Here is a 230686-nt window from a genome sequence, read left to right on the forward strand (position 1 = left end):
TCAGCACATAGCCGACCGTCGCGAACGCCACGTCGATCATGAACATGAAGGTGATGAGCCACATGGCGAGTGCCGTCGGGCTCGACAGCACTTGCCCCATGTCGCCGCGGATGAAGGCGCCGAAGCCGCCGGGCACGATCGCCAGCATGAACGCCATGAAGAAGCCCTTCACCGCCCACGCGCGCGCATGGTGCGCGATCGCGGTGCGGTCGATCGGCTCGTCCAGCCCCATCACCCAGGCACCGAAATGCCAGGTGCCGTCCCTGGGCTCGACCGTCACCCGGTCGATCAGGAAGATGTACGGGATAGACAGCGCGAACAGCCATGGTGCCGCCGCCTGGAAGCACGCCATCGCAAAGCCGAACATCCCCTCATGATAGACGCGCACGCTGAAGTAGATGAGGCCGATCGCACCCCAGGTCAGCCACAGGCCGGCGAGCCGCGTCAGGCTGATCTCGAACGTCTCGCGCCACGGCTTGGGGTTCGACCAATCGAGGCCGGTCGACGCGTGGCGATGAACCTTGTCGACGAAGATCGCCCAGAGCACCATCGGCACCGCACAGGCGACGAGATTGGTCAGGGCCGAAAACGGCCCGTCCATGCCATAGAGCTTGGCGATCGTCGTCCAGGTCAAGAGGCCGGCGAGCCCCACCAGACCGCAGCCGGTCGACACCGCCGAACGGGGCCGCGGATCGGCCGCGCGGGCGGCAAGGCGCGTGTCGTGATACATGGCCGTGCGCTCTAGCCCGGAAATGGTAAGCGCCGCGTGAAGACGATCGGTCGCCGATGTGACGATATCAAGCGAAACGGCCTTGATGCTGCGGCGAGACGGGTCTTTATTGCGCCCATTCTCCCGTCATCCCGAAAGGCATCCATGACTCGTCGCCTTGCGTTTGCCGCGCTCCTGCTCGCTTCGTCCGCCGCCGCGCTCGCGCAGCAGGGCAATTCCATGCCCCAGCCGCTGCCGTTCGAGGAGACGATCCCCGCCCCGCGCGACGTCGACTATCCGGGCGTCATCCGCCTGGACGTCGACGCGACCGACGTCGATCGCGCGATCTGGCGCGTGAAGGAGACGATCCCCGTCGCACAGGCAGGCCGCATGACGCTGTTGATGCCCGCCTGGCTGCCCGGCAACCACGCGCCGCGCGGCCAGATCGAGAAGCTGGCCGGCCTCACGATCCGCGCGGGCAATCGCGTGCTGCCGTGGAAGCGCGATCCCGTCGACGTCTATGCCTTCCACATCGACGTGCCGGAGGGGGTCCGTTCGGTCGAGGCGAGCTTCCAGTTCCTGTCGGCGACCAAGCCCGACCAGGGCCGCATCATGGTCGCGCCCAACATGCTCAACCTGCAATGGGAAGCGGTCAGCCTCTATCCCGCTGGCTATTACACGCGCCGCATCCCGATCCAGGCGAACGTGAAGTATCCGGCGGGCTGGACCGCGGCGTCGGGGCTGCCCTCGACGCGCACCGGCGCGACCTATGCCTATCAGCAGACGAGCTACGAGACGCTGCAGGACTCGCCCGTGTTCGCCGGCCGTTATTACCGCGAGTTCAAGCTCAGCGACCGCGTCGACCTCAACGTCTTCGCCGACAAGCCCGAAGAGCTTGAGGCGACGCCCGAGCAGGTCGCCGCGCACCAGCGCCTCGTCGAACAGGCGGTGAAGCTGTTCGGCGCGCAGCATTACGACCGCTACGAGTTCCTGTTCGCGATCACCGACCAGATGGGCGGCATCGGCCTGGAGCATCATCGCAGCTCGGAAAACGGCGTTCCCTCGGGCTATTTCACCAAGTGGAACGACGGCCCGGGCCGCCGCAATCTGCTGCCGCACGAATTCACGCACAGCTGGGATGGCAAGTTCCGCCGCGGCGCCGACCTGTGGACGCCCGATTTCCGCACGCCGATGCGCAATTCGATGCTGTGGGTGTATGAGGGGCAGACGCAGTTCTGGGGCTATGTGCTCCAGGCGCGCTCGGGCCTCGTCTCCAAGCAGGACACGCTCGACATGATGGCGGCGATCTGGGCCAGCCTCGACAACCGGCCCGGCCGCGACTGGCGTCCGATGATCGACACGACCAACGACCCGATCATCTCGGCCCGCCGACCGAAGGGCTGGGTCAGCTATCAGCGCAGCGAGGATTATTACAACGAAGGGCTGCTGATCTGGCTGGAGGCCGATTCAAAGCTGCGCGAGCTGTCGGGCGGCGCCAAGTCGATGGACGATTTCGCCCGCGCCTTCTTCGGCATGCGCGATGGCGATTGGGGCGTGCTGACCTACAACCTGGACGACGTGGTAAAGACGATGGAGGGCATCCAGCCCTACGACTGGCGCACCTTCCTCAACGAGCGCGTCTATCAGGTGAACAAGCGCGCACCGGTCGCCGGGTTCGAGAAGAACGGCTACCGCATCGTCTATACCGAGGAGCAGTCGCCCTATCTCAAGAGCACCGAGAAGGAGGGCAATGCCGACTTCTTCTATTCGCTGGGGCTTAGCATCGGCAAGGAAGGCGCGGTCAGCGCCGTCCGCTGGGACGGGCCGGCGTTCGAGAAGAACATCGACATCAACACGACGATCGTCTCGGTCAATGGACAGGCGTACAAGCCCGACGTCCTGCGTACCGCGATCACCGCCAACAAGGGCGGCCAGGCGCCGATCAAGCTCCTCCTCAAGCATGACGACACGTACCGCGAGGCGGTGATCGATTATCGCGGCGGCAACCGCTATCCGCGCGCCGAGAAGATTGGGACGGGCGACGGCGGGCTCGATCGGTTGCTCAGCGCCAAGTAAAAGAAGGACACTGGTGCGGCGCAACATTGACGCGCCGCACCAAAGGCCTATGCGCATCGCCCAGCATTCTTCAGGGAGTTTTGGACCATGCGCATCGACAAGGTGCCCGTCGGCAAGTCGCCGCCCGACGATCTCAACGTCATCATCGAAGTCCCGACCGGCGGTGAGCCCGTCAAGTACGAGTTCGACAAGGCGTCGGGCGCGCTGTTCGTCGATCGCATCCTGCACACGCCGATGCGCTATCCGGCGAACTACGGCTTCGTGCCGCATACGCTGAGCCCCGATGGCGACCCGCTCGACGCGCTGGTCGTGGCGCGCAGCCCGTTCATCCCCGGTTGCGTCGTGCGCGCGCGCCCGATCGCGGTCCTCAACCTGGAGGACGAGGCCGGCGGCGACGAGAAGCTGGTCTGCGTCCCCGTCGACTCGACCTTCCCCTACTACACCAAGGTCGACGGCAAGGAGGATCTGCCCGAGATCGTCTTCGAGCAGATCGAGCACTTCTTCACCCACTACAAGGACCTGGAGAAGAAGAAGTGGGTGCGCATCGGCACCTGGGGCGATCGCGACGAGGCGCGCCGCGTGACGATGGAGGCGATCGAGCGCTACAACGCCGAGAAGGCGAAGGGCGAAGAGCCGATGAACCACGACGTTCCCGGCCGCGAGGACTGATCGCGTGAGCGGCGCCGGCGAGCTCAAGGCCCGCGCGGCGCTGCTCGGCCTGTTCGACACGCCGGCACTGCATGCGCAGGTGACGGAGCCTGCGGAAACCTGCGCCGCGCTCGCCGCCGCGGTGCGCGAGCGGCGCGCGGCGCATGCCGGCCTCGATCGATCCAATGTCGGCGGCTGGCACTCGGCGACCGACATGCTCGACTGGGGCGGCGAGGCGGCGGCACGCGTCGCCGACCTCGCGATCCGGCTCGCCAGGCGCCTCTCCCACTTCGACGGCCGCGATCCGGCCGAGATCGAGTGGAGCCTGCGCATGTGGGCGAACGTCTCGCCGCCCGGCGCGCTCAACATGAGCCACGCCCATCCCGGCGTGCTGTGGGCCGCGGTCTTCTATGTCGACATGGGCGATGCCGGAGAGGCTGGCGGCGGCGAACTCTATCTGGAGGACCCGCGCTTCCCGCTACCGCAGGCGCGGATGGCAGGCTTCCGCATGATCGGCAGCGACGGCCAGCCGCAATCGCCCGACAAGCGCATCGTCACCAAGGCCGGCGACCTCATCGTCTTCCCCGCCTGGCTCCGCCACGGCGTCCGCCCGCACGGCGGCACGCGCGAGCGCATCTCGATCGCGATGAACCTGGACGCCAAGTAGTGGCACCGTTCCCACCCCGTTCGTGCTGAGTAGCGGCCGAGCGAAGTCGAGGTCGCGTATCGAAGCACCTGTCCTTCGATACGCCATTTCGACGAGCTCAATGGCTACTCAGGACGAACGGGGTTGGGGTAATTCCGTCCGTGCCGAGCTATTCCAAGCTCAGCACGTACGGTCGGAAAGGGCCGAGTTACTCCGGCTTGCGCCCGAACGCCGCGAACAGCGCGGCGCCAGCGGCCGCCGCAATCCCCAGCGCCGCAAGCGGCTGGCGGCGCGCGAAGTCGATCGCGGGCTCCAGCGTTTCCTCGATCGCCGCCTGGAAGTGGCCGATCGACTTCTGCGTCCGACCCTCGGCGGCATCCGCGGCGCCTTCGGCCTCGATCGACCGGTCCTCGACTGCCGATCCCAGCGTCTGCTTGGCCTTGCCGCCGATCTCGCGGATGGTCCCTTCGACGATATTCTCGTTCATGTCCGTCCTCCGATATTCGAAGGCCATGACGCGTTGCGGCCAGGAAAGTTGCCTTCAGCCCCGGACCAGCCGCGGATAGGCCGCCTTCAATGCCGCAACCTTGGGCGCGTCCCAACGGACGATGTACGGATGGCGCGGGTTGCGGCGTGCGAAATCCTGATGCTGCGCCTCCGCCGGGTAGAACTTGCCGCTCTCGATCCGCGTCACGATCGGCTTGCCATAGAGATTGGCCTTGCCGAGCTGCGCCAGATAGCGCTGAGCGACCGCCGCCTGCTGCTTGGACTGCGGGAAGATCGCCGATCGATAGCTGGGGCCGCTGTCCGGACCCTGCCGGTTGAGCTGCGTCGGATCGTGCGCAACCGAGAAATAGAGCTGGAGCAGCCGGCCATAGCTGACGACGCTCGGGTCATAGACGATGCGGATCGCCTCGGCATGGCGCGTCCGCTCGGTCGACACGGCGCCGTAATTGGCGGTGCCCGCGTCGCCGCCGGCATAGCCGCTGGTCACGTCGACGACGCCCTTCACCTGCTCGAACACCGCTTCCATGCCCCAGAAGCAGCCACCCGCCAGCACCGCGACGGCGCGGCCCTTGGCCGCCGGTACATCGACAGCGGGCGCCGGGACCGGCACCGCTTTCTCCGCATGACCCGGTGCCGCCATCAGCGCCGCACCCGCAACCGCGGCCGCACCCAGGCCGATCGCCAACATCCGCTTCATCTCGACTCTCCTGTCCGTCACGCCAAGATGGTGCGTCGGACCGGAAACGAAAAGCGTCCATTCGCGACCGTGGATGCAACGCGGCTGTCGCCAAGTGCGTTTAGGTGGCGGGGCCAGTGATTGCGTTTCGGGGACCGTTGACCGTGACCATCTTCCATCCACTGCTCGTCGAGGCGGTGCGCGACGCACGGCCGCTCGACGACAATGAACTCAACCTCTTTGCAGAGGCGATCCGGGACCAGGTGCGGCCAAAGGACGCCCCGGCCGAACCGCCGCTGTTCAAATGGGCGCGGCGGGCGGTCGAGGGGTCGCGGGTCAGCTGAGCGACGCGGTCTGCGTCACCGGCGGATACATCGGCTTGTCGTCGGGCTGGCTCGCCTGAAAGCCGACCAGCGCCACCGCGCCGAGCGCGAAGCCGGAAAGGAAGTGCCGGAGGAAGCCGGCGCGGATCTTGTTCGTCATCTCAGTCCCTTTGGCCGGGGGCGGCGTCCGCCCGTGAACCCACTGAGTCGCGGTTCCCCGCACTCACCGGCCCGTTTGTAATGAGTCGGGTTGAACGGACGGTGGACCGCCCGTTCATCTTTCAGTCTGGTTTGCGGCAGCCGTTCAGCGGCAGGCGGCCAGCGCCTCGCCCATCCGCTCGCACGCCTTGCGCAGCAGCTCGTCGCTGGTGGCATAGCTGATGCGCAGCGCCGGCGAGAGGCCGAAGGCGGCGCCATGCACCGCCGCCACCCGCGCCTCGTCGAGCAGATAGCCGACGATCTTCTCGTCGCTGTCCAGCAGCTCGCCCTTCGGCGTCGTCCGCCCGATCACGCCCGACAGGTCGGGATAGACGTAGAAGGCGCCCTCCGGCGTCGGACAGGTGACGCCCGGCATCGCATTGAGCATCCCGACGACCAGGTCGCGGCGCTTCTGGAACGCCGCCGCGCGCTCGGCCAGGAAGTCCTGCGGACCATTGAGCGCCGCCACCGCCGCCGCCTGCGCGATCGAGCACGGGTTCGACGTCGACTGCGACTGGAGCTTGGCCATCGCCTTGATGAGCCAGGGAGCCCCGGCGGCGAAGCCGATGCGCCAGCCAGTCATCGAATAGGCCTTGGAACAGCCGTTCACCGTCAGCGTGCGCTCGAACAGCGTCGGACACACCTCAGCGATGGTCGCGAACTCGAACCCGTCATAGGTGATATGCTCGTACATATCGTCCGCCATGATCCAGACGTGCGGATGCCGGTCGAGCACCTGACCGATCGCGCGAAGCTCGTCCGCGGTATAGGCGGCGCCCGTGGGGTTCGACGGCGAGTTGAGGATCAGCCACTTGGTCTTCTGCGTGATCGCCGCCTCGATCTGGTCGGGCGTCACCTTGTAGTTCTGGTCCGACCCCGCCGCGACGAACACCGGCGTGCCGCCCGCGAACTGGACGATGTCGGGATAGCTCACCCAATAGGGCGCCGGCACGATCACCTCGTCGCCCGGGTCGATCGTCGCGACCAGCGCGTTGAACAGCGTGTGCTTGCCGCCGACGTTCACGGTGATCTGGTTGGCCTCGTACGTCAGGCCGTTGTCGCGCGCGAACTTGGCGGCGATCGCCTGCTTGAGCTCGGCCGTGCCGTCGACATTGGTGTATTTGGTCTTGCCGTCGCGGATCGCCTGGATCGCGGCTTCCTTGACGAAGTCGGGCGTGTCGAAATCGGGCTCGCCCGCGCCCAGGCCGATCACGTCGACGCCCTTGGCCTTCAGCTCCAGCGTGCGCGTCGTCATCGCGAGCGTGGCGGAGGGCTGGATGCGGCCGAGCGCAGTCGAGGGCGTCATGGATCAGGGCTTTCGACAAGTCGCGCGCCCGTTGCGCGCGGCGCGCCTATAGTCCCGCGCGGTGCGGCGCCGCAACAATAACCGCCGAAACCAGTCCGCGAAGCGCGTTACCGATCAACAGGCGGTCACTGAGATCGTCGGCGCGCAGATCGGCCTCGATCGCGCGTCCGCTCGCCAGCAGCTCGGCGCGCAGCACCCCCGGCAGCAGTCCGCGCGCGGCGGGCGGCGTCAGCAGCGCGCCGTCACGCTCGACGAACAGGTTGGTGAAGCTGCCCTCGGTCAGGAACCCATCAGGATCGACGAACACGACTTCGTCCGTCCCGCCCGCCCGCCGCGCCGCGTCGTAAAAGCGCCGGTCGCTGGTCTTGTGGCGAAGGCGGAAGTTGCTCGTCGCCACCGGAAGCGGCACGACCGCCACCCGCAGCGGCTCGGCGAACGGCGGCGGCAGCGGCGCGGTCTCGATCGCCAACGCGCCGGTCGGCGACAAGAGCAGCCGCACCCGCGCGCCCTCGCGCAGGCGAAAGGTCGCGGCCTGAAGCTCGTTGCGCGCGGCATGGCGATCGAAGGGGAAGCCGAACGTCGCCGCGCTCGCGCGCATCCGCTCGAGATGCCGCTCGAGCAGCAGCACGCCCTCGTGCGGGTCGAAGCGCATCGTCTCAATGAGGTCGAACGCGCGCGCGCCGCGAGTCAGGAACGCGCCCTTGGCCAGGCACTCGGCCCATTCGTCGGGGGCGTTCGAATCGGCTACGATCCCCGAGCCCAGCCCCAATTCCGCGCGATCCGCGCCCGTCGGCAGCGTCAGCGTGCGGATCGCGACGTTGAAGGCGGCATCGCCGCCGGGCGACAGAGTTCCGATCGCGCCGGTGTAGAGCCCGCGCCCGCGCCCCTCGATCTCGGCGATCGCCTGCATCGCGCGCAGCTTCGGCGCGCCGGTGATCGACCCGCAGGGGAACAGTGCCGCCAGGACGTCGACGGCATCGCGGCCGGGCGAGAGCGCGGCTTCCACCGTCGATGTCATTTGGTGGACCGTGGGATAGCGCTCGACCTCGAACAAAGCCGGCACGCGCACGCTGCCCGCTACCGCGACGCGCGACAGGTCGTTGCGCATCAGATCGACGATCATGAGATTCTCGGCGCGCTGCTTGGGGTCGGCGGCGAGCGCGGTTGCCGCGGCATCGTCGGCCTGCGCGTCTGCCTCGCGCGGCGCGGTGCCCTTCATCGGCCGCGCGGTCAAACGGCCGCCGGTCAGCGTGAAGAACAGCTCCGGCGACAGCGACAGGTGCGTCGCCTCGCCCGTCGCGACCACCCCGCCCCAGCCCGCCCCCGACGCCGCGCGCAGCCGCGCATAGGCGGCGAGCGGATCGCCGACGATCCGCACCGTCGCCGGAAAGGTCAGGTTCGCCTGATAGATGTCACCCGCCCGGATCAGCGCGAGGACCGCGTCCAGCCGCGCGGCATAGGTCGCGAAGTCGATGGCCGGCTCCGCCTCGCCGATCCACGCCGCCCGCGGATCGGGCAGATCCGCCGGATCGAACGCCTCGACCCGCTCGAACAGTCCGAACCACGCCAGCGGATCGGACGGCGAAACGGGGGCCCGCGCCTCGAACGCCGCGCCCGCGCCATAGGCGAGGAACCCCGCCGCATGCAGTCCCTCGGCCAGCCCCGCGCGCACGCCGTCCAGCACGCCCGCCACCTCGCCGACCGTGCGCGCGATCAGGACGCTGCGCGGGTCGCGGAACAGCCGCGCCCCCGCGCCGCCTTCGCGCGCGTCGTCGAGCAGGACGAAAGGTGCGGTGAGCGCCATCGCGTCAGCACTGCCGCGCGAGTCGCGGCGCGGCAAGCCTCGTTGTCCGGACGCTTCCGAGCGCCTATGCCGCCAGGATGACCCAGCCCCCGCTTCGCGCCACGATCATTCCCGTCACGCCGCTCCAGCAGAACTGCACCCTGTTCTGGTGCACCGCGACGATGAAGGCGGCAGTGGTCGATCCCGGCGGCGACCTGGCGCGGATCGAGAGCGCGATCGAGCAGGCCGGGGTGACGGTCGAGAAGATCCTGCTCACCCACGGCCATATCGATCATTGCGGCGAGGCCAAGCCGCTGGCCGACAAGCTCGGCGTTCCGATCGAGGGGCCGCACGAGGCCGACCGCTTCTGGATCGCGCGGCTGGACGAGGATGGTCGCAATTACGGCATCCGCGGCGTGGTGTTCGAACCCGATCGCTGGCTGGTCGAGGGCGAGAGCGTCACCGTCGGCGACCTGACGCTATCGGTCTGGCATTGCCCGGGCCACACGCCCGGCCATGTCGTCTTCCACCACGCAGCCTCCAAGCTCGCGATCGTCGGCGACGTGCTGTTCAAGGGATCGATCGGCCGCACCGACTTCCCGCTCGGCGATCACGATGCGCTTATCGACGCGATCGTCACCAAGCTGTGGCCGATGGGCGACGACACGCTGTTCCTGCCCGGTCACGGCGAGCCCAGCCGCTTCGGCGAGGAGCGGCGCAGCAACCCGTTCGTGGCTGACCGGGTGCTCGCGCGGGGCTGAACGCCCGTCCTCAACCGTTCGTCCTGAGCTTGTCGAAGGACGTGTCACGAGCGCATCGCTTGCCGCACGTCCTTCGACAGGCTCAGGACGAACGGATAGGTGCCGCTATCGCCCCTGCGGAAGCCATCCCAGGTCGAGCCGCCGATAACGGTCGACATAGTTGGTCGCCGCCGTCAGCGCGCGTTCGTCGCGGATCGTCACGCGCTGGCCCTCGCGCGCGATCAGGCCCTCTTCCTCCAGCTGGCGAAGCATCCGGTTGACGTGGACCGCCGTCAGCCCGGTGGCATCGCCGACCTCCTCCTGCGTCAGGCTGAGCGCGAAGCTGTCCTCGATCGACTTGTCGGCGGCGCGCAACCGGCTGCGCCAGTCGAGCAGCAGCGCCCCCACCCGCGCCTTGGCCGATGTGCGGCCCAATGCCGCCAGCCGATCGGTCAGCGACACGCGCTCGATCTGCGCATAGGCCAGGATCATCGACGCGAGCCGCGGATGCGTCTCGATCAGTAATGCCAGTGCGCTGCGATCGAACGGACAGACGACGCTTTCGGCCACCGCACAGATCGTCTCCGGCGCCTCGGGATAGACGAGCCCCGACATCCCCAGCATGTCGCCCGGAAAGTGGAAGCGCAGGATCTGCCGGCTGCCATCGTCCAGCAGCACATAGGTCATCATCAGCCCGGTGCGCAGGATGAACAGCTCGCCCGTCTGGTCGTTGCTGCGGCGAAGGATGCCTCCGCGCTTGATCGTACGCGTGCGATCCTCCAGCCGGTCGAGCGTTTCGCGCTCCCCCGGGGTCAAGTGAATATGCTCGCTAAGGATATCGGCGAAACAACTGCCGGGCACGCTTTAGTCCCCCCCGTTTGTTCCGCTTGAAAGCAGTGGGTGGGGAGCGGCGCATTAAAGTCGATCAAATCGGCCCAAAAGCCTGTATTTTGGCGGATGCCTGCGCTGGCGAGCGACCCCGTTGCGGGCGGGCGCCCGCGATCCTAGAAGCGCGCGATGGACCATATCCTCATTCGCGGCGGCAATCGCCTCGTCGGCCGCATCCCCGTCTCGGGCGCGAAGAACGCCGCGCTGACGCTGATGCCCTGCGCGCTGCTCACCGACGAGCCGCTGACGCTCCGCAACCTGCCGCGCCTGGCCGATGTCGACGGCTTCGGCCACCTGCTCAACGAGCTCGGCGTGTCGACGATGGTCGAGGGCGCGCATCCCGGCGACTTCGGACGCGTCATGACGATGCGCGCGCAGCGGCTGACGAGCACCACCGCGCCCTATGACATCGTGCGCAAGATGCGCGCGTCGATCCTGGTGCTCGGCCCACTGGTCGCGCGCGCGGGCGAGGCGACGGTGTCGCTTCCCGGCGGCTGCGCGATCGGTAACCGGCCGATCGACCTCCACCTCAAGGCGCTGGAAGCGCTCGGCGCGGAGATCGAACTCGCGGCCGGATACGTGAAGGCGGTCGCGCCCGGCGGACGGCTGCCCGGCGGCCGCTATTCCTTCCCCATCGTGTCGGTGGGCGCGACCGAGAATGCGGTGATGGCGGCGGTACTGGCGAAGGGCACCTCGGTGCTCGACAATGCCGCGCGCGAGCCCGAGATCGTCGACCTGTGCAACTGCCTGCTGGCGATGGGTGCGCACATCACCGGTATCGGCACCGAGACGCTGACGATCGAGGGGGTCGATCGCCTGCACGGCGCGACCTATCGCGTGATGCCCGACCGGATCGAGGCAGGCAGCTATGCCTGTGCGGCGGCGATCACCGGCGGCGACCTGGAATTGGTCGGCGCGGAGGCGGGCGACATGCGCGCGACGCTCGGCGCGCTGATCGAGGCGGGCGTGACCGTCGAGGAAAAGCGCGACGCCATCCGGATCGCCGCGCCGAACGGCTTGGGGCCGCTGACGCTGTCGACCGCGCCCTATCCGGGCTTCGCTACCGACATGCAGGCGCAGTTCATGGCGATGCTGACCCAGGCGAACGGGTCGAGCGTGCTGACCGAGACGATCTTCGAGAACCGCTACATGCACGTGCCGGAGCTCGCCCGCATGGGTGCCGACATCCAGGTGCACGGACGCTCGGCGGTGGTGCGCGGCGTCACCGCGCTGGCGGGCGCACAGGTGATGGCGACCGACCTTCGTGCGTCGATGAGCCTCATCATCGCCGGCCTCGCCGCCAGCGGCGAGACCACCGTCAACCGCATCTATCACCTCGACCGCGGCTACGAGCGGCTGGAGGAGAAGCTTCAGGCGGTCGGCGCGGATATCGAGCGCGTCGGCGGCTGAGCGGGCTCGACCGCGCGCAAGCCGATCAGCGGGCGTAGCCAGCGGATGCGCGATCCCACCAGATAAAAGATCGCGCACGTTGCCGCGGTGGCGCCCAGCAGGATCGCGAACTCGATCCAGGGATCGAGGCCGAGCGGCAGCGTCTCCCACGCGAAGAACACGATCGCCGCGTGGTGGATCAGGTAGAAGGGGAACACCGCCTCCCCCAGCGTCCGCCGCCAGCGATGGTCGCGGTTCCAGAAGCGCTCCGCCAGGCGGAACAGGACGAGCGTCATCGTCCAGCCCATCGCGACGTCCGCGCCGCGCAGCGCCGCCATCGCCCAGTGTGGCGGAACCGCGTCGCCCTGCCACGTCATCTCGGCCGCCACGATGATCGCGCCGCTCAGCGCCGACGCGAGCGCGGCGAGCTTCCAGTGCCGCTCGATCGCATCCCACAGCCGCGGCTGCGCGGCGAGCGTGAAGCCGAACAGGAACATCGGATAATAGACGACATGGCCCGGCCAGTCGGTGAACAGGCCCTGCTTCTCCGGGATCACGAACAGCATGCCGAGCCGGAAGAAGCCCATCAGCAGGATCGGCGCCCACAACAGGCGCAGCTCCTCGCCCAGCCATGTCGCCACACGAACGCCCGGCAAGCGACCCAGCCGCGACAGCGCGATCGTCACCATCGTGTACGCCCACAGATAGACGACGAACCACAGATGCTCCCAGCTCGGGAACTCGCGGCCATAGAATTGGCCGATCCGCCAGTAATCGCGCGTCCAGAACGTCCAATAGCCGTGCGGATAGCCGCGCGTGGCGACCTGGATGTACATCTCGATCGGCACCAGCACGACCATGCCGAAGGCGAGCGGGACGAGCAGGCGCAGGTTGCGCGATCGCGCAAACGCGGTGTCGCTAACCGATCGGACGAACAGCATCCGGCTGGCATAGCCCGACACCGCGAACAGCAGCGACAGGCGCCACGGCGTCAAGAGCGCCATCGGCGGGATCAGTTCGGGATAGCTGCGCTGGGTGTCGATCACCCAGTGCCACGGCGCGAACACCATACCGATATGGTAGAGGATCAGGAGCGCGAACGCCGCGATGCGCAGCCAGTCGAGGCCGTAATGCCGGCCCGCACGGACGTTCGAACCTGTCGCCATTTGCACGCGTGCGATCCCGACCTCGCCCGGCGCCTTTCGCGCGGGCATGGCACCGGCTATATCGGCCCCGCGTAACCGAAAGCTTAGCGAGACAATCAATGTCGATCCGACCGTGGCGCGATATCCATCGCCGCCAGAGCCGCCAGATCATGGTGGGCTCCGTCCCCGTCGGCGGCGATGCGCCCGTGACGGTGCAGACGATGACCAACACGCCGACCAGCGACGCGGGCGCGACGATCTCGCAAATTCGCCGCTGCGAGGAAGCGGGCGCCGACATCATCAGGGTCAGCTGCCCCGACGTCGAATCGACCGCGGCGCTCGGCAAGATTGTCCGCGCGTCGCGCGTGCCGCTCGTCGCCGACATCCACTTCCACTACAAGCGCGCGCTGGAGGCGGCGGATGCGGGCGCGGCGTGCCTGCGCATCAATCCCGGCAATATCGGCTCGTCCGAACGCGTCGCCGAGGTGGTCCGTGCCGCCAAGGCCAATGGCTGCGCGATCCGCATCGGCGTCAACGCCGGTAGCCTGGAGCGCGACCTGCTCGAGAAGTACGGCGAACCCTGTCCCGAGGCGCTGGTCGAAAGCGCGCTCGACCATATCAAGCTGCTCCAGGACCATGATTTCCACGAGTACAAGGTCGCGGTGAAGGCGTCGGACGTGTTCCTCGCCGTCGCCGCTTATCAGGGGCTGGCGGAGGCCACCGACTGCCCGCTCCATCTCGGCATCACCGAGGCGGGCGGACTGATCGGCGGCACGGTCAAGTCGTCGATCGGTATCGGCAGCCTGCTCTGGTTCGGCATCGGCGACACGATCCGCGTCAGCCTCTCGGCCGAGCCCGAGGAGGAAGTGCGCGTCGGCTTCGAGATCCTGAAGGCGCTCGGCATCCGCAACCGCGGTGTCCGCGTCGTCTCCTGCCCGTCCTGCGCGCGCCAGGGCTTCGACGTGATCCGCACTGTCCAGACGCTGGAGGAACGCCTCCAGCACATCCGCACGCCGATGAGCCTTTCGGTGCTCGGCTGCGTCGTCAACGGCCCGGGCGAGGCGCGGGAGACCGACATCGGACTGACCGGCGGCGGCGCGGGCAAGCACATGGTCTATCTTTCGGGCGTCACCGACCACACGGTCGAGGATGCCGACATGATCGACCACATCGTCCGCCTGGTCGAAGCCAAGGCGGCGGAGCTTGAAGCGAACGAAGCAGCGACGAAGGTGGCTGCCGAGTAAGGTCCTGTGGTACGGCTCGGGTCCTGGAGACGCGACCATGACCTATCATGCCAAGGTGATTGCAGGCGGTAAGATCGTCATCCCGGCCGAGCTTCGCCGTGAGCTTGGCATCAAGGATGGCGATCGACTAGTCATCGAACGCGATGAGACAGGCGCGATCACGGTCAAGACGTACGAGCAGGTTGTCCGCGAAGTTCAAACGCTGTTTCGGCCGCTCGTCGACGCCGGCGACAGTGTCGACAAGTTCCTGACGGAGCGCCGCGCGAACTGGGGCGAGGAATGAGTGTCGTCCTGGACGCTTCGGCGATCCTTGCCGTGCTCCTCGACGAGCCTGGAAGGGAGCGTGTGCTGCCTGTGATGACCGGCGCCTTCGTTTCGTCGGTCAATCTCGGCGAGGTTCTGTCGCGAGCTGTCGATCAGGGATTTGATGTCGATCAGACCGCCAGCGGATTAGCGCGCCTGGAAATGCAGATCATGCCCTTCGCACATGCCGACGCGATCGAGGCCGCGCGTCTCCGGCTGACGACCAAGCGAGTCGGTGCGTCGCTGGGTGACCGGGCCTGTCTTGCACTCGCTCAGCGCCTCCGCCTCCCCGTTCTTACCGCGGATCGCGCATGGTCATCGCTCGGCCTGGCCGTCGAGATCGTGCAGATCCGTTGAACCGCGCGGTCTCGCCAGCGCTCGCCTTTGCCGCCGCGGTCGCCGGGATCGCGGTGTTCTCGGGCATGGATGCGATCATGAAGGGGCTGGTGCTGGGCATCGGCGCCTATACCGCGCTGTTCTGGCGCAACGTCGTCGGCGTGGTGCTGAGCGGCGTACCCTATTTCGCACGCCCTCGCCCGCCGCTCAGCCGAGCGGGGATCAGGCTCCATCTCGCCCGCGGCGTCATCACCACGGTCATGTCGTGGCTGTTCTTCTGGGGCCTAGCGCGCGTGCCGATGGCGCAGGCGATCGCGCTCAGCCACATCGCCCCGCTCCTCTCGCTGTTCCTCGCCGCATGGCTGCTGGGGGAGACGATCGGGCGGCGGACGATCCTTGCCTCGCTCATCGCCTTTGCCGGCGTGCTCGTGATCCTGGCGGGTCAGGCGAATGCGGAGATGGGGCCGGACGCGTTTCGCGGCGCGGTCGCGGTGCTCGCCTCGGCGCTCTGCTATGCGGTCAACATCATCCTGATGCGCCGCCAGTCGCAGCTCACCGGCCCGGGCGAGATCGCCTTCTTCCAGTCGCTGATCGTCGCGGCGGTCTATGCGATCGGTGCGCCGTGGCTGGCCGACTGGCCGGAGGGACGCTGGGTCGAGATCGTCGGCGCGGCGTGCCTGGCGGTCGTGTCGCTGGCGCTGCTCGGCTGGGCCTATGCCCATGCGCCCGCAAGCGTGCTGGCACCGAGCGAATATACCGCCTTCATCTGGGCCTCGATCCTCGGTTTCATCGTGTTCGGCGAGTCGCTGTCGGTGTGGACGCTGGCGGGCGCGGTGCTCATCATCGGCGGCTGTCTGTGGGCGGTGACTGGCCGCCGCGCCGTGCCGATGGCAGAGGCGGCGCTGCCATGACGCTGATCCGCCCTGCCCGCCCCAAAGACGCCGCCCTCATCCACCGCTTCGTCAGCGAACTCGCCGCGTTCGAGCGCGAGCCCGATGCGGTCGAGGCGACACCCGAAAGCTTCGCCGCCGCCCTGTTCGCCGATCCGCCCGCGGCGGAGGCGGTGATCGCCGAACGGGGCGGCGAGCCGGTCGGCTTCGCGCTCTGGTTCCACAATTTCTCGACATGGAAGGGCCAGCGCGGTCTCTATTTGGAGGACCTCTACGTCACCCCCGCCGCTCGCGGGCATGGGGTCGGCCGCGCGCTGCTGATCCATCTCGCGCAGATCGCCGTCCAGCGGGGCTGCGCGCGGTTCGAATGGTCGGTGCTCGACTGGAACCAGCCGGCGATCGATTTCTACCGCTCGATGGGCGCGGTCGGCATGGACGAGTGGACGATCCAGCGCGTCGAGGGCGAAGCGCTCACCGCGCTCGCATCAAAGTAGCGCAAGCGCGCTCAGTTCACCGATCATCCGCGGCGGCATCGATGCGATCGCCGCGCCGGCTTCGCCCAGATCGAGCGGCGCGTCGGCCACCTCCAGATACCGCCAGCCCTGATGCGCGCGTCGGGGCCGCGCCTGGACGAGGATCAGCGCAGGATCGATGTGGATCGCGATGCGGCCATTGTCGGCCTCGCCGAAGCCCAGGATCGGCGACCGCGCGACCAGCGCGTGCTTGTGGATCCAGAACAGCGATCCCTGCCCCGCAATCTCCTCGTGCCGCTTGGGGAGGTAGCGGGTCGTGACGATCGGCGCGGCGCGCCCGGCGAACCACTGGCGGATATCGTCGAGGCTGTCGGCGCCGTAGGCGACCTTGGTGATGTGGACGGGCATTGCCTCGCCGATGTGGTCGGCAAGGGTGCTGCGATCAACCCACTAGGCCGCTGACCGTCGCCAGGCCGAGAAAGGCGAGGAACCCCATCGAATCGGTCACCATCGTCACGAACACCGACGATGCGACCGCCGGGTCCTGGCCGAAGCGTTCGAGCGTCACCGGCACCAGCACGCCGGCCAGGCCCGCGATCAGGATATTGGTCAGCATCGCCGCGGCGATCACCACGGGCAACGTCGATCCGCCAAGATCGGGGAGCGCCGATCCGGCGACGGCGATGGCGATCCCCACCGCCGCGGCGACGCTCAGGCCGTTGAGCAAGGCGATCAGGATCTCGCGACGGATCGCGCGGATCGTGTTCGACTGGGTAAGCTGATTGGTGGCGAGCGCGCGGACGGTGACCGCCAGCGTCTGCGTCCCCGCATTGCCGCCGACGCCCGCGACGATCGGCATCAGCGCGGCGAGCACGGCCATCTGGGCGATCGTCCCCTCGAACAGATAGACGATCGTCGCCGGGATCGATGCGGTGGCAAGGTTGGCGATCAGCCAGCGCACGCGCGCCTTGTAGCTGTCGCGCACCGGCTCGTTGATGTCGCCTTCGCCCGCGCCCGACAGCAGCAGCGCGTCCTCGCCGGCTTCCTGGCTGATGATGTGGACGATGTCGTCGACCGTCACCATGCCGACCAGCCGCCCGCTGCCGTCGACCACCGCGGCCGAGATCAGCGCGTATTTCTGGAAGCGGAGTGCGACTTCTTCCTGGTCCATGTCGACGGGGATCAGCGTCTGCTCGCGCTTCATCACGTCGGTGATCGCGACGACGCGCGGCGTGCGCAGGATCCACGACAGCTCGCACGTGCCGACCGGCCGGTGCGAGGGGTCGACGACGAAGATTTCCCAGAAATCGGTCGTCAGCTGGTCGTCGGCGCGCAGATAGTCGAGCACGTCGCCGACCGTCCAATGCTCGGGCACCGCGATCAGCTCGCGCTGCATCAGGCGGCCGGCGGACTCCTCGGGATAGGAGAGCGCTTCCTCGATCGCGGCGCGGTCGTCGGGGTCGAGCGCGCGAAGCACCTCGCGCTGGTCCTCGACATCGAGGTCCTCGATGATCGCGACGGCGTCGTCGGTATCGAGTTCGGCGGCGATGTCGGCGATCTGGCGCGGCTCGAGCGCGTCGACCAGCTCGTCGCGCACCCAGTCGTTCATCTCGGCGAGCACGTCGCCGTCGATGCGGTCGGCGATCGCCGAGGCGAGCGCAGCGCGCTGCTCGGCCGGCGTCAGCTCGATCAGGTCGGCGATGTCGGCGGGATGAAGCGGGTCGACGCGCGCGCGCGCTTCCTCGAAGTCGCCGGCCTCGACCGCGTCGAGCACCGCGCGGACGAAGTCCGGCCGCAGCCGGTCATCCTCGTCAAAGTCGGTTTCGGTCTCGATCTCGGTCCGGGCGGGTTCGGGCTCGCGCAGCTCGGTCTCGCTGGTCATGCACGCCTCCCGACCCTTGAGGGATGAAGCGGCGGGCTTATGCCGCAGCGCACAGAACCGCAATGGCCGCCCGTTCGTTGCCTCCCCGCCCTGCCGCCGCTAGTGGCGCGCCGACAACAAGGAGATTCTTCGATGGCCGACACGCCCCAAACCCTCGTCATGACGCTGGAAGGCGGCGACGTGACCATCCGCCTGCGTCCCGACCTTGCGCCAGCGCATGTCGAGCGCATCGCCACGCTGGCGAACGACGGCTTCTATGACGGCGTCGTGTTCCATCGCGTGATCGACGGCTTCATGGCGCAGGGCGGCGATCCGACCGGCACCGGCACCAGCGGTTCGGACCTGCCCGACCTTCCCGCCGAGTTCAGCCGCGAGCCGCATGTGCGCGGCGTCTGCTCGATGGCGCGGACGATGAACCCCAACTCGGCCAACAGCCAGTTCTTCATCTGCTTCGACGACGCCACCTTCCTCGACGGCCAGTACACCGTCTGGGGCGAGGTCATCGAGGGCATGGAGCATGTCGACGCGCTGCCCAAGGGCGAGCCGCCGCGCAATCCGGGCAAGATCCTGAAGGCCCGCACCGCCTGATCGACCGCGAAGGTGGGCGTCCCTGGGCGCCCGCCTTCGTCCTACCGTCCGGCAGGCTCCGGGTTGAGTACCGTGAGCACCCAATCGTGGAAGATCCGCACCGGGCGCGTCTGAAGCGCGCGCGGGCGGCACACGAACCAATAGCTATAGTCGCTGTCGACGGGATCGAAGAGGCGGACGAGACGATCGTCGCGCGCGCCCTCGAAATGCATTTCCAGCATGAACGCGACGCCCAGGCCCTGCGCCGCCGCCTCGAGCATCAGCGGGCCCGAGTCGAAATAGTCGGTCGTCCGCGGCTCGAGCTCGGGCATGCCGACCGCGCGCCGCCACTCGATGAAGGTCTCGGGCATGTCGCGGTGGACGAGCGCGGTCAGCCCCCGCATCTGCTCGGGCCGCAGGATCGGCGCGTCGCCCTCCAGCAACTCGTGCGAGCCGATCACGAACACGCGGTTGCGATCCAGCCGCCGCGCATAGAGCGCCGGATCGACCTCACGCGCCAGCACGATCGCCGCATCCAGCGAGTCGCCGAGACGCGCCTGCCGATTGGGCTGGGTATCGACGTCGAGGTGGAGTTCGGGATGCGCGGTCTTCAGCTCGCCCAGCCGCGGCATCAGCCGCTTCGAGGCGTAGAGCGGCAGCAGCCCGAGTCGCAGCCGCAGCAACTCGCCCCCGCTCGTCATCTCGTCCACCGCGTCGCTCATCGCGTCGAGCGCGGGCGCGATCTGCGTCAGCAGCCGCTCGCCATCGGCATTGAGGACGATCGCCTGGTGTCGGCGATCGAACAGGGGCTTGCCCATAAAACGCTCCAGCGCCTGTACGCGCCGGCTGAGCGCGGGCGACGACAAAGCGAGCTCTTCCGCCGCGGCCTTGATCGAGCCGAGGCGGGCAACTTGGACAAAGGCCTCGATGGCCGAAAGGGGCGGCAGCCGACGCATGTGCGAATTGCATTTTGCACTGCATCATCGCGCTTGGAAACCGTTTCCGTCACACGCTGGCACCAAAGCGGAGCTGATTGTGTAAATTGCAACTGCTTTCGGGCTTTTCGCACTTGCACAATAGTACGCACCACAGCACATAGAGCGTGCCTTTCAGGCATCCTCTCCTAAACCTTTCACGGCCGGCCCATTTGGGTCGGCCTTTTTTTTGGTAGCGCAATCAGCCTCTCGCGCTCTCTGCAACCCGATCCTATCTCGCGCGCTTCGGTCCCGACAGGGCGACGACAGCGAGGGTTTGCATGGCCGACGAGGAAATCCGCTCCAGGAGGTTGCAGGTCGCCAATGCGCGACCCGAGGACAGCGGCCGCGGCGTAGCGCATGTTCCCCGCGCGATGCTGGGCGCGCTCGGTATTACCGAAGGCGACGTGATCGAGATCGTCGGCAAGCGATCGACCCCGGCCCGCACCGTCCTCCCATATCCGGAGGACGAGGGACTGGAGATCATCCGCATCGACGGCCTTCAGCGCGCCAATGCCGGCGTCGGCTCGGGCGACTTCGTCGAGATCCGCGCCGCCGAGTCGAAGCCCGCGACCCGCGTCGTGTTCGCGCCCGCGTCGCAGAATCTGCGGCTTCAAGGCTCCGCGCTGGCGTTGAAGCGCACCTTTCTCGGTCGGCCGCTGACGCAGGGCGATACGGTTTCGACCGTTGGCCAGCAGCGTGTCGCCAACATCCCCGCCAGCGTCGCGCAGCATCTTCGCGCGCCCGCCTATGCGCTCCAGGAGATCCGTCTCGCCGTGATCGCGACGAGCCCGCGCGGCATCGTCCATATCGACGAGAATACCGAGATCGAGCTGCGGCCCGATTACGAGGAGCCCAAGGACGCGCGCCGCGCCGATGTCACCTATGACGATATCGGAGGCATGCATCAGACGATCGACCAGCTTCGCGAAATGGTCGAGCTGCCGCTCCGCTATCCCGAGCTGTTCCAGCGGCTGGGCGTCGATCCGCCCAAGGGGGTGCTGCTCCACGGCCCGCCGGGCACGGGCAAGACCCGCCTCGCCCGCGCTGTCGCCAACGAATCGGACGCCGAGTTCTTCCTCATCAACGGTCCCGAGATCATGGGATCGGCATACGGCGAGTCGGAAAAGCGGCTGCGCGAGGTGTTCGAGGAAGCGACGCGTGCGGCCCCGTCGATCGTCTTCATCGACGAGATCGACTCGATCGCCCCCAAGCGCGACCGCGTCCAGGGCGAGGCAGAGAAGCGGCTGGTCGCTCAGCTCCTGACGCTGATGGACGGGCTGGAGGCGCGCGCCAACCTGGTCGTCATCGCCGCCACCAACCGGCCGGAGGCGATCGACGAGGCGCTGCGCCGGCCGGGCCGCTTCGACCGCGAGATCATCGTCGGCGTCCCCGACGAGCGCGGGCGGCGCGAGATCCTGGGCATCCACACGCGCGGCATGCCGATCGCCGAGGATGTCGACCTGGATGAGCTGGCGCGCACGACCTATGGCTTCGTCGGCGCCGACCTTGCGGCGCTGGCGCGAGAGGCTGCGATCGACGCGGTCCGGCGGATCATGCCGCGCCTCAACCTGTCCGAGCAGACGATCCCGGCCGAAGTGCTCGACACGCTGTCGGTCATGCGGTCCGACTTCATCGAGGCGCTGAAGCGCGTCCAGCCGAGCGCGATGCGCGAGGTGATGGTCCAGGTGCCGCAGGTGCGCTGGAGCGACGTCGGCGGCCTGGACGAGGCGCAGCAGCGGCTGAAGGAAGGCGTCGAGCTGCCGATGAAGGCGCCGATGGCGTTCAAGCGCATGGGCATCCGCCCCGCGCGCGGCTTCCTGCTCTATGGCCCGCCGGGCACGGGCAAGACGCTGATCGCCAAGGCGGTGGCGCGCGAGGCGCAGGCGAACTTCATCGCCGCCAAGTCGTCCGACCTGCTCAGCAAATGGTATGGCGAGAGCGAGCAACAGATCGCCCGGCTGTTCGCGCGCGCACGTCAGGTGGCACCCTGCGTCATCTTCATCGACGAGCTCGACAGCCTGGTTCCCGCCCGCGGCGGCGGCCTGGGCGAGCCGCAGGTGACCGAACGCGTGGTCAACACCATCCTGGCCGAGATGGACGGGCTGGAGGAGCTCCAGTCGGTGGTGGTGATCGGCGCAACCAACCGGCCCAACCTGATCGACCCGGCGCTGCTGCGGCCGGGACGGTTCGACGAGCTCGTCTATGTCTCGGTCCCCAATGCCGAGGGGCGGCTGCGCATCCTGGAGATCCAGACGCAGAAGATGCCGCTGGCCGGCGACGTCGACCTCGCCTCGATCGCCGATCGGGCCGAGCGCTTCACCGGTGCCGACTTGGAGGACGTGGTGCGCCGCGCGGGCCTGTTCGCGCTGCGAAGCTCGCTCGAGGCCGGCGAGGTGACGATGAGTGACTTCGAGGCGGCACTCGCCGACTCGCGCGCCACCGTCACGGTCGAGATGGAGCAGGAATATGCCCAGATGGCCTCGCGCCTGAAGCAGGATGCGGTCGCGTTGCAGCCGATCGGCTTCATCGCGCCGGGCATGCTCCAGGGGCGTGGCCCCAAGGGCAGCGACTGACGACGCTCAGGCCGGGCGGGTCCCCCTGCCCGGCCCCAGCGCGCGCCAGGCATAGCCGAACAGCAGCAGCAGCGCGGCGGCTGCGAGCCAATAGGGCAGCGGCCGCCACGCCTCGTACAGGGCGACGCCGATCGACGGGCCGAGGATGAAGGCGGCGCCGTTGACCGACGTCACCTTGCCCGCGACCGACCCTTGCGCCGCCGGACCCACCGAGAGCGATGCGCCGGCGGTGAAGCCCGGTCGCAGAAACCCGGACCCCATCGCCGCCAGGCCGTAACCCATGGTGATGCCATAGAGGCTCGACGCGTTCGCCGTCGCCGCGCAGCCGACCGCGCCGAGGCCGCAACCGACGAGCACCAGCCGCGCCGGGCTGAGATCGAGGATCGGGATCAGGCCCCATTGCACCAGCAGCGCGGCCCCTGCCCCCACCATCAGCACGATCCCCGTCGGCCCCAGCGCCTCCACCGGGGGCAGCCCCAGCCGGTCGATGACGAGAAAGCCCATCGTCTGGCCGATCATCGCTTGGGCATGGCCCATCACCAGCCCCACGATCATCCACACGCGAACGCGGGCGTCGAGATAGCCCACCCGCTCCGTCACCGGCTCGGTCGCGGCGGTGACCGCCGCGCCGGACGCCTGGCCGCCGACCGACGGATAGCTCTGGACCGCGCCATGCCCGGGATAGGCGCCCGGCCCGTCCGCCGGCAGCATCCGCCCCGCCGCGATCGCCGTCGCCAGCCCGATCGCGCCGAACACGAACGCGGGCCCGGCAAGCCCGATCTCGACCCCGCCGATGCTGCCGAGCAGCAGATAGGGCGCAAGCGCGGGACCGATGATCGTCCCCAGCCCGAACGCCGAGCCCAGCAGCGCCAGCATCCGCGTCCGGTCCTCCCGCGCGGTCAATCCGGCGACGATCGCCTGGACCGCGGGCGGCGCCGCCGCGCCCAGCCCGCCATAGATCATCCGCGCGCCGACAAAGGTCGCGAACGCCGCTCCCGCCGATAGCCAGCCGTTGATGCCCGCCATCAGGAACACGCCGCAAAGCGTCACCGACGCGGTGAAGCCGGCGATCCCCAGCATCACCATCGCCTTGCGCCCGCGCCGGTCCGAACGGTTGGCCCAGAACGGCGCGGCCACGACCCACAGCAGCGCCGATACCGAGAATGCCGCCGCGACCGCCGTGTCGGCGACACCCAGCGACCGTCCGAGCGCCGGCAGCACCGATTGCAGCGCCGTGTTTCCCGCCGCGATCACCAGCATCACCGCGAACAGCAGCATGAAATTGCGGTCGAGCCGGTCGATGACCTTTCTCCTTTCGAGCGCCATGCATGACACACCCCCGCGCGCTCGCGAAAGCGGGAACCCGGAACCACAGGTGACCTGGCACACCGTCTTCGCAGGCGCACGGCGAAGGTCCGGAACAGCACCCTTCGCTACCCGCTGATCCGGCGGCGGAAATGCGATGCGCCGAACGCAACCGGAATCGCGACGCGATCGTTACAACTTTACGACAGGGGCTTGCCCCGCCATGGTCGCGCCGTTTTCACGATCGAGTAGCCGATGCCTCCCATTTCGACGACGTCCGACGCTCCGGCTGCCACTCTCCCGGTCCGCGGCACGCCTTCGCCCTGGAGCCTGTTTCTCAAGGGCTTTCTGAAGCACCCGGCGATGGTCGGGTCGATCATCCCGTCCTCTGCCAAGCTCGTCCGCCGGATGCTGGCGCCCGTCGACTGGTCCGCGACCAAGCTGTTCGTCGAATATGGCCCGGGCGTGGGCACGTTCAGCCGCGCGATCCTCGACCAGATGGCGCCCGACGCCGTCTATATCGCAATCGACACCAACGCCGATTTCGTCCGCTATCTTCGCCAGACGATCCGCGACGACCGCATGCGCGCGGTCCATGGCTCGGCCGCCGATGTCGAGCGGATCGTCGCCGATCACGGCTTCACCGCCGCCGACTATGTGCTGTCGGGCCTCCCCTTCTCGACGCTGCCGGCGGGGGTGGGCGACGCGATCGCCGATGCGACCGCGCGCGTGATCCGGCCGGGCGGCGCGTTCCTCGTCTACCAGTTCGCGCCCAAGATCGCCGAGCTGCTGGCGCCGCGCTTCGACGCGATCGACCATTCCGTCGAGTGGTGGAACATCCCGCCCGCCAATCTCTATTGGGCGCATCGCGCCGGCGATTGAAGTCGGGGTACGCACGCCACACATTCGGCGCATGGAAAAGCTCACCCTGACCGACGCCGAGTGGCGCGACCGCCTGACCCCCGTCCAGTATCATGTGCTTCGCGAGGCGGGTACCGAGCGGGCCTTCTCCGGCGCGCTCAACGACAACAAGGCGGACGGCCTCTATTACTGCGCCGCCTGCGACAACCTGTTGTTCGACAGCGACGACAAATATGATTCCGGCTCCGGCTGGCCGAGCTTCACGCGCCCCGTCACCGAGGATGCGGTCACCGATCACGAGGACAGCACCCACGGCATGCGCCGCGTCGAAACGCGCTGCGCCCGGTGCGACGGGCATCTCGGCCATGTCTTCCCCGACGGGCCGCCGCCCACGGGCCTTCGCTATTGCATGAACTCGGTCTCGCTCGACTTCCGGCCGCGTTCAGGCGACTGACAGCGGGGCCAGTCCAAGGCGGCGCTTGTGAACCCGAACCAGCCCGCCTAATCGCGTCAGGCGATGCCCCCGTCCAAGCCACGCAAGCCCGCCGTCCCGCGCTGGCGCCGTATCCTCAAATGGACGGCGATTTCCGGCGCGGTCGCGGCCATGGTCGGCCTGCTCGCGCTCGTCATCGCGGTCTATACCGCGCGCGCCTCGCTTCCCAGTTTCGACCAGCTCAAGTCCTCGCCCAACGGCCAGATGATCCGTGTCCATGCCGCCGACGGCACGGTGATCGTGTCGCTCGGGCCGAGCTATGGCGAGTGGATTCCCTATCGGAACATTCCGCTGGTGATGCGCCAGGCGATGGTGTCGGTCGAGGATCGCCGCTTCCGCTCGCACTGGGGCGTCGATCCGATCGGCATCGGCCGCTCGATCAAATACGCGTTCGAGCGGCGCGGCACCGGGCGCCGGCTCCAGGGCGCGTCGACCATTACGCAGCAGGTCGCGCGCACCGTCTTCCTGTCGAACAAATATGATTTCGGGCGCAAGCTGCGCGAGATCATCCTGGCGCTCGCGATGGAGCGCAAATTCTCGAAGGACCAGATCCTCGAGCTCTACCTCAACAAGGTCTATTTCGGCGGCGGCGCCTACGGCATCGACGCCGCCTCTCGCCGCTTCTTCCAGCATCCCGCCTCCAACCTGACGCTGTCCGAGGCGGCGGTCGTCGCCGGGCTGGTCAAGGCGCCGAGCCGCTATTCGCCCACCGCCGACGCCGAGGCCGCGGTCGACCGCGCCGGCGTCGTTCTCGACCTGATGGTCGAGACGGGTGCGATCAGTGCGTCGGAAGCCGCCAGCGCCGAGCGGACGCAGGTCAAGCTCGCGCCCGAGCCCAAGCAGAACAGCGTCCGCTACTTCACCGACTGGGCGCTCCCCCAGCTCGAGATGCTGATCGACGAGACGCAGGCGCCGCTCGACGTGTGGACGACGCTCGACCTGTCGATGCAGGCGGCGGGCGACCGCGCGATCCGCGCGCATGCGCCCGGCGGCGCGCAGGGCGCACTGGTGGCGCTCGACCGCGACGGCGCGGTGCGCTCGATGGTCGGCGGCAAGGATTATGTCAGCTCGAACTACAATCGCGCAACGCAGGCGGCGCGTCAGCCGGGGTCCGCGTTCAAGCTGTTCGTCTATCTCGCCGCGCTGGAGGCGGGCGCCAAGCCCGACGACCAGGTGGTCGACGAGCCGGTGACGATCAACGGCTGGAGCCCGCGCAACAATTCCGGCCGCTTCTCGGGCGCGATGGATCTGCGCTCGGCGTTTTCTTATTCGATCAACACCGTCGCGGCGAAGCTCGGTCAGCAGGTCGGCTTCGGCGCGGTCGCCGACATGGCGCGCCGCTTCGGCATCACGACGCCGGTCAACACCCGGCCGGCGATGGTGCTGGGCAGCAGCGAAGTGCGCGTGATCGACATGGCGCGCGCGATGGCCAGCGTCGCCAACAAGGGCGTGGCCGTCACCCCCTATGGCATCACCCGCGTCACGACAAACGGCCAGGTGATCTACAATCACGAGGTCGATACCTCGCGTGTCCTGGTCGCACCGTTCGTGGCCGCACAGATGACCGACCTGCTCCAGTCCGCCGTCGCCATCGGCAGCGGCCGCGCGGCGCAGATCGGTCGGCCCGTCGCGGGCAAGACGGGCACGACCACGTCGAACAAGGACGGCTATTTCTTCGGCTTCTCCAGCGGCATCACCACCGCGGTGTGGATGGGCCGCGACGATGCCAAGCCCGTCGCCGGCCTCCAGGGCGGCCGTGCGCCGGCACAGGCGTTCGCCGAGTTCATGAAGACCGCCGTCGCCAAGCGGCCCGTCGAGCAGTTCGAGACGCAGGTGACGCTTCCCGAATGGCAGGTCGAACCTGACGAGGAGAGCTATTACGGCCAACCCGACAATGGCGTCTTCGTCGATCCCGACGGCAATCCACTGAGTCAGCCGGCACCGCCGGGGCAGGGCGACTATGTAATCCCGGGCGAGGAAGGCGACGAGCCCGCGCCGCCCGAGGCGCAGAATGGCGAGCGGCTGGACCGCGAATGGATCGAGCGGGCGCTGGGACGAGAGCCGGGCGACCGCCGTGCGCCGCCGCCGCGTGAGTATCGCCGCCCGCCGCCCGTCGTGCAGGGCGATCCGCGCCGCTATCCGCCGCCGGCCGATCCGGACGACGACTTCCCCAACCAGTGAAGGCCCGCGCCGTGACGGCGCAGCCATGCCATCGCCGGTCGGGGGTCGGTGCCGAGCAGCTCGGCCTCCAGCGCATGGAACGCCGCGCCGTGATTCATGTGGCGGCGATGCGCGACCTCGTGCGCGACGACGAAGCGGCGGACATGGGCGGGCGCGAGGATCAACCGCCAGCTATACCGGATCGTCCCGTCCGACGAGCAGCTCCCCCAGCGCGCCCGCGGATCGCCGATCCCGACGCGTTCGACCGCCACCCCTGCGCGAGCGGCGATCGCCATCGTCTCCGCGGTGAGCAGTGCGAGCGCCTCGCGCTTCAGCCAACGCTCGGTGCGCCCTGGGAAACCCTCAAGCGGACCGCCCACGACAAGTCGGTCACCGTCGCGTGACGGCGTCCGTGCCGCCCCTTGCCGCCAGTCGAGCGTCAGCGCCTCATCACCGAACGGGATCACCGCTCCCGGCACGAACGGCACCGCGCGCGGCAATCGCGCTCGCTGCGCCTCGATCCACGCGACCTTCTCCGCCGCCCAGGCCAAGCCGTCGCGCTTGGATGCGCGCGGGGGCAAGGTCAGGCGCACGGCGCCGCTTGCAGGATCGACCGACAGCCGCATGCGGCGTGCGCGCGGGTGTCTGACGACCTCGATATCGGGGATCACAACTCGCGATCGATCAGGTGATGCTCGAAATCGCCGGCATCGTCCTCACTGACCGTCCAGCCGCGCACCGACTCGCCGGCACGGTGCACCGCCTCGGGGTCGCCGCAGACGAGGTGATGCCATTCGGGCAATGGCAGCCCCTCGCCGCGCAGTCGATACGCACAGGTCGACGGCAACCACGCGATGCCGTTCAGCACCGCCCGCGCCGTCAGCCGCACGCAATCGGGCACATAGGCGCGGCGGTTGCGATAGTCGCTGCACTGTGCGGTCTCGCGGTCGAGCAGCCGGCACGACACGTTGGTCGCAGCCAGTTCGCCCGTATCCTCGTCCTCCAGCTTGTGCAGGCAGCACTTGCCGCAGCCGTCGCACAGCGCCTCCCACTGAGAGCGGTCGAGCTTGTCGAGCGGCGTATCCTCCCAGAAGCGGCCGGTCACGACACCCATTTGGTCAGCGTCTCCGCCACCTTCTCTCCGCTCTCGTCGGCGGGGACGAGCGCGATCGGCTTGCCCGCGCCGTCGATCAGATAGGTCTGGCGGCTATGGTCCATCAGGTACGCGCCCGGCGTCACCCCCTCCTTGCGCGCGGCAAAGATGGCGAATGCCTTGCCCACCGCGGCGATCGCCTCGGGCGAGCCGGTCAGCGCGACGGTGCGCGGGTGGAAGTTGGAGACGAACTGCTTGAGCGCGGCAGGCGTGTCCCGCTCCGGATCGACGGTGACGAACACCGGCACGACCTTGGCCGCCCGCGCCGGGTCGCTCGCTTCGAATGCCTTCAGCCCCGCGGTGATGTTGGCCATATCGACGGGGCAGACGTCGGGACAGAAGGTGTAGCCGAAATACATGATCCGCCACTTGCCGGCGAGTTGGCTGTCGCCGAACGGGCGGCCGTTCTGGTCGGTGAGCGTGAACGGCCCGCCAATCCGCGCGCCCTCCAGCGGCGGCGCTTCGGCAGGGGCGGCATTGCAGGCGGCGAGGGCGGCCAGGAGGCTCAGCGGCGCCAGCCAGCGGCGAAAACGACGATCGTTCATGGCATCGCCAGCCATGATCTGTTAGCCGGTAATCCGCAAGCCACCGCCCCCGACAGGAACGTTTGCCCGTGAAGAAGTTCGTCCTCGCCGCCCTGATGCTGACCGCCATCGCCGCGCCCGTCTCAGCCCAGCAATTCTCCGACAGCTACAAATTCCTGGAAGCGGTGCGAAAGGCCGACGGGACCAAGGTCAACGAGATCCTGGGCGCGCCCGGCCAGACGATCATCAACACGCGCGACCGCGTGTCGGGCGAAGGCGCGCTCCACATCGTCACCCGGCGCGGCGATGCCACCTATCTGCGCTTCCTCCTTCAGAAGGGCGCCAATCCCGATATCGGCGACAGCCGCGGTGAAACTCCGCTGCTGATCGCGGTCGGCAACGGCTTCGACGAGGGTGTCGAGATCCTGACGCGCTACAAGGCGAACGTCGATGCCGCGAACTCCAGCGGCGAAACCCCGCTGATCCGCGCGGTGCAGATGCGCAAGTTCGAGCTGGCCCGCCAGCTCCTCGCCGCGGGCGCCGACCCCGACAAGACCGACATCGCCGCCGGCATGTCCGCACGCGACTATGCCAAGCGCGACACCCGTTCGCCGGCGATCACCAAGCTGCTGGCGGACGCGCCGAAAAAGGCGGCGCGCCGCTCGACGGGGCCGGTGCTGAAGTAAGAGCGGGGCGGGACTGCCCGCCACACGTGCTTCGACAAGCTCAGCACGAACGGGGAAGGGTTACTTACCTCGATAGCTGCGGTGTCGATCGAGCCCCCACACACCGTTCGTCCTGAGCCTGTCGAAGGACGTGTCGGGAGCACCGCGCTGCCCGCAAAACCGGAACCTTAGAACCCCGTTTCGGCCGCAACCCCGTCCGGATCGATCGCCGCCATCGTTCGCCGTGCGGCGCGCCGCGCCAGCGCCAGCGTACACCGCTTGCGGGTGGGCGCGGGAAGGGGATGGGTGGCGGGCTCGCGCAGCACCGCGGCGTCATAGCGGTCGGCGACGATCACCCCCGTCCGCTCGGGCAGGAACGCCGGTCCGTCGAGCGGCCGCGTATCGAACCCCTCTGGCACCGCCCAATAGAAGCGGTCGCAATGGCCGAGATAATCGGTCCATTTGTTGTCGCCGAGCAGGTCGGCGCGCGATACCTTGATCTCGACGATGACCAGCCGACCCGCGGCATCCAATCCCATCAGGTCGGCGCGGCGTCCGCCCTCGAGCGGCATCTCCGCGATCGCCATCACGTCGTGCCGCACGAGCAGGCGGCAAACGCCGCGCGCGACATCGGCGGCGATCATCGGCGAAAGCGGCAGGTCGGGTAACGTCGCCATTACCCGACTTTAGAACAAGTCAGGAACGCTGAAAAGGCTCAACGATAGAAGATGTGATTGCCGAGCATCGCCACCTTGGCGCGGTTCCAGCTGGGCGACACATGGCGCGCGTGGAAGAACAGCGCGTTGCCCGCCTTGCTTTCCCACAGCTCGCGCTTGGCGACCTGCGCGACGGCAACGGCGGTGCGCCATGCGGTGCGCGAGGGCTCGACGCCCGGCAGGCGCCCGCCGCGCACGAAGCTGAACTGGCCGCGCTGGGTCAGCACCTTGCAGACGTCGGTGGGGAAGCGACCAGACCGGGTACGGTTGAGGATGACTTCGGCAACCGCGAGCTGGCCGTGGAGCGGCTCGCCCTTCGCCTCGTAATAGATGCCGGTGGCGAGACAGCGAAGCTCGCGGTCCATCGCCTCGGGCATCGCCTGGGCGGCGACGGCATCGCGAAGCGTGTCGAAATCGGTCTGGGCGGCGGCCGTCGTCGTGGCGGCGCTGGCTTCGGCGGGTTCCTCGCGCGTCCATTCCGCGGGCACGATCGGCGACGGGGGCGTCGGAACCTGAGTGGGATAGGGGGCGTTCATTACCTGCCCCGCAACGCCGAGCGCAAAGCCCGGCGTGGATGCGCAGACGGAGACGCCCGCGCAGAATGTCACCGCCGCAATCATGGCGGCGCGTGCCCAAGAGATCATTTCGGATCGGTCATATGCGGTTGGTGCGCGGCACGGGCGGTTCGGCACCAATCGGTGCCGTCGTCTCGTACCGGGCTTCCCCCCGACTGCGTCACCACCGGGATCGCACCCCGCCGGCACAACGCGCTCAAAACAGGTTCGCGCCTATCCTTGTGCAGTGCGGCAATGTCAACCCGAGCCGATCGTTTCGTCGGCGAAGCGCTCGCCCTCTGCGACGTCGACCTCCACGACCCACAGATCCGGGTCGCGCGCGCGGCGGCGTTGCCAATAGTCGGCCGCCTCGATCGCGTCGGCGTGGCTCGGACCCGACTCGATCAGCTTGCCCGAGTCGATCAGGCCGCGTTCGCAAAACCGCGGGTGTTCACCGCGGTCGAGCAGCAGGATCAGGATCGCGCCGGCGGTCGGATCGCCCTTTGCCAGCACCATCGCGCTACCCCCCGCCAGGTGCACGCGCCGGACCAGGGCCGACACGCGCACCGCGCTGGTCAGCCGGGTCACGGCCTGGCGTAACCGGGAAGCGAGGCGAGCGCGATGCGGCTGCGCATGAAGGTGCCGGTGCCGCGCGCCGCCTCCTCACCCTCGGCATCGATCAGGCGCGCATCGGCGACGAACACGCGCCGACGACCGCTGATCCAGCGTCCCTCCGCCACCACGTCTCCCTCGCCGAGCGGGCGGGTGAACAGGAGGTTGAACTGCGTGGTCAGCACGAAGCGGTCGGTGACGAGGCTGTTGACCGCATAGAAGGCGGCATCGTCGAGCAGCTTGAAATAGCTCGTCCCGTGCGCCGCGCCGCCCGCATGGAAATAACGATGGTCGATGGTGAAGCGGATGCGGGCGACGCCGGGGTCGGTGATCTCCAGCTTCGATTCGAACAGCTGGTTGATCGGCGCGGCGGCATAGAGCGATTCGAGCGCACGGAAATGCGACGCCTCACCGCCGCCCGCGCCTTCAGGCGGCATCGCGCGCCTCGACACCGGTCAGCAAGGCATAGATGGCATCGCGCGATCCGGCGCCGCGCAGCTTCTCGGCAAACGCCGCATCGCGCAGCCGCCGCGACACCCGCGCCAGCGCCTTCAGATGCTCGCCGCCCGCGTCCGCAGGGGAGAGCAGCAGCATGACGAGATCGACGGGCAGGCCATCGACCGCCTGGAAATCGACGGGCGTGGCCAGCCGCGCGAACAGGCCGCGCACCTCGCCCAACCCCTCGATCCGCGCATGCGGGATCGCGATGCCGCCGCCGAACCCCGTGGTGCCCAGCTTCTCGCGCGCGGTCAGCCGCTCACCCACGACCCGCGGGTCGAGGTCGATGACCTCGCCCGCGGCGTTTGCGAGTTGCTGGAACAGCGTCTTCTTGTTGCCGGCGGCCAGGTCGACCAGCACGGCATCGGGCGCGATCAGGTCGCTAAGGTCGGTCACTTCAGCCTGCGCGGTTCGGCTCGACCCAGCCGATCGTCCCGTCATGGCGGCGATAGACCATGTTGTAGGCGTCGGTGCCCGTGTTCTTGAACAGCAACGCGTTGGTGTTGCGCAGGTCGAGCATCATCACCGCATCGCTGACGCTCGCCGAGGGCACGTCGACCCGCGTCTCGGCGATGACGAGGGGGGCGTCGGCCACTTCCTCTTCCTGATCGCCGCCATCGCCGAACACGGTATAGCCCGCGTCATAGCCGGTATTGTCGTAGCCGAGCGATTCCGCCGCGGCGATCACCTGGCCCGCATTGCGGTCCTTCAGGCGGCGCATGTAGCGGCGCAGCTGCTTCTCGATCTTGTCGGCGGCGCCATCATACGCGCCATGCGCGTCCTGGCCGGTGTTCGAGCTCTTCAGGATCAGGCCCTGCATCACGTGCGCGACGATGTCGCAGGTGAAGCCATGGTCGTGCGGCCCCTTGCCGAACACCACCTGGGCCGAGATCGCGCGCGAGAAATATTTCTCGGCGATCGCCTGAAGACGGTCGGTCACGTGGCTCTTGAGCGCATCACCGGTTTCCACCTGATGTCCCGAAACACGGACTTCCATCTTCTTTCTCCTTCTTGTTGGGCGCCGTCGAGCCGATCAGCTCGCGGCGACGGGATCGGCCGGTCCCCAGAGCGGGTCCTTGAGGCCAGCAACAAAGGTTGCGTGGCGTTCGAGTTCCGCGGGGCTTGCCGAGAAAACGCGGGGCGGCCGTGCCGGTGGCCGCGAAACGACGGTGATCGGTATGGCGGCCGCATCGACGATGGTCTCGGCGACCAGGCCCAGCCCGATCTGCCGCCCGCCGGTCAGCTCGACATAGACCTGCGCCAAAAGCTGCGCGTCGAGCAGCGCGCCGTGCAGCACGCGCCGGCTGCGATCGACGCCGAAGCGCGAGCAGAGCGCATCGAGGGTATGCTTGGCGCCGGGCAGCCGCTGGCGCGCGATCGCCAGCGTGTCGACCATCCGCGTCGTGCAGACGAGCGGCTTGCCGCAACGCCCAAGCTCGCCATTGATGAAGGCGAAGTCGAAGCCCGCATTGTGCGCGACCATCGGCGCGTCACCGATGAAATCGAGCAGCTCCTCGCAATGGTCGTGGAAGCGCTTCTTGTCGGCAAGGAAGGCGTCCGACAGCCCGTGGACCGCCTGCGCCTCGGCCGGCATCGCGCGGTCGGGATTGAGATAGACGTGGAACACGCGCCCGGTCTCGACACGGTTGACCATCTCGACGCAGCCGATCTCGACGAGGCGGTCGCCGCCGGGGAAGCTCAGGCCCGTCGTTTCGGTGTCAAAGACGATTTCACGCATGCTCCCTTATCGACCCTGCGACGAAGCGAGGCAAGCGATGAGGGCCTGAACCGCGGCGCGGGTCGCCTCGATCGAGCCACCGGTCGGGACGACATGGTCGGCGCGCGCGCGCTTTTCGGCGTCCGGCGTCTGGCGCGCGAGGATCGCCTCGAACCTCGCCTCGGTCATGCCGGGGCGGGCGAGGACGCGGGCGCGCTGGACCTCGGGTGGGGCGGAGACGACGACGATCCGGTCGACGTCGCGCCAGCCCGCCTTTTCGAACAGGAGGGGAATGTCGAGCACGATCAGCGGCGCGTCTTCATGCTCGGCCAGAAACGCCTCACGAGCCGCAGCGACGGCCGGGTGGACGATCGCCTCCAGCCGGGCGAGCGCGGCATCGTCGCCGAAAACCGCGGCGCCGAGCGCAGTCCGGTCGATGCCGGCGGGCCCGGTGGTGCCGGGGAACGCCGCCTCGATCGCGGGGAGCAGCGCGCCGCCCGGACCTTGCAGCTTGTGCACCTCGGCATCGGCATCGAAGACGGGAACGCAGGCGTCACGAAACATCGCCGCGACGGTCGACTTGCCCATGCCGATCGAGCCGGTCAGGCCCAGTTTCATCATGCGGTCAGGCGCTGCCGCAGCTCGGCATCGCGATCACGCGGCGGCGCGGCGCCGAAGCACAGCTCGAACGCCGCCGCCGCCTGGCCGATCAGCATCTCCAGCCCGTCGATCGTCGCCAGGTCGCGCGCGCGGGCGGCGGCGAGCAGCTCGGTCTCGAGCGGTGCATAAACGATGTCGTACACGACCGCGTGGAGGGGCAGGGGGTCGAGGTCGAGACGAAGCGGCGGCTGTCCGATCATGCCGAGCGGGCTGGCATTGACGACGAGATCGGCGGGCGGCAGCGGCGCGGCGAAGTCGACGACGTCGCCCTTCAGCCCGAACTGCGCGAGCAGTCCTGCGCCTTTCAGCGGATTGCGCGCCATCAGCGTCACCGATCCGATGCCGATGCGGGAAAGCGCGAACAGGATTGCGCGAGCGGCGCCCCCCGCGCCGATCACCACCGCATGGCCGCCGGCCAGGTCGGTGTCGGCCAGCGGTGCATAGAAGCCCGCCGCATCGGTGTTGGTGCCGACCAGCTTGCCGTCGTCATCCCGAAACACGGTGTTGATCGCGCCGATCGACGCGCGAACATCGCCCGGATCGGGTACATGGTCGAGCGCGGCTTCCTTGTGCGGGATCGTCACGTTGCACCCGCGCCAGTCTGGATCTTGCGCCCGCTCCGCGAAGAAGGCGCCGAGACCATCGGCCGGCACCTGGGTACGGCCATATTCGCCCTCGATGCCGAGCGCGTCCAGCCAGAAGCCGTGGATCATCGGCGACTTGGAGTGCTCGATCGGATCGCCGATCACTTCCGCGCGCATCATGACGCCATCACCCCGCGGGTCCGCAGATAGCCCAGCAGCGGCAACAGCGGCAGGCCGAGCACGGTGAAATGGCTCCCCTCCACGCGGCTGAACAGCTGCACGCCCGGTCCCTCGATCCGGTAGCAGCCGACGCAACCCGAAATCGCCGGCCACTCGGCGTCGAGATAGGCGTCGATGAACGCGGGCGAGAGCGGGCGGACATGCATCCGCGCGCGCTCGACATGGCGCCACACTGGCTGCCGCCCCTCGACGATCACCGCCGCGCTCCAGAGTTCGTGGACGCTGCCCGACATCGCCGACAGATGCTCGGCGGCATCGTCGCGGCTGACCGGCTTGTCGAGCAATCGCCCGTCGGCCAGCGCGACGATGGAATCGCAGCCCAGCACCAGCCCCGGCACACCGAGCGTCCCCACCTTGGTCGCCTTGAGCTCGGCCAGCGCATCCGCGGTATCTCGCGGGCTCATCGCCTGCGCCGCGAAGCTCGCCTTGGCGGCGTCCTCGTCGACCAGGGCCGCGACCGCTTCGAACGGGACGCCCGCATCGGTCAGCATCGCGCGCCGGCTGGCACTCTGGGAAGCGAGCGTCAGCCTCATTTGCCACGATGCTGCTGATAGAGGGTGATGACCGCCGCCGCCGTCTCCTCGATCGAGCGGCGGGTGACGTCGATCACCGGCCAGCCATTGTCGGCGAACATCCGCCGCGCGAACGCGACCTCGCGCGACACGGCTTCCTGGTCGACATACGGCGTTTCGGGCGCCTGGTTGAGGCTGAGCAGGCGATTGCGCCGCACCTGGATCAGCCGGTCGGCACTGGTGGTCAGGCCGACGACCATCGGGTTCTTGAGGTGGAACAGCTTGTCGGGTGGCGGGCTCTCGACGACGATCGGGATGTTGGCGACCTTGTAGCCCCGATTGGCGAGATAGATGGAGGTCGGCGTCTTCGACGACCGGCTGACGCCCGCCAGCACGATCTCGGCCTCCTCCCACTCCTCCCAATTGACGCCGTCGTCGTGCGCGATGGTGAACTGGATCGCATCGACCCGCGCGAAATAGGCCGCGTCGAGCATGTGCTGGCGCCCCGGCCGCGCCTTGGCCTGTTGCCCCAGCAGGCTCGACAAGGCCGCATTCACCCCGTCGAGCGGCGCAACTGCGGGCAGTCCCATCGCCCGGCACCGCGCCTCCAGCGTCCGGCGCGTGTCGGCATTGACCAGGGTGAACAGGACGAGACCGGGGTTCTGCGCAATCTCCTGAAGGATGCGTTCCAGATGCGCCTCGGATCGCACCATCGGCCAGAAATGCCGCAGCGTCTCGACATCATCATACTGGGCGAGCGCCGCCTTGGCGATGTTCTCCAGCGTCTCTCCGGTCGAGTCCGACAGGAGGTGGAGGTGCAGGCGGTTCACCGGCTGGACCGATCTGTGGACAACATGGGGGCAGGCGCTAGCGCAACTTCGCGCCCCCGCCAAGGCGTGGACAACCACCCCATTCGTCCCCAATCCACCAACATTCCCTGCCCGGCATATGGTTCCCATCCCCACCCTGTGGAAAACGTGGACGGGGTTTCCGAATCCAAGTGGTTCTGCGGGGCCGCCGGGGTCAAGCTGTTGGCATATCCGGCAGCGCGGCCTAAGCCACGAAACCCACGCGCCATCCTCTTTCAACATCCATCTAGATTCTTCTTTATAGTTTGAAGGAAGCCCGTTTGCGCCGTCCCGACACTCACCGGTCCCTGCTCGCGACGCTCAAGGGCGAGCGACAGGCGCGTCCCCCGATCTGGCTCATGCGACAGGCGGGCCGCTACCTCCCGGAGTATCGCGCGCTCCGGGCAGAGAAGGGCGGCTTCCTGGCGATGGCGATGGATCCGGCCGCGGCGTGCGAGATCACGATGCAGCCGATCCGCCGCTTCGGTTTCGACGGCGCGATCCTGTTCTCCGACATCCTGACCGTGCCGATGGCGCTGGGCCAGAAGCTGTGGTTCGAGACCGGCGAGGGGCCTCGGCTCGCGCCGCCGCTGACCGATGGCGCCGCGATCGATGCGCTGGCGCCGGGCGCGGCCGACACGCTCGACCCCGTCTATGCCGCGGTCCGCACGATCGACGCGGTACTGCCGGCCGAGACGACGTTCCTGGGCTTTGCAGGCTCTCCCTGGACGATCGCGACCTACATGATCGCGGGGCAGGGGAGCCGCACGCAGGAAGCCGCCCGGCGCCTCGCCTATGCCGATCCGGCGGCCATGGCGCGGCTGGTCGACCGCATCGTCACGGTGACGATCGACTATCTCGCCCAGCAGCACGAGGCCGGGGCGGAGGCGGTGCAGCTGTTCGACAGCTGGGCCGGCAGCCTCAGCCCCGAGCAGTTCGAACGCTGGGTGATCGCCCCCAACCGCGCGATCGTCGCCGGGCTTCGCGCGCGCTGCCCCGACCTTCTCATCATCGGCTTCCCGAAAGGGGCAGGGGCCAAGCTTGCCGACTATGCCGAACAGGTCGGCGTCGACGCGGTGGGGGTGGACGAGACGATCGCACCGGAGTGGGCCGCGCGGTTCCTGCCCACAGGAATGCCGGTTCAGGGCAATCTCGATCCGCTCGCGCTGATCGCCGGCGGCGACACGCTGGCGCGGGCGATCGACCGTATCCTGGCGGCGTTCGAGGGGCGGCCGCACGTCTTCAACCTGGGACACGGCATCCTGCCCGACACGCCGATCGCGCATGTCGAGGCGCTGCTCGAGCGCGTGCGCGGCGTCCGCTGATGGGCTTTCTCGGCGCCGCCTATCTGTGGGTGAAGGCGGCGCACGTCGTCTTCGTGATCTTCTGGATGGCGGGGCTGTTCATGCTCCCCCGCTATCTCGTCCATCATCAGGAGGGTCTGGCGATCCCCGGTGAGCCCGAGCGCTGGGTTCGCCGTGAGGCGCTGCTCCGCCGCATGATCCTGACGCCGTCGATGGTGATCGTGTGGGTGCTCGGCCTGACGCTGGCGGTCAATGCGGGCTTGCTGGAGGGGCAGCCGGGGCTCGGCTGGCTCCATGCCAAGCTGCTGCTGGTCATCGCCCTCAGCGGCTATCACGGCTGGGCGGTCGGCTATGCGCGCAAGCTTGCCGCGGGTCGCCCCACGCTGGCGCCGCGTACGCTTCGCCTCGTCAACGAAGTCCCGGCGCTTGCCGCGGTGCTGATCGTCGTGCTCGCCGAAGTGAAGCCGTTCTGATCGCCGCCCGCGATTGACTTGACGCGGGGGCGCGCTTATCTCCTTTGAACGTGTAGCGTTGCCGTTCCGGCGACCCCTCGCACGTCCTTCCTCCAGCATCGACGCCGGCGCACTCGCCGAGCCGCACGACGCCACCCTCCCAACGCCCGCACCGGACGACCCCAATGCACCTCAAGGATTTGAAGAAGAAGACTCCCGCCGAACTGGTCGAGATGGCCGAGGCATTGGGGGTCGAAGGCGCGTCGACGATGCGCAAGCAGGACCTGATGTTCGCCATCCTCAAGGTCCAGGCCGAGAATGGCGAGCAGATCATGGGCCTCGGCACGATCGAGGTGCTGCCCGACGGCTTCGGCTTTCTGCGCAGCCCGGAGGCGAATTACCTCGCCGGTCCCGACGACATCTACATCTCGCCCAACCAGGTCCGTAAGTTTGGCCTGCGCACCGGCGACACCGTCGAGGGCGAGGTTCGCGGGCCCAAGGACGGCGAGCGCTATTTCGCACTTACCCGCCTCATCAGCGTCAATTTCGACGATCCGGATGCGGTCCGCCACCGCGTCAACTTCGACAATCTGACGCCGCTCTATCCCGAGCAGAAGCTCAAGCTCGACCCGTTCGACCCGACGCAGAAGGACAAGTCCGCGCGCGTCATCGATATCGTCAGTCCGCAGGGCAAGGGCCAGCGCACGCTGATCGTCGCGCCGCCCCGCGTCGGCAAGACGGTGATGCTCCAGAACATCGCCAAGGCGATCACCGACAACCACCCTGAGGTGTTCCTCATCGTCCTGCTCATCGACGAGCGGCCCGAGGAAGTCACCGACATGCAGCGTTCGGTGAAGGGCGAGGTCGTCAGCTCGACCTTCGACGAGCCGGCGCAGCGCCACGTTCAGGTCGCCGAGATGGTGATCGAGAAGGCCAAGCGCTTGGTCGAGCACAAGAAGGATGTCGTTATCCTGCTCGATTCGATCACCCGTCTCGGCCGCGCCTACAACACCGTGGTGCCGAGCTCGGGCAAGGTGCTGACGGGCGGCGTCGACGCCAACGCGCTCCAGCGGCCGAAGCGCTTCTTCGGCGCGGCGCGTAACATCGAGGAGGGCGGCTCGCTCTCGATCATCGCCACCGCGCTGATCGATACCGGCAGCCGCATGGACGAGGTGATCTTCGAAGAGTTCAAGGGCACCGGCAACTCCGAGATCGTCCTCGACCGCAAGGTCGCCGACAAGCGCATCTTCCCGGCGATGGACGTCGGCAAGTCGGGCACCCGCAAGGAAGAGCTGCTCGTCGAAAAGCCGATCCTGTCGAAGATGTGGGTGCTTCGCCGCATCCTCATGCAGATGGGCACCATCGATTCGATGGAGTTCCTGCTCGACAAGATGAAGGATTCGAAGACCAACGAGGACTTCTTCGACTCGATGAATTCCTGAGATCGAGCGCGCCCCGGTGCAATGCTTGCACCGGGAGACGCACCGATCCGGCCGGCGGAGCAAAGCTCCGACCGACGACGCGGCCTCGCCGCGGCGGTACCGAAATCATCCGAGTTCTGAACCGTTCACACAATCCACGGCGCGGGCCTCTTGCTCGCGCCGTTTCCTCGTCTAGGACCGTGGCATGCTCGACCTGATCTACAGCGCCGCCGCCGCGACCGGTGGCATCGGTTCGCCCGCCGAAATCTGGCAGCACATCCTGGCCGATTTCTCGAACATCACCGAACCCGCGGCGCTCGCGGCGTTCGGATCGGTGCTGATGATCGACCTGGTGCTGGCCGGCGACAATGCGATCGTCGTGGGTGCGCTGGCTGCCGGCCTGCCTGCCGATCAGCGCAAGAAGGTCATCCTGATCGGCATCGGCGCGGCGCTGATCCTGCGCATTGCCTTTGCGCTGGTGGTCAGTTGGCTGATGGGGATCGTCGGCCTGATCTTCGCCGGCGGTCTGCTGCTCCTGTGGGTCAGCTGGAAATTCTGGCGCGAGATCCGGGAGGGCCAGCACAGCGAGGGTTCGCCCGAGATCAGCGGCGACGAGGCGTCAGGCCTCAAGCCCGCCAAGAGCTTCGCCAGCGCCGCCTGGGCGGTTGCGGTCGCCGACGTGTCGATGAGCCTCGACAACGTCCTGGCGGTCGCCGGTGCCGCGCGCGAGCATCCTGGCATCCTCGTCATCGGATTGCTGCTGTCGGTGGCGCTGATGGGCCTTGCCGCCAATTTCATCGCGCGGCTAATCGATCGCTATCGCTGGATCGCCTATTTCGGCCTGGCGGTGATCGTCTTCGTCGCGCTCAAGATGATCTATGAAGGGTGGGTCGGCACCGGCGACACGCTGGGGATCATCAGCTTCTTCAATTGATTGGAAGGGGGAGCGGGACGACCGCTCCCCCTTTTCGCATCAGCCGAGATGCTCGGCGAAGAAGGCCTTGGTCCGCGCATCTGCCCGGTCCGCGGCCTCTGGTGAGCGGCGGTTTCCGACCTCGGTCGCAAAGCCGTGATCCTCACCCGGATAGTCGTGCAGCGTGACGCGCGGATGGTCGTCCAGCCCCTCGTGCATCTTTGCCTGCGTTTCCCGGTCGACGAACCCGTCATCGCCGGCGATGTGGAGCATCAGCGGCCGCGCAATGCCGTGCTTCTCGCCCAGCAGTCCGTCGATCCCGACCGCATAATAGCCGACCGACGCATCGCTGTCGGTCCGCGCCGCGGTCATATAGGCGAGCCGTCCGCCCAGACAGTAGCCGACCACCCCGACCTTGCCGCCGTCCCCCAATCGCGCCCGTGCTGCGCGGATCGTCGCCTCGATATCGCGGATCGCGCGGTCTTGGTCGAACTGGCCCATCAGCTCGAGGCCGCGCTGCATCTCCTCCGGCACGTCGGGGTCGAGCTCGATCCCCGGCTCGATCCGCCAGAACAGGTCGGGCGCGATCGCCAGATAGCCGTCGGCGGCGAGCCGATCGCACTTCTGGCGGATGCCGCGATTGACGCCGAAGATCTCCTGAATGACGACGATCGCGGCCCGCGCGCGACCGTTCGGCTCGGCGATATAGGCATCGAAGCGGCCTTCGCCGTCCAGCGTGTCGATCTCGATCATCATCGTCCCCTTGGTTGCGTGCGCGGCCACAACGCGCCTATCGTCGCCGGGTTCGTCGATGGCCGGAGTGCAGCATGAAAATCAATGTCGAGGTCGACTGCACCCCCGAAGAGGCGCGCCGCGCCATGGGCCTGCCCGACTTCACGCCCGTGCACGAGCGCTATGTCGCGATGATCCAGGAAACGATGGAGAAGGGCGCCAGCCCCGAACTGATCGAGTCGATGATGAAGAGCTGGGCACCGATGGGGGAGGCGGGGATGACCTTCTGGCGCCAGATGTTCGACATGTCGGCAAAGCTGCCTCGCGACTGACCGTGCCCGACACGATCGTCGCGCTGTCGAGCGGGGCACCGCCGGCAGCGATCGGCGTCATCCGGCTGAGCGGCCCGCAAGCGCTTGCCGCCGCGCGATCGATCGCCGGAACATTGCCCGCGCCGCGAGAGGCCAGGGTTAGGCGACTGCGGCAAGGGGCGGAGACGCTCGACCAGGCCATCGTCCTCGTCTTTCCCGGGCCCGACAGCGCGACCGGCGAAGACCTTGTCGAGTTCCATGTCCATGGTGGGCAGGCCGTGATCGCGGCGGTCGAGGGTGCGTTGCTGACGTGCGCCGACGTCCGCCGCGCGGAGCCGGGCGAGTTCACCCGGCGCGCACTGACCAACGGACGTATCGACCTCAATCAGGCGGAAGCGTTCGCCGACCTGCTCGCCGCCCAGACGCAGTCGCAGCATCGTGCAGCAATGCTCGCCAGCGAAGGTCTGCTGCGGCGCAGCATTGACGAGCTGACGGATCGTTTGGTTGGGATCGCGGCGAGCATCGAACTCGCGCTGGACTTCGCCGATGAAGACGACGCCGGCGAGTGGGATGCGTCGAGTGTCGATGCAGAGCTTGCGGTGCTTGAGAGCGACACGTGCGCGTGGCTCGCCCGACCAAAGGTTGAAGCGCTCCATCGCGGATTTCGGGTGGTCATCGCGGGGCGGCCGAACCGCGGCAAGTCGACCTTGTTCAACGCGTTAGCTGGCCGGGATGCCGCGATTGTCTCGCCGATCGCCGGCACGACGCGCGATCGCATCGAGGTGCCGGTGGCGCATGAGGGCGTCGCCTTCGTGCTGGTGGATACCGCCGGATTGGCGACGGATACGGATGACGAGATCGAAGCGATCGGCATCGTCCGTGCCGAAGCCGCAATCGAGACTGCTGACGTCTTGCTTTGGCTTGAGGCCGATGCCGCAGCGCCGCGGGACGATGCGATTCGAGTTGTCTCCCAGATCGATCTGCCGGGTTGCAGCATCCCTGATGACGCTGTCGGCGTGTCCGGCGTCACCGGTGAGGGACTAGCAACTTTGTGGGCAGCCATCCACGCGCGCGTAGAAAGCCTGATGCCACCGATGGATGGTACAGCACTCAATCAGCGTCAGCATGATCTGCTCACGCGGGCGGTAGTTGCAATTTCGGCTGCGCAGGGCGTTGCTGATCCTCTCGTCAAGGCCGAGGAGGTCCGGCGGGCGCGGCACACACTCGACGCAATTACCGGCACTGCCGGAACCGAAGCAATGCTCGACGCGCTGTTCGGACGGTTCTGCATCGGCAAATAGCGTTGTTCCACGTGGAACGTTTTGACGCTTTAGCGTCCGACGCGTAAGGCGGGCGCATGCAATTCGACGTGATCGTGATCGGCGGCGGCCATGCCGGTACCGAAGCAGCAGCCGCTGCCGCACGCGTCGGCGCCCGCGTTGCGCTCGTCAGCTTCGATCCAGCTACGATCGGCGCGATGTCGTGCAATCCGGCGATTGGCGGCCTCGGCAAGGGTCATCTCGTTCGAGAGGTCGACGCCTGTGACGGTCTGATCGCCCGCACGGCCGACGCTGCCGCCATTCACTACCGGATGCTGAACCGCAGCAAGGGCAGCGCCGTCCAGGGCCCGCGCGTCCAGGCGGATCGGCGTCGCTATGCGGCAGCGATCCAGTCGACGTTGGCATCGCAGGCCGGACTGACGATCGTTCCGGGTGAGGTCGAGGCGCTGGCGCTCGACAGGCAAGGCAACGTCGCTGGAGTGACCCTTGCTGACGGCACCACCCTCGCGGGTCGCACGGTCGTGATCGCAAGCGGCACCTTCCTGGGTGGGCGCATCTTCCGCGGCGATGAGCGCGAAACGGGTGGTCGCATCGGCGAACGCGCAGCTACCCGGATGGCGGAACAGCTTCGCGCGCTCGGTCTGCCGATGGCGCGGCTCAAGACGGGAACGCCGCCGCGGCTCGATGGGCGAACGATCGATTGGGCTCGCTTGTCGGTTCAGCCGAGCGACGAAGATCCGTGGACGATGTCACCGCTGACCAAGGGGCGCGCCTTGCCGCAGCTCGCCTGTGCCGTGACGCGGACCAACACGCGTACCCACGCGATCATCGCCGCCGGCCTCGACCGCTCACCCCTCTTTTCCGGTGCGATCGGCGGGCAGGGGCCGCGCTATTGCCCGTCGATCGAAGACAAGATCCACCGCTTCGCCGATCGCGACGGCCATCAGATCTTTCTCGAGCCAGAGGGGCTCGACGATCCGCTCGTCTATCCGAACGGCATCTCGACTTCGCTCCCGACCGACGTTCAAGCTGCGATGATCGCGAGCATCGAGGGGCTCGAACGCGCGCGCATCGTCACGCCGGGTTACGCGGTCGAATATGACCATATCGATCCTCGCGCGCTCGACGCGACGCTTCATCTCGAAACGGTGCCGGGCCTGTTCCTGTCGGGACAGGTCAACGGCACGACCGGCTATGAAGAGGCTGCGGCGCAGGGGCTCGTTGCCGGCCTGAATGCGGCGGCGCGTGCGCTCGAGCACGAGCCGGTCCGGTTCGAACGAAGCAACAGCTATATCGGGGTGATGATCGACGATCTGGTGCTGCAGGGTGTAACCGAGCCCTATCGCATGCTGACCGCCCGCGCCGAGTATCGGCTGCATTTGCGCGCCAACAATGCCGAGGCGCGGCTCGGTCCGATTGCGGAAGCCGCGGGGTGCCTGTCGCCGGCCAGGCTGGAGCGGATGAACCATCGTCGCCTCGAGCGCGAGAAGGTGGATAGCTGGCTCGGGCAGAAGCGAACGCCGCACGAACTCCGTGCCAGCGGCGCGGATGTCGCGATGGACGGCGTCCGACGGTCGCTTGCCGAGTGGCTGCGCTTTGCTCAGGTCGATGCGGATGCGGTGATGGACGGCCTCGACGCCGATCAATCGATCGTCGCCGAAGCGGTCGAGGACGCGCGCTACGCCCCCTATCTTGAGCGTCAGGCGAACGAGGTCGCGGCGATGAGCGACGCCTCGATCCGGCTTTCACCGACCATCGACTATGCCCGGATTCCGGGGCTCTCGACCGAAATGATCGAGCGCTTGGGCGCCGCCCGTCCCGCTAATCTGGCCGAGGCCGGTCGGGTGCGCGGGGTGACGCCGGCGGCGTTGACGGCGATCCTGCTCGACATCCGGAAGCGAGCGGCATGACCGGCGAAGACGCTCGCCGCTGGATTGAGGTGCGTTTCGGCGGCCGAGCCATCGAGCAACTCGAAGCCTATTCAGCGTTGTTGCTGGGTGAGAGTGAGCGGCAGAACCTCATCGCTCGTTCGACGATCGACCAAGTTTGGGTTCGTCATCTGCTCGACTCGGCCCAGCTCGTCCCGCTCGCCCCCGTCGAGAGTGCCGGGGAGTGGATCGATATCGGCAGCGGGGCAGGGCTGCCGGGCATCGTAGCGGCGATCGTCCAGCCACGGCACGTTGTGATGATCGAGCCTCGGCGTCGCCGCGCCGACTTTCTGGAGCGGGTCGTGGACGAGCTGAAGCTCGATGCAGAGGTGCTTTGCATGTCGGCTGCACGCTGCCAGCGACTGCCCGCGTCCGTTGTCTCTGCCCGAGCAGTGGCATCGCTGGAGTTGCTGTTCCTCGATGGTAGCGGGTTCGCCGATCTTTCGACGACTTGGCTGCTGCCGAAGGGACGGAGCGCCGAAAGCGAACTGGTCGCTGCCAAGCAGACATGGCATGGAGTGTTCCACGTGGAACCAAGTTTGACCGCCGACGACTCGCAGATCGTCGTTGCGCGCAATGTGAGGCGTCGATGATCATCATTACCGTCGCCAATCAGAAGGGCGGCGTTGGCAAGACCACCAGCGCGATCAACGTCGGCACCGCACTGGCCGCGACGGGCCAACGCGTATTGCTGATCGATCTCGATCCGCAGGGGAATTGCTCGACCGGGCTCGGCGTCGGTCGCAACGAACGTGAGCGGTCCAGCTACGATCTGCTGCTTGGCGACCTCAATGTCGATGAAGCCGCGATGGCGACGCGCGTGCCGAACCTCGACATCGTGCCTGCGACCGTCGATCTGTCCGGTGCCGAGATCGAGCTGATCGAGTTCGAGGCGCGCACCCACCGCCTGGACCGGGCGATCGAGCGCGGGAGCAGTCGATGGGATGTCGTGCTGATCGACTGCCCGCCGTCGCTCGGCCTGTTGACGATCAACGCGATGGTCGCGAGCCATGCGCTGCTCGTCCCGCTGCAATGCGAATTCTTCGCGCTCGAAGGGCTTAGCCAGCTGCTGACCACCGTCGAGCGCATTCGCGAGCGGTTCAATCCCGGCCTCTCGATCCTGGGGGTGGTGCTGACGATGTACGACCGACGTAATCGACTGACCGATCAGGTCTCGGACGACGTTCGGGCGGTGCTCGGCCGCGTGGTGTTCGACACCGTCATCCCGCGCAACGTCCGCTTGTCGGAGGCACCGAGCCATGGGGTACCCGCATTGATCTACGACCATCGCTGTGCGGGATCGCAGGCCTATATCGCGCTCGCCCGCGAGGTGATCGGCCGGTTGCCGAAGCTGGCGAAGGCGGCATGAGCAAGGCACGGCCGAGCGGCCTGGGCCGGGGTCTCAGCGCGCTGCTGGGTGATGCGGCGCCGCGACCCGAGCCGAGCGAGGAGGGGCGTCCCGCGACCGGATCGAGCGTGCGGATGCTGCCGGTGAGTTCGCTTGCCCCGCATCCTGCGCAGCCGCGTCGCCACTTCGACGAGGGTGCGCTCGACGAGCTTGCCCAGTCGATCGCACAGCGCGGGATCATTCAGCCGATCGTCGCCCGGCCGCACGGCAAGGACTATCAGATCGTCGCGGGTGAGCGTCGCTGGCGCGCGGCGCAGCGCGCGAGACTGCATGAGGTGCCCGTTATCGTCCGCGACCTGGACGATGCCGAGACGCTCGAGATCGCGCTGGTCGAGAACATCCAGCGCCAGGATCTCAACGCGATCGAAGAGGCCGACACCTATTCCAAGCTGATCCAGCAGTTCGGCCATACGCAGGAAGCGCTGGGCAAGCTGGTCGGCAAGTCACGTAGCCATGTCGCCAATCTATTGAGATTGCTGGACCTTCCGGTCACGGTGCAGAAGCTGGTGATCGACGGCACGCTCAGCATGGGCCATGCGCGTGCGATCATCAACGCGCCCAATCCCGAGACACTGGCGGAGCGGGTGGTCGAGCGTGGCCTGTCGGTCCGCGATACGGAAAAGCTGGCGCGTGGCGCCACGCCGGCGCGGGCCGAGCGTAAGCCGCGCGATCCTGCCGCGCCGACGGGCGATGCCGACATCGCGGCGCTGGAGCGGCAATTGGGCGACGTGCTCGGCCTCAATGTGCGGATCGCGCATTCGGAGAAGGGCGGCACACTGACGCTCAGCTACTCGACGCTCGATCAGCTCGACATGGTGTGCCAGCGGCTGTCGGGCGAGGTCATCTGACCCCGCCCGCATTCATCACGCCGCGCTAACCGGCGGCAGCTTGCCGATGATCTTGTCCAGCGTCAGCGGATAGTCGCGGACCCGCACCCCGCACGCATTGTAGATCGCGTTGGCGACTGCAGCCCCGACGCCGCAGATGCCGAGTTCGCCGACACCCTTGGCCTTCATCGGCGAAGACTTGTCGTCGGTCTCGTCGAGGAAGAACACGTCCTGCACCGGAATGTCGGCGTGGACGGGGACGTGATATTCGGCGAGGTCGTGATTGACGAAATAGCCGAACCGCGGATCGACGACGAGCTCTTCCATCAACGCGGCGCCAGCCCCCATGACCATCGCGCCGATCACTTGGCTGCGCGCCGATTTGGGATTGAGGATCCGGCCCGCCGCGAACGCGCCGCTCATGCGACGGATGCGGACCTCGCCGGTGACCGCGTCGACGCCGACCTCGGCGAAATGGCCGCCGAACGTCGCCTGCGCATAGCGTTTTGTGAGGTCGCCGAACTTGATCGTGTCTTCGGCGGAGATGCCGGCGCTCCCGGCAACTTCGGCCAGGCGGATGCGCTTGTTGCCCTGGCCGACGAAGCCGTCGGCGAAGTCTGCCGTGGCGGGGTCGAACCCTGCCTTCTGCGCCACCGCCTCGCGCAGCTTGACGCAAGCGGCATAGACGCCGGCGGTCGAGCTGTTGGCACCCCACTGGCCGCCCGATCCGGCCGAGATGGGAAAGCTCGAATCGCCGAGCAGCACGACGACGTCGTCGACATCGACCCCCATCATCTCCGCCGCGGTCTGGGCGATGATCGTGTAGCTGCCGGTGCCGATATCGGTCATGTCGGTCGCGACGGTGACCTTGCCCTTCGCGTCGATGCCGACGCGCGCGCCCGAATCCATCGTCATGTTGTCGCGGAACGCGGACGCCATGCCATAGCCGATCAGCCAGCGCCCATCGCGCACCTGTCCCGGCTTCGGCTTGCGCGCCGACCAGCCGAAGCGCTCTGCACCGACGCGCAGGCAATCGACGAACTGGCGGCTGGAAAACGGCCGGTCGGGCTTTTCCGGATCGACCTGCGTGTCGTTGAGGATACGCAGCTCGATCGGATCCATCGCCAGCTTCTCGGCCAGCTCGTCCATCGCCACCTCGAGCGCGAGGAGCCCGACCGCCTCGCCCGGCGCGCGCATCGCGTTGCCTTCGGGAAGGTGCAGCGTCGCCAGCCGGTGCGCGGTCATGCGGTTGGCGCCGGCGTACAGGAGCCGCGTCTGGTTCGCCGCCGTCTCCGGCCCGCCGCCCGGCAGGTCGCCCGACCACACCTCATGCGCGATTGCGCCGATCTTGCCGTTCTTGTCCGCGCCGATGCGGACGCGCTGGATCGTCGCGGGGCGGTGCGTGGTGTTGTTGACCATCACCGGCCGCGGCAGCGCGACCTTGACCGGCCGCCCCGCTGCCTTCGCGCCCAGCGCGGCGAGCACCGCGTCCGACCGCACCCACAGCTTCGACCCGAACCCGCCGCCGATGAAGGGCGAATGGACGCGGACCTTCTCCTTCGGGATCAGCAGCGTTTCCGACAGGTCGCGGCAGGCCCAGTCGATCATCTGGTTCGACGTCCAGACATTGAGCTGGTCGCCGTCCCACGCGGCGATCGTCGCCATCGGCTCCATCGCCGAATGCGCCTGATCGGGGGTGGTATAGGTGGCGTCGATCTTGACCGGCGCCTTGGCGAACGCACCCTCGAAATCGCCGACCGCGGTGTCGGCCGACTTGCCGGGCTTCACCGCCTTGCCGCGCTCCTTTTCGAGGTCATAGGCGCCGTTCCCGCGCGCATAGTCGACGCGCACGAGGTTGGCGGCGGCACGCGCCTGTTCGAATGTCTCGGCGACGACGACGGCGACGGCCTGATGGTAATGTTCGACCTCCGGCCCGGCGAGCAGCTTGGCGGTGATCGCCTTTGCCTTGCCGAGCTTGCCGGCATTGCCGTGATGGACGATCGCGATCACGCCGGGCGCAGCCTCGGCTTCGGCCGTGTCGATGCGGGTGATGCGACCGGTCGCGATCGTCGCGGGCACGATCGCGCCGTAAGCCTGGTTGGGGACGACATCGTGCCGCTCATAGGCATAGGGCGCGCGGCCGGTGGTCTTGAGCGGACCGTCGATCCGGTCGACGGGCTTGCCGATGACGCGCTGGCGGTCGATCGGGTTGGCGGTGGCGGGTTCGTTGAACTGCATCGGATCAGCTCCTGGCCTCGGCCAGCACGGCCGTGACGGTCCGCTCGGCGAGCGGCAGCTTGAAGGCATTCTGCTGGGTCGGCTTGGCACCCGCTAGCAGGCGCTTGCCATAGCCGGCATCGTCGCCGCTCTCGGCGCCTTCGACGCGCCAGGGCTTGGGCGCGACGCCGCCCATGGCGATGCGCGCAGGCCCGTCGCGCGGCACCACCGCCGCGACCGACACGAGCGCGAACGCATAGGAGGCGCGGTCCCGCACCTTGCGATAGATGTGCGTGCCGGCGACCGGCGCGGGCAGCGTCACCGCGGTGATGAGCTCACCGGGCTCCAGCGCGTTCTCGATATGCGGCGTGGTGCCCGGCAGCTTGTGGAAGTCCGCGATCGCGATGGTTCGCGCCGCGCCATCGGGCTTCACCGTCTCGACAGCCGCATCGAGCACGCGCATCGCCACCGCCATGTCGCTTGGATGCTGGGCGATGCACGCCTCGCTCGTCCCGATCACCGCCAGACCGCGGTTGAAGCCACCGATCGCGGCACAGCCCGACCCTGGCTTGCGCTTGTTGCACGGCTTGGCGGTGTCATAGAAATAGGGGCAGCGCGTGCGCTGGAGCAAATTGCCGCCCGTCGTCGCCTTGTTGCGAAGCTGCCCCGACGCGCCGGACACCAGCGCCCGCGTCAGCACGCCATAATCGCGTCGCACGCGTGGATGTGCGGCGAGGTCGGTGTTGCGCACCAGCGCACCGACACGAAGGCCGCCTTCGGCGGTATCCTCGATCTTGTCGAGCCCGACGCGATTGACGTCGATCAGGTGGCGCGGCGTCTCGATCTCGAGCTTCATCAGGTCGAGGAGGTTGGTCCCGCCGGCGATGAACTTGGCGCCCGGCGTGCGCAGTGCCGCCGCGGCCGCCTCCGCCGGGGTAGCGGCGCGCTCATAGGTAAAGGCCTTCATGCGCGCGACCCCTTGGCTTCGCCCGCCACCTCGGCGATCGCGTCGAAGATGTTGGCATAGGCGCCGCAGCGACACAGGTTGCCGCTCATCCGCTCCTTGACCTCCTCGATCGAGAAGCCGGGCGCGGCCGCGACGTCGGCGGTGACATGGCTGGGGATGCCGTCCTTGATCTCGTCCAGCACCGCCACAGCCGAGCATATCTGGCCGGGCGTGCAGTATCCGCACTGATAGCCGTCATGGCGAACGAACGCGGCCTGCATCGGGTGAAGATCGCCGGGCTTGCCCAGCCCCTCGATCGTCGTCACCTCGTCGCCGTCGTGCATCACCGCCAGCGTCAGGCAGCTGTTGATGCGCCGCCCCTCGACGATGACGGTGCAGGCGCCGCACTGGCCATGGTCGCAGCCCTTCTTGGTGCCGGTCAGCTTCCAGTGCTCGCGCAGCGCATCGAGCAACGTCGTGCGCGGGTCGAGCTCGACGCGGTTGCTCTTGCCGTTGACCTTGAGCGTCACGGGCAGGCGCGGCTCGGCGCTGGCGGGGGCCGATTGCGGCTTGGCATCGGCGGCGATCGGGACCGTGGCGGTGGCGGCGGTCGCCACCCCTCCGGCGATCATGCCTCGCCTGGACACGTCGAAAGCGGTTGAAGTCGGCATCATCGGCCCCTTGGCTGAAAGACCGGACCGCGAACGCGGATCCGGCTCAAGCCTTAGTAACAGACGATAGCGCGAACGGCTCCGCCGCTCAGCGGAAATTGTCGGCGTATGCCTGCAGCTTGAGCTTGCGCGTCGGCGCCGGGATCACCTGCGCCTCGATCCCCTCTCGCTCGGCATAGGCCTTCGCGGCCTCGGCCGTGGGGAAGCGCAGGCGAAGCTGCTGGCGCGTATCGCCGGCGCCGGCCCAGCCGGTCAGCGGATCGGCGATCTGCGCGGCGGTCGGCTCGAATTCGAGGACCCAGCGATGCGTCAGAGCCTTGCCCGACGACATGGCGCTCTTGGGCTGCTGATAGATGCGTGCGGTGGCCATAGTGTGAGGCTCCTTAATGCGATTCACGGCGGCGTGCATCCGCCTTTTTGGTGCGCAGCGTCGGGTCGGCGGCGGCGGGGTCGTCGGGCCAGGGATGGCGGGGATAGCGCCCGCGCATCTCGCGCGCGACATCGCGCCAACTGCCCGCCCAGAAGCCCGGCAGATCGCGCGTCGTCTGGATCGGGCGCCCGGCGGGGGAGGTGAGACTGAGCACCAGCGGCACGCGGTCGCGGCCGATCACCGGATGCTCGGCCAGGCCGAACAGCGCCTGCACGCGAAGCTCGACGCGCGGCCCTCCTTCGGCGGCATAGTCGATCGCGTGGCTCGATCCGACCGGGCTTTCGAAGCGGGCAGGGGCGACGCGGTCGACCTCCCGCATCGCGTCCCATCCGAGCAGATCGCGCAAGGCGTCGGTCAGCGCACCGGATTCGATCGCCTGGAGCCTGCGCTTGCCGGCGACGAGCGGCGGCAGCCAATCGTCCATCCGATCGAGCAGCACCGCATCGTCCAGTGGATGCCCGGCATAGCCGGCGCGCGACCGCAGCGCCTTGGCGCTCTCGCCCCACGGCAGGATCGCGACGCCATGCCGCCGCACACCCTCCACCAGCGCCGCCTCGATCGCTTCCGGCGCGGCGGCCGAATCGGAGCCGCGTGAGAGCGTCACCGCACCCAGCTTGCGCGTGCGTTCGGCGACGATGCCGCCGGTGTCGGGATCGAAGCGCACCTCTCTTGAGCTGGCGATCCGGTCGGCGAACAGCGCCGCCACGCTCGCGCCGTCGATCGCCGCCGCCGACAGGATGCGCGCGCTCGCCGCCGATCCCTGCGTCTCGGCCACCGCGAGCCATTCGGCGCCGGCCAGGCTGGAGGTGGGGTCGAGCACGAAGCCGCGACCGCCGACACTCGCCCAGCGCTCGCCCGCCGCATCGCGCCGTCGCGCGAGGCGATCCGGGAAGGCGAGGGCGATGCATGCCGCCACCGAATGCGCGACCTCCACGCCGCCGCCGCCGCCCGCCATGCCCGCCCAGCGCGCCGCCAGTTTCCGCGCCGCCTCCGTCCGCTGCCCGCGCTCCGTTCGCCAGCGGCGAAGGCGCAGCTCGAGGTCGGGATCGTTGCCGCCAAGGCCCCGCTCGCCGAGCAGCACCGCCATCTCTGCCGCGGTGGCCGCCAGTCCCATCTCGCCCGCCCGCGCGAGCATGTGCGCCAGCCGCGGCGACAGCGGCATCCGCGCGATCCGGCGGCCATGCGCGGTCGGTCGCCCGTCCCCATCGATCGCATTGAGGCTGCCCAGCCGCCGCCGCGCCTCCATGATCGCCGCCTCGGGCGGAGGATCGAGCCAGCGCAGCTCGCGCGGATCGGCGACACCCCAGATCGCGCAGTCGAGCGCCAGCGCCGACAGGTCGGCCTCCAGCAATTCAGGCGGGTCGAAGCGCGGCATGCCTGCGGTCGCCGCCGCTTCCCAAAGGCGATAGGCGGTGCCCGGCGCCTGCCGCGCGGCACGCCCGGCGCGCTGCGCGGCGGAAGCCTGGCTCGCGCGTTCGGTGACCAGCCGGGTCATCCCCGCGCCGCGATCGTAGCGCGGCCGCCGCGCCAGCCCCGAATCGACGACGATGCGGATCGAATCGAGCGTCAGCGACGTCTCCGCGATCGAGGTGGCAAGGACGAGCTTGCGCATCCCGTCGGGTTCGGGCGCGATCGCCGCGCGCTGCCGGGCGGGATCGACATTGCCGTGGAGGCGGTGGAGCCGGACGCCGTCAGGCTCGCCCAGCCGCTCGGCCACGCGCTCGATCTCGGCGACGCCGGGCAGGAAGGCGAGGAGGCCGCCCTCGCGCTCGCGCATCGCCTGGCGGATCGCCGCCGCCATTGCATCCTCGATCCGGACACCCGTGTCGCGGCCGAGATGGACCAAGTCGAGCGGATGGCTGCGCCCCTCGCTCTCGATCACTGGCGCGCCGTCCATCAGCGCGGCGAAGCGCGCGCCGTCCAGTGTCGCCGACATCGCGACGATGCGCAGGTCCGGCCGCAGCGCCGCCTGCGCGTCGAGCGCGAGCGCGAGGCCGAAATCGCTGTCCAGGCTGCGCTCGTGCACTTCGTCGAAGAGGACCGCCGACACACCGGCCAGCTCGGGATCCGCCTGGATACGCGCGACGAAGATGCCCTCGGTCATCACCGTCACCCGCGTCGCCGCGGACCGTCGGGTGTCGAGCCGCGTGGCATAGCCATAGGTACGCCCCACCGCCTCGCCCGCCAGCGCCGCCATCCGCTCGGCCGCGGCACGCGCGGCGATCCGGCGGGGCGACAGCAGCAGCACCTCGCCCGTGCACCATGCTTCGCCTAGCAGGGCGGGGGCGACCGCCGTCGTCTTGCCCGCGCCTGGCGGCGCGACGAGCACCGCCGCATTGCCGCCGCCCAGCGCGGCGAGAAGCTCGGGAAGCACGGCATGGATCGGCAGGTCGCTCATCGCACCCTGGACCTAGTGGCGAGGGAGCCAAGGCACAATTCATGCGTATGCCACCCTCGCGCACGCCCCCCGCGCGAGATTGGAGACCCATGATGGCAGCAAAGGCACTGGCAAGCCTCGCGATCAGCCCGACCGGCGACGGCTACCTGCTGATGATCGAGGACGAGGATGGCGAGACGATCGAGCTCACCACGACGTTCGAGCAGCTCGACCTGATCGCGGAAGCGGTCGATCAGCAGCTCAACAGCGACGAAGAGGATGTCCTCGGCGTCGATGGCGAGGACGACGAGTAAGGAAAAGGGGCGGCTCCGGTTGGAGCCGCCCCGTCCGATTTACCAGCCGCGATAGCCGCGGTTCCAGCGACGATCGCGATAGCGCCGGTCGTCCCAGCGACGATAGTCGCGCCGATCCCAGCGATCGCCCCGCCAGTGATGACGCGGGCCGCGATGGCGCCAGCGACGATCATAGCGGCGGTCGCCGCGCCAGTGGCGACGATCCCGATCCCAGCGATCGCCGCGCCAGCGCTGACCCGGATGCGCAATCGCGAGCGTCGAGGCGGCGGTGATGCCGACCGCGGACGGCGCGGCATTGGCGGCGGCTGCGGGAAGGATGGTGGCCGCGAGCGCAGCGGCGATGGCGAAAATACGCATGTTACTCTCCTGTTGGTTCAGGTCTGTCATCCTGGATAGCGACCTGCGCCTGAACTTGGGCAGACCCGGTCGTTCACCGCAGGTTTTGCCGCCGATCGATCACCAGCCGCGGCGGTAATCGCGATAGTCGCGCCAATTGTCGCGGCGCAGGTCGCGGTAATCGCGGCGGTTCTCACGCAGCAGCTGGCGACGGTTGATCTCGCCCCGGCGATAGTCACGCCAATTCTCCCGACGATCGCGGCGGAAGTCGCGGTAATTGTCGCGGCGGTCGCGGCGATAGTCGCGCCAGTCGGCACGCGCCCCGCGATCATAATAGCCCCATCCCTGCGGCGCGGCGGACGCGGCGGCGGGCATGACGACGGCAGCAAGGGCGGCGAGAATGATGGGGGTACGCATGACTTCTCTCTCCCGGTCTGGATGTTCGTCCAACCCGGCAATCATGCATGCTGTTGCATGAACGCGTCCCAACACCCCGTTCAGGGTGCCGAAATCGTCATCTTTCCCGCACTAAAGCAGTGACTTACGCCTAAATACGGTCAAGTGTTGTCGTTGAGCCGTGCAGGAGCCGCGATCAATAGGCGCGCGCAACCGCGAACTCGACCGCCTCGATCATCGCGTCCTTGGCGGCGCCCGGCGCGAAGGGGCCGAGCGCATCGATCGCTCGCTGGCCGTAATGCCGTGCCCGCGCCATCGTGTCGTCAACCGCGCGGGTCGCGCGCATCCGCTCGATCGCTTCGGCCAGCGCGGCATCGTCGGCGCGTCCGTCTCGGATCGCACCCGTCCAGAACATGCGCGCATGCGCGTCGCCGCGAGCATAGGCGAGGATGACGGGCAGCGTCATCTTGCCCTCGCGGAAGTCGTCGCCGGCGTCCTTGCCCATCGTGTCGGCGTCGCTAACATAATCGATCGCGTCGTCGACCAGCTGGAAGGCGATGCCGAGATTGCGGCCATAGGCGTCGAGTGCCGCTTCCTCCGACGCCGGCCGCTCCGCCACCACCGCGGCGATCCGGCAGGCGGCGGCGAACAGCGCGGCGGTCTTGGCGCCGATGATCTCGAGATAGCGCTCTTCCGAGGTGTCGATCCGGCGCACCGCGGTGAGCTGGTTGACCTCGCCCTCGGCGATCACCGCGCTCGCGTTCGACAGGATCTTGAGCACCTTGAGGCTGCCGTCCTCGACCATCAGCTCGAAGCTGCGGCTGAACAGGAAGTCGCCGACCAGGACGCTCGCCGGATTGCCCCAGATGATGTTGGCGGTCCGCTTGCCGCGGCGAAGGTCGCTGCCATCGACGACATCGTCGTGGAGCAACGTGGCGGTGTGGATGAACTCCACCGCCGCAGCCAGCCGGTGGTGCCGCGTGCCCGCATAGCCCAGCAGGCTCGCGCTCGCGAGCGTCAGCATCGGTCGCATCCGCTTGCCACCGCCCGCGATCAGGTGACCGGCGAGCTTGGGGATCAGCGGGATGTCCGACTGCATCCGGTCGAGGATGACCGTGTTGACGCAATTCATGTCGTGCGCGGTGATCGCCACCATCGGGTCGAGCGAGGCTGGCGGGCGCGACCCCAGGCGATGCACGGAAGCACTCATCGCGGGCCGACTTGGCCTTTCACCATCACAAACGCAAGTCGCTTGCGCCCTTTGGGACCAAAGGCCATGGGGCGGACGCGGGCTGACGGGGAAGGGCAGGGCCATGAGCGACGACGTGCTGCAGCGCTATCGCCAGAGCATCGACAATATCGACATGGCACTCGTCTGCCTGCTGGCCGAGCGGTTCAAGGTGACGCAGGCGGTCGGCCGCTACAAGGCCGAGCAGGGCCTGCCCCCCGCCGATCCCGGCCGGGAGGAGGCGCAGATCGGTCGCCTGCGCCGGCTGGCCGGGGAAGCCGATCTCGACCCCGAATTTTCCGAGAAGTTCCTGCGCTTCATCATCGACGAGGTGATCCGCCACCACGAGCAGCTGCGCGGCTGAGGCCGGGCGGGCAGCCCATCCCCGTTCGTGCTGAGCCTGTCGAAGCACGTGCCCGGAACATGTCCTTCGACAAGCTCAGGACGAACGAGGCTTGAAGACCGATCCGATCCTCCTTCTTCGTCACCCCGGACTTGATCCGAGGGCCCGCTTCTTCCGCAACATTGGTATTAAAGCGGGACCCCGGCTCGGGGCCGGGGTGACGCGCTTGTGGTGACGATGACGGAACCACGCCGCCCCTCCATCGTCTGACCGCGAGCGACCGGAGGGGTGATGCGTAACGATTTCCTGATCTTCGAGCCCGGCGACGTCGACCTGTCGCGATCGCCGTTGCGCGGATCGTGCGAGGCGGAGACGTTCGTGCTCGGCGCCTTCAACCCGGGCTTCACGCGGCTGCCCTCCGGCAACCTTCTGATGATGGTTCGCGTGGCGGAGGGGCTGGTCGATGCCGGCACCCGTTCGCTCCGCTGGGAGGACGGTCGCTATCTCGTCGACGAGTGGCCCGCCGACCGCGTCGACGCCAGCGACCCGCGCATCCTCAAGCTGCTCGGCGACCCCTGGCGCCCGCTCGCGCTCACCTCGCTGTCCTGGCTGCTCCCGGTCGAGCTGTCGTACGATGGCGAGCGCGTCGAGGCGGTGCATTACGACCGCGCGATCGTGCCCGCCGCCAGCTATCAGGCTTACGGCGTCGAGGACCCACGCATCAGCCGAATCGGTGAGGAATGGGTGATGACCACCTGTTCGGTCAGTCCCGAGCGGCTCTGCACCACGCTCCATCGTTCGCGCGACGCGATCGCTTGGGAGCTGGAGGGCATCGTCCTCGACCATCAGAATAAGGACATGCTGGTGTTCGAGGGGCAGTCGGGCGGCCTTTATTGGGCGCAGACCCGGCCGCTGGGCGAAACCTGGTTCGCCTATCCACCCGGCAGCGAATGGCGCGCGGGGCCGGCGATCAATCTCGCGACCTCGCCCGACCTGCTGCATTGGAAACCCTATGAAAAGCCGGGGCTGCGGCCGCACGCCGCCACCGTGTCGACCGCGCGGATGGGCGGGGGCACGCCGCCGATCCTGACCGACCGCGGCTGGCTGACCTTGTGGCACGGCGTCGAGCCCGGCGCGGAGGTCGGCATCTATCGCACCTATTGGTCGATCCTCGATCGGACCGATCCGTCGGTCACCGTCGCGACCGAGCATGAGGCGCTGATCGAGCCCGCGCCGCACCTGACCGCGCACCTCAGCGACCAGAAATATCTCGACAGCGTCGTGTTCACGACCGGGATCGTCGATGCGGGCGATCATTATCTGGTGGCAAGCGGCGAGGCCGACCTCGCTTGCCGCCTCACGCGGATCGACAAGGGCCGCTTCGCGTGAGCCGACCCTGGTGGCACGGCGCGGTACTGTATCAGGTCTATCCGCGATCCTTCCAGGATTCGGACGGCGACGGCATCGGCGACCTTGCCGGCATTACCGCACGGCTCCCCTATTTCGTCGAGCTCGGCATAGACGCGATCTGGATCTCACCGATCTTCCCCTCGCCGATGGCGGACTTCGGCTATGACGTCGCCGATTATTGCGGGATCGACCCGCGCTTCGGCTCGCTGACCGACTTCGACACGCTGCTCGCCCGCGCGCACGAGCTCGGGCTGAAGGTGCTGCTCGACTTCGTGCCCAACCACAGCTCTGACCACCATCCCTGGTTCGTCGAGAGCCGGTCGTCGCGCGATAACCCCAGGCGCGACTGGTATATCTGGCGCGATCCCGCGCCCGGCGGCGGGCCGCCCAACAACTGGATCAGTGATTTCGGCGGGCCCGCCTGGGAATGGGACGCGGTGTCGGGGCAATATTACAGCCACGCCTTCCTCGCCGAGCAGCCCGACCTCAACTGGCGCAATCCCGAGCTTCGCGCGGCAATGATCGACGCGATGCGCTTCTGGTTCGATCGCGGCGTCGACGGGTTTCGCATCGACGTGCTGTGGCACATGGTCAAGCACGCGGACTTCCCCGACAATCCCGCCAACCCCGACTTTGCCGAGGGGATGGGCGAGATGTGGCGCGTGCTCCAGCTCCACTCGACCGACCAGCCCGAGGTCCACGACATCGCCGCCGAGATGCGCCGCGTCGCCGACGGCTATGGCGAGCGCCTGCTGATCGGCGAGATCTACCTGCCGGTCGAGCGGCTGATGCATTACTACGGCACCGGGGATGCGCCGGGCGTCCACCTGCCCTTCAACTTTCAGCTGATCGACGCGCCCTGGCACGCGCGGACGCTGGCGACGCTGATCGAGACCTATGAGTGCGCGCTGCCCGAGGATGGCTGGCCGAATTGGGTGCTCGGCAATCACGACCGCCCGCGCGCAGCGACACGGTTCGGCGAGGCGCAGGCGCGCGTCGCGGCGATGCTCAACCTGACGCTGCGCGGCACCCCGACCATCTATTATGGCGACGAGATCGGCATCGCCGACGTCGCGATCCCCGCGTCCCAAGTCGCCGACCCACGTGAGCTTCGCGAACCGGGCAAAGGGCTCGGACGCGACCCGGTGCGGACGCCGATGGCCTGGGATGCGAGTGCCCAGGGCGGCTTCAGCGCGGGCGAGCCGTGGCTGCCGCTGCATCCCGACGCATCGACCCGCAACGTCGCCGCGCAGAAGTCCGCCTCTGGGTCGATGTGGCAACTCCACCGCGACATCATCGCGCTTCGCCGCGCGACGCCCGCGCTCGCGCTCGGCGGCTGGCACCTCGTCCATGCCGACGATGCGGTGCTCGCCTATGAGCGGCGCCTGGACGACACCCGCGTGCTCGTCGCGCTCAACCTGACCGGCGAGCCCGCGTCGCTCGCGCTGCCCGACTGGGCGGCCGGGCTGACGCCGCGGCTCGGCACGCTCGGCACGATGGCCAGAATCGAGGAGGGCCGCTTGATCCTGATGGGAGACGAAGGCGTGATCCTCGCATGAAGATCGCCATGATCGCCCCCATCGCCTGGCGCACCCCCCCGCGCCATTATGGCCCCTGGGAACTGGTGACGAGCCTGCTGACCGAGGCGCTGGTCGCGCGTGGCATCGACGTCACGCTGTTCGCGACGGCGGATTCGCTCACCGCCGCGACGCTCGCCGCCGTGGTGCCGGCGCCCTACAGCGAGGACCCCAGCGTCGATGCCAAGGTGTGGGAGCACCGTCACCTTGCCCATGTGTTCGAGCGGGCGGGTGAGTTCGACCTGATCCACAACCAGGCCGACTTTCCCGCACATGCCTTTGCCAATCTGGTCGACACGCCGATGGTGACGACGATCCACGGCTTCTCGTCCGACCGCATCCTGCCGATGTACGCACCCTATCAGGAGCGCGTGCACTATGTCGCGATCAGCGATGCCGACCGGCATCCGTCGCTGCGCTATGCCGCAACGATCCATCACGGCATCCCGATCGGCGATTTCGCGTTCGATCCGGTGGGGAGCGACGACCTGCTCTTCTTCGGTCGGATGCACCCCGACAAGGGCGCGGCGGAAGCGATCCGGGTGGCGGAGGCGACCGGGCGGCGGCTGACGATGTACGGCATCGTCCAGGACGGCGGCTATTATGAGCGCGAGGTCGTATCCCGGCTGAGCGATCGCATCCGCCATCCCGGCGCGGTCGGTGGGCTGGAGCGCGTCGCGGCGCTGGGCGGTGCGGCGGCGCTCCTCCACCTCATCAATTTCGACGAGCCGTTCGGGCTGTCGGTGATCGAGGCGATGGCATGCGGCACCCCCGTCATCGCGATCCGCCGCGGATCGATGCCCGAGCTGATCGAGGACGGCGTCACCGGCTTTCTCGTCGACAGCGTCGACGAGGCAGTGGCGGCGGTCGATCGGCTGGGCGAGATCGATCGCGCCGCCTGCCGCCGCGCGGTCGAGCAACGCTTCTCGGTCGAGCGCATGGTCGACCGCTACATCGAGCTCTATCGCGAGATTCTCAGCTGAGCTGCTTCCGCTGAGGTAGAAGCAGTTCTGGACTAAATCGATTGCATGAATTGATATTAACAGGATCGTGAGTTTTGCGTCGTCCCCTACACCGATTGTGTCTAGGAGCGTCGATTGCGTGGATATTTCCGAGATCCAACACCGATTGCTCGGATATTTGTGCCTGTCTTCCTCATTCAGCGCAGCTTAGCGACCTTCGATGATTTATGTCTGAATTCCGCGACGTCCGCCCCCCAAGGGTGATCGGACCGCATAGCTCGCGCAGCAGGGCGTGCATCGGTGCCGTTCCGCCCGGCGCACTTTCCAGCACTTGCGCGCCTCTTTCGCCGGGGCGTAGCGTGAGCGGGGGAGGCAAGCGCGTCCACCCTCACCGCATCGTAGCCCTCGACAATTACCAGCAGTCGATGCTGGAATTCCGAGGTGGTACTCGACATCCATCTTAGCGCCTCCGCGAGGCAACGGCGGGGCATCTCGCCCCGCAGCAGCGGCCACAAGTCGGTTACCAAAGCCGGGTCGTGCAAAAGCCCGTGGAAACATGCGACGTCGTGGCGTCGGCTCGCGGGCGGCAACCATCCTTCGGAGACCACGACCATGATCTCGTTCGGCGCCACCTGGCCTGCCCGCGCGAACGGCGCCGCCGACAGAAGCCCGTCCGTTGCCACCACCGGTACACGAGCGAACAGGCGCGAGATCCGTGAAACGTCGTGACGCCACTCGAAACCGAAGTGGCCCAGCACAGGCAAAATGAGATAGCGTCGGAAGTAACGTTTGATGGCCACTTCCATCTTCTGCCGGTCGGAGCCGAGCATCGCCTTCATCTTACCGGATCGCATGGTGCCGCCCACCGCATCCTTGGCGGCAAGCAGTTGCGCTCAGTCGAGCCGGAAGCGCCAACTGGAAGTCGGAGTCGAGCGCAACGAGGATGTTGGCGAGGAGGGTGTCAGCGACGCTTACCACTTTTGCGCTATGCGCGAGCGAAAGCCGCTTTTTGTCGATCACAGCCCGAATGATAAGCCGCGCGCGCATGTCGCTAAGGCCAACGTTCAATCGAGCCTGGGAAGAATCTGGTCCCGCACCTAGTCGAGCACCGGGTCGGCGTTGATGCTCAGGTTGCGGTGCAGGTTGCCGTAGTCAGCGTAGCAGACGCTGCTCCGCGACCGGTTGCTGACGACGATCTCGTGCAGCGTTCGCTGAAGCTCCACCTTTCAATCTAGGACTACCCGCCAGCCTAGCGAAGCGACCTCGACCAGCCGGGCCGAAATTGTGCGGCGACCCTGCCGGCTTTTTCGTCCATAGCCGAACTACTCAAGATACGGCAAAGCTACGAGGCCACATCAGGCGACCTCGTGTCGAGCTGCGGATGCGAGATCTGCGGAGCAAAGCCCAGTCGACCAAGAGCCAGGCGTCGCGCTGGCGGGTGTCGTTGTCGGCCGTAGTTTCCGGAAGGTCCTTCCCACCGCAGCGGCATGTCCCGACAGGAAGCCCCCCGTCGATTGCGAGACCGCAATAGCCGCACGCCGCCACGATCCCCACACTGTGCTGCGGGCACGTCGATGTCGGCGGGACCTGCCAACACCCGCGCCCGAGGGCCGGCAGATCGCGTCGCTCCGATTGGAAGTCCTCCAAGTCTCTCCAGACGCAGGCGGGCAGGTCTGACCGGGACGAGTGACGCGGTAGTTGAAGTTGAAGCTGGCTACAGACATCCGGCCGCCGGTCATCCGAGTCGACGTGGCGGCTCCGATCTCCGAAGCGTCGAACTCGCTCAAACGGGTTGCGACAGCTATCCTTTGCTCAAGCTTCGGGCCCTGCTTGATGCGCAAATGTGGGGTGGAGCGCAGGAACTGACTGACGTCCCGCATGCCGTTGGCGAGCGCCAACCTGTCGAGGATCGACATCGCGGTCTCGCTCTCGCGGGGCTTGACCGTTCTCGGAGCCCAGTCAACCTCGAGAAGCTGCGTCGAAGTTCCGGGCTACGCCTTCATCCTCAATGCAGCGTTTCGCCGGCTCCCGACAGTCTTGACCTTCTGAAAATCGCCTGGCGGTGCATGGCGAGAGGCCACGCCGGGCGGATGCTGCCTTAGGCCAGGTCGATGGCGAGGCAGGCCGGCGAGTGGCGCCGGATCCTGGCAAGCTCGTCGCCGATCACGTAGGTCCACCTGAACGCCTCGAGGTCCGACGCAGCAATCAGGCCGTCTTCGCCATGGACGAGCGTGCCGTCGCGGATTAGCGCGTGGACGCATCCCAGGTGTAGCCGCAGCAACAGTCGCCACGTGAAGGGGTCATGTCCCGTCAGGCGATGACCCGGCGCACTGCCGCCTGCTAACTACGGTGATCAGCCGTTCGGCCGCCGCTTCCAGCGATCGGGCCAATGCGTGCGCCGCAACGCCTCGCTCGATTTCGCATCGGTGAGGGTGAGTTGTCTCGCCTCATTCCTCCCGAAAGATTCAGTCGAATGGCTATCGACCCACTGATCGACCGCCCGCTATTTTGAAATCGTCATCGATCGACTAACGGACGACAATGGTTCACTCGCATTCCGCACGCCGATCTTTGTTATGGCCCGATGTGCCCCTCGGCTTGACGATCGCGCTGTTGGTACTGCTCTGGGTGGTGGGCGGAGCGTCTCGCGCGGACGTCATGGGCCAGGTCGTGGTGCGTGCAGGAAGCTGGGCGATCCTGATCGCCGCGATCCTTGCCGGCCCGCGGCCGGTGCTGACCGGCCTAAAGCCTGTGCTATTCCTGCTGATCGCCGCGATCGCGCTGCCTCTAATCCAGCTCATTCCATTGCCTCCTGCCGGGTGGCAGGCGTTGCCCGGCCGCGACATGCTACTCGTTCCCGGCGGACCAGTGCCATGGCGGCCCTGGACGATGACGCCGGGAGCGACGCGCAACGCGCTTGCCTCGCTCGTCGTGCCGGCGACGACGTTTGTTGTGCTTACGCAGGCAAACGAGCGGGTCTTCCGCTGGATGCCAGCAATCCTAATGGCGATGATCGTCGCGGCGATGCTGTTCGGCCTGCTCCAGTTCTCAGGCACGGCTTTTAACAGCCCGTTTCTCAACGACACGCCAGGCGCCGTCAGCAGCATATTCGCCAATCGAAATCATTTCGCGTTGTTCATCGCAATGGGCTGCCTCATTGCGCCCGTCTGGGCCTTCATGGACCGGGAGGCGTTGCGCTGGCGCGGCTCGATCGCGGCGGGCCTTGTCGTGCTGTTCGTGCTGACGATCCTGGCGACCGGCTCGCGCAGCGGGATGCTGCTGGGGGCCGCGGCGCTGGCGCTCGCGCTCGCACTGGTCGGCAAGCGGCTGCGCCGCCGGCTGGCGGGGGCGCCGCGCTGGGTGCTGCCGACGCTGATCCTCGTAGCGGTCGTCGTGATCGGCGGCGCCGTGGCGCTGAGCTTCGCGGCGGACCGTGCCGATTCGATCAACCGCCTGATCGCGCTGGAAACGGGCGAGGACATGCGCTCGCGCGCGCGGCCGACGGTGCTGGCGATGATCGCGCTCTACATGCCGTTCGGATCGGGGCTGGGCGGGTTCGACCCGGTGTTCCGCATCCACGAGCCGTTCGCGCTCCTCAAGCCCACCTATTTCAATCAGGCGCACAACGATTTCCTCGGCATCGCGCTGGATGCCGGGATCGCCGGCGCGGCGCTGCTGGCGGTTGGGGTAATCTGGTGGCTCGTCGCCTCGATCCGCGTCTGGCGGGCATGCCCCGACGAGGCCGTTCAGCTGGCGCGGCTAGGCTCGACGCTGATCCTTCTCGTCCTCCTGGCGAGCGCCACCGATTATCCCGCGCGCACCCCGACGATGATGGCAATCCTCGTTGTCGGAGGCGTGCTTCTCGCCCGCGGCCGGCGAGCGTCCGACAGCGCGGCTTTACCGCCTTGACCGCCAAATCTATAGGGCGGCCTCATCTTCCCCATTGACCGGATTCCCCACGCGCATGCGTTTCCCCGTCCCTGTCTTATGCCTAGCGCTGGCGGCGACCGCCTGCGGATCGCCCGAGCCGCTTCAGTCCAACGGCAGCCTGACCGTCGTCCAGGGGTCGAGCGTGCTGCCGCCGCCCGATCGCGGCGACCTCGTCGCGGCCGATCGCCCGGCGCTGATCGGTCCGCTCGACACAATCGAGGTGAGCGTGTTCGGTATCCCCGACCTCGACCGCGAGATGCAGGTGGACGCCAGCGGCCGGATCGCCATGCCGCTGGCCGGCACGATCGACGCCCGCGGCAAGACCGCCGAGGAACTGGCGACTGCGATCGAGATCGCGCTCAAGGCGCGCTACGTCCGCAAGCCGCAGGTTACGGTCAACATTAAAAGCTCCGTCAGCCAGGTCGTGACGATCGACGGATCGGTGGTCGAGCCGGGCCTCTATCCTGTCACCAATCAAATGACGCTGATGCGCGTCGTCGCCTCCGCCAAGGGGCTGACCGAATTCGCCAAGCAGGAAGAGGTCGTGATCCTGCGCACCGTCGGTGACAAGCGGATGGCTGGGCTCTACGACATTTCGGCGATCCGCCGCGGTGCGTATGACGACCCGCCGGTCTACGCCAACGACGTAATCATCGTTGGCGATTCGCCGCAGCGTCGCCTGTTCCGTGATTTCGTGTCGCTGTCGCCGGTGCTCGCTGCGCCGCTGATCGCCGTGCTACAGTAAGGCCGCTTCGATGAACCTCGTCAGTCCCACGCTCCGGCCCGCCACCCCGGCGGGTACGCCCAATCTGCCTGCCGTCGTGGCCGGCGGCGATGCGATCCCCGCCATCCGCCAGTATCTGCGCATTGCGTTGCGCTGGCGCTACGTGATCATCGGGTCGGTCGTCGCCTGTGCCATCCTCGGTCTTGTGATCACGTTGTTGATGACGCCGAAGTTCACCGCCGCCGCGACCATCGAGATTTCGCGCGAGGCGAGCCAGGTCACCAACTTCCAAGGTGTCGAGCGCGAAACGAGCGTCGCCGACCAGGAATTCTATCAGACCCAGTACGGCCTCCTGCGTTCGAGGGTGCTTGCCGAACGCGTCGCAGCGCAGCTCCGGCTCGTCGACAACAAGGCGTTCTATAAGCAGTTCGGTGTCGATCAGGACAATCCGGCCTTTCGCGAAGTCAATGGCCGCTACGTTCCGGCCGGTCGCGCCGAACGCCAGCGCATCGCGGGCGAGATACTGATCAAGAACGTCGCGGTCGAGCCGACCCGACTGTCGCGTCTCGTGGCAATTAAATTCACCAGTGCCGGCGCGGTCTTCTCTCAGAAGGTCGCCAACGCCTGGGCCGAAAACTTCATCCAGACCAATCTGGAGCGTAAGGTGCAGGCAACGTCGTACGGCCGCAACCTGCTCCAGCGCGAACTCGGCCAGGCCAAGGAGCGGCTGGACGAATCGCAGCGCCAGCTCGTTACCTATGCCGAGCAGCAGCGGATCATCAATCTGCCCGCGCAGGGCTCCGGCGAGAATCAGACCGCCGAACGATCGATCGTGGCCGACGAGCTCGCCTCTCTGAACGCCGCGCTCAGTCAGGCGACTGCCGACCGCATCCAGGCCGAGGCTCGGTTCCGAGAGGCCGGCCGTGCCGGCTCGTCGGCGGAGGCGTTGCGCAATCAAGCGATTAACATGCTACGTCAGCGTCGCGCCGAGGCGGCCGCCGACTATCAGAAGCTGATGGTGCAATTCGAGCCTGACTATCCGCCAGCGCGTGCGCTGCAGTCGCAGATCGACCAGCTCGACCGGTCGATCGCTCGCGAGGAAAGCCGCGTCTCGGGATCGGTGCAGGCAGAGTATCGTCAAGCCGCAGAGCGAGAGAACGGGCTGCGCCAGCGCGTTGAGGGGCTGAAGTCGAACTATCTCGACCTGCGCCGCCGCAGCATTCAGTACAACATCTACCAGCAGGAAGTGGACACCAACCGCGCCTTGTATGACGGCCTGCTGCAGCGCTTCAAAGAGATTGGCGTTGCGGGCGGCGTTGGCGTGAACAACGTCGCTATCGTCGATCCGGCTGACGTACCGCAAAAGCCGTCGAGCCCGCGGATGCTCATCAACCTCGCGATCGCGCTGCTTGCCGGGCTTGCGATCGGCGGTGGCCTGGCCTTTGCGCTCGAGCAGATGGACGAGGCGATTGCCGATCCAAGCGAGGTTGAGCGTCGGCTCGGCCTGCCCTTGCTCGGCTCAGTGCCAAAAGTCGAGGGCGTGGCACCGCGCGACGCGCTGCTCGATCGCAAGTCCGATCTGGTCGATGCCTATCTGGCGATCCAGACCAGCCTCGCCTTCACGACCGAGCATGGCGTGCCCCGCTCGCTTGCCGTCACTTCGACCCGTCCGGCGGAGGGCAAGTCGACGACCGCGCTCGCGCTCGCGACGATGCTGGCGCGTGCGCACAAGACGGTCATCCTCGTCGACGGCGACATGCGCTCCCCCTCGGTCCATCACCTGGGCGGCGTCGATCACGACCGCGGCCTGTCTAACTATCTCGCGGGCCAGGAGGATATCGGTCAGCTGACGTTCGAGATGCAGGACCTCGGCCTCACGGCGATGTCGGCCGGGCCGATCCCGCCTAATGCCGCCGAGCTGCTCACGGGACACCGCCTCCAGCAGCTCGTCGCCAAGCTGCTCGAAACTTTCGACCATGTCGTGATCGACAGCCCGCCAGTAATGGGCCTGGCCGACGCGCCGCTGATCGCCAGCCGGGTCGAGGGCGTCGTCTATGCCGTCGAATCGCACGGCATCCGCTCGAGCATCGTCAAGACCGCGCTCCAGCGCCTCCTGTTGGCCAACGCGCACATCCTGGGCGGCGTGCTGACGAAGTTCGAGGCGCGCAAGGCGCATTACGGCTATGGCTATGAATATGGTTATGGCTATGGCCGCGATAAGGGCTGATCTTGTCGCCATGCCTGGCCGCCCCGCCCGTCGCCCGACTCCCGCACGCAGCCCGCGCGAATGGACGGTGCGCGGCGGGCTGGCGGCGGCGGCGCTGGCGCTCGGCTATGTCTCGACGGCGCAGACGCTTGGCTATACGTTGGTCAGGACCAACCCGGAGCGGGCGTTCGCCCTGTCGCCGAACGACGGCCGGGTGGCCGGGGCGCTGGCACAGCAGATCGCCGCATCCGAAGGGGCCGATCGCAAGCGTGCGGACACGCTGGCGTCGCGCGCCCTCGCTGCCGAACCGCTTTCGGTAAAGGCACTAACCGCGCTCGGCATCGACACCCAGCTTGCAGGCGATACGGTAGCGGCGCGGCGAATCTTCAGGCATTCCGACGCCTTGTCGCGCCGCGAGTTCGGCACCCGGTTGTGGTTGATCGAGGATGCTGTCGGGCGGGGCGACGTGCAGGGGGCACTACAGAATTACGACATCGCGCTGCGGACCGAGAAAGGTGCGCCCGACCTCCTGTTCCCGGTTCTGGCGAATGCGATCGCGGATGCTCCAATCGCGACTGGACTGCTTCGCATGCTGGCGAAGCGGCCGCCCTGGGGAGATGGTTTCGTCGCGTTCATCGGCGGGGCGAACGCTAATCCGATCGTCAACGCGCGCTTCCTGCGTCGCCTGTCTGATACCGGCTTTCCGGTCGCGGACGTGGCGAAGGTCAACGCAATCAACAACCTGATCGTATCCGGGGCGATCGAGGACGGCTGGCGCTATTATCAGAGCGTGCGCAAGGGTGCGACGCGTCAGCGGTCGCGCGATCCCGAGTTCGACGCCGCGCTTGCCGCCGCGTCGATGCTCGACTGGACCCCGATCATGGGCGAGCCGGGCATATCCGCCGTGATCGACGGCGGCGTATTCGATTTTGCCGCCCCCGCAACCGTGGGCGGCGTCGTGCTCCAGCAGACGCAATTGCTGCCGCCGGGTCGGTACGCCCTGCAGGGAACGAGCGCGAATATCGATCAGGCCGACGATGCGCGCCCTTATTGGCAGCTGCTCTGCTTCGACGGTCGCGAGCTTAGCCGCATCGACGTTTCCTCGTCGCCGGATGCGAAGGCGAACTTCGCCGGAACCTTCGTCGTCCCGACCGGCTGCGCGGCACAGACGCTGCGTCTGATGGTGCGTCCGTCGACCGCGGTCGGTGGATCGACCGGACAGATCGAGCGGGTGGCGCTCACCCCGGCGGGAGCGCCTCGATGAAGGGGGCATGGTACCTTGCCGGCCTGGTCGTTCTGCTTGCCCCTGCCCATCACGGCGACGCGCAGGCCCAGGACGTTCGCGGTACGCCTCGCACCGAAGAGGCGGTACCGATTGCCCCGGTCGTCGCAAAGGCGCCCGATGCCGGCGCTGGAGAAGTCGGGCGTCGGCAAGGCAAAGACGTCGCCGCGCGCGCAGGGCTCCGCCCGACGGCGAGAGTGAGCAACAGGATCGCCAATCGCGTCCAGTCGAGATTGCGGAACCGGATCGACGATTTTTACGATCCGCGCGTGAATTCGACGTCGCCGTTCCGCGTGGCGTCCGATCAGGCGAGGGCCGCCGGACGTCCGCGCTAGCGTCTCAGCGATAACGCCGCGTTACGATCCGCCAAAAGGCACCGGAGGTCCAGACCCGGAGCAGGCTTTCGAGATGCCAGCGCATATGCCGCCAGGACCGATGGCTGTCGCGACGGGCATCGTGGACGACGGCGAGGTCCGGGATGATGCGGATTTGCCCGCCGATCAGGCGCCAACGTGCCGAAAGATCGTAATCCTCGCAGTAGAGGCGAAAGCGCTCGTCGAAGCCGCCGATCGAGCGGAACGTGTCCAGCGGCACCGCAAGAAACATGCCGGCGAGCCAGAAGAATTCAGCGCTGGTCGGGTCCGCTTCCCACCCGGCCGACCGGCCTCTCGCACGGCGGACGAGATTGGGCAGGCTGAGGTTCAGCCGGACGGAATCCTCATGTTCGCCGTTTGGCGCGATCACGACGGGTGCGCGCAGGACCGGCCCAGACGTGTGCCAGGGCATCGCTGCCAGCCGCGCGAGCGTGTCGCTGGCCGGCAACCGGATGTCCGGGTTGACGATAAGAAAGATCGGCCCCTCCGCAAGAAGCGCGGCCGCATTGTGGTTCGCCCCGAACCCCTTGGGAGCAGCGTTGCGCACCACGACGCCGCTCAGATCCCGCAAATCGTGCTCGCCCAGCGGATCGGCGCCGATTTCGAGGATGTTCAGGGTCAGGACGACCTTCCAGTCTCCGATGCCCTGCTGCGCGCGCAGGTCGTCGAGGAGCGCGCGGACAAGCGCGGCGTGGCCGTGGCTCACCACGGAGATCGTGCCCTTGATCGTATCACGCATTCCGTTTCCTTGCAGGACCGAACGGCCGGTACCCGGTCAATATCACCATCGCTTGCGGCGGATGCCGACACGATCACGTCGACATGCCGGCGCAACCCGGCCGAACCACGCGCTAACGCGTAAAGCGGGAAACGCGTGGCACCCGCAAGCATTAGTAGCGCCATGCCCCAATCAGTCCGCTATCGGCGGGCAGTAGCTAGATGCTGAGGACGATTGCAATCATGGACCGACGAGGCGCTATCGGAACCCTACTCGGAACGACCGTGCTTCCGGGCGGAGATCGTCTAGCAAGCATGGCCGGCGTCTCGTCCGACGAGCCGGCTGCGCTGCTCGAAGGCTTTCGCCTTGCATTCAACGCGGGGGATTTCGACGCTTTCGCGACGCGCTGGGCAGCTTCCGATTGCCGCGTCACGCTCTGGTCGGGGTCAGCTGACCTCAATCGCGGCGGCGCAGGATCGGTCCATACGGTGCTGGCCCCGCTTCGCGCCTCGTTCGGCGCGATCCGTGCACCCGTCGCGCCCGGCCAGTTTCTGACCGAGAACGCCAGCGGGACGATCCGCTATTTCGCGACCTTCACGCTCGGCGATCGGCAAACCCCCCTCGAATTGACGATGCGGCTCGCCGGGGCCGGGAGTGGCCGTGTCAGCGAGATACGGATCGGCGATCCCGCTCGCTTCGCCCCGAGCACCGTCGCCGTCGTGGATATCGCCAGCGATGGCCGGGGCGACGTGTCGGGTGCGGTCCAGGCAATTTACGACAGGCTCGTTCGCAGCGGCGGCGGCACGCTTCAGTTTCCGCCGGGCCGTTTTCGGCTCAGCCTGTCGCTCGACAGTCGCAACGTACAGGTGCGCGGCGCCGGACGGCTGGCAACGCAGCTTCTGGCCGTGAGCCCGCAAGCCGTCATCCTGCGCGGCGCGTATCGTTCGGGCACTTGGGACGTGGTGACGGTCAGCGACCTGACGCTTGCCGGTGGCGAGGAACCCGGCGGCATCGGCTTTCAGGCCGGCGCCAATCCGCCCGCGCCCGATGACGAGTTCGCGGGCCGGACGCGTTTCGAGAACGTGCGCTTCCACAATCTCGATATCTGCGTCGATCGTCCCGCGGGGCAGATCGGGCTCACGGTCGACGATTGTCAGTTCGAGGATGCCCGCATCCACCTTGCCGGAAGCGCACGCCAGAGCGCGGGCCGCCCCCTGATGCACGGCGGTAACATCCTGGTTCGCAACAGCCATTTCCAGCGCGCGCGCGAAGCGGTCGTCCGATTCGACTCGGCGGTCGTCGGTACGGGACAGGTCACCTTCGCCGACTGCATCATGGAGGCGAATCCGGGCACCGTCTTCGACGTGCGCAATCTCAATGCCAATGACAGCGTGCCCGCCATGACGGTTTCCCGCTGCTGGAACGAACAGAACGCGACGGCCGCGCAGGTGATGGTCGATGGTCTCCCCCAGCCGCCCGTCTATGCGCGGCTCGCCAATTGCTCGCTCATCCGCTTCGAAGATACGCCGGTCGGTTCGATGACCCTGCGCAACACCGTGGTCCGGACGATCGATTGCAGCCTCGATCAGTTGAAGTCGGTGACCCAGGACGCGCGTTCGATGATCGAACATAGCCGCGCGCGCGGATTTGCGGTCGCGCGGCCGGTGGGCAGGGTCGACAGTATCGAGGCGACCTATCTGAACGAGCCCGGACGCGGCTCCAGCTTCTGGCTGCCGCTTCGGAAAAGCCTCTCGACCGCGTATCGAGGCGCCGTCGCGATGAGTGTGATCGGCGATCGAAAGATGGCCTTCGTCGGCAGCCAGACGGTCGAGACGCAGCCGGTCGCCGACGCCGCGCTTCCCGGCATGACCGTCGGGCAACAACTGGATCTTGCGCCCGGCGTCGATGTCTTCCCTTCGCCGGTATCGCTTCGCGCCGGCCGATGGGCAGCGTGGATCTACATCTACCGGCATGTCGCCGGCCCGCCGCCCACGCTGAGCCTGACGGGCAGCGCGGGCATGACCCTGGACGTGCCGCTCGACGCTCGCGAATGGCAAGCGATCGGCGGGATGACCGTCGTGCCCCCCGGAGCGACAAGCGTATCGTTCAGGCACCGCGCCGGCGACGGCGCTTCCGCAATTCACCTCGGCGGCATGAACCTGCTCACCTTCGAGACCCGGCAGGAGGCGCGGGATTTCATCAACAGCGGTCTGTTTGCCATCTAGGAATCCGGCAGGGCCACGCCGGCGCCGAATTCTGGAATACGGCCAGCACGTTGATTTTCCGAACCTCGTGCTTCATGGGCCGACCATGAAAAGCTATGTTCCCGAGTTGGACGGGGTGCGGGCAATCGCGGTTATCTCCGTGATGATCTTCCACCTCGGAATATTTCCGATTGGATGGATGGGTGTCCCGCTCTTCTTCGTACTGAGCGGATATCTGATTACATCGATCCTGATGGGTGAGCGGTCGTCCGAAATCTGGCATTATATAGCAAAGTTCTTCTGGCGTCGAAGTGTAAGAATATTCCCTCTATACTATGCCTATTTGATCGTAAATCTGGTACTCACGACCATTGCTGGCCTCTCGATCGCAGGTTACGGATATTTCCTTTTCTATTTCGGAAATTATCGTATCGGCGCCGTTGCGCCAAACGTACCCGGCGGTGTGATCGGCCATCTATGGTCGGTTGCCGTAGAAGAGCAATTCTACCTGATATGGCCATGGCTCGTTTACTACGTGAAGAAGCCGGCTTATCTAGCTGCTGCCTCGATCATTTTGGCGCCGTTGGTTCGCGAAGCGATCTACGACGCCACGAACAATCCCTACATGACGATCGTCTCGCTGCCGTCCTGCATCGATATGCTCGGCGCCGGGGCGATCGTCGCATTAGTCAGGCGCCGTGCCGTTCTCGGCGCGATGCTTGTCGCGGGAGGGGCGATCGTCGGATATTGCTTCTGGAAGGTACCGATCGCCGACTTTGCCCATACTGAAAAGTGGGTGCCGCAAGCCCATTTCATGTACACCGGCCTTGGCCTTCTCGCCGCTCCCTTCATTGCCTGCGCTGGTCGCATCAGGGTCCTGGCAGTCCCGCCGCTGAGATATGTCGGCCGCATCAGCTACGGCCTATACATGTGGCATCTGATTGTATTTGCGATCGTTCATCGAATGAAGCTGCCAGTCGCCGTCGAGGCTACCGCCTCGATCGCCGCGTCTTTCCTGGTAGCATCATTGTCCTGGCACTTTTTCGAGAAGCGTTTCCTTGCGCTGAAGGATCGAATGTTCGCGGATCGCCCGCGCGGAGAGACAACCCAGGCGGACGCCTGAGCGACGCCTCACGTCGGCGCTGGCAGGGTCCGAGAAGACGGCAACCGGTGCAGCAAAAGCACCGACGTGACCGCCAGAAAGGCGGGCCCCGAAAAATAACCCGTACCGCGCACGTACATGTCGATGACGAACGTATAGATGCTGCACATCGCCAAGATTTCCACGAGGGGTCGACGGTCCCTGCCGATGGCGACACGGCGCAAACTCAGCAATGCCTTGCCGGCGAGGAAGCCGTGGTAAAGCACGATGATTAACCCGAATATCCCCAGTTCGCTGACGAGTTTGGCCAGCCCGAAGCTGCCTTCCCGCAGATTGAGGTCGCTGCCGCCGTTGAGGCGGTAGATCAGATCGGATGTCGGCGCGTCGAGAAAGGTGAAGCCAAGCTGCTGAAAGCCCAGTCCCCATCCGTAGGTATCTCTGAGGCCAGCCCGGATCAGCTCCCAGCCCTGGATGTAGACGAGGCTCGACAAGTTGGTGGTCGCAGCCGGATCGAACTCGATCCGATCGAGGAAATAGGTGAGATCGAGAAACGGCAGGATGAGGATCGCGATCGCGCCGAAGATGGCCAGCCGGGTGGCGGCAAGACAAGCGACGGCAACGACCACCGAACCCACGACGATCGAGAGGTTCTCGAGCAGATAGCCGAGCGCGAACGCGGTCAGGATCCAGGCCCATCGCCGCCAGCCGCTGCCCGTGACGGCGAGGAATGCGATCACCGGGAGGAGAACCCCGGCGAAATGCGAAGGCTCTGTGAACGGGAAGGTCGGCTTGCTTGTCGCGGTCTCGCTGGGCGGCTGGATGCCGGCGAGACTGAAAATCGCCGACAGAAGCAGGACAGCCATCGCCGCCATGACGGCCGCCCGCACGGCGCCGTCCCCGGCGCGCGAGAACAGCGTGCTGGCCGCACCGCATCCGATGATCGCCGCCAGCGCGATCAGCAGCGAGCCCGCCGCCTTCGTCGTATCGACTTCGACGGCGAGTGCCCGCACCACCAGGTGAACCGAGAGCAGCACCACCACGATCAGTGACAGCGTGAGGTCCCGCCTGAAGAAATCCCGCCCGCCGACCCCCGTCAGCCCGATCGTTTGCATTCCAATCAGCACGAGCGCGACAATAAGGACGCCGGGCGCCATCGACGACGTGCCGGCCAGATAGAAGGTCGCGGCCGGCACGAACAGGATCATCAGCAGCGCACCAAAGGCGATAACGCCCGGACCGGCCTCTCCGCCAATCGGCGCGTACGTCGAGGGCTCTTGCATCGCAGGTTGCAGATCGATCATGATGACAGACCCGATACGGGTTTTGGCGCGGCTTGTCGCGTCTCAACGCAGCTCGCGTCCGGGCCGCGCGCTAGGCCGCTTTCCCCTCGTGCATCCTGACCATCGTTTTGATCAGGTCGTGCCATGAATTGGCAAAAGGCTGGGCCACCGGTGCCACACGAACCGGCGTAGACGACCACCCGTTCCGGTGGACGTCGAGCATTATATCTGCAAGCGCTCGCGAGCTTGCGGGGTCGACGAACCGCACGTGATCGTAGTTTCCGACGGTTTCGTGCGCATAGGGAAGGTCGGCCACGATCATTGGCTTTCCGAGCGCTTTGGTTTCGCTGATTGGCAAACCCCAGGTTTCCAGCCGCGACGGAAACAGGAGGCAGTCCATCGCGTCATAGAGACGGGCCATACCGGCACGGTCCTGGCGACCGATGAATTCGAGTCCCCGAACATCGCCGTAGCGACCATAGAGATTCTGCGTAAGCCGCGTATCGTCCGGCGAGAGCGTAAGTTGCACGCGCCCCGACCAAGCCGGGTGATCGGCAAGCAGGCGGGCGGCTTCGCAAATTAGTTCGAAGTTCTTGAACGGACGGGAGAGCGACGGGTAGCAAAACGTATTGATCCTGGCCGGCAAGCCGCCTGGCTGCTCAACAACCGCCTCGGAAGGATGCGCGACGATGACCGAGTCCACGCCGTAACGCCGCTTGAATTCCCTCCGCAACCAATCCTGCTGGACAATGACAGCAATATTTGACCGAATATTGATGCGGTAGAAAATCGAGTAAAGCAGGGTGAATGGTAGAAGCTTTGGGGAGATAGCTAATTCCGATAGGGAAGGTCGATAGAATGCGTTCGCGTTGTGGCAGTATACGAATTGCGACTTCGCCTTAATGCGCGGAGACATGTCATGCATCGATAGCCATATATCGGCATCCAAGCGCTTGGATATTGAGTTAAACTCGACATACTCTGCATAAATCCGCCGCATCCATGATTTCTTTGGCGCTGGCATTTCGATGATTTCGACATCGCCGACGTCGATGACATCTCGATTGTTGGCCAAGACGACGACCCGCCACGCCGGCAGCACCGCTCGCACCGCTCGCAGGCAGTCCTGAAAGACCTTCAGCGTCCCACCTTCGGTCAGATTGACGCCGGAGACGACGATCGTTGGCATTTACGTTACCTATCCATATTCGAAGCTGCCCCGCGCCCGGCCGAAACCACCGTCACGCGGTCAGGTCGGGCAGCGTCAGGCGAATGCCGTTATCGGCGATATGGCGTTCAAGGCGGTCGTATCCCGCATCGATCGTGGGCAGATCCCGATAGTGGATCGCACCTCCACCCGCCCTCGGCTTCAACAGCCGAGCGCCGATGCGGCGCGCCTGAAACGAGAGTTCGTAAGCACCCTCGATCACGATCTTGCCCGTTCCGATGCCGAGTTGCCCGGCATTTCGGCTCGCGGCGTAGATTCGCTTGCGCTGCTCGCGATTGTTTATGAGTGCCACGGCGTAAAGACGGGCAAGGTTGGGCCGGAGATCCGCGCGATCGATACGGTCCACTGCCTTTTTTAGCGAGAACGCCCAGACGTTGTAGGGCGCGTAGAAGGCGGGGATGACCGGATCCCACTGCAAATTGTCAAACGCGGCCGTATGCGGATGCGCCACGAGCGATGTCAGGTCCGTCCCCGCCGCGCCCGTACCCGCCGTGCTCGAAGGTGAGCCGCCGGGCAGGCAGAATGGATAATCCACCTGCCAAGCGTTCTCCGCCAGCGCGCTGATGAGCGCCGCGCTGTAGATATCGGGGGTGACCCCCCCGAAGACGGTGCCGAAACGCGCTCGCACCCGTTCGATGAGCGTACGCGCGACCAGACCGTGATAAAGCCGCGGCATCGTGCCCAGTCCCCGGCCAAGATCGCGCAGCGCCTCTTGCAGTGCCGCGATCGGATCGATCCGCCTCGCCGCCCCATCGAACCGGTGCACGAACAGGCTGCCGGCGTAGCCATCGCCGTAGAAGCGGGAGCGCACGCCGGGCCAGAAATAGTTCGCGATAAACTTGGTACCGTAGCTGAAAACCGCATCGACGCGGTTCCGCGCGGCCCATTCGGCGACATCGGTCAAGCCCGGCCCGACGCAATCATCGTCGCCCAGGAACATGACGTAATCGCCGGTCGCGTGGCTGAGTGCGAATTCGAAATGCGAGACCACGTCCATCTTACGCCCAGGGCGCATGTAGGCGAGCTCGATACCGGCCGGGACTTGCCCGGAAAGCATCGTGCGCAGGCCGTCGTCCGCACTAGTATCGCTGACGACGATCTGCGCCTGGGGTAGGACCGACGCGATTTTTGCCACCGCCGCGGCCGCATAGGTTTGGCGGTTGTGCGTGGGGATGATGATCGTGATCGTGGTCAACGCGTCTGTTCCTGCTGGCGGGCGCACCGCATCTTCGGGCGTAGGTGGACGAAAAGCCCGGCCAGAATGGCAAGGCTCGCCAACGCCGCTGCGGTGGTTGGAAGGGCAAAGGCGATGCTCCAGGGAGAGCTGCGGGTCCCGGCATAGACCAGCAGATACGACAGCGCGATGACGGCCGCAGGAACGGCGTAGCTCGCGGCCAGGAAGCGTGTCAGCCAGCGCCAGCCCGCGACATGACCCAGGCGCAGCCAGAGGCCGGCAAATCCCGCCGCGTAAAAGGCAAAATAGCTCCAGGCCACGCCGATCAAGTCGCCGCGCGAAGCAAACCATGCCGCGGCGACCAGAACCGCCACGCCGCACGCGAACGACAATTTCGCGAGATAGTTGTGATCGCCCCCGGCAATCAGCCGCGTGGTGGGGTAGAAGCCGGAGGCGGAAAGCGCCCCGCCAGCCAGCAGAATGGGCGCGATCGTCGCGATCTGGTCGATGCCGCTGGCGCTGCGAAGCCAGAGCGGCAGCCAGTCGTGTATCTGCAACCCAAGGCTGAGCGAGGGACCGACCACGGCGCACATCAGGACCGTCTGGAACAACAGCGCAAGCCGGTTTTCGCCGGCTTCGTCACCGGCATGACGCGCATGCGCGACGCGCGGCGCGAAATAGCTGTTGATGGGGCCCGACAGGACCGCGATGGGCACCATCGCGTAGGTCGTCGCCAGAAAATAGCTGCCCGCCGTTTCGAGCGAGATGAAGCCGCTCACGATCGTCTTGTCGAGATTGACCGCGGCCGCCGATGCGAGCGTGTAGACGGTCAGCGGGACGCAGCGACGCAACAGGTCGGCGATCGCCCCGCGTTGGAACAGCGGCTCCTGCCAGCGAGCTGGCCCGCAGCTTCGCTCCAACATCCAGCGAACCCCGACGAGATGGACCAATGCGAGCATCAGCTGGGCCACGAGGAACGCGCGCAGCGTGGGAACTAGCGTCAACACCGCCACCGTCGCCCCCGCCCGTGCGATCGCGCCGATGACGGCGGTCGCGGCACTGGCTCGATACGCGCCGAGGGCGTTCATGCTGAGCTGGACGATATTGATCCCAACCAGTGCCATGACGAGCGGTGCGATCATCGCGACGTTCACGCCGTCCTCGAACGACCAGCCGGAAAATCGGTCTGGCGAGACGAGCGGCCAGAGCAGGCCGATGGCACCGATGGCCACCGCGATCGCCACCAGCAACGCCTCGGCGCGGCGGCGCATCCAGACGACGCGGGTCAGTGCGGCGGCGTCGCCGCGCGCGATCGCCGTGTCGCGGCTGATGAGCGTCGCGAGGCCCAGATCGGAGACGAGAAAGAACGCCTGCAGCGAGAGGACGATCGACACCGCACCAAATGTCGATCCGCCCAGAAGCGCGTGATATCGCGGGATGAAAAGCAGCGTGACGACGATGCCGCCGACACGCCCGCCGAACAGCGCCGCGACATCGAGCAGCGGCGCGATGCGCGCGCCGGGGCGGCGCGGCACCGCAGGGGCGTCTGCCGGTACGGTCATGCGAACCCTCGACGCCCGGCCCCCGTCATCCGCGCAGCGCCGCCTGAACATAGGGCAGCGTCAGCAACAGCGCCTTGGTCTCGGCGACATCGAGACGTTGAGTGTTGTGCGACGTGTAATCGTCGATCTGGTTGAGCGCCTGCGACCCTTCGGAAATGAAAAGCTCGTAATTGAGGTCGCGGTTGTCGGCAGGCACGCGGAAATATCGGCCCATATCCTCGGCCTTTGCCATTTCCTCGCGCGAGACAAGCGTCTCGTACAGCTTTTCACCGTGCCGCGTCCCCAAAATGCCGGTCTCGCACGGCGCGTCGAAGAGTTCGCTGAGCGCGATCGTGAGCGTCTCGATGGTGCAGGCCGGCGCTTTTTGGACGAAGATGTCTCCCTGCTGACCATTCTCGAACGCATGCAGCACGAGGTCGACCGAATCTTCCAGCGACATCATGAAGCGGGTCATGGCGGGATCGGTAATCATCATCGGCTGGCCCGACTTGACCCGTTCGATGAACAGCGGAATTACCGACCCGCGAGAGGCCATGACGTTCCCGTAGCGCGTGGCGCAAAGCACCGGACCGCGCGCGTCCATGCCGCGTGCGTGCGAGACGAGTACCTTCTCGGCCATCGCCTTCGAAATGCCCATCGCGTTGATCGGGTAAACTGCCTTGTCGGTGCTGAGCAGCACTACGCGGCTGACGCCATGATTGACCGCGGCACGAATGACGTTGTCAGTCCCGACGACGTTCGTGCGAACCGCCTCCATGGGATAGAACTCGCACGACGGCACCTGCTTCAGCGCGGCCGCGTGAAAGACGTAGTCGACACCGCGCATCGCGCTGTCGATCGACTGAGCGTCGCGCGTATCGCCGATGACGAACCGGACTTTCGGGCTCTTGAGCTCGATCCGCAGGTCCTCCTGCTTCTTCTCGTCGCGGGAGAAGACTATGATCTGCTTGACGCCGGTGGCGACGAAGCGACTGAGCACTGTGGTTCCGAACGACCCGGTCCCACCGGTAATCATAAGCGTCTTGCCGTCGAGCATCTCGTTTCTTCCTATGCCGCCGTAGCGACAGATATGAGCGGGGAGTTATGGGGCAATCAGGTAGCGGCGCACCGCGTTGATGATGGTCTCGAGATCGGCGGGGGATAGCCACCAACCGCAGGGTAGCGCGAGCATCTCGTGCTCGAGCGCGGTCGTTCCGGGCAGAATGCGCGGCCGGGCGCCAAACCCGGAATAAGCGTCGTTGCGCTGATGCAGCTTCGAGACCTGGATACCACGTGCCTTGAGATCGGCGAGCAGCGCATCGCGCCGGGTGCTGCGCACGAGCGCGACCCAGAAGACACCGCGCGAGCCCTCTCGCTCCCGAACAAATGTCAGGCCGTCACGATCCCGCAGCGCCGCGGACAGAAAGGCGGCGTTGGCACGATTGCGCTCGATCCGGGAGTGGAGATCGTCAAACTGCAGGCAGGCGAGCGCCGCGTTGACGTTGGGCATGCTCGCGGAATAGCCGATTTCGGGCACATCGATGGCCGGGTCGATTTCGCCATCCGGTCGGCGGAAGCTCGCCATATCGATACCGAACCTGCGGAGCCGTCGGGCATGGGAAGCGTCGGCTTCGTCGCGGCAGATCACGGCGCCGCCCTCGACCGCGTTGATCTGACGATTTGCATAAAAGGAAAAGACGGCGAAGTCGCCGACGCTGCCGACGGGCATGCCGTCTGCTGACGCGCCAAGCGCATTGTTCGCGTCCTCGATTAACGGGACGCCGGCGTCGGCACAGACCCTGCGCAGCGCCGCCAGATCGCCGACATAGCCCGCGACGTGATAGATGACGACAGCGCGCGTCCGCGGACCGATGCAGGCGCGAAGATCATCGAGATCGACACAGGCGGTTTCGGCATCGACGTCGACCCAGACAGGCGTGGCGCCGACCATCGCGATCGCGCTGTTCGACGACATGCAGTTCAGCGCCTGTGTCACCACCTCGTCACCCGGAACCACGCCGGCAAGACGAAGCGCGATCGCAAGCGCCTGCGTCATGTCGCTCGTCGCGACGACGGGACGCCCGCCCACCAGCGCCGAAAGTCGCCCCTCCAGTTCGGAAACCGCGGGCCCCGCAGCCAGCCGGCCGGATGCCCAGACCGGGTCCAGCCCCGCCGCGATCGCAGGATCGATCCGGCAGTCGAAAAGCGCAACGGCCACGGCTCAACCCCTTGCCAACGCGTCGACGATCCGGGCGCGATCGTCGTCCGACACCCACCATCCGCAGGGGATGTGGACGAGCCGGCGATAAAAGGTCTCGAGCCCGGGCAGGTCCCGGCGATACGGCGCAAATACCGAATGAAGATGATTGGGCCGGTGAAGCTTCGACGCCGCCACGCCGATTTCCCCCAACCGCCGCTCGACATCAGCGGAGTCGTCGGTGAGCAACGTGTAGATCCAGTAGCTGGGCTCGCTGTCCGGTTCGATACGCGCCGGGGCGAGTCCCGGAATACGGGCCAACGCCGCGTCGAAGGCGCGGCCATGCTCGATGTGCTTCGCGATCGCATCCCCGATCGTGTCCAGCTGTTGCAGGCCGATCATGCCCGCCACGTTGGTCATGTTGTATTTGAAGCCGCCCTCGGTGATGTCGACGACGGTCCGGGGAACCCCCTTTTCCAGACCGAACCAGCGCAATTTTCGGGCGTCGCGCACTTTGGAGGGATCGCGCAGCACCAGGGCCCCGCCATCGACGGTCGTCATGTGCTTGATCGCCTGGAACGAGAAGATCGCCGCATCGCCGAACGTGCCGATCGCCTGCCCGCCGTAACGCGCGCCGAGCGCGTGGGCGCAATCCTCGATCAAGGCGATGCCGTGCCGATCGGCGATACCGCGCATGGCGTGCAGGTCGACGGGATAGCCGGCATAGTGAACGACGAGGATGGCGCGCGTGCGCGGTCCGATCGCCGCTTCGACCGAGGCCGGATCGAGATTGCCCGTCGCCGGATCGACATCGGCAAATCGCGGCGTCGCCCCGACCTGCAGGATCGTGGTATTCGTCGGCTCCGCCGTCATCGACGTGCTGACGACCTCGTCCCCCGGCCCGACGCCGCAGCTCAGAAGCGCGACATGAAGCGCGCCGGTTCCGCTGCTGAACGCAAGGATGCCTGGAAGCCCGAACTGCTCGGCGAATCGCCGCTCGAACTCATAGACCTGCTCGCCCTCGGCCAGCATCGCGCCATAGAGGACGTCGCCGAGCGCGGGCATCAGCGTGTCGCGGGGGGGCATCCGAACCTTGACGATCGGCAGCATCGGGGCGGTCATGGTCATATCCTAGATTCGATCTGCAAGCGAAACGGGATCGATCGCGAGCGACGAGTCGAAGCGCCGCACCATCGTATAGGCGCCGTCGCGTGTTTCGACCGCGAATAATGCCGGGTCGAGCATCCTGTCGAACCGATCGGCCGAAGACAGATTGACCGACCAGCGGTCGTACCCGGCGGCGCGCATCAACCTCGCCACCGCATCCGCCCCGCCGTGCCAGTCGGCCAGCGTTACGCCGCCCCCGCCATGCAGGACCACCGCACGCGCATTCCCATCGGAAAGTCGTTCCGCTGACGTGGCAAAGGCCGGCAGCCCGGCGATGTCGTCCGCACCAGGCCAGGCGGCCGAATCGACATGGGCGACCGTTCGGGCCATGGGCTCTGAAGAGAAGGTCACGAACCGGTCCCGATCGAGAACCTGATAACCGCTGCCACGATAGACCGGCGGGATCTTCGTCCAGAGCAGGGCGGCGGCGATCCCGTCGTCCTCGAGCATTTGATGGGCCCGTTCCAGCATCGCCGCGCCGTAACCGCGCCCCCGCACCCGCGCATCGACGCAGACGAAGCCGATCATCGCGACCCCGGGCTGAAGAGCCGGGCGAACCACCAAGGCGGCACGCGTCGCGACATCACCGATCGTCACCGACCGCGTATCGGCAGCATCGGCCCATGGCAGGTGCGCATTGAAGTCGATGCCGCGTCCGGCCTGCGCGAAGAACACGTCCCAGATCAGACGCCGCGCCCCATCCGGCACGCCCTTATGGACTGCTGTATCGATCACCGTCGCGACTCTGCCGGATCGCTCACTTAGCGCCGAACCCGTTCAGAACCGTCTGAACCGTCTTGGCGACGATCAACAGGTCGATCCAGGGCGAATAGGTCTTGATGTAGTAGAAGTCGTAGTAAAGCTTGGTCTTGACGTCCTCGACCTCGGCCACGTGCCCCTGATGAACCTGCGCCCAACCGGTCAGACCGGGACGCACGATGTGACGATAGCGGTAAAAGGGGATCTCGCTTTCGTACCACTGCGAAAGCACCTGTGCTTCGGGGCGTGGACCGATCCAGCTCATCTCGCCCTTCAGGATGTTGAGGATCTGCGGCAGTTCGTCGACGCGGCTGCGGCGAAGAAACGCGCCCACCTTGGTAATGCGCTTGTCCCCCGTCTGCGTCTTCGCGGCGTCGAGCGCCTGCTGGCCCGCAGGCGCCGCGCTCATCGTCCGGAATTTGTAGACCGTGAACGGCTTCCCCCGATAGCCGATGCGCGTCTGGCGAAAGATCGACGGCCCACGGGAATCGAGCCGGATCACGACCGCGATCAACACCATCAACGGCGCGAGGAGAATACCGACCACGACAGCGGCGAGCCAGTCGACGCAGTGCTTGATGGTCATGTACGCCGAGATCGGCGCAAGGGTGCCGAAGCTGTTCTCCGACAGATGTTCGAGCTGAACCATGCCGGTCAGCGATTCGGCGAGATGCTTGGTATGATAGACGGGAACGCCAGCGAGCGCGCAGTCGGCAAGCGCGCGATCCCATTCCGTCGGCAGGTCGACGCGCAGATCGGCCGAAACGGCATCGACCAGCGCGAGCTCCGCCGGATCGTTCAACCGGAACCAGCGCACGCCGCTCACATCGAGCAACAACAGCGAATCGCCCCCGGGCACGATCCCGATCGTCATCATCCGTCGCCGCCGATCCGCCGCATAAACGATCACATACCAGACGATGACCACGACGAAGCTGACGAACAGCAGCGACCGACTGTACTGAAGGCGCGACAGGATGAGGAACGTCAGCAGAATGCCGAACGAGATCGTGAACGACGGCAGGATATAGGCCGTCGCCTCGACGCCGGGATAACGGATGATGCTCCTGAACAACATCAGGCCGATGGTCGTCGAAATCAGGCTGTAGATATAGGTGACGAAGACGACGGTCTGGTTGACCTGATCCTCCGGAAACAGGACTGCCATGATCGCGGGCAGAACGGCAAGCGCGAGCGCCACGGCCAGATTCTCGAGGCGAAGGAGCATCCCGCCGCCCGGACGCCTGATCTGATACGCTTTCATACGGTTTCTCTAACGCCCTAGCCTCACCGTCGCCCTGCGGACATCGATCGTACCCGTGCAGGACGGCATCGCCAGACCAAGAGACCGAACCCGCCCGCCCCCGCACGAGAGGCAGCACGACGGCACAGCCGACATAAGGACGGCTCGTGACGCGGGGCGGCTACCAGAGGTGATCTTCGGTGACAAGTCGCAGCGTACACGAAACGCAATCGCACCGAAGGCGTGCGAAGTCGCAGAATTTCCCGATGCCGCTGGCGAGGCCCGGCTTTTATTGGATACCTTATCGGTTGTATCCCGGGTAAAGGGGTTTATCTGCGCTCCGCTTCGACGTGAGCGAACGCAACGAGATGGTGCCTTTATGACGAGCCGACGCGAAATTGCCGATATCATCGTGCAGCGGATGATCGAAGAGAAGGATCGGATGGCCGAGCAATATGCAGCGACGCGTGACGGCATCGGTCATTTTTACATTGATGATCTGTTGCCGCGGGAGATGGCGCTCGCGATCTACCGGCAGTTCCCAAAACCGGAAACCATGAAGCTGAAAAAGACGCTTCGTGAGTACAAATACATCGCAGCGCAAATGAACCAGTACGATCCAATTCTGGAGGAAAGCGTTTACGCTTTTCAGGACGAACGCGTTGTTGAAATTGTTAAAAGCATTTGCGATATGGCGTCGGCTTATCCTGATGTTCATCTGTACGCCGGCGGAATTTCGATGATGGGTAAGGATCAATACTTGAATCCTCATCTTGACAATTCCCATGACAAGGACCGTAATCGTTGGCGTGTGCTAAATTTGCTCTATTACGTGACGGCCGATTGGGAAGAACAGAATGGCGGTAACCTCGAGCTTTGGCCGGAAGGGGTCGAGGGCAAGCAGATAACCGTTCACAGCCGCTTTAACCGCCTGGCCGTCATGGCAACGCATAACCAATCTTGGCACTCCGTTAGTCCCATCCAGACCCAAGACTTTCGCTGCTGCGTCTCGAACTACTATTTCGCGGACGAGGCCTTACGAGCGGACGACAGCTTTCATGTCACCTCCTTTCGTGGACGCCCTGAGCAAAAGGTCCGCGATATCGTGCTTCGTGCCGATGCTAGCGCGCGTATGGCGCTTCGAAAGGTGTTCAAGCAGGGCGTCGCCGAAGCCGACCACCTCTACAAGCGCAAGGAGTAAGGACCAAATGCGGCGGCGCCCGACTTTTGGGCGTCTGGTGGGCGGACTAGCGGATTAGCGAAATCGCCGTTAGCCAGCACCCATGACCTCTCCCGTCCAGCTCATCCGCCCCCGTCGCTTCGGCGATGCCCGTGGTTGGTTCACCGAGACCTACAATCGCGACGCGTTCGCGGCCATCGGCATCGACTGCGCGTTCGTGCAGGACAATCACTCGCTGTCGGTACCGGCGTTCACCTTGCGCGGGCTGCATTTCCAGACGCCGCCGGCCGGGCAGGACAAGCTCGTTCGGTGCATTCGCGGTCGCATCTTCGACGTCGCGGTCGACCTGCGTCGCGGGTCGCCAACCTATGGGCAATGGGTGGGGGCGGAACTCTCGGCCGAGAATGGCGACCAGTTGTTCATTCCGATCGGTTTCGCGCACGGCTTCGTGACGCTCGAGCCCGATTGCGAGGTCACCTACAAGTGCTCGGGACTCTACGCGCCCGCCAATGACGGCGGCATCGCCTGGGACAGCGTCGGCATCGACTGGCCGATCCCGGCGGGGGTCACGCCCGAACTGTCCGAAAAGGACAAGGTGCAGCCCGCCCTCTCAGACTTCGACAGCCCGTTCGACTATGACGGCCGCCCGCTCGCGCCGCTCGCCTGAAGGACTTACCCATGCGCATCTTCGTCACCGGCGGCGCCGGCTTCATCGGCTCGGCCCTGGTCCGGCACCTCATCGAGAATACGAGCCATGAGGTGCTCAACTTCGACAAGCTGACCTACGCCGGCACGCTGTCGACGGTCGAGCGGGTGGCGAGCTCGAACCGCTATCGCTTCGTCAAGGGCGACATCTGCGATGCCGAAGCCGTGCGTGCTGCCATCGCCGAGTTCCGGCCGGAGGTCGTCACGCATCTCGCCGCCGAGAGCCATGTCGACCGCTCGATCGACGGGCCGGGCGCGTTCGTCCAGACCAACGTCGTCGGGACCTACACGATGCTTGCGGAGGCGCGCGCCTATTGGCTCGGGCTGGAGGGCGCCGAGAAGGACGCGTTCCGCTTCCACCACATCTCGACCGACGAGGTGTACGGCACGCTGGGCGACACGGGGCTCTTCACCGAAGAGACCCCCTATGATCCGCGCTCGCCTTATTCGGCGTCGAAGGCGGGATCGGACCATCTGGTCAGCGCCTGGGGGCATACCTTCGGCCTGCCGGTGCTCATCACCAACTGCTCGAACAATTACGGACCCTATCACTTCCCCGAAAAGCTCATCCCGCTGATGATCGCCAAGGCGCTGGATGGCGAGCCGCTCCCTATCTATGGCAAGGGCGATCAGGTCCGCGACTGGCTCTATGTCGAGGATCATGTCCGCGCGCTCCAGGCGGTGTTCGAACGCGGGGCACCGGGCCGCACCTACAATGTCGGCGGGCATAACGAGCGCCAGAACATCGAGGTGGTGAAGACGCTCTGCGGCATCCTCGACGAGCTTCGTCCGCGCGGCGACGGCAAGCCCTATGCCGAGCAGATGACCGAGGTCGCTGATCGTCCGGGCCACGACAAGCGCTATGCCATCGATGCAAGCCGCATCGGCGACGAGCTCGGCTGGACGCCGGCCGAGACATTCGAGACGGGCATCCGCAAGACGGTCGAATGGTATCTCGCCAACGAGGATTGGTGGCGTCCGCTGGTCGCGGCCAAGGCATCCGAGCGCCGCGGCGTCGCGGCCTGATGCACGAGATCCTCGTCACCGGCGCGGGCGGCCAGCTCGGCATCGAGCTGGCGCGCGCCGCGCTGCCCGAGGGGTGGCGCGTGGTGGCGCTCGATCGCGGGGCGCTCGACCTGACTGACACGGGCGCGATCGCGGCCAAGGTCGCCGAGCGGCCCTGGGCGGCGGTCATCAACGGCGCGGCCTATACCGGCGTCGACAAGGCCGAGAGTGACCAGGTGACGGCATGGGCGGTCAACGCGATGGCGCCGGCGGCGTTTGGCGCGGCCTGTGCGGCAGCGGGCATCCCGCTCGTCCAGGTCTCCACCGACTATGTGTTCGCGGGCGACAAGGACGGGGTCTGGGAGATCGATGATCCCGTCGCGCCGCTCGGCGTCTATGGCGCCTCGAAGCTCGGCGGGGAACTGGCGGTCCGCACCTCCGGCGCGCGCCATGCGATCGTGCGAACGGCGTGGGTCGTGTCCGCGCACGGCAACAATTTCGTCAAGACGATGCTGCGGGTCGGCGCCCAGCGCGACACGCTCGGCGTCGTCGACGACCAGCGCGGCAGCCCGACCAGCGCCGCCGACCTCGCCGCCGCGCTCCTGACGATCGCGATCCGCCTGGCCGAGGATCCGGAGGCGCCCAGCGGCACCTTCCACTTCAGCAACCAGGGCGGCGTGAGCTGGGCCGGGTTCGCGACCGAGATCTTCGCGCAGAGCGCGGCGCGCGGCGGACCGACCGCGGCCGTCAACCCGATCACCACCGCCGACTATCCGACGCCGGCGCGCCGGCCCGCCAACTCGCTGCTCAGCCACGACGCAATCCGCGCCGCCTATGGCATCGAGCCGCGCGCCTGGCAGGCAGCGCTTGGCGACATCCTCGACGAACTCATCGGAGCACGATCATGAAGGGCATCATCCTCGCAGGCGGATCGGGCACCCGGCTTCATCCCGCGACGCTCGCGGTCAACAAGCAGCTGCTGCCCGTCTATGACAAGCCGATGATCTACTATCCGCTCAGCGTCCTGATGCTGGCGGGCATACGCGACATCCTCATCATCTCCAGCCCCGAGTTCATCGACAATTATCGCCGCCTGTTCGGCGACGGGTCGCAGCTCGGGCTCGCCATCCAATATGCAGAGCAGCCGAGCCCCGATGGCCTGGCACAGGCGTTCACCATTGGCGCGGACTTTATCGGCGACGACAAGGTCGCGCTGGTGCTGGGCGACAACATCTTTTTCGGCGCGCACCTCACCGACCTGCTCGCCAGCGCGGTCGCGCGGCCGAGCGGCGCGACGGTGTTCAGCTACCGTGTCGAGGATCCGGAGCGCTACGGCGTGGTCGAGTTCGGCGAAGGCGGCAAGGCGATCAGCCTTGAAGAGAAGCCCGCGCAGCCGAAATCCAACCACGCCGTCACCGGGCTCTATTTCTACGACAATCGCGTCGTCGAGCTCGCCCGCAATCTCAAGCCCTCGGCCCGCGGCGAGCTCGAGATCACCGACCTCAACCGCCTCTATCTGGAAGCTGGCGACCTCTTCGTCGAGCAGATGGGCCGCGGCTATGCCTGGCTCGACACCGGCACGCATGACAGCCTCCTCGAAGCCGGCGAGTTCGTCCGCACGCTCCAGCACCGCCAGGGCATCCAGATCGCCTGCCTCGAGGAAATCGCCTTCGAGATGGGGTTCATCACCGCCGACCAGGCGCGCGAAGCCGGTGAGCGCTTCAAAAAGACTGCCTATGGGCGCGCGATCCTAAACGCGGTGAAGGGGCGCTGATCGCCGGCGTTTGGTCCGCTACGCTCAGCCACGCGGCGGTTCCGGCATCATCAGCGCCATTAACTGACCGAACAGTGGCATGGTAAAGACGGTGTCGCTGTGCGCGGGGCTGCAGAGCATACTCCATGAGAACAGAACGTCGGGACGCTCGCAACCGTTCGAACGGGGTCGTTTACAGCGATATTTTGCGGCGCCACCGCGCAGTTTACCGTGCTGTTGTGCGTCAAGCGTGATGCCTTCTTGGACAAAAGCAAGATCCGGCTGCTCTCCTGCCACGCCGGACCGAGGGTCGGTAACGGTGCTGTCTAGCTCTACCGCTTAGATCCCCACGCCGCGCTTCCCTCGGTCAGGTTCAATCCGCGGCTGTCGCAGTCCAAGGCGGACGCCGTCGCAGACGGGCTTCGCGCATCGATTACGATGCCCCTTAAATAGTGCCGAAGCCCACCTGCACTCCCTCCGGCACCCGCGCCGGATGAGCCCGCGGTTAGCCCTCCCGGGCCATTCGCGATTCCACTGCTATCGGCATCAGTTCAGAGGCCAAAGTACTGTCAGAGACCCAGGGATAGACGCCACACACACCGATATACCGCTGACGACGCTCCTAGTTGCGACCGCTTGCTTATCAATCTTTCGGCGTGCGACCCGACAAACCTCATCACAATCGATATTGCTATTATCGGATATGCTCACGTGATCACCGTTTGGAAACACACAATCTCTTAATCTAGATATGCTATCGGGTCACTCCAGAGCAGCCTCAGACGTCCAGATTCGCCACGCTCAGCGCGTTCTCCTGGATGAACTCGCGGCGCGGTTCGACGACGTCGCCCATCAGGCGCGTGAAGATCTCGTCCGCGACATCGGCCTGATCGATCGCGACCTTGAGCATCGAGCGAACCGACGGGTCGAGCGTCGTTTCCCAGAGCTGCTCGGCGTTCATCTCGCCCAGCCCCTTGTAGCGCTGGATCGACAGGCCCTTTCGGCCCGAGGCCAGGATCGCCTCCAGGAGCTGGCTCGGCCGGCCGATCAGCGTCTCGCCCTTCTGGACGGTGACGCCTTCGTCCTCGCCCTCGACACCCTCGCTCGCCTGCGCCTGGCCGCGCGCGGGGATCAGCTTGGCGGCGCTGACATAGGTCGCGGCTTCCTCGGCAGCGAGGCCGTGGAGCTTGCGCGCCTCGGCCGAGGCCAGGAACGCGGCCTCGATGATGTGGTGATCGGTCACGCCCCGCCACAGCCGGCGGAAGTGGAAGCCGCCTTCCTCGCTCATCTCCGCCGACCATTTGCCCTCGCCATCGGCAAGGTCCAGGCGGCGAGTGACTTCGGCCAGTCGCTCGGCCCGCATCTCGCGCGTGGCTTCGGGATCGAGCGCGCCGCCCAGCGCCAGCGTCTCGATGATCGACGCGTCGTAGCGGCGCGGGACGTAGCGCATCAGCGTGCGCATCCGCCGCGCATGCTCGACCAGGGTGCGCAGATCCTTGTCCGCGCGCGTGCCCGATGCGCCCTCCAGCACCATTGCGCCAACACCCGCCTCGACCAGATATTCGTCGAGTGCGGCGTCGTCCTTCAGGTACACCTCCGAACGCCCCTTGGTCGCCTTATAGAGCGGCGGCTGCGCGATATAGAGGTGCCCGGCCTGGATGATCTCCGGCATCTGGCGATAGAAGAACGTCAGCAGGAGCGTGCGGATGTGCGCGCCGTCGACATCGGCGTCGGTCATGATGACGATCTTGTGATAGCGAAGCTTCGACAGGTTGAAGTCGTCGCGGCCGATGCCGGTGCCCATCGCCTGGATGAGCGTGCCGATCTCCTTCGACCCCAGCATCCGGTCGAACCGCGCTCGCTCGACGTTGAGGATCTTGCCCCTGAGCGGCAGGATCGCCTGGAAATGGCGATCGCGGCCCTGCTTGGCCGAGCCACCGGCCGAATCGCCCTCGACCAGGAACAGTTCGGACTTGGCGGGATCGCGCTCCTGACAATCGGCCAGCTTGCCGGGCAGGCTGGCGATGTCCATCACGCCCTTGCGCCGGGTGAGCTCGCGCGCCTTCTTCGCCGCCTCTCGCGCGGCGGCGGCGTCGATCACCTTCTGGATGATCTGCTTGGCTACGGCTGGGTTCTCTTCGAGCCATTCGGCGAGCTTGTCCGCCATCAGCGATTCGAGCGGCTGGCGCACTTCGGAGCTGACCAGCTTGTCCTTGGTCTGCGAGCTGAACTTCGGATCGGGCAGCTTGACGCTGACGATCGCGGTCAGCCCCTCGCGCATGTCGTCGCCGGTCAGCGTGACCTTCTCCTTCTTAAGGAGCCCCGACTTGTCGGCATAGCTGTTGATCGTGCGCGTCAGCGCGGCGCGGAACGCGGCCAGGTGCGTGCCGCCGTCACGCTGGGGAATGTTGTTCGTGAAGCAGAGGACGTTTTCGTAATAGCTGTCGTTCCACTCCAGCGCGACGTCGATCGTCACGTCGTCGCGCGTGCCCGTGATCGCGACGGGATCGGGCATCAGCGGCTGCTTGGCGCGGTCGAGATACTTCACGAACGCGGCGATGCCGCCCTCGTAATAGAGCTCGACTTCCTTCGCCTCCTCGTGCCGCGCATCGCGCAGGAACAGGCGCACGCCCGAATTGAGGAACGCAAGCTCGCGATAGCGGTGCTCGAGCTTGTCGAAGTCGTACTCGGTGATCTTGAACGTCTCAGGGCTGGCGAGGAAAGTGACGCGCGTGCCCTTCTTGCCCTCTGGCGCCGGGCCGATCACCTTCAGCGGCGCCTCGGCATCGCCGTGGCGGAAGCGCATGTAATGCTCCTCGCCATCGCGCCAGATGTTGAGGTCGAGCCATTCGCTGAGCGCGTTGACCACGCTGACGCCGACGCCGTGAAGGCCGCCCGACACCTTGTAGGCGTTCGAATCCGACGTGTTCTCGAACTTACCGCCGGCGTGGAGCTGGGTCATGATGACCTCGGCCGCCGACACGCCCTCTTCGGGGTGGATGCCGGTCGGGATGCCGCGGCCATTGTCCTCGACGCTGACCGAACCGTCAGCGTTCAAGGTAATGAGGATGCGGTCGCAATGGCCGGCCAGCGCCTCGTCGATCGCGTTGTCGCTGACCTCGAACACCATGTGGTGGAGGCCCGACCCGTCGTCGGGATCGCCGATATACATGCCCGGCCGCTTGCGAACGGCGTCGAGGCCCTTCAGCACCTTGATTGAGGAGGCGCCGTATTCGTTTTCGTTGCTGGTTGCCATGCCCATCATATAGGGGCGCGGCGCCTGTAACGAAAGCGAAATGGGCGTCTCTCAGCCCTATGCGGCCGCTATGCGAAGCCGGCCGATCGCGCTTCGAAGCCTATGCGCCGCGGGGCAGGGGCAAGGCATCCGCCGATGCGGATCGATGCTCTCCTGCCTCGATGCCTCGCCGCGGGCCGACGCCCGCGGCGCCTTTTCCATCAGGGGACGGGAACGGTGTCGTACACGACGACCTTCGACCAGAGCGCGGCGTTGTCGCGCACGAACGCCAGATGGATCGGATGATCCTGATAGGTCTCCTGATCCGCGGGGCTGTCGAACGTCAGCGTCAGCGACACGTCATAGCCGCGCTGGACGACGTCGCGCGTCGTGCCGGCATGCTGGCCGATCTGATAGGTGCGGATGACGGGCGTCGCCATCAGCTTGCGAAGCGCGGCGATCAGCCTGGCGCGATCCCCGGCATTGCCGGGACGCTTGAGCGTGAAGAAGACGTGGTGGATGAAGCGGGGCTCGGCGGTGGCGGCGGCCTGCTTGGCGACCGCGGCGCCCGGGAGCATCGAGACCATCAGCGCGGCGGTACCGAGCGCGTGCAAAAGCTTCATCAAATCAGACCCTTTTCCGTTCATCCTCGTCGCGCATCCAAGCGCAATGCGGCGGGAAAGGGAAGCGGCGAGTGCCGCCCCGCACGGGGGCGGCACCCGGATGCTCGGATCAGCGCGCGGCAAACTCGCTCGCGCGGCGGCCGAGCAACGTCACCTCGACACGGCGGTTCTGGCGCATGCCCTGCGGCGTCGCGTTGCTGGCGACGGGCTGGCGCTCGCCATAGCCCTGAACGCTGAAGCGCGCGCGGGTCACGCCCATCTCGTCAAAGGCGGCGCGAACCGCATCGGCGCGGCGGAGCGACAGGCCCTGGTTGTGTGCGTCAGTGCCGCGCGAGTCGGTGTGGCCGTCGATCGCGACACGGACACCGGGATTGCCACGGAGGTAATCGGCCAGCGGCTCCAAGCGGCGGATCGCGCCGGGACGCAGCACCGCACTGTCGGTCGCGAACAGCACTTCCTCGGACAGCGACATCATCGCGCCGCGCGGCGTCTGGCGAAAGCCATAGCCCTGCATCGCCGCGCGGTCCCAACGGCCCGGCCGCTCACGGACGAGAGCGACGTCGCGAGCTTCCCAGTCGAAGCGATCGCGGCGTGCGCCGGCGAGAATCTCGAACGCGGCATTGGCCTCACGCGCCTCGACCGGCTGGATGCGGCCGTCGCGGTTGCGATCAAAGTTGCGCATGACGAAGGCGCGGCCGCGATTGGAGCGGCGAAGCTGGGGATAGAGCGCCGGTACGCCCGCGCCGACCAGCCGGATCATCGGCGCGCCCGCACGGCCGCCGGCCCAGTCCCAGTTCTGCGCCGCCGCCGGCGTCGCCGCGGTCGCGGCCAGAATGGCGAGGAGAGTGAGGTTACGCTGGATACCCATGTTCAAGCCTTTCGGTGCTGCCCCGCTACCGGGCGGGCACTACGAACGGCGGCTTGAACCGATGCTGGCCGGTCCGGTTATAGGCGGTTCAGCAACGAAAAAGCGGGACCCCGGATCAAGTCCGGGGTGACGAAGAGAGCAAAGCGTGAGCTTGCCATCCTCGTCACCCCGGGCTCGACCGGAGTCCCGCTTCTTACTTCTCAGACTTCAACCCTGAGCGCGGGCGCCGCCACCGCGGTTGCCGCCGGGGCGGCCACCCGGGCGACCGTCGCGGCGCGGACCGCCGGGGCGGCCATGACCGCGACCCTCGCCCGCGGGCTTGGCCGAGTGCGTCGCGCGCGGACGGCGCGGGCCCTGCTCCTGGCGCGGGCGCTCGGGGCGCTCGGCCGGGATCGGGCCGACGCGGCTCGACTTGATGCGATGGCTCTCGGCCTCGAAATTGTCGGGCAGCGGCACGACGCTGATGCTCTGGCGCGTCAGCTTCTCGATCTGGCGAAGATAGCCCTTCTCCTCGGCATCGCAGAAGGCGAACGCCACGCCCGTCTTGCCCGCCCGCGCGGTGCGGCCGATGCGATGGACATATTGCTCGGCCACGTTGGGCAGCTCGAAGTTGAGCACATGGCTGACGTCCGACACGTCGATGCCGCGCGCGGCGATGTCGGTCGCGACCAGGATCTTGACCTTGCCCGCGCGGAAATCGGCCAGCGCCTTCTCCCGCTGCGGCTGCGACTTGTTGCCGTGGATCGCGTGGCTGACGATGCCGTTCGAGCCCAGCAGCTTCACGACGCGGTCGGCACCATGCTTGGTGCGCGTGAACACGATCGCGCGTTCGACCTCGTTGCGCTGGAAGAACAGCGTCAAGAGCGCCTGCTTCTCGGCCTGGTTGACGTGCGTGACATACTGCTCGACGCGCTCGGCGGTCGAGCTCACCGGAGCGACGCGCACCTCGACCGGGTCGGTCAGGAACTTGTCGGCCAGCTCCTTGATCGTCTTCGGCATGGTGGCCGAGAAGAACAGCGACTGGCGATCGACCGGCAGCATCGCGACGATCTTGCGAAGCGTATGGATGAAGCCGAGGTCGAGCATCTGGTCCGCCTCGTCCAGGACGAGGATCTCCAGATCGGCCAGGCTCATGCAGCGCTGCTCGATCAGGTCCATCAGCCGGCCCGGCGTGGCGACCAGGATGTCGACGCCCGCGGCGGTGTCGCGGCGGTTGCGGCCGATCGGCACGCCGCCGAACACGGTCGCGACGGTCAGCTTGGTGAACTTGGCATAGTCGCGTGCCGAATCGGCGATCTGGCTGGCGAGCTCCCGCGTCGGCGCGAGCACCAGCATGCGGCAGCGCATCGGCTTGCGGCGGATGTTCGCCTTCACCAGCCGGTCGATCGACGGCAGCATGAACGCCGCGGTCTTGCCGGTGCCGGTCTGCGCGATGCCGAGCAGGTCGTTGCCGTCGAGCAGCGCCGGGATCGACTGCTGCTGAATGGGGGTGGGGGTGTCGTAATTCTTCTGCGCGAGCGCATCGAGCACGGGCCGCGAGAGGCCGAGCGACGAAAAGGACATGGAAAACTCGTATCTTGGCGCGTCGGGCACGACAAAAGGCGCACGACGGGCGGGGTCGTTGAGGCGCCCCGCGTGACATGGGATGCTGGCTAGGCGACGCGAGCCTGGCGGGATTGTTCACCCTCGCCGATCACGCTGCTTCGGTTGAAAGCGTCGCTGCACTGCGGCAAATGGGCCGGAACAACGAAAAAGTCAAGCCGGGCTGAGTTGCCCCGCGGCGACATGCAGCCGCGTCGCCTCCTGCCCGAGTTCGGCGAACAGCGCGTCTTCGGTCCCGGTCATCCATACCTGCCCCTTGCCCGCAAGCCGATCGAACAGCGCGGCGCGGCGGATGGGGTCGAGATGCGCGGCCACCTCATCCAGCAGCAGCACCGGCGGGTGCGGCATCGTCGCGGCGACGAGATCGGCGTGCGCGAGCACGATGCCAAGCAGTAGCGCCTTCTGCTCGCCAGTCGAACACAGCGCCGCCGCCTGCGCCTTGTCACGATGCGCGACGGCGAGGTCGGCGCGGTGCGGGCCGACCAATGTCCGTCCTGCCGCGGCATCGCGCCCGCGGCCTTGCGCCAGCTCGCGCACCAGTCCGTCGCGATCGCCCGCCCAGCCTTCAAGCGCGAGCGACGGGCGTGCGAAAGGGCCTTCGCTGGCGGACTCGAGAATCGCCGACAGCGCCGCCACGGTCCGCCGCCGCGCCGCGTCAATCGCCGCGCCATGCTCGCCCATCCGCGCCTCGAGCGCGACGAGCCATTGCGGATCGGTGGGCGCATCGTCGGCGAGCAGCCGGTTGCGCTCGCGCATCGCGGTTTCGTAGCGCGTCGCGTGGGCGGCGTGACCGGGCTCCAGCGCCAGCGTCAGCCGATCGAGGAACCGCCGCCGCTCGCTCGCCGGTTCGGCGAATAGCCGGTCCATCGCGGGCGTCAGCCACAGCACCGCCAGCCATTCGGCGAGCGCGGTGGCGGGCGCGCCGGCGCCGTTGATCCGCACGATCCGCCGCTCGGGCGCGCGCGGCTCGACGCCGGTGCCGAGCACCGCATCGCCGATCAGCGTCGCGGCGACGCCGAAGCCGCCGGGCCCGCCCTGCCGCGCCATCGCCGGAAAGGTCGCGCGGCGCAGGCCGCGACCGGGGGCGAGCAGCGACACCGCCTCCAGCACGTTGGTCTTGCCCGCGCCATTCTCCCCCGTCAGCGCGACGAAGCCCGGCCCCGGCTCGATCACCGCGTCGGCATGGTTGCGAAAGTCGCTGAGCGCGAGACGGACGAGCATTGGAGCGGCTTAGGAGCGGGAGCGACCGGCGCGCAACCTTCGCTTCATCGCGGCGTTGCCCCGGGCCATAGACTTTGATCGAGGTGAGTAAGATGAAGCTCCGCCCCGCTTTCGCGCTGCTGCCGCTGGCGCTTGCCGCTGCGGCCTGTGCGCCCCAGTCGCCGCAGGAGCAGCAGGCCGACCAGATCCGCGACCAGGCCGATGCGCAAGGCGACGCGATCGAGGCCGCCGCCGCCAACCAGGCGGCACAGATGGAAGAGCAGGCCGCGACGCTGACCAACCAGGCGGGCACGTCGCAGGGCTATGACTCGCAGCGCATCAACGTGCGTGCCGACGCGCTGCGCAAGGAAGCTGAACTGGTCAAGGATCAGGCACAGGCCCGCGCCAAGGCCGTCCGCGACCAGGGCGAGGCGCAGGCGAGCGCGGTGCTGGCGAAGTAACTCTCTCGCGCCCCTCCCCAGGGGGGAGGGGCTATACATATCCCCAACAATCCAATTGACTCCCCCGCCGCCGCCGCTAGTGCCGCCGGCGGGCCACGCGGTCCCAACGCCGCGCGTGCTCTCTGCGAGGAGAGACTGACATGACTGACCTGCCTGCCGCCAACGCCACCCTTGCGTCCGCAAAACCCGCCGAAAAGCCGGCGCGCCCCCATTTCTCCAGCGGTCCCTGCGCCAAGCCGCCCGGCTGGTCCGCCGACAAGCTCGACACGCGCGTGCTCGGCCGCTCCCACCGCTCGAAGCTCGGCAAGAGCCGCCTCCAGTACGCGATCGACCTGACGCGCGAGATCCTGGGCGTGCCCGACACGCACCGCATCGCGATCGTTCCCGCCAGCGACACCGGCGCGGTCGAGATGGCGATGTGGTCGCTGCTCGGCGCGCGTCCGGTCACGTTGCTCGCCTGGGAAAGCTTCGGCGAGGGCTGGGTCACCGACGCGGTCAAGCAGCTCAAGATCGAGCCGACCGTGATGAAGGCGCCCTATGGCGAGATCGTCGACCTGACGACGGTCGACCAGAGCCACGACGTCATCTTCACCTGGAACGGCACCACGAGCGGCGTTCGGGTGCCCAGTGGCGAGTGGATCCGCGACGACCGCGAAGGGCTGTCCTTCGCCGACGCGACCTCGGCCGTGTTCGCGATGGACATGCCCTGGGACAAGCTCGATGTGACCACCTTCTCCTGGCAGAAGGTAATGGGCGGCGAGGGCGGCCACGGTATCCTGATCCTGGGGCCGCGCGCGGTTGAGCGGCTCGAAAGCTACACCCCCGCCTGGCCGCTGCCCAAGATCTTCCGCATGACCAAGGGCGGAAAGCTGATCGAGGGCCTGTTCAAGGGCGAGACGATCAACACGCCGTCGATGCTCGCGGTCGAGGATTACATCTTCGCGCTCGAATGGGCGCAGGGCATCGGCGGGCTCAATGCGCTGATCGGCCGCTCGACCGCCAATGCGACCGCGCTCGGCCGCATCGTCGACGAGCGCGACTGGCTCGGGCATCTGGCGGCCGATCCGGCGACGCGGTCGAACACCAGCGTCTGCCTGACCGTCGAGGGCGCGGACGAGGCGTTCATCAAGAAGATGGCGTCGCTCCTCGAAGCCGAAGGCGCCGCTTATGACGTCGCCGGCTATCGCGACGCGCCGGCGGGGCTGCGCATCTGGTGCGGCGCGACGGTCGACACCGCCGATGTCGAGGCGCTCGGCCCCTGGCTCGACTGGGCCTACGCCCAGGCGAAGGCTTCCTAAAGCCCTCTCCCCTTCAGGGGAGAGGGTTGGGAGAGGGGCATGTCGCTCCGTCTCCGCCCGCTCCCCGACTTCCCCTCTCCCCAGCCCTCTCCCCTGAAGGGGAGAGGGAGATATGGAGCCTGAACCATGCCCAAGGTCCTGATTTCCGACAAGATGTCCCCCCTGGCCGCCCAGATCTTCCGCGAGCGCGGGGTCGAGGTGGACGAGATCACCGGCAAGACGCCCGACGAGCTGAAGGCGATGATCGGCGAGTATGACGGTCTCGCCATCCGCTCCTCGACCAAGGTGACGAAGGAGATCCTCGACGCCGCGACGAACCTGAAGGTCATCGGCCGCGCCGGCATCGGCGTCGACAATGTCGACATCCCCGCCGCCAGCGCCGCGGGCGTTGTTGTCATGAACACGCCGTTCGGTAACTCGATCACCACCGCCGAGCACGCGATCGCGCTGATGTTTGCGCTCGCCCGCCAACTTCCCGAAGCGAATGCGCAGACGCAGGCGGGAACGTGGCCGAAGAACGGCTTCATGGGCGTCGAGGTGACCGGCAAGACGCTCGGCCTGATCGGCGCGGGCAATATCGGTTCGATCGTCGCCGACCGCGCGCTCGGTCTCAAGATGAAGGTCGTCGCCTACGACCCGTTCCTCTCGCCCGACCGCGCGCTGGAGCTCGGCATCGAGAAGGTCGAGCTCGACCAGCTGCTCGCCCGCGCCGACTTCATCACGCTGCACACGCCGCTCACCGACCAGACCCGCAACATCCTCTCGGCCGAGAACTTGGCCAAGACCAAGAAGGGCGTGCGCATCGTCAACTGCGCGCGCGGCGGCCTGATCGACGAGGCGGCGCTCAAGGAACTGCTCGACAGCGGCCACATCGCCGGTGCCGCGCTCGACGTGTTCGTGACCGAGCCTGCGAAGGAGCATCCGCTGTTCGGCACGCCGAACTTCGTCGCGACGCCGCATCTGGGCGCCTCGACCAACGAGGCGCAGGTCAACGTCGCGCTTCAGGTCGCCGAGCAGATGGCCGACTATCTCGTCTCGGGCGGCGTCACCAACGCGCTCAACATGCCGAGCCTCTCGGCCGAAGAAGCGCCGCGCATCCGTCCGTACATGGCGCTCGCCGAGCGTCTCGGCAGCCTGGTCGGCCAGCTCAGCCGCGATGCCGCGCCGCGCATCTCGATCCACACCGAGGGTGCCGCGGCCGAGCTCAACCCCAAGCCGATCGTCTCGGCGGTTCTCGCGGGTTACCTCCGCGTCCACTCCGACACGGTGAACATGGTCAACGCGCCCTTTCTCGCGCGCGAGCGCGGGATCGAGGTGCGTGAAGTCCGGACCGAGCGCGAGGGCGATTACCACACCCTCGTCCGCGTCTCGGTCAAGACCGAGGCGGGCGAGCGGTCGGTCGCGGGCACGCTGTTCGGCAACGAGGCGCCGCGCGTGGTCGAGCTGTTCGGCATCAAGGTCGAGGCCGATCTTGCCGGCCACATGCTCTATGTCGTCAACGAGGATGCGCCCGGCTTCATCGGCCGCATCGGCACGACGCTGGGCGAGGCGGGGGTCAACATCGGCACCTTCCATCTCGGTCGCCGCGCGGCCGGCGGCGAGGCGGTGCTGCTGCTCTCCGTCGACGAGCCCGTCACCCCCGATCTGATCGCCAAGGTCCGCGCGCTCCCGGGCGTCAAGACGGTGATGGCGCTCAAGTTCTGATGCGGTTAGGAGGCCGGCCATGACCGGCCTCCTGCCCGAAGGGTTTCACGACCGCCTGCCGCCCTTTGCCGACGCTGCCGCGCGGCTGGAGCGGCGGGTGCTCGCTACCGCGTTCCTGCATGGTTACGAGCAGGTCGACCCGCCGCTGGTCGAGTTCGAAGCGGCGCTCAGGCGACGCCTGAAGGCGGGCGGCGCACGCGATTCGGTCCGGTTCGTCGATCCCGTGTCGCAGGCGACGCTGGCGGTTCGGCCCGACATCACCGCACAGGTCGGCCGGATCGCCGCCACGCGCATGGGTCATCATCCGCGGCCCGTGCGCCTCTCCTATGCCGGCGCGGTCGTGCGCCTGCGCGGCGGTCAGCTTCGACCCGAGCGCGCGGCGCGCCAGATCGGCTGCGAGCTGATCGGCCGCGACACCGTCGCTGCCGCGCGCGAGATCGTCGGCGTCGCGGTCGAGGCGGTGCAGGCGGCGGGGCTGGTCGGCCTGTCGATCGACTTCACGCTGCCCGACCTCCTCACCGAACTCGCCCGCGATTTCGCCCCCGATCGGCTGGCGGCGCTGCGCGAGGCGCTGGACGGAAAGGATGCCGCCGGCGTCGCGGCGATCGATTCCGACTTCCTGCCGCTGATCGAGGCCGCGGGGCCGTTCGCGCCCGCACTCGCCCGACTGCGGGGAAGCGCACATGGCGCCGCGCTCGCAAGCCGGCTCGACGGGCTGGAGGCGATCGCCGCGTCGGTGCCGGACGGCGTCGCGCTGACGCTCGACCCCACCGAGCGGCACGGGTTCGAGTACCAGAGCTGGCTCGGCTTCTCGCTGTTCCAGGTCGGCGTGCCGGTCGAGGTGGGTCGCGGCGGCACCTATGCGATCGTCCATGACGATGGCGCTGAGGAAGCCGCGGTCGGCTTCTCGATCTATGCCGATGCGATCTTGGACGCCGGCCTCGCGCCGGTCGAGCGCCGCCGGCTGTTCGTGCCCGTCGATGCCGATGCCGCCCAAGCGGCGGCGCTGCGCGGCCAGGGCTGGGTCACGGTCGCCGCGCTCGAGGACGGCGACACGCCGCAAGCCCAGCTCTGCACCCACGTCCTGACGTCCGAGGGACCCAGACCCATATGACCCTCGCCGAGCATGGCTGGCGCACCGACCGGGCGAACCGGGCGGCGCTGATCGTCGATGCCGCCGACTATTACGCCCATGCCCGCCGCGCGATGATGCAGGCGCGCGAGCGGATCATGCTGATCGGCTGGGACTTCGACACGCGCATCATCCTCGACCGGACCAACCCTCGCGACGGTGCGCCGACCGAGCTGGGGCCGTTCCTGACCTGGCTGGCCGACACCAAGCCTGACCTGTGCATCAACATCCTCACCTGGGACGTGGCGGCAGTGAAGCTGCTTGGCCGAGGCACCACCGCGCTCAGGCTGCTGCGCTGGATGGCGCGGCCGAACATCACCTTCCTGCCCGACAATGCGCACCCGTTCGCGGCCAGCCATCACCAGAAGATCGTCGTCATCGACGACAGCTTCGCGTTCTGCGGCGGGATCGACATGACCGCCTCGCGATGGGACACGCGCGAGCATCTGGACGATGACGAGCGGCGGCGGCGGCCGTTCACCGGCCGGCGCTACATGCCGTGGCACGACGCCTCGATGGCGGTCGACGGCGACGTGGCGAAGGCGCTGGGCGACCTGGCGCGCCTGCGTTGGACGATCGCGGGCGGCGACGACCTGCCGGAGCCCGAGCCGGGGAACGATCCCTGGCCCGACGCGCTCGATCCGCAGTTTCGCGACGTCGACATCACCATCGCCCGCACGCGCGGGCTGATCGACGATGTCGAGGAAGTGCGAGAGATCGAGGCGATGTTCGTCGCGATGATCGCGGGCGTGAAGCGCCACGCCTATATCGAGACGCAGTATTTCGCCTCGCGCGTGATCGCGGAGGCGATCGTCAAGCGGCTGGACGAGCCCGACGGTCCCGAGTTCGTGATCGTCAATCCGATGGTCGCCGATGGCTGGCTGGAGGAAGAGGTGATGGGCGCCGCGCGTGCCGAACTGGTCGAGGCGCTCCGCCAGCATCCCAACCATCACCGCGCGCGCATCTATACGCCCATCACCCATCGCGGCGCCGACATCTATGTCCATGCCAAGATCATGGTCGCCGACGAGGACGTGCTGCGCGTCGGCTCGGCGAACATGAACAACCGCTCGATGGGCCTGGACAGCGAATGCGACCTGGTGATCGAGGCGGACGGTGATGAGCGGCGGGCAGTGATCGCGGGCATCCGCGATGACCTCCTCGCCGAGCATCTGGGCGTGACCGCTGCGGTCGTTGCCGAAACGCTCGCGCAGACGGGTTCGCTGGTCGAGACGGTGGAGCGGCTGCGCGGGTCGGGCCGCACGCTTCGCCCCTTCGATCCGCCTGAGAAGGGCGATCTCCAGCGCGACATCGCGCGCAGCCAGGCGCTCGATCCCGAACATCCGGAGCAGGCGTTCGAGCCCGCGCATCACGGTGGGCTGGTCGCCGGAATCAAGCGACGGGTGCGAAAGGCGAAGCGTCGGCGGCACGCGCGCTGACCACAAAGCCCTCCGCTCGTCCTGAGCTTGTCGAAGGACATGTCCAAGTCGCATCGCTCGCGACACGTGCTTCGACAGGCTCAGCACGATCGGTCTGGGGGGGGCGAACGCTCGTTTCCGCCCGCCGGTTCGATTCCAGCGGCGAAACGAGCCGTTCGTTCAGGAAGTCATCGAAGCGTCATGCTACCCAACACTCGCCCGCCTGGCGTCGCGGGTACTGTGGGGGACTGCCTGTGCCGCTGAAACACTCGATCGTCGTGCTCGGTTCCGGGCTCGCGCTGTTCGCCGCCACGCCCGCCTGGGCCGAGGACGCATCAGCCGCAGCCGAAACGCATTCGGTGATCGAGAAGGTGGGCGAAGGGCTCGCCAGTTTCTTCGGCCGCGAGATCGCCGGCGCCCGCACCGCGAGCGGCGAGAAGTGCGATCCCGAAACGCTGACCGCCGCGCACAAGACGCTTCCGTTCGGCAGCCTCGTCCGCGTGACCGACGCGCTGACCGGCAACAGCGTCATCGTCCGCATCAACGACCGCGGCCCCTTCTCGGGCAAGCGCGTGATCGACCTGTCCAAGGCCGCCGCCCGCGAACTCGGCATCCTTGGCCGCGGCACCGCTCGGGTCGCGATGAGCCTCGTCGCCCGCAACTGAATTGCCGCGGCAGGCGCTGTCGCATTCGTATTGATGCGTTGACCCATTGGGCGCTGCGGTGCAGCAAGGCGCCATGGCCACGCTCCCCCCGATCGCCAACAATCCCGACATTCGCCTGCTCGGCCGCATGCTCGGTGACGTCATCCGCGCTTATGGCGGGGAGGCGCTGTTCAAGCGGATCGAGTATATTCGCGCGACTTCCGTCGACCGCCATCGCGGTGTCGCCGGCGCCGACGCGATCGATCCCGGCCTCGATCGCCTGACGCTGAACGAGACGCTCGATTTCGTCCGCGGGTTCATGCTGTTCTCGATGCTCGCCAACCTCGCCGAGGATCGGCAGGGGATTGCGCGGGAGGAGGGCGCCGACGTCGAGCATGCGCTCGCCAAACTCGGCGAGCACGGCATCGACAAGGCCAAGGTGCTCGCGCTGATGGACGGCGCGCTGATCGTCCCCGTCCTGACGGCACATCCGACCGAAGTGCGGCGCAAGTCGATGATCGACCACCGCAACCGCATCGCCGAGCTGATGGCGATGAAGGACCGTGGCCTGGACGAGACCGAGGATGGCGACAGCATTGAGGAGGCGCTGCTGCGCCAGGTCGCGCTTCTGTGGCAGACGCGCGTGCTCCGCCGCGAGCGGCTGTTCGTCGCCGACGAGGTCGAGACCGCGCTCAGCTATCTGCGCGACGTGTTCCTGCCGGCGATCCCGGCGCTCTATGCCAAGTGGGACCGCGCCTTGGGGCAGCGCTGCCCCGGCTTCCTGCGCGCGGGCAGCTGGATCGGCGGGGACCGCGACGGCAACCCCTATGTCACCGCCGAATCGCTGGAGCGCGCGCTCGCGCGGGCGGCGGAGACGGCGCTGATCCACTATATGGACGGTGTCCATGCGCTGGGTGCCGAGCTGTCGATCTCGACCGAGATCGTTGCGGTCAACGGCGACGTTGCACGGCTGGCCGAGGCGAGCGGCGACAATGCCGCCAGTCGTGCCGACGAACCCTATCGCCGCGCGCTGTCGGGCATCTATGCGCGCCTGGCCGCCACGCACCGCGAACTGGTCGGCAAGCCTGCGCCGCGCCCTGGCGCGCTTGCCGGCGAACCCTATCCCGGTCCTGCCGAGCTGCGTGACGACCTGGCCGGCATCGCCCGCGGGCTGACGAGGTCGGGCGAGGGCGCGCTCGCGACCGGCGGCGCGCTCGGCCGGCTGATCCGCGCGGTCGAGGTGTTCGGCTTCCACCTCGCGACGCTCGACTTGCGCCAGAACTCGGCGGTCCACGAGCGGGTGGTGGCCGAGCTACTCAAGGCCGCCAGGGTCGAGGACGATTATGCCGCGTTGGACGAGGACGCGCGCGTCGCGCTGCTCCGTCGCGAGCTCGCCAGCCCGCGTCCGCTCGCCAGCCCCTATGCCAGCTATTCGGAGGAAACCGCCGGCGAGCTCGCGATCGTCCACGCCGCTGCGGCGGCGCACGCGCGCTATGGCCGGCAGTGTATCACCCAGTACGTCATCTCGATGGCGCAGTCGGTCAGCGACCTGCTCGAAGTGCATCTGATGCTCAAGGAAGCGGGGCTGTGGCTGCCCGGGGATCCGCCCCAAGCGCACATCATGGTCGTGCCGCTGTTCGAGACCGTCGCCGATCTGGAAGCGGGCGCCGACATCATGCGCGACTATCTGGCGCTGCCGGAGATCGCCGCGGTCGCGACCGCGCGCGGGCATCAGGAAGTGATGATCGGCTATTCGGATTCGAACAAGGATGGCGGCTATCTGACCTCGACCTGGCAATTGTCGCGCGGGTCGGCGGCGCTGGCGCCGGTGTTCGAGGCGGCGGGCGTCGGCATGCAGCTGTTCCACGGTCGCGGCGGATCGGTCGGACGCGGTGGCGGTTCGTCCTTCTCGGCGATCCAGGCGCAGCCGCCCGGCACCGTCCAGGGCCGCATCCGCATCACCGAGCAGGGCGAAGTGATCGCCGCCAAATACGGCACGCGTGCGAGCGCGATGGCCAATCTGGAGGCGGTGACGTCGGCGACTCTGCTCGCCAGCCTGGAGCCCGAGCGGCTGTCGGCGGACGATGCCGCCCGCTTCACTGCGGCGATGGACGAGCTGTCGACGACCGCGTTCAAGGCGTATCGTGACCTCGTCTACGGCACCGACGGCTTCCGCCAGTTCTTTCGCCAGATGACGCCGATCGCCGAGATCTCCGGGCTCAAGATCGGCTCACGCCCGGCTAGCCGCAAGAAATCCGACGCGATCGAGGATCTGCGCGCGATCCCCTGGGTGTTCAGCTGGGCACAGGCGCGGGTGATGCTGCCCGGCTGGTACGGGGTCGGCGCGGCGTTCGAGGCGTTCGGCGACAAGGGCCTGCTGCGCGAGATGGCGTCGGCCTGGCCGTTCTTCTCGGCGATGCTCGCCAACATGGAGATGGTGCTCGCCAAGTCCGACATGGGCATCGCCGCGCGCTACGCGCAGCTTGTCGAGGACGACGGCGCGCGCGAGACGATCTTCGGCCGGATCAAGGATGGCTGGCAGGCGACGCACGACGGCCTGCTGACCATCACCCGCCAGACGCGGCTGCTCGAGAAGAGTCCGGTGCTCGAAACCTCGATCCGGCTGCGCACGCCCTATATCGAGCCGCTCAACCTCCTCCAGATCGAACTCCTCAAGCGCCACCGGGCGGGCGAGGACGATCCGCGCATCGGCGAAGGCATCCTCCTGTCGATCAACGCGATCGCGACCGCGCTCCGCAACAGCGGGTGACGAGAAGTGTTTCTTTGATGCGGTAGAGCGACTACCTCACCCCGCATGACCGAAGCCGCCATCTCGATCCGCGATCTGTGCAAGACCTATTCGGGCGGCAAGCGCGCGCTCGACGGGGTGAGCTTCGACGTGCCGCGCGGGCAGGTGTTCGGGCTGCTCGGGCCCAATGGTGCGGGCAAGTCGACGCTCATCAACATTCTGGCGGGCCTCGTGAACAAGACGAGCGGCAGCGCCTCGATCTGGGGCTTCGACATCGACGCGCACCCGCGCAACGCCAAGGCGTCGATCGGCATCGTCAATCAGGAAATCACCTTCGACCCCTTCTTCACCCCCCTGGAGACGCTGGAAAACCAGGCCGGCTTCTATGGCGTGCCGAGAGCCAAGCGCCGCAGCATGGACCTGCTCCGCGCGATGGGGCTGGAGGACAAGGCGGGCGCCTATTCGCGGACGCTGTCGGGGGGCATGAAGCGGCGACTGATGGTGGCCAAGGCGATGGTGCATTCGCCCCCCGTCATCGTCCTCGACGAGCCGACCGCGGGCGTCGATATCGAGCTTCGCCGCCAGCTCTGGGACTATGTCCGCGGCCTCAATGCGCGCGGGGTGACGGTGGTGCTGACGACGCACTATCTGGAAGAGGCCGAGGAGCTGTGCGACCGCATCGCCATCATCAATCATGGCCGCGTGATCGCCAACGAGCCGACGCGCGCGCTGATCGGCATGGCGCAGGAAAAGCAGGTCGTCGTCACCCTCGATCGCGACATCGGCGAGGCGCCGACCAATATCTGCTTCGAGAAGGTCGAGGCGGTGGGCGAGCGCAGCCTCGCCATAACCTATCGCAAGGATCGCGCGAATGCGGGCGAGGTGCTCGCCGCGGTGACGCGCGACGGCTATGGCATCGTCGACGTGACGACGCGGGAAGCCGATCTGGAAGACGTCTTCCTCAACCTGACCCGCGCCGCCAACGCCGCCTAGGTCGCGAGCGCCTCGACCTGCGCCGACGCCGCCGCGAGCGCGGCAGCGCGCGGCTCGTCACCCAGCTTCAGCCCCTCGGCCACGATAAATTCGGGCCGGGTGACGCCGATGAAGCCGAGCAGCACGCGCATCAGCGTTTCGGCATGTTCATAGGGGGCGTAGGGCGAACCCTCGGCATAGACGCCGCCGCGGGCGACCGCGACGATCACGCGCTTGTCCGGAACGAGGCCAACCGGACCCTCGGCGCCATATTGGAACGTGCGTCCCGCGACGATGACGTGGTCGAACCACGCCTTGAGCTGGCTGGGGATGGTGAAGTTGTAGAGCGGGGCGCCGATCACGACCGTGTCGGCGGCGAGGAACTCGGCGAGCAGTTCGTTGTCGCCCGCCATGACCGTGTCGAGCGTCAGGTGCGGCGTCGGCGCTTCGATCAGATCGCGGTGCCGATAGTCGGCATTGGGATGCCCGCGGCGCAGGCGATCGGCGATCGCGGCGGAAAGCTGTCGGCTCGCGGAGGCGTCGCCTTGGATGCTGGAATCGATGTGGAGGATGTTCATGACGGGTCCGATCTGGTTTTGTGGCCCGCACCAGCTATGTTTCGGACGATCGGCGGCCAAGAACGCATATTTTCAGGACTAGGTCACATGAATCTGCCTGCTCATCCCGGCATCAATTCGGACTGCCGCCGTGTCGCCGCCATCGCCGGCGCCGTCGGTGACAAGTGGATGATGCCGGTCGTCGGCGTGCTCGGCGCCGGGCCGCGCCGCTTCAACGACATTCGCCGGACGGTCGGCGGCATCTCGCAGCAGATGCTGACGCGTACGCTCCGGTCGCTGGAACGCGACGGGATGGTGACGCGTACCGTCCATCCCACGGTCCCGCCACAGGTCGAGTACGCGCTGTCGCCGCTCGGTGTTTCGCTGGCGGAGCGGATGCACGGGCTCGGCGCCTGGGCGCACCAGCATCTGGAAGAGATCGAGGACCACCGCGCCCGCTTCGATTGCGCGGATTGATCGAGCAGATCTAGCCGGGCCTGACTGCCGACGCGGGTTCGATCCCCGACACGACCCATGCCAGGCCTTCCTCGCGCGAGCCGACGATCCGCGCATAATCCTGCGTGAACAGCCGGCGGATCTGCATCCGTGCCAGCGAGCTGCCGGTGACGAGCGCGATCGCGCGCGCCTTGGGCATGGGCCCCATCGACCGCTGCATCTCCGCGATCGTCGACTGCGACTGAATGGGGCAGTCGCTGACGTCGATCAGCATCGCATAGCTGCTCAAGCGGTTGGCGACGAAGGCAGCGCGCAACGCGGCGATATACTCATCGACTTCCTCGACGCTCAGCATCCCGCCGAGCGTCAGTTCGACGACGCCGCGCGCCGCATCGACCTTGATCTCGTACATGCAAGATTCCTCTTCGCTGACGAGGCCTTACCAGCCGAGTGTTGCCAATCGGTTGGCGCGCGCGGCGCCGCCACGCTTGCGCGTTCGCCGTCGGCGCGCCAACGATGCGGCGAGGCAATTGTGACAGGCAGCATGAGCGATCCCCATCCCACTGACGTGCTCGTCATCGGCTCCGGCGCCGCTGGCCTCACTGCCGCGCTCAACCTTGCCGACCGGTTCCGCGTCACCGTGCTCGCCAAGGGCCGGCTGGACGAGGGATCGACCGCCTGGGCGCAGGGCGGCATCGCCGCGGTGCTGGAGCCCGGCGACACCTTCGACAACCATGTCGAGGATACGATGGTCGCGGGCGCCGGCCTGAACGATCGCGACGTCGTCGAGTTCGTCGTCGAGCGCGCACCCGCCGCGATCGAGCGGCTGGCCGAGCTCGGCGTGCCGTTCAACTTGGCCGAGGATGGCGGCGAAGGCTGGCACCTGACCCGAGAGGGTGGGCACAGCCATCGTCGGATCGTCCATGTCGACGACGCGACGGGCTGGGCCGTGCAGGTGGCGCTGCTGCGCGCCGCGGAGGCACACCCCAACATCACGCTCGTCCCCGACATGGTCGCGGTCGACCTGGCAACCAGCCGGCATGAGCTTCGCTATTCGGGCGCGGGCAATGTCTGGGGCGTCTATGCCTATAACCGCACAACCGCGCAGGTGGAGCTTTACACCGCGCGCGCAACGGTGCTTGCGACCGGCGGGGCGGGGCGGACCTATCTGTTCTCGACCGCGCCGCGCGGCGCGACCGGCGACGGTATCGCGATGGCGTGGCGGGCGGGTGCGCGCGTCTCCAACATGGAATTCATGCAGTTCCACCCGACCTGCCTCTACAATCTGGAGGTCAAGAACTTCCTGATCACCGAGGCGGTGCGCGGCGAGGGTGGGCGGCTCATCAACCCCGTCACGGGCAAGCGCTTCATGCCCTATTACGACGCCGACCGGCTGGAGCTGGCGCCGCGCGACGTGGTGGCGCGTGCGATCGATGCGGAGATCAAGCGGTTCGGCCTCGATTACGTCCATCTCGACATCAGCCATCGCGGGCCCGATTTCGTGAAGGCGCATTTCCCGACGATCCACGCCAAGCTGCTGGGGCTCGGCATTGACATGACCACCGGGCCGATCCCGGTAGTGCCGGCGCAGCACTATACGTGCGGCGGGGTCGTCGTGGACCGGGATGGGCGCACCGACCTGCCCGGCCTCTACGCCGCGGGCGAGGTAAGCCAGTCGGGGCTGCACGGCGCCAATCGGCTCGCCTCCAATTCGCTCCTAGAATGCTTCGTCTATGGCGAGGCGGCGGCGGCGCACATCGCGGCACAATGGGACGGCCTGCCGCCGCCCCCGCCGATCCGCGCCTGGGACGAGAGCCGCGTCACCGACAGCGACGAGGAAGTCGTCATCAAGCAGAACTGGACCGAAATCCGGCGCTTCATGTGGAACTATGTCGGCATCGTCCGCACCACCAAGCGGCTGGAGCGTGCCGCGCACCGCATCAAGATGATGCAGGAAGAGGTCGCCGACTATTACGGCCATTTTCGCGTCACCCCCGACCTGATCGAGCTGCGCAACCTGCTCCAGTCGGCCGAATTGATCGTGCGATCCGCGCTCCACCGCAAGGAGAGCCGCGGGCTGCACTACACGCTCGACTACCCCAGGACGGTGGAGCCGCCGCAGGACACGGTGCTGATCCCCTAGAAACGCTCGTACCTCCACTCCGTTCGTCCTGAGCCTGTCGAAGGACGTGTCAAAGAGCGATGCACCCGCGGCACGTGCTTCGACAGGCTCAGCACGAACGAGAATGCGAGCATCAACAAGGCCGCCAAAAACGCCTGAAATGCGTACACGTTCGGGCGTTGTTCACGATCCGTCGTTCAGATAGACAGGTTCGTCGCAGTCGCCCCTTAGGTGGCTTGCCCCGGTCGGGGGGGCTGCGTCATGGTTTCGCCCAACCGGGGGCTGACGGATCGACATGGTTTTATCGCGATTTTCGGTGCTTGAGCGCGCGTTGACGCTGGGCGGGCTGGCGCCGCTGGCGCTGATCGGCGCTGCACCCCAGCAGCAGGACGGCCGCATCACCGAGCTCCTGCCACCGGGCTATGTCCATGGCAGTGCGCCGCCGCAGTCGCAGGTGGTGATCCCCGCGCCGACGCCGCTCGTCACCGACATCAACAGCCTGGTCGGCGGCTTCGGCGGCAAGGTCGGCGTGGCGGTCAAGAGCATCGATGCCGGCTGGATGGTCGCCAAGAACGGCGACGTGCCGATGCCGCAGCAATCGGTCAGCAAGCTGTGGGTGACGCTGACCGCGCTCGACCAGATCGACCAGGGGCGCATCAGCCTCGACGATCCGCTGACGATCACGCAGAGCGACCTGACGCTGTTCCACCAGCCGATCGCCTCCTTGCTCAAGAACGGCGTCTATCAGACGACGGTGCGCGAGCTGATCCGACGCGCGATGACGATGAGCGACAACACCGCCAATGACCGGCTGTTGCGGCATGTCGGCGGACCGACGGCGGTCAACGCGTTCATCACGCGCCACTCGCTGGGCGCGATCAAGTTCGGGCCGGGCGAGCGGCTGCTGCAAAGCCGTACCGCGGGCCTTGCCTGGAAGCAGGATTACGCGATGGGCCGCGCGTTCCAGGCGGCGCGCGCCAAGCTGCCGCCGAACGTGCGCCAGGCGGCGTTCAACTCCTATGTCGCCAACCCGATCGACGGGGCGGCCGCCGCATCGATCGCCAACGCGCTGACCAAGCTTCGCCGGGGCGAGCTCTTGTCGCCCGCGTCGACCAGCTACCTCATCGGCGTGATGGAAAGCTCGCGCACCGGTCACGCGCGGCTGCGCGCGAGCGTGCCGCCGGGCTGGCGGCTGGCGCACAAGACCGGCACGGGCCAGGATCTGATGGGACGGACCGCTGGCTTCAACGATGTCGGTATCCTGACCGCGCCCGATGGCCGCGCCTATGCCGTGGCGGTGATGATCGGCGAGACGTCGCGTCCCACACAGGACCGGCAGAAGCTGATGCAGAACGTCGTCGCGCGGGTCGTCGCCTATCACGACAGCGAGGCGCCGCAGCGGCTGATGGCGGAGTAAGCGCCGGCGACCTAGATCGGTCGTTCCGGCGCGATCTCGGCCACGGGTGTCCGCTCGAACAGTGCGCGATCCTCGCGCTTGAATGCCCAGCGCCAGATGATGAAGCCATAGACGAGCAGCATCACCGGGATGCCGATCGTCAGCTCCGCCCATTCGAGCTCGGGCGGCAACTGGACGAACGCCCATCCGACCACGCTAGTCGCGAGCACCGCCCAGACCCACGGCCAGCGCCATGACGAAACGGGCGCGCCGAGCAGCCGGGCGAGCAGCAGCGACTTCAGGATCGAGCCCAGCCCCAGCGACAGCGCCAGCGCGACCGCCGGCATCGCCGCGGCCCAGCCCTGAGGCCAGCCGAGCGATCGCGCGAGGAACAGGAGGGCAAAGGTGAGCGCGAGCTGGATGCCGATGATCGCGATCGACAGCATCAGGTTGCGGTGCCGCGCGACATAGACCAGTCCCGCCTCTGCCACCGCGCCGTTGGCCGCGAGCACCTCGGCGAGCAGCAGGAAGCAGAGCGCGCCCGCACCCGCGACGAACTCCGGGCCGACCACCCCCATCACGCCCTCGGCCGGGATACCACCGATCAGCGCCAGCGCCGCTTGCGCCGCCATAATCCAGAAGCCGACCTGCCGGATCTGCGCCGCCACCGCCGTCCGGTCGTTCTCGGCGAGGCGATGGGTGATGACGGGGCCGAGCACGGGGTCGAAGCTGGTCTTCAGCTTCTGCGGCAAGGAGGCGACCTGCTGCGCCATATAATAGATGCCGACCGCCGCGGGCGGGAAGACGAGGCCCAGGATGAAGCGGTCGACGTTGCGCGTCCCCCATTCGATCGCGTCGGCACCGGCGAGCGGCGCGTTGGCTCTGGCAAGCGCGAACATCGGCGTCAGGTGCGGCCGCCAGCCGCTCGGCACGCCATAGCTGCGCACGAACGGCACGATGCTGGCGGCGAGCGCCGCCGCCATCGACAACACATAGGCGATGATGAGCCCGTCGCGCGACGAGACATAGGAGAGCAGCCACGCGGCGATGCTGATCGTCCAGGGCTCGATCACCGCGCGCGCCGTCACTGCCGCCTTGACGTTGTGGCGATAGGCGAGCGCGGCGAGCGAGATGTCCGAGCAGGCGACGGCGAACACCACCATCGGCAGCAGCCGCTCCAGCCCGATCACCGCGCTGTTGGGGTACATGATCTCGGGAAAGACGAAGAGCACCGCACTGGCGATCAGCGACAGGATCAGCGCGACTGCGAGCGCGTCCCACACGACATGCGCATGCGGCCGGTCGGTCGAGGCGAGCGCCTGCGCGAGGCCGCGCTTGAGGCCCAGGGTCGCGAGCAAGGCCGCCAGCTCGACCACCAGCACTGCGATGGCGAAGCGCCCGACGATCTCCGGCCCATAGACTCGCCCGGCGATGAACAGGAACGGGAGCCGCGCGGCGAGCCGCAGCGCGAAGCCGATGATGTTGGTCCGCCCACCCTTGGCCAGCGCCGCGATATCGTCTTCGGCCGCGTCGGGCGGGATGGGGGCGGCGGGCGCGGTCACGGCCGCCCGCCTCTAGGCGAAAGCGCAGCGCCGCCAAAGCCCTGTGCGGCGATTGCGCACCGGCTGAGGCAATCGCGCAACGGTGGCGTGAAAGGCCTGCTCACAAATACGACCCGTCACCCCGGACCTGATCCGGGGTCCCGCTTTCTTCTGGTTTTCCGGGACAGGAAAGAAGAAGCGGGATCCCGGCTCGAGGCCGGGATGACGGATGCGCTAGTGCGCCGCGCCCCAGCTTGGGCCGACGCCGATCTCAACCCCCAAGGGCACCGTCAGTTGGACCAGCGGCTCGGCGGCGGTCGCCATCACGCGTTCGATCACCGGCTTCGCCGCTTCAACATCGCCCTCGGGCAGCTCGAAGACGAGTTCGTCATGGACCTGCATCAGCATGCGCACGTTCGGCAGCGCCGCCTCGGCGAGCGCCGGCCCCATCCGCGCCATCGCCCGCTTGATGATGTCGGCGCAGGTGCCCTGGATCGGTGCGTTGATCGCGGCGCGCTCGGCCCCCTGCCGCTCGTGCTGCACCTTCGACGCGATCCGAGGGAAGTGGGTCTTGCGCCCGAACAGCGTTTCCGTGAACCCGTTGGCGCGAACGAACTCGGTCGTCGCCACGATATAGTTGCTGATGCCGGGGAAGCGCTCGAAATAGCGGTCGATCATCCCCTGCGCCTCGTCCGCCGACACGTCCAGGCGCCCGGCGAGGCCCCAGCGGCTGATGCCGTAGAGAATCGCGAAGTTGATCGTCTTCGCCCGTCCGCGGGTGTCGCGGTTGACCTCGCCGAACAGCTGCTGCGCGGTCATGCTGTGAATGTCGTCCCCCCGCGCGAACGCATCGCGCAGCTGCGGCACGTCGGCGATGTGCGCGGCGAGCCGCAGCTCGATCTGCGAATAGTCGGCGGCCAGGATGACGTTGCCGGGCTCCGCCACGAACGCGTCGCGGATCTGGCGACCCGTCTCCGTCCGGATCGGGATGTTCTGTAGATTGGGATCGGTCGAGGACAGCCGTCCCGTCTGCGCGCCGGTCAGCGAATAGCTCGTATGGACGCGGCCGGTTGCCGGGTTGATCTGTTCCTGCAACGCGTCGGTGTAGGTCGACTTGAGCTTCGACAGCTGGCGCCAGTCGAGCACCTTGCGCGCGATCGGCACGCCGTCCGCAGCCAGCCGCTCCATCTCGTTGACGTCGGTCGAATAGACGCCCGACTTGCCCTTGCGCCCGCCCTTCAACCCCATCCGGTCGAACAACACGTCGCCCAGTTGCTTGGGGCTACCGATCGTGAAGGGGCCGCCGGCGAGCTCGTGGATCTCGGTCTCCAGCGCCGCCATCTGGCCGGAAAATTCCTCGGACAGCCGCGCGAGCGTCGCCGCGTCGACCTTGACCCCCGCCATCTCCATCTCGGCGATGACGCGGACCAGCGGACGGTCGACGCGCTCATAGACGGTGGTCGCACGCTCATAGGGGAGCCGCGGCTTGAACCGGCGCCACAGCCGGAGCGTCACGTCGGCATCCTCCGCCGCGTAGCGCGTGGCAGCCTTCAGATCGACTTCGTGGAAGCCGAGCTGCTTCTTGCCGGTGCCGACCACGTCCTTGTACGCGATGCACGAGTGCGACAGGTGCGTCGCCGCCAGCTCGTCCATGCCGTGACCGTGGAGCCCGGCGTCGAGGTCGAAGCTCATGACGATGGTGTCGTCATACGGCGCGACGCGGATGCCGGCGCGGGCGAGCATGATGTAATCGTATTTGAGGTTGTGACCGATCTTCAGGACGCTTTCGTCCTCCAGCAGCGGCTTCAATCGCTCGATCACCAGCTCGCGGGGCAGCTGCACCGGCTTTTCGGCGAACATGTCGCTGCCGCCATGCGCGATGGGCACATAGCAGGCGAGATTGGGGTGGAGCGCGATGCTAATGCCGACCAGCTCGGCGCGCATCGGATCGGTTCCCGTCGTCTCGGTATCGATCGCCATCCAGCCCTGATGCCGCGCGGCGAGGATCCAGCGGTCGAGCGCGGCTTCGTCGACGACGGTCTCGTACCCGTCATGGTTGCACGGCGGGTCGGCATCCTCCGGCACCGGTGCGGTCGGGGTCGCGACGGGGGCATCCGCCACGGCCGACAGCTTGGCGAGCAGCGAGCGAAAACCGTGATGGTCGAGGAACGCGCGTAAGGGGGCGTCGGGGATGCCCTGCATCTCCAGCGCGTCGAGCGGATCGGGCAGCGGCACGTCGCACGACAGCGCGACCAGCTTGCGCGACAACCTCGCCATGTCGGCATGCTCGATCAGATTGTCGCGCAGCTTGCCCTTCTTCATGCCCTCGGCCGCGGCGAGCACGCCTTCCAGGTCGCCATGCTCCAGGATCAGCTTGGCCGCGGTCTTCGGCCCGACACCGGGCACGCCCGGCACATTGTCGACGCTGTCACCCATCAGCGCGAGCACGTCGCCCAGCTTGTCCGGCCCGACGCCGAACTTCTCGACGACATGGCTCGAGCCCAGGCGCCGGTTGTTCATCGTATCGTAGAGGTCGAGGCTGCCGTCCTCGACCAGCTGCATCAGGTCCTTGTCCGAGCTGACGATCGTCACCTGCCAGCCCTGCGCCAAGGCAGCCTTGGCGTAGCTCGCGATCAGGTCGTCGGCTTCCCAGCCTTCCTCCTCGATGCAGGGAAGACTGAACGCGCGCGTCGCGTCGCGGATCATCGGGAATTGCGGGACGAGGTCCTCGGGCGGCGGCGGGCGGTGCGCCTTGTACTGGTCGTACATGTCGTTGCGGAACGTCTTGGACGACTTGTCGAGGATGACCGCCATGTGAGTCGGGCCATCCGCCTTGTGCAGCTCGTCGGCGAGCTTCCACAGCATGGTCGTATACCCATAGACCGCGCCCACCGGCTCCCCATGCTTGTTGGTGAGCGGCGGCAGGCGATGATAGGCGCGGAAGATGTAACCCGACCCGTCGACGAGATAGAGATGCGGCATACGGGTGGAGATAGCAGCGGTCGCGGGGGATTGCGACGGGGGCGCGCCACTGCGCTCGCTTCGGGCGAGCGCCGCCTTTTCAACGTTCGTCCTGAGCTTGTCGACGGACGTGTCCCGGACGGCACCGCTCGCGGCACGTGCTTCGACAAGCTCAGCACAAACGGGGGAGGGTATCGGTTACAACGGCGGTCCGTCTTCCCCCCTCCCGCTTGCGGGAGGGGTTGGGGGAGGGTCTTGCCGCGAGCGCCCGGCCTCGAGAAGAAGGCCCTCCCCTAGTCCCTCCCGCAAGCGGGAGGGGGACCGGTTGTGCGCGCGGCGGCCGGGCGCACCGCCTCAATGCCGGAAGTGGCGCATCCCGGTGAACACCATCGCCAGCCCGGCTTCGTCGGCCGCTGCGATCACCTCGTCGTCGCGGATCGAGCCGCCCGGCTGGATCACCGCGGTCGCGCCCGCCTCGACCGCCGCCAGCAGCCCGTCGGCGAAGGGGAAGAAGGCGTCCGACGCCACCGCCGAACCGATCGTCCGCGGCTCCGCCCAGCCGGCCTTCTCCGCCGCGTCGCGCGCCTTCCATGCGGCGATGCGGGCGGATTCAAGGCGGTTCATCTGCCCCGCGCCGACGCCCGCGGTCGCGCCGTCCTTGGCATAGACGATCGCATTCGACTTGACGTGCTTGGCCACCGTCCACGCGAACCGGCAGTCGGCGAGCTCCCGGTCGGTCGGCTGGCGCTTGGTCACGACCTTGAGGTCGAGGTCGGCGAGCGTGCCGCCGTCGCGCGACTGGACGAGCAGCCCGCCCGCGATCGACTTGATCGCCAGACCCGGGCGCGCCGGATCGGGCAGTTCGCCGGTCAGGAGCAGGCGCAGGTTCTTCTTCGCGGCGAACACCGCCTTGGCCTCTTCATCGGCATCGGGCGCGGCGACGACCTCGGTGAAGATCTCGCTGATCGCGCGCGCCGTCTCGCCGTCGAGCGGGCGGTTGACCGCGACGATGCCACCGAACGCCGACACCGTGTCGCAGGCGAAGGCGGCGCGATACGCCTCTATCAGCGTCTCGCCGGTGGCGACGCCGCACGGGTTGGCGTGCTTGACGATGACGACGGTGGGCGGGCCGTCGCGGAACTCGCTGACCAGCTCCAGCGCCGCATCGGCGTCGTTGTAGTTGTTGTAGCTCAGCGCCTTGCCCTGCACCTGCGCGGCCTGGGCGATGCCGTTCGCACGCGGCCCGCGCGGCAGGTAGAGCGCCGCCGACTGGTGCGGGTTCTCGCCATAACGAAGCTCGTCGCCGCGCGTGAAGGCCAGCGGCAGCGTCGCCGGGAAGCGCTCGCCCTGATCGGCGAAGGCGAACCACTGGGCGATCGCCGAGTCGTATGCGGCAGTGGCGGCATAGGCCTTGGCCGCGAGCATCCGCCGCTGGTCGAGCGTCGTTTCGCCCGCCTCGATCAGGGCATAGTCGGCCGGGTCGGTGACGATCGCGACATAGGCGTGGTTCTTCGCCGCCGAGCGCACCATCGACGGGCCGCCGATGTCAATATTCTCGATCACCTCGTCGCGCTCGGCGCCCTTCGCGACGGTCGCCTCGAACGGGTAGAGGTTGACGACGACCAGGTCGATCGCGCCGATGCCATGCTCGGTCATCGCGGCGGCATGCTCGGGATGGTCGCGCACCGCGAGCAGGCCGCCATGCACCATCGGGTGCAGCGTCTTGACGCGCCCGTCCATCATCTCGGGAAAGCCGGTCAGGTCCGAAATGTCGCGCACGTCGAGCCCGGCGTCGCGCAGCGCCTTGGCCGTGCCGCCGGTCGAGACGAGGTCGACGCCCTTGGCGGCGAGCGCGCGGCCCAGATCGACGATGCCGGTCTTGTCCGAGACCGAAAGGAGCGCGCGGCGAATGGGGATGCTGGTCATGGGCGCGCGGTTAAGCCGGTGGCGGCGTGGGTGCAAGAAGAAGGGGGTCACGCCCGCCATTCTCCGCTCGTGCTGATGCAGTAAGCCGTCATCCCGGACTTGATCCGGGATCCCGCTTCTTCATCTGATCGGCGGAAAAAATGGAAGAAGCGGGACCCCGGATCAAGTCCGGGGTGACGGGAAGGGATTGGAGGTGCGTTCTCCGCGCATCAACGCGAGCGGTGGAAGGCCCAGCTCACGCTCGCCCCGCCGGGCGCGGCTTCGCCCGACAGCACCAGCTGGCGCGTCGCGATCGGGCGGCCAAAGGCGTTGATCCAGAGGCTTTCCTCGATCGCCAGCGCGGCGCCCTTGGCGCGGAACTGCCAGAGGAGCTGGCCGGGCAGGCGCAGGAACGCGGCCTGGCCATCGGCGGTCGGCGCGACCTCGACATCGGGGGCGAGGTGGAAGCGGATCGTGAACGGCACGGGGTCACGGCGCCGGCGACGCCCCTCGGGCAGCAGCATGTCCTCACCGCGCAGGTCGCGACCGTCGTTGCCGAGCGCGAGCAGCCGGCGATGGACCAGGCCGAAGCGGCGGACATAGCCGTTGTGGCTCGCCTCGATCCGGCTGGTCGCCTCGCTTTCCTGGCGCGACAGCTCGACCTCGGCCACGCCCTTGCCCAGCGTGCCGTCGCCGTGGAGCGCGGTGGAGTTCGAGTCGCCCAGCACCAACGTCGAATGCGCCGCGGTCGTGCGCAGCCCTTCGGTAAGCGCGGCGGGCACCTGGACGACGGCCGAGCGTGCGCCGCCGCAATTGACGACGATCCGGCTCTGCCCGTCCGACAGCTCGAAGGCGAGCGTCGAGGCGCAGCCACCATCGACCATTCGCGCGATCGGCGGCGGCGCGGCATCGACGATGACGAGCGTGTTGCCCGCCGACATCCGCTGATAGCCCCAGTCGCGCGCCTGGCGGAGCGGGCGGGTGCGCACGCCCGTCGCCTCGATCGTCTGGACGACGAGCTCGGGGTCCTGCGGGCAGCCGCCCTGCCAGCTCGACAGCGCCTTGTCGGCATGGGCGACGCCGAGCAGCGCCGCGACCATCCGGGGCAGCCGCTCGGCCGCGAATTCGGGCAGCTCCATGCGGCGCGCGGCATAGGTGCCGCGCAGCATCGTCACGAGCTGGATCGCATCATAGAGCGCGGCGGGCGAGCGTCCGACGATGCCGCCATCGTCGGTCAGCGATGCGGCGAGCGCCTTGGCAAGCCCCGCCTCGCCAAAGATGCGGCGCGGATCACCGCCGGGGATCATCAGCCCCGCCGCGACGACGCCGCACCAGGCGGCGATCCGCGGCGCGCCCGCTGGCGCCTTATCGGCGGTGCGGTCCAGGTGCCGCGCGCCGCGCGCGAGCGCGTGCAGCACGTTCGAGCGATAGACGAGGTCGGTCGACGACAGGATCAGCGGCGCGTGCGACGTCCAGTAGAGGATTCGCCGGCCCCACAGGTCGGGGCGCCAGGCGGGCTCGGAGATCGTCGCCCCGTGCGCGGCGATCCACTGGCGCATGATCGATTCGGCGATCGGCGCGCCCACCTGACGCGTCGTCACGCTCGACAGGTCGCGCAGCCAGGCAAAGGCGTGGAGATGCTCGCCATACGCCTTGGAGAAAGCGGGGCGGTCGAGGGCGAGCGCTTCGACGGGCAGTGCCTCGCCGCGGAACATCAGCTTGCCGTCCAGCAGCGCCTGTCCGCGCTCGATATCGCCGAAGAAGGGATCGTCGGCGACGGTCAGCAGCTTGAGCGGATGCCGCCCTTTCAGCTTCAGCGTGTGGATCGGCGTCCGCCAGGTCAGGCGGTGAAAGCGCTCGGCGATGCGCTCCGACAGCGACAGTCCCTGGTCGCCGCCCTGGCGGATCAGCCGCTTGCCTTCCTCGATCCCGTCGGCGCCGGGATCGAGCGGGGGCACATCGTTCAACCGCCCCTCAGCGCGGCGATGTTCGCGGCATAATGATCGGGCCCGCCGCGGAACGCTGCAGTACCGGCGACGAGCGCGTCGGCACCCGCACCGATGACGCGCGCGGCGTTGCCCGGGTCGATGCCGCCATCCACCTCCAGGTCGATCGGCTTGCCAAGCTTGTCGATCGACTTCCTGACCGCCTCGATCTTGCGGAGTTGGCTTTCGATGAACTTCTGGCCGCCGAAGCCGGGATTGACGCTCATCACCATGACGAGGTCGACATCCTCCAGGAGGTAGTCGAGCATCTTGGCCGGCGTGGCGGGATTGAGGACGACGCCCGCGCGCTTGCCCAGCGCCTTTATCCGCTGTGCGGTGCGGTGCGCGTGCGGCCCCGCTTCCGGGTGGAAGCTGATGCAGTCGGCGCCCGCCTCGGCAAAGGCGTCGAGATAGGCGTCGACCGGTGCGATCATCAGGTGGACGTCGAACGGCTTGGCCGAATGTGGGCGCAGCGCCTTCACCACCATCGGCCCGATCGTCAGGTTGGGGACGAAATGCCCGTCCATGACGTCGACATGGATCCAGTCGGCGCCCGCCGTGTCGATCGCGCGCACTTCCTCGCCGAGCCGGGCGAAGTCGGCGGACAGGATCGAGGGTGCGATACGCACGGGTTGCTGCATGATCGCGCTTCCTTAGCAGCGCGGGCGTCGTCGGCAAGGATCGTGCGCGATTACTGCAAAACTTGTCCGCGCAACTTTGCCGGATCAGCCATTGGCGGCGCGCGCGGTGCCGCGACGCTCGCGCTTTGCCTGGTAGAGCGCGGTGTCGGCGGCGTGGATCAGGTCTCGGGCGCCCGCCATGTCGCGGGTGAAGGCGGCCCAGCCGATCGTGCCACCGACGCGCACGGTGCGATCGCCGAGCGGGATCGGCCGCGCGAACAGGTCGAGGAGCCGCGCGATCCGCGCCGGCATCTCGCGCGTCGCCGCGCCCTCCAGCACCAGCGCGAACTCGTCGCCGCCAAGGCGCGCGGGAAAGCTGTCGGTCAGCCACTCGCCGCGCAACCGCCGTCCGTGCGCGCGCAGCACGTCGTCGCCGGCCATGTGGCCATGCGTGTCGTTGACCGCCTTGAACCCGTCCAGATCGATCAAGGCCAACGTCAGCGCGCTGCCGTCCTGCACCGCGCGGGTGATCGCGGTTTCCAGCCGCTGGTCGAACGCGGCGCGATTGGCGATGCCGGTCAGCGCATCGACATGCGCGCTGCGGCGCAGATCCTGTTCGAGGAGGTAGCGGGCGGTCACGTCCTGGAACACGCCGGTCACCTCGACGGTGCGCTCGCCCTCGCGGTCCACCTCGCCCAGGCCGCGCACGCGCAAGCGGCGGCCGCTGGCCGTGTCGAAATCGACTTCGAAGTCGAAGGGCTCGCCCGTTTCGATCGAATGTGCCAGCGCCGAACTGACGATCGCGCGAGCGGACGCCGGATAATAATCGAGTGCGCTGGCAAGATTGGGTTCGAAGTCTTCGGGCACGTCATGGATGCGCCGGACGCCATCCGACCATTCAAGCGCCTCGGTCGCCGGATCGAACCGCCACGATCCGATCATCGCCATCCGCTCGGCCTGGCGGAACACGCGGTCGTGCCGCGCGAGGATCGTCGCCTGCTCGTGCGTCCGCTGCGCCAGCGCGAGCGCTTCGCGCGCCGCGCCGCGCGCGTCGATCAGCGCCTCGGCCAGCTTGGCGAGTCGGGTCAGCGCGGCGCGCTGGTCCTCGGTCAGGTCGCGGGGGCACTGGTCGAGCACGCACAGCGCACCCACCGCGGCGCGTCCGCACGCCGCCTGCGCGACGATCGGCACGCCGGCATAGAAGCGCAGATGCGGCGCCTCGCGCACCAGCACGCTGCCCGCGAACCGCGCATCCAGCTGCGCATCGGGAACGACCATCAGGTCGGGCTGGCGAATCGTCTGGTCGCAGAAGCTCTCGCCGCGCGGCAAGGACGGCGCGTCGACGTTGAAGCTCGCCAGGATGTGCTGGTCGCGCTCGTCGATCAGCGTGATCGCCGCCATCGGCGCGCCGATCAACCGCGCGGCAAGCTCGCTCAACGCCTCGAACTCGGCCTCGGGCGCCGCGCCGATCAGGCCGAGCGCGTGCAGCACCTCGATGCGGCGCGCTTCGTCGAAGAAGGGGGTCGCGGGGGCAGGGCTCATGCCTCAATCGCTACAGCCGAGAGGTTAACGCCGCGTGAGGCTTCCCGCGCAAAATGTTCGCGCTATGCGCGGGCGGGGCCAGCCTGTAGAGGCGCGGGCAACCTTCCCAACGATCGAGGCGCGCCGATGAAGTTCTTCGCTGATACCGCTAACGTCGATGACATTCGCGAGCTGGCCGAGGCCGGTCTGCTCGACGGCGTCACCACCAACCCGTCGCTGATCGCCAAGGCGGGTCGCGACTTCATCGAAGTCACGCGCGAGATCTGCGCGCTGGTCGACGGCCCGGTCTCGGCCGAGGTGGTCGCGCTCGACCATGCCGAGATGATGCGCGAGGCGGAGATCCTCCGGAAGATCGCCGACAACGTCACGATCAAGGTGCCGCTGACGATCGACGGCCTCAAGACGTGCAAGGCGCTGACCGACGACGGCACGATGGTCAACGTGACGCTGTGCTTCTCGGCGAACCAGGCGCTGCTCGCGGCCAAGGCGGGCGCGACCTTCATCTCGCCCTTCGTCGGCCGGCACGACGACGTCGGATTCGACGGCATGCAGCTGATCGCCGACATCCGCCAGATCTACGACAATTACGCCTTCGACACCGAGATCCTGGTGGCGAGCGTCCGCCACCCGATCCATGTGCTGGAAGCGGCCAAGATCGGCGCCGACGTGATGACCGCGCCGCCGGCCGTCATCAAGCAACTGGTGAAGCACCCGCTGACCGACAAGGGCATCGAAGGCTTCATGGCCGACTGGGCCAAGACCGGTCAGAAGATCGGGTGATGGCAGCAGCCGCCCCGGCGCACGCCGGGGCGGCGTCCTTTATCTAGCGGCCAGGTTGCCGCCGCTGGCAATCGGGACGAGCGTTTCGACCGCTTTGGCCGCAACGGTCCAGCGATACAGCGAGTCGGCAAGGTATACGCGGAACTGGATGGGGTCGAAGCCGACCCGCTTGGCACCACCGACGCATCCGCGAGCGCGATCGATCAATCGCGCGATCCGCATTCGACGGTCGGGCGCGCCAACTTCCCCATAGACGATCGCGATTGCCGCCTCTGGCTGTTGCTGCACCAGGCAGGTCGTCACCTTGAAATATCGAAGATCCATCGGGATGCGCAGCTTCGCCCGGGGCTCTTCCCGCGCGACGAAGCGTCGGACGACGGCGGGCTCGTGCAGGGTCTTGGCGTCTAGCCGAAGGTCCGGCGCGTAGCGTTGCAACACGGCGATCAGGACCGCACCGCGTAGTAGAACCCCTCCCTCCGTCGTCGACGATCCGCTTCCCGGAGTCGTGATGTTGCGGCGAAAGGCGGAACTGCCGATCCCGCAGGTCGACGTTTGGACGAACAGCTGATCCTGTTGCCGATCATGAGCCGCGGAGTTGAAAACGCCGTCGACGACACCGCTCAAAAGGGTGGGACTGATCATTGTAGCCGATGCGGCGCAACGCGCCGCCCGCTCCGACTGCTCGAACGCTCGGCCTGTTTGGTCGGGCTTGTAGTTCTCCGTGCTGAAGCCGGTGCGGATCGATTGTTCGAGCTTCAGGTCGCCCTCGGGATCGGCCTCGACGACGATGGCGTCGCCATTCTGCTTTTGCTCTGACGGCGTCTGTGCAGTAGTCGACGAAGCCCCCAGCGCCCAGGCAGCAATCATTATGATGAACCGCTGGCGCATCGTACCCGTGCCTTCTCAGAAGGTCGCTTCGGGAGAGGCTAACCTATCGGCATCAAAAGACAATCCATCCGATACGGATGCCGCCATATTCCGATGGATCAATTGGCCGGCTGGCGCTCGTAGATGATCGTGATGCGATCTTCGGGCTTCGCGACGCGCCAGCTGGTTTCCGAAAAGCTCCTGAGGTCCGCGGCGAGCCGGTTGCGGCCGCGGACCCAGGGTTTGCCGGCGACGAAATAGGTCCAGTCGTAGCTGGTCGGCGACGTCGCGGTGATCGCGAGCGCGCCGCCCGGCCTGGCGCCCGTGCCGCCGTCGGTGGCCGGCTTGCCGTCGAACCGCGTGACGAGCACGCTCTTGTCCTCGACCGACTCCATCCGCATCGCGCCGCCGCCGGCATCGGTGTAGATCAGCGTCTCGGGCTTCATGTCGGGCCGGTCGAGGCGCAGCTTCCACACCCCGAACCAGCCGCTCTTCGCGGGCTGGGTGGCGGCCGTCAGCAACAGCGCGATCAGCGATGCGGCGATCAAGCGTCCGATAGGCATGTTCAGCTCTCCCCCGAGAGCCTGGCATTATGCGCCCAGGTTGCGCCGCGACGCAACGCGTCGTCCTGCCTCTCCTGCGATCAGTCCTCGAACACCGGCGTGCGTCTCGCCATGTTCGCCGCCACTGCCTCCCGCTGATTGGCGCTGCCGAGGAGCGCGCGTTGCTCTGCTTCCTCTGCCGCGAGGATTGCGGCGGGGTCGGCGTCCGCCGCCACGGCGGCCAGCCGCTTGGCCGCGCGGATCGCGTGCGGGTTGCGGTCGGCGATCGCGCGGGCGAGCGTTCGAGCCTCGACGAGCTGATCGTCGGCGAGTCGGGTGACGAAGCCGAGCGCCTGTGCCTCCGCCGCGCCAAACTCTCGCGCGGTATAGACGCACTCGCGCAGATGGTCGTCGCGGACGAGGCCGCGCCACAGCGGAAAGCCGGCCATGTCGGGGACAATGCCCCATTTCAGCTCCATGACCGACAACCGCGTGTCCGGCGCGGCGATCCGGACGTCGGCACCGCTCGCGATCTGGAGCCCGCCGCCGAACACCGGGCCGTGCAGCGCGGCGATCACCGGCATCGGCAGCGCGTGCCAGCCCCAGGCGACCTGCTGGAAGCGATTGGCAATGCCGTGACGCTGCTCGGCGAGCGCGCCGAGATCGCCCGCTGCCGCCATGCTCGCCATGTCGAGGCCGGCGCAGAAGCCGCGGCCGTCGCCCGATAGCACGACCGCGCGCACGGCGCGCTCGCCATCCAGCCGATCGATCGCCTCGATCAGCGCGTCGAACATCGCGGGATCGAGCGCATTGAGCTTGTCCGCGCGGTTCAGCCGCACCTCGGCCACGCCATCGTCGATCGTCAGCAGCACGCGGTCGTTCATCGTCACTCTCCCAGGCCATGGTTAGGCGGGGCGGCGGTCGTCGCCAAGAGCGGCGTCTTGGCGGCGGGCACGCCGCGGGTTAGGCGGACGGCATGGCCGATCCCACGCCCGTCCCGTTCGACCCCGAGCAGTTCCTTCGCCGCGTCCGCGCGCATCATGGTGGCGTGCTCGGCATCTGCTATGTCGCGCATGGCGAGGATTGGGCGGAGCTCGACCTGCCCTGGCGGCCCGAGCTCGTGGGCGATCCGGAGAGCGGCGTGCTCGCCTCCGGCCCGATCGTCGCGCTGATGGATATGGCAACGAGCGTCGCGGTGTGGATGAAGCGCGGCGGCTTCGTGCCGCACGCCACGCTGGACCTGCGCGTCGACTATCTGCGGCCGGCCTCGTCCGGGCGGACGGTGGTGGGGCGCGGCGAATGCTATCGGCTGACCGAGTCGATCGCGTTCGTGCGCGGGGTGGCGCATGACGGCGACCCGGAACGGCCGGTCGCGCATGTCGCGGGCACCTTCATGTCGACCGGAACTTGGTCGTGAGCCTGCCGCCTTACGCCCAGCTGCTTGGACTGAGGGTCGAGACCGATGGTGAGGGGGCGCCGGTGCTGGTGATGCCGTTCGGCGACGTCGTCACCGGGCGGCCGGGCTTCGTCCATGGCGGCGCGATCGGCGGGCTGGTCGAGATGGCGGCGGTGGCGACGCTCCGCCACGCGCTGACCGGAACGGGTGCGACGATCAAGCCGATCAACCTGACCGTCGACTATATGCGCGGCGGCCGCGACCGGGAGACGCGCGCGGCGGGGCGGATCGTCCGGCTGGGCACGCGCATCGCCAATGTCGAGGCGTTCGCCTGGCAGGACGACCGCGAGAAGCCGATCGCCGCGGCCCGGATCAACTTCCTGGTGGTGCGCTGAATTCGGTTCGGGCCGGGCCCGGCGTGGCTCAGCCCGAACGGGTTGGGTTCGTCAGGCTTACTTCGCCGTCAGCTTGAGCAGGCGGCCCTGCGAACCGTCCTCCAGCACCCAGATCGCGCCGTCGGGGCCCTGCTCGACCTCGCGGATGCGCTGGCCCATCGGGAACTGGTCGCCCTTGGTCGCGCTCGTCCCGTTGACGTCGACGCGGATCAGGGCCTGGCTCGAGAGGCCGCCGATGAAGAGGTCGCCCTTCCACTGCGGGAAGACGTCGCCGGTATAGACGATCAGTCCGCCGGGCGAGATCGAGGGGTTCCACGACACCTTCGGCGCCTCGAACTCGGGCCGGGTCTTGTGGTCGGGGATGTCGCGGCCGTCATAATGGTCGCCGTCCGACACGATCGGATAGCCATAGTTGCGGCCGGGCAGGACAAGGTTGACCTCGTCGCCGCCCTTGGGGCCCATTTCCTGTTCCCACAGATTGCCCGCCGGGTCGAAGGCGAGGCCGAGCAGGTTGCGGTGGCCGTACGACCAGACCGCAGGGTGGAAGCCCTTGGCCGTGAGGCCCGGATCACCCGCCGGCTTGCCGTCGAGCGTCAGGCGAAGGACCTTGCCCAGCGTCGCCTTGGGGTCCTGGGCCGGATCGAACTTCTGCCGCTCGCCATTGGTGAAGAACAGGTGCTGGCCGTCGGGGGCAAAGGCGATGCGGCCCGAATAATGGCCGTCGCCCGACACGAACGGCGTCGCGCGGAACAGCTCGGTCACGTTCTCCAGCCGCGCGGTGCTGCCCGATTCGGCCAGGCGCCCGCGCCACAGCACCACGCCCTTGCCACCGCTGCCAGCGACCGATGCGGAGAAATAGACGAGCTTGTTCTGCGCGAATCCGGGCGCGAGCACGACATCCATCAGGCCGCCCTGGCCGGCGCTGTCGACCGACGGGATGCCGCCGACTGGCGTCTTGGTCCGTCCGTCGGCGCTGACGAGCAGGAGCTGGCCTGCCTTCTGCGTCACCAGCATCCGCTGGTCGGGCAGGAACGTCATCGCCCAGGGCGAATCGAACGTGGCGACGGCGGCGGTGTTGAACGGCAGGCCGCCAGTGCTGGCGGTCGGCGTCGGCGTGGGGCTGGCGGTCTGCGTCGGGGTGGGCTCGGGCGACGATGCCGAATCGCCGTCGCTGCACGCGATCAGGGCGACGGCGGCGATCGAAAGGGCAAGGGGGGCACGCATCGACTTCTCTCCCGGCAGGATCGTTTCGCGGCCAACCATGTAGCAGGGCGAGGGTTCCGCATAGACTTGTGTGCGTGCCCCAAGGCGCGTATATGGCCGGTTGTTCTCGACATTGGTGACATTGCCGGGGTCGGAGCCGAAAGGCTCCGGCGCGATACCCGCTTGTCTGCTGGAGTGTAGTTTGACCGACCTTGCCCGCCTGACCGACCTGATCGAACCCGAAGCCAAGGCGCTCGGGCTGTCGCTGGTGCGCGTCAAGTTCTTTGGCGGACGGTCGGACCCGACGCTGCAGGTGATGGCCGAGCGGCCCGACACGCGCCAGCTGGTGATCGAGGATTGCGCCGAACTGTCGCGCCGCATCTCCGACCGGCTGGATGCGCTGGAGGCGGAGGGCAAGGACCCGATCGAGGGCGCGTACCGGCTCGAAGTTTCGTCGCCCGGCATCGACCGGCCGCTGACGCGCCTTTCCGACTATGCCGACTGGGCGGGGCACGAGGCGCGGCTGACGCTGACCGAGCCGGTCGAGGGGCGCAAGCAGCTGACCGGCGACCTGGTCGGGGTCGAGGGAACCGCGATCACCATCGACGTGCGCAAGCACACCGCCATGACCGTCGACTTCGCCCAGATCGCCGATGCCAAATTGCTGCTCACCGATCGGCTGATCGCCGCGACGCAGCCGCTCTCTGTTGAGGGCGCCGACAAGATTCTCACGGAAGGATAACAGACGAAGATGGCCAACGCCGTTTCCGCCAACAGGGCCGAGCTGATCGCGATCGCCGATTCGGTCGCGAAGGAAAAGCTGATCGACCGCGCCATCGTCATCGAGGCGATGGAAGAGGCGATCCAGCGCGCCGCCAAGAACCGCTATGGCGCCGAGATGGACATCCGCGCCAAGCTGGACGCGGGCACCGGCGACCTTCGCCTGTGGCGCGTGGTCGAGGTGGTCGAGGAAGTCGACGACCTCTACAAGCAGGTCGATCTGAAGGGCGCGCAGAAGCTCAAGAAGGATGCCGAGCTCGGCGATTTCCTGGTCGATCCGCTGCCGCCGATCGAGTTTGGCCGCATCCAGGCGCAGGCCTCGAAGCAGATCATCTTCCAGAAGGTTCGCGACGCCGAGCGCGAGCGCCAGTTCGAGGAATTCAAGGACCGCGTCAGCGAGATCATCACCGGCGTCGTCAAGCGCGTCGAGTTCGGCCATGTCGTCGTCGACCTTGGCCGCGCCGAGGGCGTCATCCGCCGCGACCAGCAGATTCCGCGCGAAGTCGTCCGCGTCGGCGACCGCGTCCGCAGCCTGATCCTGTCGGTGCGCCGCGAGAATCGCGGGCCGCAGATCTTCCTGAGCCGCGCGCACCCCGACTTCATGAAGAAGCTGTTCGCGCAGGAAGTGCCCGAGATTTACGACGGCATCATCGAGATCAAGGCGGCCGCCCGCGACCCGGGCTCGCGCGCCAAGATCGGCGTCATCAGCCGCGATTCTTCGATCGACCCGGTCGGCGCGTGCGTCGGCATGAAGGGCAGCCGCGTTCAGGCCGTCGTGCAGGAGATGCAGGGTGAGAAGATCGACATCATCCCCTGGTCGCCCGACACCGCGACCTTCGTCGTCAACGCGCTCCAGCCGGCCAATGTCGCGCGCGTCGTCATCGACGAAGAGGATGACCGGATCGAGGTGGTGGTCCCCGACGACCAGCTCAGCCTGGCGATCGGCCGCCGCGGCCAGAACGTCCGCCTGGCCAGCCAGCTGACCGGCAAGGCGATCGACATCCTGACCGAGACCGACGCGAGCGAGAAGCGCCAGGCCGACTTCGTCCGCAATTCGGAGACGTTCCAGAACGAGCTGGACGTGGACGAGACGCTGGCGCAGCTGCTGGTCGCCGAGGGCTTCTCCGAGCTCGAGGAAGTCGCCTATGTCGAGCTGGACGAGCTGGCCGGCATCGAGGGCTTCGACGAGGAACTGGCGCAGGAGCTGCAGAGCCGCGCGCAGGAAGCGCTGGAGCGCCGCGAGGACGCCTCGCGCGAGGAGCGCCGCGGGTTGGGCGTCGAGGACGACCTGGCCACCATGCCCTATCTGACCGAGGCGATGCTGGTCACGCTGGGCAAGGCGGGGATCAAGACGCTGGACGACCTGGCCGACCTCGCCACCGACGAGCTCGTCGAGAAGCGCCGCGCCGAACCGCGCCGCCGCGGCGAGGAATCGCCCCGCAAGCCCGAGAACAAGGGCGGCATCCTGGGCGAGTACGGGCTCAGCGACGAGCAGGGCAACGAGATCATCATGGCCGCGCGCGCCCACTGGTTCGAGGACGAGCCGGCCGCTCCGGGTTCCGAGGACGAGCCCGCCGCCGATGTGCAGGAGGACGCGAATGCGGAATCCTCGCAATGAGCGCGCCCAAGCTGACCTGATTGCCGCGCGGCTCATCCGCCCCTTCACCGAGGGGGCGGCATGAGCGAGCGTAGCTGCATCCTGACGCGCGAGGCGGCGAACCCCGCCGCGCTCGTGCGCCTGGCGCTTGGCCCGGACGGCCAGGTGCATCCCGACGTGCGCGCCAAGGCGCCCGGCCGCGGCGCGTGGATCGGCGTCGATCGCGGGACCCTCGAGACCGCGATCGCCAAGGGCAAGCTCAAGGGCGCGCTTTCCCGCGCGTTCAAGACCGGCGACATCGCCATCCCCGCCGACCTGCCCACCCGCATCGCTGAGGCGCTGCAACGCGCGACGCTCGACCGGCTGGGGCTGGAGGCCAAGGCGGGCATGCTGCTGACCGGGTCCGACAAGATCGACGAGGCGGCGCGCGCCGGCCGGCTCCACATGCTCCTCCACGCCGCCGATGCGGGCGGGGATGGGACGCGAAAGCTGGCGCAAGCCTGGCGCGTCGGCCGCGATGCGGAGGGGTCGGGTCTGTCGGGACTGGTATTGCCGGTTCCGCGCCCCATATTGTCATTGGCGTTGGGCCGCGAGAATGTGGTACATATCGGCCTGACCGACGCCCGAGCGGCAAAGCGGGTGAGCGAGACGCTCGACCGCTGGCTGCAATTTATCGGATCTGACCCCGCTCCTCAGCCTTGCGAAACCGGCTCGCAGGGCGCATCGGCCGCTTCCACGGTCGTGCGCGGAAACGCCGGAACGAACGAAGGACTTCGAGTACCCGAATGAGCGATACGGACAACGACAAGCCGAAGCTGGGCGCGCGCGCGCCGCTGGGCCTCAAGCGCACGATCGAGACGGGCAAGGTGAAGCAGAGCTTCAGCCATGGCCGCTCGAACACGGTCGTGGTCGAGGTCAAGCGCCGGCGCATGGTCGGCCGTCCGGGCGAGGAAGCGGGTGCTCCCATCACCGAGGCAGCGCCGCCGCCGGCGCCCGTCGCCGCGCCTGCGCCGCCGCCGCCCGCACCGGTCAGCCGCCCGCCGGCGAACGAGACCGCGCAGGAGCGCCAGACCCGCATGCTCCGCGAGGCCGAGGCGCAGCGCATGGGTGCGCTGGAGGAAGCGCGTCGTCGCGAGGAGCGCGAGCGCGCCGAGGCGATCGAGGCCGAGCAGCGCCGCCAGGCCGAAAAGGCCGCGGCCGAGGCCGCCGAGCGCGCCGCTGCCGAGGCGGAAGCCGCCAAGCCTGCGCCCGAGCCAGAGCCGACGCCGGCCCCCGCGCCGCAGCCCGAGCCCGAAGTGGCGCGCGCGGTCGAGGCCGCGCAGCCCACGGCCGAGCCTGCTGCGCCCCCGCCGCCGCCCGCACCGCCGCAGCTGGTGACGCTCCAGCTCGACCCGGGCCTGCCCGCGCCGCGCCGGTTCAGCCCGGTCGCACGACCCGAGATCCCCAAGCCGCAGCCGAAGCCCGAGCCCAAGCAGGAGGCGCCCGCCGCCACTGCCGCCACGCCCGGTTCGACGCAGCAGGCTCGTTCGCTGCCGAGCGGCACGGGCGCCGCGACGCCGCGCCGCGATGCGCCGGCGCGCCCCGCGCCGTCGCGCGACCGCAAGGGCGACGATCGCCGCCAGTCGGGCAAGCTCACGGTCAACCGTGCGCTCAACGAGGATGGCGGCGCGCGTGCCCGCAGCCTCGCCGCGCTCAAGCGTGCGCGTGAAAAGGAACGCCGTGGCCATGGCGGCCCGCGCGAGCCGCAGGCCAAGCAGGTCCGTGACGTCAAGGTGCCCGAGGCGATCACCGTCCAGGAGCTCGCCAACCGTATGGCCGAGCGCGGTGCCGACCTCGTCAAGGCGCTGTTCAAGATGGGCATGCCCGTCACGCTGACGCAGACGATCGACCAGGACACCGCCGAGCTGCTCGTCACCGAGTTCGGTCACAACATCAAGCGCGTGTCCGACAGCGACATCGACCTCCAGCTCGATACGACCGAGGATGAAGAGGGCTCGCTGAGCCCACGTCCGCCGGTCGTCACGATCATGGGTCACGTCGACCACGGCAAGACGTCGCTGCTCGATGCCCTGCGCGGCACCGACGTGGTGCGCGGCGAGGCGGGTGGCATCACCCAGCATATCGGCGCCTATCAGGTGACGCAGAAGGACAAGTCGAAGATCACCTTTCTCGACACGCCCGGCCACGAGGCGTTCACCGAGATGCGTGCGCGCGGTGCCAATGTCACCGACATCGTCGTGCTGGTCGTCGCTGCCGACGACGGACTGATGCCGCAGACGGTTGAGGCGATCAATCACACGCGCGCCGCCGGCGTGCCGATGATCGTCGCGATCAACAAGGTCGACAAGCACGAGGCCAATCCGCAAAAGGTCCGCGAGCGGCTCCTCAGCGAGGAAGTCGTGGTCGAGGAAATGGGTGGCGACACCCAGGACGTCGAAGTGTCGGCGCTCAAGAAGACCGGCCTCGACGACCTGATCGAGAAGATCCAGCTCCAGGCCGAACTGCTCGAGCTGCGCGCCAATCCGGATCGTCCGGGTGAGGGCACGGTGATCGAGGCCAAGCTCGACAAGGGCCGCGGCCCGGTCGCGACGGTGCTGGTCAGCCGCGGGACGCTCAAGGTCGGCGACGTGTTCGTCGTCGGCGCCGAGAGCGGCAAGGTCCGCGCGCTGGTCGACGACAAGGGTCGCCAGGTCAAGGAAGCCGGCCCGTCGGTGCCGGTCGAGGTGCTGGGCCTGTCCGGCGTGCCGATGGCGGGCGATCCGCTGCAGGTGGTCGAGAACGAGGCGCGTGCCCGCGAAGTTGCTGCGTATCGTCAGTCGGTCATCACGCAGAAGCGCACGACCAACGCGCCCGCCAGCCTCGAGAGCATGTTCTCGGCGCTGTCGGCCAAGCAGGCGATCGAATATCCGCTGGTGGTCAAGGCCGACACGCAAGGGTCGGTCGAGGCGATCGTGGCGTCGATCAACAAGATCTCGACCGACGAGATCCGCGCGCGCGTGCTGCATTCGGGCGTGGGCGGCATCACCGAAAGCGACGTCAACGTGGCGGCGGCTTCGGGCGCGCCGATCATCGGCTTTAACGTGCGTCCCAATGCCAAGGCGCGCGAGATCGCCGAGCGCAACCATGTCGCGCTGAAGTACTACGACGTCATCTACGATCTGACGGACGAGATCCGCGCCGGCATGGCCGGCGAGCTCGGGCCGGAGGCGTTCGAGACGGTCGTTGGCCGCGCCGAAATCCGCGAGGTCTTCTCGGCGGGCAAGCACGGCAAGGCGGCGGGTCTGCTGGTGGTCGAGGGCGTCATCCGCAAGGCGCTCAAGGCGCGCATCACGCGCGACGACGTCATCATCTATCAGGGCGAGATCGCCTCGCTGCGCCGGTTCAAGGACGACGTGGCCGAGGTTCGCGCGGGCCTGGAGTGCGGTGTGACGTTCAGCCAGAACTTCACCGACATCAAGGCCGGCGACTTCCTCGAAACCTTCGAGGTCGAGATGCGCGAGCGGACGCTCTGAGCGTCCGCTCCGCGAGGTACTGATGGCACGGCAGCAGGACAGTTCGCCGGAGGGCCGCTCGGTCCGGTTGCTGCGCGTGGGCGAGCAGGTGCGCCATGTGCTGTCGGACGTGCTGATGCGCGGCGACGTGCATGACGACGTGCTCGCCGCGCACAGCGTGAGCGTGACGGAGGTGCGGATGTCGCCCGACCTTCGCCACGCGACGGTGTTCGTGAAGCCGCTGCTCGGCGCCGACGAAGCGGCGGTGCTCAAGGCGCTGCGAACGAACACCGCGTATCTCCAGCGCGAGGTCGCGGGGCGCGTGAACCTGAAATACGCAGCCAGGCTCAAGTTCCTGGTCGACGAAAGCTTCGACGAGGGCGACCGCATCGACGCGCTGCTCCGCGATCCGAAGGTCGCGCAGGATCTGGGCGAGGACGGCGAAGATTGACGGGGACGGCAGTAAGACGCATCTTACCTGCATGAACGCCTTCACCACGCTTTCCGCCAAAGGACAGGTCGTCATCCCGAAGGATGTTCGCGATTCGCTCGACCTGAAACCCGGTCAGAAACTCGAGGTCATTCAGACCGGCGGCGGCGTTCTGCTGCGTGCGGCTACGCCCAGGTCCGAACGGACCTTTGAAGAGATTACCGCGTCAATTCGTGCAATTACCGCGAAGTATCGGGGACCGCCGGTCTCGATCGACGACATGAACGAGACGATCAATGAGGAGTATGCCAAGCGCGCGCTTCGTCGCTCGTGAAGGCGCTCGACACGAACGTCGTGCTGAGACTGCTTCTCGGCGATGATCCGGTTCAGTCGGTGCTTGCAGAAGCGATTGTCCAGGATCGCTGTTGGATCGGCCTCACGGTTCTGCTCGAAGTGGCCTGGGTCCTTGGTTCGCGATATCGCCTCAGCCGGGCAGAGACAGCGCAAGTCCTCCGCAGTTTGGCAGCCTATGGGTCAGTACAGCTTGAAACCCGGGCAGCGGCGCTATGGGCGATCGATCGGTACGACGAAGGCGGTGACATAGCTGACCTTCTCCACGTGGCCGCTGCCCGCGATGCCGAAGCCTTCGTCACTTTCGATCAGGCGATCGAGCGAAGTGCCGGGCCGGACACACCCGTTTCAATCGAAACGCTGCGCTGATGGCCAAGCTCTATTTTTACTACGCCTCGATGAACGCGGGGAAGTCGACCACCTTGCTCCAGGCCGACTTCAATTATCGCGAGCGCGGGCTGCACACGATGCTGTTCACCGCCGCGGTCGACGATCGGGCGGGGGCGGGGGTGATCGGGTCGCGGATCGGGCTGGCGGCCGAGGCGATCCCATTCGAGCCCGCTACCGACCTGTTCGCCTGCGTGATGCGCGAGCATGAAGTGCGGGCGGTCAATTGCGTGCTCGTCGACGAGGCGCAGTTCCTGACCGCGGCGCAGGTCGATCAGCTCGCCCGCCTCGCCGACCGCGCGGACATTCCGGTGCTCGCTTATGGGCTGCGTACCGATTTCCGCGGCGCCTTGTTCGAGGGGGCGGCGCGGCTGCTGGCGATCGCCGACTCGCTAGTCGAGCTCAAGTCGATCTGTCCGTGCGGGCGAAAGGCGACGATGAACCTGCGCGTCGATGCCGACGGCCGCGCGGTGCATGAAGGACGCCAGACCGAGATCGGCGGCAACGACCGCTATGTCGCGCTCTGCCGCCGTCACTTTACCGAGGCGCTGGAGGCGTAGGCGCGAGCCGCTGCGCGTCGACGATCCCGCGCTGCGCCTCTGCCCGCGATCGAAGCTCGGCGGCCTCGGAGTCGGAGACGACACCATCGACGGCGTAGCGGTCCGACAGATCTTCGATCACCGCGGCATCGCGGCGCAGCGACCGCGCCTGCGGACGAGTGATCTGGCCGCTCCGGCGCCCATCGCGGACGCGGCGCGCCGTGTCGCCCAGGATCGGGCCGATTCCGCTGGCGGGCGGCGCCGTCACCGGCTCGGCGCGTCCGCCGCCGTCCCAGATTTGCGGCGCGAGGAGCAGGGCGACGATCGTGATGGCGGGCATGGCGGTTCCCCTGGTTGGATGCACAGCGTCGCACGCCGTTCCTGAAGCGCAGGTGACTGGCGGTGTCGCCGATCGGACCCTAAGGCGCGCGGCCATGCATGGCTGGATCATCCTCGACAAACCGCTCGGCCTTGGCTCCACCCAGGGCGTGAGCGCGGTGAAGCGCGCGCTGCGCGACGGCGGCTATGGCAAGTTCAAGGTGGGGCATGGCGGCACGCTCGACCCGCTGGCGACGGGGGTGCTGCCGATCGCGGTGGGCGAGGCGACCAAGCTTGCCGGGCGGATGCTCGACAGCGACAAGATCTACGACTTTACCGTTCGGTTCGGCGAACGGACCGACACGCTGGATGCCGAGGGAAGCGTGGTGGCGACGAGCAACGTGCGGCCCGATCCCGGGTCGATCGCGGCGGTGCTGCCGCGGTTCACGGGCCTGATCGAGCAGGTGCCGCCGGCCTATTCGGCGCTCAAGGTCGATGGCGAGCGGGCGTATGACCTGGCACGGGCGGGGGCGGTGGTGGAGCTCGCGACGCGAGCGGTGACGGTACACCACCTTGAGCACCTCCCCGGAACGGGGAGGGGGACCGCCAGCCGAAGGCTAGTGGTGGAGGGGTGCTTGAACGAAGCGCAGCGCTTGCGGCCAAACCCCTCCACCGGCTTCGCCGGTCCCCCTCCCCGTTCCGGGGAGGTGCTCGAAACGGCCACCTTCACCGCGCACGTCTCCAAGGGCACCTACATCCGCAGCCTTGCGCGCGACATCGCCCATGCGCTCGGGACGGTCGGCCATGTGACGATGCTGCGCCGCGTGAAGGCGGGGCCTTTCGGGGCGGATCAGGCGATTTCGCTGGACAATCTGGCCGATGCCGCTAAGGCGCGCAGCCTTGAGGACTTGATCCTGCCCTTGAGGGCGGGGCTGGACGACATCCCGGCTCTTCCCCTCACCCCCGATCAGGCAGGAGCGCTCGGCCAAGGGCGCGTTCTGGTCGGGATCGCTGCGAACGACGGCCAGTATTTCGCGCTGAACGGCATGACGCCGGTCGCGCTGGTCGAGGTGACGGACGGCAACGTCCGCGTCGTTCGGGGCTTCAACCTGTGACAAGATGTCGAGGACGATAGACATGACGATCACTGCCGAGCGCAAGGAAGCGGTTATCCAGGACAACGCCCGCACCACGGGCGACACGGGGAGCCCCGAGGTCCAGATCGCGATCCTGACCGAGCGCATCGCCAACCTGACCGAGCACTTCAAGACGCACGCCAAGGACAACCATTCGCGTCGCGGCCTGCTGATGCTGGTCAACAAGCGCCGCAGCCTTCTCGACTATCTGAAGAAGAAGGATGCCGAGCGCTACACCTCGCTGATCGCGAAGCTGGGTCTTCGCAAGTGACACAAAGGGGCGGCCCCGACGGGCCGCCCCTTTTGTCATCCCGGCGAAGGCCGGGATCCAGCAAATACGAGGCGCGGGAGCGCCTTCAAACCAGCCGCTGGAGCTGGACCCCGGCCTCGGCTTTCAGCCGAGTTTATCCTGAGCGCCCGCCCTGCGGGCGGTCGAAGGGCCGGGGTGAAAATGGGCAAAGACAATCCGGTCTCCGCCCATGAGCCGCAATCGGCTCGAAAACAGGCCCCGGCGCGCATCTGGCCGCCGGACAAAGGAAACGAAATGTTCGATCACAAGAAAGTGGAAGTCGAGTGGGGCGGAAAGACCCTGACGCTCGAGACGGGCAAGGTTGCCCGCCAGGCTGACGGCGCGGTCATCGCGACGCTCGGCGAGACCGTCGTCCTGTGCGCCGTCACGGCTGCCAAGACGGTCAAGGAGGGGCAGGATTTCTTCCCGCTCACCGTCCATTACCAGGAGAAGTTCTCGTCCGCGGGTCGTATCCCCGGCGGCTTCTTCAAGCGCGAGCGCGGCGCGACCGAGAAGGAGACGCTCGTCTCTCGCCTGATCGACCGCCCGATCCGCCCGCTGTTCCCGGAAGGGTTCTACAACGAGATCAACGCGATCGCGCAGGTCCTGTCGTATGACGGCGAGAACGAGCCCGACATCCTCGCGATGGTCGCCGCGTCCGCAGCGCTCACGCTCTCGGGCGTGCCGTTCATGGGCCCGATCGGCGCGGCGCGCGTCGGTTATCAGGATGGCGAGTACCTCCTGAACCCGACCGACAAGCAGGTCGCCGAGGGTGATCTGGATCTCGTCGTCGCCGGTACGCACGATGCGGTGATGATGGTCGAATCCGAAGCCAACGAGCTGTCGGAAGAGGTCATGCTGGGCGCGGTCCTGTTCGCGCACGACAACATGCAGCCGGTGATCGACGCGATCATCAAGCTGGCCGAGCAGGCGGCGAAGGAGCCCTGGGATCTGGCGACCGGCGACGACAAGTCGGCGATCAAGGCCAAGCTCAAGGATCTGATCGGCGCCGACCTGGCCGCCGCGTACAAGCTGACGAACAAGTCGGCTCGTCAGGACGCCGTCAACGCCGCCCGCGCCAAGGCGCGCGAGGGCATGGCCGACATGAAGGAAAGCGATCCCGCCGGCTATCTGGGCGCGCTCAAGCTCGTCAAGAAGCTGGAAGCCGACATCGTCCGCGGCGCCATCCTGACCGACGGCATCCGTATCGACGGCCGCGACCTCAAGACCGTCCGTCCCATTCAGGCGGAAGTGCACTTCCTGCCGCGCGCGCACGGCTCGGCGCTGTTCACCCGCGGCGAGACGCAGACGATCGCGACCACGACGCTGGGCACCAAGGATGCCGAGCAGATGATCGACGGTCTGGGCGGCCTCAGCTACCAGAACTTCATGCTGCACTATAACTTCCCGCCCTATTCGGTCGGCGAAGTCGGCCGCTTCGGCGCGCCGGGTCGGCGTGAGGTCGGACACGGCAAGCTGGCGTGGCGCGCGCTGCGCCCGGTGCTGCCGACCAAGGAGGAATTCCCCTACACGATCCGCGTCACTAGCGACATCACCGAGTCGAACGGCTCGTCGTCGATGGCGACGGTGTGCGGCGGTTCGCTGTCGATGATGGATGCCGGCGTGCCGCTGAAGCGGCCGGTGTCGGGCATCGCGATGGGCCTGATCCTGGAGGGCGACAAGTTCGCGGTCCTCAGCGACATCCTCGGCGACGAGGACCACCTCGGCGACATGGACTTCAAGGTCGCAGGCACGTCCGAGGGCATCACCACGATGCAGATGGACATCAAGATCGCGGGCATCACGCGCGAGATCTTCGAGACCGCGCTCAACCAGGCCAAGGAAGGCCGCGCGCACATTCTGGGTGAGATGGCCAAGGCGCTGGGCGAGACCCGCACCGAGCTGTCGGCCCATGCGCCGCGCATCGAGACGCTGCAGATCGACAAGTCGAAGATCCGCGACGTCATCGGCACCGGCGGCAAGGTCATCCGCGAGATCGTCGCGACGACCGGTGCCAAGGTCGACATCGACGACGACGGCGTCATCAAGGTGAGCTCGTCGGACCACTCGCAGATCGAGGCCGCGATCAACTGGATCAAGGGCATCGTCGAAGAGGCCGAGGTCGGCAAGATCTACAACGGCAAGGTCGTCAACCTCGTCGACTTCGGTGCGTTCGTGAACTTCATGGGCGGCAAGGACGGTCTCGTTCACGTCTCGGAGATCCGGAACGAGCGCGTCGAGAAGGTCGGCGACGTCCTGAAGGAAGGCCAGGAGGTCAAGGTCAAGGTCCTCGAGATCGACCCGCGCGGCAAGGTTCGCCTGTCGATGCGCGTTGTCGATCAGGAAACCGGCGCCGAGCTCGAGGACACGCGTCCGGCCCGCGAACCGCGCGAGCCGCGCGGCGATCGTGGCCCGCGCCGTGACGGGGGTGACCGCGGTGATCGTGGTCCCCGCCGCGAGGGCGGCGACCGCGGTGACCGTGGCGGCGATCGCGGCCCGCGCCGTGACCGTGGCCCCCGCCGTGAGCGTTCGGAAGGCGGCAAGGACGAGGGCGGCGAGTCGATCGGCCTGCCGTCGTTTATCACCGAGGACTGAGGCGCCAAGCCATTGAATGAAGGGGAGGGGCGCGGCCGGACATGGCCGCGCCCCTCCTTTTTTAATGAACCAACACGCCGCGCGGGCTAGATTGGCGTCGACGGAAGGAACGGGGGCTTGGACGTGCGCAAGGCGCAGGACGGCATGTGGATCGAACGGCTGCCGCTGGCGGCCGATCGCCCCGTGCTTGCCCTTTGCGCCACCAACCTGCTGATCGCGGCGGCGCTGGGGCTTCGCTGGATCGCCGATCCCTATCTGCCGGGCGGTTTTCCGTTCGTGACCTTCTTCCCCGCCGTGATCCTCGCCTCGGCGCTGTTCGGGGCGAGGATCGGCGCCTATGCCGGCGTGGTCTGCGGGCTGCTCGCCTGGTACTTCTTCGTCGAACCCAAGCAGAGTTTCGTGCTGCTGCCGGGCACCTGGCTGGCGCTCGCCTTCTATGTGCTCGTCGTCGCCACCGACGTGCTCATCATCCATTGGATGCAGCGCGCCAACGCCAAGCTGGCGCGCGAGCGCGAACTGAGCCGCGCGCTCGCCGAAACCCGCGAGCTTCTGTTTCGCGAGCTTCAGCACCGCGTGTCGAACAATCTTCAGGTCGCGGCCGGGCTCATCACGCTCCAGAAGCGGCGGATCACCGACGCCGATGCGCGCGATGCATTGGACGAGGCGTCGCGCCGGCTGGCGCTGATCGGGCGGATCAGCCGTCAGCTCTATGACGCGGGCGGCGCCACGCGGCGGATGCGCGAGTTCCTGGAGCCGCTGTGTCACGACGTGATCGAGGCGAGCGGGCGGACCGGCATCCGCTGCAACGTCATGGTCGATCACGAGGCGACGCTCAGCCCCGACGCGGCGATTCCGCTCGCGCTGATCGTTGCGGAGGCGATGGCGAACGCGATCGAGCACGGCTTTGCCGATCGCGACCAGGGGGTGATCGACATTGAGCTAACCCGCGACGGCGAGCAGCGCGTGCGGATCGAGGTGCGTGACGATGGCTGCGGCCTGCCCGAAGGCTTCGACATCGAAGGGGCGGGAAGCCTGGGCCTCAGCATCGCGCGGACGCTGGCGTCGCAACTGAGCGGCCGTTTCGAACTGGTGGGCGGGCAGGGAACGACCGCGAGGCTGCTGCTGCCCGCCTAGTCTTTGGTCGGTGCCGGGAACCCTCGCCGCACCAAGTCGCTGTTCGTCCGACACTTTCGGGAGAAGCGAGATGGACGACGACCGCGTCTGGGCATTCGAGGAAAGCCTCTGGACCGCCGATGCCGAGCATTATGCCGAATCGATCGACGACGAGTGCGTGATGGTCGTTCCCGCCCCGCCCTTCGTGATGACCGGCGAGCAGGCGATCGAGTCGGTGCAGTCGACCCCCCGCTGGTCGAGCGTCCGCTTCTCCGACCAGCAGATCATGCGCCCGCAGGAGGGGCTGATCGTCGTCGGCTACACGGTCGAGGCGGCGAAGGAGGATGACGAGCGCTACGTCGCGCACTGCACCTCGACCTATCGCCGGCTGGAGCATGAGGTGTGGAAGGTGGTTCAGCACCAGCAGACGCCGCCGCTGAAGGCAGGAGGCTGACCTGAGTTCGTCACCCCGGAACACGGCCGGGGTGACGATCCTGCAAGGGGTTTGGCGAACCATCCCCCCTCGACAGCCCGCGCGTTTTCGGCTGATCTCGGCGCCATGCGCCGCACCCTCACCGCCATCGCCCTGGCGCTCGTCGCCCTGACCCCCGCCACCGCGCGTCAGGCGCTGCCCAAGCCCGCCGAGCAGGCGCAGGCCGCCTACACCTACCAGCGCGTCATGATCCCGATGCGCGATGGGGCGAAGCTAGAAACCGTCGTGATCCGGCCCGCGAACAAGTCCGGCCCGCTGCCGATCCTGCTCGAGCGCAGCCCCTATGGCATCCCCGACGCAGCGCCCGAGCAGACGCCGCCGGACCAGTCGTTCCTGGCTCAGGATGGCTACATCCTCGTCTATCAGAACATGCGCGGACGCTTCGGGTCGGAAGGCACCTTCACGATGTCGACGGCGATCGCGCCCAAGGGGTCGAAGGCGGTCGACGACGCCACCGACGCCTATGACACGATCGACTGGCTGGTGAAGAACGTGCCCGCCAACAACGGCAAGGTCGGGATGTGGGGCGTCTCTTACCCCGGCTACGCCGCCGCGGTCGCGCTTGCCAAGCCGCATCCGGCGCTGAAGGCGGTGAGCCCGCAGGCCGGGTGGAACGACTGGTGGATGAACGACGATCTCCACCGCTTCGGTGCGGCGCGGCTGACCTATGCGACCGACTGGCTTTGGCTGCTCCAGCATTCGAAGCAGAATGACGACTTCCCGGGTTATGACAGCTTCGACACCTATGACTGGTTCCTGAAGCAGGGGACGCTCGGCAACGTCGAGAAGAACCACTTCAAGGGCGTGTCGTCGGTCATGACCGCGATGGTCGAGCGACCCGATTACGACGCCTTCTGGAAGGGACAGCACTGGACCGACGCGCTCGGCCGTGCCGGCGTGGCGACACTGTCGGTGGCGGGGTTCTGGGATCAGGAGGACCCGTACGGCCCGTGGCGCATCTATGAGAAGCTGGAGCAGGACGATCCGAACCGGCTGAACATGATCGTCTCGGGCCCGTGGAATCACGGCAGCTGGCGGGGCAAGGGCGACAAGCTCGGCCCGATCGCGATCGGTACCGAGAGCGGTACCGCGTTTCGCCGCGATATCGAGGCGCCGTTCTTCGCCTATTGGTTGCACGGTCGCGGCACTCGCCCCGCGTTCGAGGCCCGCATGTTCCAGTCGGGCAGCTATCAGTGGCGCGATTATCCGCAGTGGCCGCCGGCGAACGCGGCACCGACGGCGCTCTACCTGCGCGCCGACGGGTCGGTCAGCTTCGACGCGCCGCCGGCGGGGGAGGCGTGCCGCGACTATGTCTCCGATCCCGCCAACCCGGTGCCGTTCCGCCGCCGGCCGATCTCCACCACCTGGGGCTCGCGCGACTGGCCGTGGTGGGAGGCGGACGACCAGCGCTTCGTCGGCGGGCGGCCCGATGTGCTGAGCTACATTTCGGCACCGCTCGACGCCGACCTGACGGTGACGGGCAAGCTTGCCGCGACGCTGATGGCCTCGACCAGCGGCACCGATAGCGACTTCGTCGTCAAGCTGATCGACGTCTATCCCGACGATGCCGAGAAGCTTCCCGAGCGGATGCAGCCGGGCGACTATGCCAGGTCCCTGAACGCTTATCAGTTGCCGATCGCGATGGAGATCCGCCGCGGGCGCTGGCTCGACGGCTATGAGCAGGCCAAGCCGCTGGTCGCCGACCAGGTTCGCGCCTGGAATGTCGAGCTTCGCGACCACGACCATGTATTCAAGAAGGGCCACCGCATCATGGTGCAGGTCCAGTCGAGCTGGTTCCCGGTGATCGACCGCAACCCCCAGCGCTTCGTCCCCAACATCGCCAAGGCGGCGCCGGGCGACTTCGTCAAGGCGACGCAGCGTGTGTGTGCAGGGTCTAAGGTGATGCTGCCCGTGGTGCGGTGATGGCGGGGCGCTGACGTCGGCAACCTTGTACCCCGGCGAAGGCCGGGGTCCAGTTGGGGGACGTTGATGGCTCTCACCCCGGCTTTCCCAACTGAGCCCCGGCCCTTGCCGGGGAACAGGAAGGAGGAAGCGGCAGCCGCCACCCCAAGGAGTGATGGTCGAAACGTACCCGATCTTCTAATCGAAAGATCGCTCGGGGGAGTTACGTTCGCGACACCATGCACTCCCGGTACGTCGCGGACGCAATCGGCATCGCCGCCACCCACCTCCTGGGTCGCTCCGCACGGGTGGCGGCGATGCCGACCATCATGCCTTTAGGCGATACCCGGTCTTCAGCATCCACGCGACCACGCCCACGCAGATCAGCAGAAAGCCCATCGTCGCGCCCAGGCTGACCAGCACGTCGACGTCGCCGCGCCCGAAGAAGCTCCAGCGAAAGCCGCTGACCAGATAGACGACGGGATTGAACAGGCTGACCGTCCGCCACGGCTGGGGCAGCATGTCGATCGAGTAAAAGGCGCCGCCAAGGAACGTCAGCGGCGTGACGATCAGCGCGGGGACGAGGCTCAATTGCTCGAACCCCTTGGCCCACAGCCCGATGATGAAGCCGAACAGGCTGAACGCCACCGCCGTGAGGATCAGGAATGCGACCATCATCGGCGGATGCTCGATCCGAAGATCGACGAAGAAACCCGACGTGGCGAGGATGATCGCGCCGATCAGCATCGACTTGGTCGCCGCCGCGCCGACATAGCCGAGCAGCAGTTCCGCCGTTGCGACCGGGGCCGACAGCACTTCGTAGATCGTCCCCGCGAAACGCGGCATGTAGATGCCGAAAGACGCGTTCATCAGGCTCTGCGTGAGCAGGCTTAGCATGACGAGCCCCGGCACGATGAAGCTGCCATAGGGGATGCCATCGACTTCCTGGATACGGCTGCCGATCGCGCCGCCGAAGACGATGAAATAGAGCGCAGTCGTAATGACCGGCGTCGCGACGCTGCCCCAGAAGGTGCGGCCGAAGCGCGCCATTTCGAAGCGATAGATTGCCCAGATGCCCGGCAGGTTCATGGGCGTGCCTCCCGATCGTGGACAAGGTCCACGAAGATGTCCTCCAGGCTCGACTTGGACGTGTCGAGATCCTTGAAGTGGATGCCGAGCTCGGACACCTTGCGCAGCAGCGAGGGGATACCCGTCCGCTCGGCCTGCGCGTCGAACACGTACCGCAGCTTATGGCCTTCGTCGGCGAGGCTGAGGTCCCACTCGGCGAGTTCGGTGGGCACTTTGGTCATCGGCTCGACCAGCGACAGGTCCATCTCGCGCTTGCCGAGCTTCTTCATCAGCGCGGCCTTTTCCTCGACCAGCAGGAGCTCGCCGCGGTTGATGACGCCGACGCGGTCGGCCATTTCCTCCGCCTCCTCGATATAATGGGTGGTCAGGATGATCGTCGTGCCGGCTTCGCGCAGGCGGTGGACGAGCTTCCACATGTCGCGGCGCAGCTCGACATCGACGCCTGCGGTCGGCTCGTCGAGGAACAGAAGGTCTGGCTCGTGGCTCAGCGCCTTGGCGATGAGGACGCGGCGCTTCATGCCGCCCGACAGCTCCATGATCTTGGCGTCGCGCTTTTCCCAGAGCGACAGGTCACGCAGGACGCGCTCGATCAGCGCATCGTCGCGCCGGCGTCCGAACAGCCCGCGCGAGAAGCGAACGGTGGAAAAGACGGGCTCGAACATGTCGGTCGATAGTTCCTGCGGCACCAACCCGATGCGGCGGCGTGCGTCGCGGAAATCGCGGACGATGTCATGACCGTCGAAGGTGATGGTGCCGGTGGTCGGCTTGACCAGCCCACAGACGATGCCGATCATCGTCGTCTTGCCCGCGCCATTGGGGCCGAGCAGCGCGAAGATCTCGCCCTTGTTGATCGACAGGTCGACCGACTTCAGCGCCTGATGCCCGCTGGCATAGGTCTTGGTGACGCCGGACAGCGTCAGGATGGGTTGCATGGATCGCCGGCCCCCTTTGTGCCTCGGGGGCGGAGGTAAGATGCCGCCGGGGGGGCGGCAAGGGGCTCAGGCGGGCTGGCGCAGGCGCCCCTGCGTCCGGCCGCTGACCCACCACAAGCGCGCGCCGTTGAGGATCGCCGCCGCGACCATTCCCGCCGCCGATCCCCACACAAGACCCGCCGGCCCCGCGCCCCGCTCGACCAGCCACCAGCCGAGACCGCCGGTGACGACGAAGAAGGCGAGGATCCCGTTGACGCCCGCCGCCACCTGATCGCCGAGCGAGCGGAGCGCATAGACGAAGACGACCTGCAGCCCGTCGAACAGGATGAAGGGCGACCAGCGCAGCAGCATCATCGCCGCGATCGCATGGACCGCCGGGGCAGCGGGGAAGGCGGCGGTGATCGGCCCGGTCGCCAGCAGGATGACGAGCGCCATCAGCCCCGTGCCGATCGCGGCGATCGCGGCGGCGATGGCGGCGCGGCGCCACGCTTCTTCCGGCCGCTTCTCGCCCACCGCATTGCCGACGCGCACGCCGGCCGCCGAGCCGAGGCCAAGCGCGAAACCGAAGGTGACGTTGTGGACGGAGAAGACGATCTGGAAGGCGTGCGCGGTCGCCTCGCCCAACTGAGTCGACAGCGCGATCAGGATCGAGAAGCCGGCGAGTTCGAGGCCGGAGGCGAGCGCAGGGACCGCGCCGAAGGAAAGCAGCGCGACAACGCCCGCCCAGCGCAGGTCGCTCAGATCGCGCACGCCGCGCTCGGCCGCGCGCGGCAGCGTCCACGCGGCATATAGCATGGCGACCGCGCCAAAGGCCGAGGCGGTGGCAGTCGCGGCGGCGGCGCCCACGGCGCCAAAGGCGGGCAGGCCGAACTGCCCCGTCGCCAGGACCCAGGCGAGCACGGCGTTGATCGGCAGCACCGAAAGCTGGACGACCATCACCCGCCGCGGCCGGCTGACGCCCTCCAGGAAGAAGCTCGCCGCGATCGACAGGAGCTGAAAGGGATAGGCACAGGCCATCACCTTGACGACGCTCGCCGCGGCGGGCGCGAGATCCGGCATCACGCCGACCAGACGCAGCAGCGGTTCGGCGAAGGTGAACAGGATGCCGCCGCTCGCCAGCCCGAGCGCGAGACCCAGGACCAGCCCTTCGTGCAACACGCGCCCGGTTTCGCGCAGGTCGCCCGCCCCATCGGCGCGCGAGACCATGACGATGATCCCCGACAGCCAGCCGAGCACGACGACGATGCCGATATAGGTGATCGCCCGGCTGGCCCCCAGCGCCGCGACCTCGTGCGTGCCGGTCAGGCCGACGACGATCACGTCGGTGAGGTGCAGAATCGTCCAGTTGAGGCTAGTCAGCATCACCGGCCACGCAAGTGCCAGGATGCGCCGCGCTTCGCCGGACAGAGAGATGGAAGCGGCGGGCATGGCGGCGTGCCGTACAGGGTGGCGAAGCGGCGCGAAAGCGAATCCTCCGCGCGCGCAATCCGGCGAAGGCGGAAGCCCAGCGACGGCCCCGCCGAATCGGTGTTGCATGGCCCGGATGACGCTGCTAGGGGCACCCGCCTACCGGCCGCCGGGGCTCTGGCGGTAATGGCACGTGCGGTCGTGGCGGAACTGGTAGACGCGCAACGTTGAGGTCGTTGTGGGCGAAAGCCCGTGGAAGTTCGAGTCTTCTCGACCGCACCACCATCCCCCAGATCAAGCCCGATCATCGGCTTTTCCGTATGCGACACGGTACTTGCATGGCCCGGCGAAATCGCTATAGGCGCACGCTCGCTTCGCGACCTGTCCCGGCCACGCGGGTGGCGCGGGCGCGCAGTCTATTGCGCGCTTGCCCATGCCGCACGAGGGGCGTATCGCGACCCCGAATCTGAATTTAGTCGAAGAAGGTGTGCCGACATGGCCGTTCCCAAGAGAAAGACTTCGCCCTCGCGGCGCGGCATGCGTCGTTCGCACGATGCGCTGAAGGTCGAGTCGTTCCAGGAGTGCTCGAACTGCGGCGAGCTCAAGCGTCCCCACATCCTGTGCGGGTCGTGCGGCCATTATAACGGCCGTGAGATCGTGGCGGTCGAGGCCTGAGGGCGACCTGAAGGACTAGGGATCGGCCGGACGATATGGCGGGCACTGCGCGGATCGCCGTCGATGCGATGGGCGGCGATGGCGGGCTCGCCGTCATCCTCGACGGGGTGGCGCTTGCCGCCGCGGCGCGGCCCGAACTCTCCTTCCTGCTGGTCGGCGACGAATCGGCGATCAATGCCGGCCTCGCCGCACATGCCGAGCTCGCCGGGCGCGTCGAAGTCGCGCACGCAGCGGAGACGGTCGGCTCCGACGAGAAGCCGAGCACCGCGATTCGCCGTGCCCGCGTCACCTCGATGGGCCTCGCCGTCGATGCGGTGAAGCAGGGCCGTGCGGGCGCCGCGGTGTCGGCGGGCAATACCGGTGCGCTGATGGCGATGGCCAAGCTGTCGCTGCGCACCATGCCCGGCATCGATAGGCCGGCGCTCGCCGCGCTGCTGCCCAGCCTGGGCGCCAACGACACCGTCATGCTCGACCTCGGCGCCAATGCCGAGTGCGATGCGCGCAACCTCGTCCAGTTCGCGGTGATGGGCGCAGCCTATGCGCGCACCGCGCTCGAGCTGGAGCGGCCCCGCGTCGCGCTGCTCAACATCGGTACCGAGGATTTGAAGGGTACCGACATCATCCGCGATGCCGCCCAGCGCCTGCGCGCCGCGCCGCACCTGCCGCTCGCCTTTACCGGCTTCATCGAGGGCGACCGGCTGTCGCGCGGCGAGGTCGATGTGATCGCCTGCGACGGCTTCACCGGCAACATCGCGCTGAAGACCGCGGAGGGAACGGCGCGATTCGTCGCCGACCTGCTGCGCCGCGCGTTCTCGAGCTCGGTCCGTTCGAAGATCGGCTTCCTGATCTCGCGCCCCGCGACCAAGTTGCTGCGCGACCATCTCGATCCCAACAACCACAATGGCGCGATCTTCCTGGGCCTCAACGGCCTGGTCGTGAAGAGCCATGGCGGCGCCAATGCCGCCGGCATCGCCAATGCGCTGAAGCTCGCCGCCAAGCTCGTCGAGGATGACCTGACCCGGCGGATCGGCGAAGACCTCGGCAATGTCGAGGCGCGCGCGGCATGAGCATCCGGGCGGTCATCGCCGGCACCGGCACGGCGCTGCCGGCGCGGCGCGTCTCCAACGAGGAGCTGTCGCAGACGGTCGACACCACCGACGAGTGGATCGTCGAGCGTACCGGCATCCGCTTTCGCCACATCGCCGGCGAGGGCGAGACGACGGGGACGCTCGCCACCGATGCCGCGCGGGCGGCACTGGCGGCGGCGGGGATCGAGGCGCAGGCGATCGACCTGATCGTCCTGGCGACCGCCACCCCCGACCAGACCTTTCCCGCCACCGCCACGCGCGTGCAGGCGGCGCTCGGCATCGACGATTGCGTCGCGTTTGACGTTGCCGCGGTGTGCTCGGGCTTCCTCTATGCGCTTCAGGTCGCGGACACGATGATCCGCGCCGGCGCGCACCGCCGCGCGCTGGTGATCGGCGCGGAGACGTTCAGCCGCATCCTCGACTGGGAGGATCGCGGGACCTGCGTGCTGTTCGGCGACGGCGCCGGTGCGGTGGTGCTGGAAGGGCGCGAGGCCGAGGACGAGGGCATCCTTGCCGTCCGCCTGCACGCCGACGGCCGCTACAACGACCTGCTCTATGTCGATGGCGGGCCGTCGACCACCGGTACGGTCGGCAAGCTGCGCATGAAGGGCCGCGAGGTGTTCCGCCACGCGGTCGTCAATCTGGCGGCAGTGCTGCGCGAGACGCTGGCGGTCACCGGCCACGAACCGCACGAGGTCGACTGGCTGGTCCCGCACCAGGCCAATGCCCGCATCCTCGACGCGACCGCGCGCAAGCTCGACCTGTCGCCCGATCGCGTGGTGGTGACGGTCGACCAGCATGCCAACACGTCGGCGGCGTCGGTGCCGCTCGCGCTCGACGCGGCGATTCGCGACGGGCGTATTCAGCGCGGCCATTTGTTGGTGCTGGAGGCGATGGGCGGCGGCTTCACCTGGGGTGCGGCGGTCGTACGGTACTGACCCTAAAGGGTTCATTGATCGGAATCGGCGTTCTGATAAGTTCGAATGCCATCGTTACGCCCAGGAGAGCGAGTTGATGCAGGCAGGAACTCTCACGCGCGCCGATCTGGCAGAGGCGCTGCACAGCGAGGTCGGGCTGTCGCGCTCCGAATCGTCGAAGCTGGTCGAGCAGATCCTTGGTCACCTTTGTGAGGCGCTGGCCAAGGGCGAGAACGTCAAGATCTCCGGCTTCGGCAGCTTCATCCTGCGCGACAAGGGCGAGCGGGTCGGCCGCAATCCCAAGACCGGCGTCGAAGTGCCGATCGCGCCGCGTCGTGTCCTCACCTTCCGGGCCAGCCAGATGATGCGCGACCGCATCGTCGCGGGCGCCTGAACCGATCGCCATGTCCGGCCGCCCCAAGGCCGAGAACGCATTCCGCACCATCGGTGAGGTGGCGGCGGAAACCGGTCTGCCGCAGCATCGCCTGCGTTACTGGGAACAGCGATTTCCGCAGCTCCGCCCGCTGACGCGCGCGGGCCAGCGTCGTTACTATCGACCCGAAGACGTGGCGCTGGTGCGCCGCATCGACGACCTGCTCAGCCGGCAGGGCTACACCATCCGCGGTGTCCAGAAGCTGCTGGAGAGCGAGGCCGCGCCAGCGCGCAAACGCGCGCCAGCGGCGGACAAGCGTGGCGCGCTGGAGGAGGTTCGCGACCTGCTGAAGGACGCATTGGAACGCGACTCGAAATAGGCGTGTGTGCTCGGGCGAACGCCCGGGCAGGTGGGAAGGTCGCCGCTGCAGGGCGCAGCGCTAATCACATCAGCCTTCCCGACTGGGCCCCGGCCTTCGCCGGGGCACAAACGCAGCAATGTGCTCCCGCCTACGCGGGCGCACACCGCTCTTTTCTCGGCCGTCACATCGCATTAGAGGCGGGGCTTGCCCCAGCGCCGTTTCCCCCATCGCCCGCAATTCGATCCTGTCGGCACCGCGCCGCGCCGTGCGGCCCTGCGCGTGCTCGACGCCGTGCTTCGCCGTGGCCAGGCGCTCGAACCCGCGCTCGCGCGGGCGGGTGAGGGGCTGTCGCCCGCCGATCGCGGGCTTGCCCATGCGATCGCGGCCGAGGCGCTGCGCCGCTTGCCCGATCTCGATGCGTTGATCGACGGCGCGACGCGGCAGCGGTTGCCGGACGATGCCAAGGCGCGCTTCGTGCTGCGGATCGCGCTGATCCAGGCGCTTCGCCTCGGCACGCCGCATCACGCGGCGATCGCCACCGTGTTGCCGCTGATCGATGGCGGGCCACGCAAGCTGGTCCATGGCGTGTTCGGCGCGCTGATGCGCAGCGATGCCACTTTGCCCGAACTGCCGGCGTTGCCCGGCAGCGTCGCCGGACGCTGGGCCGCGGCGCATGGCGACGCCATGGTCGAGGCAGCGCAGGCAGCGATGGCCGCGCCGCCGCCGATCGACCTGACGCTCGCCGATGCGGCAGCGACCGACAGCTGGGCCGAGCGGCTCGGCGGCACCAACCTGGCACCGGGCCATGTCCGCCTGCCAGCGGGTGCCGATATCGCCGCGCTTCCGGGCTTTGCCGAGGGCGCGTGGTGGGTTCAGGATCTCGCCGCCAGCCTCCCCGCCCGGCTGCTCGGCCGCGGCACCGGTGATGCGCTCGACCTGTGCGCCGCGCCCGGCGGCAAGACGATGCAGCTCGCCGCCGCCGGCTGGCGTACCACGGCGCTCGACATCGCCGAAAACCGCCTTGCGCGACTTCGGGACAATCTGGCGCGTACCGGGCTGGATGCCATGATCGTTGCCGCCGACGCGCTGAAATGGGCGCCGCCGGCACCGGTCGACGCGCTGTTGATCGACGCGCCGTGCAGCGCGACCGGCATCTTCCGCCGCCATCCCGACGTTCTCTACCGCGCGCATCCCGGCCTGATCGCCGAGACCGCGGCGCTCCAGGCGGCGCTGCTCGCGCGCGCGGCCGAGTGGGTGAAGCCGGGTGGACGGCTCGTCTATGCCGTCTGCTCGCTCGAGCCCGGCGAGGGCGAGGCGCAGCTTGCGACCTTCCTGGCCGGCCGAGGCGACTATGCGATCGATCCGGTCCGGCCGGACGAACTGCCGGCCGGCATCGCGCCGCGTGAGGACGGCACCGTCCGCACGCTGCCGACGATGCTGGCGGAGGCCGGGCGGCTCGACGGCTTCTTCATCGCGCGGCTGCGTCGCACGCGATAGGCGCCCTTCCCTTGGCGGCTCGGCCCGCTATCTGGGGCGCATGCCCGGTGAGCGTGCCCGCGTAATCGTCATGAATTCGGCGCTTGGCCCGCTCGACTATCGCGTTCCGGCGGGAATGGCGGTCGAGCCGGGATCGATCGTCGTCGCGCCGCTCGGGCCGCGCCAGTTGCTCGGCGTCGCCTGGGATGCCGATCGGCTGGCGACCGAGGAGGTGGGGGACAATCGCCTGCGCAACCTGCTCGGCGTGGCCGACGTGCCGCCGCTGCCGACGCCGCTGCGCCGGCTGATCGAGTGGACCGCCGACTATTATCTGAGCCCGCTCGCCGCCGTGGTCCGCATGGCACTGCCGTCGAGTTCGGCGCTGGAGGGCGCGAAGCTCGCCGTGGAATACCGTGCGACCGGGCACGTTCCCGACCGGCTGACGCCGCAGCGCGCACAGGCTCTGGAGCGGATCGCCGATCGCCAGGGGCTCGTCCGCGAACTCGCGACCATTGCCGACGTCAGCGAAGCGGTAGTGCGCGGCTTGGTGAAGTCGGGCGCGATCGAGGCGGTCGAGGTCGACATCGACCTGCCCTATCCGATCCCCGATCCCGGCTTTGCCCCACCCGAACTGTCGGCCGAGCAGGCGGCGGTGTCGGCGACGCTGCGCGGGGCAGTTGCCGGGGCGGCGTTCCAGCCCTTCCTGCTCGATGGCGTCACCGGCTCGGGCAAGACCGAGACCTATTTCGAGGCGGTGGCGGAGGCGATCGAGGCGGGGCGCCAGACGCTGGTGCTGCTGCCGGAGATCGCGCTGACCGAACCGTTCCTCAAGCGCTTCCATGCCCGCTTCGGCTGCGAGCCCGTCGCTTGGCATTCGGGGCTTCGCCAGTCGCAGCGCCGCCGCGCCTGGCGCGCGATCGCCAGCGGCGAGGCGCGCGTGGTCGTCGGCGCGCGATCGGCGCTGTTCCTCCCCTATCCCAAGCTCGGCCTGATCGTCGTCGACGAGGCGCACGAGACGAGCTTCAAGCAGGAGGACGGCGTCCATTACCATGCGCGCGACGTCGCGGTGATGCGGGGCATGTTCGAGGGGTGCCCGGTGGTGCTCGCCACCGCCACCCCGGCGATCGAGACACGGCACCAGGTTGCGCTCGGCCGCTATGCCGAGCTCAAGCTGCCCGGCCGCTACGGCCCGGCAGAGATGCCCGCAATCGAGGCGATCGACCTGCTGCGCGATCCGCCACCGCGCGGCCGATGGATCGCGCCCGCCCTAACGCGCGCGATCGACGGGACGCTGGAGCGGGCCGAGCAGGCGCTCCTGTTCCTCAATCGCCGCGGTTATGCGCCGCTGACGCTTTGCCGTCATTGCGGCCACCGCTTCCAATGCCCCAACTGCACCGCCTGGATGGTCGAGCACCGGCTGATCCGCCGGCTCGCCTGCCATCATTGCGGCCATGTCATGCCGACGCCGCGCGCCTGCCCCGAATGCAAGGAAGAGGAGAGCCTCGTCGCCTGTGGCCCCGGTGTCGAGCGCATCGCCGACGAGGCCGCGGCGCTCTGGCCCGATGCGCGCATCGCCATCGTCACCAGCGACACGATCTGGTCGCCGGCCAAGGCCGCCGAGTTCGTCGGGCGGATGGAGCATGGCGAGATCGACATCGTCGTCGGCACGCAGCTCGTCACCAAGGGGTATCACTTCCCCAACCTGACGCTGGTGGGGGTGATCGACGCCGATCTCGGCCTGGCCGGCGGCGACCTTCGCGCGGCCGAGCGCAGCTTCCAGCAGATCATGCAGGTGGCCGGACGCGCGGGGCGCGGCGAGAAGCCGGGTCACGTCTATATCCAGACGCACGATCCCAAGGCGCCGGTGATGCAGGCGCTCGTCTCTGGCGATGCCGAGAGCTTCTATGCCGCCGAGACCGAGGCGCGCGCCGACGCCGATGCGCCCCCCTTCGGCCGCTTCGCCGCGATCATCGTGTCGAGCGAGGACAAGGACGCCGCGCACGACACGGCCCGCGCGATCGGCCGGGGGGCGCCGAGAGTGGACGGTATGGACGTGTTCGGTCCCGCGCCGGCGCCGCTCGCGATGCTGCGCGGGCGTCATCGCTTCCGCTTGCTCGTCCATGCGCGCCGCGTGTTCCCGGTTCAGGAGGCGATCCGCGACTGGCTGGGCGGTGTCGACTGGCCGGCAAAGGTGCGCGTCGCGGTCGACGTCGATCCCTATAGCTTCGTTTGATCTTGAACCGATCGGGCGCTTGGCGGATTGAAGCGGCGCCATTCGACGGAGCCGAGCTTTGACGCGCATCCTCCTGCTTCTCGCGCTCCTGTTCGGCGCCATGCCGGCGCGCGCCGACGACATTTCCGCTGCGGCGCGCGGGGTCGTGCGCGTCGTCACCGTCGCGATGGCGGACGACGAGGTGGTGGGCTTCGGTCACGGATCGGGCTTTGCCGTGGCGCCCAATCGCGTCGTCACCAACGCGCATGTCGTCGAGCTTGCCGCGCAATATCCCGACAATGTCGTCATCGGCATCGTGCCCAGCGAGGGCGAGCGGTCGGTGCAGGGCCGGCTGATCGCGGTCGATCCCGCGCGCGACCTGGCGCTGATCGAGTTCGGCGAGGTGCGCCTGCCGCCGCTGGCGATCTATTCCGGCCCGGTCGAGGATGGCGAGGCGCTGGTCTCTCTCGGCTATCCCGGCAATGTCGACCTCGCCACCGCGCGGTCCGCCGCCGACTTCATCCGCCCGCTGTCGCCGGTGCGCAGCCAGGGCAATTATTCGGGCGCGCGCAGCCTGGGCGGCACGCAGGTGCTGCTTCACACCGCCGGCATCGCCCGCGGCAATTCGGGCGGGCCGCTGCTCGACCGGTGCGGGCGCGTCATCGGCGTCAATTCGGCGATCACGCGCGCCGACGATGGCGATGCGGGCTTCGGCTTTGCGATCGCCGATGCCGAGCTGATGGCCTTCCTGCGCGAGGCGGGGCAGTCGGTGGCGAGCGTCGGCGCGCCCTGCACCAGCATCGAATCGCAGCTCGCCAGCGAGCGCGACGCCGATGCGCGCACCGCCGCCGCCGAGGCGGCGGCCGCGCGCGAAACCGCCGAGAAGAACGCCGCCGCCCGCGCCCAGGCGATCGAGGACGCGCGCGAGGCGAACGAGCGCACGCGCGAGAACTTCCTGGGCATCGCCGCGCTGCTGCTCGTCGTCGGTGCGCTCGCCGTGGGTGGCGGCGGAATGCTTTATCAGCGCGGCAAGCAGCGCGAGGCGATCTGGGCGGGCGCGGGCGGTGCGGCGCTGATGCTCGCCGCGGTGCTCGTCTTCCTGCTGCGGCCCGCCTTTGACCCCGAGCGCGCCGAAGCGAGCGCGCGGGCGACCGCCCCCACGCCGACGCCGAGCGCCACCAGCGGCGATCCGACTGCCGCGATCGGCGCGCTTGCATGCACGATCGACCCCGCGCGCAGCCGCGTCACCGTGTCCGCGACCGACGACGTCGCACTCGACTGGGGCGCGGACGGCTGCGTCAACGGACGCACCCAATATGCCGAGGCGGGGCGACGCTGGGCGCGCATCCTCGTCCCCGATGGCGAGCAGACGGTGTCGCTGCTGGAGTTCGATCCGGCCAGCCGCACTTACACCAACACGCGCTACCTTTTGTCGGCGCAGCGGATGACCGAGGCCCGGGCGCTGCGAAAGGAAGTGCAGCTCAAGCAGTGCAGCACCGATCAGGCTGCGCGCGCATCGCTCGCCAGCCAGCAATCGGCTATCCGCGCGGCGCTCCCGCAGCTGCCCAACGAGCGCCTCGTCTATCGCTGCCGGGCGGCGCGCTGATCCCTCTTTTCGACCGCAAATTGCTGGCTTAGCATCGCACCCGGGGAACCGAGGGGAGCGGGTGATGCGGTGGCTGGCGTGGCTGGTGGCGTTCTGGGCGGCGACGGGCGCCGCGCATGCCGAATGGTATGAGGCGAGCGGACCGAACGTCCGCGTCTTTGCCGAGGGACGCGCCGCCGATGCGCAGAAGCTCGCCGAGCAGATCGAGCGCTTCGACGCGGCGCTCCGCTATGTCCGCAACCTGCCGCCGGGCAGCACGAACCCGGCGGGACGGCTCAAGGTCTATGTGCTGCGCAGCGTCGACAGCGTGGCCAAACTGGCGGGACGGGCGTCGACCGCGGGCTTCTATGTCGCGCGGCCCGGCGGGTCGATGATCTTCGTTCCCGCAAAAGCCGGGTTCGGCAGCAACTTGGACATCAACGCTCAGGTCGTCCTGCTTCACGAATACACGCACCATTTCATGTTTCGGAATTATGCCAACGCCTATCCCGCCTGGCTGGCGGAGGGCTATGCTGAGTTCCACTCGACCGCGCGGTTCGAGGATGACGGTTCGGTGCTGTTCGGGATGCCCGCCGATCACCGCGCGTGGGAGATCTTCGCCGGTGAACGCGTACCGATGGCGAAGCTCATTGACCCCATGTCGAACAAGCTGCCGATGGAGGCGATTTACGGCCGCGGCTGGCTGCTGACGCACTACCTGCATTTCGAGGAGACGCGGAAGGGTCAGCTCGGCGCCTATATCCGGGCCGTCAATGCGGGGAAAACGGGGTCAGACGCGGGCGAGGCAGCGTTCGGTGACTTGCGCAAGCTCGACCGCGAGCTCGACGTCTATGCCAAGAAGCGGCTGACCGGGCTCAAGGTGCAGGCGGTGGCGATCAAGCCGGGGGCGGTGACGCTGCGCACGATGGGACCGGCGGAGGCGGCGGCAATGCCGATCCACATCGTCTCGACCCGCGGCGTCGATGCCGACCAGGCCAAGGACCTGCTGCCGCGAGCGCGCCGGGCACTCCATCCCTTTTCGCAGGATGCGTTCGCACAGGGCGTGCTGGCAGAGGCCGAGTTCGATGCCGGCAATCTCGACGAGGCGATGGCGGCGGCGACGCGCGCGGTGGCAGCCGACCCAAAGGCGCGGCAGGGTCATGTCTATCAGAGCATGGTGCTGGCGGCGAAGGCGCGCGCGGCCAAGGATACGAGCACAGAGACGCTGCGCGCGATCCGCGCGCCGCTGTTCAAGGCCAACCGGCTCGACCCCGACGATCCGCTGCCGATGATGATGCTCTATCAGACCTATGTTGAGACTGGCCGCGACGTCCCGCCCGACGCCAGCAAGGCGATCCTCTATGCGCAGAAGCTCGCGCCGGAAGTCGGGGAGCTGCGGATGCTTGCCGCCGCCGAGTACCTGGGTGCGGACAATGTAGACGCGGCACGCACGCTGATCGCCCCGCTCGCTTACAACGCGCATGGCGGCGGCGGCGAACAGATGCGCGCCTTCATGGCGGCGCTCGACGCCAAGGACGCGGCGCGCGCGCGGAAGCTGCTGGTCGATGGGCCGCGCAAGGACGCGGAGAACAAGAAGGATTGAGGGGGCCGCCTCCTCGCATGAGGCATCCAAGGTCCTCCCCTGCAAGGGGAGGGGGCCATGCGCAGCATGGTGGAGGGGTATCGCGCTTTCGAGAGGTCGCTACCCCTCCACCACCGCTTCGCGGCGGTCCCCCTCCCCCTCCGGGGTAGGATCTTGGACCTTCACTACTCCCGGTCGACAACGCCCTCGCGCCGGCGCAGCACGCGCTTGCGGTCGATGCCATAGGCATAGCCGCCCATCGTCCCGTCGCTGCGCGTCACGCGGTGACAGGGGATGACCACCGCGACGTTGTTCGCGCCGCACGCCGACCCCGCCGCGCGCACCGCGCCCGGTCGCCCGACCTCGGCCGCGAGCTCCGCATAGCTCAGCGTACCGCCCGCGGGGATGCGGCGAAGCGCCTGCCACACCGCTTCCTGGAATGCGGTGCCGGCGACGTCGAGCGGCAGGTGCGGGTCGCGCCCGGGCGTCTCCACCTCCGCGACCACGCGCGCGGCGAGGTCGGCGAGCGCATCGCCGCCCTCGACAATGTCGGCGCGGGGAAAGCGCGCGGCGAGCGTGGCGGCGTCCTCCTCGAACGAGACGCGGCACAGCCCTTTGTCGGTCGCGGCGATCAGCATTGGGCCCAGGCTCGTCTCGGCGACGGTCCAGCGGATCGTCACCCCCTCGCCGCCGCGCACCCAGGCGCTCGGCGCCATGCCCAGCCGCCCCTTGGCCTCGTCGTAGAAGCGGCTCGGCCCCGAATAGCCGGCCCGGTAGATGGCGTCGGTCACATGATCCTCCTCGCTCAGCGCCGTCGCCGCGCGATCGGCTCGCCGTCCGCGCGCATAGGCAGCGGGGGTGACGCCCAGCGCGCGCTTGAACAGCCGGTGGAAATGGTGCGGCGCATAGCCGACGTGATCGGCCAGTGTCTCCAGTGACGGCGGCGCCCCGGCCGCGTCGATCATCGCGATCGCCGCGGTGACCGCGACGCGGTCGCGTGCCGCCTCGTCAGGCTTGCAGCGCAGGCATGCGCGATAGCCCGCCGCCACCGCCCCCGCGCCATCGGCGAAGAAGCGCACATGCTCGCGCCGCGGCCGCCGCGCGGGGCAGGAGGGGCGGCAATAGATGTGCGTCGTCGTCACTGCGACGACGAACCGCTCGTCCGCGTTACGATCGCGCGCCTCGAACGCGGCCCATGCCTGATCGTCGGTGAGGTCCATGGCCTTGGTCTAGCGCGTCGCGCGGTGCCCCGCATCCCGCCGCTTGCGGTCAAAGCGTCGCTCCGCCTAGTCTCCCGCCAACCAAGGGGGATGTCCTGACCATGCGTAACCTGCTTCTCGCCGCCGCGGCGTTGTCGATCGCCGCGCCCGCCGCCGCTGCCGAGCCCGATTATGCCGCCGCCGTCCGCGCCGACTACAAGGCGGAGCTGGCGGCGATGTTCGACTGGTTCCACCGCAATCCGGAGCTGAGCTTCAAGGAGACCAAGACCGCCGCGCGCATGGCCGCCGAGCTGCGCAAGGTGCCGGGGATGCAGGTGACCGAGGGCGTGGGCGGGACTGGCGTCGTCGGCGTGCTCAAGAACGGCAGCGGTCCGGTGGTGCTGGTCCGCGCGGACATGGACGGGCTGCCGGTTGAGGAGAAGTCGGGGCTCGCCTATGCGTCCAAGGCGCGGCAGGTCGGCATCGACGGGATCGAAGCGCCGGTAATGCACGCCTGCGGTCACGACACGCACATCACCGCGATGGTCGGCACTGCGCGGCGGCTGGCGGCGCTGAAGGATCGCTGGAACGGCACGCTCGTCTTCATCGTCCAGCCCGCCGAGGAGCGGGTGGGCGGCGCCGCGGCGATGGTCAAGGACGGGCTCTATACCCGCTTCCCCAAGCCGGCGGTCGCGCTCGCCTTCCACGTCGCGTCCGAACTCGCCGCGGGCAAGGTCTCCGCTGCCGAGGGCATCCAATATTCCTCGTCTGACTCGGTCGACATTACCGTTCCCGGTGTCGGCGCGCACGGCGCCAGCCCGCACATGGGCAAGGACCCGGTCTACATGGCCTCGCAGCTCGTCATCGCGCTGCAGGGCCTCATCAGCCGCGAGCAGCAGCCGTTGAAGCCCGGCGTCATCACCGTCGGATCGTTCCATTCGGGCCTAAAGCACAACATCATCTCGGACGAGGCCAAGCTCCAGGTCACCGTCCGCGCCAATGACGAGGAAGAGCGTGCACGGCTGATCGCCGGGATCAAGCGCGTGGCGCGCGGCGTCGGCGAAATGAACGGCATGCCCGCCGACAAGATGCCCGTCGTCACCGTGACGGAGGGGACGCCGACGACGATCAACGACGCCGCGCTCGCGCGCCGCCTCAACGGGACGATGGTTCAGGCGCTGGGGGCGGCCAACGTCGTCCCCTTTGAACAGAAGGGGATGGGGGCCGAGGACTTCGCCTATCTCGTCCAGCCCGATACCGGGGTGAAGGGCTATTATTTCGCGGTCGGCGGCACCCCGCAGGCGGCGATCGACGCAGCGGCGCGCGGCGGGCCACCGGTGCCCTCGCATCACTCGCCCTTGTTCAAAATCGCCCCGGAACCTGCGATCGTCACCGGCACGATCGCGATGACCGCCGCCGTTCTCGACCTTATGAAGCCGGGCGCAGGCGGGAGTGCGGGCCAGTGAAGCGCCTGATCCCCTTTGCGCTCCTGTCGCTCGCCGGCTGCGGCGGGCAGAGCACGACCGACAGCGCTGCAAGCAGCGGCGAGATCGAGGTGACCAACGCCAGCGTGGCGGAGGTCGCGGCGCAGACCCAGGCGGCAGGCGCGCAGATGCGCTTCGAACCCGGCCAGTGGCGCACCACGGTGGAGGTGGTCGAGGCCGAGGTCCCCGGCCTGCCGCCCGCCATGGCCGAGGAGATGAAGCGGCGGATGCTCGCCAAGTCGAGCGTGTCGAGCTGCATGACGCCCGAACAGGCCGCCAAGCCGAACGAGGACCTGTTCGCCGGCCAGCAGGGCGGCTGCCGCTTCGACCGCTTCGTCATGAAGGATGGCCGAGTCGATGCAGCAATGACGTGCAAAGGCGACGGCCAAGGAAACGGTCAGGCCAAGATCCTGATGACCGGCAGCTTTTCCAAGACCCGCTTCGAAATGGAGAACCGGATCGAGGCGACCGGACCGAACGCGCAGGCGGCGATGCGCATGCGTTCGCGCGTGACGGGCGAGCGGACGGGGAATTGCGCCTAGGGAACGTTGTTCGACAAGCTCAAGCCGAACGGGGTAGTTTCAGCCGTTCGTGCTGAGCCTGTCGAAGCACGTGGGAAGGTACCACCCTCAGCGCAGCGCCGTCACCGCCGGCGTGCGCGCGCAGGCGGCGAGCCGCGCCTCGTCAAGCGTGCCGGGGGTGGCGGTGAGCGGCGGCACGTCGAACGGCCGGCCGATCTCGCGCCGGGTGAAGCGGTCGGCGGGCTGGCCGGCGCACTGCATCAGCAGCCTCAGCATTGTCGGCGGCGTGTCCCGCGCCTCGGCCGACAGCTTGAACGTGCCCCAGTGGATCGGCAGCGCCGCCGGCCGGCCAAGCCGATCCCAGACGCGCACCGCCTCCCGCGGGCCGATATGACTGCCCGTCCCCATCTCGCCGGGCTGGAAGCGGAAGGCGCCGACGGGGATCAGCGCCAGCCGGATCGGGCCGATCGCGGCGGCCTCACGCGGCCAGTTGCCGTCGCCAAAACCGGTATCGCCGGCGAAGAACAGGTTGCCGCCGGGAAGCTCGATCACGAACGCCGACCATAGCGCGCGGTTGCGATCCGCGAACCAGCGGCTGCCCCAATGATGGTTGCGCACGACATGGACGCGGACGGGCGCGGGCGCAAAGCCCCCGGCACTCACGCGTGGCCGGTCTGCGACCGGCACCGCATGGCCCCAGTCGAGCTCGGTCGCGTCGATCCCCGCCGATCGCAGGATCGCCCCGTTGCCCAGGCTGGTGACGATCGTCGGCCGGTCTCGGTCCCACAATTCCTTGAGCGTCGCGAGGTCGAGATGGTCATAATGATTGTGGCTGATGACGATCAGGTCGATCTTGGGCAGGTCGGCGATGGCGATGCCGGGCGCGGTCGTGCGCGTCGGCCCGAAGCCAAGCGGCCCAGCACGCGTGGACCAGACGGGATCGGTCAGGATGTTGAGCGCCGGCGTTTCCACCAGCACGCTGGCATGCCCCACCCAGGTCGCGCGCATCGGCATCGCCGCGATCTCGGCCGGGCGCGCGGGCATGAACTGGATCGGCGTCGGATAGGGTTGGAGCAGCTCGCCGGAGGTTGCCGAGCGCACCGGCACGCTCACCGGCCACGCCGCCTCGCCCTCGCCGCTCAAGCGACGCCACAGGAAACCCGCGCGATTGCCGCCGCCGGGCACGCGCCCCGCATCGTCGCCGCCAGGATTGAAGAAGCGCTCACCGTCGAAATGGCCGCTTTCCGGCCCCTGATAATAGCGGCGGTCGAGGAAGGTCGGCACGATCGTCGCGGCAAGGCACGCGCCCGCTACCAGCCACAGCAGCACGCCCGCCATCCAGCCTGCCACCCGCCGCATCGTTCCTCCTGATCCAGACTGCGCTCTACGGTCCCGGCCCCCCGGCGGTTCCGGCGCGAAAATCTTTGTCGCCCGCGCGCTCCGCCCCTATCTCGCGCACAACCGGTTATCGAGAAGGAAGCGCGCCTTGGCCCAATACGACTATGACCTGTTCGTGATCGGCGCCGGGTCGGGCGGCACGCGCGCGGCGCGCGTCTCGGCCGCTTACGGCGCGCGGGTTGCGGTCGCCGAGGAATATCGCGTCGGCGGCACCTGCGTCATTCGCGGCTGCGTGCCCAAGAAGCTGCTCGTCTATGGCGCGCATTTCGCCGAGGATCTGCGCGATGCGCGCCATTTCGGCTGGGACGTGCCGTCCGACTGCGCCTTTACCTGGGCGCGGCTGCGCGACAACGTGCTGGCGGAGGTCGACCGCATCAACGGCGCCTATACGCAGACGATCGAGTCGAGCGGCGCGGAGATCATCCACCAGCGCGCGACGATCGCCGGCCCGCACGAGGTGAAGCTCGCCGATGGCCGTACCGTCACCGCCGAGCGCATCCTGATCGCCACCGGCGCGACGCCTCAGGTGCCGAGCTGCCCCGGCCACGAACACGGCATCACCTCGAACGAGGCGTTTCACCTGGACGCAGTGCCCGAGCGCATCCTGATCGCCGGTGCCGGCTATATCGCCAACGAGTTCGCGGGCGTGTTCCACCAGCTTGGCGCCCACGTCACGCTCATCAACCGCACCGACGTGATCCTGCGCGGCTATGACGAGCAGGTCCGCGATCGATTGCTCCAGATTTCGACCGCCAAGGGCATCCAGTTCCGCTTCAACGCCGAGTTCCGCGGGATCGAGAAACAGGCGGACGGCTGCCTCAAGGTCGAGATGACCAACCACGAGCCGCTCACCGTCGACATGGTGATGTTCGCGACCGGCCGTGTGCCCAATACCGGCGGACTGGGGCTGGAGCGCGCGGGCGTCGAGTGGGACGACAAGGGCGCGATCAAGGTCGATGACGACAATCGCACCACCTGCGACAGCATCTTCGCGGTCGGCGACGTCACCAACCGCATCCAGCTGACCCCCGTCGCGATCCGCGAGGGACAGGCGTTCGCCGACACCTTCTATGGCAACAAGCCGACCAGGGTCGATTACGACTGCATCCCCAGCGCGGTGTTCAGCCACCCGCCGATCGCCGGCGTCGGCCTGACCGAGGTGCAGGCGCGCCAGAAACACGGGTCGGTCAAAGTCTATCACTCCGACTTCCGCCCGATGAAGAACGTGCTTGCCGGCCGCAACGAGCGCGCGCTCTACAAGATGGTGTGCGACGGCGATTCGGATAAAATCCTGGGCATCCACATGATCGGCCCCGACGCGCCGGAGATTCTTCAGTCCGCCGCGGTGGCAGTGAAGGCCGGACTGACCAAGGCGGCCTTCGATGCGACGGTGGCGCTCCATCCGACGATGGCGGAGGAACTCGTTCTCCTCAAATGAACCGTCACCTCGGACTTGATCCGGGGTCCCGCTTCTTCTTCCGTCGTCGAAAGGCAGCGGGACCCCGGGTCAAGCCCGGGGTGACGAACCTTCGAGGGTGCGCTAACGCCCACCCATGACCGAAATCCAAGAATCGACCCGCTGCGGCCTCGTCGCCGTGGTGGGGGCGCCCAATGCGGGCAAGTCGACGCTGGTCAATGCGCTGGTCGGCCAGAAGGTCGCGATCGTCAGCCCCAAGGCGCAGACGACGCGCGTGCGGCTGATGGGCATCGCCATCGACGGGCCGACGCAGCTCCTGCTCGTCGACACACCCGGCCTGTTCGATCCCAAGCGCCGACTGGACCGCGCGATGGTCTCGGCGGCGTGGGAAGGGGCCGAGGGCGCCGACGCGATCGCGCTGGTCGTCGATGCCAAGGGTGGGCTGCCGGAAAAGGTGCTGACGATCGTCGACCGGCTGGCGTCGCGGTCGGAGCCCAAGCTGCTCATCCTCAACAAGGTCGACCTGGCCGACAAGCCGCGCCTGCTCCTTCACGCGCAGCGGCTGAACGAGCGGCTGGCGTTCGACGAGATCTTCTTCGTCTCGGCAACGACGGGCGACGGCATCCCCGAGCTCAAGGCGGCGCTGTCGGCGCGCATGCCCGAGGGGCCGTGGCACTTCCCCGAGGACCAGGTCAGCGACGCCACCGACCGGATGCTCGCCGCCGAGGTGACGCGCGAGCAGCTCTATCTCCAGCTCCACGCCGAGCTCCCGTATGAAAGCGCGGTCGAGACCGAGCGCTATTCGGAGCGCGACGACGGATCGGTCGAAATCCACCAGCAGATCCTGGTCGAGCGCGACACCCAGCGTGCGATCGTGCTCGGCAAGGGCGGCGCCCGCATCAAGGACATCGGCGCCAAGGCCCGCGCCGAGCTGTCGCGGATCATGGGCGTGCCCGTGCACCTCTACCTCCACGTCAAGGTGAAGCCCGGCTGGGACGAGGATCGCGGCCTCTATCGCGACATCGGGCTGGATTGGGTGGAGTGAGCCACCCTCTTACCCCTTCGTCATCCCGGACTTGATCCGGGATCCCGCTGCCTTTCAAGTGCAAAAGAAGAAGGGGGACTCCGGATCAAGTCCGGGGTGACGTTCTGCGCTGTGAAGCCAGCACCGCCTCCACCCACACCGGCACCAGCTCGCTCGCCCGCCCCATCCGGCTTTCCTCGAACAGAAAGCTGCCCTGCGACGGCTCCAGGTTGATCTCCAGCGTCGCCGCGCCCCAGTGCCTCGCGGTCTGGACGAAGCCGGCGGCGGGATAGACTGCGCCCGAGGTGCCGATCGACACGAACAGGTCGCACATCGCCAGCGCACGCTCGATGCGCTCCATCTGGTACGGCATCTCGCCGAAGAAGACGATGTCCGGCCGCATCGCCGGCGCGCCGCAATCGGGGCAGCGCGTACCCGGCGGCAGCTCGCCCGCCCACGGCCGAGCGGCGCCGCACGCCGCGCACAGCGCCGACTGGAGCTCGCCATGCATGTGCAGCATCCGCGTGGCGCCTGCCCGCTCGTGAAGGTCGTCGACATTCTGCGTGACGATCAGGAGCTCGCCCGGCCACTCGGCATCCAGCCGCGCGAGCGCGCAGTGCGCCGGGTTCGGTTCGACCGCCGCCAGTGCTGCCCGACGGAGATCGTAGAAGCGGTGTACCAGCCCCGGATCGCGCGCGAGCGCCTCGGGTGTGCAAACGTCCTCGACCCGGTGACCTTCCCACAAGCCCCCCGGCCCGCGGAAAGTGGCGATCCCGCTCTCCGCGGAGATCCCGGCGCCGGTGAGGACGACGATATTGGGGTGGTCGGTCATGGGGCTGGTCTAGCAGCCGGGGGGCGAATGCGCATCGATCCTCGATCAATCCGTTCGTGCTGAGTAGCGGCCGAGTAGCCGCGCAGCGGCGTATCGAGGTCGCGTATCGAAGTACCGTCCCGCGCGCCAAAGCCCTTCGATACGCCGTCTCGATACGCCCTACGGGCTACTCGACGGCTACTCAGGACGAACGGGTGGGACAAGTTGAGAGGACAAGCAAACCGAGCTTGAACCCCTACTCCGCCGCCTTCGCGCCGACCTCTTCCGGCAGCGCCCAAAGCAGGTCGTGGGTCGTCAGTGCGCGGCCATCATGGCTCATGACGCGGACGGGGGCGACGGGGCGGTGATCGCGGGCGTCGACGAGGACGGGAGCGATGCGCCCGGTCAGCTCATGGCGCTCGCCCCATTGACGCAGCGCCACCAGTGTCGGGAGCAGGTCCTTGCCCTTGTCGGTGAGGCGGTATTCGACCTTGCGCCGGTCGTCGTCGCAGGGACGCCGCTCCAGGATGCCGTGGCCGACCAGCCGGCCGAGCCGGTTGGCGAGGATGTTGCGTGCGATGCCGAGCTCCGACTGGAACTCCTCGAAATGGCGAAGGCCGTTGAAGCTGGCGCGCAGGATCAGAAAAGACCAGCGCTCGCCCATCGCCTCGAGCGCGGCCGGCAGGCTGCAATTCTCGGTGAGCTGACGCAGCGGTTCGCGCAATCCCATCGTCTGATCCTAAACCAAATGCGCGCGCAGGCAAAGGACACCAAACTCAGTTTCAGATTGCAACCTTACGGCCTTGAAGATAAGTAGCGATTCGCAACCTTGTTGTGAACGGGAGATCCTTCATGCTGCGCTTCCTTGCTGCCGCGTCGCTCGCGCTCGTCGCCACGCCCGCTCTGGCGGAGAGCTATTATGCCGCTGTGCCGACCAACGCGCCCGCCAAGGCATCTATCGTCACGCGCAGCACGATCTGGAAGTGCAATGCCGGCACCTGTGCCGCGGCGAAGGCGGGGTCGCGCGATGCGATCATGTGCGAGCTCCTGGTGCGGGAGGTCGGACCGCTCCAGCGCTTCGCCGTCGAGGGCGCCGAGTTCGACGCGGCGGCGCTCGAAAAATGCAACGCACGCGCCCGAAGCTGATCCGCGGTTGTGACTTCCGCGCCACTCGCCAGCGCAACCGCGCCGCGAGTGGCGGCCAAGACCGTTGCAATTGCGCACCCTCTCGCCCCAAATAGGCGAAGTGCTGCGGCAATATGAATTGGTCGACCGGGTCCTGAGCTACGACCCCGATGCGGACGAGGCGCTGCTCAACCGCGCCTATGTCTTTTCCATGCACGCGCATGGCAGCCAGAAGCGCGCAAACGGCGACCCCTATTTCAGCCACCCGATCGAGGTGGCGGGCATTCTGACCGACCTGCGGCTGGACGACGAGACGATCGCGACCGCGATCCTCCACGACACGATCGAGGATACGGTCGCGACTCCGGAGGAGATCCAGTCGAAGTTCGGCCCTTCGGTCGCGCGGCTGGTCGACGGCGTCACCAAGCTGTCGAAGATCGAGGCGCAGAGCGAGAGCGAGCGCGCCGCGGAGAACCTGCGCAAGTTCCTGCTGGCGATGTCGGACGACATCCGCGTGCTGCTGGTCAAGCTCGCCGACCGGCTGCACAACATGCGCACGCTCAAGTTCATCCCCAAGCCTGAGAAGCGGCGGCGGATCGCGCGCGAGACGATGGACATCTATGCGCCGCTCGCCGAGCGAATCGGCATGTACGAGTTCATGAAGGAGATGCAGACGCTCGCCTTCCGGGAGCTCGAGCCCGAGGGTTACGAATCGATCACGCGTCGGCTGGAGGCCATGCAGGCCGGCGACAGCGATCGCATCGCCAAGATCGGCGACAGCATCCGGCAGGCGCTGAGCCGCGCAGGCATCGAGGCCGAGGTGACGGGGCGCGAGAAGCACCCCTATTCGATATGGAAGAAGATGTCGGAGCGGCACGTCAGCCTGGACCAGCTGTCCGACATCATGGCCTTCCGCGCGATCGTGAAGAGCGAGGAGGAATGTTATCGCGCGCTCGGGGTGATTCACCGCAAGTGGCCGCTCGTGCCGGGCCGCTTCAAGGACTATATCTCGACACCCAAACGCAACGGCTATCGCTCGCTCCACACCAGCGTCATCCATTCGGGCGACAACCGAATCGAGATCCAGATCCGGACCGAGGCGATGCACGCCCAGGCCGAACACGGCCTCGCCGCGCACTGGGCCTACAAGCAGAAGGAAGTGCGGCCCGACACGCAGGTGCGCTGGATCCAGGACCTGGTCGAGATCCTCGACAATGCCGAGAGCCCCGAAGAGCTGCTCGAGCATACGCGCATGGCGATGTACCAGGATCGCATCTTTGCGTTCACGCCGCGCGGCGAGCTCGTCCAGCTGCCCAAGGGCGCGACGCCGATCGACTTTGCCTATGACGTCCATACCGATCTGGGCGATCAGGCGGTGGGCGCCAAGATCAACGGCCGCGTGGTGCCGCTGCGCACGGAGATCGAGAATGGCGACCAGGTCCAGATCCTCCGGTCCAAGGCGCAGACGCCGCAGCCGAACTGGCTGAACTTCGCGATCACCGGCAAGGCGCGCGCGGCGATCCGCCGCCACCTTCGCCACAAGGAGCGCGAGGAGGGTGTTGCGCTCGGCCGCAAGCTCTATGACGACATCGTCGCGCGGCTGCCGGTGCCGCTCGGCGTGGATGCGCTGACCGGGGCCCTGCGCCGGCTGCACCTCGCCGATGAGGCCGCGCTGATGATCGCGATCGCGCATCAGCGGCTGACCGACGCGCAGGTGATGGAAGCGCTGATGCCGGGTTCGGCGGAGGACGCCGACACCGCGATGCCGCCGCAGCGCCAGGCGATCTCGATCAAGGGGCTGACGCCGGGTGTCGCTTTCGACCTTGCCGAATGCTGCCGCCCGGTGCCGGGCGACCGCATCGTCGGGGTGCGCCGGCCCGGCCAGCCGATCCAGGTCCACGGCATCGCCTGTCCGATGCTGGGCGAAACCGAGGATGCCGACTGGGTCGACATCGCCTGGGGCGACAAGGCCGAGGGCGGGACGGCGCGCGTCGCGGTGACGCTGAAGAACGAGCCCGGGTCGCTCGGCGCGATCGCGTCGATCATCGGCGCGCACAAGGCGAACATCCTGGGCTTACGCCTCGACAACCGCGACACCACCTTCCACACCAACACCATCGACCTGGAAGTGCGCGACGCCGCGCATCTGATGAAGCTGCTCGCGGCATTGCGCGCCGCCGACGCCGTGAGTGCGGCCGACCGAGCCTGACGGTCCGGCTTTGCAATTGACATGGGTGTCAGCAAGGCGCAGCGTGCTGCAATGCACCAGCACGAAGTCACGATCGCGCCCGGCGACATCGACCATATGGGGCATGTCAACAATGCCGTGTACCTGAACTGGGTTCAGGAGGCGGTCGTCGCCTATTGGGAAAAGGTCGCGCCGGCGGAGGCGGTCGCCCGACACCTGTGGGTCGCGCTGAAGCACGAGATCACCTATCGCCGGCCCGCCTTCCTCGAGGACGCGGTGGTCGCGACGGTGATCGCCGAGCGGGTCGAGGGCGCGCGCGCGATGTTCACGACGCTGATCCGCCGCGGCGAGGAAGTGCTGGTCGAGGTGCAGTCGAGCTGGTGCGCGCTCGACACCGACACGCGCCGGCCGGTGCGGGTGGCGAAGGATCTGGTGCGGCGGTTTTTGGGCTAACGTTGCGCCAGCGCAGGCGGAAGCCCAGCCTTTCCCTCACGTCATCCCGGCCTTGAGCCGGGATCCCGCTTCTTCTTCTCATCGTTGGCGGAAAAGCGGGACCCCGGATCAAGTCCGGGGTGACGATGCATAGGTGTAGCCCGGCCCTTAGCTGGACCCCGGCCTTCGCCGGGGTACGACATCAGAATCGGATCGCCGGCGAGTAATCGGCCTGCGTCATGAAGATGCTGTCGACCTTCTCGACCAGCTTGCCGTTCGCTTCCGACGCCGCGGCCACCTTCTTCCACTCGGGATCGGCGCCGAACGCCGCCCAGCTGGCGTCGCGCGCGGCGCGGCTGGGATAGGCGAGGACATAGACGACGCGCCCGCCGGGCGACTTCTCGTTCGGCTGCTCGACCCAATAGGCGACGTTCTTCATCCCGTGCCGCTCGAACAGCTTGAGCGTGTGCCCCCGGAAACGTGCATTGAGTGCGTCGAGCTTCCCGGGTGCGGCGTGATAGATGCGCAGCTCATACGTCGCCGTCTTCGGATCGAGCGCGGGCGCCGCTTGCGCGATCGCGAGGGGGATGAGGGCAACGATCATCGGTGGGTCTTCTCCTGTGGGTCGCCGCGTCCCGCGACCATCGTCGCGATGGCGAGGTCGCCGGTGACGTTGAGCATGGTGCGGCACATGTCGAGGAAGCGGTCGACGCCCAGGATCAGCCCGATCGCGACCGGCGGCACGCCGACGCTCGCCAGGATGATGGCGACGACCGGCAGCGATCCGGCGGGCACGCCCGCGGTGCCGATGCCGCCGAGGATACAGACCGCCATGACGCTCGCCTGCTGCGCCAAGCTGAGCTCGACGCCGAAGAACTGCGCAAGGAAGATGACCGCCACCCCCTCGAACATCGCGGTGCCGTTCTGGTTGGCGGTGGCGCCGATCGTCAGGACGAAGCGCGCGATCTTGCGCGGCAGCTTGAGCTCGTGCTCAGCCGCAGACAGCGCGGCGGGGAGGGTGGCGTTGGAGGAGGCGGTCGAGAACGCCATCAGCATCGGCGCCTGCACGCCCTTGAAGAAGCCGATCGGCCCGCGCCCCGCGAACAGCCAGACGCCGAGCGGATAGACGACCAGCATCTGGAGCAGCAGCGCGCCGATCACCGTGCCGACGAACGCGCCCAGCCGCACGAGAACGTCGGCCCCGAACTCGGCGGTCAGGTTGAACATGAAGCAGAACACCGCGATCGGCGCGAGGCGAATGACGAAGCCGATCAGCGTGAGCGTGACCTCGAGCAGCCCCTCGATCGCCGATTGCAGCGTCGCCGTCTTCTCGCCGCGCGCAACGACCAGGCCGATGCCGAAGGCGAGCGCGAACACCATCACGGCAAGGATGTCGTCGTCGGCGGCGGCGCGGACGACGTTGGACGGGATGATCGCGAGCGCGCTTTCCATGCCGCCGGGCGCCTGGCGCGACTGGCTGACGATCGCGCCCGCGCCTTCCTTGGCGCTTTCCAGCATCGCCTTGGCCGTCGCGGGATCGACGCCATCGCCGGGGCGGACCAGATTGACCAGCACCAGCGCGATCACGACCGACAGGGTCGAGAGCACGAGCGTGAAGATCAGCGTCCGCACCCCGACACGCCGCAGCGAGGCGAGGTCGCCCATCTCGGTCACGCCCGTCACCAGCGCCGCAAACAGCAGCGGGATGACGAGCATGAACAGCAGGCGAAGGAAGATCTGGCCGAGTGGCCCGGTGACATAGGTCGTCACCGCCTCCACCCAGCCCGCACCTTCCGCCGCCCAGTTGGCGAGGAGGCCGAGGGCAAGGCCGAGGATCAGCCCCGCCAGCATCTGAAGATGCAGCGGGAAGCGCCCGCCCGGTTGCGCTTCGGAAGCGTCGGGGCGGGCGCTGTCGGTCAGGCTGCGCCTGCCAGCACGGCGAGCAGCAGCAACGCGACGATGTTGGTGATCTTGATCATCGGATTGACCGCGGGGCCGGCAGTGTCCTTGTAGGGGTCACCGACGGTATCGCCGGTGATCGCCGCCTTGTGCGCCTCCGATCCCTTGCCGCCATGATTGCCGTCCTCGATATATTTCTTGGCGTTGTCCCACGCGCCGCCGCCCGAGGTCATCGAGATCGCGACGAACAGCCCCGAGACGATGACGCCCAGCAGCATCGCCCCGAGCGAGGCAAAGCCCTGTTCCTGCCCCGCCACGGCGGTCACGACATAGTAGATCGCGATCGGCGCCAACACGGGGAGCAGCGAGGGGACGATCATCTCGCGGATCGCGGCGCGGGTGACGATGTCGACGGTGCGCGCATAGTCGGGGCGGCTGGTGCCCGCCATGATGCCCGGGTTCGACCGGAACTGCTCGCGCACATCCTCGACCACCGACCCCGCCGCGCGGCCCACCGCGGTCATGCCGAACGCGCCGAACAGGTAGGGGAGCAGTGCGCCGAGCAGCAGCCCGACGATGACGTACGGGTTGGAGAGGCTGAAATCGACGGTGAGGTCGGGGAAGAACGCCTTGAGGTCGGTGGTGTAGGCGCCGAACAGCACCAGCGCGGCAAGCGCGGCCGAGCCGATGGCATATCCCTTCGTCACCGCCTTGGTCGTGTTGCCCACCGCGTCGAGCGCATCGGTACGCCCGCGCACGTCGTCGGGCAGCCCGGCCATTTCCGCAATGCCGCCGGCATTGTCGGTGACGGGGCCGTAAGCGTCGAGCGCGACGACCATGCCGGCCAGCGCCAGGAGCGCGGTCGCGGCAAAGGCGACGCCGATGATGCCCGCCAGCTGATACGCCGCAACCACCGCGACGACGATGACGAGCGTCGGCAGCGCGGTCGATTCAAGGCTGATCGCCAGCCCCTGGATCACGTTGGTGCCGTGGCCGGTGACGCTCGCCTTGGCGATCGACTTGACCGGGCGATAGTTGGTGCCGGTGTAATATTCGGTGATCCAGACGAGCAGCCCGGTGACACCCAGCCCGATCATCATGCACCAGAACAGGTCCCAGCCGGTGAAGCTGGTCGGGGCATCAGGCAGCGGGCCGCCCTCGGTCGTGAGCGCGTCGGCGCCCGCCTCCAGGAAGCCTGCACCGCCGATCGGGGCGGACAGGTCGCCCAGCGTCATCTGCGTCGCCAGCCAGATCGCCGGCACCGCCAGGATCGCGGTCGTCCAGAACCCCTTGTAGAGCGCGCCCATGATCGACCCGCCCTTGCCGAGGCGAACCATGTAGGTGCCGAGGATCGAGGTGACGATGCATACGCCGCCGACGATCAGCGGCAGCGCCATGAGTTGGAGCAGATTGCCCGCGGCCGGGACGAGCAGCGCGATCGAGACCATGGTGAGGCCGAGCGTCACGACGTACGTCTCGAACAGGTCGGCGGCCATGCCGGCGCAGTCGCCGACATTGTCGCCGACGTTATCGGCGATGACGGCGGGGTTGCGGGGGTCGTCCTCCGGGATGCCCGCCTCGACCTTGCCGACCAGGTCGGCGCCGACGTCGGCGGCCTTGGTGAAGATGCCGCCGCCGAGCCGCGCGAAGATAGAGATGAGCGACGCGCCAAAGGCGAGCGCGGTCAGCGCCTCGACGATGTGGCGCCGGTCGGCCTCGACCGACAGGTCCATCCCGCCGGGGCCGATGAGATAGGCGAAGATACCTGCGATCGCGAGCAGGCCGAGCCCGGCGACGAGCATGCCCGTTACCGCGCCCGATCGGAACGCCATGGTCAGCCCGCCCTGGAGCGAGCCGCGTGCCGCCTCTGCCGTGCGGACATTGGCGCGGACGGAAATGAGCATGCCGACATAACCGGCGATTCCCGACAGGACCGCGCCGATCAGAAACCCGACGGTGGAAAGAAGGCCGAGGGTAGGAGCGAGGATCACTGCGACGATGACGCCGACGATCGCGATGGTGCGGTATTGCCGGCCGAGATAGGCCTTGGCGCCTTCCTGGATCGCGCCGGCGATGTCCTGCATCCGGGCGTCGCCGGCGGGTGCGCGCAAGACCTGTGACGCGGTGACGATGCCATAGAGGACGGCAAGCACGCCGCATCCGATGGCGATCAGAACAATGTCCATATCGCTGAGTTCCCCTCGTCCTAATGGGGCGCCCGCGCCGATACGATGCCACCGCGGGTCACCGGACGTGCATGGGTATAGAGGCCCAATGGCCTGCGCAAGCGGTGGTTTTCAGCCGATCCGATGCTCCCAGCCGAGCGAGGCGGGAAGGGGGACGCGTTCGCTATCATCGGTTAGCGAAAGCCCCGTTCCGGCGGCGAACGCGCCGATGCGCACGGCGGAGACCGGGGGCACCTGATCGGGGGACAGGGCGAACAGCAGCGCATAGTCGTCGCCGCCCGTCGCCGCGGCAAGTCGCGCGGCGCGACTTGCTCCCGCATGCGCGATCGCCGTGGGGGAGCGAGGGACGGAGGCAAGGTCGATCGTCACGCCGCACCCGCTCGCTGCCGCCATCCGGCCGGCGTCGATGAGCAGGCCGTCGGACACGTCCATCATCGCCGTCGCCACCGCGGCGAGCGCGCGTCCCTCCTCGATCAGCGGTCGCGGGCGGCGATAGGCGGCGAGCAGGTCCACCGGCCCGGGCTCGCCGCGCGCGATGGCGAGACCCAGCGCCGCATCCCCGATCGTGCCGGAGACCCAGAGCGCATCACCGGGACGAGCGCCGCTGCGGACGGGGACATGCGCGCCCGCTCGCCCGATCGCGGTCAACGACACAACGCGCGGGCCGTCCGTGCGGATGGTGTCGCCGCCGAGCAGCGGGCAAGCCAGGGCGCGGCAGGCTTCGTCAAGCCCGGCGAGAAAGTCGCGGTCCCAGGCATCGTCACCCAGCGCATAGCCAAGCAGCGCGCCGACCGGCGCTGCGCCCTTGGCGGCGAGGTCGGACAGGTTCACCGCCAGCAGCTTCCATGCGACGTCTGCGGCGGGGTCTGTGGGGAGGTAGTGGACGCCCTCTGCGATCAGGTCCTTCGTCAGGATCAGGTCGCCCAGCAGCGCCGTGTCGTCGGTCAGGTCCGCGGCGCCGGCATGGAGCGGCAGCGTGCGCAGGATTTTGAGGAAGTCGGCTTCGTCCATGCACAATGCTTAGCGCGATCCGGGGTGACGATTAGGTTGGTTTGGTCCCGCCACCCTCAGGGCAGCGGGACCGTCATCCTCAGCGGCAGCGAACGCCGCCGCGGTCGACTTCGCGGCCGAGCAGCGCGCCGCCGCCGGCGCCGAGCAGCGTGCCGAGCGTGCCGCCGCCGACCAGGTTGCCGAGCACGCCGCCGCCGACCGCGCCGACGACGAGGCCGGTGGTGCCGTCGTTGCGGCGGCAATAGGCGCGGCCGTCACGGCCCTTGTAGATGCGGTCGTTGCGACCCAGGCGACGCTCGCGATAGCGGCCCTCGCGATACGAGCGGCTCGGCTCCCAATCGCGCTGGTCGCCGCGCCAGCGGCGGTCGTCGCGGCGCTGCGCCGGGGTCGCATAGTCCAGCGAGGCGGCGACGCCGGCCGCGGCCGGGGCCGCGGCGGCAGGCATGGCCGTGAGCGGCATGGCGGCCGCGACTGCGGCGATCAGGAAGCGCTTCATCGGGGTACTCCTTACAGATTGCCTCTGCTTAACCCCCAAGCTTGATTTGGGTTCAGCCTTGCGTGGCCGAACCCCGCACTTCCTTGGCCACGGCATCGAGCAGGCCGTTGACGAAACCCTTCTCCCGCCGGTCGTAAAAGGCGTCGGTCACGTCCAGATACTCGCTGATGACGGCACCCACCGGCACGTCGGGCCGGGCGATCAGCTCATAGGTGCCGCAGCGCAGGATCTGGCGCATCGGCTTGTCGAGGCGGTCGAGCGACCAGCCGCTGGCAAGCTTGCCCGCGACGGCCGCGTCGATCTCCGCCAGGCGCGCCATCGTGCCCTTCACGAGGTCGTCGAAGAAGTGGACGTCGGCTTCGTGATACTCGGCATCCTCAATCGTCGCGCCCAGCCGGTGCTGATGGAATTCGTGCAGCAGGTTGGGGATCGCCGTGCCCTCCATCTCATGCTGATAAAGCGCCTGGACGGCGGCAAGCCGCGCGGCGGCGCGGGCCTGGGTGCGGGAGCGGGACTTGGGACTGGGCATTCGGGTTCCGGAACTTGGAGACTTTAGGAGAGGCGGAGCGCGACCGAGCGGGCGTGGGCGGGCAGCCCCTCCGCCTCGGCCAATCGCACGGCAGCGGGACCGATCGCGGCGAGGCCCGCCTCGGTCAGCGACAGGAAGCTGGTGCGCTTCATGAAGTCGAGCACCGACAACCCGCTCGCAAAGCGTGCGCGGCGGCCGGTAGGCAGGACGTGGTTGGGCCCGGCGACATAGTCGCCGACGGCCTCGGGCGTATGACGACCGAGGAACACCGATCCGGCATGGCGGACCTGGTCGAACAGGGCCAAGGGATCGGCGACCGCCAGCTCGAGATGCTCGGGCGCGAGGCGATTGACGAGCGGCATCGCCTCCTCGAGCGAGGGCACCACGACGATCGCGCCATTGGCGTCCCATGCCTCGCGCGCGACCTTGGCGGTCGACAGCGTGCCGATCTGGCGATCGACGGCGTCGGCGACGGCATCTGCAAAGGCGGTGTCGTCGGTGAACAGGATGGACTGACTGGTCGGGTCGTGCTCGGACTGGCTGAGCAGGTCGGCGGCGGTCCAATCGGGATCGTTCAAGCCATCGGCGACGACGACGATCTCGCTCGGCCCCGCGACCATGTCGATGCCGACGACGCCGTAGAGCTGGCGCTTGGCTTCCGCCACCCAGGCATTGCCCGGGCCGCAGATCACGTCGACGGGCTTGATGCGGTCGGTGCCGTAGGCGAGCGCGGCGATCGCTTGCGCGCCGCCCACCCGCCACACCTCGTCCGCGCCGACCAGCGCGGCGGCGGCGAGGACGAGCGGGTTGGCCTCGCCCCCCGGCGTAGGGGTGACGATGACGAGCCGCTCGACTCCCGCGACGCGCGCGGGAATGGCGTTCATCAGCACGGAGCTCGGATAGGCCGCGCGCCCGCCGGGGACATAGAGCCCCGCCGCATCGACCCCGCGCCAGCGCGCGCCGGTGACGATGCCATCGTCCTCGCGATACTCGGCGTCGGCGGGCCGCTGCTTCTCGTGATAGGCGGCGATGCGATCGCGGGCGAGCGTCAGCGCTTCGCGAAGATCGGGGTCGAGATCGGCGAGCGCCGCCTCGCAATCGGCGCGCTCGATCCGCCAGCCGCTGTCGTTGAGGTCGTGGCCGTCGAACTTCTTGGTGAAGGCGTGGAGCGCGGCATCGCCCTCCCGCCGGACGCTGCCGATGATCGCGGCGACGTCGCGCGACACGTCGGCGTCCGCCTCACGCCGCGCGTCAACGAGGCTGTCGAACGCTGCGGCAAAGCCGGGGGCGGATGAATCGAGGCGGATCAAGTTCCCCTCCCGCCTGCGGGAGGGGCTAGGGGAGGGCCTTCTTGAGCGGTGCGCTCCGGGACAGACCCTCCTCCGGCCCCTCCCGCGAGCGGGAGGGGGGAAGAAGAAACCGCCTCCCGGAATGCATCCACCAGCGCCACGACATCCGCGCGCGTCTTGAACGCTGCGCGATTGACGACGAGGCGCGAGGAAACCTCGGCGATCGTCTCGACCTCGACCAGGCCGTTCTCTTTCAGCGTGCGGCCCGAGCTCACCAGGTCGACGATGCGCGGCGCGAGGCCAAGGATCGGGGCGAGTTCCATCGCGCCGTTGAGCTTCACGCACTCGGCCTGGACGCCGCGCGCCTCGAAATGGCGGCGGGTGATGCCGGGATATTTGGTGGCGATGCGGACATGGCTCCATCCGCGCGGATCGTCGCGCGCGGCCATGTCCGCGGGCTCCGCGACCGAGATGCGGCAATGACCGATGCCGAGATCGACGGGCGCATAGAGCTCGGCATAGGCGAACTCGGCAAGCACGTCGGAGCCGACGATGCCGAGCTGCGCCGCGCCGTGCGCGACGAAGGTCGCGACGTCGAACGCGCGGACGCGGATCAGGTCGATGCCGGCCTGGTTGGTCGAGAAGCGCAGCGCGCGGCTGTCCTCGTCCGAAAAGGCGGCTTCGGGCACGATCCCGGCGCGCGCCAACAGAGGCAGCGCCTCGGCGAGGATGCGGCCTTTCGGCACGGCGATGACGAGCGGGCGATTCATGGGAGGCCGCGCTTTACTTGGGGTGCCATCGGGGTGCAACAAGGCGGCAATCTTCCCCGATACCCCCCCGGAGCCGCGATGATCGCCCGTACCCTGTTGCTTGCCAGCCTGTCCCTCGCCAGCGTCGCGGTCGCGCAGGAAGCGCCGCGCCCGCCGCTGCCCAGCGCCGAGACCAACGCCCGCGTCAACGCAGCACTGCCGGAGGCCGAGGCGGCGATGAAGGCGCACGTCATGTTCCTGGCGAGCGACGCGATGCTGGGGCGCGAGGCGGGAAGCCCGACCTATGACGTCGCCGCTCAGTACGTCGCCGCGCAATATTACGCCGCCGGCCTGCGGCCCGCAGGCGACAATGGCAGCTACCTCCAGACCGTGCCGCTGGTCAGCTACAAGCCGGCGTCGCAGGGCAGCTTCGGCTGGACGCCCAAGGGCGGTGCCGCGCAGCCGCTGACCTTTGGCGAGGATTATCTGCCCGGCGCCGACCCGACCCAGGCGCAGACGCGCGTCGACGCGCCGGTGGTGTTCGTCGGCTATGGCATCGACGCGCCGACCTTCAAGCGCAACGACTATGCCGGCGTCGACGTGCGCGGCAAGGTCGTCGCCTTCTTCTCGGGCGCGCCCGCGGCGATGCCGGGCGAGGAGCGCGCGCATTTCGGCAACGCCGCGAACAAGGCGGTGACGGCGCAGGCCAAGGGCGCGGTCGGCGTGATCCTGCTCGAATCGCCGACCAGCGCCAAGGTGCGGCCCTTCTCTCGCCTGGCCGAGACGTGGAACAGCGCGCGCATGACCTGGGCGGAGGCGGACGGCACCGGCTTCTTCGCCGCGCCCAAGACGCCGTCGCTCGGCACCGTCAGCATGAAGGGCGCCGAGAAGATGTTCGCCGGCGCACGCACGCCCTGGGCCCAGGTGGTCGCCGCCGCCGAGAGCCCGGCTGCCAAGTTCCGCGCGGTCGAGCTGCCGGGCCGCCTGTCGGTCCAGCTGTCGACCGAGACCAAGCCCGTCACCAGCTACAACGTCGCCGGTCTGCTGCCCGGGAGCGACCCCAAGCTCAAGGACGAGATCGTCGTCCTGACGGCGCATCTCGACCATGTCGGCGTAGGCACGCCCAAGAACGGTGACGCGATCTATAACGGCGCGATGGACAATGCGGTCGGCATCGCCTCGCTGATCGAGGAGGCCAAGCGCTTCAAGGCGGCGGGCGCGGCGCCCAAGCGCTCGGTGCTGTTCCTGGCGGTCACGGCGGAGGAGAAGGGGCTGGTCGGCGCCGATTACTTCGCCCGCCACCCGACCTTCCCCAAGGCGAACCTGGTCGCCGACGTCAATCTCGACATGCCGATCCTCACCTACAAGTTCGAGGACATCGTCGCGTTCGGGGCTGATCGCACGACGCTGGGCCAGTACGTGAAGAATGCCGCGGCCAAGATGAACCTCCAGATCTCGCCCGACCCGATGCCCGACCAGGGCTTCTTCGTGCGGTCGGACCATTATCGCTTCGTCCAGCAGGGCATTCCCAGCGTGTTCGTCTGGCCGGGCACCAAGGGACCGGGCAAGGCGGCGTTCGACGCGTTCCTGTCGACGCATTACCACCAGCCGAGCGACGAGGTCGGCCAGACACCGCCGATCGACTGGTCATCGGGTGTGCGCTTCATCGAGGCGAACTATTCGATCGCGCGCGAGATCGCCGACGCGCCCGAGCGGCCGCGCTGGAACAAGGGCGACTTCTTCGGCACGCTCTACAACGGGCTCGGCGCCAAGTGAGGACGATGCTGCTCGCCGCCAGCGCGGCGCTGCTGATTGCCGCGACCGACGCGCCGCTTCCGCCCGACCAGGCGGCGATGAAGGCGCATGTCGCGTTCCTGGCCGACGACGCGCTGAAGGGTCGGCAGGCGGGCAGCCCCGAATATGACGTCGCCGCGGCCTATGTCTCGGCGCGGATGCAGGAAGCGGGGCTCGTGCCCGCGGGCGACAACGGCACCTGGCGCCAGGCGGTGCCGCTCGCTGCCGCGCGGCCGCTCGACGGCAGCGCGTCGTTCACGCGCGCGGGCAAGACCCAGCCGCTGGCGCTCGGCACCGACTATGTCGGCCGCGCGAGCCTGACCGAGGTGGACCGCACCGTTTCGGGTGAGGTGGTGTTCGCCGGCTATGGCGTCGTCGATCCGACCACGGGCATCGACGACTATAAGGGCCTGGACGTGCGCGGGCGCATCGTCGCGGTGATGTGGGGCGGTCCGCCGGGCCTCAACAGCGAAGTCGCGGCGCATTACAGCAACCGGTCGGTCAAGGCCGAGGTCGCCGGCCAGCGCGGCGCGAAGGGCATCGTCTTCATCGAATCGAGCGCGATGCGCGCGATCTACGACTTCCCGGCGGTGGTGGAGGCGTGGTCCGGCCCGTCGATGAACTGGTCGCGGCCCGATGCGCCGCGAAGCGATGGCGCGCCGCAGCTTGCCGCGATCAGCGAGGCGGGGGCGGTCAAGCTGTTCGCCGGCGGTCCGCTCGCCTGGGCGCGGGTCCGCGGCGCCGATGCCGCCAAGAAGCCGCTGCCGACCGGCGCGCTGAACGTCACCGCCAGCTTCGAGCAGAAGAGCGAACTTGTCCGCCTCAACAGCGCCAATATCGTCGGCAAGCTGGAGGGGAGCGATCCCACGCTCCGCAACGAATATGTCGTGCTGACCGCGCATCTCGACCATATCGGCGTGACCGAGCCGGTGAACGGCGACGCGATCAACAATGGCGCGATGGACAATGCGATCGGCATCGCCTCGATGCTGGAAGCCGCGCGTGCGTTTCGCGACGCGGGCAAGGCGCCGAAGCGCAGCGTGCTGTTCGTCGCGCTGACCGCGGAGGAAGAGGGGCTGATCGGTTCCGACTATTTCGCGCGCTTCCCGACGGTGCCGCGCGGATCGATCGTCGCCGACGTCAACCTCGACATGCCGATCATGACCTACAAGTTCGAGGACATCGTCGCTTACGGCGCCGACCGGTCGAGCATCGGCCCCGTGCTCGCGCGCGTCGCGGCGGAGGAGCGGCTGACGCTCAGCCCCGATCCCGCGCCCGAGGAGACCAACTTCGTCCGCACCGATCACTACAGCTTCGTCAAGCAGGGCGTGCCGTCGGTGTCGATCGACGCGGGCTGGGGCGGGCCGGGCAAGGCGGCGACCAAGGAATTCCTCGACAAGCATTACCATCAGCCGTCCGACGACATGAAGCTGCCGTTCGACTGGGCGTCGGCGCGGCGGTTCGTGACGCTCAACTACAAGCTGGCGCGTGCCCTTGCCGATGGCCCGCGGCCGACCTGGAACAAGGGCGACTTCTTCGGCACGCTGTACGGAGGCGCGGGGCAGGGGTCGTAAGGTGCGGCTGCTGATCTTCGGGCTGGGGTACAGCGCGCGCTTCATCGCGACGCGGCTCGCCCCGCGCGGCTGGCGGATCGCGGCGACGACGCGGAACGGGCGCGAGGGCACGATCGCCTTTGCCGACGCCGATCGCGTGCGGTTCGAGGCAGGCGAGGCGACGCACATCCTGTCGAGCGTGCCGCCTGGCGAGGCGGGCGATCCGGTGCTCGACGCCTATGGCGACTCGTTCGGCCGCGCACGGCTCGCCTATCTTTCCTCGACCGGCGTCTATGGCGATGCCGGCGGCGCCTGGGTCGACGAAAGCGCACCGATCTGCGGTCGGCGGGCCAACCGCAACGAGGCCGACGCCGCCTGGCTCGACCGCGGCGCGCGCGTGTTCCGGCTGCCCGGCATCTACGGCCCCGGGCGCTCCCCGCTCGACCGCGTCGCCGCGGGGGAGGCGCATCGCACTGGTATCGCCGGCCAGGTGTTCAGCCGCATCCATGTCGAGGATCTGGCGGAGGGCGTCGCAAAGGGACTCGACGCGCCGGCGGGCGCCTACAACCTCGCCGACGATGTCCCGTGCGCGCAGGACCGGGTGGTCGCGTATGCGGCGGCGTTGCTGGGCATGGACCCGCCGCCGATCGTCCCGCTCGAGTCGCTCAGCCCGGCCGCCCGCGCCTTCCATGCCGAAAACCGGCGCGTGGCGAACGGCAAGGCGAAGCGGGTGCTCGGCTGGCGGCCGGTCTATGCCGATTACCGGTTGGGCCTGCGCGCTCTTAACGCCACCACCAGCCCGGTCATCGCCAGCGCCGCGCCCGCAACCGCCAGCGCCGACCAGCGATAGCCCTCGAACACCGTCGACAGCGCCATCGCGATCACGGGGACGAGTACGCCCGAATAGGCGGCCTTGGCCGGTCCGATCGTGCGGATCACGCCGAAATAGAGCGTGAAGGCGAGCGCCGAGGCGGCGAGGCCCAAATAGAGCAGCCCGGCGACATAAGGCGGGCTCCAGTCGAATCGCGGCGGCCCCGCGGTCGCCAGCGCGAAGCCCGCATCGACGGCGGCGCCGATCAGCATCGCCCAGCCGAGCACCGCTGCCATCGGATAGGCACGCGCGGTCTTCGTCGCCTGCATCACGTTGGCGACCGATGCGGAGCAGACGCCCGCCAGCGTGATCGCGATGCCGGTCAGCACGCGCGCGGTGCCGCCGGTATCGGCACGCGCCTCATGCACGAACAGAAGCGCGATTCCCGCTATCGCGATCACCGATCCGATGACGAGCTGCCGCCCCATTCGCTGCCCGAGGAAGAGCCGCGCCAGGATCGCGTTGGGCACCAGCAGCAGCGCGAACACCACCGCCACCAGGCCCGAGGTCACATAGAGCTCGGCGCGATAGACGAAGTTGAAGTTGAGCACGAACTGCATCAGCCCGAGCACTGCCGCGAACCCCAGCCCGCGTGCGTCGAGCGCCAGCCGGTCGCCGCGCCACAGCGCCCAGCCGAGCATCGCCGCGCCGCCGATCGCGAAGCGATAGGCGACCGACCAGGAGGGCGGCACCTGTCCCAGCTGGCCGGTGATGACGATCCAGGTCGATCCCCAGATCAGCGTGACGATGCCGAAGGGAATCAGCACCGACAGCCGCGTCGATTGCGGCGGCGGCGCGTCGCTCATAGGGCCGCAATGGCGTCGGCGAGCGGGCGCACCGCCGCTTCGCCCTGATCCCAGGCGGTGACGAACCGCGCCTGACCGACGCCCCAATCGTAGAAGTCGAAGCCCTTGGCCCGCAGCGTCGCGGCCTCGTCGGCGGTCAGCGTCAGGAACACCTCGTTCGCCTCGACCGGCTCGACCAGACGGCCACCAGCGGCGCCGGCGATCAGCGCGGCGCCGGCATTGGCCGCGCGCGCATTGGCGAGCCAGACGTCGTCCTCGAGCATCGCCAGCAATTGCGCGGCGAGATAGCGGCCCTTCGACTGGAGGTGCCCCGCGCGCTTGCGGCGATAGCGCGTCGCGGCGGCGAGGTCTGGCCGGAAGAACACCAGCGCCTCCGCCGACATGCCGCCATTCTTGACGAAACCGAAGCTCAGCGCATCGACACCCGCCTCGACTGTCAGCGCGGCGGGCGTGCAGCCGAGATGCGCGACCGCATTGGCAAAGCGCGCGCCGTCCATGTGGAAGCCGAGGCCGCGGGCATTGGCGACGCGGCCGATCGCTGCCACCTCGTCGGGGGTATAGACGCGTCCGGCTTCGGTCGCGTTGGTGATGCTGATCGCGTGCGGCTGAACCTGGTGCACGTCGTCGCGGATCGCCGCCGCCGCCGCCTCGATCGCATCGGGCGTCAGCTTGGCGCCTTCGCCCTCCAAGAGCAGCAGCTTGGCGCCGTGGGTGTAGAATTCGGGCGCGCCGCACTCGTCCACCTGGATATGCGCCTCGCGGTGGCAGAAGACGGCGCCGTGCGGCGGGCAGAGCGCGGCGAGCGCGAGGGCGTTGGCGGCGGTGCCGGTGGGCACCCACAGCACGGCGACGTCGGCGCCGAACAGCGCGGAAAAGGCCGCGTCCAGCCGCTTCGACCACGCATCGCCGTCATAGGCGGTGTCCTGTCGATTGGCCTCGATCAGCGCGGCCATGACGGCAGGGCAGGCGGGGGCGGCATTGTCGGAGAAGAAGCGCATGGCGAGAGCCGGTAGCGCGCGCAATGGTGGCGGGGAAGAGGGTCCGGCGTTCACAATCTGTTCGGGTCAGGGTATGAGGTCGTGGATGATCTGGGCGCTACTCGCTCCCCTCCCTGGAAGGGAGGGGCTGGGGTGGGTTGGGGGCGAGGAAGCGCTTCGCCCCAAACCTACCATTTCCCGACCCCTCCCTTTCAGGGAGGGGAGTACGGTTGCGCAAAGCCCGGCCCACCGTGACCCCCCGCAAGATCATCCATGTCGACATGGACGCCTTCTTCGCCTCGGTGGAGCAGCGCGACGATCCGGCGTTGCGCGGACGCCCGGTAGCGGTGGGGCATGGCGAGTCGCGCGGCGTGGTCGCGGCGGCGAGTTATGAGGCGCGGCGGTTCGGCGTGCGGTCGGCGATGCCCTCGGTCACCGCCAAGCGGCGCTGCGCGGAGTTGATCTTCGTGCCGCCGCGGTTCGAGGTCTATCGTGCGGTCAGCCAGCAGATCCACGGCATCTTCGCCGAGTTCACGCCGCTCATCCAGCCGCTGTCCCTCGACGAGGCGTATCTGGACGTCACCGCCGACCTGGCCGGGCTCGGCACCGCCTGGGCGACGGCTAAGGCGATCCGCGCGCGCATTGCCGCCGACACCGGACTCACCGCCTCCGCCGGGATCTCCTACAACAAATTCCTCGCCAAGCTCGCGTCCGACCAGAAGAAGCCCGACGGCCAGTTCGCGGTGACGCCCGAGATGGGACCGGATTGGGTGGCGACGCTGCCAGTCGAGCGCTTCCACGGCGTCGGCCCCGTCACCGCGGCCAAGATGAAGCGGCTGGGCATCGCTACCGGCGCCGACCTTGCCGACCGATCGCTCGCCTTCCTGGCCGAGCATTTCGGGAGCGCGGCCGAATGGTATCACGGCATCGCCCGCGGCATCGACGAGCGGCCCGTCGAGCCCAATCGCGTGCGCAAGTCGTCGGGCAGCGAGACGACCTTCGCCAGCGACCTCATCGACCCCGCCGCAATCGAACGCGCCGTGATCGAGCAGGCGGACGAGGTCTGGGCGTGGTGCGAAGCGCGCGACCGTTATGGCCGGACGGTGACGGTCAAAGCCAAATATGCCGACTTCCGCCAGGTCACCCGCAGCCGCACCGTTGCCGCGCCAGTGCGCGACCGCGAGCAGCTCCACGCCACCGCCCGCGCGCTGGTGGCGACGCTCTATCCGCTCGTCACCGGGCTGCGGCTGGTCGGCGTGACCGTGTCCGGCTTCCCCAGCGAGACGGCGACGCCCGACCTGTTCGGCGCGTGAATGGCGCTTGTCGGGTCCGGGCCGATCTGCAACACCGCGCGCCGGAATTGTCGGACAAGCGTTTCGGGAGAGCGTCGTGACCCATGCCATCGCCATCGTCGGATTGGGCAAGATCGCGCAGGACCAGCATCTGCCGACGCTCGCCGCCAGCGACACGCTGCATCTGGCGGGCGTCGTCAGCGGTCATGCCAAGGACCTGGACGTGCCCGTCGCGCGGACGATCACCGAGCTGAAGGCCGCCGTGCCCGACCTCGTCGCCGTGTCGCTCTGCACCCCGCCGATGGCGCGGACGGCGCTGATCGAGGAGGCGCTGTCGCTCGGCCTGGACATCATGGTCGAGAAGCCGCCAGCCGCCAGCGTCAGCGTCGGCGAACGCTATGCCGCGATGGCGCGGGAGGCGGGGCGGGCGCTTTACCTCACATGGCACTCGCGCGAGGCGAGCGGCGTCGGCCCCGCGGCCGAGTGGCTGTCGGCGCGCACGCTCCGCCGGGTGTCGATCGCGTGGAAGGAGGACGTTCGCGTCTGGCATCCGGGCCAGGAATGGATCTGGGAGCCGGGGATCGGCGTGTTCGATCCTGGCGTCAACGCGCTGTCGATCCTGACGCGGCTGGTGCCCGGCACCGAGCTTCATGCCGCCACGCTCAAATATCCTTCCGATCGTGAGGCGCCGATCATGGCCGACCTGACGATGGCGCGCGGCGAGACCGAGATCGCCGCCGAATTCAGCTTCGACCAGCGCGGGCCGCAGACCTGGACGATGACGCTGGAAACCGACGACGGCACCGCCGAGCTTCGCGAGGGCGGGGGCCGCCTGTTCCTCGACGGCGCGGAGGTCGCGGTGCCGGAGGGGACCGAATACGGCCGGCTGTATCGGCGCTTCGCCGGCATGATCGGCACCGGCGCGATCGACGCCGATCTTTCGCCCTTCCGCCTCGTCGCCGATGCGTTCATGCTCGGCCGGCACGAGCGCGTGGGGGCGTTCCGCTGGGACGATTGACCGCGCTTTTTCGACCCATATAGTCCGATAAAAAACAGAGATCTGGAGGATCGCCGATGGCCCTGCCGCCGAGCCAGCCCGCATCGGGCACCCATGCCGCCACCGCCGGGGGGCGGTCGGCATCCTACGCGCCCGCGCTGACGCTGCTCGCCAGCCTCTTCTTCATGTGGGGCTTCATCACCGTCATCAACAACACGCTGCTGCCGCACCTGCGCAGCGTGTTCGACCTCAACTACACGCAGACGACGCTGATCGAGAGCGTGTGGTTCATCGCCTATTTCGTCGCCTCGATCCCCTCGGCCAAGCTGATCGAGCGGATCGGTTATCAGAAGTCGCTGGTAACGGGCTTGCTCGTGATGGCGGCAGGGTCGGCGGGGATGACGCTGGCGGCGAGCCTGCCGTCCTATGGCGTCACGCTGGTCATGCTGTTCGTCATCGCCAGCGGCATTACGCTGCTTCAGGTCGCGGCCAACCCCTATGTCACCGTCATCGGCCCGCCGGAGACGGGGTCGTCGCGCCTCAACCTGGTTCAGGCGTTCAATTCGCTCGGCACCACGCTGGCGCCGCTGTTCGCGGGCTATCTGATCCTCGGCCGCTCGGTAGGTGGCACGACGCAGGACCGCGTGCTGACCCAAGCGGAGCGGCTGGCCGACGCGCAGTCGGTGATCCTCCCCTATGTCCTCGTCGCCGGCGTGCTGGTGGTGCTTGCGGTCGTCATCGCCCGCTTTCCGCTGCCCGCGATCGGCCAATCGACGCAGCGCGTCACGCGTGAGGAGCGCAAGCGGCTGTCGCTGTGGAGCCACCGCAACCTCGTGTTCGGCGTGCCGGCGATCTTCATCTACCTGATCGCCGAGATCGGCGTCGCCAACCTCTTCATCAACTTCGTCTCGCAGCCCGACATCGCCAACATCACCCAGGCGGAGGCGTCGCGCTACCTCTCGCTCCTGTGGGGCGGGATGATGGTCGGCCGCTTCGCCGGCTCGCTCATCATGCAGAAGATCCCGGCGGAGACGGTGCTCGCAGGCTTCTCGATCGGCGCGTTCGTCGTGATGCTCGGCGCCACCTTCCTGACCGGACCGGCGGCGATGTGGTCGCTGATCCTGGTCGGGCTGTTCCACTCGATCATGTTTCCCACGATCTTCTCGCTCGGCATCAAGGGTCTGGGGCCGCTGACCGAGGAAGGATCGGGGCTGCTCATCATGGCGATCGCCGGCGGTGCGCTGGTGGTGGTGCAGGGCTGGCTGGCGGACCGCTATGGCCTCCAGACCTCGTTCCTGCTGACCGTCGTCTGCGAGCTCTACATCCTCTTCTATGCGGTGTGGGGTGCCAAGGCGACCAACGCGCTGCCCGAGCCGGAGGTCGCGCCCGCCGAATGACGCAGTGGAGCGCCGCCTGAAATCGGGTGGCGCTTCACCGTCCTTCCTCGACCGTTGCCAAGCCGGTCGGTCCCGAATATGTCCGAGTAATCATGAAGGCCGCGACAGGATCGCGGCCGGTACTCGGGAGGATGACATGGCGGGCTGGCTGGGCAAACGAACTCGACTGGGCGCGGTCGCGCTGGGCCTCGCGCTGATGGCGCCCGCCGCGGCGCAGGAAGCGCCCAAGCCGACCGAGATCACCGTCCGCGCCGATGCGCCCGGCCCCGTCTATCACAAGGCGATCTTCACCCAATTCGCCGAGCATCTCGGCACCGGGATCTATGGCGGCCTGTGGGTGGGCGAGAAGTCGAAGATCCCCAATGTCCGCGGGTTCCGCAGCGACGTTGTCGGTGCCTTGAAGGAACTGGGCGTGCCGATCGTGCGCTGGCCCGGCGGCTGCTTCGCCGACGAATATCACTGGCGCGAAGGCGTCGGCCCGCGCGCCAAGCGCCCGGTCAAGATCAACACCCACTGGGGCGGCGTGACCGAGCCGAACACCGTCGGCACGCACGAATTCTTCGAGCTGGTCGGCCAGCTCGATGCCGAGGCGTATATCTCCGGCAACGTCGGCAACGGCACGCCGCAGGAAATGGCCGAGTGGGTCGAATACATGACCTCGCCCGCCGGCAGCCTTGCCGACGAGCGGGCGAAGAACGGCCGCAAGCAGCCGTGGCAGCTTCCCTATTTCGGGATCGGCAACGAGCTGTGGGGCTGCGGCGGCAACATGCGCGCCGAGTACGCCGCCGATGTCACGCGCCGCTATGCCACCTTCATCAAGGCGCCGGCGAACACGCGCATCCTCAAGATCGCGTCGGGCGCGAACAACGACGATTATCGCTGGACCGAAGTGATGATCCGCGACGCGGCCAAGCAGATCGACGCGCTGTCGCTCCATTACTACACGGTGCCGGGCGGCTGGCCGCCGCGCGCCTCATCGACCGACTTTGACGAGGCGGGTTGGGCACAGACGCTCGCCGCCACGTGGAAGATGGACGAGTTCATCACCAAGCACGTCCAGATGATGGACAAGTACGACCCCGAGAAGCGCATCTGGCTGGCGGTCGACGAATGGGGCACGTGGTACGCGCCGCTGCCTGGCACCAATCCCGGCTTCCTGCGCCAGCAGAACACGATGCGCGACGCAATGGTCGCGGCGATCAACCTCAACATCTTCGCCAAGCATGCCGACCGCGTGAAGATGACCGCGATCGCGCAGATGGTCGACGTGCTCCAGTCGATGATCCTGACCGACGGCGCGCGGATGGTGAAGACGCCCACCTATCACGTGTTCCACATGTACAAGCCGTGGATGGACGCGACGGTGCTGCCGATCGAGCTGAAGGGCGGCTGGTACAACAAGGACCAGTATGTCATCCCCGCGATCAGCGCCTCGGCAATCCGCGGCAAGGACGGCGTGGTTCGCGTGGCGCTCGCCAACGCCGATCCCAACCAGCCGAACAGCGTGACGGCGATGCTGTCGGGCGTCCAGGCGGGCACGGTGACGGGCACGGTCCTCACTGCCGACGCGATCACCGCGCGCAACGACTTCGACGCGCCGAACCGCGTGGCGCCGCAGGCGTTCACGGGGGCAAGCATCGCCGGCGGTCAGCTCACCGCCACGCTGCCGCCCAAGTCGGTGGTGGTTCTGGAGCTGCGCTGAGGCTTCGTGCTCCCGCGCAGGCGGGAGCACAATTCCTTCTATGTTTCCCCGGCGGAGGCCGGGGTCCAGTTGGGGAACGTTGCGCCTCTTACGCAAGCCTTCCCACCTGGGCCCCGGCCTTCGCCGGGGAAGTGGGCTGAAGAAGATGCGCTTCACCCCGCCAGCAAGCGGTACCCCACCCCCAGCTCGTTCGCGACGACGCTGCCCACCTCGCCCGCCGGCTCGATTTTCTGGCGGAGGTTGCGGATGACGATGCGGAGATACTCGATGCGCGCGTCATGGTCGCCGGGCCACGCGGCGGCGAGGATGCGGTCGTGCGTCACCACGCGGCCGGCATGGCGCGCGAGCACCGCCAGCACGTCATGCTCCTTGCGAGTCAGGTGCACCTCCGCCCCGTCGCGGCGGACGATGCGGCGGTCGAGGTCGATCGCCACCGCGCCCGCCTGCACCACCGGCGGGGCGGGCTCGCCGCCGCGCTGGCGGAGCGCGACGCGCAGGCGGGCGAGCAGCTCCTCGCTATCGAACGGCTTGGTGACATAGTCGTCGGCGCCGAGGTCCAGAGCGGCGACCTTCTCCGCCGTCGCTTCGCGTGCGGAGACGACGATCAGCACCACCCCCGGCATCCGCGCGATCAGCGGCACGAGCTCCAGCCCGTCGCGGTCGGGCAGGCCCAGGTCGAGCAGCACCGCGTCGGGATGCGCGTTGCCGATCAGCGGCAGCGCATCGGCCGCGCGCACCGCCTCGACCACCCGGTATCCCTGCCGCTCCAGCGTCGCGCGCAGCAGGCGGCGGATCGAGAACTCGTCGTCGACGACCATCACCGTGCCCGCCATCAGCCCACCCCCTCGCGCACGATCAACGCCGCCGGAAACACGAGCGTGAAGCGCGCGCCGCTGCGGTCGGTGCGGTTGGCGGCGGTGACGGTCATGCCCATCGCGTCGGCGAATGCCTTGACGATGGCAAGCCCCAGGCCGGTGCCGCCCGCCGCCCGGTCCGACCCCTCGACCCGCGCGAACGTCTCGAACAGCTGCGCCTCGCGGCCTGGTGGCAGTCCCGGTCCCTCGTCGACCAGCGACAGGCTGAGCTCGCCGTGTCGATGCGCACCCTCGATCGTGATCGGGCCGCTGGGCGCGGCATAGCGGCCCGCATTCTCGAACAGGTTGAGGAGGATATGGTGGAGAAGCCGTGCATCGGCGCGGACGAGCGGCAGGTCGGGCGGCACGTCCAGCCGCAGCGCATGCCCCGACAAAGCGCGCCGGGCATCGTGCGCAGCGCCGGCGACCGCGTCGGTCAAGTCGATCGGTTCGATGCGCAGGTCGAGCGCGCCCGCTTCGACCCGCGCCATGTCGAGGAGGTTGGTGATGAAGCGATCGAGCCGCGCCGCCTCCCCTTCGATCGTCGCGATCAGGTCTGGCGTCGCGCCGTGGCGAAGCTCGGCAGCGGCGGCGATGACGGCGGTGAGCGGCGTGCGCAGATCGTGGCTGACCGAGGATAGGAGCGCGGCGCGAAGACGATCGCGCGTTCGGACCGCCTCGACATCGCGCATGTCCGCCTCGAGTCGCAATCGCTCGAGCACCAGCGCCGCCTGATCGGCGAGGCCGGCGAGCAGCGGCAGCCGGTCGGCGCGGACGGGCTCGCCGCCGCCAAGGTCGGCGAGGCCGAGCACGGCGAGCGTCCGCTCGCCGGCGCGAAGCGGCTGGAAGCGCCATTCGGACCCCGCGAGCGTGCCCGATCCGCGCCCCGCCGGCGCCGCGCTGTCGAACGCCCAGCGCGCGGCGGCGAGGTCCATCGTGTCGAGGCGATACTCGGCACCGCTCGCCGCCAGGATCGCGAGTTCGCCCGACGCATCGGGGGCGAGCAGGATCGCCTGCGCGTCGAACAGCGGCGCAAGCTCGTCGCAGATCGCCCGCGCCGCTTCTTCTCGCGAGCCGAGCGCGGTGAGGCGGCGGAGGAAGCCCGCCAGCGCGGCATTGGTCCGCGCGCTGGCGGCGGCAAGGTCGGCCTGTGCGCGAACGCGCGCGGCGAGGTGGCTGGTCGCGACGGCGATGCCGAGCAGCACGACGATCGAAACGACATTCTCGGGATCGCTGACCGTCAGCGTGCCCGTCGGCGGCAGGAAGAAGAAGTTGTAGGCAAGGCTGGAGGCGATACCCGCGAACAGCCCGGTGCGAAGCCCGAACAGGCTCGCCGCCGCCATGACCGGCAGGAGGTAGAGGAGCGCGACGTTGCCGAGGTCGAGCACATGCGCGAGCAACGTCGCCGCGGCGGTGACCCCCGCGACCATCGCTGTCGTCCAGGCATAGCCGGCGGGCCGGCCCCACTCGCCAGACCGGCGGACGGGCGACGGCGGCGGTGCGGGGGTGTCGAGCGGCAGGACATGGACGCCGACGCCCGGCGTCTCGCGCACCAGCCGGTCGACGACTGAGCCGTGGCGAAGCTCGAACCAGCGCGACCGCTGCGACTTGCCGACGACGAGCTGCGTGGCGCGCGCGTCGGCCAGGTGCGCGCGGATGCCCGCGACCACGTCGGCAGCGGGCACGGTGGCGACGGTGCCGCCGAGCTGCGTCGCCAGGTCCATCGCGGCGGCCAGGCGTCGATGCTCGCCCTCGCCGAAGCGGGCGCTGCGCGGCGTCTCGACGAACACCGCGCTCCAGGGGGCGTGCTGCGCGTCGGCGATGCGCTTGGCGGCGCGGACGAGGCCGTCGGCACCGGGCAGTTCGGACAAGGCGACGACGATCCGCTCGGTCCCCGCCCAGGTCCCGCCCAGCCCCAGCGCGCGGACATGGTCGAGCATCTGCGCGTCGACCGCCTGCGCCGCGCGGCGCAGCGCGAGTTCGCGCAGCGCCGACAGGTTGGACTTGGAAAAGAAGTGGGAGAGCGCGCGCGTCGCCTCTTCGGGGAGATAGACCTTGCCCGCCTTCAGCCGCTCGATCAGCTCGTCGGGCGGGATGTCGACGACTTCGAGCTCGGCGATCTCGAGCAGATGATCGGGCACCGTCTCTCGCACGCGGACGCGGGTGAAGCCGGCGACGACGTCGTTGAGGCTCTCGACATGCTGGATGTTGAGCGTCGAATAGACGTCGATCCCGGCGGCGAGCAGTTCCTCGACATCCTGCCAGCGGCGCGAATGGCGGCTGCCCGGCGCGTTGCGATGCGCGAGCTCGTCGATGAGCGCCAGCCGCGGGGCGCGGGCGATCAGCGCGTCGGGGTCGAGTTCGTGGAGCGTGCGCCCTTCATAGGGCACGGCCCGGCGCGGCAGGATCTCGTGCCCGCGCAGCAGCGCCTCGGTCTCGGCGCGGCCATGCGTCTCGACCACGCCGATGACGACGTCGACGCCCTCGCGCCGGCGCGCCGCGCCTTCGGCCAGCATCTCGTAGGTTTTGCCGACCCCGGGCGCGGCGCCGAGGAAGATCTTGAGGCGCCCGCGACCCTCGCGCGCCGCCTGGCGGAGCAACGCGTCGGGATCGGGGCGGGCGCCGTCTTCGCTCAACGCGTCAGGTCGAGCGCTTGGTTGAGCGCGAGCAGGTTGACGGTGGGATCACCGAGAATGCCGGGCGCGGCGGTGTGGCGGCGCACCAGCGACTCGACGCGCGCAATCGGCAAGCCGCGGACCCGCGCTACCCGCGGCGCCTGTGCCAGCGCGTTGGCGGGCGAGATATCTGGGTCGAGCCCCGAGCCGCTCGCCGTCGCCATGTCGGCGGGAAGCAGGCCGGTCACACCCTCGGCGCGGCGCGCGGCGATATCCGCCTTGACGCGGTCGAGCAGCGCCTGGCTGGTCGGCCCGAGGTTGGAACCGGAGGAGGCGAGCCCGTCATAGCCCTGGCCCGCCGCCGACGGGCGCGACCGAAAATATCGCTCGCTGGTGAAGGCCTGGCCGACAACGGCCGAACCGATCACGCGGCCCGACGCATCGCGAACGAGGCTGCCGTTCGCCTGGGCGGGGAAGAGCGCTTGCCCGATGCCGGTCATGGCCAGCGGATAGCCGATGCCGAGCAGCAGCGCGAACAGGATCGTCATGACGATCGCGGGCCGCAGGGCCGAGGTGATGTCGTGGTTCATTTCTGTCTCCGTCCGTTCGCCCTGAGCTTGTCGAAGCCTGTCCTGAGCTTCGCCGAAGGGGGCGTGTTCCGGGCACGTGCTTCGACAAGCTCAGCACGAACGGTGGTAGGTTCAGGCCATGCCGACTGAGGTGACGACGAGATCGATCAGCTTGATCCCCGCGAACGGCGCGACCAGCCCGCCAAGACCATAGACGGCCAGGTTGCGCGCCAGCAGCGGCCCCGCCGCCATCGGCTTGAACGCCACGCCCTTGAGCGCGAGCGGGACGAGCAGCGGGATGATGAGCGCGTTGAAGATGATCGCCGACAGGATCGCGCTCTCCGGCGTCGCCAGCCCCATGACATTGAGCACGCCAAGGCCGGGATAGAGCGCGACGAACATCGCCGGGATGATCGCGAAATACTTGGCGACATCGTTGGCGACCGAGAAGGTCGTCAGCGCCCCGCGCGTCATCAGGAGCTGCTTGCCGAGGCCCACGACCTCGATCAGCTTGGTGGGATCGCTGTCGAGGTCGACCATGTTCCCCGCCTCGCGCGCCGCCTGTGTGCCGGTGTTCATCGCGACGCCGACATCGGCCTGGGCGAGGGCGGGGGCGTCGTTGGTGCCGTCGCCGCACATCGCGACCAGTCGCCCGCCGGCCTGTTCCTTGCGGATCAGCGCCAGCTTGTCCTCCGGCGTCGCCTGGGCGAGGAAATCGTCTACGCCCGCCTCGGCCGCGATCGCGGCGGCGGTCAGCGGGTTGTCGCCGGTAATCATCACCGTGCGGATGCCCATCGCGCGCAGTTCGCCGAAGCGTTCGCGGATGCCCGACTTGACCACGTCCTTGAGGAAGATCGCGCCGAGCAGCCGGCCGTCCTTCGCGACCGCCAGCGGCGTGCCGCCGGCGCGCGCGATCTCGTCGGTGATGCGGCGAAGCTCGGTGGCGGCCGCGGTCTCGGGTGCGCCCGCGTTGGCGCGCAGGATCGAGTCGACCGCACCCTTCTGGATCAGCGTGTCGCCGAAGCGCACCCCCGACACGCGCGTCTGCGCGGTGAAGGGAATGACCTCGGCACCGTCTGGCATTGCATGGCCCAGCGAATAGCGCTCGCGGGCGAGCGCGACGATCGAGCGACCTTCCGGCGTCTCGTCTGCGAGACTGGCAAGCAGTGCGGCCTCGGCCAGCTCCGCGTCGGCGGCGCCGCCGACCGGGCGGAATTCGGACGCCTGGCGGTCGCCGATCGTGATCGTGCCCGTCTTGTCGAGGAGCAGCACGTCGACATCGCCCGCCGCCTCGACCGCGCGGCCCGACTTGGCGAGGACGTTGAAGCGGACCAGCCGGTCCATGCCCGCGATGCCGATCGCCGACAGCAAAGCGGCGATGGTGGTCGGGATCAGCGTGATGAGCAGCGCCGCCAGGATCGCGACCGGGATCGACCCGCCAGCATAGCTGGCGAAGCCCGGAATGGTGCCGACCGCGATCAGGAAGATGATGGTGAGGCCGACGAGCAGGATCGTCAGCGCGACCTCGTTCGGCGTCTTCTGCCGCTCGGCCCCTTCGACCAGCGCGATCATGCGGTCGAGAAAGCCCTTGCCGGGCTCGACCGTGACGCGGACGCGGATCTCGTCGGAGATGACGCGCGTGCCCGCGGTCACGGCCGAGCGGTCGCCGCCCGCCTCGCGGATCACCGGCGCGCTCTCGCCGGTGATCGCCGCTTCGTTGACGCTGGCGACGCCCGCGACGACGTCGCCGTCGGAGGGGATGAGGTCGCCGGTCTCGACCAGCACCACGTCGCCGACGCGAAGCTGGCTCGCCGGCACGCTGTCGACCTCGCGACCGTCGCCCTTCAGCCGCTTGGCGACGAGCTCGGCCTTGGTCGCTCGCAGGCTCGCCGCCTGTGCCTTGCCGCGCCCCTCCGCCAGCGCCTCGGCAAAGGTGCCGAACAGGACGGTCAGCCACAACCAGACCGCGAGCTGCGCCTTGAAGGCGAGGCTGAGGTCGTCGTGGCCGATGACGAGCAGGGTCGTCATCAGCACCGCCACGACCGCGGTGACGAACATGACCGGATTGCGGATCAGCTCGCGCGGCGACAGCTTGAGGAACGAGGCCTGGATCGCCGGCACGACAAGGTCGGCGGTGAACAGGCTTTTGGCTTGGGCAGTTGCCATGATGGCCCCCGATCAGAACGACTGGCCGCGTATCATCGCGAGATGATCGGCGATGGGACCGAGCGCGAGGCTCGGCAGGAAGGTGAGGCCGCCCAGCACCAGGACGATGCCGACGAGCAGCCCGACCCAGAGCGGTCCGGTGGTCGGGAACGAGCCCGCGCTTGCCGGCACGACCTTCTTGGCGGCGAGGCTACCGGCGATCGCCAGCATCGGCACGATCACGAAGAAGCGCCCCAGCCACATCGCCACGCCCAGCAGCCCGTTGTAGTAAGGCGTGTTGGCGGTCAGCCCGGCAAAGGCCGAGCCGTTGTTCCCGACCGCGCTGGTGAACGCGTAGAGGATCTCGCTGAACCCGTGCGGCCCCTTGTTCAGCGGCCCCGCCAGTCCTGGTTGCAGCACCGATGACAAGGCGGTGAAGCCGAGGATGACGAGCGGCAGCACCGCGATCGCCAATACTGCCAGCTTTACTTCGCGCGACTCGATCTTCTTGCCGACATATTCGGGCGTGCGCCCCACCATCAGCCCGGCGACGAACACCGCGAGAATGGCGAAGAGCAGGAAGCCATAGATGCCCGCGCCGACGCCGCCGATCACGACTTCGCCCAGCTGGATGTTGAACAGCGGGATCATGCCGCCGATCGGCGTGAAGCTGTCGTGCATCGCGTTGACGGCGCCGCACGACGCCGCCGTGGTGACGACCGCGAACAGCGCGGAGGCGGCGATGCCGAAGCGGACCTCCTTGCCCTCCATGTTCCCGCCCGCGACGCCCGCCTGGTGGAGCAGCGGATTGCCCGCCGCTTCCTGCGCATAGGTGACGGTCACGCCCGCCAGGAACAGCACGAGCATCGCCGACAGGATCGCCCAGCCCTGGCGCGTATTCCCCACCGCCTTGCCGAACGTCCAGGTGAGGCCGAAGCCGATGACGAAGATCGACAGCATCTGAACGAAGTTGGTGAGCGCGGTCGGGTTCTCGAACGGATGCGCCGAATTGGCGTTGAAGAAGCCACCGCCATTGGTGCCGAGCATCTTGATCGCTTCCTGGCTGGCGACGGGGCCGAGCAGGATCGACTGGCGCGCGCCCTCAAGCGTCGAGCCGTCGACGACGCCCGCCATCGTCTGCGGCACGCCGCTGGCGATCAGGAACAGCGTATAGAGGATGCAGACCGGCAGCAGCAGGTAGAGCGCGACCCGCGTCACGTCGGCCCAGAAATTGCCGATCGTCGCGGCGCTGTGCCGCGCGAACCCGCGGAACAGCGCAAAGGCAAGCGCGATACCCGTCGCCGCCGACAGGAAGTTGTGGATCGTCAGTCCCAGCATCTGGCTGAGGTTCGACAGCGTGCTCTCGCCGGCATAGCTTTGCCAGTTGGTGTTGGTGGTGAAGCTGATCGCGGTGTTGAAGGCGAGATGCGGCGACAGGCCGGCGAGGCCTTGCGGATTGCCGGGCAGCACCCCCTGGAGCCGGAGTACCGCATAGGTCAGGATCAGCAGCGCCGTGTTGAACAGCAGCAGGTGCACGGCATAGCCGCGCCACCCCTGCTCGGCGGCCGGATCGATCCCGGCCAGCCTGTAGAAGCCGCGCTCGATCGGCGACAACACGACGTGCAACGGCGTGCGTCGCCCTTCGTAGAGCGCATGGAGCCACAGGCCGACGGGCTTGGTCAGCGCCAGCAGGATGCCGACGAACGAAAGGATCAGGAGCCAGCCCTGAACGGTCATCGCGCCGCCTCCTTCAGAAGCGTTCGGGGCGGATCAGCACCGCCACGAGGTAGAGGAGGAGGCCGGCGGCGGTCAGCGCCGCGAGCCACAGGTCGAGCGTCATCGCGTGACCCTCACGCGCGTTCGGCAAGGCGCGCATAAGCGAGCGTCGCGGCCACCAGGCCAGCAACGAATCCGAGCCACAAGCAATCTTCCATCGGGACCTCCAACGCGAGTCGCGAGCCGCGACTCTCGATGCGGAGATGGCGTGGCGGCGCGTTGGCGAGCGAGGTCGAAACCCGCCGATCGCATATGCGCGGCGTAGTGAAGCGGACGCTTCAGGAACTCGGCTGGCCCACCGCCGTTCTGGCGCCCCCGCACGGGCACAATTTGCCGCTGCGCAGCATCTACTGTCGAAACCAAGTCAACACGACAACCTGTTCAGGCACGGTTGCAGTGCGACAAGTGCGACTCGCCAATAGGTTGTCCGTATTTTGTCCATGTAAACGGTTACATTCAGATCTGTCCGATCTGTACAATGAAACGGCAACAACTTGACGACGCTATGTTTGCTGCAACTGCGAAAACCACAGTAAACCTGTTCAACTCGTCGATTCCGCAAGTAGATTGTTGCTTGCAATAGGCCCTGTTTTCGTCCAAATCTCGCCGGAAACTAGACCAAGGGCGTGTCCTGCGCCCGACACAAGTACCTTTAAAGGGGGTGTCAATGACGAAGCGTGTATCTCATCCGGGCGCCGTGAACGTGCCTGCCGCCAAGCATGTGGGCAGTCAGACCCCGGCGGAGGCCGCGGCGATCGCCGCCGCGAACACCGGTATCGAGATCGAGGCCGCCGCACCGAAGATGGTGGCGACGGTTGAGGCGCCGGGTGCGATGCCCGTCGCGATGCTCCAGGACGCCGCCGCGCCCGCGCCGGCACAGGATCCCGCGCCCGCGACGACCACCAGCTATGCCGAGACCGACTCGAGCGACGATCAGGATTACACGCCCTATATCGTCGGCGGCGTGCTGCTCGCCGGCGGCATCGTCGCGCTGGCGCTGAGCGGCGGCGACGATGACGACGACGGTGGCTCGACCCCGACGCCGCCGCCCGCCAACACGGCGCCTACCTTCACCAGCGCGACCACCGCCACGATCGCCGAGAATGCGCCGGCGACGACCATCGTGATCGACGTCAACGCGACCGACGCGCAGAACAACACCATCACCTATTCGCTGGGCGGCACCGATGCGGCGCTGTTCAACATCAATGCTTCGACCGGCGAAGTCACGCTCAAGAGCTCGGCCAATTTCGAGGCCAAGTCGAGCTATGCGATTACGGTCACGGCGACCGACAATGGTTCGCCCGCGGCCAGCGCTTCGCAGAACATCACCGTCACCGTCACCAACGTCAACGAGGCGCCGGCCTTCGCAACGGCGACCGCGACCGCGACAGTTGCCGAGAACAGCGCCACCTCGACGGTGGTGTTCGACGCCAACGCGACCGATCCCGACGCCAACACGACGCTGACCTATTCGCTGACCGGCACCGATGCCGCGGCGTTCACGATCGACGCGGCCACGGGCGAAGTCCGCTTCCGCGCGTCGCCCGACTTCGAGACGAAGTCGAGCTATAGCGTCAATGTCGTCGCCTCCGATGGCGCCAACGGCCTGACCGCCACCCAGGCGCTGACCGTCAACGTCACCAACGTCAACGAAGCGCCGGTGTTCGCCGCCGCGACCGCGACCGCGACGGTGGCCGAGAACGTTCCGACCTCGACCGTGGTGTTCGACGCGAACGCGACCGATCCCGACGCCGGCACAACGCTGACCTACTCGCTGGGCGGCACCGATGCGGCGGCGTTCACGATCGATGCGGCGACGGGCGAAGTCCGCTTCCGCGCCTCGCCCGACTTCGAGACGAAGGCGAGCTACAGCTTCACCGTCACCGCTTCGGACGGCGCGAACCCCGCGCTTACGGCGACCCAGACGGTCACGGTGACGGTCACCGATCAGGGCGAGAACCAGGCGCCGGTCTTCACGTCCGCGGCGACCGCGACGGTGGCCGAGAATGCGGCGATCTCGACCGTCATCCTCGACGCCAACGCGACCGACGCCGAGAACAACGCGATCACCTATTCGCTGAGCGGCGCCGACGCGGCGGCGTTCACGATCAATGCGACGACGGGCGAGCTGCGGCTCAACCAGTCGGCCGACTTCGAGACCAAGGCGAGCTACTCGCTCAACATCGTCGCGACCGACAACGGCAACCCCGCCGCCTCGACGACACAAGCGGTGACGGTCAACGTCACCAACGTCAACGAAGCGCCGGTGATCGCCGGCGGCGACGCCGTTACCGTGGCGTTCGACGAGAATGTCGCGATCGGCACGCAGGTGCTCGACGTCAACGCGACCGACGTCGACGCCAACACGACGCTGACCTACTCGATCAGCGGCGCCGATGCGTCGTCGTTCACGATCGACGCTGCGACTGGCGTCGTCGCGTTCGCGATCTCGCCCGATTTCGAGGCGAAGACGAGCTACAACTTCGTCGTCACCGCCACCGACAACGGCAACCCGGCGCTCAGCGACACGCAGACCGTCACCGTCAACATCAACAACCTGCCGGACCTGGTCGACCTGGACGGCGGCACGATCCCGGCGACGGAGACGCGCACCTATTCGGCGGCGAACGGCAACGTGTCGTTCGGCGAGAATGCCGGCGAGGGCAATCTCTCCGTCATCACCAACTTCACGGCGGGCGACATCATCGTCACCGACGTGGCGACGAGCCGCTACAGCTTCTCGTCGGTGGGCGACGATCTGGTGATCTCGCTCAACAATGGCGGTGTGGTCACCTCGATCACGCTGCAGGACGCGGTCAGCCCCAATGCGCTGATCTTCAACGAAGCGACGGCCGAAGCGGCGATCGGCTTTAACTTCTTCCAGTCAAGCATCCCGCCCGCTCCGCCGGCCAGCAACAATCTCGACGGTGCGGGCGTGCCGTCGGTGTTCGATGCCAGCCAGGCGGCCAACACCTATACCGACCGTGCGGGCATCACGAACAACACCACGATCAACGGCTTCAGCGCCGACGATCGGATCGTCGTCACGGGAACGTCGGGCACGAGCGCGGCAACCCGCTACGGCTTCACGTCGATCGACAACGATCTGGTAATCACCTTCAATCAGGGCGGCATCACGTCGCGCATCGTCATCACCGACGTGGTGAGCCCCAACGCGCTCATCACGAACGAGGCGAGTGCCGAGGCGGCGATCGGCTTTGATTTCTTCAGCTACGCCTGAGTCAAGTCCAGCTTTCTTCAAGGGGTGAATTTCAATGGCGATTATTACGCTTTCAGAAGACGAAACGCTGGGCTTTACGCTCGCGGGCGAGAACCTGGTCTTTGGCACGCCGGAGGGTGAGGAAACCATCACCATCGGTGGCGGCAAGCAGACGCTCGACGCTTCGTTCAACGCGGGTGGCGACACGGTCATCTTCACGGGATCGGCGTCGCAATACTCGATCGCGCGCTCGGGTTCGTCGCTGATCATCACGGGGCCGAACGGCACCAACGTGACCATCCCCGTTCCCGACCCCTCGCTGTCGGATGCCGACCGTCCGGTCCTCCAGTTCTCGGACGTGTCGCTGCCGCTCGACACCACGCTCAACGCGGACGGCACGGGTACCTTCACCATCGGCGATCAGACGATCACGACGACCGCGACGACGATCTCGGGCTCGGGCGGCGGTGAGCCGAACCCCGGCGGCCTGACCGTCAACGTGACCGCGACCGACGTGGTCGAGGGTCAGGCGAACATCGTCTACACCTTCACGCTCTCCTCGGCGCAGTCGTCGCCGGTGACGATCAACGTCGCGACCGTCGGCGGCACCGCCACCGCGGGCGCCGACTATGTCCCCGTGTCGCAGGCGATCACCTTCGCGCCGGGTCAGACCACCGCGTTCCTGACCGTCGTCGTCAACAACGACACGATCAACAGCGAGGGCGTCGAGACCGTCGTGCTCCAGGTGACGGGCGCCACGCTCGCCCCCGGTGCCGACCTCACCGCCAACATCACCGACGATGACGGCGTGCCGCCGGCCCCGCCGCCGCCGGTCCCGCAGTCGTTCGAGCTCACCACCGGCGCCGACACGGCGTTCGGCGGCGCGGCCGGCGACCGCTTCAGCGGCGTCCAGAACTCGCTGCTCGCAGGCAAGCTGCTCAGCCAGGCCGATCAGGTCGGCGGCGGCGACGGCGTCGACACGCTCGTCCTCATCAACTCGGGCGCGGCGCCGTTCAACGTCCTCGACGATGTCGACTTCACCAACGTGACGTCGGTCGAAGTCCTTCAGACGAACTACAACCAGATCGTCCTCGGCGCGCAGGCCGACGAGGCCGGGATCGTCCAGGTCGACACCTCGATCAGCGACTCGCAGGGCTTCGGCGGCACCGTGCTCGACATCAGCTCGGCCGCGTTCAACAACGAGCTGCAGGTGGTCATGGCGGCGAGCGTCGCCGACCTCGTCATCACCGATCTCGCCAACGGTCGTGACGACGTGAACACCGGCGGTTCGCTCGTCGGCGTGGGCGGCGTCCTCTCCAGCGCGATCGACCAGGTCCAGTTCGCCAACCAGACCAACACGGTCCGCCTGACGCTGACCAGCGGCGCCGTCGGCGATGGCGTCGTCACGAATGGGGACGGCCGCCTTGCCGTCGCCGCGCAGTCGCTGGGCGGTCTGGGCAACCAGAACGGCACCGCCACCGGCCCGGTCAGCTACTTCGACGACGAAGGCGTTCGCTTCTTCGGCGGCGAGTACAATGTCCAGGGCACCGGCGCGAACGAGAATCGCGGCCTGTTCGGCGAGGTCGTGCTCGGCACGCAGCTCGACGACATCATCACCGCCGCAACCCCGGTCAGCGCGACGCTGGGCGCCTATATCAACGGCGGCCAGGGCGACGACGAGATCGTCGGTTCGGCCAATCGCGACTTCTTCGTCGGCGGTGCCGGCGACGACTATCTCGAGGGCGGCGCGGGTGCGGACGAGCTCCGCGGCGGCGCCGGCGACGACTATCTGTGGGGCGGCGCGGGCCTCGACACGCTCGATGGTGGCGCGGGTAGCGACACCTACTTCTTCGACAATGGCGAGTTCCTGTCGAGCGAGGCGATCACCGACAGCGGCACCGGTGCGGACGATATCGACACCGCCGACATCCTGACCAACGTCAACATCACCGACGCGCAGTTCGCGGGCAAGGCTTCGTTCGAGGCGGTGCTCGTCAACAACGTTTCGGGCGATCCGACGATCGACGTGACGCTCGGCGCCAACGCGCAGGCGGCCGGCATCTATCTGATCGGCAGCTACATCTCGAACATCGATGCCAGCGCCTATACCAGCGATGTCACGCTCGTCGGCCAGGGCGACCTGCTGAGCGGTTCGGGCGACGACATGGTCTATATCGGCCATACCGCCGGCTTCGCGAAGTCGGGCGACGACATCGAGCTGATCGGCTTCCACATCGACTTCTCGCCGATCTTCGGCGCGCCCTATGCCGGCACGGTCGAGCTGGGTGACGGCGACGACATGCTCGACGCTTCGTACACGATCGAGGCGGGCGCGGGTGCGTTCGACGGCGGCGACGGGTTCGACACGCTCCTCCTGGGCGGTTCGATCGCGGCGCTAGGCGGCGGCACGGGCGGCAACTACTTCTATGCCGATCCGTTCGACGACACGCTCGTCAACTTCGAGGCGGTGATCATCCGCGCGGCCGACGACGCCACGCCGGCGAACGTCGCGACCGGCGATCCGGCGCTTGCCGGCAACGCGGTGAGCTATGGCTTCACCGTCGTCGACGCCAACGTCACCGACGGCGGCACGCTGATCATCGACGGTTCGGCGCTCCGCACCGACGTCACCAGCGACCTGGGCGCCGATGGCGACCTGGGCACGCCCGACGACGTCCTCACCGACGAGACGCTGGCGGTCGATGCTTCGGCGCTCAGCGGCGGCCGGGCGGTCGACGTTCGCGGCGGTGCGGCGAACGACTTCGTCCTGGGCGGCGCGGGTGCCGACCTCATCGCCGGCAACGGCGGCGACGACCTGCTGATCGGCGGTGCGGGTGCCGACGAGATCCTCGGCGGTGCGGGCGACGACGAGATCTCCGGCGGTGCGGATGCCGACACGCTCAACGGCGGTGAGGGTAGCGACACCTACACCTATGACGACGGCGACTTCATCGCCGACGAGGTCATCGCCGACGACGGTTCGGCGGGCGACATCGACCTGATCGACATCGAGAGCACGACCGCGATCACCGATGCGCAGTTCTCCAACAAGTCGGGCATCGAGGCGCTGTTCACCGACGTGTCGACGGGTGCCGCCAACGACGGCACCGCGGAAGTCACGATCGGTGCCAACGCCCAGGCGGCCGGCATCACGACGGTGACGACGGACGACGACGACCTCAACGCCGGCGCGTACACCGTAGGCCTGACGGTCAACACCGAAACGGGTGACGTGGCGACGGGCAGCGGCAACGACACGGTCAATCTGACCCAGGCGAACCCCTACCCCGATGCCGGCACGATCTCGCTTGGCGCCGGCGACGACACGCTCAACTCGCGTTACACGCAGTTCCAGAACACCTCGACCCTGACCGGCGGCACCGGCACCGACACGCTCGTGGTCGGCGGCTCGTTCGCCGGCTACGGCTTCGTTCCCGGTGAGATCACGGTGCCGTTCGAGCTCTTTGCGGCTGGCGGCAACGCCAACTTCACGGGTTTCGAGCGCATCAACATCCTGAACGGCCAGCAGGCCGTGCAGGTCGCGGGTGCCGCTAACGACCAGGCCGGCATCGTCGTCGGCAGCTTCGAAGTCGATCTGGTCAACGCCAATGTCGCGGCGAATTCGACCTTCGTCGTCGATGCCTCGGCGCTGACAGCGATCCGCTACGACCTGGGCGCCGATGGCGAGTTCGGTGGCACGGGCGCCAATGCCGACGACTTCTACGCAAGCTTCGTCGACCTCGACGCCTCGGCGCTCGGCGCCGGCCGTGCGGTCGACTTCGTGGGCGGCGAGGGCGACGACGTCGTTCTCGGCGGTGCCGGCGCCGACTTCCTGCGGGGCAATGTCGGCGACGACCAGCTGAACGGCGGCGCGGGCAACGACACGCTCGAAGGCGGCGACGGCAGCGACACGCTGGTCGGCGGCGCGGGCTTCGACGTGATCCGCGGCGGCGCTGGCAACGACTTCATCGACCTGACCGTGACGCAGTTCAACAGCGATGCGGACACCGTCGATGGCGGCGCCGGCAACGACACGCTGCGCATCATCGGCACCGCGGCGGCGCAGGAAATCGCCGACGTGGGCTTCAACGGCCGCTTCACCAGCGTCGAGGAGGTCACGCTGGTAGGTGGCCCGGGCGGCGCGAACACCGCGTTCACCTATACCGCCGGCTTCTATTCGGAGACGAGCGGCGTCCGCGTGATCAACCTGTCGGCCAACACCGACGGCAGCAGCGTGTCGGTGGCGAACTATGCCTCGGCCGGTGCGACGATCAACGGCGGCGGGGCCGACAACATCACGCTGACGGGTTCGCAGTTCGCGGACACCTTCACCGATGGTGGCGGCACGGCGGTGACGATCAATGCGGGCGGCGGGGCGGACACGCTCAACCTCACCCGTACACCGAACGGCACGGTCACGTTCAATGGCGAGGCCGGTAACGACACCGTCAACTCGTTCGGGACGGCGCTGTTCAACAACGACACGTTCAACGGCGGGTCGGGCAGCGACACGATCAACATTCGCGACGCGCTGACCGCGGAACAGGTGACCACCAACACCTTCACCGTCGGTGCGGCCCTGGTGAACTTCGAGACGATCAACCTGCTCGCCGGTCTTGCGCCGGTGAACAACACCACCGGCAACGACGTCGCCGGCGGCGCCAACAGCTATGACGTCACCGTCACCGACGCCGGCATCGACGCCGGGGTCAACCTGGTCATCAACGGCTCGACGCTCCGCGCCGACGTCGTCACCGGCCTGGGCGGCGATAACGTCATCGGCGGCGGCAACGACACGCTGACCGACGAGACGCTGACGGTCGACGCTTCGGGGCTGACCGGCGGCCGTTCGGTCACCGTGACCGGCGGTGCGGGCGACGACGACCTGACGGGTAGCGTGGCGGCCGACCGGCTCACCGGCGGTTCGGGCGACGACGTCCTGACGGGTCTCGCTGGCAACGACACGATCGTTGGCGGCGAGGGCAGCGACACCATCAACGGTGGCGCAGGGACCGACGCGATCGACCTGACCGAAGTCACGGCGGCGCGCGATACCGTGATCGTGGGTGCTGGCGAGGCGCCGCGCACGGCGTTCGACACCATCACCGGCTTCGCGGTCTATCGCGGCGGCGACGTCGCTCCGGCCGGGGCGCCCGATGGCGTCGTCGACCTGGCCGACTTCAACGCGACCCCGGGCCTGGCCGACGTCATCGACTTCGGTGCCGGCATCGTCGCCGAGAATTCGGCTTCGATCGCCAATGGTGTGGTCCAGCAGGGCACAATCCTGCAGGACGCGATCAACAGCTCGACCAGCCTGCTCGCCGCGATCCAGTTGATCGAGCAGGAGTTCAACGCCGATGCTGCCGACAATGACGGCGTCATCGCGTTCACCTACCAGGGCAACACCTATATCGGTGAGATCACCGATACGGGCGGCGCGGGCAACGCGGCGGCGTTCACCGACCTCGTCCGCCTGACCGGCGTGACCGGCGTGACCGCGCTGATCGATGCCGACGGCGTCGGTGGCAGCACCGCGCTGGGTCTGATCGGCCAGCCCTGATCGACCTGAACGACTGAGAACGGCCCCGGGCGAGCGATCGCCCGGGGTTTTTTTTCCTAGCAGAGAGCTGCGCATCGGGGCTGATGTGGGCCCGACATCAGAAAGGCCCTCGCGCGCTGGGACGATGCGCCCCCGTTGAGCGCTGTTCGGCCGACATTCAGCGGGAAGTCCGTCGATCAGCGACATCTCACCAGTGAGCGAACTTCGGGCCTCGCAACGTCATCGGCGGGGAAAGTGAGGCACTGTGTTGGCGACTGTCCGTTACGCACGCATCGCCTTCGCCTCGCATTGCAGGCTCCATTCAGTCGGTCGCTGATTTCCCGATCCGTAGGTCACCCTCGCGGCAAAGCCGGCGCAGTCCATCGGCGCGGGTGCCAGTCATCGTACGGTGATCGGGCCAGGTGCCGCTGGATCGTTTCACCGTAACGCTGCCGCGCCGCCCTTCGTCCAAACGATTTGAAGCCACGGGCTGGCTGAGCATGTTTCTCGGACGCTCCGCACACGCTCTTCGAGCCGGGGCTTTTGGCGACACGCTTTGCGTTGTCGACCACTTGCTATTACCCTGCGCTGAGAGCGAGCGAGAAGCGCGAGCCAGCCCAAGTCCCTGACCACCGACACCGCTCGTCGACCTGCAGCAGCGAATGACCTACCATCTTGTAGGTTGAAAGAGCTGATGGAGGCAGCGCCACACTCACGTTCGTGGTGAGGGGCATCAGTCATTGGTCGATCGGACCCTTCTGGCGCGAACGTCGTGACGGGTACGCCGATTAAAGCCGAACTGCACCTAACCTGCCCGCGACTTGTGCCGATAACGAACGCCTTGGTGTGATTGCACCGCGCAACGCTGCCGAATGATCGATCAAGTGCGATTGACGCAGCACTTCTAGCTGCAAGTGGCGGCGCGCATGCCCAAGCAAATGAGCGGGCATAATCGGGGGCGGTTGGCTCAAGCTCAGACTAGGGCCGCGCCGACAACGCCAATCTAGCGATCGCCAAGGCTGGAAAGAACGACGATCACGGCGCCCATAGACGCCATGCGTAGCCAATCTTGTCGGTCGAGTCTGGCACGCAGATGATGCAACCCTGGGCCGCCTACGACCCAAACCGGCAATCGGCGCGGGCATTCAGCCCGCGCCCACCGCATCTCAGTTGCCGTTGACCAGTGCGTTCTTCTGCGCCTCGGTCAGGTCGTCGGCATCGACATCGGAATCGTCGATCGCGTCGGCGCGCGCTTCGGCATTGTCCTCGATCTGGTCGACGACGGCCTCGTTCGCGCCGTTGGCGGCGGCGGCTTCGGCCTGCGCCTCGCCCTGCTCCTCGGCGCGCTCCGCCAGAGCGTCGTCGCCATCGCCGCCGCACGCGGCGAGCGGCGCGGCCGCGAGGACGAGGAGGGCGGGGGCGATGAAGCGCTTCATGGTCTGAACTCCGGTTCGGGCCCGAAACGGCCCGTGCCGGCGCTCAACCCATCGCCCCCCGCGCGGTTCCGTCAGGCGCCGGCTCCGACCGCCTTCGACCGCTCGGCAAAGCTCTTGCGGAGCTTGCGCAGCTTGGGCGGGATCACGGCCAGGCAATAGGGATTGCGCTGCCCTTCGCCGTCCCAATAATCCTGATGATAGTCCTCGGCCGGATACCAGCGGTCGGTCTGCTCGATCGTGGTGACGATCGGGTCCAACCATTCGCCTTGGTTGCGCTCGATCGCGGCGCGCGCCTCGGCATCCTGCTCGGGCGAGTGGGGGAAGATTGCCGAGCGATATTGCGTGCCGACATCGTTGCCCTGGCGGTTGAGCGTCGTCGGGTCGTGCGTCGCAAAGAAGATGTCGAGCAGGTCGCCATAGCCGATCTGGTCCGCGTCGAACGTCACGCGGATCGCCTCGGCATGGCCGGTCTGGCCGCCGCACACCTGCTTGTAGGTCGGGTTGTCGACCGACCCGCCAATATAGACGCTCTCGACCGCGGTGACGCCGATGACGTCCTTGAATACCGCTTCGGTGCACCAGAAACAGCCACCGGCCAGCGTCGCGACTTCTTCACGCATGATCTTCGATCTCCTGTACGGCGCCCAAGATAGGTTCGGCGTGGCGCGATCCAAAGGGGGCGGGTAAGGCGGGCGCGAACGGCAAGGGGATCGGCGATGCAGGGCGGTTGCGTGTTGGTGACGGGCGGCGCGGGCTATATCGGCAGCCATGCGGTGCTGGCGCTGCTCGACGCGGGCTGGCGGGTGGTGGTGATCGACAACCTCGTCACCGGGTTCGACTGGGCGGTCGATCCGCGCGCGACGTTGGTCGTCGCCAACGTCGCCGACGAGGACAAGGTGCTCGCCGCGATCCGCGAACACGGCGTCACCGCGATCATGCACTTCGCCGGGTCGGTGGTGGTGCCGGAATCGGTCGAGAACCCGCTGAAATACTATGCCAACAACACCGCCGCCTCGCGCAGCCTGATCGAGACCGCGGTGAAGGGCGGCGTGCGCCATTTCATCTTCAGTTCGACCGCCGCGACCTATGGCATTCCCGATACCGTGCCGGTGCGCGAGGATGCGGCCAAGGTGCCGATCAACCCCTATGGCATGTCGAAGCTGATGACCGAGGCGATGCTGGCAGACGTGTCGCGGGCGCATCCGTTCAACTATGCGGCGCTGCGCTACTTCAACGTCGCGGGCGCGGATCCGCAGGGGCGCAGCGGCCAGTCGACCGCGGGCGCGACGCATCTGATCAAGGTGGCGGTCGAGGCGGCGATCGGCCGGCGCGGGCACGTGTCGGTGTTCGGGACGGACTTTGCGACACCCGACGGGACCGGCGTTCGCGATTATATCCATGTCAGCGACCTGGCCGCTGCGCATGTCGACGCCTTGGCGCTGCTGACCGCGGAGCCCGAGCGGAGCCACACCTTCAATGTCGGCTACGGCCGCGGCTATTCGGTGCTGGAGGTGCTCAACGCGGTCGACCGGGTGACCAATCTCAGCGTCGAGCGACGGCTCGAGGGGCGGCGTGCGGGCGACCCCGATGCGCTGGTGGCGGACAATGGCGCGATCCTGGCGGCGCTGCCGTGGCGGCCGAAGCACGACGATCTGGATGGCATCGTCCGCGATGCGCTCGCCTGGGAGCGCAAGCTGGCCGAGCGGGCCGACTAACGATCGGAAGATTGCGCACGTTGCCTGCCGCGTCGCCGGGACGACGCGGCAGGCGACGGCCCCCTTTGGCCGGTCAGATCTGGAAGCGGATCGTCGCGCGGATGTCGCGGCCCGCAAGCGGCGCGAAGTCCTTGAGGAAGCTGGCGTGCCGGCGCGCCTCGACGTCGAAGATGTTGTTCGCCGACAGGGTCAGGCTGGTCGCGTTGCCGCGGCCGAACGGCTTCAGCCCGATGGAGGCGTTGACCATCGTGAAGCCGTTGGTCGGCAGCTCGAAATCGGCCACGCGGTCTTGCTCGAACACATGCTCGACCTCGACCCGGCCGGTCAGCCGGTCGCCATTCGCCTCGATCCCGCCAAGCATGCGGAGCGGCGGGATGCGCGGGGCGGGGCCGACGCTGGTGATGGTCGTGCGGACATAGTCGGCGAGCGCGTCGACGCTGACCGTGGTCGCGCCGACCGTCGCGACATTGGCGCGCGCTTCCGCCTCGAAGCCCCAGACGCGGGCATCGGCCTGCGCGTACTGGAAGACCGGGAGCTCGTCGATCTCCTGGCCAGTCGGCGACTGATAGATATAGTCGTCGAACCAGTTGTAGAAGCCGGCGAGCGCAAAGGTGACGCCGGGGATCGAGCCGCGCAGCGTCGCTTCCAGGCCCCAGCTCTTCTCCTTGGTGAAGTCGGGGTCGCCGACCTCATAGGATTGCGTGCCGGCGTGCGGCCCGGCGGCGAACAGCTCCTCGGCCGACGGCGCACGCTCGGTGCGTGAGGCGTTGAGACCGAAGCGCAGGCCGTCGGCCAGCTGGTAGCTGGCGCCGAGCGAGCCCGAGAACGCATCGAAGTCGCGCTCGAACCGCGGCGTCCCGAGGTCGGCGTCCGCCTGTGCGGTCAGGGCCGTCCGCTCGTATCGCGCACCGCCCTCCAGCCGCAGCTTGCCGAGGTCGAGGCTCTGGAGCGTGAACAGGCCGAACTGCTCGGTGGTGTTGCGCGGCACGAACTTCTCTTCGCCGACGACGTCGAAGTCGCGGATGAAAAGCTGTGCGCCCGACGCGCCGCGCCAGCCGCCCTGCGCGCGCTGGACGAGCTCGAGCCGGCCCTCGTAACCCTGGTTGAAGAAGCTGGTGCCGATCTCGCCCGTTTCCTCGATCTCGTCATGGCGATAGTCGGCGGCGGCGAGGCGGAGACGGATCCGGTCGAGGAAGCCGTCGGTCTCGACCTCGCCGCGCACGTCGAAGCGCGTCTGCTTGAGGTTCAGGCGGACATTCTCGTGGCCGTGGCCGTGACCTTCCTCGCCCTCATGATCGTGGTCGTGGTCGTGGTCGTGGTCGCCGTGATCGTGGTCGTCGCCTTCCTCATGCTGGAACTCGAGCCGCGCGGGAACGCCGTAGAGGCTCTCGTAGCGGCTGACCGAGAAGCCGAGATGGCCGCGATCGGTGACGAGCGAGAGGCCGCCCGCGACTTCCCACGTCTCGGCAGCGGTGTTGGGAAGGCGGCCGCGCAGCGTCGCATTCTCGCGAACCTCTTCCTCGTCGCTGGTGGCCGCGATCGCGCGAAGCTGCGGGCTGAGCAGATAGCCGCCGGTGCGCAGGTCGTCGGTGCGCAGATAGCTGCCGTCGACATGCGCGACGAGCTTGCCCGCGATCGGCACGTCGAGCTCGCCCGCGACCGACCGCTCCTTGCCGGCGGTCGCATAGTTGCCGATTACGTCGACATGCACCGCCTCCTCGGGCATCCGACGCGGGATCCGGTTGTCGATGACGTTGACGACGCCGCCGATCGCCGACGAGCCGAACAGGAGCGCGGAGGGGCCGCGCAGCACCTCGATCCGGTCCGCGGTCAGCGGATTGATGACGGGCGCATGATCGACCGAGGTGGTGGAGGCGTCGATCGAGCCGATGCCGTCGGTCAGGACGCGAATGCGGTCGCCCGAGAAGCCGCGCAGGATCGGCCGCGATGCGGTCGGCCCGAACGAGGTCGCGCTGACGCCCGGCAGCCGGGCGAGCGTGTCGCCGATCGAAGGGCGCAGGTCGCGGGTCAGCGCCTCGCCCGTCAGCACCGACGTGCCGGACAGGATGTCGGCCTGGGTGCGCTCGAACGGCGCGGTGACGATGATGTCGGTCCGCTCGCCCTGATGGTCGCCGCGCTGTGGCGGTGCCTCTGATTCAGCCGTGGTGGCGGGCGGAGGGTTGGGCACCTCCTCGGCCCAGGCGGGCGCGGCGGCGAGGATGGTGGAAAGGCACAGCAACGAACGTAGCGACATGGACGCATCCCGGGACTCGAAGATGCGCCTGTGTAGCGCGATGTTATAAAGTCACAAGTCTGTTTTGCAGCTGCGAAGCGGTTGGCGGGCGGGTCGACGGGCGATGTAAACTATCCCATTCTGGCGTTGAAGCACGAGACCTCGATCGTCTTCGGATTGACCGGTCCGCCATCGACACGCGTGACCATGACCTGGCGTCGTTCGCCGGCCGCGAGGTCGAAATGATTTTCGTCGAAGCGTAGCTCCGGATCGTCGGAGCGGATCCGGACGGCGAGCGCATAATGGTCGCTGGCGATCGTCAGAGGCAGGCCGTCGTCCGCGGTGCCAAGCTCGACCGACAGGCCGGGATCCAGCGCCAATGCCAGGTCCTTGACCGCTGCCAGCAGCAGGCGATTGTCGGGGAACAGGCCGGACGCGCTGCGGACAGTGAGGACTCGTTCGTTCGCCGGTGCGACAGCCTCGCGCCACACGCAGGCGCTGCCGTTCGCCGGGACGTGGAAGGCGACGTCGCGCTGCCAGTCGCTAGCCCCTTCCAGGCGGGCCAGCGCCACGGCGGCGCTGCCGTCGATCGGCGCGAGCGTGTCGTTGGTGATCCACAATTCGACCGCGTCGCCGACCCGACGGAACGATGCGAGCACCGGCGCAAAGGCGCGGCGCACGGCATACCAGCTTGCCTTTGCCACACCGTCATAGTCGATCAGGCTCCAGCTGACGCACGGCCAGCAGTCGTTGTGCTGCCAGATCAGCGCGCCCGAGCAATGCGGCTTGCGGCGGCGGAAATGCTCGATGCCGAACTTCAGTCCCTCGGCTTGCGATAGCATGGTGAAGTCGACGAACTGCTCGATCGTCGCCGGCGCGCCGGTGATCGGCAGCATCATGGCGGTGGCCTTGTCCGTCTTGTCCTTGATCCGTTCGAGGAAGCCGTCGCTGCCGAGCTTCAGATCCTCGGGTGCCATCCAGCGCCTGAGCGTGGCGATGTCGGGGGCGCTTTGAAGGCCGAATTCGCTGACGAAGCGCGCCATGTCCTCTTCGTAGCGGGTATAGGCGACGCCCTCCGGCGAGGTTTCGAATTCGCCGACGACATCGGCGTCGGGGATGGGCGGCGTGCCGTGCCACACGGTCCAGTTGTGCTCGTCGCCGCCGCGCATGCTGTTGGGCGACGGGCCGCCCCATGGGCTGCTCGGCCAATATGGGCGCTGGGGGTCGAGCGTTCGGAGCAGGCCGGGGAGGAGGTCGTCGTAGATCACCAGGCCGATCAGCGGCTCTGCCCGGCCATTGGCATGGTCGACGAAGTGCTGGATCCCCTGATTCTCGTTGTTCCCGCACCAGAGGGCGAGGCACGCGCGATGGCGAAGCCGCCGGACCTGCTCGGTCGCCTCCGCGCGGACATTGTCGAGGAACGCCTCGGCTTCGGGATAAGGCGCGCAGGCGAACATGAAGTCCTGCCAGACGAGCAGGCCGAGCCGGTCGCATTCGTCGTAGAAGACGTCGCGCTCATAGATGCCGCCGCCCCAGACGCGCATCATGTTCATGTTGCCCTCGACCGCACGGGTCAGGAGGTCGCGATAGCGCTCCGCCGGCACCTCGGCGACGAACGAACTGGCCGGGATCCAGTTGGCGCCTTTGGCGAAGATCGGGACGCCGTTGAGGACGAAGCGGAAGAAGGTCGTGCCGGGCTCGTCCGGGTCGGGCGATTGATCGACCGCGACAGTGCGGATGCCGACCTGCTGGCGGTGCTCCGCCGCGCCCGGGGTACGGATCACCAACGTGTAGAGCGGCTGGTCGCCGAGATCGGCGGTCCACCACAGCTGCGCGTCCGGCACGCTCAGGTCGATCGCGCCCGCGCCCCGGCGGGTGGCGGTCGCGACGGATGCGCCCTGCGGATCGAGCAGCTCGACATCGACCGAAGCGCCATCATCGTCGACCAGATCGACGTCCAGCTCGATCGAGGCTGTCGATCCCGCGATCTCGCGCGTGGTGAAATTGACCGAGCGGATCTGCGCCTTGCTGCGTGGCTGGATGGATACGGGCGCCCAGATGCCGACGGTCGGCAGGTCGGGGCCCCAGTCCCAGCCCCAGCCGAATTGCGCCTTGCGGATCAGCGTTCGACGCGAGAGGCTGACGCGATTGGTAAAGGCGCTGAACAGGTGCAGCGACTGGTCGGCGACGCGGTCGTAGGTCGGGTGGAAGCAGATGGCGAGATCGTGTGCGCCGGACGCTTCGGCGGGAAGGTCGAACCGCCAGCTGCGAAACATGTTGTCCGCTTGGCCGATCAGCACGCCGTCGAGATAGATGTCGGCGAAGGTGTCGAGCCCTTCGCACACCAGTTCCGCCGGCCCGCTTGCTGCCGCGTCGGGCAGCGTGATCTCGCCATGCCACCACCATTCGCGCGAGCGGACCCAGGCGGCAGCGGCTTCGTTGCGCCCGCGATAGGGGTGCTCCAGCCGTCCCGCGCTGACGAGCGCGAGATAGAGGTCGCCAGGTGCCTGGATGTCGAGCCAGCCCTCGCCGGTCCCGCGAGTTGCGCCTGCGTCCAATCCCTTGCCGGCGTCGAAATCACGAACGCGCCAGTCGCGGATCATGGCTTGGTTGGTTGACGGCGACATCCCGCTCTCCTCGATCGCGCGGTCCGTTCCCCGTCGCTTCAAAGAGCGCCATAACTTAATTGATTCACAAATCAAGATTGACACATGCTCTGGATGGTGTTGTGTCGGCGGACCGGGATCGACCGGCGGGAGAGGATGGCCATGCCGACAGTCAGCCATGACGGCGCGAACCTGCATTGGGATTCGAAGGGCGAGGGCTCGCCGGTGCTGCTCATCATGGGGCACGTCTACAGCTCGGCCTTGTGGTACCCGCTGCTGCCGGCGCTGACGCGCAACCACCGCGCGATCTGGTTCGACAATCGCGGGTCGGGCCGAAGCGACACCACCTCGCCGACGACGATCGAGCAATATGCCGCCGATGCACTGGCGGTGATGAAGGCCGCCGGCGTCGACAAGGCGCATGTCTATGGCGTGTCGATGGGCGGCGGCATCGCGGCCGAGTTCGCGATGGCGTATCCCGAGCATACGCTGTCGGCGACGCTCGGCTGCACGCTCATCAAGACCGAAAAGACGACGTACGGCGGCGCACGCGCGCTGGTCTATCGCCTGCCGCTGTTCGTGGCGAAATGGCTGATGAAGCGCGGCAGCTCGCCGGAGAAATACGGGTCGAGCGTCCCGCGCGAGGCGGCGCTGCACGACATCGAGGTCGTCGCCAACGACCGCTTCACGATGCGCGGCGTCCGCGCGCAATCCAAGGCGATCGCCAATTATTCGACGACGGAGAAGCGCGCGGTCGAGCGGCTGACCATGCCGGTGCTGATCCTCCACGGCGATCGCGACGAAGCCGTCCCGGTCGAACAGGGGCGCCGCACGCACGCGATGCTGCCCGGCAGCGAATATGTCGAGTTCGCCGACGCGGGCCACAATTACCTGGTCGCGCAGAACGAGGCATCGACCGCCGCCTTCATCGATTTCATCGAACGCGTCGATGCGCAGGGGGCGAAGTGACGGTTCGCGCGCGCATCGCCGGGGTCGGCATGATCCCGTTCGCCAAGCCCGGGCAGAGCGAGGATTGGGACGTGATGGCCGAGAAGGCGATCCGGCTCGCGCTGGACGATGCCGGGATCGGCTATGACAAGGTGCAGCAGGCCTATGCCGGCTATGTCTATGCCGATTCCACCGCGGGCCAGTCGGCCGCCTATCGCGTCGGCTGCACCGGCATCCCGATCGTCAACGTCAACAACAACTGCTCGACCGGATCGACCGCGTTGTGGCTGGCCCGCGCGGCGATCGAGAGCGGGATGGCCGATTGCGTGCTCGCCTTCGGGTTCGAGCAGATGCTGCCGGGGGCGCTGGGCGCGGTGTTCAACGATCGCAAGCGAACGCTCGACCATCATCTGTCGCTTCAGGCGCGCATCCAGGGACAGGACGACACCTCGCCGCTGGTCGCGCAGCAGTTCGGCGGCGCGGGGCTGGACTATCAGCAGCGCTATGGCACGCCCGACGAGGTGTTCGGGCTAATTTCGGTCAAGGCGCGGGCGCACGCGGCGCACAACCCGATGGCGCTGCTCCGCGCGCCGCTGACGCTGGAGGAAGTGATGACCTCCAGGCATCTCTATGGCCCGCTCACGCGCTTTCAGGCGTGCCCGCCGACATGCGGGGCGGCGGCGGCACTGCTCGTGTCGCCCGCCTTTGCCGCGAGGCATGGCCTGGACGCCGGCATCGAGATCGCCGCGCAGGCGATGACCACCGACTATGCCGCGACGTTCGAGGGCGCGTCGATGATGAGCGCGGTCGGGTACGAGATGACGCGGGAAGCGGCGCGCATGGTGTACGAGCGTGCCGGTATCGGCCCGGATGACATTCAGGCGATCGAGCTGCACGACTGCTTCACCGCGAACGAGCTCATCAGCTATGAAGCGCTCGGGCTTTGTCCGGAGGGCGGGGCGGAAGCCTATATCCGCGATGGCCGCAACAGCTATGGCGGCGATCATGTCACCAATCCGTCAGGTGGCTTGCTGTCCAAGGGGCATCCGCTCGGCGCGACGGGCCTCGCGCAATGCTATGAACTGACGCACCAGCTGCGCGGCACGGCAGGCGCTCGGCAGGTCGAGGGGATGCGCTTCGGACTCCAGCACAATCTCGGCCTGGGCGGTGCGTGCGTCGTCACGCTGTACGGGCGGGCGTGATGCAGGCTTTGGTCGGCAAGGTCGCGATCGTCACCGGATCGGGCCGCGGGATCGGCCGCGCGGTCGCGGTGAGGCTTGCCTCGGAGGGCGCGTCGGTCGTGGTCAACGATCTGGATCAAGCGCCGGCACAGGCGGTCGTGGACAAGATCCGCGCGGGCGGTGGCAGCGCGATCGCCTGCAACGGCAACGTGACAGCACCGGATTTTGGCGACCGGGTCGTTGCGGCCGCGATCGACGCCTTCGGGTCGCTCGACATTATCGTCAACAATGCCGGCTACACCCGCGATGGCGTGATCCAGAAGCAGAGCGACGCGCAGTTCCAGGCCATGCTCGACGTCCACGTCACGGCGCCGTTCCGCATCCTGCGCGCTGCCGCCGAGCCGTGGCGCGCGCTGGCCAAGGCGGAAGCGGCCGAGGGGCGGGAGGTGATCCGCAAGGTCGTCAACATCTCCTCGATCTCGGGCGTGAACGGCAATGCCGGGCAGATCAACTATGCCGCCGCGAAGGCCGCGGTGGTTGGCATGACCAAGACGCTGGCAAAGGAATGGGGCCGGTTGAAGGTCTGCGTGAACTGCGTCGCGTTCGGGTTCATCGAGACGCGGCTCAACCTGCCGAGCGGCCACCCTGACACAATTGCAGAGATCGAGGGGGAGGCGATCCGTTTCGGCGTGCCCGACAGCTTTCGTGACGCCGTGACGGCGCAGATCCCGCTCGGGCGTGCGGGAACGCCGGAGGAGGCGGCCGGGCCGGTCTGGTTCTTCTGCTCGCCCGACAGCGATTATGTCAGCGGGCAGACGCTGCTGGTGGCGGGCGGGCTGGGCGTCTAGCGCGACCGACGCCCCGCCGCGGACGCCAGCAGCGCGCCAGCGATGATCGCGACCGGCGAGGCCATCATCATGATGCCCAGGCCGATGTTCGCGTCCGGCGCATCAGTGACCGTGAGATCCCAGAGGTAGAAGCCCCAGAACGCCGCCGTCAGCGCCAGCGCGGTGATCCACGCGCGGCGCGCCCGGATGCCGACCGCGGCGAGCACGAGATAGGGCAGGCCGGCCAGGATGATCTGGATGACGCTCTGGTCGCCCCACCCGGTCGTCAGCGGCATGCCGGTCGCCATCGCCGCGACGGTGTTGCAGATCGCAACGACGGCTAGGCCGATCGCCAAGGCGAGGACGAGGCCGAGCGCGGCACGTTCGAAGAAGCGGTTGGGCACGATGGACCTGATTCCGATCAAACGCGTGAGCGGTGTGAAGCGCCGGGGTCTACGCCGGTTCCGCCCGCGGCGGTGAGCGTCGCTGCCGGTACGGCGAGGGGTTCAGGCATCGGCCGGGATCATCTTCGCCCCCGGATCGCGCGCCACCTCGATCGGCGCGTTGCGCATCGCGTACCAGAAGCCGATCGTCGAGATCGCGCCGGTAACGACACCCAGCACCGCGATCGATTGGCCTAGGCCAAAGGTACCCTCGCTGTTGCTGGCGACCCATCCGATCGCCGCGGGGGCGATGCCCGTCATCGCGACCTTGCTGATCATGCCCATGCCCGCCAGCGTCAGCGCGCGATCCTCGTTGGGGATCAGCAGCGCGATCGCCGACGAGCAGACGAGCGTCACCAGGCTGCCGCCGGTCAGGAGCGCGAACAGCATCCAGCCGAAGCCGGACGCGGTCGGCATGATCGAGAAGGCGCCCGCCGGCACGGTCAGCGCGGTGGCGATGAAGGCGGGCAGCAGGACGCCGCCGCGCATCCTGAGCTTGCGCGCCGCGTCCGAGGCGAAGCCGCCGATGATCGACCCGGCCAGCCCCGACGCGACGATGATCCCGCCGATCCAGACGCCGAAGTCGCCGGGCGCCAGGCCATATTGCCGCACCAGGATCGCGCCCATCCAGATCCCGGCCGCACCCTCCGCCAGGCCGCCGGTGAGCTGTGCCACCAGCATCGGCCCCAGAAAGCCGCGTCGCTGCCACAAGGTGGAGAGCGATTCGCGAACCGAGGGTTCGGTCCGCTCGACCTCGTACCGTGGCGGCTCGCGGAAGATGAGATAGGGCAGGCCGGCCGCGAGCGCGACCAGACCGGCGAGCAGATGCACCTCACGCCAGGCGGAGAGCCCGAGCAGGCCGCTGCCGGGGTTCTTGTCGAAGAAGCCGTACAGGCTGCCCCCGACGGCAAAGGCGGCGGCGACCCCGGCCCAGGCGCCGACCGAGATCAGCAGCATCGAGCGCCCGCGCTTTTCGGGCGCGGTGACGTCCGCCATCAGCGAGATCAGCACCGGTCCCGCGGTCGCGCCGCCGATGCCGCTGACCAGCTTGGCGATGAACAGCGTCGCGAAGTCGGTCACGAACGCCATGCCGATCGTGCCCGACGCCCAGACGGCGGCGAGCACCGCCAGGATCCGAACGCGCGTGCCGTGATCCACCAGATAGGCGACCGGCAGCGACAGCAACAGCGTCGGGATGAGCGCGGCAAAGCCGCCGAGCAGGCCGATCTGGAGATCGGTCATCCCGAGTTCCGACTTGATCGGCTCGAGCAGCGGCGCGCCGAGCCCCCCCACCGTCAACGCGATGAACATCGTCAGCGTGAGCATCAGGATCATGCCCCACCGGGTCGGCCGGTGCGCCTCTGGCGGCGACATCGGAACGGACGGGTCGGCGGCTTCGGTTCTCTGGAGCACGATGGTTCCCGCTTTCAGGTGAGGCCATGGCAGCATGGCGCCGCCGCGGCACGCTGGTTTCAGAGGTCGAGGTGATTGCGCTGGCGCGGCGGGAAGACCTCGACGAGCCTTTGCTGCTTCCGGATGCCGGGGTGCCGGACGCACGTGCGGCAATGGCTGGTCTGCCCGCTCATCTCACTCTCCCGCGCGGTCGTGATCGCCGCGTCGCCGACCTACATACCAAACCGCACAGACGTTCACTAGAAAATAAATAAAGATTGACGAAGACCGTTTGCGCACGTCATCTTCAGGCAAACAAGGACGAGATCCGGGGGAGCTTCCACATGGCGAGAGAGCAGATGGAGGGCGGGCGCAGCGATGCACCGAGGGCCGCCGCCGATCGCCCGTACGAGCTCACGCTGGACAAGTTCATCCGCCATGCCGCCAAATGGCACCCGGCCGGACAGGTCGTGACCGGCGGCGGTGCGGGGACGTCACCGCAGCGGATCGGCTATGCGGCGCTGTGCGAGCGCAGCCAGCGTCTGTCGGGTGCGCTCCACGCGCTCGGCATCCGGCGCGGGCAGCGGATCGCGACGCTCGCCTGGAACAGCCAGAGCCACATGGAAGGCTGGTATGCGGCGTTCGGCATCGGCGTCAGCTGCCACACGCTGAACCCGCGGCTGAACGCGGACCAGATCGCCGATATGGTAAAACAGGCCGACAATCGGCTGCTGATGATCAGCCCCGACCTCACGGCGCTGGCCGAACAGATCGTGCCGCGCTGTCCCGGCCTGACCGCCGTCGTCGTGCTCGACGAGCCGGATGCGACCGATCAGCCGCTGCCCGCCGTGGGCGAGGTGCCGGTCTGGACGCTGCCGCGCCTGCTGGAGACGCATGGCGCCGTAACCGACTGGCGCGGCGTGTCGGAAGCGGACGAGGCCGCCCTGTGCTTTACGTCGGGGACGACCGGCGCGCCGAAGGGCGTGCCGTATACCCACCGCTGCAACTATCTGGTCACGCTGGCGCTGCTGCAACGCGACGTGCTCGGCATCGGCGCCGACGACGTGATCCTGGCGGCGGTGCCGATGTTCCACGCCAATGGCTGGGGGCTGCCGCTGGCGGCGCCCGCCACCGGCGCCAAGATCGTCTTTCCCTGCCGCCACAATGATGGCGCGAGCCTGGCCGAGCTGATCCGCGACGAGGGCGTGACGCTGGCCGTCGGCGTGCCGACCGTGTGGCTCGGCCTGATCGAGCATCTGGAGGCGACCGGGATCGTGCTGCCGTCGCTTCGCCGCGTGATCCTGGGCGGGTCGGGCGTGCCACAGGCGCTGATCGACCGGATCGAGGCGCGGCTGGGCGTCAACGTGCAAACGAGCTGGGGGATGACCGAGTTGTCGCCGCTCGGCACGGTGACCGCGCCCGGCTCGCCTGGCCGGGCGAGCACGGCGGGTCGGCCGCCGGTCAGCGTCGACCTTCGCTTGGTCGATGGCGAGGGCACGCCGCTCGCCGATCAGCATGGCGGGGAGGGGCGCCTTCAGGTGAGGGGCGCGAGCACGATCCACCGCTATTTCGGGCACCCCGACGCCGCCACCGATGCGGACGGCTGGTTCGACACCGGCGACCTGGCGACGATCGATGCCGGGGGGAACCTGTCGATCACCGGCCGCGCCAAGGACCTCATCAAGTCCGGCGGCGAGTGGATCAATCCCGGCGAGATCGAGGCGATCGTCGGCGACTTGCCCGGCGTGTCGCTGGTCGCCGTGATCGGGCGCAGCCATCCGCGATGGAGCGAGCGACCGATCGTCGTCCTGGAAACGAGCGAGAATGCGGCCAGCGATGCCGATATCCGGTCGGCGCTGAACGGCCGCATCCCGCGATGGTGGATGCCCGACGCGATCGTCCGCATCGACCGCATGCCCGTCGCGATGACGGGCAAGATCGACAAGCAGCAGCTGCGCCGGCTGTACGCCGATGGCACTTAATAATCTTTATTTACTATTAAATGAACGCATGATCTGATCCGCGTACGGTGAATTGAACGAAGCGCATCTCAAAGAATGCGCCGCATCTGGAGGGGTATCATGAAGGCATTTTGCTGGGTGTCCGTTTCGGCCGTCGCGTTTCTCTGCTCGGGCGCTGCCGCCGCGCAGTCCGCGGGGCAGACCACCGATCCTGCCGCCGCCGCACAGGGGACCGACTTGCCCGCCGCGAACGACGAGATCGTCGTCACCGCCGAGCGGCGCAGCACCAGCCTTCAGCGCACCGGCGTCGCCGCGACCGTGCTGAGCGGCGAGGATCTGGTCCGCAAGAGCATCAACACCGTCGAGCAGCTCCAGTTCGCATCGCCCTCTCTGACCGTGAACACCACCGGACAGGGCAACAACTTCAACATTCGCGGTATCGGCAAGGGCGAGCCGGGCAGCGCGATCAGCGTCGGCGTGGTGACGTACCGCGACGGCGTCGCGACGCTGCCGGGCTATTTCCAGGCTGAACCCTATTACGACATCGCCAGCATCGAGGTGCTGCGCGGGCCGCAGGGCACGTTTGCCGGCAGCAACGCGACGGGCGGCGCAGTCTTCATCACCGAGAAGAACCCGGACCTGAACAGCGTCAACGGCTATGCGCTTGCCCAATACGGGAACTACGACAACATCAAGGTGCAGGGCGCGGTCAACCTGCCGATCAGCGAGACGCTGGCGCTGCGCGTCGCGGGCAACATGGACCGGCGCGACACCTTCTTCACCGTGACCGGCCCCTGGACGGGCAATCCCGGCGACCGGCGCGACTATAGCGGCCGCGCGAGCCTGTTGTGGCAGCCGAGCGCCAACCTGCGCGTGCTGCTGAAGGGCGACTACAACAATCTCGAATATGGCGGCATTCCGGGCAGCCGCGCCTATTTCGGGCCGGCGACCAACCCGGTGCGCAACACCGCCGACCCGCTGCTGGTCGAGCATGACGCATTCCTGGCGGGACGTGACGAGTTCGGCCGGATCGTCGGCAACATCTCCTACACCTTCGACAGCGGCCTGATCCTGCGCTCGATCACCGGGTTCCAGCGCGGCACGACCCAGGTCAGCACCGACAACGACCAGACCGCGACCCCCGGCACGCCGACGGCGCCCGCGAGGCAGGGCAGCAACAAGATCACCGAGGAGATCTGGTCGCAGGAATTCAACATCGTCTCGCCCGACACCGGGCCCTTCACCTGGGTGCTCGGCGGTTTCTGGCAGCACGACCAGATCTACATCCCCGAAGGCGGCCTGATCGACGACGTGACGCCCAACACCTTCGTGCCGCTCAACATCGACGTGAGCACCACGGGCACCAACCCCAAGACCGCGCTCGCCGCGTTCGGCCAAGTCGGCTACGAACTGAGCGAGGGGCTGCAGGTCACGCTCGGCGCGCGCTGGTCGCGGACCACGTCGGCCAATCGCGCCACCGCGCGCACGCCGCAAATCCCGACGCTCGTGCTGACGCAGGACGATTTCACGGCGGACAAGCGCGTGAACGGCAAGGCGGCGGTCAACTGGACGATCGACGCCAACCATTTCCTCTATGCCTTCGTCGCGACGGGATCGAAGGCGGGCGGCCTCAACGGGCCCAATCTGTTCGCCGTCCCGCCCGCGACGTTCGAGGCGGAGGACGTGACCGACTACGAGCTTGGATGGAAGGGGACGTTCATGGACGGCCGCCTGCGCACCCAGCTTGGCGGCTATTACAACGTCTATCGCAACTTTCAGGTCAGCATCGTCGATCCGCGATCGCCGCTGTTCTCGTCGGTGTTGAACGTGACCGGCAAAACCAAGCTCTATGGCCTCGAATTCTCCATGCAGGGGAGCTTCGACGCGTTCAGCTTCGACTTCGCGACGGGCATCGCGCGATCGGAGCTCGGCACCTTCTTTGCCGCGGACGCACGGCTCGGCGCGGCGGCGGCGGTGTGCAATCCCGAAACCGGGCCGGCGACGGCGCGCTGTATCGCGATCGGCGGGCGGGATCAGCCCTATGCTCCCGAACTGACGCTGAGCGCTGGTGCGCAATATGCCATCCCGCTCAGCGGCGACGCGACGCTGACACCGCGCGTCGACTATTCGCAGACCGGCGCGGTGTGGGCGACCTTGTTCCAGAACGCAGCGCTGGGCGACCGGCTGCCCGCCCGCAACATCGTCAACGCGCAGCTTACGCTCACGACGGGCAAGTGGACCATCGGCGCCTATTCGACCAACCTGACCGACCAGCATTATGTCGGCGCGATCAACGGCACCAAGCGACTTGCCGGCCCGCCGCGCCAATATGGCATCCGCGCCAGCATCTCGTTCTGAACCGAAAAGGGGGCGGCGGGGCCGACCGGCCTCGCCGTATCGGGCACCGGCGTCCTGGATCCGCGCCGGTGCCTCTTTTTTCCTGATCGCCTAGTCGGCGGCGCTGCGTTTCGCCCGTTCGGCCGCGCGATCGGCGCAGATCCCTTCGAACCCGAACGCCAGGAAGCGGGCCATCCGCGCCTTGATCGCGTCGAAATCGTCCGATCGGCACAGGCCGTTCGACAGCACATCGATGCGCCCGGTGCGCGCCAGCGTCTGCACCAGCACGCCGGTGACGAAATGATAGCCCCAGAAGATGTCCTCCTCCGGACAGTCGGGCAGCGCCTGCCTGAGCAGGCCGATCATCTTGAGGACGACCGGGTCGAAGTGCGTGTCGAACAGCTTGGCACCCCATTCGGGTGCCATTGCCACCTGAGCGCCCAGCGCCGCGTAATTGCGCCACCCGTCGCCGCCGGTCATGTAGAGGTCGAGATCGGTATCGAGATAGGCGCGCAGCACGCCCTCGACCGTGGGCGGGCCGCTCAGCCCCGCCATATACTGATCGAGCGCGACCGAGCGGCGTTCGGCGGTGACGCCCGCGCGGCGGGCGAACACGGCGTCGAACATCGCCTTCTTGTCGGCGAAGTAATAGTGGAGCAGCGAGGTGTGGACGGCGGCCTGGACCGCGACGTCCTTGAGCGTGACGCCGTAGAGGCCGCGAAGCCCGAACAGATATTCCGCCGCGTCGAGGATCTGGCCGAGCGTTTCCTCGCGCTGTTCGGCCTTGGTGCGGCGCGGCTTTGCCCTGGTCGTCATGCCCGTTCCCAAATGGTCGCCGCGAGGATGGCATCGCCGCGACGCATGCTCAGCGCCGCCTTGTGCCGATGCGCGCGACCCTCTTCAAGGATTGCCTTCGTCAACCGGCAAGCGGTCGCGGGGAGCGATCGTTCCAAGACGACAGCGTGACGTGCTCCGCTCGCACCGCGCCGTCATCGACATGGCTGACGATCACGGTTCGTGTCTCGCCGGCCGCCAGGTCGAAATGACCGTCGCTGAACCGCAGGCGCGGGTCGTCCGAGCACAGGTTCACCGTCAGTGCATAGCGCGTCGCCGAAACCGTGACGCGCAGTCCCGCCGCCACGGGTTCGCACACGGTATTGATCCCGGCGTCGGGGGCGAGCGCCAGGTCCTTCACCGGCGCCAGCAGCAGGCGGTTGGCGGGGAAGGCATCGGCGGCGCTCCGCACCATGAGCACCTGGTCGTCGGCGTCCGCGGCGACCCCGCGCCAGACGCACCGACTGGCATTGGCCGGAACCTCGATCGCGACCTCGGCCTGCCATGCGATCTCACCGGCAAAGGACGCCAGGCTGACGATCGCCGCGTCATGCACCGGCGCCAGCGTGTCGTTGGTCACCCAGAGTTCGACCCCGTCCCCCACGCGCCTGAACGAGGCGAGCACCGGCGCGAATGCGCGGCGCACCGCGTACCAGCCCGCCTTTGCCACGCCGTCATGATCGATCAGGCTCCAGCTGACGCACGGCCAGCAATCATTATGCTGCCAGATCAGCGCGCCCGAGCAATGCGGCTTGCGCCGGCGGTAATGCTCGATGCCGAACTTCAGCCCCTCCGCCTGGGCTACCATGGTGAAATCGACATAGTCGGCGAGCGTTTCTGGCGGGCCGGTGACGGTCGCCATCATCGCCGCCGCCTTGTCCGCGACATCCTTGATGCGGTCGAGGAAGCCGGGGCTCTTCAGCGCCAAATCGTCGGGCGCCATCCACCGCTCGAGCGTGGCGAGCGTGGGCGCCGCCTGGAGCCCGAACTCGCTGACGAAGCGCGCCATGTCCTCCTGATAGCGGGTGAAGGCGACGCCCTCCGGCGCCGACAGGTAGCCACCGTCCAGCTCGACATCGGGAACCGGCGGGAAGCCGTGCCAGACGGTCCAGTTGTGCACGTCGCCGCCGCGCATGCTGTTGGGCGAGGGACCGCCCCAGGGGCTGCTCGGCCACCATGGCGTCGCGGGATCGAGCTCGTCGAGAGCGGCCGGGATGATCTCGTCATAGATGGTGAGCCCCGCATGCCGCTCCGCCACGCCGGTCAGCGCCGCTTGCAGCCAGTGGATGCCGTGGCTTTCGTTGTTGCCGCACCACAGGGCGAGGCAGGCATGATGCCGGAGGCGCGCGACCTGCTCGCGCACCTCGGCGCGGATATTGTCCAGGAACGCCGGATCGTCATCGGGATCCGGCCCGTTCGCGAACATGAAGTCCTGCCACACCAGCAAGCCGAGCCGGTCGCACTCGTCGTAGAACAGGTCGGGTTCGTAGATGCCGCCGCCCCAGACGCGGACCATGTTCATGTTGGCCGACGCCGCGCGGGCGAGAAGGTCGCGGTAGGTGGCGTCGGGCACCGCGCCGACGAACGAGTTGGCCGGCACCCAGTTCACGCCCTTGGCGAAGATCGGCACGCCGTTCAGCACGAAGCGGAAGAACGTCGTGCCGGGTTCGTCCGGGTCGGGCGACTGGTCGATCGCGATCGTGCGGATGCCGACCTGCCGCGAATAGTCCGGCGCGCCCGCGATCCGGACGACCAGCGTGTAGAGCGGCTGCTCGCCCAGGTCCGCGCTCCACCACAGGCGGGCATCCGCGATCGCCGCCTCGATGCGGCCCGAGCCGCGGCGATGCCCCTGCCAGACGCGTTCGCCGTCGGGGGAAAGGAGCTCGACCGTGGCGTCTGCCGGTTCCGAGAGGTCGATGTCGATCGCCACCTGCGCGGTGCCGTGGTCGATCGTGAGCGTCGAGAAGTTGACGCTGCGCACCACCGCCGATCGACGCCGCTCTATCCGAACGGATTTCCAGATGCCGACAGTGGGCAGGTCCGGCCCCCAGTCCCAGCCCCAGCCGAACTGCGCCTTGCGCATCGCCGTGCGCCGCGTGCGAGAGATACGGTCGGTGGCGACGCTCCAGTTGGGAAGCGGGCGGTCGCCGGTCATGATCGACGGCGGGTGGAACCGGACGGCGAGATCGCGGCATCCCGGCGCGACGCCGGACAGGTCGAAGCGCCAGCTGCGGAACATGTTGTCGGCGCGGCCGAGCAAGTGCCCATCGAGCCAGATGTCGGCAAAGGTATCGAGGCCGTCGAACACCAGCTCAACCATCTCCGACGGCGCCGCCTCGGTTAGGTCGAAACGGGTGTGCCACCACCATTCGCGGTCGCGGACCCACGCCGCCGCCGCCTCTTCGCGCCCGGCAAAGGGGTGGGCGAGCCGTCCGGCCTCGATCAGCGCCAGATAGGTGTCGCCGGGCGCGGTCGCCGCGATCCAGCCGCCGCCGGCACCGCGGCATGCGCTGGCGGGATCGCCTTCGCCGGGCGCGAAGTCTTTCAGCCGCCATTTTGAGAGGTGAGCGGACGTAAGTTGCGCCGGTTCCGAACGATTTTGCGTCACGTCGGCCACTCCCCTGCATGCGACAGATCAGGAGCGGCTGAATAGACACTCATTGAATAATAAATAAAGATGTAAAGCGCGGATCGTGGTTTTCACACCTTCGCGGTCTCGCGCGCTCAGGCGGGGCGCTCGCCCATGCGCTCGCCCAAGCGGACCTGCCGCTCCGGCACCCAATCGTCGTTGAACGCGATCGCGCCCTGCTGGAACAGCATGACGATCGTCGAGCCGAGAAGGAAGCGGCCCATTTCCTCGCCCTTCTTCAGCACGATGTCCTGGTCGTCATAGCGCCATTCGGACGGCCGCCCGGTCCGCTTCGGATTGACGACGCCGTGCCAGACCGTCGCCATGCTGCCGACGATGGTCGCGCCGACCAGCACCATCACGAACGGCCCATGCTCGGCCGAGTCGAAGACGCACACCACGCGCTCGTTGCGCGCGAACAGGTTCGGCACGCCGCGCGCCGTCACCGGGTTCACCGAAAAGAGCGCACCCGGCACGTAGATCATCCGCGTCAGCCGGCCGTCGCAGGGCATGTGCAAGCGGTGATAATCTCTGGGCGAGAGATACAGGTTGGCGAAGCTTCCGTGGCGGAAGCGGGCGGCCAGCGCGGCGTCGCCGCCGACCAGCTCGGTCGTGGTGAAACGATGCCCCTTTGCCTGGAGCATGTGATGATCGTCGATGGCGCCGAACTGGCTGATCGCGCCGTCCACGGGACTGACGAAATCGGCGGCGGCGACCGGGCGGAGCCCCGCCCTCAGCGGCCGGGCGAAGAAGTCGTTGAAGCTCTTGTAGCTGGCGATGTCGGCATCGGCGGCCTCGCTCATGTCGACGCCGTAGCGGCCGACGAACCAGCGGATCAGCCGCGTCGTTGCGCCGCCGCCCTGTGCGCCGGCGACCCGCCCGGCTAGCAGGGTCAGGCGCTGCTTGGGCAGCATGTACTGAAAGAGCACCTTCAGGCGATCGGACATCGAAACACGCTCGAGAACTGGAGGAAGATCGGCGGGGGACGTTCCTTAACGCCCGCCGCCGGATCTGTCTCACCCTGCCGGGAACAGCGCCTCGATCTGCTGCGTCAGTACGGTGATCGGCATCGATCCCTGGCGCAGGACGTCGTGGAACCGCTTGATGTCGAACGCCGCGCCGGCGCGCGCTTTCGCGGCATCGCGCAGGCGCACCCATTCGGTATGGCCGACCTTGTAGCTGCACGCCTGGCCCGGCCACACGGCATAGCGGTCGATCTCCCGCTGCGCCCGGCCGCGCGCGAAGCCGGTCGTCTCGACCATATAGTCGGTCGCCTTGGCCCGGCTCCACCGCTTGGCGTGCATGCCGGTGTCGACGACCATCCGAACCGCGCGGAACTGGAGCGACTGGAGGAACCCGATGCGACCGATCGGATCGCCCTCATAGGCGCCGAGCTCGTCGGCAAGCTGCTCGGCATAGAGCGCCCAGCCCTCACCGTAAGCGGCGAAGTAGAGGCCGGCGCGGCGCAGGATCGGCGTGTCGGTCGACGACAGCGCGATCGCACCCTCCCATTGGTGACCCGGCAGCGCCTCGTGATAGGTCAGCGACGGCAGCGTGAACTTGGGCCACTCCGCCGTATCCTTGAGGTTGATGTAGAAACGCCCCGGCCGCGATCCGTCGAGCGCGGGGCTGGTGGCATAGCCGTTGGGCGCGCCGTCCTGGATTTCCGGGGGCACGCGGACGATCTCGACCGGCGACTTGGGCAGCGTGGCGAAGACCTGCGGCATCTTGGGCCGGATCGCCGCCACTTGTTCGACCAGCGCGGCGAGCAGCTCGGCCCGGCCCGCATCGGTGTTCGGATAGAGCTGGTCCGGGCGCCGCGACAATTCGGTCAGCCGCGCGCCGACGCTGCCCTGCGTCAGCCCCTGGGCGCTCAGCAGTGGGTCGAGCTGCGCATCGAGCGCCGCGACCTGTTCGAGGCCGAGGCGATGGACCTCGTCGGGGCTGAGCGTGGTCGTGGTCTGAAAGGCGAGGGCGCCGGCATAGAAGGCGTCGCCATCTGGGATCGTCCAGATGCCGGGCTCGGCCTTTGCCTTGGGCCGGAGCGCGGTGAGGGCAGCGATTTGGCGATCGAGCGCGGGATAGACCTCCTGCTCGACGATCCGCGTCGCCCGCGCCGACCAGTCCCCGGCGATGCCCGCTGCCTTTGCTTTCTCGACCAAGGCGGTGACGAGGCCGTTCGACGCGGCGGGCGAGCCGCGCAGCGCCTTCAACTGCGCCAGCGCGGCGTCGACCGCGAAGTCGGGCGCGAGGACGCCGGCTGCGGCATCGGCGCGGAGCGTCGTGCTGTTGGCGTCGAGCGCACCGTCGAACGCCGACAGCCGCTGAAGATAGGCCTCGGCATCCTGCGCATTCTTGACCGGATGCACCGAGGCGAGGAAGTCCGGCACCGACGCATAGGCGCCGGTCAGCTGGCTGACGACATAGGGTGAATAGGGCGCGTAGCCGGTGCCCGGCTCGCCGAAGCGGAAGCGGGTGCCGCCGTCGACGGCCTGGTCATAGGCATAAGCGACGACCTGCCGGTTGACGCGCCACGCCGGCGACAGATCGGCCTCCGGGATCGCCGCCATCCGCTTCAGCCGGTCGCGGCGGCTCTCGATCCAGCGCAGGCGCCCGGCCGCGGAATAGTCGTTGAGCCGCGACCGCGCATCCGCATGGCGCCCGGTGTCGAGCCCCAGTTGCGTCGCCGTTTCCGGCATCAGCGACAGCTCTTCGTCCCAGAACGCGTCCATCAGCGTGCGCAGCGCCGCGTCGCCCTTCCCCGCGGGCGCGGGACGGGATTGCGCAAGCAGCGGCGTGCTTGCGGTCAGCGCGGCGATACTGGCGCCGAGGAAAAGCCTGCGATCCATTTGCTGCGACACGTTCGGAACCTCTCTACCGCCAGGCAACGACGACCCGTCGCCCTGTTGGCAGAGGCATATACGGCCCTCGAAGCCCATCAATGCTTTTCGCGCATGTGCCGGTGGTTGGCGCAGGGAACCGCGGTCGTGGCGGGTCGCATCAGGCGAGCGGCGTCCGGGGACGCACTGTACGAGAGGGTGGTGGGTCCGCCGGGGCTCGAACCCGGGACCTCTCGATTAAAAGTCGCTTGCTCTACCGACTGAGCTACGGACCCCGACCATCGACTTGGCGCACCTAGGGGCGGGTGCGGGCCGGGTCAACCGGGCGGGGACGGGCGAGCCGCGCGCGAAGCTGGCGGAGGGTGATGCCGGTGACCGGATCGCGCCACCCCGGCGCGATCGCCGTAGCGGGGGTGAGGACGAAGTCGCGCGTGCGAAAGGCGACGTGCGGGATCGTCAGATTGCGCGAATGCCAGCGGCCGCGGGACCAGAGCACGATGTCGAGGTCGAGGACGCGCGCGCCCCAGCGGCGGCCGCGGCGGCGGCCGGCGGCGCGCTCGATCGCCTTGAGCGCGGCGAGCATCGCGGGCGGCGCCAGGTCGCTCTCGATCAGCGCGGCGGCATTGGCATAGCGGCGGATCGAGGGGCCGATCGGTGCGCTGGCGATGATCGGCGACAGCGCCGCCAGCCGCCCCGGCAACCGCGCCGACGCCGCGCGCAGCACCGCGCGCGGATCGCCCGCGCGGCCCGGCCGGTTCGATCCCAGCGCGATCAGATAGGTTGCGCGGTCCATCGCCCGGCGCCTATGCCGCCGCGATGTTCGCGCCAAGCCCCATTCCCGAAAGCGAGCCGCCCCGAGACTGCCCGCACTGCCCGCGCCTGGTCGCGTTCCGCGAGGCGCTCCGCACCGAATATCCGGACTGGTGGAACGCGCCCGTCAACGCGTTCGGCGATCCGAACGCCTGGCTGGCGATCGTCGGCCTTGCCCCCGGCAAGCACGGCGCCAACCGCACCGGGCGCCCCTTTACCGGCGACCATGCCGGCGTCCTCCTGTTCGATACGCTCAAGAAGTTCGGCTTGGCCGAGGGCGAGTATGAGGCGCGGCCCGACGACAGCCTTCGCCTGACCGGCGCGATCATCATCAACGCGGTCAAGTGCCTGCCGCCCGAGAACAAGCCGACGCCCGAGGAGATCCGCACCTGTCGCCCGTTCCTGGAGGGCCAGATCGCCGCGCTGCCGCGCCCGCGCGTATTCGTGGCGCTTGGCCAGATCGCGCACCAGTCGGCGGTCAAGGTGCTGGGCGGCAAGCTGCCCAAGGCCAAGTTCGGCCATCTGGCCGAGCACCGGATGCCCGGCGGCGAGGTGCTGATCGATAGCTATCACTGCTCGCGCTACAACCAGAACACCGGTCGCCTGACCGCGCCGATGTTCGAGGCGGTGTTCGCCCGCGCGCTGGAGGTCCGCGCCGAATAGTGCCTTGTCGCCCGCCCCTCGATCGATCACGATCGCAGGTAAGGGGGGACGGGCATGAGATTGGGCACGATCATCGCCGCGCTTGCGATGGCAGCGACGCCGGCCGCGGCGCGCGACCTGACGGTACCGGCCGACAAGGGGTGGCAGCACGCTCAGACGGGCATGGTCGTGATGCCGCAGGTCGCGGGATTCCAGCGCACCAAGCTGTCCGACTCGACCGAAACCGAGCACGACGTCACCGCGCAGTTCGGCGAGGATGCCGACGGCACCTTCGCGACGTTCTACCTGTTCCATCCGGCGGTGCCCGACGTGGCGCTCTGGTTCGACCGCGCGCAGGTGGCGCTCGACGGCGGCAAGACGGGGCGAGGCGCGTCGCCCGCCACCGCCGATCCGGTCGCGTTTGCCGTGGGTGGCGGCACGCCGAATGCGCTTCGTCAGGTCTATTCGATCCCCGGCGGCGCCTTGCGCAGCACTGCGGTGGCGCTGATCCCGGTCGGTGACTGGATCGTCAAGCTGCGCATGTCGTCGCGAACGCTGACCGCCGACAGGATGGATGCCAAGCTGATGGCGCTCGTCTCGGGCCTGCGCTGGCCGAAGACGACCGAGGCAACCGGCACGCCGATCGCGCTCGTTCGGCCGTGCACGGCACCGCTCGCTTATGGCAAGGCGAAGGTCGTGAAGCCCGACGGCGCCGCAATGCTGCTGTCGCTGATGCTTCCCGGGATCGCCGCAAAGGAGGGGAAGGTCGAGAAAGGCCCGCCTGCCACCTGGTGCCGGGAGGGTGAGCCGCTGGGCGACTATGGCGTCTATCGTGCGAATGCCGATGCGAACCGGTACACGATCGCGATGGCCGATGCCGGTCGCGCCATCCACGTCAGCCCGCCGGCCATCGCCATCGGCAACGGGAAACCCGCGATTTCGGTGACGACTGAGGACGTCGACGGGACGATCGCCACCTATCCGTCGTTCAGTGCGCTGCCGCAACCGGCGCAAGTGTGGAAGCTGGTGACGACGAGCGGACCGACCGGCCGGATGCGGGGCAACGACATGACGCTCAGCCCGGACGCGCTCAAGCGCTGACGGATACGCCCGTGCCGCTCGCGCATTGAGCGGCGATGATGGTGTTTCGCGTCGCTGCCCTTGCGGCATTGTTTGCCGCAGGCGGGTGCGAGGCCGAGCCGCGGCGGGCGGCACAGGCCGAGCCCGCCCGTGCCGCACCTACGCGCGGGCTGGACGCCGCGACGCTGGCGCGGACGGTCGAGGCGGCGGGGCGGTTGCCGCGCATCCGGTCGATAATCGTGCTGCGCGACGGACAGGTGCTGGCCGAGCACCGCTTCAACGGCGGCCCACCGCTCGATCGGCCGGTCAACATCAAGTCGGCGTCGAAGTCAGTGATGTCGGCGCTGGTCGGCATCGCGATCGCGCGCGGCGTGCTGACGGGCGCGGACCAGCCGATCCTGCCGCTGCTGCGCGCGGATGCGCCGGCCAACCCCGATCCGCGGCTGGCGCGGGTGACGGTCGGCAATCTCCTGTCGATGCAGGCGGGGCTGGAGCGGACCTCGGGCCCTAATTACGGGCGCTGGGTGTCGAACCCCAATTGGGTCCGCTTTGCGCTGTCGCGGCCGTTCGTCGACGAGCCGGGCGGGCGGATGCTCTATTCGACGGGGAGCACGCATCTTCTCTCCGCGATCCTGACGCGCGCGTCGGGGAAGAGTACGCATACGCTGGCGCGAGAGTGGCTGGGCGAGCCGCTCGGCATCGCGATCCCGCCCTGGCCGCGCGATCCGCAGGGGATCTTCTTCGGCGGCAACGACATGCTGATGAGCCCGCGCGCGCTGACGCGGTTCGGCGAGCTCTACCGGCTGGGCGGGCGCATCGACGGCCGACAGGTGGTGCCCGCCGCGTGGATCGAGGCGAGCTGGACGCCGCGCACCACCTCGCCGTGGAGCGGCCAGGCCTATGGCTATGGCTGGTTCGTCGGCGAGATGCGCGGGCATCCGGTGCGCTTCGCCTGGGGCTATGGCGGGCAGATGCTCTACATCCTGCCCGATCTTCGCCTGACGGTGGCGATGACGTCGGACGCGACCGCGGCGCGAGAGGGAGGGCATATCGATGCGCTGCACGCGCTGGTGCGGGACGGGATCGTGCCGGCGGCGGAGACGGGCGGGTAGGGCCTGTCGCGTTCCTCCACTTGTTTCCCCGGCGAAGGCCGGGGTCCAGTTGGGTGACGGTTGCGACTCTTACGATGGCCTTCCCCACTGGGCCCCGGCCTCCGCCGGGGAACAAAGGAAGCGAAGGGGCAGCGCAAACCTACAGCTGCTCGTCGCCTTGATAGCGAATCTGGAGATAGCGGCCGCGCGTCGCCAGGAGGTCGAGGTCGCCCTGCGCCAGCTGCGCGGTCATCGTCGCGATCTCCTGGTCGATGACGCGCAGGCCCTCGACGAGCTGTGCATCCGGCGTCTGGCCGTTGCGCTCGGTGCGGCGGAGGGGTTCCGGCACCTTCTGGTAGCTCTTGACCAGCTCGGGCAATTGTTCGGCGACGAGCTTTCGCACCTCGGCCGCGGCGGGTTCGCGTTCGTCGAGCGTGGCGAGCTGCGGCGACAGCGTCTCGAGCTTGACGCCGATCGCGTCGACCAGCGTCCGCGCAGGGGCCGGAAGCGCGAGGCGCTGGCCCTCCAGCCATTGCTCGGTCTGGAGCGGCAGTGCCTTGAGCGGCGTCTCCGCCAGCCGCTCGG

General features: G+C 67.9%; 207 protein-coding genes and 2 tRNA genes (2 of these 209 running past the window's edge). 107 read left to right on the forward strand and 102 right to left on the reverse strand.

Annotation, left to right across the window (positions count from 1 at the left end):
* Positions 1 to 730, reverse strand: partial view of a methyltransferase family protein gene (locus tag RS883_RS01545; protein ID WP_315761977.1) — the 5' portion only. It extends 596 nt beyond the left edge of the window; only the first 730 of its 1326 coding nucleotides appear in the window; it begins with the start codon at positions 728 to 730; its stop codon lies beyond the left edge, outside the window.
* A gap of 144 nt (positions 731 to 874) precedes the next feature.
* On the opposite strand from RS883_RS01545, the gene RS883_RS01550 reads away from it, so the two are divergent.
* From RS883_RS01550 to RS883_RS01560, 3 genes are all read left to right on the forward strand, one after another.
* Complete coding sequence (locus RS883_RS01550) at positions 875 to 2785, forward strand: peptidase M61 (RefSeq protein ID WP_315761979.1); 1911 nt, start codon at positions 875 to 877, stop codon at positions 2783 to 2785.
* An 87-nt stretch (positions 2786 to 2872) separates the two neighbouring features.
* Positions 2873 to 3454: an inorganic diphosphatase gene (ppa, locus tag RS883_RS01555; RefSeq protein ID WP_315761980.1), complete on the forward strand. Its 582-nt coding sequence runs from the start codon at positions 2873 to 2875 to the stop codon at positions 3452 to 3454.
* 4 nt (positions 3455 to 3458) lie between these two features.
* A complete protein-coding gene (locus RS883_RS01560; RefSeq protein ID WP_315761982.1) occupies positions 3459 to 4100 on the forward strand; it encodes a TIGR02466 family protein in 642 nt (213 codons plus the stop codon).
* A 187-nt stretch (positions 4101 to 4287) separates the two neighbouring features.
* Here the strand turns inward: RS883_RS01560 and RS883_RS01565 are convergent, their stop codons facing one another.
* Complete coding sequence (locus RS883_RS01565) at positions 4288 to 4566, reverse strand: CsbD family protein (protein WP_315761984.1); 279 nt, start codon at positions 4564 to 4566, stop codon at positions 4288 to 4290.
* A 54-nt stretch (positions 4567 to 4620) separates the two neighbouring features.
* Positions 4621 to 5274, reverse strand: a complete 654-nt coding sequence (gene msrA, locus RS883_RS01570) for a peptide-methionine (S)-S-oxide reductase MsrA (protein ID WP_315764920.1) — start codon at positions 5272 to 5274, stop codon at positions 4621 to 4623.
* A 146-nt stretch (positions 5275 to 5420) separates the two neighbouring features.
* Here msrA (RS883_RS01570) and RS883_RS01575 point away from each other — a divergent pair, with 146 nt between their 5' ends.
* Positions 5421 to 5606, forward strand: coding sequence for a hypothetical protein (locus RS883_RS01575; RefSeq protein ID WP_315761987.1), 186 nt, complete (start codon positions 5421 to 5423; stop codon positions 5604 to 5606).
* On the opposite strand, the gene RS883_RS01580 is transcribed toward RS883_RS01575, so the two are convergent.
* The 3 genes from RS883_RS01580 to pabB all read right to left on the reverse strand — a co-directional run bounded on the left by RS883_RS01580 (position 5599) and on the right by pabB (position 8893).
* Complete coding sequence (locus RS883_RS01580) at positions 5599 to 5745, reverse strand: hypothetical protein (protein WP_315761988.1); 147 nt, start codon at positions 5743 to 5745, stop codon at positions 5599 to 5601. The genes RS883_RS01575 and RS883_RS01580 overlap by 8 nt on opposite strands.
* Before the next feature lie 144 nt (positions 5746 to 5889).
* The gene (locus RS883_RS01585) at positions 5890 to 7089 is read right to left on the reverse strand and encodes a pyridoxal phosphate-dependent aminotransferase (RefSeq protein WP_315761990.1); all 1200 of its coding nucleotides are present in this window, start codon (positions 7087 to 7089) and stop codon (positions 5890 to 5892) included.
* Positions 7090 to 7135: 46 nt separating this feature from the next.
* The gene (gene pabB / locus RS883_RS01590; protein WP_315761992.1) at positions 7136 to 8893 is read right to left on the reverse strand and encodes an aminodeoxychorismate synthase component I; all 1758 of its coding nucleotides are present in this window, start codon (positions 8891 to 8893) and stop codon (positions 7136 to 7138) included.
* Between the two features lie 77 nt (positions 8894 to 8970).
* On the opposite strand from pabB, the gene RS883_RS01595 reads away from it, so the two are divergent.
* Positions 8971 to 9633 carry an MBL fold metallo-hydrolase gene (locus RS883_RS01595; protein ID WP_315761994.1) on the forward strand — a complete coding sequence of 221 codons (663 nt, stop codon included), beginning with the start codon at positions 8971 to 8973 and terminating at the stop codon, positions 9631 to 9633.
* A gap of 105 nt (positions 9634 to 9738) precedes the next feature.
* Here RS883_RS01595 and RS883_RS01600 read toward each other — a convergent pair whose 3' ends face one another.
* Positions 9739 to 10428 (reverse strand): Crp/Fnr family transcriptional regulator, encoded by a 690-nt coding sequence (locus RS883_RS01600; protein WP_315761997.1) that lies wholly within the window; start codon positions 10426 to 10428, stop codon positions 9739 to 9741.
* A gap of 201 nt (positions 10429 to 10629) precedes the next feature.
* Between RS883_RS01600 and murA the strand changes: the two genes are divergently transcribed.
* On the forward strand, positions 10630 to 11910 hold the full coding sequence (murA, locus tag RS883_RS01605) for a UDP-N-acetylglucosamine 1-carboxyvinyltransferase (RefSeq protein ID WP_315761999.1): 1281 nt from the start codon (positions 10630 to 10632) through the stop codon (positions 11908 to 11910).
* On the opposite strand, the gene RS883_RS01610 is transcribed toward murA, so the two are convergent.
* Positions 11871 to 13103 carry an acyltransferase family protein gene (locus RS883_RS01610; protein WP_315762001.1) on the reverse strand — a complete coding sequence of 411 codons (1233 nt, stop codon included), beginning with the start codon at positions 13101 to 13103 and terminating at the stop codon, positions 11871 to 11873. The genes murA and RS883_RS01610 overlap by 40 nt on opposite strands.
* Positions 13104 to 13153: 50 nt before the next feature.
* On the opposite strand from RS883_RS01610, the gene ispG reads away from it, so the two are divergent.
* The 5 genes from ispG to RS883_RS01635 are packed head-to-tail and all read left to right on the forward strand — an operon-like array spanning position 13154 to position 16301.
* A complete protein-coding gene (ispG, locus tag RS883_RS01615) occupies positions 13154 to 14278 on the forward strand; it encodes a flavodoxin-dependent (E)-4-hydroxy-3-methylbut-2-enyl-diphosphate synthase (protein WP_315762003.1) in 1125 nt (374 codons plus the stop codon).
* Between the two features lie 37 nt (positions 14279 to 14315).
* On the forward strand, positions 14316 to 14561 hold the full coding sequence (locus tag RS883_RS01620; RefSeq protein ID WP_315762005.1) for an AbrB/MazE/SpoVT family DNA-binding domain-containing protein: 246 nt from the start codon (positions 14316 to 14318) through the stop codon (positions 14559 to 14561).
* Positions 14558 to 14938: a type II toxin-antitoxin system VapC family toxin gene (locus RS883_RS01625; protein WP_315762007.1), complete on the forward strand. Its 381-nt coding sequence runs from the start codon at positions 14558 to 14560 to the stop codon at positions 14936 to 14938. The genes RS883_RS01620 and RS883_RS01625 overlap by 4 nt, the downstream gene beginning before the upstream one ends.
* A complete protein-coding gene (locus tag RS883_RS01630; protein WP_315762009.1) occupies positions 14935 to 15828 on the forward strand; it encodes a DMT family transporter in 894 nt (297 codons plus the stop codon). Before RS883_RS01625 ends, RS883_RS01630 begins: the two co-directional genes overlap by 4 nt.
* Positions 15825 to 16301 carry a GNAT family N-acetyltransferase gene (locus RS883_RS01635; RefSeq protein WP_315762011.1) on the forward strand — a complete coding sequence of 159 codons (477 nt, stop codon included), beginning with the start codon at positions 15825 to 15827 and terminating at the stop codon, positions 16299 to 16301. Before RS883_RS01630 ends, RS883_RS01635 begins: the two co-directional genes overlap by 4 nt.
* Here the strand turns inward: RS883_RS01635 and RS883_RS01640 are convergent.
* Positions 16293 to 16688, reverse strand: coding sequence for a DUF1489 domain-containing protein (locus RS883_RS01640; RefSeq protein WP_315762013.1), 396 nt, complete (start codon positions 16686 to 16688; stop codon positions 16293 to 16295). The two genes, RS883_RS01635 and RS883_RS01640, sit on opposite strands and share 9 nt — an antisense overlap.
* A 34-nt stretch (positions 16689 to 16722) precedes the next feature.
* Positions 16723 to 18162, reverse strand: coding sequence for a magnesium transporter (mgtE, locus tag RS883_RS01645; protein ID WP_315762015.1), 1440 nt, complete (start codon positions 18160 to 18162; stop codon positions 16723 to 16725).
* A gap of 132 nt (positions 18163 to 18294) precedes the next feature.
* Here mgtE and RS883_RS01650 point away from each other — a divergent pair, with 132 nt between their 5' ends.
* A complete protein-coding gene (locus RS883_RS01650; RefSeq protein WP_315762017.1) occupies positions 18295 to 18750 on the forward strand; it encodes a peptidylprolyl isomerase in 456 nt (151 codons plus the stop codon).
* A 41-nt stretch (positions 18751 to 18791) separates the two neighbouring features.
* Here RS883_RS01650 and RS883_RS01655 read toward each other — a convergent pair whose 3' ends face one another.
* The gene (locus RS883_RS01655) at positions 18792 to 19685 is read right to left on the reverse strand and encodes a LysR substrate-binding domain-containing protein (protein WP_315762019.1); all 894 of its coding nucleotides are present in this window, start codon (positions 19683 to 19685) and stop codon (positions 18792 to 18794) included.
* A 299-nt stretch (positions 19686 to 19984) separates the two neighbouring features.
* On the opposite strand from RS883_RS01655, the gene RS883_RS01660 reads away from it, so the two are divergent.
* Entirely contained in the window at positions 19985 to 22279 is a 2295-nt protein-coding gene (locus RS883_RS01660) for a CDC48 family AAA ATPase (protein ID WP_315762021.1), read from the forward strand.
* A 6-nt stretch (positions 22280 to 22285) separates the two neighbouring features.
* Here the strand turns inward: RS883_RS01660 and RS883_RS01665 are convergent, their stop codons facing one another.
* Entirely contained in the window at positions 22286 to 23605 is a 1320-nt protein-coding gene (locus RS883_RS01665) for an MFS transporter (protein WP_315762023.1), read from the reverse strand.
* Between the two features lie 234 nt (positions 23606 to 23839).
* Between RS883_RS01665 and RS883_RS01670 the strand changes: the two genes are divergently transcribed.
* From RS883_RS01670 to RS883_RS01680, 3 genes are all read left to right on the forward strand, one after another.
* On the forward strand, positions 23840 to 24466 hold the full coding sequence (locus RS883_RS01670; RefSeq protein WP_315762025.1) for a class I SAM-dependent methyltransferase: 627 nt from the start codon (positions 23840 to 23842) through the stop codon (positions 24464 to 24466).
* 31 nt (positions 24467 to 24497) lie between these two features.
* Positions 24498 to 24899 (forward strand): peptide-methionine (R)-S-oxide reductase MsrB, encoded by a 402-nt coding sequence (gene msrB / locus RS883_RS01675; RefSeq protein ID WP_315762028.1) that lies wholly within the window; start codon positions 24498 to 24500, stop codon positions 24897 to 24899.
* A 63-nt stretch (positions 24900 to 24962) separates the two neighbouring features.
* Positions 24963 to 27119, forward strand: coding sequence for a transglycosylase domain-containing protein (locus RS883_RS01680; protein WP_409977371.1), 2157 nt, complete (start codon positions 24963 to 24965; stop codon positions 27117 to 27119).
* Here the strand turns inward: RS883_RS01680 and RS883_RS01685 are convergent.
* Genes RS883_RS01685 through RS883_RS01695 form a run of 3 tightly spaced genes read right to left on the reverse strand, consistent with a single transcriptional unit; the run spans position 27074 to position 28811 of the window.
* Positions 27074 to 27769, reverse strand: a complete 696-nt coding sequence (locus tag RS883_RS01685) for a SprT family zinc-dependent metalloprotease (protein WP_315762030.1) — start codon at positions 27767 to 27769, stop codon at positions 27074 to 27076. The genes RS883_RS01680 and RS883_RS01685 overlap by 46 nt on opposite strands.
* Positions 27766 to 28212: a YcgN family cysteine cluster protein gene (locus tag RS883_RS01690; RefSeq protein WP_315762032.1), complete on the reverse strand. Its 447-nt coding sequence runs from the start codon at positions 28210 to 28212 to the stop codon at positions 27766 to 27768. Before RS883_RS01690 ends, RS883_RS01685 begins: the two co-directional genes overlap by 4 nt.
* Positions 28200 to 28811, reverse strand: a complete 612-nt coding sequence (locus RS883_RS01695) for an SCO family protein (protein ID WP_315762034.1) — start codon at positions 28809 to 28811, stop codon at positions 28200 to 28202. Before RS883_RS01695 ends, RS883_RS01690 begins: the two co-directional genes overlap by 13 nt.
* 53 nt (positions 28812 to 28864) lie before the next feature.
* Between RS883_RS01695 and RS883_RS01700 the strand changes: the two genes are divergently transcribed.
* Positions 28865 to 29461 (forward strand): ankyrin repeat domain-containing protein, encoded by a 597-nt coding sequence (locus RS883_RS01700; RefSeq protein ID WP_315762036.1) that lies wholly within the window; start codon positions 28865 to 28867, stop codon positions 29459 to 29461.
* Positions 29462 to 29628: 167 nt separating this feature from the next.
* Here RS883_RS01700 and RS883_RS01705 read toward each other — a convergent pair whose 3' ends face one another.
* The 11 genes from RS883_RS01705 to RS883_RS01755 all read right to left on the reverse strand — a co-directional run bounded on the left by RS883_RS01705 (position 29629) and on the right by RS883_RS01755 (position 36363).
* The gene (locus RS883_RS01705) at positions 29629 to 30117 is read right to left on the reverse strand and encodes an MmcB family DNA repair protein (protein ID WP_315762038.1); all 489 of its coding nucleotides are present in this window, start codon (positions 30115 to 30117) and stop codon (positions 29629 to 29631) included.
* Positions 30118 to 30155: 38 nt separating this feature from the next.
* Positions 30156 to 30692 (reverse strand): cell wall hydrolase, encoded by a 537-nt coding sequence (locus RS883_RS01710; protein ID WP_315762040.1) that lies wholly within the window; start codon positions 30690 to 30692, stop codon positions 30156 to 30158.
* Positions 30693 to 30968: 276 nt separating this feature from the next.
* A complete protein-coding gene (locus RS883_RS01715) occupies positions 30969 to 31298 on the reverse strand; it encodes a DUF1491 family protein (RefSeq protein WP_315762042.1) in 330 nt (109 codons plus the stop codon).
* Positions 31295 to 31759, reverse strand: a complete 465-nt coding sequence (locus RS883_RS01720; protein WP_315762044.1) for a PaaI family thioesterase — start codon at positions 31757 to 31759, stop codon at positions 31295 to 31297. The genes RS883_RS01715 and RS883_RS01720 overlap by 4 nt, the downstream gene beginning before the upstream one ends.
* Positions 31749 to 32216 carry a PTS sugar transporter subunit IIA gene (locus RS883_RS01725; RefSeq protein ID WP_315762045.1) on the reverse strand — a complete coding sequence of 156 codons (468 nt, stop codon included), beginning with the start codon at positions 32214 to 32216 and terminating at the stop codon, positions 31749 to 31751. Before RS883_RS01725 ends, RS883_RS01720 begins: the two co-directional genes overlap by 11 nt.
* A 1-nt stretch (position 32217) precedes the next feature.
* Entirely contained in the window at positions 32218 to 32817 is a 600-nt protein-coding gene (gene hpf / locus RS883_RS01730) for a ribosome hibernation-promoting factor, HPF/YfiA family (RefSeq protein ID WP_315762048.1), read from the reverse strand.
* 36 nt (positions 32818 to 32853) lie between these two features.
* Entirely contained in the window at positions 32854 to 33558 is a 705-nt protein-coding gene (gene dnaQ / locus RS883_RS01735; RefSeq protein WP_315762050.1) for a DNA polymerase III subunit epsilon, read from the reverse strand.
* A gap of 6 nt (positions 33559 to 33564) precedes the next feature.
* Positions 33565 to 34158, reverse strand: a complete 594-nt coding sequence (coaE, locus tag RS883_RS01740) for a dephospho-CoA kinase (RefSeq protein ID WP_315762052.1) — start codon at positions 34156 to 34158, stop codon at positions 33565 to 33567.
* Positions 34155 to 34961: a shikimate dehydrogenase gene (locus tag RS883_RS01745; protein ID WP_315762054.1), complete on the reverse strand. Its 807-nt coding sequence runs from the start codon at positions 34959 to 34961 to the stop codon at positions 34155 to 34157. Before RS883_RS01745 ends, coaE begins: the two co-directional genes overlap by 4 nt.
* Positions 34958 to 35554 carry a nucleoside triphosphate pyrophosphatase gene (locus RS883_RS01750; protein ID WP_315762056.1) on the reverse strand — a complete coding sequence of 199 codons (597 nt, stop codon included), beginning with the start codon at positions 35552 to 35554 and terminating at the stop codon, positions 34958 to 34960. The genes RS883_RS01745 and RS883_RS01750 overlap by 4 nt, the downstream gene beginning before the upstream one ends.
* Positions 35551 to 36363, reverse strand: a complete 813-nt coding sequence (locus RS883_RS01755; RefSeq protein ID WP_315762058.1) for a pyruvate, water dikinase regulatory protein — start codon at positions 36361 to 36363, stop codon at positions 35551 to 35553. Before RS883_RS01755 ends, RS883_RS01750 begins: the two co-directional genes overlap by 4 nt.
* Before the next feature lie 299 nt (positions 36364 to 36662).
* Between RS883_RS01755 and hemE the strand changes: the two genes are divergently transcribed.
* The 4 genes from hemE to RS883_RS01775 all read left to right on the forward strand — a co-directional run bounded on the left by hemE (position 36663) and on the right by RS883_RS01775 (position 40492).
* Positions 36663 to 37706, forward strand: coding sequence for a uroporphyrinogen decarboxylase (gene hemE / locus RS883_RS01760; protein ID WP_315762060.1), 1044 nt, complete (start codon positions 36663 to 36665; stop codon positions 37704 to 37706).
* Positions 37706 to 38158: a CopD family protein gene (locus tag RS883_RS01765; RefSeq protein WP_315762062.1), complete on the forward strand. Its 453-nt coding sequence runs from the start codon at positions 37706 to 37708 to the stop codon at positions 38156 to 38158. Before hemE ends, RS883_RS01765 begins: the two co-directional genes overlap by 1 nt.
* Before the next feature lie 164 nt (positions 38159 to 38322).
* Positions 38323 to 39579, forward strand: a complete 1257-nt coding sequence (gene rho, locus RS883_RS01770) for a transcription termination factor Rho (protein ID WP_315762064.1) — start codon at positions 38323 to 38325, stop codon at positions 39577 to 39579.
* A gap of 184 nt (positions 39580 to 39763) precedes the next feature.
* Entirely contained in the window at positions 39764 to 40492 is a 729-nt protein-coding gene (locus RS883_RS01775) for a TerC family protein (protein WP_315762066.1), read from the forward strand.
* 39 nt (positions 40493 to 40531) lie between these two features.
* Here the strand turns inward: RS883_RS01775 and RS883_RS01780 are convergent, their stop codons facing one another.
* The gene (locus RS883_RS01780) at positions 40532 to 41224 is read right to left on the reverse strand and encodes a dienelactone hydrolase family protein (RefSeq protein ID WP_315762068.1); all 693 of its coding nucleotides are present in this window, start codon (positions 41222 to 41224) and stop codon (positions 40532 to 40534) included.
* A gap of 74 nt (positions 41225 to 41298) precedes the next feature.
* Here RS883_RS01780 and RS883_RS01785 point away from each other — a divergent pair, with 74 nt between their 5' ends.
* Genes RS883_RS01785 through RS883_RS01810 form a run of 6 tightly spaced genes read left to right on the forward strand, consistent with a single transcriptional unit; the run spans position 41299 to position 46978 of the window.
* The gene (locus RS883_RS01785) at positions 41299 to 41535 is read left to right on the forward strand and encodes a DUF6489 family protein (RefSeq protein ID WP_315762070.1); all 237 of its coding nucleotides are present in this window, start codon (positions 41299 to 41301) and stop codon (positions 41533 to 41535) included.
* A gap of 2 nt (positions 41536 to 41537) precedes the next feature.
* Positions 41538 to 42815 carry a tRNA uridine-5-carboxymethylaminomethyl(34) synthesis GTPase MnmE gene (mnmE, locus tag RS883_RS01790; protein WP_315762072.1) on the forward strand — a complete coding sequence of 426 codons (1278 nt, stop codon included), beginning with the start codon at positions 41538 to 41540 and terminating at the stop codon, positions 42813 to 42815.
* A 56-nt stretch (positions 42816 to 42871) separates the two neighbouring features.
* Positions 42872 to 44704, forward strand: a complete 1833-nt coding sequence (gene mnmG / locus RS883_RS01795; RefSeq protein WP_315762074.1) for a tRNA uridine-5-carboxymethylaminomethyl(34) synthesis enzyme MnmG — start codon at positions 42872 to 42874, stop codon at positions 44702 to 44704.
* Positions 44701 to 45315, forward strand: a complete 615-nt coding sequence (gene rsmG, locus RS883_RS01800) for a 16S rRNA (guanine(527)-N(7))-methyltransferase RsmG (RefSeq protein WP_315762076.1) — start codon at positions 44701 to 44703, stop codon at positions 45313 to 45315. The genes mnmG and rsmG overlap by 4 nt, the downstream gene beginning before the upstream one ends.
* Entirely contained in the window at positions 45312 to 46091 is a 780-nt protein-coding gene (locus tag RS883_RS01805) for a ParA family protein (protein ID WP_315762078.1), read from the forward strand. The genes rsmG and RS883_RS01805 overlap by 4 nt, the downstream gene beginning before the upstream one ends.
* Positions 46088 to 46978, forward strand: a complete 891-nt coding sequence (locus RS883_RS01810; RefSeq protein ID WP_315762080.1) for a ParB/RepB/Spo0J family partition protein — start codon at positions 46088 to 46090, stop codon at positions 46976 to 46978. Before RS883_RS01805 ends, RS883_RS01810 begins: the two co-directional genes overlap by 4 nt.
* Positions 46979 to 46993: 15 nt before the next feature.
* Here the strand turns inward: RS883_RS01810 and paoC are convergent, their stop codons facing one another.
* The 5 genes from paoC to hrpB all read right to left on the reverse strand — a co-directional run bounded on the left by paoC (position 46994) and on the right by hrpB (position 53619).
* Positions 46994 to 49195, reverse strand: coding sequence for an aldehyde oxidoreductase molybdenum-binding subunit PaoC (gene paoC / locus RS883_RS01815; protein ID WP_315762082.1), 2202 nt, complete (start codon positions 49193 to 49195; stop codon positions 46994 to 46996).
* Between the two features lie 4 nt (positions 49196 to 49199).
* Positions 49200 to 50141 carry a xanthine dehydrogenase family protein subunit M gene (locus RS883_RS01820; protein WP_315762084.1) on the reverse strand — a complete coding sequence of 314 codons (942 nt, stop codon included), beginning with the start codon at positions 50139 to 50141 and terminating at the stop codon, positions 49200 to 49202.
* The gene (paoA, locus tag RS883_RS01825; RefSeq protein WP_315762085.1) at positions 50138 to 50791 is read right to left on the reverse strand and encodes an aldehyde dehydrogenase iron-sulfur subunit PaoA; all 654 of its coding nucleotides are present in this window, start codon (positions 50789 to 50791) and stop codon (positions 50138 to 50140) included. Before paoA ends, RS883_RS01820 begins: the two co-directional genes overlap by 4 nt.
* An 88-nt stretch (positions 50792 to 50879) precedes the next feature.
* Positions 50880 to 51161, reverse strand: coding sequence for an ETC complex I subunit (locus RS883_RS01830; RefSeq protein WP_315762087.1), 282 nt, complete (start codon positions 51159 to 51161; stop codon positions 50880 to 50882).
* 13 nt (positions 51162 to 51174) lie between these two features.
* Positions 51175 to 53619: an ATP-dependent helicase HrpB gene (hrpB, locus tag RS883_RS01835; protein WP_315762089.1), complete on the reverse strand. Its 2445-nt coding sequence runs from the start codon at positions 53617 to 53619 to the stop codon at positions 51175 to 51177.
* Positions 53620 to 53711: 92 nt separating this feature from the next.
* Here hrpB and RS883_RS01840 point away from each other — a divergent pair, with 92 nt between their 5' ends.
* Positions 53712 to 53912 (forward strand): hypothetical protein, encoded by a 201-nt coding sequence (locus RS883_RS01840; RefSeq protein ID WP_315762091.1) that lies wholly within the window; start codon positions 53712 to 53714, stop codon positions 53910 to 53912.
* Positions 53913 to 53951: 39 nt separating this feature from the next.
* On the opposite strand, the gene RS883_RS01845 is transcribed toward RS883_RS01840, so the two are convergent.
* The 3 genes from RS883_RS01845 to RS883_RS01855 form a co-directional block, all read right to left on the reverse strand.
* A complete protein-coding gene (locus tag RS883_RS01845; RefSeq protein WP_315762093.1) occupies positions 53952 to 54269 on the reverse strand; it encodes a hypothetical protein in 318 nt (105 codons plus the stop codon).
* A 99-nt stretch (positions 54270 to 54368) separates the two neighbouring features.
* Positions 54369 to 54665 carry a hypothetical protein gene (locus RS883_RS01850; RefSeq protein WP_315762095.1) on the reverse strand — a complete coding sequence of 99 codons (297 nt, stop codon included), beginning with the start codon at positions 54663 to 54665 and terminating at the stop codon, positions 54369 to 54371.
* Positions 54666 to 54840: 175 nt separating this feature from the next.
* Positions 54841 to 55854, reverse strand: a complete 1014-nt coding sequence (locus RS883_RS01855) for a polyprenyl synthetase family protein (RefSeq protein ID WP_315762097.1) — start codon at positions 55852 to 55854, stop codon at positions 54841 to 54843.
* 103 nt (positions 55855 to 55957) lie between these two features.
* Between RS883_RS01855 and RS883_RS01860 the strand changes: the two genes are divergently transcribed.
* The 4 genes from RS883_RS01860 to RS883_RS01875 all read left to right on the forward strand — a co-directional run bounded on the left by RS883_RS01860 (position 55958) and on the right by RS883_RS01875 (position 60185).
* Entirely contained in the window at positions 55958 to 56236 is a 279-nt protein-coding gene (locus RS883_RS01860; protein ID WP_315762099.1) for a chorismate mutase, read from the forward strand.
* Between the two features lie 270 nt (positions 56237 to 56506).
* Positions 56507 to 57604, forward strand: coding sequence for a glycosidase (locus RS883_RS01865; protein ID WP_315762101.1), 1098 nt, complete (start codon positions 56507 to 56509; stop codon positions 57602 to 57604).
* On the forward strand, positions 57601 to 59184 hold the full coding sequence (locus tag RS883_RS01870) for an alpha-amylase family glycosyl hydrolase (protein WP_315762103.1): 1584 nt from the start codon (positions 57601 to 57603) through the stop codon (positions 59182 to 59184). The genes RS883_RS01865 and RS883_RS01870 overlap by 4 nt, the downstream gene beginning before the upstream one ends.
* Positions 59181 to 60185, forward strand: a complete 1005-nt coding sequence (locus RS883_RS01875; protein ID WP_315762105.1) for a glycosyltransferase family 4 protein — start codon at positions 59181 to 59183, stop codon at positions 60183 to 60185. Before RS883_RS01870 ends, RS883_RS01875 begins: the two co-directional genes overlap by 4 nt.
* 176 nt (positions 60186 to 60361) lie before the next feature.
* Here the strand turns inward: RS883_RS01875 and RS883_RS01880 are convergent, their stop codons facing one another.
* The 3 genes from RS883_RS01880 to RS883_RS01890 form a co-directional block, all read right to left on the reverse strand.
* On the reverse strand, positions 60362 to 61003 hold the full coding sequence (locus RS883_RS01880) for a hypothetical protein (protein ID WP_315762107.1): 642 nt from the start codon (positions 61001 to 61003) through the stop codon (positions 60362 to 60364).
* 258 nt (positions 61004 to 61261) lie between these two features.
* On the reverse strand, positions 61262 to 61387 hold the full coding sequence (locus RS883_RS01885; RefSeq protein ID WP_315762109.1) for a hypothetical protein: 126 nt from the start codon (positions 61385 to 61387) through the stop codon (positions 61262 to 61264).
* A gap of 875 nt (positions 61388 to 62262) precedes the next feature.
* Positions 62263 to 62445 carry a hypothetical protein gene (locus tag RS883_RS01890; protein ID WP_315762112.1) on the reverse strand — a complete coding sequence of 61 codons (183 nt, stop codon included), beginning with the start codon at positions 62443 to 62445 and terminating at the stop codon, positions 62263 to 62265.
* 317 nt (positions 62446 to 62762) lie between these two features.
* Here RS883_RS01890 and RS883_RS01895 point away from each other — a divergent pair, with 317 nt between their 5' ends.
* From RS883_RS01895 to RS883_RS01910, 4 genes are all read left to right on the forward strand, one after another.
* Complete coding sequence (locus tag RS883_RS01895) at positions 62763 to 64073, forward strand: O-antigen ligase family protein (protein WP_315762114.1); 1311 nt, start codon at positions 62763 to 62765, stop codon at positions 64071 to 64073.
* 55 nt (positions 64074 to 64128) lie between these two features.
* The gene (locus RS883_RS01900) at positions 64129 to 64839 is read left to right on the forward strand and encodes a polysaccharide biosynthesis/export family protein (protein WP_315762116.1); all 711 of its coding nucleotides are present in this window, start codon (positions 64129 to 64131) and stop codon (positions 64837 to 64839) included.
* A 10-nt stretch (positions 64840 to 64849) separates the two neighbouring features.
* Positions 64850 to 67045, forward strand: a complete 2196-nt coding sequence (locus RS883_RS01905) for a GumC family protein (protein WP_315762118.1) — start codon at positions 64850 to 64852, stop codon at positions 67043 to 67045.
* A gap of 67 nt (positions 67046 to 67112) precedes the next feature.
* Positions 67113 to 68288 (forward strand): hypothetical protein, encoded by a 1176-nt coding sequence (locus RS883_RS01910; RefSeq protein ID WP_315762120.1) that lies wholly within the window; start codon positions 67113 to 67115, stop codon positions 68286 to 68288.
* Positions 68289 to 68645: 357 nt separating this feature from the next.
* On the opposite strand, the gene RS883_RS01915 is transcribed toward RS883_RS01910, so the two are convergent.
* Positions 68646 to 69419 carry a glycosyltransferase gene (locus tag RS883_RS01915; RefSeq protein WP_315762122.1) on the reverse strand — a complete coding sequence of 258 codons (774 nt, stop codon included), beginning with the start codon at positions 69417 to 69419 and terminating at the stop codon, positions 68646 to 68648.
* 200 nt (positions 69420 to 69619) lie between these two features.
* Here RS883_RS01915 and RS883_RS01920 point away from each other — a divergent pair, with 200 nt between their 5' ends.
* Positions 69620 to 71623: a hypothetical protein gene (locus tag RS883_RS01920; RefSeq protein WP_315762124.1), complete on the forward strand. Its 2004-nt coding sequence runs from the start codon at positions 69620 to 69622 to the stop codon at positions 71621 to 71623.
* 85 nt (positions 71624 to 71708) lie between these two features.
* Entirely contained in the window at positions 71709 to 72725 is a 1017-nt protein-coding gene (locus RS883_RS01925; RefSeq protein ID WP_315762125.1) for an acyltransferase, read from the forward strand.
* A gap of 8 nt (positions 72726 to 72733) precedes the next feature.
* Here the strand turns inward: RS883_RS01925 and RS883_RS01930 are convergent, their stop codons facing one another.
* The 9 genes from RS883_RS01930 to RS883_RS01970 all read right to left on the reverse strand — a co-directional run bounded on the left by RS883_RS01930 (position 72734) and on the right by RS883_RS01970 (position 83278).
* Complete coding sequence (locus RS883_RS01930; protein WP_315762127.1) at positions 72734 to 74005, reverse strand: hypothetical protein; 1272 nt, start codon at positions 74003 to 74005, stop codon at positions 72734 to 72736.
* Positions 74006 to 74075: 70 nt separating this feature from the next.
* Entirely contained in the window at positions 74076 to 75173 is a 1098-nt protein-coding gene (locus RS883_RS01935; RefSeq protein ID WP_315762129.1) for a glycosyltransferase, read from the reverse strand.
* A gap of 52 nt (positions 75174 to 75225) precedes the next feature.
* Positions 75226 to 76407 carry a glycosyltransferase gene (locus tag RS883_RS01940; protein ID WP_315762131.1) on the reverse strand — a complete coding sequence of 394 codons (1182 nt, stop codon included), beginning with the start codon at positions 76405 to 76407 and terminating at the stop codon, positions 75226 to 75228.
* Positions 76404 to 77921 (reverse strand): lipopolysaccharide biosynthesis protein, encoded by a 1518-nt coding sequence (locus RS883_RS01945; RefSeq protein WP_315762133.1) that lies wholly within the window; start codon positions 77919 to 77921, stop codon positions 76404 to 76406. Before RS883_RS01945 ends, RS883_RS01940 begins: the two co-directional genes overlap by 4 nt.
* A 52-nt stretch (positions 77922 to 77973) precedes the next feature.
* Positions 77974 to 78984, reverse strand: coding sequence for a polysaccharide biosynthesis protein (locus tag RS883_RS01950; RefSeq protein ID WP_315762135.1), 1011 nt, complete (start codon positions 78982 to 78984; stop codon positions 77974 to 77976).
* 45 nt (positions 78985 to 79029) lie between these two features.
* Positions 79030 to 80145, reverse strand: a complete 1116-nt coding sequence (locus tag RS883_RS01955; protein ID WP_315762137.1) for a DegT/DnrJ/EryC1/StrS family aminotransferase — start codon at positions 80143 to 80145, stop codon at positions 79030 to 79032.
* Between the two features lie 3 nt (positions 80146 to 80148).
* On the reverse strand, positions 80149 to 81234 hold the full coding sequence (locus tag RS883_RS01960) for a DegT/DnrJ/EryC1/StrS family aminotransferase (protein WP_315762139.1): 1086 nt from the start codon (positions 81232 to 81234) through the stop codon (positions 80149 to 80151).
* Between the two features lie 21 nt (positions 81235 to 81255).
* Complete coding sequence (locus RS883_RS01965; RefSeq protein WP_315762141.1) at positions 81256 to 82026, reverse strand: GNAT family N-acetyltransferase; 771 nt, start codon at positions 82024 to 82026, stop codon at positions 81256 to 81258.
* Positions 82027 to 82048: 22 nt separating this feature from the next.
* The gene (locus RS883_RS01970) at positions 82049 to 83278 is read right to left on the reverse strand and encodes a sugar transferase (protein ID WP_315762143.1); all 1230 of its coding nucleotides are present in this window, start codon (positions 83276 to 83278) and stop codon (positions 82049 to 82051) included.
* Positions 83279 to 83369: 91 nt separating this feature from the next.
* On the opposite strand from RS883_RS01970, the gene RS883_RS01975 reads away from it, so the two are divergent.
* The 5 genes from RS883_RS01975 to rfbA all read left to right on the forward strand — a co-directional run bounded on the left by RS883_RS01975 (position 83370) and on the right by rfbA (position 87957).
* Positions 83370 to 84494, forward strand: a complete 1125-nt coding sequence (locus tag RS883_RS01975) for a 2OG-Fe(II) oxygenase (protein ID WP_315762144.1) — start codon at positions 83370 to 83372, stop codon at positions 84492 to 84494.
* Positions 84495 to 84576: 82 nt separating this feature from the next.
* Complete coding sequence (rfbC, locus tag RS883_RS01980) at positions 84577 to 85140, forward strand: dTDP-4-dehydrorhamnose 3,5-epimerase (RefSeq protein WP_315762146.1); 564 nt, start codon at positions 84577 to 84579, stop codon at positions 85138 to 85140.
* 11 nt (positions 85141 to 85151) lie between these two features.
* A complete protein-coding gene (gene rfbB, locus RS883_RS01985; protein WP_315762148.1) occupies positions 85152 to 86204 on the forward strand; it encodes a dTDP-glucose 4,6-dehydratase in 1053 nt (350 codons plus the stop codon).
* Positions 86204 to 87091 (forward strand): dTDP-4-dehydrorhamnose reductase, encoded by an 888-nt coding sequence (gene rfbD, locus RS883_RS01990; protein ID WP_315762150.1) that lies wholly within the window; start codon positions 86204 to 86206, stop codon positions 87089 to 87091. The genes rfbB and rfbD overlap by 1 nt, the downstream gene beginning before the upstream one ends.
* Positions 87088 to 87957, forward strand: a complete 870-nt coding sequence (gene rfbA / locus RS883_RS01995; protein ID WP_315762152.1) for a glucose-1-phosphate thymidylyltransferase RfbA — start codon at positions 87088 to 87090, stop codon at positions 87955 to 87957. Before rfbD ends, rfbA begins: the two co-directional genes overlap by 4 nt.
* Before the next feature lie 757 nt (positions 87958 to 88714).
* Here rfbA and gyrB read toward each other — a convergent pair.
* The 5 genes from gyrB to recF all read right to left on the reverse strand — a co-directional run bounded on the left by gyrB (position 88715) and on the right by recF (position 95485).
* The gene (gene gyrB / locus RS883_RS02000; protein WP_409977373.1) at positions 88715 to 91192 is read right to left on the reverse strand and encodes a DNA topoisomerase (ATP-hydrolyzing) subunit B; all 2478 of its coding nucleotides are present in this window, start codon (positions 91190 to 91192) and stop codon (positions 88715 to 88717) included.
* Positions 91193 to 91392: 200 nt separating this feature from the next.
* Positions 91393 to 91794 (reverse strand): Dabb family protein, encoded by a 402-nt coding sequence (locus tag RS883_RS02005; RefSeq protein ID WP_315762156.1) that lies wholly within the window; start codon positions 91792 to 91794, stop codon positions 91393 to 91395.
* A gap of 109 nt (positions 91795 to 91903) precedes the next feature.
* Positions 91904 to 92662: an OmpA family protein gene (locus RS883_RS02010; protein WP_315762159.1), complete on the reverse strand. Its 759-nt coding sequence runs from the start codon at positions 92660 to 92662 to the stop codon at positions 91904 to 91906.
* Between the two features lie 207 nt (positions 92663 to 92869).
* Positions 92870 to 94225 carry a DEAD/DEAH box helicase gene (locus RS883_RS02015; RefSeq protein WP_315762161.1) on the reverse strand — a complete coding sequence of 452 codons (1356 nt, stop codon included), beginning with the start codon at positions 94223 to 94225 and terminating at the stop codon, positions 92870 to 92872.
* Positions 94226 to 94417: 192 nt separating this feature from the next.
* Complete coding sequence (recF, locus tag RS883_RS02020) at positions 94418 to 95485, reverse strand: DNA replication/repair protein RecF (protein ID WP_315762163.1); 1068 nt, start codon at positions 95483 to 95485, stop codon at positions 94418 to 94420.
* Positions 95486 to 95577: 92 nt separating this feature from the next.
* Here recF and RS883_RS02025 point away from each other — a divergent pair, with 92 nt between their 5' ends.
* The 8 genes from RS883_RS02025 to RS883_RS02060 all read left to right on the forward strand — a co-directional run bounded on the left by RS883_RS02025 (position 95578) and on the right by RS883_RS02060 (position 105863).
* Complete coding sequence (locus tag RS883_RS02025; protein WP_315762165.1) at positions 95578 to 95925, forward strand: hypothetical protein; 348 nt, start codon at positions 95578 to 95580, stop codon at positions 95923 to 95925.
* Positions 95926 to 96065: 140 nt separating this feature from the next.
* Positions 96066 to 97223 (forward strand): phosphoserine transaminase, encoded by a 1158-nt coding sequence (locus RS883_RS02030; RefSeq protein ID WP_315762167.1) that lies wholly within the window; start codon positions 96066 to 96068, stop codon positions 97221 to 97223.
* Between the two features lie 126 nt (positions 97224 to 97349).
* Positions 97350 to 98927, forward strand: coding sequence for a phosphoglycerate dehydrogenase (serA, locus tag RS883_RS02035; RefSeq protein ID WP_315762169.1), 1578 nt, complete (start codon positions 97350 to 97352; stop codon positions 98925 to 98927).
* A 19-nt stretch (positions 98928 to 98946) separates the two neighbouring features.
* Positions 98947 to 100041, forward strand: a complete 1095-nt coding sequence (locus tag RS883_RS02040) for an ATP phosphoribosyltransferase regulatory subunit (protein WP_315762171.1) — start codon at positions 98947 to 98949, stop codon at positions 100039 to 100041.
* The gene (locus RS883_RS02045; protein ID WP_315762173.1) at positions 100038 to 101498 is read left to right on the forward strand and encodes a phospholipase D-like domain-containing protein; all 1461 of its coding nucleotides are present in this window, start codon (positions 100038 to 100040) and stop codon (positions 101496 to 101498) included. The genes RS883_RS02040 and RS883_RS02045 overlap by 4 nt, the downstream gene beginning before the upstream one ends.
* A gap of 233 nt (positions 101499 to 101731) precedes the next feature.
* Positions 101732 to 102142, forward strand: a complete 411-nt coding sequence (locus tag RS883_RS02050; protein WP_315762174.1) for a septal ring lytic transglycosylase RlpA family protein — start codon at positions 101732 to 101734, stop codon at positions 102140 to 102142.
* 73 nt (positions 102143 to 102215) lie between these two features.
* Positions 102216 to 104891, forward strand: a complete 2676-nt coding sequence (gene ppc / locus RS883_RS02055; RefSeq protein ID WP_315762176.1) for a phosphoenolpyruvate carboxylase — start codon at positions 102216 to 102218, stop codon at positions 104889 to 104891.
* 45 nt (positions 104892 to 104936) lie between these two features.
* The gene (locus RS883_RS02060) at positions 104937 to 105863 is read left to right on the forward strand and encodes an ABC transporter ATP-binding protein (RefSeq protein WP_315762178.1); all 927 of its coding nucleotides are present in this window, start codon (positions 104937 to 104939) and stop codon (positions 105861 to 105863) included.
* Here RS883_RS02060 and RS883_RS02065 read toward each other — a convergent pair.
* The gene (locus RS883_RS02065; RefSeq protein ID WP_315762180.1) at positions 105860 to 106420 is read right to left on the reverse strand and encodes an FMN-dependent NADH-azoreductase; all 561 of its coding nucleotides are present in this window, start codon (positions 106418 to 106420) and stop codon (positions 105860 to 105862) included. The two genes, RS883_RS02060 and RS883_RS02065, sit on opposite strands and share 4 nt — an antisense overlap.
* Positions 106421 to 106507: 87 nt before the next feature.
* On the opposite strand from RS883_RS02065, the gene RS883_RS02070 reads away from it, so the two are divergent.
* Entirely contained in the window at positions 106508 to 106876 is a 369-nt protein-coding gene (locus RS883_RS02070; protein ID WP_315762182.1) for a helix-turn-helix domain-containing protein, read from the forward strand.
* A 10-nt stretch (positions 106877 to 106886) separates the two neighbouring features.
* On the opposite strand, the gene RS883_RS02075 is transcribed toward RS883_RS02070, so the two are convergent.
* Positions 106887 to 107267, reverse strand: coding sequence for a hypothetical protein (locus RS883_RS02075; protein WP_315762184.1), 381 nt, complete (start codon positions 107265 to 107267; stop codon positions 106887 to 106889).
* A gap of 132 nt (positions 107268 to 107399) precedes the next feature.
* Between RS883_RS02075 and nadB the strand changes: the two genes are divergently transcribed.
* Both nadB and RS883_RS02085 read left to right on the forward strand, forming a co-directional pair.
* Entirely contained in the window at positions 107400 to 108998 is a 1599-nt protein-coding gene (gene nadB / locus RS883_RS02080; RefSeq protein WP_315762186.1) for an L-aspartate oxidase, read from the forward strand.
* 274 nt (positions 108999 to 109272) lie between these two features.
* Entirely contained in the window at positions 109273 to 110394 is a 1122-nt protein-coding gene (locus RS883_RS02085; RefSeq protein ID WP_315762188.1) for a serine hydrolase, read from the forward strand.
* 11 nt (positions 110395 to 110405) lie between these two features.
* Here RS883_RS02085 and RS883_RS02090 read toward each other — a convergent pair whose 3' ends face one another.
* The 6 genes from RS883_RS02090 to RS883_RS02115 all read right to left on the reverse strand — a co-directional run bounded on the left by RS883_RS02090 (position 110406) and on the right by RS883_RS02115 (position 120927).
* On the reverse strand, positions 110406 to 111935 hold the full coding sequence (locus RS883_RS02090; protein ID WP_315762190.1) for a lipopolysaccharide biosynthesis protein: 1530 nt from the start codon (positions 111933 to 111935) through the stop codon (positions 110406 to 110408).
* Positions 111936 to 112148: 213 nt separating this feature from the next.
* Entirely contained in the window at positions 112149 to 114896 is a 2748-nt protein-coding gene (gene polA, locus RS883_RS02095) for a DNA polymerase I (RefSeq protein ID WP_315762192.1), read from the reverse strand.
* A gap of 333 nt (positions 114897 to 115229) precedes the next feature.
* The gene (purH, locus tag RS883_RS02100; protein WP_315762194.1) at positions 115230 to 116801 is read right to left on the reverse strand and encodes a bifunctional phosphoribosylaminoimidazolecarboxamide formyltransferase/IMP cyclohydrolase; all 1572 of its coding nucleotides are present in this window, start codon (positions 116799 to 116801) and stop codon (positions 115230 to 115232) included.
* A 209-nt stretch (positions 116802 to 117010) separates the two neighbouring features.
* Positions 117011 to 118747, reverse strand: a complete 1737-nt coding sequence (locus RS883_RS02105; protein ID WP_315762196.1) for a heparinase II/III family protein — start codon at positions 118745 to 118747, stop codon at positions 117011 to 117013.
* A complete protein-coding gene (gene rpe, locus RS883_RS02110) occupies positions 118744 to 119406 on the reverse strand; it encodes a ribulose-phosphate 3-epimerase (protein ID WP_315762198.1) in 663 nt (220 codons plus the stop codon). The genes RS883_RS02105 and rpe overlap by 4 nt, the downstream gene beginning before the upstream one ends.
* Positions 119407 to 119490: 84 nt before the next feature.
* Positions 119491 to 120927, reverse strand: coding sequence for a diguanylate cyclase domain-containing protein (locus RS883_RS02115; protein WP_315762200.1), 1437 nt, complete (start codon positions 120925 to 120927; stop codon positions 119491 to 119493).
* A gap of 126 nt (positions 120928 to 121053) precedes the next feature.
* Here RS883_RS02115 and fsa point away from each other — a divergent pair, with 126 nt between their 5' ends.
* The gene (fsa, locus tag RS883_RS02120; protein WP_315762202.1) at positions 121054 to 121707 is read left to right on the forward strand and encodes a fructose-6-phosphate aldolase; all 654 of its coding nucleotides are present in this window, start codon (positions 121054 to 121056) and stop codon (positions 121705 to 121707) included.
* A gap of 39 nt (positions 121708 to 121746) precedes the next feature.
* Here fsa and RS883_RS02125 read toward each other — a convergent pair whose 3' ends face one another.
* The 3 genes from RS883_RS02125 to RS883_RS02135 form a co-directional block, all read right to left on the reverse strand.
* Entirely contained in the window at positions 121747 to 122595 is an 849-nt protein-coding gene (locus RS883_RS02125) for a hypothetical protein (RefSeq protein WP_315762204.1), read from the reverse strand.
* A 98-nt stretch (positions 122596 to 122693) separates the two neighbouring features.
* Positions 122694 to 123137, reverse strand: coding sequence for a hypothetical protein (locus RS883_RS02130; protein ID WP_315762206.1), 444 nt, complete (start codon positions 123135 to 123137; stop codon positions 122694 to 122696).
* An 80-nt stretch (positions 123138 to 123217) separates the two neighbouring features.
* A complete protein-coding gene (locus RS883_RS02135; protein ID WP_315762208.1) occupies positions 123218 to 124000 on the reverse strand; it encodes a crotonase/enoyl-CoA hydratase family protein in 783 nt (260 codons plus the stop codon).
* A gap of 92 nt (positions 124001 to 124092) precedes the next feature.
* Here RS883_RS02135 and RS883_RS02140 point away from each other — a divergent pair, with 92 nt between their 5' ends.
* Complete coding sequence (locus tag RS883_RS02140) at positions 124093 to 124533, forward strand: PaaI family thioesterase (RefSeq protein ID WP_315762210.1); 441 nt, start codon at positions 124093 to 124095, stop codon at positions 124531 to 124533.
* Positions 124530 to 124907, forward strand: coding sequence for a PaaI family thioesterase (locus RS883_RS02145; protein WP_315762212.1), 378 nt, complete (start codon positions 124530 to 124532; stop codon positions 124905 to 124907). The genes RS883_RS02140 and RS883_RS02145 overlap by 4 nt, the downstream gene beginning before the upstream one ends.
* 57 nt (positions 124908 to 124964) lie before the next feature.
* On the opposite strand, the gene RS883_RS02150 is transcribed toward RS883_RS02145, so the two are convergent.
* The gene (locus RS883_RS02150; protein WP_315762214.1) at positions 124965 to 126131 is read right to left on the reverse strand and encodes a PQQ-dependent sugar dehydrogenase; all 1167 of its coding nucleotides are present in this window, start codon (positions 126129 to 126131) and stop codon (positions 124965 to 124967) included.
* A 181-nt stretch (positions 126132 to 126312) separates the two neighbouring features.
* On the opposite strand from RS883_RS02150, the gene rimP reads away from it, so the two are divergent.
* From rimP to RS883_RS02190, 8 genes are read left to right on the forward strand one after another with little or no spacing between them, the layout of a single operon-like run.
* The gene (gene rimP, locus RS883_RS02155; protein WP_315762216.1) at positions 126313 to 126852 is read left to right on the forward strand and encodes a ribosome maturation protein RimP; all 540 of its coding nucleotides are present in this window, start codon (positions 126313 to 126315) and stop codon (positions 126850 to 126852) included.
* A 9-nt stretch (positions 126853 to 126861) separates the two neighbouring features.
* On the forward strand, positions 126862 to 128508 hold the full coding sequence (nusA, locus tag RS883_RS02160) for a transcription termination factor NusA (RefSeq protein ID WP_315762218.1): 1647 nt from the start codon (positions 126862 to 126864) through the stop codon (positions 128506 to 128508).
* A gap of 60 nt (positions 128509 to 128568) precedes the next feature.
* Entirely contained in the window at positions 128569 to 129276 is a 708-nt protein-coding gene (locus RS883_RS02165; protein WP_315762220.1) for a DUF448 domain-containing protein, read from the forward strand.
* The gene (infB, locus tag RS883_RS02170; protein ID WP_315762222.1) at positions 129273 to 131999 is read left to right on the forward strand and encodes a translation initiation factor IF-2; all 2727 of its coding nucleotides are present in this window, start codon (positions 129273 to 129275) and stop codon (positions 131997 to 131999) included. The genes RS883_RS02165 and infB overlap by 4 nt, the downstream gene beginning before the upstream one ends.
* 22 nt (positions 132000 to 132021) lie before the next feature.
* Positions 132022 to 132429, forward strand: a complete 408-nt coding sequence (rbfA, locus tag RS883_RS02175) for a 30S ribosome-binding factor RbfA (RefSeq protein WP_315762224.1) — start codon at positions 132022 to 132024, stop codon at positions 132427 to 132429.
* A gap of 31 nt (positions 132430 to 132460) precedes the next feature.
* Positions 132461 to 132742: an AbrB/MazE/SpoVT family DNA-binding domain-containing protein gene (locus RS883_RS02180; protein WP_315762226.1), complete on the forward strand. Its 282-nt coding sequence runs from the start codon at positions 132461 to 132463 to the stop codon at positions 132740 to 132742.
* The gene (locus tag RS883_RS02185; RefSeq protein ID WP_315762228.1) at positions 132739 to 133128 is read left to right on the forward strand and encodes a type II toxin-antitoxin system VapC family toxin; all 390 of its coding nucleotides are present in this window, start codon (positions 132739 to 132741) and stop codon (positions 133126 to 133128) included. The genes RS883_RS02180 and RS883_RS02185 overlap by 4 nt, the downstream gene beginning before the upstream one ends.
* Positions 133128 to 133706: a thymidine kinase gene (locus RS883_RS02190; RefSeq protein WP_315762230.1), complete on the forward strand. Its 579-nt coding sequence runs from the start codon at positions 133128 to 133130 to the stop codon at positions 133704 to 133706. The genes RS883_RS02185 and RS883_RS02190 overlap by 1 nt, the downstream gene beginning before the upstream one ends.
* On the opposite strand, the gene RS883_RS02195 is transcribed toward RS883_RS02190, so the two are convergent.
* Positions 133684 to 134025: a hypothetical protein gene (locus tag RS883_RS02195; RefSeq protein WP_315762232.1), complete on the reverse strand. Its 342-nt coding sequence runs from the start codon at positions 134023 to 134025 to the stop codon at positions 133684 to 133686. The two genes, RS883_RS02190 and RS883_RS02195, sit on opposite strands and share 23 nt — an antisense overlap.
* A gap of 94 nt (positions 134026 to 134119) precedes the next feature.
* Here RS883_RS02195 and truB point away from each other — a divergent pair, with 94 nt between their 5' ends.
* The 6 genes from truB to RS883_RS02225 all read left to right on the forward strand — a co-directional run bounded on the left by truB (position 134120) and on the right by RS883_RS02225 (position 141552).
* Positions 134120 to 135118, forward strand: coding sequence for a tRNA pseudouridine(55) synthase TruB (truB, locus tag RS883_RS02200; protein ID WP_315762234.1), 999 nt, complete (start codon positions 134120 to 134122; stop codon positions 135116 to 135118).
* Positions 135119 to 135140: 22 nt separating this feature from the next.
* Positions 135141 to 135410, forward strand: coding sequence for a 30S ribosomal protein S15 (gene rpsO / locus RS883_RS02205; RefSeq protein ID WP_315762236.1), 270 nt, complete (start codon positions 135141 to 135143; stop codon positions 135408 to 135410).
* Positions 135411 to 135683: 273 nt separating this feature from the next.
* Positions 135684 to 138023, forward strand: a complete 2340-nt coding sequence (gene pnp / locus RS883_RS02210) for a polyribonucleotide nucleotidyltransferase (RefSeq protein ID WP_315762238.1) — start codon at positions 135684 to 135686, stop codon at positions 138021 to 138023.
* Between the two features lie 123 nt (positions 138024 to 138146).
* Positions 138147 to 139157, forward strand: a complete 1011-nt coding sequence (locus tag RS883_RS02215; RefSeq protein ID WP_315764924.1) for a sensor histidine kinase — start codon at positions 138147 to 138149, stop codon at positions 139155 to 139157.
* Between the two features lie 70 nt (positions 139158 to 139227).
* Positions 139228 to 139590 carry a DUF4440 domain-containing protein gene (locus RS883_RS02220; protein ID WP_315762239.1) on the forward strand — a complete coding sequence of 121 codons (363 nt, stop codon included), beginning with the start codon at positions 139228 to 139230 and terminating at the stop codon, positions 139588 to 139590.
* 105 nt (positions 139591 to 139695) lie between these two features.
* Positions 139696 to 141552 (forward strand): CocE/NonD family hydrolase, encoded by a 1857-nt coding sequence (locus tag RS883_RS02225; protein WP_315762241.1) that lies wholly within the window; start codon positions 139696 to 139698, stop codon positions 141550 to 141552.
* 306 nt (positions 141553 to 141858) lie between these two features.
* Here RS883_RS02225 and RS883_RS02230 read toward each other — a convergent pair whose 3' ends face one another.
* The 3 genes from RS883_RS02230 to RS883_RS02240 all read right to left on the reverse strand — a co-directional run bounded on the left by RS883_RS02230 (position 141859) and on the right by RS883_RS02240 (position 144980).
* A complete protein-coding gene (locus tag RS883_RS02230) occupies positions 141859 to 142620 on the reverse strand; it encodes an ABC transporter permease (RefSeq protein ID WP_315762243.1) in 762 nt (253 codons plus the stop codon).
* A complete protein-coding gene (locus tag RS883_RS02235) occupies positions 142617 to 143552 on the reverse strand; it encodes an ABC transporter ATP-binding protein (RefSeq protein ID WP_315762245.1) in 936 nt (311 codons plus the stop codon). Before RS883_RS02235 ends, RS883_RS02230 begins: the two co-directional genes overlap by 4 nt.
* A gap of 66 nt (positions 143553 to 143618) precedes the next feature.
* Positions 143619 to 144980 (reverse strand): MATE family efflux transporter, encoded by a 1362-nt coding sequence (locus RS883_RS02240; RefSeq protein ID WP_315762247.1) that lies wholly within the window; start codon positions 144978 to 144980, stop codon positions 143619 to 143621.
* A 174-nt stretch (positions 144981 to 145154) separates the two neighbouring features.
* Between RS883_RS02240 and RS883_RS02245 the strand changes: the two genes are divergently transcribed.
* The 10 genes from RS883_RS02245 to RS883_RS02290 all read left to right on the forward strand — a co-directional run bounded on the left by RS883_RS02245 (position 145155) and on the right by RS883_RS02290 (position 155249).
* A tRNA-Leu gene (locus RS883_RS02245) sits at positions 145155 to 145241 on the forward strand.
* 213 nt (positions 145242 to 145454) lie between these two features.
* On the forward strand, positions 145455 to 145634 hold the full coding sequence (gene rpmF, locus RS883_RS02250) for a 50S ribosomal protein L32 (protein ID WP_294263938.1): 180 nt from the start codon (positions 145455 to 145457) through the stop codon (positions 145632 to 145634).
* 35 nt (positions 145635 to 145669) lie between these two features.
* Positions 145670 to 146701 carry a phosphate acyltransferase PlsX gene (plsX, locus tag RS883_RS02255; protein WP_315762250.1) on the forward strand — a complete coding sequence of 344 codons (1032 nt, stop codon included), beginning with the start codon at positions 145670 to 145672 and terminating at the stop codon, positions 146699 to 146701.
* Positions 146698 to 147660: a beta-ketoacyl-ACP synthase III gene (locus RS883_RS02260; protein ID WP_315762251.1), complete on the forward strand. Its 963-nt coding sequence runs from the start codon at positions 146698 to 146700 to the stop codon at positions 147658 to 147660. The genes plsX and RS883_RS02260 overlap by 4 nt, the downstream gene beginning before the upstream one ends.
* 76 nt (positions 147661 to 147736) lie before the next feature.
* On the forward strand, positions 147737 to 148033 hold the full coding sequence (locus RS883_RS02265; RefSeq protein WP_315762254.1) for an integration host factor subunit alpha: 297 nt from the start codon (positions 147737 to 147739) through the stop codon (positions 148031 to 148033).
* A gap of 10 nt (positions 148034 to 148043) precedes the next feature.
* Positions 148044 to 148391: a MerR family transcriptional regulator gene (locus RS883_RS02270; protein WP_315762256.1), complete on the forward strand. Its 348-nt coding sequence runs from the start codon at positions 148044 to 148046 to the stop codon at positions 148389 to 148391.
* Between the two features lie 186 nt (positions 148392 to 148577).
* Complete coding sequence (locus RS883_RS02275) at positions 148578 to 149870, forward strand: RsmB/NOP family class I SAM-dependent RNA methyltransferase (protein ID WP_315762258.1); 1293 nt, start codon at positions 148578 to 148580, stop codon at positions 149868 to 149870.
* Positions 149871 to 149940: 70 nt separating this feature from the next.
* Positions 149941 to 152082: a primosomal protein N' gene (locus tag RS883_RS02280; protein WP_315762260.1), complete on the forward strand. Its 2142-nt coding sequence runs from the start codon at positions 149941 to 149943 to the stop codon at positions 152080 to 152082.
* 58 nt (positions 152083 to 152140) lie between these two features.
* Positions 152141 to 153667, forward strand: a complete 1527-nt coding sequence (locus RS883_RS02285; protein WP_409977374.1) for a S1C family serine protease — start codon at positions 152141 to 152143, stop codon at positions 153665 to 153667.
* Between the two features lie 64 nt (positions 153668 to 153731).
* Complete coding sequence (locus RS883_RS02290; protein WP_315762262.1) at positions 153732 to 155249, forward strand: hypothetical protein; 1518 nt, start codon at positions 153732 to 153734, stop codon at positions 155247 to 155249.
* A 164-nt stretch (positions 155250 to 155413) separates the two neighbouring features.
* Here RS883_RS02290 and ada read toward each other — a convergent pair whose 3' ends face one another.
* Positions 155414 to 156448, reverse strand: a complete 1035-nt coding sequence (gene ada, locus RS883_RS02295; protein WP_315762264.1) for a bifunctional DNA-binding transcriptional regulator/O6-methylguanine-DNA methyltransferase Ada — start codon at positions 156446 to 156448, stop codon at positions 155414 to 155416.
* Between the two features lie 101 nt (positions 156449 to 156549).
* On the opposite strand from ada, the gene RS883_RS02300 reads away from it, so the two are divergent.
* Together RS883_RS02300 and RS883_RS02305 are read left to right on the forward strand one after the other, a co-directional pair.
* Positions 156550 to 157893, forward strand: a complete 1344-nt coding sequence (locus RS883_RS02300) for an amidohydrolase (RefSeq protein ID WP_315762266.1) — start codon at positions 156550 to 156552, stop codon at positions 157891 to 157893.
* On the forward strand, positions 157890 to 158453 hold the full coding sequence (locus RS883_RS02305) for a DUF3617 domain-containing protein (protein ID WP_315762267.1): 564 nt from the start codon (positions 157890 to 157892) through the stop codon (positions 158451 to 158453). The genes RS883_RS02300 and RS883_RS02305 overlap by 4 nt, the downstream gene beginning before the upstream one ends.
* Positions 158454 to 158540: 87 nt before the next feature.
* On the opposite strand, the gene RS883_RS02310 is transcribed toward RS883_RS02305, so the two are convergent.
* Complete coding sequence (locus tag RS883_RS02310) at positions 158541 to 159791, reverse strand: MBL fold metallo-hydrolase (protein WP_315762268.1); 1251 nt, start codon at positions 159789 to 159791, stop codon at positions 158541 to 158543.
* A gap of 127 nt (positions 159792 to 159918) precedes the next feature.
* Here RS883_RS02310 and gor point away from each other — a divergent pair, with 127 nt between their 5' ends.
* Both gor and era read left to right on the forward strand, forming a co-directional pair.
* Positions 159919 to 161268, forward strand: a complete 1350-nt coding sequence (gene gor / locus RS883_RS02315; RefSeq protein ID WP_315762269.1) for a glutathione-disulfide reductase — start codon at positions 159919 to 159921, stop codon at positions 161266 to 161268.
* A gap of 115 nt (positions 161269 to 161383) precedes the next feature.
* A complete protein-coding gene (gene era / locus RS883_RS02320; RefSeq protein WP_315762270.1) occupies positions 161384 to 162292 on the forward strand; it encodes a GTPase Era in 909 nt (302 codons plus the stop codon).
* Positions 162293 to 162377: 85 nt separating this feature from the next.
* Here the strand turns inward: era and RS883_RS02325 are convergent, their stop codons facing one another.
* Both RS883_RS02325 and RS883_RS02330 read right to left on the reverse strand, forming a co-directional pair.
* Complete coding sequence (locus RS883_RS02325; protein ID WP_315762271.1) at positions 162378 to 163103, reverse strand: NAD-dependent deacylase; 726 nt, start codon at positions 163101 to 163103, stop codon at positions 162378 to 162380.
* Between the two features lie 235 nt (positions 163104 to 163338).
* Positions 163339 to 163812, reverse strand: coding sequence for a helix-turn-helix domain-containing protein (locus RS883_RS02330; protein ID WP_315762272.1), 474 nt, complete (start codon positions 163810 to 163812; stop codon positions 163339 to 163341).
* Positions 163813 to 163934: 122 nt separating this feature from the next.
* Here RS883_RS02330 and RS883_RS02335 point away from each other — a divergent pair, with 122 nt between their 5' ends.
* The 3 genes from RS883_RS02335 to RS883_RS02345 all read left to right on the forward strand — a co-directional run bounded on the left by RS883_RS02335 (position 163935) and on the right by RS883_RS02345 (position 166848).
* Positions 163935 to 164228 (forward strand): CC_3452 family protein, encoded by a 294-nt coding sequence (locus RS883_RS02335; RefSeq protein WP_315762273.1) that lies wholly within the window; start codon positions 163935 to 163937, stop codon positions 164226 to 164228.
* A 100-nt stretch (positions 164229 to 164328) separates the two neighbouring features.
* Positions 164329 to 166416: a bifunctional (p)ppGpp synthetase/guanosine-3',5'-bis(diphosphate) 3'-pyrophosphohydrolase gene (locus tag RS883_RS02340; protein ID WP_315762274.1), complete on the forward strand. Its 2088-nt coding sequence runs from the start codon at positions 164329 to 164331 to the stop codon at positions 166414 to 166416.
* Positions 166417 to 166467: 51 nt separating this feature from the next.
* Positions 166468 to 166848, forward strand: coding sequence for a thioesterase family protein (locus tag RS883_RS02345; RefSeq protein WP_315762275.1), 381 nt, complete (start codon positions 166468 to 166470; stop codon positions 166846 to 166848).
* A 181-nt stretch (positions 166849 to 167029) separates the two neighbouring features.
* Here RS883_RS02345 and RS883_RS02350 read toward each other — a convergent pair whose 3' ends face one another.
* The 8 genes from RS883_RS02350 to hisG form a co-directional block, all read right to left on the reverse strand.
* Positions 167030 to 167431, reverse strand: a complete 402-nt coding sequence (locus RS883_RS02350; RefSeq protein WP_315762276.1) for an NIPSNAP family protein — start codon at positions 167429 to 167431, stop codon at positions 167030 to 167032.
* Positions 167428 to 168678: a dicarboxylate/amino acid:cation symporter gene (locus RS883_RS02355; protein ID WP_315762277.1), complete on the reverse strand. Its 1251-nt coding sequence runs from the start codon at positions 168676 to 168678 to the stop codon at positions 167428 to 167430. Before RS883_RS02355 ends, RS883_RS02350 begins: the two co-directional genes overlap by 4 nt.
* A gap of 65 nt (positions 168679 to 168743) precedes the next feature.
* Positions 168744 to 170912 carry a sodium-translocating pyrophosphatase gene (locus tag RS883_RS02360; RefSeq protein ID WP_315762279.1) on the reverse strand — a complete coding sequence of 723 codons (2169 nt, stop codon included), beginning with the start codon at positions 170910 to 170912 and terminating at the stop codon, positions 168744 to 168746.
* A 111-nt stretch (positions 170913 to 171023) separates the two neighbouring features.
* Complete coding sequence (gene thiL, locus RS883_RS02365; RefSeq protein WP_315762280.1) at positions 171024 to 171923, reverse strand: thiamine-phosphate kinase; 900 nt, start codon at positions 171921 to 171923, stop codon at positions 171024 to 171026.
* A gap of 79 nt (positions 171924 to 172002) precedes the next feature.
* Positions 172003 to 172419 carry a glycine zipper 2TM domain-containing protein gene (locus tag RS883_RS02370; protein WP_315762282.1) on the reverse strand — a complete coding sequence of 139 codons (417 nt, stop codon included), beginning with the start codon at positions 172417 to 172419 and terminating at the stop codon, positions 172003 to 172005.
* Positions 172420 to 172471: 52 nt separating this feature from the next.
* A complete protein-coding gene (nusB, locus tag RS883_RS02375) occupies positions 172472 to 172948 on the reverse strand; it encodes a transcription antitermination factor NusB (RefSeq protein WP_315762284.1) in 477 nt (158 codons plus the stop codon).
* Positions 172949 to 172971: 23 nt separating this feature from the next.
* Positions 172972 to 174258, reverse strand: coding sequence for a histidinol dehydrogenase (hisD, locus tag RS883_RS02380; RefSeq protein WP_315762286.1), 1287 nt, complete (start codon positions 174256 to 174258; stop codon positions 172972 to 172974).
* Complete coding sequence (gene hisG, locus RS883_RS02385; protein ID WP_315762288.1) at positions 174255 to 175007, reverse strand: ATP phosphoribosyltransferase; 753 nt, start codon at positions 175005 to 175007, stop codon at positions 174255 to 174257. Before hisG ends, hisD begins: the two co-directional genes overlap by 4 nt.
* 78 nt (positions 175008 to 175085) lie before the next feature.
* Here hisG and RS883_RS02390 point away from each other — a divergent pair, with 78 nt between their 5' ends.
* From RS883_RS02390 to RS883_RS02400, 3 genes are read left to right on the forward strand one after another with little or no spacing between them, the layout of a single operon-like run.
* Positions 175086 to 176762 (forward strand): M28 family metallopeptidase, encoded by a 1677-nt coding sequence (locus RS883_RS02390; RefSeq protein WP_315762290.1) that lies wholly within the window; start codon positions 175086 to 175088, stop codon positions 176760 to 176762.
* A gap of 5 nt (positions 176763 to 176767) precedes the next feature.
* The gene (locus RS883_RS02395; protein WP_315764928.1) at positions 176768 to 178354 is read left to right on the forward strand and encodes a M28 family metallopeptidase; all 1587 of its coding nucleotides are present in this window, start codon (positions 176768 to 176770) and stop codon (positions 178352 to 178354) included.
* Position 178355: 1 nt separating this feature from the next.
* A complete protein-coding gene (locus RS883_RS02400; RefSeq protein WP_315762292.1) occupies positions 178356 to 179183 on the forward strand; it encodes an NAD(P)-dependent oxidoreductase in 828 nt (275 codons plus the stop codon).
* Here RS883_RS02400 and RS883_RS02405 read toward each other — a convergent pair.
* Positions 179093 to 180010: a DMT family transporter gene (locus RS883_RS02405; RefSeq protein ID WP_315762294.1), complete on the reverse strand. Its 918-nt coding sequence runs from the start codon at positions 180008 to 180010 to the stop codon at positions 179093 to 179095. The genes RS883_RS02400 and RS883_RS02405 overlap by 91 nt on opposite strands.
* The gene (locus RS883_RS02410) at positions 180007 to 181008 is read right to left on the reverse strand and encodes a threonine aldolase family protein (protein WP_315762296.1); all 1002 of its coding nucleotides are present in this window, start codon (positions 181006 to 181008) and stop codon (positions 180007 to 180009) included. The genes RS883_RS02405 and RS883_RS02410 overlap by 4 nt, the downstream gene beginning before the upstream one ends.
* Before the next feature lie 260 nt (positions 181009 to 181268).
* On the opposite strand from RS883_RS02410, the gene dinB reads away from it, so the two are divergent.
* The 4 genes from dinB to RS883_RS02430 all read left to right on the forward strand — a co-directional run bounded on the left by dinB (position 181269) and on the right by RS883_RS02430 (position 186375).
* Positions 181269 to 182300 carry a DNA polymerase IV gene (dinB, locus tag RS883_RS02415; protein ID WP_315764929.1) on the forward strand — a complete coding sequence of 344 codons (1032 nt, stop codon included), beginning with the start codon at positions 181269 to 181271 and terminating at the stop codon, positions 182298 to 182300.
* A 76-nt stretch (positions 182301 to 182376) separates the two neighbouring features.
* Positions 182377 to 183297, forward strand: a complete 921-nt coding sequence (locus RS883_RS02420) for a Gfo/Idh/MocA family protein (RefSeq protein WP_315762298.1) — start codon at positions 182377 to 182379, stop codon at positions 183295 to 183297.
* A 56-nt stretch (positions 183298 to 183353) separates the two neighbouring features.
* Positions 183354 to 184673: a sugar MFS transporter gene (locus RS883_RS02425; RefSeq protein WP_315762300.1), complete on the forward strand. Its 1320-nt coding sequence runs from the start codon at positions 183354 to 183356 to the stop codon at positions 184671 to 184673.
* Between the two features lie 136 nt (positions 184674 to 184809).
* Positions 184810 to 186375, forward strand: coding sequence for an alpha-N-arabinofuranosidase (locus tag RS883_RS02430; RefSeq protein ID WP_409977376.1), 1566 nt, complete (start codon positions 184810 to 184812; stop codon positions 186373 to 186375).
* A 152-nt stretch (positions 186376 to 186527) separates the two neighbouring features.
* Here the strand turns inward: RS883_RS02430 and RS883_RS02435 are convergent, their stop codons facing one another.
* The 6 genes from RS883_RS02435 to kdpF form a co-directional block, all read right to left on the reverse strand.
* The gene (locus tag RS883_RS02435) at positions 186528 to 187208 is read right to left on the reverse strand and encodes a response regulator transcription factor (RefSeq protein WP_315762302.1); all 681 of its coding nucleotides are present in this window, start codon (positions 187206 to 187208) and stop codon (positions 186528 to 186530) included.
* The gene (locus RS883_RS02440) at positions 187208 to 189865 is read right to left on the reverse strand and encodes a sensor histidine kinase KdpD (protein WP_315762303.1); all 2658 of its coding nucleotides are present in this window, start codon (positions 189863 to 189865) and stop codon (positions 187208 to 187210) included. The genes RS883_RS02435 and RS883_RS02440 overlap by 1 nt, the downstream gene beginning before the upstream one ends.
* Positions 189862 to 190434, reverse strand: coding sequence for a potassium-transporting ATPase subunit KdpC (gene kdpC, locus RS883_RS02445; protein ID WP_315762305.1), 573 nt, complete (start codon positions 190432 to 190434; stop codon positions 189862 to 189864). The genes RS883_RS02440 and kdpC overlap by 4 nt, the downstream gene beginning before the upstream one ends.
* A 111-nt stretch (positions 190435 to 190545) precedes the next feature.
* Positions 190546 to 192579 (reverse strand): potassium-transporting ATPase subunit KdpB, encoded by a 2034-nt coding sequence (gene kdpB / locus RS883_RS02450; protein ID WP_315762307.1) that lies wholly within the window; start codon positions 192577 to 192579, stop codon positions 190546 to 190548.
* A gap of 12 nt (positions 192580 to 192591) precedes the next feature.
* Positions 192592 to 194295, reverse strand: coding sequence for a potassium-transporting ATPase subunit KdpA (gene kdpA, locus RS883_RS02455; protein WP_315762309.1), 1704 nt, complete (start codon positions 194293 to 194295; stop codon positions 192592 to 192594).
* A gap of 13 nt (positions 194296 to 194308) precedes the next feature.
* Positions 194309 to 194434: a K(+)-transporting ATPase subunit F gene (kdpF, locus tag RS883_RS02460; protein WP_315762310.1), complete on the reverse strand. Its 126-nt coding sequence runs from the start codon at positions 194432 to 194434 to the stop codon at positions 194309 to 194311.
* A gap of 567 nt (positions 194435 to 195001) precedes the next feature.
* Here kdpF and RS883_RS02465 point away from each other — a divergent pair.
* Entirely contained in the window at positions 195002 to 197578 is a 2577-nt protein-coding gene (locus RS883_RS02465; protein WP_315762312.1) for a cadherin domain-containing protein, read from the forward strand.
* A 34-nt stretch (positions 197579 to 197612) separates the two neighbouring features.
* Positions 197613 to 203117 carry a beta strand repeat-containing protein gene (locus RS883_RS02470; protein ID WP_315762314.1) on the forward strand — a complete coding sequence of 1835 codons (5505 nt, stop codon included), beginning with the start codon at positions 197613 to 197615 and terminating at the stop codon, positions 203115 to 203117.
* A 1145-nt stretch (positions 203118 to 204262) separates the two neighbouring features.
* Here RS883_RS02470 and RS883_RS02475 read toward each other — a convergent pair.
* Both RS883_RS02475 and msrA (RS883_RS02480) read right to left on the reverse strand, forming a co-directional pair.
* Complete coding sequence (locus tag RS883_RS02475) at positions 204263 to 204532, reverse strand: hypothetical protein (RefSeq protein WP_315762316.1); 270 nt, start codon at positions 204530 to 204532, stop codon at positions 204263 to 204265.
* 71 nt (positions 204533 to 204603) lie between these two features.
* Positions 204604 to 205152 (reverse strand): peptide-methionine (S)-S-oxide reductase MsrA, encoded by a 549-nt coding sequence (msrA, locus tag RS883_RS02480; protein ID WP_315762318.1) that lies wholly within the window; start codon positions 205150 to 205152, stop codon positions 204604 to 204606.
* A 96-nt stretch (positions 205153 to 205248) separates the two neighbouring features.
* On the opposite strand from msrA (RS883_RS02480), the gene galE reads away from it, so the two are divergent.
* Positions 205249 to 206247, forward strand: coding sequence for a UDP-glucose 4-epimerase GalE (gene galE / locus RS883_RS02485; RefSeq protein ID WP_315762320.1), 999 nt, complete (start codon positions 205249 to 205251; stop codon positions 206245 to 206247).
* A gap of 73 nt (positions 206248 to 206320) precedes the next feature.
* On the opposite strand, the gene RS883_RS02490 is transcribed toward galE, so the two are convergent.
* Complete coding sequence (locus RS883_RS02490; RefSeq protein WP_315762321.1) at positions 206321 to 208501, reverse strand: TonB-dependent receptor; 2181 nt, start codon at positions 208499 to 208501, stop codon at positions 206321 to 206323.
* Positions 208502 to 208611: 110 nt separating this feature from the next.
* The gene (locus tag RS883_RS02495; RefSeq protein ID WP_315762323.1) at positions 208612 to 211107 is read right to left on the reverse strand and encodes a beta-mannosidase; all 2496 of its coding nucleotides are present in this window, start codon (positions 211105 to 211107) and stop codon (positions 208612 to 208614) included.
* A 135-nt stretch (positions 211108 to 211242) separates the two neighbouring features.
* Here RS883_RS02495 and RS883_RS02500 point away from each other — a divergent pair, with 135 nt between their 5' ends.
* The 3 genes from RS883_RS02500 to RS883_RS02510 are packed head-to-tail and all read left to right on the forward strand — an operon-like array spanning position 211243 to position 214063.
* Positions 211243 to 212055, forward strand: a complete 813-nt coding sequence (locus RS883_RS02500) for an alpha/beta hydrolase (protein ID WP_315762325.1) — start codon at positions 211243 to 211245, stop codon at positions 212053 to 212055.
* Positions 212052 to 213236 carry a lipid-transfer protein gene (locus RS883_RS02505; protein WP_315762327.1) on the forward strand — a complete coding sequence of 395 codons (1185 nt, stop codon included), beginning with the start codon at positions 212052 to 212054 and terminating at the stop codon, positions 213234 to 213236. The genes RS883_RS02500 and RS883_RS02505 overlap by 4 nt, the downstream gene beginning before the upstream one ends.
* Positions 213236 to 214063, forward strand: coding sequence for an SDR family NAD(P)-dependent oxidoreductase (locus RS883_RS02510; RefSeq protein WP_315762328.1), 828 nt, complete (start codon positions 213236 to 213238; stop codon positions 214061 to 214063). Before RS883_RS02505 ends, RS883_RS02510 begins: the two co-directional genes overlap by 1 nt.
* Here RS883_RS02510 and RS883_RS02515 read toward each other — a convergent pair.
* Positions 214060 to 214446, reverse strand: coding sequence for a hypothetical protein (locus RS883_RS02515; protein WP_315762330.1), 387 nt, complete (start codon positions 214444 to 214446; stop codon positions 214060 to 214062). The genes RS883_RS02510 and RS883_RS02515 overlap by 4 nt on opposite strands.
* 102 nt (positions 214447 to 214548) lie before the next feature.
* Positions 214549 to 215820, reverse strand: coding sequence for an MFS transporter (locus RS883_RS02520; protein WP_315762332.1), 1272 nt, complete (start codon positions 215818 to 215820; stop codon positions 214549 to 214551).
* 104 nt (positions 215821 to 215924) lie between these two features.
* On the opposite strand from RS883_RS02520, the gene RS883_RS02525 reads away from it, so the two are divergent.
* The 3 genes from RS883_RS02525 (at position 215925) to RS883_RS02535 (ending at position 220196) form a co-directional block, all read left to right on the forward strand.
* The gene (locus RS883_RS02525) at positions 215925 to 216152 is read left to right on the forward strand and encodes a hypothetical protein (RefSeq protein WP_315762334.1); all 228 of its coding nucleotides are present in this window, start codon (positions 215925 to 215927) and stop codon (positions 216150 to 216152) included.
* 69 nt (positions 216153 to 216221) lie between these two features.
* The gene (locus tag RS883_RS02530) at positions 216222 to 217859 is read left to right on the forward strand and encodes an AMP-binding protein (protein WP_315762336.1); all 1638 of its coding nucleotides are present in this window, start codon (positions 216222 to 216224) and stop codon (positions 217857 to 217859) included.
* Between the two features lie 99 nt (positions 217860 to 217958).
* Positions 217959 to 220196, forward strand: a complete 2238-nt coding sequence (locus RS883_RS02535) for a TonB-dependent receptor (protein ID WP_315762338.1) — start codon at positions 217959 to 217961, stop codon at positions 220194 to 220196.
* A gap of 90 nt (positions 220197 to 220286) precedes the next feature.
* Here the strand turns inward: RS883_RS02535 and RS883_RS02540 are convergent, their stop codons facing one another.
* The 6 genes from RS883_RS02540 to folK form a co-directional block, all read right to left on the reverse strand.
* Positions 220287 to 220991, reverse strand: coding sequence for a TetR/AcrR family transcriptional regulator (locus RS883_RS02540; RefSeq protein WP_315762340.1), 705 nt, complete (start codon positions 220989 to 220991; stop codon positions 220287 to 220289).
* 100 nt (positions 220992 to 221091) lie between these two features.
* Positions 221092 to 223617: a beta-mannosidase gene (locus RS883_RS02545; RefSeq protein WP_315762342.1), complete on the reverse strand. Its 2526-nt coding sequence runs from the start codon at positions 223615 to 223617 to the stop codon at positions 221092 to 221094.
* 116 nt (positions 223618 to 223733) lie between these two features.
* The gene (gene asd, locus RS883_RS02550) at positions 223734 to 224585 is read right to left on the reverse strand and encodes an archaetidylserine decarboxylase (protein WP_315762344.1); all 852 of its coding nucleotides are present in this window, start codon (positions 224583 to 224585) and stop codon (positions 223734 to 223736) included.
* A gap of 69 nt (positions 224586 to 224654) precedes the next feature.
* The gene (locus tag RS883_RS02555; RefSeq protein ID WP_315762346.1) at positions 224655 to 226487 is read right to left on the reverse strand and encodes a DUF885 domain-containing protein; all 1833 of its coding nucleotides are present in this window, start codon (positions 226485 to 226487) and stop codon (positions 224655 to 224657) included.
* Positions 226488 to 226677: 190 nt separating this feature from the next.
* A tRNA-Lys gene (locus RS883_RS02560) sits at positions 226678 to 226753 on the reverse strand.
* A gap of 20 nt (positions 226754 to 226773) precedes the next feature.
* On the reverse strand, positions 226774 to 227271 hold the full coding sequence (gene folK / locus RS883_RS02565) for a 2-amino-4-hydroxy-6-hydroxymethyldihydropteridine diphosphokinase (RefSeq protein WP_315762348.1): 498 nt from the start codon (positions 227269 to 227271) through the stop codon (positions 226774 to 226776).
* Between the two features lie 23 nt (positions 227272 to 227294).
* Here folK and RS883_RS02570 point away from each other — a divergent pair, with 23 nt between their 5' ends.
* From RS883_RS02570 to RS883_RS02580, 3 genes are read left to right on the forward strand one after another with little or no spacing between them, the layout of a single operon-like run.
* Positions 227295 to 227951 (forward strand): uracil-DNA glycosylase, encoded by a 657-nt coding sequence (locus RS883_RS02570; RefSeq protein ID WP_315764931.1) that lies wholly within the window; start codon positions 227295 to 227297, stop codon positions 227949 to 227951.
* Between the two features lie 54 nt (positions 227952 to 228005).
* Positions 228006 to 229031 carry a hypothetical protein gene (locus RS883_RS02575; protein ID WP_315762350.1) on the forward strand — a complete coding sequence of 342 codons (1026 nt, stop codon included), beginning with the start codon at positions 228006 to 228008 and terminating at the stop codon, positions 229029 to 229031.
* 35 nt (positions 229032 to 229066) lie between these two features.
* The gene (locus RS883_RS02580; RefSeq protein WP_315762352.1) at positions 229067 to 230122 is read left to right on the forward strand and encodes a serine hydrolase; all 1056 of its coding nucleotides are present in this window, start codon (positions 229067 to 229069) and stop codon (positions 230120 to 230122) included.
* 139 nt (positions 230123 to 230261) lie between these two features.
* On the opposite strand, the gene RS883_RS02585 is transcribed toward RS883_RS02580, so the two are convergent.
* Positions 230262 to 230686 carry the 3' portion of a hypothetical protein gene (locus RS883_RS02585; protein ID WP_315762354.1) on the reverse strand. Its footprint extends 280 nt past the window's final position, so 425 of the gene's 705 nt are visible here — the last part of the coding sequence; its start codon lies beyond the right edge, outside the window; the stop codon is at positions 230262 to 230264.

It is taken from the genome of Sphingomonas sp. Y38-1Y, from assembly GCF_032391395.1.
Classification (GTDB): domain Bacteria; phylum Pseudomonadota; class Alphaproteobacteria; order Sphingomonadales; family Sphingomonadaceae; genus Sphingomonas.

Coding starts and splice junctions, on each gene's coding strand:
- RS883_RS01550 (WP_315761979.1), top strand. CDS start 875: ATGACTCGTCGCCTTGCGTTTGCCGCGCTCCTGCTCGCTTCGTCCGCC.
- ppa (WP_315761980.1), top strand. CDS start 2,873: ATGCGCATCGACAAGGTGCCCGTCGGCAAGTCGCCGCCCGACGATCTC.
- RS883_RS01565 (WP_315761984.1), bottom strand. CDS start 4,566: ATGAACGAGAATATCGTCGAAGGGACCATCCGCGAGATCGGCGGCAAG.
- msrA (WP_315764920.1), bottom strand. CDS start 5,274: ATGTTGGCGATCGGCCTGGGTGCGGCCGCGGTTGCGGGTGCGGCGCTG.
- RS883_RS01580 (WP_315761988.1), bottom strand. CDS start 5,745: ATGACGAACAAGATCCGCGCCGGCTTCCTCCGGCACTTCCTTTCCGGC.
- RS883_RS01585 (WP_315761990.1), bottom strand. CDS start 7,089: ATGACGCCCTCGACTGCGCTCGGCCGCATCCAGCCCTCCGCCACGCTC.
- pabB (WP_315761992.1), bottom strand. CDS start 8,893: ATGGCGCTCACCGCACCTTTCGTCCTGCTCGACGACGCGCGCGAAGGC.
- RS883_RS01595 (WP_315761994.1), top strand. CDS start 8,971: ATGACCCAGCCCCCGCTTCGCGCCACGATCATTCCCGTCACGCCGCTC.
- murA (WP_315761999.1), top strand. CDS start 10,630: ATGGACCATATCCTCATTCGCGGCGGCAATCGCCTCGTCGGCCGCATC.
- RS883_RS01610 (WP_315762001.1), bottom strand. CDS start 13,103: ATGCCCGCGCGAAAGGCGCCGGGCGAGGTCGGGATCGCACGCGTGCAA.
- ispG (WP_315762003.1), top strand. CDS start 13,154: ATGTCGATCCGACCGTGGCGCGATATCCATCGCCGCCAGAGCCGCCAG.
- RS883_RS01620 (WP_315762005.1), top strand. CDS start 14,316: ATGACCTATCATGCCAAGGTGATTGCAGGCGGTAAGATCGTCATCCCG.
- RS883_RS01625 (WP_315762007.1), top strand. CDS start 14,558: ATGAGTGTCGTCCTGGACGCTTCGGCGATCCTTGCCGTGCTCCTCGAC.
- RS883_RS01635 (WP_315762011.1), top strand. CDS start 15,825: ATGACGCTGATCCGCCCTGCCCGCCCCAAAGACGCCGCCCTCATCCAC.
- RS883_RS01640 (WP_315762013.1), bottom strand. CDS start 16,688: ATGCCCGTCCACATCACCAAGGTCGCCTACGGCGCCGACAGCCTCGAC.
- mgtE (WP_315762015.1), bottom strand. CDS start 18,162: ATGACCAGCGAGACCGAGCTGCGCGAGCCCGAACCCGCCCGGACCGAG.
- RS883_RS01650 (WP_315762017.1), top strand. CDS start 18,295: ATGGCCGACACGCCCCAAACCCTCGTCATGACGCTGGAAGGCGGCGAC.
- RS883_RS01655 (WP_315762019.1), bottom strand. CDS start 19,685: ATGCGTCGGCTGCCGCCCCTTTCGGCCATCGAGGCCTTTGTCCAAGTT.
- RS883_RS01660 (WP_315762021.1), top strand. CDS start 19,985: ATGGCCGACGAGGAAATCCGCTCCAGGAGGTTGCAGGTCGCCAATGCG.
- RS883_RS01665 (WP_315762023.1), bottom strand. CDS start 23,605: ATGGCGCTCGAAAGGAGAAAGGTCATCGACCGGCTCGACCGCAATTTC.
- RS883_RS01670 (WP_315762025.1), top strand. CDS start 23,840: ATGCCTCCCATTTCGACGACGTCCGACGCTCCGGCTGCCACTCTCCCG.
- msrB (WP_315762028.1), top strand. CDS start 24,498: ATGGAAAAGCTCACCCTGACCGACGCCGAGTGGCGCGACCGCCTGACC.
- RS883_RS01680 (WP_409977371.1), top strand. CDS start 24,963: ATGCCCCCGTCCAAGCCACGCAAGCCCGCCGTCCCGCGCTGGCGCCGT.
- RS883_RS01690 (WP_315762032.1), bottom strand. CDS start 28,212: ATGGGTGTCGTGACCGGCCGCTTCTGGGAGGATACGCCGCTCGACAAG.
- RS883_RS01695 (WP_315762034.1), bottom strand. CDS start 28,811: ATGGCTGGCGATGCCATGAACGATCGTCGTTTTCGCCGCTGGCTGGCG.
- RS883_RS01705 (WP_315762038.1), bottom strand. CDS start 30,117: ATGGCGACGTTACCCGACCTGCCGCTTTCGCCGATGATCGCCGCCGAT.
- RS883_RS01710 (WP_315762040.1), bottom strand. CDS start 30,692: ATGAACGCCCCCTATCCCACTCAGGTTCCGACGCCCCCGTCGCCGATC.
- RS883_RS01720 (WP_315762044.1), bottom strand. CDS start 31,759: ATGCCGCCTGAAGGCGCGGGCGGCGGTGAGGCGTCGCATTTCCGTGCG.
- hpf (WP_315762048.1), bottom strand. CDS start 32,817: ATGGAAGTCCGTGTTTCGGGACATCAGGTGGAAACCGGTGATGCGCTC.
- dnaQ (WP_315762050.1), bottom strand. CDS start 33,558: ATGCGTGAAATCGTCTTTGACACCGAAACGACGGGCCTGAGCTTCCCC.
- coaE (WP_315762052.1), bottom strand. CDS start 34,158: ATGATGAAACTGGGCCTGACCGGCTCGATCGGCATGGGCAAGTCGACC.
- RS883_RS01745 (WP_315762054.1), bottom strand. CDS start 34,961: ATGATGCGCGCGGAAGTGATCGGCGATCCGATCGAGCACTCCAAGTCG.
- RS883_RS01750 (WP_315762056.1), bottom strand. CDS start 35,554: ATGAGGCTGACGCTCGCTTCCCAGAGTGCCAGCCGGCGCGCGATGCTG.
- RS883_RS01765 (WP_315762062.1), top strand. CDS start 37,706: ATGGGCTTTCTCGGCGCCGCCTATCTGTGGGTGAAGGCGGCGCACGTC.
- rho (WP_315762064.1), top strand. CDS start 38,323: ATGCACCTCAAGGATTTGAAGAAGAAGACTCCCGCCGAACTGGTCGAG.
- RS883_RS01775 (WP_315762066.1), top strand. CDS start 39,764: ATGCTCGACCTGATCTACAGCGCCGCCGCCGCGACCGGTGGCATCGGT.
- RS883_RS01780 (WP_315762068.1), bottom strand. CDS start 41,224: ATGATCGAGATCGACACGCTGGACGGCGAAGGCCGCTTCGATGCCTAT.
- RS883_RS01785 (WP_315762070.1), top strand. CDS start 41,299: ATGAAAATCAATGTCGAGGTCGACTGCACCCCCGAAGAGGCGCGCCGC.
- mnmG (WP_315762074.1), top strand. CDS start 42,872: ATGCAATTCGACGTGATCGTGATCGGCGGCGGCCATGCCGGTACCGAA.
- rsmG (WP_315762076.1), top strand. CDS start 44,701: ATGACCGGCGAAGACGCTCGCCGCTGGATTGAGGTGCGTTTCGGCGGC.
- RS883_RS01805 (WP_315762078.1), top strand. CDS start 45,312: ATGATCATCATTACCGTCGCCAATCAGAAGGGCGGCGTTGGCAAGACC.
- RS883_RS01810 (WP_315762080.1), top strand. CDS start 46,088: ATGAGCAAGGCACGGCCGAGCGGCCTGGGCCGGGGTCTCAGCGCGCTG.
- paoC (WP_315762082.1), bottom strand. CDS start 49,195: ATGCAGTTCAACGAACCCGCCACCGCCAACCCGATCGACCGCCAGCGC.
- RS883_RS01820 (WP_315762084.1), bottom strand. CDS start 50,141: ATGAAGGCCTTTACCTATGAGCGCGCCGCTACCCCGGCGGAGGCGGCC.
- paoA (WP_315762085.1), bottom strand. CDS start 50,791: ATGCCGACTTCAACCGCTTTCGACGTGTCCAGGCGAGGCATGATCGCC.
- RS883_RS01830 (WP_315762087.1), bottom strand. CDS start 51,161: ATGGCCACCGCACGCATCTATCAGCAGCCCAAGAGCGCCATGTCGTCG.
- hrpB (WP_315762089.1), bottom strand. CDS start 53,619: ATGAGCGACCTGCCGATCCATGCCGTGCTTCCCGAGCTTCTCGCCGCG.
- RS883_RS01840 (WP_315762091.1), top strand. CDS start 53,712: ATGGCAGCAAAGGCACTGGCAAGCCTCGCGATCAGCCCGACCGGCGAC.
- RS883_RS01845 (WP_315762093.1), bottom strand. CDS start 54,269: ATGCGTATTTTCGCCATCGCCGCTGCGCTCGCGGCCACCATCCTTCCC.
- RS883_RS01850 (WP_315762095.1), bottom strand. CDS start 54,665: ATGCGTACCCCCATCATTCTCGCCGCCCTTGCTGCCGTCGTCATGCCC.
- RS883_RS01855 (WP_315762097.1), bottom strand. CDS start 55,854: ATGAGTGCTTCCGTGCATCGCCTGGGGTCGCGCCCGCCAGCCTCGCTC.
- RS883_RS01860 (WP_315762099.1), top strand. CDS start 55,958: ATGAGCGACGACGTGCTGCAGCGCTATCGCCAGAGCATCGACAATATC.
- RS883_RS01865 (WP_315762101.1), top strand. CDS start 56,507: ATGCGTAACGATTTCCTGATCTTCGAGCCCGGCGACGTCGACCTGTCG.
- RS883_RS01875 (WP_315762105.1), top strand. CDS start 59,181: ATGAAGATCGCCATGATCGCCCCCATCGCCTGGCGCACCCCCCCGCGC.
- RS883_RS01880 (WP_315762107.1), bottom strand. CDS start 61,003: ATGAAGGCGATGCTCGGCTCCGACCGGCAGAAGATGGAAGTGGCCATC.
- RS883_RS01900 (WP_315762116.1), top strand. CDS start 64,129: ATGCGTTTCCCCGTCCCTGTCTTATGCCTAGCGCTGGCGGCGACCGCC.
- RS883_RS01905 (WP_315762118.1), top strand. CDS start 64,850: ATGAACCTCGTCAGTCCCACGCTCCGGCCCGCCACCCCGGCGGGTACG.
- RS883_RS01915 (WP_315762122.1), bottom strand. CDS start 69,419: ATGCGTGATACGATCAAGGGCACGATCTCCGTGGTGAGCCACGGCCAC.
- RS883_RS01920 (WP_315762124.1), top strand. CDS start 69,620: ATGCTGAGGACGATTGCAATCATGGACCGACGAGGCGCTATCGGAACC.
- RS883_RS01925 (WP_315762125.1), top strand. CDS start 71,709: ATGAAAAGCTATGTTCCCGAGTTGGACGGGGTGCGGGCAATCGCGGTT.
- RS883_RS01930 (WP_315762127.1), bottom strand. CDS start 74,005: ATGATCGATCTGCAACCTGCGATGCAAGAGCCCTCGACGTACGCGCCG.
- RS883_RS01935 (WP_315762129.1), bottom strand. CDS start 75,173: ATGCCAACGATCGTCGTCTCCGGCGTCAATCTGACCGAAGGTGGGACG.
- RS883_RS01950 (WP_315762135.1), bottom strand. CDS start 78,984: ATGCTCGACGGCAAGACGCTTATGATTACCGGTGGGACCGGGTCGTTC.
- RS883_RS01960 (WP_315762139.1), bottom strand. CDS start 81,234: ATGCTGCCGATCGTCAAGGTTCGGATGCCCCCCCGCGACACGCTGATG.
- RS883_RS01970 (WP_315762143.1), bottom strand. CDS start 83,278: ATGCTCCTTCGCCTCGAGAATCTGGCCGTGGCGCTCGCGCTTGCCGTT.
- rfbC (WP_315762146.1), top strand. CDS start 84,577: ATGACCTCTCCCGTCCAGCTCATCCGCCCCCGTCGCTTCGGCGATGCC.
- rfbB (WP_315762148.1), top strand. CDS start 85,152: ATGCGCATCTTCGTCACCGGCGGCGCCGGCTTCATCGGCTCGGCCCTG.
- rfbD (WP_315762150.1), top strand. CDS start 86,204: ATGCACGAGATCCTCGTCACCGGCGCGGGCGGCCAGCTCGGCATCGAG.
- rfbA (WP_315762152.1), top strand. CDS start 87,088: ATGAAGGGCATCATCCTCGCAGGCGGATCGGGCACCCGGCTTCATCCC.
- gyrB (WP_409977373.1), bottom strand. CDS start 91,192: ATGGCAACCAGCAACGAAAACGAATACGGCGCCTCCTCAATCAAGGTG.
- RS883_RS02005 (WP_315762156.1), bottom strand. CDS start 91,794: ATGAAGCTTTTGCACGCGCTCGGTACCGCCGCGCTGATGGTCTCGATG.
- RS883_RS02010 (WP_315762159.1), bottom strand. CDS start 92,662: ATGGGTATCCAGCGTAACCTCACTCTCCTCGCCATTCTGGCCGCGACC.
- RS883_RS02015 (WP_315762161.1), bottom strand. CDS start 94,225: ATGTCCTTTTCGTCGCTCGGCCTCTCGCGGCCCGTGCTCGATGCGCTC.
- recF (WP_315762163.1), bottom strand. CDS start 95,485: ATGCTCGTCCGTCTCGCGCTCAGCGACTTTCGCAACCATGCCGACGCG.
- RS883_RS02025 (WP_315762165.1), top strand. CDS start 95,578: ATGAAGCTCCGCCCCGCTTTCGCGCTGCTGCCGCTGGCGCTTGCCGCT.
- RS883_RS02030 (WP_315762167.1), top strand. CDS start 96,066: ATGACTGACCTGCCTGCCGCCAACGCCACCCTTGCGTCCGCAAAACCC.
- serA (WP_315762169.1), top strand. CDS start 97,350: ATGCCCAAGGTCCTGATTTCCGACAAGATGTCCCCCCTGGCCGCCCAG.
- RS883_RS02040 (WP_315762171.1), top strand. CDS start 98,947: ATGACCGGCCTCCTGCCCGAAGGGTTTCACGACCGCCTGCCGCCCTTT.
- RS883_RS02045 (WP_315762173.1), top strand. CDS start 100,038: ATGACCCTCGCCGAGCATGGCTGGCGCACCGACCGGGCGAACCGGGCG.
- ppc (WP_315762176.1), top strand. CDS start 102,216: ATGGCCACGCTCCCCCCGATCGCCAACAATCCCGACATTCGCCTGCTC.
- RS883_RS02060 (WP_315762178.1), top strand. CDS start 104,937: ATGACCGAAGCCGCCATCTCGATCCGCGATCTGTGCAAGACCTATTCG.
- RS883_RS02065 (WP_315762180.1), bottom strand. CDS start 106,420: ATGAACATCCTCCACATCGATTCCAGCATCCAAGGCGACGCCTCCGCG.
- RS883_RS02070 (WP_315762182.1), top strand. CDS start 106,508: ATGAATCTGCCTGCTCATCCCGGCATCAATTCGGACTGCCGCCGTGTC.
- RS883_RS02075 (WP_315762184.1), bottom strand. CDS start 107,267: ATGTACGAGATCAAGGTCGATGCGGCGCGCGGCGTCGTCGAACTGACG.
- nadB (WP_315762186.1), top strand. CDS start 107,400: ATGAGCGATCCCCATCCCACTGACGTGCTCGTCATCGGCTCCGGCGCC.
- RS883_RS02085 (WP_315762188.1), top strand. CDS start 109,273: ATGGTTTTATCGCGATTTTCGGTGCTTGAGCGCGCGTTGACGCTGGGC.
- polA (WP_315762192.1), bottom strand. CDS start 114,896: ATGCCGCATCTCTATCTCGTCGACGGGTCGGGTTACATCTTCCGCGCC.
- purH (WP_315762194.1), bottom strand. CDS start 116,801: ATGACCAGCATCCCCATTCGCCGCGCGCTCCTTTCGGTCTCGGACAAG.
- rpe (WP_315762198.1), bottom strand. CDS start 119,406: ATGCAGCAACCCGTGCGTATCGCACCCTCGATCCTGTCCGCCGACTTC.
- RS883_RS02115 (WP_315762200.1), bottom strand. CDS start 120,927: ATGAGCCCTGCCCCCGCGACCCCCTTCTTCGACGAAGCGCGCCGCATC.
- fsa (WP_315762202.1), top strand. CDS start 121,054: ATGAAGTTCTTCGCTGATACCGCTAACGTCGATGACATTCGCGAGCTG.
- RS883_RS02125 (WP_315762204.1), bottom strand. CDS start 122,595: ATGCGCCAGCGGTTCATCATAATGATTGCTGCCTGGGCGCTGGGGGCT.
- RS883_RS02130 (WP_315762206.1), bottom strand. CDS start 123,137: ATGCCTATCGGACGCTTGATCGCCGCATCGCTGATCGCGCTGTTGCTG.
- RS883_RS02135 (WP_315762208.1), bottom strand. CDS start 124,000: ATGAACGACCGCGTGCTGCTGACGATCGACGATGGCGTGGCCGAGGTG.
- RS883_RS02140 (WP_315762210.1), top strand. CDS start 124,093: ATGGCCGATCCCACGCCCGTCCCGTTCGACCCCGAGCAGTTCCTTCGC.
- RS883_RS02150 (WP_315762214.1), bottom strand. CDS start 126,131: ATGCGTGCCCCCCTTGCCCTTTCGATCGCCGCCGTCGCCCTGATCGCG.
- nusA (WP_315762218.1), top strand. CDS start 126,862: ATGGCCAACGCCGTTTCCGCCAACAGGGCCGAGCTGATCGCGATCGCC.
- RS883_RS02165 (WP_315762220.1), top strand. CDS start 128,569: ATGAGCGAGCGTAGCTGCATCCTGACGCGCGAGGCGGCGAACCCCGCC.
- infB (WP_315762222.1), top strand. CDS start 129,273: ATGAGCGATACGGACAACGACAAGCCGAAGCTGGGCGCGCGCGCGCCG.
- rbfA (WP_315762224.1), top strand. CDS start 132,022: ATGGCACGGCAGCAGGACAGTTCGCCGGAGGGCCGCTCGGTCCGGTTG.
- RS883_RS02180 (WP_315762226.1), top strand. CDS start 132,461: ATGAACGCCTTCACCACGCTTTCCGCCAAAGGACAGGTCGTCATCCCG.
- RS883_RS02190 (WP_315762230.1), top strand. CDS start 133,128: ATGGCCAAGCTCTATTTTTACTACGCCTCGATGAACGCGGGGAAGTCG.
- RS883_RS02195 (WP_315762232.1), bottom strand. CDS start 134,025: ATGCCCGCCATCACGATCGTCGCCCTGCTCCTCGCGCCGCAAATCTGG.
- truB (WP_315762234.1), top strand. CDS start 134,120: ATGCATGGCTGGATCATCCTCGACAAACCGCTCGGCCTTGGCTCCACC.
- rpsO (WP_315762236.1), top strand. CDS start 135,141: ATGACGATCACTGCCGAGCGCAAGGAAGCGGTTATCCAGGACAACGCC.
- pnp (WP_315762238.1), top strand. CDS start 135,684: ATGTTCGATCACAAGAAAGTGGAAGTCGAGTGGGGCGGAAAGACCCTG.
- RS883_RS02220 (WP_315762239.1), top strand. CDS start 139,228: ATGGACGACGACCGCGTCTGGGCATTCGAGGAAAGCCTCTGGACCGCC.
- RS883_RS02225 (WP_315762241.1), top strand. CDS start 139,696: ATGCGCCGCACCCTCACCGCCATCGCCCTGGCGCTCGTCGCCCTGACC.
- RS883_RS02230 (WP_315762243.1), bottom strand. CDS start 142,620: ATGAACCTGCCGGGCATCTGGGCAATCTATCGCTTCGAAATGGCGCGC.
- RS883_RS02235 (WP_315762245.1), bottom strand. CDS start 143,552: ATGCAACCCATCCTGACGCTGTCCGGCGTCACCAAGACCTATGCCAGC.
- RS883_RS02240 (WP_315762247.1), bottom strand. CDS start 144,980: ATGCCCGCCGCTTCCATCTCTCTGTCCGGCGAAGCGCGGCGCATCCTG.
- rpmF (WP_294263938.1), top strand. CDS start 145,455: ATGGCCGTTCCCAAGAGAAAGACTTCGCCCTCGCGGCGCGGCATGCGT.
- plsX (WP_315762250.1), top strand. CDS start 145,670: ATGGCGGGCACTGCGCGGATCGCCGTCGATGCGATGGGCGGCGATGGC.
- RS883_RS02260 (WP_315762251.1), top strand. CDS start 146,698: ATGAGCATCCGGGCGGTCATCGCCGGCACCGGCACGGCGCTGCCGGCG.
- RS883_RS02265 (WP_315762254.1), top strand. CDS start 147,737: ATGCAGGCAGGAACTCTCACGCGCGCCGATCTGGCAGAGGCGCTGCAC.
- RS883_RS02270 (WP_315762256.1), top strand. CDS start 148,044: ATGTCCGGCCGCCCCAAGGCCGAGAACGCATTCCGCACCATCGGTGAG.
- RS883_RS02280 (WP_315762260.1), top strand. CDS start 149,941: ATGAATTCGGCGCTTGGCCCGCTCGACTATCGCGTTCCGGCGGGAATG.
- RS883_RS02290 (WP_315762262.1), top strand. CDS start 153,732: ATGCGGTGGCTGGCGTGGCTGGTGGCGTTCTGGGCGGCGACGGGCGCC.
- ada (WP_315762264.1), bottom strand. CDS start 156,448: ATGGACCTCACCGACGATCAGGCATGGGCCGCGTTCGAGGCGCGCGAT.
- RS883_RS02300 (WP_315762266.1), top strand. CDS start 156,550: ATGCGTAACCTGCTTCTCGCCGCCGCGGCGTTGTCGATCGCCGCGCCC.
- RS883_RS02310 (WP_315762268.1), bottom strand. CDS start 159,791: ATGCGGCGGGTGGCAGGCTGGATGGCGGGCGTGCTGCTGTGGCTGGTA.
- era (WP_315762270.1), top strand. CDS start 161,384: ATGACCGAAATCCAAGAATCGACCCGCTGCGGCCTCGTCGCCGTGGTG.
- RS883_RS02325 (WP_315762271.1), bottom strand. CDS start 163,103: ATGACCGACCACCCCAATATCGTCGTCCTCACCGGCGCCGGGATCTCC.
- RS883_RS02330 (WP_315762272.1), bottom strand. CDS start 163,812: ATGGGATTGCGCGAACCGCTGCGTCAGCTCACCGAGAATTGCAGCCTG.
- RS883_RS02335 (WP_315762273.1), top strand. CDS start 163,935: ATGCTGCGCTTCCTTGCTGCCGCGTCGCTCGCGCTCGTCGCCACGCCC.
- RS883_RS02345 (WP_315762275.1), top strand. CDS start 166,468: ATGCACCAGCACGAAGTCACGATCGCGCCCGGCGACATCGACCATATG.
- RS883_RS02350 (WP_315762276.1), bottom strand. CDS start 167,431: ATGATCGTTGCCCTCATCCCCCTCGCGATCGCGCAAGCGGCGCCCGCG.
- RS883_RS02355 (WP_315762277.1), bottom strand. CDS start 168,678: ATGCTGGCGGGGCTGATCCTCGGCCTTGCCCTCGGCCTCCTCGCCAAC.
- RS883_RS02360 (WP_315762279.1), bottom strand. CDS start 170,912: ATGGACATTGTTCTGATCGCCATCGGATGCGGCGTGCTTGCCGTCCTC.
- thiL (WP_315762280.1), bottom strand. CDS start 171,923: ATGGACGAAGCCGACTTCCTCAAAATCCTGCGCACGCTGCCGCTCCAT.
- RS883_RS02370 (WP_315762282.1), bottom strand. CDS start 172,419: ATGAAGCGCTTCCTGATCGCCGCAGTCGCGGCCGCCATGCCGCTCACG.
- nusB (WP_315762284.1), bottom strand. CDS start 172,948: ATGCCCAGTCCCAAGTCCCGCTCCCGCACCCAGGCCCGCGCCGCCGCG.
- hisG (WP_315762288.1), bottom strand. CDS start 175,007: ATGAATCGCCCGCTCGTCATCGCCGTGCCGAAAGGCCGCATCCTCGCC.
- RS883_RS02390 (WP_315762290.1), top strand. CDS start 175,086: ATGATCGCCCGTACCCTGTTGCTTGCCAGCCTGTCCCTCGCCAGCGTC.
- RS883_RS02395 (WP_315764928.1), top strand. CDS start 176,768: ATGCTGCTCGCCGCCAGCGCGGCGCTGCTGATTGCCGCGACCGACGCG.
- RS883_RS02405 (WP_315762294.1), bottom strand. CDS start 180,010: ATGAGCGACGCGCCGCCGCCGCAATCGACGCGGCTGTCGGTGCTGATT.
- RS883_RS02410 (WP_315762296.1), bottom strand. CDS start 181,008: ATGCGCTTCTTCTCCGACAATGCCGCCCCCGCCTGCCCTGCCGTCATG.
- dinB (WP_315764929.1), top strand. CDS start 181,269: ATGGACGCCTTCTTCGCCTCGGTGGAGCAGCGCGACGATCCGGCGTTG.
- RS883_RS02425 (WP_315762300.1), top strand. CDS start 183,354: ATGGCCCTGCCGCCGAGCCAGCCCGCATCGGGCACCCATGCCGCCACC.
- RS883_RS02430 (WP_409977376.1), top strand. CDS start 184,810: ATGGCGGGCTGGCTGGGCAAACGAACTCGACTGGGCGCGGTCGCGCTG.
- RS883_RS02435 (WP_315762302.1), bottom strand. CDS start 187,208: ATGGCGGGCACGGTGATGGTCGTCGACGACGAGTTCTCGATCCGCCGC.
- kdpC (WP_315762305.1), bottom strand. CDS start 190,434: ATGAACCACGACATCACCTCGGCCCTGCGGCCCGCGATCGTCATGACG.
- kdpB (WP_315762307.1), bottom strand. CDS start 192,579: ATGGCAACTGCCCAAGCCAAAAGCCTGTTCACCGCCGACCTTGTCGTG.
- kdpA (WP_315762309.1), bottom strand. CDS start 194,295: ATGACCGTTCAGGGCTGGCTCCTGATCCTTTCGTTCGTCGGCATCCTG.
- kdpF (WP_315762310.1), bottom strand. CDS start 194,434: ATGCGCGCCTTGCCGAACGCGCGTGAGGGTCACGCGATGACGCTCGAC.
- RS883_RS02465 (WP_315762312.1), top strand. CDS start 195,002: ATGACGAAGCGTGTATCTCATCCGGGCGCCGTGAACGTGCCTGCCGCC.
- RS883_RS02470 (WP_315762314.1), top strand. CDS start 197,613: ATGGCGATTATTACGCTTTCAGAAGACGAAACGCTGGGCTTTACGCTC.
- RS883_RS02475 (WP_315762316.1), bottom strand. CDS start 204,532: ATGAAGCGCTTCATCGCCCCCGCCCTCCTCGTCCTCGCGGCCGCGCCG.
- msrA (WP_315762318.1), bottom strand. CDS start 205,152: ATGCGTGAAGAAGTCGCGACGCTGGCCGGTGGCTGTTTCTGGTGCACC.
- galE (WP_315762320.1), top strand. CDS start 205,249: ATGCAGGGCGGTTGCGTGTTGGTGACGGGCGGCGCGGGCTATATCGGC.
- RS883_RS02490 (WP_315762321.1), bottom strand. CDS start 208,501: ATGTCGCTACGTTCGTTGCTGTGCCTTTCCACCATCCTCGCCGCCGCG.
- RS883_RS02495 (WP_315762323.1), bottom strand. CDS start 211,107: ATGTCGCCGTCAACCAACCAAGCCATGATCCGCGACTGGCGCGTTCGT.
- RS883_RS02500 (WP_315762325.1), top strand. CDS start 211,243: ATGGCCATGCCGACAGTCAGCCATGACGGCGCGAACCTGCATTGGGAT.
- RS883_RS02510 (WP_315762328.1), top strand. CDS start 213,236: ATGCAGGCTTTGGTCGGCAAGGTCGCGATCGTCACCGGATCGGGCCGC.
- RS883_RS02520 (WP_315762332.1), bottom strand. CDS start 215,820: ATGATCCTGATGCTCACGCTGACGATGTTCATCGCGTTGACGGTGGGG.
- RS883_RS02525 (WP_315762334.1), top strand. CDS start 215,925: ATGGCAGCATGGCGCCGCCGCGGCACGCTGGTTTCAGAGGTCGAGGTG.
- RS883_RS02530 (WP_315762336.1), top strand. CDS start 216,222: ATGGCGAGAGAGCAGATGGAGGGCGGGCGCAGCGATGCACCGAGGGCC.
- RS883_RS02535 (WP_315762338.1), top strand. CDS start 217,959: ATGAAGGCATTTTGCTGGGTGTCCGTTTCGGCCGTCGCGTTTCTCTGC.
- RS883_RS02540 (WP_315762340.1), bottom strand. CDS start 220,991: ATGACGACCAGGGCAAAGCCGCGCCGCACCAAGGCCGAACAGCGCGAG.
- asd (WP_315762344.1), bottom strand. CDS start 224,585: ATGTCCGATCGCCTGAAGGTGCTCTTTCAGTACATGCTGCCCAAGCAG.
- RS883_RS02555 (WP_315762346.1), bottom strand. CDS start 226,487: ATGGATCGCAGGCTTTTCCTCGGCGCCAGTATCGCCGCGCTGACCGCA.
- folK (WP_315762348.1), bottom strand. CDS start 227,271: ATGGACCGCGCAACCTATCTGATCGCGCTGGGATCGAACCGGCCGGGC.
- RS883_RS02570 (WP_315764931.1), top strand. CDS start 227,295: ATGTTCGCGCCAAGCCCCATTCCCGAAAGCGAGCCGCCCCGAGACTGC.
- RS883_RS02575 (WP_315762350.1), top strand. CDS start 228,006: ATGAGATTGGGCACGATCATCGCCGCGCTTGCGATGGCAGCGACGCCG.
- RS883_RS02580 (WP_315762352.1), top strand. CDS start 229,067: ATGATGGTGTTTCGCGTCGCTGCCCTTGCGGCATTGTTTGCCGCAGGC.